Here is a 224,129-nt window from a genome sequence, read left to right as displayed (position 1 = left end):
CGGAATTGGAGCCGCCGGTCGGCCAGACCGACGGCGATGCCGCCGAAGCCGGTGGTGAGGAGCGCTCCGGCGGCCGCGGGGTAGAGCGCCGGGTGCCACAGCGTCGTCCCGGGCACGCTGCTGATCAGGTAGGACAGCGACATGACGGCCAGGCCCAGGGCCGCCACCGCGATCGGCGGGCCGACGTTCAGCTCCCGGCGGGCACGCCAGGCCACCACCGCACACGACACCGCGCACGTGATGACCAGTGCGTAGCCGATTGCCAGCAGTGAGCCCACCATGGTCCTTGCCATCGGCGGGGAGCGGCCGGTCTTTACGGAACGTCGGCGACCAGCAGTCGCCCGACCCGCTGCCGCAGCACCGAACGGGCCGGCCGGCTCAGGCCGGCGTCGGTGACCAGCACGTCGGCGCCGTCCAGCGGGGCGATCATGGCGGCTGACCGCACCCCCCACTTCCCGTGGTCGGCCAGCACCACCGTGCGGCGGGCCGCGGCGACCAGGGCGGCGCCGGTGCGGGCCTCGGCGAGGTCGGGGGTGGTGAAGCCGGAGCGGGCGGCCATGCCGTGGACGCCGAGGAACACCACGTCGAGGTTGAGCCCGGCCGCGGTCCGTTCGGCGACCGGCCCGGTCAGAGCGCCCGACCGGGTGCGGATCCCGCCGAGCAGCACCACCGTCTGGCCGGGCCGGCCCCCGTGGTGGAACGCGTCCGCGACGTCGAGCGCGTTGGTGACCACGGTCAGGCCGGGCACGTCGAGCAGCTCCCGGGCCAGCAACAGGGTGGTGCGGCCGGCCAGGATGCCGATCGCCTCGCCCGGTCGCACCAGGCGGGCGGCCGCGGCGGCGATGGCCACCCGGGCCCGGTGCGGGCCCGGACCCGGCCCGGCGGCGAGGGCCGGGCCGGGAGTCAGCGCCATCGCCCCGCCGCGCACCCGGGCGACGAGGCCCCGCCCGGCGAGCGCCTCGACGTCGCGCCGTGCGGTCACCCCGGAGACGCCGAGGCGGTGGCCCAGATCGGTGATCCGGGCGCCGCCGGTCTCGTTGATCTCCGCGAGGATCCGGGCCTGCCGCTGCTCGGCGTACATGGGGGTCAGGCCGCGGTCGCGGCGAGCCGGGTCGCGTCGGCGGTCTCGTCGTCCGGCTGTTCCTGCGCCGCGCGGTCGGCCGCCACCCGCGACCGGTAGGCGGCGATCTCCCGCTCGGCGTCGGCTGCGGTCCAGCCGAGCGCCCCGGCGATCAGGTCCGCGGTGGTCCGGGCGGCGGTCACCCCGCGGTCGGCGGTTTCGATAGAGATGCGGGTACGGCGAGTGAGCACGTCGTCCAGGTGCCGCGCCCCTTCGTGAGTGACCGCGTAGACCACCTCGGCGCGCAGGTAGTCGGGCGCGCCGGTGAGCGGCTCGGCCAGCGACGGGTCGGCCTCGACCAGGCCGAGGACCTCGTCGATCAGGGTGCCGTAGCGCTTGAGCAGGTGCTCGATGCGGCCGACGTGCAGCCCGGCCCGGCGGGCCAGCTGCGCGCGCCGGTTCCAGGCGGCCCGGTAGCCGGCCGCGCCGAGCAGCGGGACCTGGTCGGTGCAGGACGCCGGCACCCGGGTGTCCAGGTCGCGGACCGCGGCGTCGACCGCGTCCGCGGCCATCACCCGGTACGTCGTGTACTTGCCCCCGGCCACCAGGACCAGGCCGGGCGCGAGCGTGTCGACGGCGTGCTCGCGGGACAGTTTCGCGGTGGTCGCGGCGTCGGCGGACAGCAGCGGCCGCAACCCGGCGTAGACGCCCTGCACGTCGTCGCGGGTCAGCGGGGTGGCGAGGCTCTTGTTCACCTCGTCGAGGAGGTAGTCGACGTCGTGCGCGGAGGCCGACGGGTGCGCCTTGTCGAGGTTCCACGGGGTGTCGGTGGTGCCGATGATCCAGTGCCGGTCCCACGGGATCACGAACAGCACGCTGGTGGCGGTGCGCAGGATCATGCCGGTGTGCCCGGCGATCCGGTCGCGCGGCACGACCAGGTGGATCCCCTTCGAGGCAGTGATCTTGAACTGGCCGCGCTCGCCCTTCATCAGTGACTGGATGTCGCTGGTCCACACCCCGGTCGCGTTGATCACGGTGCGGGCCCGGATCTCCAGCTCGGCGCCGGTCTCGTTGTCGCGGGCACGGACGCCGACGACCCGGCGGCCCTCGCGCAGGAAGCCGGTCACCTCGGTCCGGGCGGCGACCTGAGCCCCGTACGCCGCCGCGGTGCGCACCAGGAACATGGTGTGCCGGGCGTCGTCGACCTGGGCGTCGTAGTAGCGGATCGCGCCGGCGAGGGACTCGGGCCGCAGCGCCGGGAACGCCTTGAGCGCCTCGGTCCGGGTCAGGTGCCGGTGGCGGGGGAGGCCGGCGCCCCAGCCGGAGAGCGCGAGAGTGTCGTAGAGGGCGAGGCCGGCCCCCGCGTACAGCCGCTCCCAGCCGCGGTGCCGCAAGGGATAAAGAAACGGCACCGGGCGTACGAGGTGCGGAGCGAGCCGCTGGAGGAGCAGGCCGCGCTCCCGTAGCGCCTCGCGGACCAGGCCGAAGTCGAGCATCTCCAGGTAGCGCAGGCCGCCGTGGATCAGCTTGCTGGACCGGCTCGACGTGCCGCCGGCGAAGTCGCGGGCCTCGACCAGGCCGGTGGACAGGCCCCGGGTGGCGGCGTCGAGGGCCGCCCCGGCGCCGACCACGCCGCCGCCGATGACGAGGACGTCGAGTTCCTCAGCGGCCAGCGACGCGAGGGCGTCGGCCCGGGCCTGCGGCGAGATAACTCCGGTATTCATCTGTTGTCCTTCCGTCAGCCGACGCTGACCCAGTCGAGGGTGCGGTCGATCGCCGCTCGCCAGCGGGTGGTTCCTTCGTCGCGTCGCTCCGCCGACCAGGACGGCTGCCAGCGCCGGTCCTCGCGCCAGTTGGCGCGCAGCTCGTCCGGCGACGTCCAGAAGCCGACGGCCAGCCCGGCGGCGTAGGCGGCGCCGAGCGCGGTGGTCTCGGCGACCGCGGGGCGGCTGACCGGCACGCCGAGGATGTCGGCCTGCAGCTGCATGCACAGCGCGTTCGCGGTCACCCCGCCGTCGACCTTGAGGCAGTCCAGCGCGGTGCCCGAGTCGGCCGCCATGGCCTGCACGACGTCGCGGGTCTGGTAGCAGATCGCCTCGAGCGCGGCCCGGGTGATGTGCGCGGCGGTGTGGTAGCGGGACAGCCCGACGATGGCGGCCCGCGCGTCCGGCCGCCAATAGGGGGCGAACAACCCGGAGAACGCCGGTACGAAGCAGACGCCCTCGCTGTCGGCGACCGAGGCGGCCAGCTCCTCGCTCGCGCCGGCCGAGTCGATCACGCCGAGCTGGTCGCGCAGCCACTGCACGGCCGACCCGGTGGCCGCCACCGAGCCTTCCAGGGCATAGATCGGGGCGCCGGTGCCGAACCGGTAGGCGACCGTGGTGAGCAGGCCGTGCGTCGAGCGGACCGGGGTGGTGCCGGTGTTGAGCAGCACGAAGTTGCCGGTGCCGTAGGTGCACTTGGCCTCGCCGGGGGCGAAGCAGGTCTGCCCGAACAGCGCCGCCTGCTGGTCGCCGATGGCGGCCGCGATCGGCACCCCGGGCAGCACCGCCTCCGCGTGGCCGTAGATCTCCGCCGACGACCGGATCTCCGGGAGCATCGGCCGCGGGATGCGGAACAGCCGCAGCAGCTCGTCGTCCCAGTCCAGGGTGTGCAGGTTCATCAGTTGCGTACGGCTGGCGTTGGTCACGTCGGTGAGGTGCCGGCCGCCGGTGAGGTTCCAGATCAGCCAGCTGTCCATGGTGCCGAACAGCACCTCGCCGAGCTCGGCCCGCTCGCGCAGGCCGGGGACGTGGTCGAGCAGCCAGGCGGCCTTGGTGGCGGAGAAGTAGGTGGCCGGCGGGAGGCCGGTCTTCTCGCGCAGCAGGTCGGCGTCGAGCGCGGCGATCGACGCCGCGGTCCGGGTGTCCTGCCAGACCAGCACGTGGTGCACCGGCCGGCCGGTGCGGCGGTCCCAGATCAGCACGCTCTCGCGCTGGTTGGTGATGCCGATGGCGGCCAGGTCGGCCGCGCCCAGGCCGGTGTCGGCGAGGGCGCCGTCGATCGTCTTGAGGGTGTTCTCCCAGATCTCGTTCGCGTCGTGCTCGACCAGCCCGGCGCCGGGCAGGATCTGCCGGTGCTCCAGCTGGTGCCGGCCGATCTCGTGGCCGGCCCGGTCGAAGATCATGAATCGCGTGCTGGTGGTGCCCTGATCGATCGCCCCGACGAAGTCGGCCACATCGCCTCCCGTTGACTCCTGCGGAGGGGACGCTAGGGAGCGGTGTGACGAGGGTCAACGCGTTGCGTGCGACAATGTCGCACGTTGGCATCGCGCCAATAGAGCGGTAGTCTCACGCGGTGCCCGGGATGATCCAGTCCATCGAGCGGTCGTCGGCCGTGTTGCGCCTGCTGGCGGCCGGTCCCGACCGGCTGCGGGTCAAGGAGATCGCCGACGCGCTCGGGCTGCCCAAGTCGACCGCGCACAGCATCCTGCGCACCCTCGAGCACGTCGGCTTCGCCGAACAGGACCCGCGCACCGCCCGCTACCGGCTCGGCCGCGGCCTGCTCGACCTCGGCAGCGGCGGGATCGACGTCAACGAGCTGCGCTCGCGCGCCCTCGACTGGGCCGACGCGCTCGCCTCCCGCAGCGTCGAGTCGGTGCGGATCGGGGTCCTCGACGGGGTGTCGGCCCGGGTCATCCACCACGTCTTCCGGCCCGACGACACCACCCAGGCCATGGACACCGGGCTGGTCATTCCGGCGCACGCGACGTCGCTGGGCAAGGTCCTGCTGGCGTACGACGTGATGGCCGCGGACGGGGCGACGAGGGCCGGGCTCGACGCGTACACCCGGAAGACCGTGACCGATCGCCGGGCGTTGGCCGGATCGCTCAGCGAGATCCGCGCTCAGGGCTGGGGTTGTGCGGTGGAGGAGTGGGAGATGGGGCGCGCGGGTATCGCGGCGCCGATGCGCACCTTCGGCGGGCTGGTGGTCGGCGCGATCGGCATCTTCGGGCCGGTCGAGCGGATCTGCGACAGCCAGCTGCGGCCACGCGCCGCGCTCGTCGAGCAGGTCTGTGCGACGGCGCGCTCGGTCTCCCTCGATCTGAGCGGGCCGAGGTCGTGACGGCGCGTTCGATCCGTCGCGATCGAGCGGAGGCGTGGTCGTGACCGAGCGTTACATTCTTGCCATCGACCAGGGGACGACGTCCACCCGCTGCATCCTGTTCGATCGGCGGGCAACCGTCGTGGCCGTCGCCCGCGCGGAGCATCCGCAAAGCTATCCGCGGCCGGGGTGGGTCGAGCACGATGCGGCGCGGATCTGGCGGGACACGCAGAAGCTGATCAAGCGGGCGCTTGCCTCCGCCGGGATCGGGTCCGATCAGATCGCGGCGATCGGGATCGCCAATCAGCGGGAGACCGTGGTGGTCTGGGACCGGATGACCGGGGTGCCGGTGGCGCCGGCGATTAACTGGCAGGACACCCGAACCGCGTCGTTCGTCGGCTCGCTGGATACGGCGGCTGTGCAAGATCGAACCGGACTCCGGCCGGCCACCTACTTCTCGGCCGGCAAGGTGAAATGGCTTCTCGACAACATCCCGGGTCTGCGGACGCGCGCCAAGAACGGCGAGGTGCTCTTCGGGACGATGGACAGCTGGCTGATCTGGAATCTGACCGGCGGGAAACATCATCTGACCGACGTGACCAACGCCAGCCGTACGATGCTGATGGATCTTTCGTCGTTGAACTGGGACGCCGAACTTCTGGATGTGTGCACGATCCCACACGCGATGCTGCCGGAGATCCGGTCGTCCTCGGAGGTCTACGGCACGGCCGATGCGGTGCTGCCGGGGGTGCCGATCGCCGCCGCGATCGGTGATCAGCAGGCGGCGCTCTTCGGGCAGACGTGCTTTGCGCCCGGCGACGCAAAATGCACATATGGTACGGGTGGATTCCTGCTCATGAACACCGGAGCGACGCCGGTGCGGTCCACCCACGGGTTGCTGACCACGGTCGGTTACCGGATCGGGAACGAGCCGGTGGCGTACGCCCTGGAGGGTTCCATCGCCATCGCCGGGTCGCTCGTGCAGTGGGTGCGCGACGGGCTCGGGCTGATCGGGACGGCCTCCGAGATCGAGACCCTCGCCGGGACGGTCACCGACAACGGCGGCTGCTACATCGTGCCGGCCTTCTCCGGACTGTTCGCGCCGCACTGGCGCAGCGAGGCCCGGGGGGTGATCGTCGGGCTCACCTCCTACATCACCAAGGGTCATCTCGCCCGGGCGGTGCTCGAGGCGACCGGCTGGCAGACCCGCGAGGTGGTCGACGCGATGAACGCCGACTCCGGCCTGGCGCTGACCGGGCTCAACGTGGACGGCGGGATGACCGCCGACAACATGCTCATGCAGATCGTCGCCGACGTGCTGGAGGTGCCGGTGGTGCGGCCGATGGTGGCCGAGACGGTGTCGCTCGGCGCCGCCTACGCCGCCGGTCTCGCCGTCGGCTACTGGTCCGACCTGCAGGACCTGCGCAACAACCGGCACCGGGCCGGGCGGTGGCTCCCGTCCATGGACGGCGAACGCCGCGCTGCCGAATATCAGAGGTGGCAGCGCGCCGTCGAGTGTGCCGTGTTGTTTTCTTCCTAGTTACTGCCAGGTGTAGGGCGAGGGCACCGGGCGAGGCTCCCTCGGCTGCTTCACCGGGTGCGCCCGGAACTGGTCGCTGTGCAGGCCGAACGAGCGGTCCAGCTTGGGCATCCAGTACGAGTCGGCGTGGTTGCCCGCCCCGAGCTGGTAGTCGTGCTTCACGCCCTTCGACGCCAGGGCCACGCTCATGTTCTTGGCCGCGGTGCCGAAGCCGTACTCATCCTGATCGCCGCCGTCGAAGTAATAGGTGTGCCGGTTGAGCTCGGCTGCGGTCATCGACTGCACCAGCTTGATCGGCTGCAGGTACGCGTTCGCGGCCTGTTCGGCGGCCGTGCCGACCAGGGGCGGCAGGCTCAGCGCGCCGATGTGGCCGGCGATCGAGCTGAACAGGTCGGGGTTGGTCAGGCCGAGCGTGAAGGCGCCCTGCCCGCCCATCGAGACGCCGGTGATGCCGCGGTGCTCCCGGTCGGCGATCGTGCGGTACTCCTGGTCGACCATCGGCAGCACCTCCTTGAGGATCATCGACTTGTAGTTGCCGGCCGACGTGTCCACGTACCACCCGCTGCCGCCGTCCGGGAAGACCACGATGGTCTCCTCGAGGCCCTTGTCCTTGATCAGCTGGTCGAGGACCGTGTTCATGTGGCGGGCTTCCCACTCGATGTTCGAGCCGTTGAAGCCGTTCAGCATGTAGACGACCGGGAAGCGCTTCGCCGTGGTGCGGGTGTAGCTCTTCGGCAGGTAGACGTCGAACTGCACGCGCTTGGCCATCGCGGTCGACTGGTAGCTGTCCCGGAAGAACCGCGAGTGGTCGCCCAGCTCGACGCTTTTGCGCGGGTCGAGGTAGAGCATCTCGCGGGTGGCAGGCAGCAGCTCGGCGCCGTCGGCCGCGGTCCAGCTGCGGATGGTGTCGACCACGATCCGGCCCTGACCGTCCACGAAGACGTCGGTCTGCGCGTCGGTCAGCGTGATCTTCTTCTTCTGGGCGATCCAGCCCTTCACCTCGGACACCCGCCGGACGGCGGTGTCACCCTGATGGAAGAAGCCGTCGGCCAGCGTCTTCTCGTACGTCCGGACGTCGCCCGCGGCGATCGCGCGGTGCTGCTTGGTGAGGATCGCGCAGGCGTACGCGAGCTGGGGGTTGGTCGCGGCCTTGCCGGTGATCCCGCTCAACGCGCGCAGGTGCGCCTTCGTGTAGAGCCCGACCGGCCCCGCGTAGAAGCCGCCGCCACCGGTGCCGTCGTACATCCGGACCGCGATCGTGTTGGTCGCGCCCCACTTCAGCAGGCCGTCGGGCGGGTAGTACTCCCGCGGCACCTCCCACGTGGAGTCGAAGGCGGGCGGGAAACCGCCGGTCCTGCCGATCTCGGTGCCGTTGAGGAACGTCTGGTCGGCGTCGTCGATCTGGCCGAGCGCGGCCACGATCGCCGAATCGGTCACCCCGGCCGGCCGGGCCGGCAGCGTGAACGTCTTGCGGTACCAGGCATAGCCGTCGTACGCGGCCAGCGTGGCGTCGGTGTTCCAGTTGTCCGGCACCGTCCACGCCTTCCACCCGGAGTCGTCGAACGAGGTCGCCGCCCAGGAGAGATCGTCGCCGGTGGTGAACTTCCAGCCGTCTCCGGCCAGGTCGAATCCATAGTCGACCGAGCCGGTGGTGGCACAGGAGGTGTCGCCGCCACCGGTGGCGAGTGCGGGCTCGCCGGCGGCGAAGGCGAACGCCGAGCCGGCCACGAGGGCGACGGCCAACAGCGCGCGAGGGGTTTTGCGTGACATGAACCTGCTCCTTGTTGATGCCGCGAGGAGAACGACCGCGTGCACAAAATCAAACACGAAACACGATGGTCGAACACTCGCAACAATCAACACCGATGTCAACGCCCGCACCGGTCAAACCCGACCCCTGCTGGAAGCCACTTTGACTCAAGTTGGCGGTCAATGTTCGATCGTGTTGATATTCATCGCGATCAAGGCAAGGGTGGGCAGTTTCGAAAGCGGGGGCGGACAGGGGTGAGCCCGGTGACGCTCCGGGCGGGAGGTTGTCACCGGGCTCGGCCGGCAATGCGGGTGGAGGAGCCGCTGCCGGCGACTAGGGGCCGGTCACTCCGGTGGCGATGCAGCTCGTGCCGTCGGGGCCCTCGCCGATTTTGGTGGGCTCCGCGCCGGTGTCGTTGCCTTCGAAGCGGTCGCACAGGGAGATGTCGTCGCCGATCAGCGTCACGCCGTTGAGGGTGACCTTGTCGCCCAGGTTGGTGTTGATGCCGGCCAGGGTGTTGCCGGGGGCGGTGGCGGTGATGTTCTCCAGGGTGGCGGTGCGGGCGGCCTGGGTGGAGCAGTTGCCGCACGAGCGGTAGAGCTTGCCGAAGTCGGAGACCGCGAAGTTGCGGATGGTCACCGAGCCGCCGGCGCCGCGGTTGTCCTGGAAGACCTTGTCGTCGGCCGAGGCGGCGCTGCCGCCGTCGATCAGGATGGTGGCGCCGGTGCCGCGGAACGTGGCCGCGTCCTCGCCGACGTCCTCCCATTTCACGTTGCTGAGGGTGCAGCTGCCGGCGCAGTGCACGCCGTCGGCGGCCGGGCTGCCGATCACGACGTTCTTCAGGGTGGCGCCGGCGGCCAGGTCGAACAGGGCGTCCTGGCCCTCGTCCTGCCCGCCGTCGCCGAGGTCGCCGCCGCCGATGAAGCGCTGGCCGGCCCCGTCGAACACGCCGCTGACCGCGATGGTCGCGGTGACCACCTGATCGCCGGCGGCGGTCGTCTCGGCGGCCGAGGCGAAGTTGGTGAAGACCACCGCGGAGCCGATGCCCACGAGGGCGACGGCGGCCGCGAGCAATCGGGTTCGGGTCCGTGTCATCGTTGAGCCTTTCGCTGGAGGACGGTGGCAGCGATGAGTACGGACAGATCCCGGTAAGCGGTTTCCTGGGCAGCGAAACTTATGAATTTCTTAAGCCGGCCCGCGGGTGCGCTCCCATTCAGCGGCGGGCCTCGGAGCCGCCGTGCCAGGAGTGCCACAGGGCGGCGTAGGGGCCGCCGGCGGCTACCAGTTCGTCGTGGGTGCCCAGTTCGATTATTCGGCCGTCGTCCATCACCGCTACCTCGTCGGCGTCGTGGGCGGTCTGCAGGCGGTGGGCGATGGCGATCACGGTGCGCTCGTGCAGCACCGCGGCCAGGGCTCGTTCGGCCGTGCGGGCGGCGGTCGGGTCGAGCAGCGCGGTCGCCTCGTCGAGGATCACCGTGTGCGGGTCGGCCAGGACCACCCGGGCCAGGGCCAGTTGCTGGGCCTGGGCGCCGTCGAGCGGATGCTCGCCGAGGTCGCGGTCGAGGTCGTCGGCCCAGTCGGCGCCGACCGTGGCCAGCGCGGCGCGCAGCACGTGGTCGGGGGCATCGACCATCAGGTTGCCGCGCAACGACTCGCGGAAGACGTGATGCTCCTGGGTGACCAGGACCACCTGGCGGCGGAGCAGTTCGGCCGGCAGGTCGGCGATCGGGACGCCGCCCACCGTCACGCTTCCGGCCTGTGGGCGGTCGACGCCCGCGATGAGGCGGCCCAGTGTGGACTTGCCGGCGCCGGAGAGGCCGACGACGGCCAGCCGCTCGCCCGGGCGCACGGTGAGGCTGACGTCGTGGAGCACGTCGCGGCCTTCGTCGTAGGCGTAACGCACCCGGGCGACCTCGATGCGGTCGTCGGCCGGGGTGGCCGTGGTCGCGGGCGGCGGGGCCGGGATCTCGGCGATGCCCTCGACCCGGGCGAACGAGGCGCTGCTGCTCTGCAACTGCTCGATCCAGATCAGCAGCGAGTCGAGCGGGCCGACCAACTGCCGGAGATAGAGGACGGCCGCGCCGACGGTGCCGAGGGTGAGGTGGCCGTGTATGTAGAGCAGCCCGCCGGCGACCAGCACGAACACGGTCGGCACGGCGTAGGACGTCTCGACGATCGGGAAGAACACGCTGCGCAGGGAGAGGGTGGCCAGCCGGGTGCGCCGGGTCTCGGCGATCGCGGCATGCCCCGCGTCGAGCCGTCGCTGGTGCAGGCCGAACGCCTCGACCGTGCGGGCGCCCTGGGTGGTGGCGGCGAGCTCGTCGGCGAGCCGTGAGTTGGCGGCGCCCTCGGCCAGGTAGGCGTTGCGGGCACGTCGCAGATACCACCTCGTCACGAACACGATGCCGGTCAGGCCGGTCAGGCCGACCAGCCCCAGCAGCGGGTCGAGCAGCATCACCGCGCCGATGATGAAGAACATCTGGATGAGCCCGATGAAGATGGTGGGCAGGATGTCGCGCAGGGTGCTGGCGACCGCGTCGATGTCGGTGGTGCCGCGGGCGGTGAGGTCGCCGGTGGGCACCCGCTCGATGACCGAGGCGGGCAGGCCGAGCGCCCGGCGGAGGTAGCCCTCGCGGATCCGGGCGGCGGTGCGCTCGCCGAAGCGGTAGGCGATCGCCAGGGCGTATCGCGACAGGACGGTCTGTGCGACCGCGCAGGCCAGCACGGCAACGGCGAGCCGGTCGACGGCGGCGGCCCCACGGCCCGCGGTGACCTCGTCGATGATCCGCCCGAGCAGCCACGGCCCGCCGAGAGAGGCGAGCGACGCCAGCGCGTTGAGCAGCAGGAGGTAGCTCACCGACCGCCGGTCGGCGGCGATCAGCCGCAGCGCGGCCCGCCCGACCGTGCGCTGACCGGCGATCGGCAGCGCCGCGCTCACTCGTCCTCCCCGAACACACGGTTGACCAGTGCTCGGTAGCCCGGCTCGGACGCCAGCAGGGACCGGTGCGTGCCGGTGGCGGCGACCCGGCCGTCGACCAGGTAGTGCACCGTGTCGGCCCGGTCGAGCAGCAGCGGCGAGGTGGTCGTCACGACGGTGCCGCGGCCGGCCCGGGCGCGGGTCAAGCGCTCGGCGATGGCCGCTTCGGTGTGCGCGTCGACCGCCGAGGTCGGCTCGACCGCGAGCAGCAGCTCGGGGTCGGAGTAGAGCGCCCGGGCCAGCCGCACGCGTTGCCGCTGGCCGCCGGACAGGTTGCGCCCGCCCCACTCGACCGGCCGGTCGAGCGAGGTCGCGACGTCGGCCGCGGCGGCGGTGTCGACGGCCGCCTCGACCGCGCAGTCGTCCGGTTCGGACGGGCCGGCGACCACCGCGCGCAGCGGGTCGGCGAAGATGTCCGCGTCCTGGTGGGCGACCAGGAGGCGGGACCTGATCTCGGGCTGGGCGATCTCCGCCAGCGGCACCCCGCCCCAGGTCACCTCGGTCGGGCCGTAACGGCCGAGCCGGTCGATGATGGCGGCGCCGCCGCCGGCCAGCGCGGTGAGCTTGCCCGGCTCGACCACCACGCCCGACTCGGGGTCGTGCAGCGCCGCGGGCCCGGCCGGCCCCGGCGCACCGGACGGATCGTCGAGCGGGATGCGCAGGAAGTCGGTGACCCGGCGGGCGGAGACCAGGCCGTGGGTGACGTCGAAACCGCAGAAAATCAGCACGTTCACCGGGATGACCAGCATCGCGGTGTACCCGTACACCGCGACGAGCTGACCGACCGTGATCTCGCCGCTCGCCGCTCGCGGCGAGGCGCGCCGCCAGCCAGATCACCACGCCGATGAACACCACCGGCAGGCCCTCGCCGAGCGCGCCGATCCAGCTCGACGGGCCGCCCACGCGGTAGCCCTGCGCCCGCAGCCGCGTGGACTCCTCCGCGTACCTCTGCTGGTGGGTCTCCTTGCCGCCCAGCCCGTTGAGAATCTTGAGGCCGCCGAGGACGTCGACCAGCCGGGCGTTCAGCTCGCCCTGTTTCTCGCGGTACCGCCGGCCGGCCCGCTGGGTGCGGCCGAGCAGCGGCCCGACGATGACGGCGAGCAGCGGCACGCCGATCAGCACGACCATCGCCAGCACGTGCGAGGTGTGGAACAGCAGCACCGCGACCGCGGTGCAGGCCAGGACGCCCGCGACACCGATGCCGCCGACGTTCATCGCGCGGCCGATGGTCCACACGTCGGAGATGCCGATCGTGACGACCTCGCCGGCGGTGACCCGGCGGGGGAGGGCGGCGCCGAGCCGGGTCGCGTGCGTCATCACCAGGTCGGCGGTGCGCAGCGCGGCGGCCAGCCGCAACTTGGTCATGCTGCGGTGCCGCATGATGCCGAGGCCGGCGCTGGCGATGCCCAGGATCAACACCAGCGCGGCCCAGGCCAGCAGCGCCTCGGTGTGCCGCGGCTGCAGGCCGCGGTCGATGGCTTGGGACAACAGGTACGGCATGACGGCCAGACTGAAGAACCACAACGAGCCGAACATCGCGCCCAACCCGACGCGCCCCTTGTGCGTCCTCGCCAGCCACCACAGAAATCGAACCGGTCCCCGTGCATCCACGTTCGTCATGCTGCCACGCGGGTCCGACAGTTATCGCCGCAATTCCGGCCGGTGCGGCGGGCGCACCGGCCGGAAACGCAGGTCAGGCCAGGGTTCCGGTGACCGCCGTGCCGGACTTCGCGACGTGGTAGGTGACGGTGGCGCCGCTCCAGAAATGCAGGGTCAGCGTCACCGTGCTGCCGTCGTCGACCGCGGCGAAGAAGTCGCTGGTCAGCGCGATCGTCCCGGCCGTGTAGTCGGGGAGGAAGGTGGCCGCGAACTCCTTGTAGGACGTCCAGTTCTGCGGGCCGGCGGCGGTCCCGTCGGCATACTTCGCCTCCATCGTGGCCAGCCGGTCGCCACGGAAGTCGGCCGGGAAGGTGAACGCCGACGTGGTCCCGGTCGCGGCCGACACCACCGGGGTGTCGTAGGTGCGGATGTCCAGGCGCCACGGGACGCCCGCCGAGAAGACCACCGACAAGGACGCATTCACGCCGTACGGGCGGGCGCCGGTCAATCGCGTGAGCAACCCCGCGGAGAGCGTGAGTTGATCGCCGGAGAGGGTGTACTCCGTGCCTTGCACGAGGTCCGTGCCGTCCTGCCGCAGAGCCGTGAACGACGTGCCGTTGAGGTTGAGAGTGACGGCCTGGGACGCGATCGCGGCGGTCTTCGGCAGGAAGACCTGATCGGTGGAGGCGGTGCCGGAGCGGGTGGTCCAGCTCGACTTGATCTGGCCGTAGAGCTCGGTGTCGTGCCAGGCCAGCGAGGTGCGGTCGAAGTGCTGGCCGTTGTCCCACAGCATGGTGGTGATCTTCTTGAGCCGGGCGTAGTAGCCGAGGTACTCGAAGAACTTCAGCTTCTCGCCCTGCTCGATCGCGTCGGTCGACTTGTCGAAGCCGAGCAGGCCGTACTCGCCGAGGATCACCGGCACGCCCTTGGCCGTGAAGGCGGCGGTGGCCCGGTCGAAGTAGCCGGTCAGGTCGGCCTGGGTGGTCGCGTCGAACGTGGTGGTGCCGGCGATGTTCACGCTGAACGGCCAGTAGCCGTAGTAGTGGATCGTGGCCGCCACGTTCGGGTCACCGAGCGCCGCGATCGTGGTCGCCAGCGCGTCGATCTTGGCCTGGTCGGCCGACGTGTTCAGGGTGGGCAGCACGAGCAGGCGGGTCGCGTTGGCGCCGCCGGAATCGCGGACGATCGTGTGGAACGAGGTGTTCAGCTCGTTGAGGTCGGCCGGGGCCTGCGTCTCGTCGGTGAACTGCGGCTCGTTGACGCTCTCGAAGACCAGCTGGGCCGGCTCGTCGCGGAACGCGGTGGCGATCTGCGTCCAGGTGGCGTTGTAGCGGGCCAGCACGCCGTCGTGGTCGGCCGGCATCGTGTTGATCCACTGCCACGAGTCGTGGTGGATGTTGATCATCACGTAGAAGCCGTCGCCGAGGGCCTGGTCGACCACTTCCTTGACTCGGGTCAGGTAGGCCGCGTCGATGGTGTACGCCGGTGCGGCGCCCTGGTGCTGGCCCCAGGTCACCGGGATCCGAACGCTCCTGAAGCCCTGCGCCTTGACCCCGTCGAGCAGGGCCTCGGTCACCTTCGGGTTGCCCCACGAGGTCTCGTCCGCCCCCGTCGCGTCGAACGAGTTCCCGAGGTTCCAGCCCGGCTGCATGGCGGCGACGGTCGCTTCGGCGTCTGCGGCCGGAGCAGCGGTCGGCGCGGTCGTGGCCGGCGCGGTCGTTGCCGTCGCCCCTGTGCAATTTGTCCCGTTCAGCGCGAACGACGTCGGCACGGCGTTGGAGCCCGTCCACGCGCCGTTGAAGCCGAAGCTCACCGAGCTGCCATTTCCGATATTTCCGTTGTACGAGGCGTTGGTTGCGGTGACGGCAGTTCCGGACTGCGTCACCGTCGCGTTCCAGGCCTGCGTGACCGACTGCCCGTTCGCGTACGCCCAGGTCAGCCGCCAGTCGGACACCGCGTCGCCGAGATTGGTGATCGCGACGCCGGCGGTGAAACCGCCGGACCACTGACTGCCGATCCGGTAGTCCACCTTGCAGCCGGCCGTCGCGGCGCCGGCGGAGGTGGTCGCGGCGGCGATCCCGCCGGCGGTCAGGGCGATGGCGAGGCCGGCGAGCGCCAGCCTTTTCTTGCGAGCCATGGAATACCTCGTTGTCGTGGGTGGGGGCGCACGTTAACGTCATGATTCGAATGAGGTCAATCGATGGATCCACATACTGGGAGCGCTCCCATCGCTACTGAGATCGTTCTTGCCGGGTTCGGCTTCCGGGCCGCGGCGATCCACCGCGTCGCGCAGGCCATGCCGGGCGTGGAGTGCGCCGGCGCGATCGTCCGGCAACCGCGCGACCTTCCGGTGCCGGCCTACCGCGACCTGGCCGCATGCCTGCGCGCCACCAGCCCCGACTTCCTGGTCAGCGCCGTCTCCGCCGGGGCCGCGCCGGCCATCGTCGCCGAGGCCGTCTCCTACGGCCTGCCGGTGCTGACCGAGACCCCGCCGGCCGGCGACCGGGCCGGCCTCGAGGCGCTGTGGGCCGCGGTCGGCCGGTCCGGGCTGGTGCAGGTCGCCGAGCAGTACCATCTGATGCCGTCGCACGCGGCCCGGTTCGCCGCAGTGCGTTCCGGGATCATCGGCACGCCCACCCAGGTGCAGGTGTCCTCCACCCAGGAGCACCACGCGGTCGCGCTGATCCGCGGCCTGCTCGAGGCCGGCCACGACCCGGCCGTCGTCCGCGCGGTCCGCACCGTCGCGCCCCTGCTCGACCCGCTCGACCGCGGCGGGTGGATCGGCAACCCGGTCACCAAACCGGCCACTACCAGCATCGCGACGCTGGACTTCGGTGGCGGGCGCTCCGGCGTCTACGACTTCACCACCGGCCAGACCCGCAACCTGCTGCGGTTCCGCCGCCTGCTGGTCCGGGGGACGCACGGCGAACTCCGCGACGACGAGGTCGTGCACATGCCGGCCGAGCGGACCATCGCCCGGACGCCTCTGGTGCGCCGGCAGAGCGGCCACGACCTGGACGTGGGCGGACTCGACACGGAGACGATCACGCTGGGGGAGCGGGTGCTCTACCGCAATCCGTACGCCGGCCTCCGCCTCAACGACGACGAGATCGCCCTGGCGACCATGCTCGACGCGATGGCCGCGTGGGTGCGCGGCGCGGGCCCGGAGCCGTACCCGCTGGCCGACGGCATCCAGGACCGGCTGGTGGCGCTGGCCATCGACGAAGCGGCCGAAACCGGACAGGAGATCACCACGGTAGGGTTACGCCGTGACTGAGCTGGAAGAAGAGACGCGCATGTTCGACCTGGCGCGATCCGGCGGCACCGAGGAACTGCTCGGCAACGTCACGGCGGGCCTGCCGCCCGACCTCACCAACGAGACCGGCGACACGCTGCTGATCCTCGCCGCGCACCACAACCACGTCGACACCGTGACCGCGCTGCTGGAGCAGGGCGCCGACCCCAACCGGGTCAACGACCGGGGCCAGTCCGCCCTGTCCGCCGCCGTTGCCCGGCAGAACGCCGAGACGGTCAAGACGCTGCTGGCCGCGGGCGCCGACCCGGCCGGCGGCACGCCGTCGGCGACGGCCACCGCGGAGTCCTTCGAGCTTCCGGAGATGACGGCGCTGCTGCGCGGCGCCTGAGGGACAACTCAGGGCGACACCTCTTCCAGAGCCCGATTGCGGGTACGCGGCGCGAACTGGGCGAGGACGGCGGCGGCCACCTGGAAGCTGGAGATCAGCAACAGCGCGGCCAGGGTGGTGAGGTGGCCGACCAGTGGGGCGATGACCAGGACGCCGATCATGCCGCCGGTGACGCCGAGGCCGTCGACCAGGCCGAAGCCGGCCGAGCGGATCCGGGTCGGGAAGCTCTCGGCGGACAGGGCGAAGGTGGGCGGCACCCAGACGTTGAAGCCGAAGAAGACGATGAACGAACCGGCGAAGGCCCAGCCGATGCTGTCGCCGAGCAGGGCGATCAGCACCGCGCCGGCGATCGTGAGGGCGGCGCCGATCGGCAGCCAGAAGCGGCGCTCGACGGCTTCGGAGTACTTCGCCGAGAACAGGCCCTGGGCGAAGAACCCGACCCCACCCACCGCGGAGATCATGCCGGCAACCGGTGGGGTGAAGCCCAGGCCGGTCAGCACCGAGGTCGACCCGGTCGAGTAGGCGAAGACCGTGGCATAACCGGTGATCCACATGAGGACCAGCAGGATCGTCCGGTTGCGGTAGCGGGCCACCGAGAAGAGCTCCCGGTAGGCGGCCGTGGGGGCCTCCTCGTGTTCCGGGAGCGGCACGTGGGCGGCCGGCTCGCTCAGCGGGCCCCGTCGCAACGCCCGTTGTTCCAGCGCGCTGACCACCCGCTCGGCCTCGGCGAGGCGGCCGTGCTCGATGAGCCAGCGCGGCGACTCGGGGAGCCGGCGGGCGTTCACCGCCGCGATCGCCGCCACCACGGCGGCGATCCCGTAGATCCAGCGCCACCCGTTGGCGAAGTCCGGCCCGGCGAGCGCGATCGGCAGGCCGTCGGGGAACGAGGCGGGCTCGGTGGTGAACAGCAGCCCCAGGCCGATGCCGACCATCGCGCCGATCGTGCACATGACGAACGTGATCGCCGTGTACCGGGCACGTGCCGCGGCCGGCGCGGTCTCGCCGATGTAGGTGTTGCCGACGGCGAGAATGCCGCCCAGCACCACACCGGTGATCGCTCGCCCGAGCACGAACATCGGGTAGGTGGTGGCGATCGCGGTGACGACCGAGCCGGCGAACGCGAACCCGAGGACCACCGCGACCAGCGGCCGCCGCCCCAGCCGATCGGACAGCGGAGCGAGCGCCAGGCAGCCGGCCATGTAGCCGACCAGGAAGAGCACCACCGGCAGCGACAGGAACTCGCCGGCGTTCTCCGGTGTGCAGCCGGGCTTGATGTCGGTGCAGGTCTGGATGAACGACACGTTGATGTCGAAGTTGCAGTAGAACGCGACGAACATCCCGAGCCCGACGATGCCGGTCGCGGCGTAGGCGACCGCATGGCGCGGCAGGCGATCGAGCCGGGCGACGAGCGCCGGCCCGGCGTCGGCGGTAGGCAGTGGTTGGTCGGACGCGGTCGGCATGGGGGACTCCTTCGCGGCGGGGAACGGCGGGAGTTGTCCCTGGCGATGTCCCCGCCCCGGCCCCGCGCGAATCTCCCGGTGGACCGCGAATTACCGGCCGCCTCTGACCGTGTCGCGCCCTGTTGCCCGAACAGGACGATCGGGGGTCGGCCGCGCGGGTGATCGTTGGGGGCCGCGGAAGCGGGTTTGAATGGTGATCCGTCCACCGATCAGAAACGGACCCTGATGATCCGTAAGACCGCTCCCGTCGTTGTTGCCGCTCTCACCACGGTCGGGCTGTTCGCGCTGTCCACGCCGGCTCAGGCCCTGCCGAAGGCGGTGGCCTACAAGAACTGCACCGCCCTCAACAAGGTCTACAAGCATGGTGTCGCGAAGAAGGGCGGCAAGGACAAGGTGAAGGGCAGCACCAAGCCGGTCACGACCTTCACCGTCTACACCGCCACGTACAAGAAGAACACCACGCTCGACCGCGACAAGGACGGCGTCGCCTGCGAGAAGAAGTAGTCAGACGCGGCGGTACTCCACCTCGGGGCGGCCGGGGCCGCCGTAGCGCGGGGTGCGGGCCACCTGGCCGGTCTCGGCCAGGTGCTCCAGGTAGCGGCGGGCCGTCACCCGGGACGCGCCCATCCGGGCGCCGACCTCGGCCGCGGACAGGCCGGCCGGGCCGGGCCAGGCGCGCAGGACGCCCAGGATCAGGTCCAGCGTCTTGCGGTCCAGGCCCTTCGGCAGCGAGTCCGGGGAGGCGCCGCGCAAGGCCGCGAAGGCGCGGTCGATCTCGTGCTGGGCGGCGGCCGGCTCGGTGCTGAGCAGGGCGGTGCGGTAGCGGGCGTAGCCGAGCAGTTTCTCGCGGAACGTGGCGAAGGTGAACGGCTTCAGCAGGTAGTGCGTCACGCCCAGCGAGACGGCCGCGCGGACCATGGTCAGGTCGCGCGCCGACGTCACGACCAGGACATCCGTCGCGATGCCGGCGGCCCGGAGCGTCCGGCACAGTTCCAGGCCGGGCAGGTCGGGCAGGTGGAGGTCGAGCAGCATCAGGTCGACCGGCAGGGTGCGCAGCGCCGCCATGGCCTGCTGCGCGGTGTGCGCCACACCCAGAACCTCGAAACCATCAACCCTTGCGGTGTACGCCGCGTGCGCCTCCGCGATCAGCGGCTCGTCCTCGACCACCAGGACGCGGACCGGGGTCATGACGGCACCGGCAGGCGGACCGTGATGACCGTGCCATCGGCCGGCGTGGAGGAGACGGTGTGGCTTCCGCCGTACCGGTCGATGATCTGCCGGACCAGTGACAAGCCGACGCCTCGCCCGCTCTCCTTGGTGGTCCAGCCCCGCCGGAAGGCGGCGGCCGGGTCGGCGATGCCCGGACCGGTGTCGCTCACCTCGACCCGCACCTCGCCGTCGTTCTCCACCACCAGGACCGTGACCGTTCGCGGCGGCGGCGTGCCGGTGACCGCCTCGAGCGCGTTGTCGACCAGGTTGCCGACCACCGTGAGCAGGTCGCGGCCGGCCAGCGCGGACTCGGAAATGCGGGACGCCTCGTCGACGACCAGCTGGATGCCGCGCTCGGCGGCCTGGGCCGACTTGCCGAGCAGCAGCGCGGCCAGGGCCGGCTCACTGACCGCGCCCACCACCTGGTCGGTGAGCTGCTGGGCCACCGCCAGTTCGGCCGTCGCCAGGTGCACGGCCTCGTCGGCGCGGCCCAGTTCGACCAGGGTGAGCACGGTGTGCAGGCGGTTGGCGGCCTCGTGCGCCTGGGCCCGCAGCGCCTCGGTGAGGCCGCGCACCGAGTCGAGCTCGCCGGTGAGCGCGCGCAGCTCGGTGTGGTCGCGCAGGCTCAGCACGGTGCCGACGGTGTGGCCCTCGGAGCGGATCACCCGCTGGTTGGCCACCAGCACCCGGTCGCCGGCCAGCACCGGCTCGTCGGCGGCCACCGCCCGGGAGGCGATCAGCTCGCCGATCTCGGGTGGCAGGGCGTCGCCGAGCAGCCGTCGCGCCTCGTCGTTGACCAGGGTCACCCGGCCGTCCCGGTCGGCCACGACCAGGCCCTCGCGCACCGAGTGCAGGACCGCGTCGTGGTACTCGTACATCCTGGTCATCTCGGCCGGGCCGAGGCCGTGGGTCTGGCGGCGCAGGCGCCGGCTGAGCAGCCACGAGCCGGCCGCCGCCAGCAGCAGCGCGAACGCGGCCGGGATCAGCACGACGGGGGCGCGGCCGATCAGCCGCTGGTTGATGGCGTCGGTGGTGATGCCGACCGACACCAGCGCGATCACCCGGCCGGTGGCGTCGCGCACCGGCACGACGGTGCGCACCGATTCGCCGAGCGAGCCGGCGTGTGTCTCGACCACCCGGCCGCCGTCGAGCGCGCCCGCGACGGTGCCGATGAACGGCTTTCCGATCAGGGAGATCGTCGGATGGGTCCAGCGGGTGCGGTCGGTGGCCATCACCACGATGAAGTCGGTGTCGGTCGCGCGGCGCACGCTCTCGGCGTACGGCTGCAGGGTCTCGGTGGGGTTCGGCTGTTGCACCGCCTCGATCACCGTCGGGGAGCGGGCGACCGACTCGGCGATCCCGGTGACCTGGTCGATCGCCGCCTGCGCGGCGTCGTCGCGGGCGAGCAGCACCGCGCCGGCCGTGCCGATCGCCACCAGCAGCGTCACGACCAGCGCCTGCCAGACGAAGAGCTGGCGGGCGATGCTGGTGTTTCCGCCTGGTGACCAGAATGAACGCAAGCGTGCTCCCGGGGTGAGACCTGGGCCACATTCTGCGGTATGGAGCCCACATCCCCACCGGTCCGGCGGGACCGAACTCACTTTCTCTACCTTGCGGTGATCGGCGCGGTCCTGCTCGGCATCGCGGTCGGCCTGCTGTTCCCGGAGTTCGCCAAGGAGCTGAAACCGCTCGGCACCGGGTTCGTCAACCTGATCAAGATGATGATCGTGCCGGTCATCTTCTGCACGATCGTGCTGGGCATCGGCTCGATCCGGCAGGCGGCGAAGGTCGGCCGGGTCGGCGGGCTCGCGCTCGGCTACTTCCTGATCATGTCCACCGTGGCCCTGGCGATCGGCCTGGTCGTCGGCAACATCATCCACCCCGGCTCCGGGCTGCACCTCAACGACGCGGCGGCCGCGGCCGGGCAGAAGCAGGCCAGCGGCGCCGCCCACGAGGGGGTGTCCGACTTCATCCTCGGCATCATCCCCAAGACCCTGTTCTCCTCGCTGACCGAGGGTGATGTGCTGCCGGCCCTGCTGGTGGCGCTGCTGGTCGGCTTCGCGGTGCAGGCGCTGGGCGCCACCGGCGAGCCGGTCCTGCGGGCCATCCAGCTCACCCAGAAGGTCGTCTTCAAGATCCTCGCCATGATCATGTGGCTGGCGCCGATCGGGGCGTTCGGCGCGATGGCCGCGGTGGTCGGCGAGACCGGGATGGACGCGCTGAAGAGCCTCGCCCAGATCATGCTCGGCTTCTACGTCACCTGCGCGATCTTCGTGTTCGTCATCCTCGCGGTGATCCTCTGGGCGTTCGCCCGGATGAACATCCTCCTGCTGCTGCGCTACCTCGGCCGGGAGTTCCTGCTGATCCTGTCGACCTCGTCGTCGGAGTCGGCGTTCCCGCGGCTGATCGCGAAGATGGAGCACCTCGGCGTCAGCAAGCCGGTCGTCGGCATCACGGTGCCGGTCGGCTACTCGTTCAACCTGGACGGCACGGCCATCTACCTGACGATGGCGTCGCTGTTCATCGCCGAGGCGATGGACAACCCGCTCTCGATCGGCCAGCAGATCTCCCTGCTGGTCTTCATGATCATCGCCTCGAAGGGGGCGGCCGGCGTCACCGGCGCCGGCCTCGCGACGCTGGCCGGCGGCCTGCAGAGCCACCGGCCCGACCTGGTCGACGGCGTCGGCCTGATCGTCGGCATCGACCGGTTCATGTCGGAGGCGCGGGCGCTGACCAACTTCGCCGGCAACGCGGTCGCGACGGTGCTGGTCGGCACATGGACCGGCGAGATCGACCGGCAGAAGGCCGACCTGGTGCTGGCCGGCGACCTGCCCTTCGACGAGTCGACGATGCTCGACCGCGACGAGCCCGCGTCCGACCGGCCCGCGTCCGACCGGCCCGCGTCCGGCGGGCCCGAGGCGCCGGTGGCCGCCACCCGGGAGCCCTGACCGGCTTCCCGGCTTTGGCCGGCTGCCCGGCCGCTTTCCCGCCCGAGGGCGGCCGGGCAGCCCCCTCCGGGGCCACGCGATCAGCCCCCAAATTTCCTGGAAATCGGGGTCTCCGCGGCACTCCGATCCAGGAGATCGGCCTCATCCCGGCGGCTAAGCAGTGAGCTTGCGGCAGTAGAGGGCGTCGGGGGTTTTCGACGAGCCGATGCGGCCGGTCCAGGCGATGCCGGCGGCGTATTCGTCGTTCGCGCACTGGCCCTTGTAGTTGCCGGTGGCGAATTCGCCGCCGGGACTGCCGGACGGGCGGTTGTCACTGCGGTCGAACCAGATCGTGCGGCCCGCGCCGGCCGCCGCGGAAGTGGTGGCGCAGAGGACGCTGGACACCGCAGCGCCGCGGACTGCGTAACCCACCATCAGGGAGCCGGCCGGGCACTGGAACTTCGTGTAGCCCGACGCCCAGTCGGTGCTGACGTATTGCTCGCTGTTGACGGTCTGGTAACTGGTCCAGGCGGTGGCGCCGTTCACGTCCGTACACAATCCGCGGTTGCCTTTGTGTGCGATTCCCAGAAGACGCTGCCCGTCCGGGCAGGCGGCCTTGCGGGCGCCGGAATCCCAGTCGGGGCGGTCGCGGAGCAGGGATGACGCGATGAAGTCGCCGCGGTCGGGGCTGAGCATCGACCAGCGGGCGACCGGGGCGACATATCCGGATCTGCCGGAGGTGATCAGGCGGCTCCACGCGTCGTAGCGCCAATCGGACCGCACCGAATCGAAGCCGCCGTTGCGGTCCCAGAACAGCAGGGCCCAGTTGTTGACGCCGCGGTTGTCCAGCCAGCCGACCGCCGGCCAATAGGCGAAATCGGCGTCGGTCTGGATCAGATAATCGGTGAAGTTGGTGAACCACTGCCGTTGCGGGGAATCGGGGGCTGAGCCCGCGTCCACGCCGAACTCGCTGATCCACACCGGCGCGGTGAAATGTCGGTCAGGAGAAGCCGAGACGTAGAACGCGTCCCGGTTGAGCACATTGAACAGCTCGTCGCGGGACATGTCGCGATAGCGCGGATCGCTGGTCTCGCCGATGCCGGTCGCGCCGCTGTGGTTGGGGCCGGTGTAGTCGTAGAAGTGCGCCGAATAGACGAGCTTCCCGGACGTGACCAGGGTGTGCGACAGGGTCTGCACCGGAACGAGGGTCGGCCGGCCGTGGGCGAAACCGTCCACCGGGATGCCGGTCCAGTTGATGCCCTCCACGATGATCAGCAGGTTCGGGTTGGCCTCGCGCAGGATCCGGTCGCCGAGGTGCTGCGACGCGGCGAACCAGTCGTGGTCGTCGCCGCCGCCCCAGTTCGGGTCGTCCAGCACGTTGCGGCGCACCTCGTTGTAGAGGTCGGCGCCGACCACCCGCGGGTTGTCCCGGTAATGCCGCGCCATGAACAGCCAGCCGTCCTCCCACTCGGCGGTGGTCTGCGACGCGTTCCAGCGCTCGTTGCCGTCGACGCCGCAGCACCATTTCGTGGTGTTCGTGTGGTTGTTCAGGATCACCGCCAGCCCGGCGTCGGTGAGGCTGGTGACCACCCGGTCGTACACCTGAAGGGGGGTGAGGCCGTTGAGCGCGGGATCGAACGCGCCGGTGACCGGCTGGGTGTCGCGCAGCATCTCGTCGGAGAACGGCAGCCGCACGCTGTTGATGCCGATGCCGGCCATGCTCGACACGATGGTGCCGATCGATGCCCGGTCGAGGCCCATCGGAATGCGCAGCGAGTTCTCACCGGCGTGGTGGCTGGCGTTGTCGTTGACGTCGCCGCTGCCGTTCCACGTGCCGCTCGCGCCGTGCCAGTTGGCCGAGCGCAGCTTGAACCGCTCGCCGTGGGCATCGACGATGTAGCGCCCCCGCGTGCTGAGCGGGCCGGTCCAGGCCGGTGCGGCGGCTTGCGCCGCGTGCGGCGCAGGCAGAAAGACCGCGAGGAGTACGGGTATGAGCAGCGCTTTTACCATCACCGGCTCCTCGCGCATCGACGTGTGCGGATATTCAACCGCGTCACCAGGGAAATCCCCAGAACCCGGGGCCGGATTGCTGACTGATCTTGCCCGCCGATCCACGTATGGTGCCCGCACGCTCCCCAGTAGACGCTCATCCAGGGAAGGCGCCATGCCCGAAGAAAACCCCGTCACCCCGATCCTCGGTGGCGACTCCTGCACCGCGAAGCTGCCCACCTGGGGGGTGACGCGCGAGTTCCGGTTCGGCCAGTTCATCCGCCTCTACAGCGAGACCGTCACCTCGACCGGCCGGGTGGTGTCGGTCCCGATCGTGCTGAACACCGGCGGCGACATCGTCGAGACGCCGGCCCAGATCTCGGCCCGTGCCGCTTTCGCGAAGACCGCCGGGATCGGTGGCCCCCCGCCGCTCTCCACCGCCGGGGCCGGCGCCGCGCCGGTCGTCGGGCTCAACGTGATCGCGGCCGGTCTCGACCCGGCCCGCGCCGTCCACGGTGACGCCGACGTCACGCTGAGTCTGTCCGATGTGGACAGCATGATCGGCGCCGGCGCCGTGATGATCGAGAACACCGCGTTCGCGGTCGACCTCGGCGCGCAGGCCGCCGCCCGGCTGCGCCAGGGCGAGAGCGTGCTCACCGTCGCCACCGAGCCCGGCGGCAAGAGCGCGGTCGTCCGGCTCATCCCGTCCGTCGCCGCCGTGTCGCTGGAGGCCGGCGCGATCGACCAGGTGCTCGCCGACCGGCAGATCCAGACCGAGCTGGGCGCCGTCCGCCTCGACGAGAACGGCATCCGCGACCTGCTCGCCACCGGCATGGTCACCGCGACCGCGATGCGCGACGGCGTGCCGGCCGGCCTGGCCAAGGTCAGCATCATCGGCACCTCCGACGCCCGGCCGGCCGCGACCGCGATGGCCATCACCGACCTGCCGGAGTTCCTGGCCTACCCGGTGATCCCCACGACCAGCGGCGGCGGCCTGGTGCTGCAGCTCGGCGCGGAGGAGATCCGCGGGCTGCGACGGGGCGAGCAGATCACCACGCGGGCCGGCGACGACGAGGTCAAGCTGGTCGTGCCGCGCGGCGGCGACGTGCTGCCGGAGGAGTTCGTGTCGCTCGGCCGGGCGCGCCGGATCAGCGAGCTGGACCACACCTACGACGTGCGCCGGATGACCCGCGACACCGACCGTTACAGCTACCGGCAGCCGCCGCCCAAGGTGCACGTCGCCGCGACCGGGAACGGCCTGGTCGACCTGTCCACCGTGGGGCTGCCGGTCGCGGTGCTGCTGCCCTGGAAGCAGACCTGGACGCTCAAGGGCTTCAGCCGCGGCAACCTGATCTCCAGCCTGGCCATGGCGCCCGGCGAGGAGACCACGATCACCGTGTCCAGCTGGGAACGGCGCACCAAGTCACTGAGCCAGAGCGCCGAGACCGACGTCGAGCAGGCCTTCGACTACAACTCCACGACCCGCGACACCGAGGACGTGATGCGCGAGGTCACCAGCACCAACGAGTTCGACGCGCAGGCGTACGGGTCGCTCGACGCCTCCTATTCGCCCGGGGTCGCCTCGATCCGGGTGCAGGCCGGCGGTCAGGTCGCCAACGCGCAGAGCCTGGCCAACGCGACCAAATCATCGACCCAGCACGTACGCGAGTCGACCAGTCACGCCGCCACCCGGGTGCGGTCGCGCCGGGTCACCACGATCACCGAGAGCGTCGAGACCGAGCAGCGGACCAGTGTGGTGCGGACCATCCGCAACCCCAACCTGGGGCACACGCTGACCATGAACTTCCACGAGGTGCTCGCCCATTACGACATCGACCTGGTCTTCAACAAGGCGGGCGTACGCATCGTGGTGCTCGTGCCCAACCCGGTCGAGGTGCCGCACTTCACCGAGCTGCTGGTGCGGGTCAACGAGGCGACACTGCGCTCCGGGCTGCTCGACGCGGCCCTGGTCGACGGGTTCGAGGCGTGCCGGCTGCTCGAGGCGTACAAGCAGGCCGCCATCGAGCTGCGCAGCCTCGCCTCGGCCGGGAAGATGGAGCGCGATCTGGACCGGCAGCGGGAGACGCCAACCTCGTCGCAGGCGCCCAAGCCCGCCAACCCCTACGCGACGACGGTCAACTCGATCCTCGCCGACCTCAAGCAACGGGCCGCCGCGTTCGCGGGCGTCGACGTCGGTGGCGCGCTCACCTCGATCGCCGCGCACCGCTCGCCCAGCGCCACCGAGCTGACCTCGGCCCAGCGGTGGCTGTTCAAGCGGCTGGTCGGCGCGAAGTTCGGCACCGGCCTCACCACCGAGCTCGACCGGCTCGCCTCCGCCACGATCAGCCCGGAGGCGGCCCGCTCGCTGCTGTCGGCGATGCCGCCGGCCGGTTCGACGCCCGCGCTGGACTCCCTCGGCGGCCTCGGCGACAAGGACAAGGAGGACGCCGGGCTGGCCGGGCGGATCACCTCGATGACCGGCTACGTGTTCTGGGACTGGGGCACGTTCTGGTACCCGAACGCCAAGAAGGAAGGCCTCTACGACGTCGAGGACGGCGGCATCCCCGGCGCGCTCGCCCAGCTCAAGACCGCCTTTCAGAACTGGGAGGCGAAGGAGGCCGAGGGCAGCGGCCAGCAGGCGGCCGCGGCCGTGGTCGCCGCGGCGAACGAGGAACAGAGCACCACGACGATCGCCGACAAGCTGGAGATGAAGTTCGGCGCCGAGATGATCGGCTCCGCCCGGGAACGCAGCCAGACCCTGCTCACCCACCTCAACCAGCACCGCGACTACTACCGGTACGTGTTGTTCCAGGCGCTCCCGCCGAGCGAGCAGCTGCAGCGCCTGATGGAGGTCGCCCCGCAGCTCAAGATCGGCATGTTCGAGCCGCACGTGGTCGCGTCGGACGGCCCCAACCTGGCCATCCCGCTCGCCCCGCTCGCCGAGACCACCCTGATGAAGGTCGTCACCAGCCTCGCCACCGAGATGGAGAACGCGACCCGCGAGGCCGAGGCGTCCGGCGACCGGATCGCCACCGACACCGTCATCCTGCCCACCCCTGGCATCTCGGTCGAGTCGTGGCGCGGCGACTGCGAGGCCCTGGAGGATCACCTGGTCGCGTTGCGGGCGGCCGAGGTGCGGCGGGCCGTCGCCGAGGCGCGCTCGGCCGAGCTGGAGGCCGACCGGCGGGCCGCCCGGATCGACGCCGACGACCTGACCGACCCGCTGACCGCGCCCAACTCGTTCGCGGTCAAGCTCGAGAACGACGACGACTAGTGCCCGCGCGGATCACCATGCCGGACGGCAGCACCGCGGCGCTGCCGTCCGGGAACCCGGCGACGATCGACCAGCTCGCGCAGAGCGGCTATCTGCTCGGCGGATGGGCCTGGGTCGAGCGGACGTCGGCGCTGCTCACCGCGCGTCTCCGGCGAGCGCGCGGCGCCGAGTTCGAGGCGGCGCGCCTGGCCCGTGGGGAGGCCACCCAGCGTGCGTCCGCCGCGGGCCGCGCGCTCGCCGAGGAGACCGAACCGGCGCTCGCCGCCTGGCTGGCCGCCCGGCAGCGGCTCGCCGTCCAGGTCGCCGCGGATCTGGCGGTCGTCGAGGAGGTCGGCCGGGCCATCGCGCGGCGCCGGCTCGACGCCGCCGAACTGCAGATCCGGGCGGCCGCCGACCGCTATCTGGCCGGCGACCTCGCGAGTCCGCGCACCCTGACCCTCAGGCCGGGCGACGCGGTCGAGTCGCTGCGGTCGGCCGTCGCCGAGCTGGCCACGGCCGAGGCACAGGCCGCCCTGGAGAACGTCAAGGAAGGCGCCTACGCCGCGCTCGCCTCCACCGTGGCCGCTCTCCTCGCCGGCGCGACCGGCCTGCTCGCGGTGAACGTGCTGAAGGTTCAGCCCGCCATCCAGAACGCCGTCGCCCGCGGCGTCCAACTCGCCGCGCTGCGGGCCCGCCTCGGCGCCGATCACCCGGTGCTCTACCGGATCGATCTGACCCCGTTCACGGCGCCGGCGCACGGCCTCGGCACGAAGCCGCCCACCGACAAGGAGCTGCTGGCGTCGGTCACCGACGCCCTCACCTCCACCGGGAAGGCGGCCCGCGCCGTCCGCAAGAGCGTGGAGTCACCGGTCTGGCACGACCGGCTGACCGGGCACGAGGACGGGCCGGCGGCCGGGCTCGCCGCCGAGTTGCGCAACCGGGGCATGAAGGGCGGCCTGCCCAGCCTGCTCGACCCCGAGTTCGGTCCGTGGGCGTTCCAGCAGGTGCTCGCGGACGGCGTCGGCGACCTGTGCGGACCCGGACCCAGCTCGGCCGGCCAGGCCGTACACGATGTGTATCTGGCCGTTGACCCTGCTCTGTCCGACGAGTTCGGGTCGGCGCTCGGCCTGATGGGCGGGATGCTCACCCTGCACCTGGTCGCGCCGCCGCTGGCGATCGTGGCCGACGTGGTGCTCGCGGCCAAGGGCATCCTCGAGGCGTGGGCGGCGTACCTGCGGGATGCCGACGCGTACCGCTGCTCGCTCGACCCGGCCGAGTCGCTCGGCCTGGAACCCTCCACGCTGAAGCTGGCCCTGCAGTGCGTCGGCGAGGTCGCCGGCGCCCTGCCGGCGGGCAAGCTCGCCGGTTCCGTCACCGTCCTCGCCCCGCTCGCCGCCGGACTGATCAGATGACCCCCATCCAGCGCGTTCTCGCCGTCCTGGCGCGCAGCGTCCGGCGCGGCGCCGTCCATCTCGGGGCGAGCCCGCTCACCGCGCTGTGCCGGGCCTACCCCGAGTTCGAGGCCGCGTTCACCCACCTCGACCTGCAGGTCCGCATGGCGCGCATGTGGCCGTCCGCCGACCCGGGCCGCACCGCGGTCGCCGCGGCCCGCCGTGACGTCGACGAGATTCTCCGCCGGCTCTCCGACGACCAGGCCGATGCCGCGCGGGCCTGGCTGCGCCGCACGGTCGGCGACACCCCCGCCGCGAAGAACCGCGACGGCCTGCTCCAGGCGGTCCGGCGACGGCTCGATGTGGAGTACGGCGCTGGGCCGCCGCCTTATTCGGCCACGGTGGTCCGGGCCGCCTCCAGATTGCCGAAGACCGCGTTCGACCAGCTCTACGAGGTCGCGGCCCGCAACGGCTTGGTCGCCCGCGCGCTGCAGGCCTTCGAACGCTCCTGCCTGCATGACTCCACCGGTGAGATCTCCCGCGCCGGCCGCGACCTGCAGAACGCGGTCCTCGCGGCCGGTCTGCCCGCGCGCGAGCGTAACCGCATCACGCAGGCGGTGGAAACCGTGCTGAGGGCGTTCGGCCGGGCGAGGACCAGCGCCGACGGGCTGGCGGTGGTGGAGAAGTTCTTCCGCCGCTTCCAGGGTCTGCCCGCCGGCCACCCGATGACCGGCGTCTATCGCCGCCTGCAGAGTTGGATCACCACCGAGGACCTGGAGATCGTCGGCACCGCCCTGGCCCGCTGCGGCGAGGTGCCGAAGGTGGCGATGCCGGCCGAGAAACTGGCCGAGCAGATCGCCGGCCGGGTCAACGTCTACGTCGGACTGCTGGGCCAGCTCATCGGCCAGAAGGGCGCCTATCGACGCCTCTTCTCCGAACAACTGCGGCGGGCGGCGGCGTTCGCGGAGACCTCCGTCTACCAGGTGCGCGTGGGTCGTACCCCGGTCCGGGGCCTGAACCACCACGGCAAGAGCTTCGCCCAGTTCTACGACGACACGATCCTGCTGGTCGACGAGGCGAGCGGAAAGGTGGCGATCGTCTTCACGGCCCAGTTCAAGGCGGGCGACGCCGGCTCGCTGGAAGTGCTCGAACAGCTCGCCTCGGACGACGCCCGTAAGGCGCTGGGCAAGCTGCTGCTCGACGGCAAGCAGTACGACATCGTCGAGGGCCTGCTCCCGGAACGAACCGCGATCGTCACCACGATGCTCGGCGTGGCCGAGGAACAGACCTGGAAGAACGGCAAACGGGTGGTGACCCGCGCGGCAACGGACCCGTCCGCGGTCGCCGGTGCGCTGGGCGACCGCGAACTGGCCTTCCTGCCGATGCCGGTCGACCCGGCCGACCTGCGTGCCCTGATCAGATTCCTGCTGGAGGCGGCCGAGAAGATTCCCGCCGGCTAATGGCTCACAGGAACTCGATCAGGTCCCACTGCTGGTCGTCCAAGCACGGAAAACGCGTATCAATCTCATGATCGGATAGTGGTCCTATATGGACACTCCGTGGTCGCCCGTTTCAGTCGCCGGTACCGGTCTGGAAGAGGACGCGGCCGTTCAGCGCGATGACCATGTTGCCGTCGGCCCGCAGGATCAGGACCGCGCCGGGGTTGCCCGGGGTTTTGCTGCTCCAGACGTTGGCGTTGCCGGCGTCGTAGAGGACCAGGTGGCCGTCGTTCTGCATGACCAGCTTGGCGCCCGTCGTCGTGCCGGTCTGCCAGACGGTGCGGCCCTGGTCCTGCAGCACCAGGTTGCCGCGGGCGGTCAGGGTCAGCCGGAGCCGGTTGGTCGACCAGCTCTCACCGGGGTTGAGCACGCTGGTGGCGGCGATGGTCCGCTCCTGCCGGACCGGCGTCGTCGTCTTTTTCGACGTGGCCGCCGGTGGGGCCGCAGCTGTCGACGGGACCGGCGGCGCCGAAAAGGTGGCGGTGGAAGTGGCAGGGGCCGGGAGGACCGACACCGGGATCGACGCGTAGTCACCGCCGGGCATGATCAATGACGCCGTCGGCAGCGTGACCCCGGCGGCCGGCTGCCGGTCGTCGTCGCCGCCCCGGAAAACGGCGTAGGCCGCCGCACCGACCGCGAGAACGACGACGGCCAGCACGACGACCGCACGCCGGTTGAGTTCGCGGGGTCCGTCGTCCCGGCTGTGCCGCGGCCGCCAGAGGTAACGCACCGTCCAGTCGGCGGCCCACCCGGTCCACGCCGGGCGATCTTTCACAGCCATGGGGTCCTTCCGGGGTCCGGGCTGATCAACGAGGGTACGTCGATCAACCCGCCGCCCGGCTCACCCACTCGGCTAGAAGGCCTTCTCGTACAGGGAGAGCAGGCCTTCGGCGTCGGCCTCGCCGCTGTAGCCGCAGATCATCACGGTGCCCTGGTTCGCCGCCACCAGGTAGTTCTTGCCCGGCTCGAACTTGCCGCTGCCCATCAGCGTCTCCGAGGTGCCCGGCTGCTGGTCGACCTGCACCAGCGCCGCCCGGGTGCCCCGGTAGACCCTGGTCACCGCAAGGGTGACGACATTCGTGGCGTCGATGCCGGTCACGGTGCCGGCGAAGGCGAAATCGGCGGACGAGGCCAACTGGCTCGGCTGGGGTTCGCGGCACTTGGCGGCGTGGCCGCCGTCCGGGGCGGTGAGGCGCACCGTGGCGGCGGGGGAGGAGGCGATCGCGCTCGTTGATGGCGCCTCGGCCGGCCTCGGCCGGAAGATCAGCCAGCCGGCGCCGGCCAGCAGCAGCACGGCCGCGGCGGCGGCGGCCAGGACGGGCAGCCGCAAGCGGCGGGGCGGTGCGGCGACGACAGCGGACATGGATTCCTCCAGAAGCCGGGAAACGCGGTCGGGAGGCAGCGGCGTCAGCGATGCCGCCGGATCGGTGCGACGCAGGCGGTCGCGCAGGTCGTCATCGCTCATGGCCGTCTCCCCTCGGTCGACTCCTCATGTCCGGCGACGGCGCCGGTCTTTCGCAGTTCGTCGCGCAACTTCTGTTTGGCCCGGTGCAGCCGGATGCTCGCCGCGTTCGCGGTGACGCCCAGTACCGCCGCGATCCGGGCCGGGGCCAGATCCTCCCAGGCCCAGAGGCGCAGGATCTCGGCGTCCTCACCGCGCAGGGCGGCCATCGCGGTGGTCACCCCGGCGTCGCCCGGTGGCGGCGGGCCGGGTGTCAGGAACGCGGAGATGCGGGCGGTCAGCCGGGCCTGCCGGCGCTGCGCACGCTCGGCGTTGGCAAGACAGAGACGAGCGACGCCGTACGCCCACGGCAGATGCTCAGCGGGCATCTCGTCGAGTCGCCGCCAGCAGACCAGCAGCGTCTCGGAGAGCACGTCGTCGGCGGTGGCCGGGTCGGTGCGCCGGGCCAGGTACCGCCGCACCGCCTCGATCACGGCCGGCGCCAGGGCCTCGAACCGCGCCCGGCGGTCGTCGGAGTTCACAAGGTCCACCCTCGGGTATGTCCGGCAGCGGCCCGGATCTTTCAGGCCCGCTCGTTCATTGCCGGCACCAGCGCCGGTTCGGCTACCGGTTCCAGTGCCAGCTCCAGTGCCGGCTCCAGTGCCGGCTCCAGTGCCAGCTCCAGTGCCGGTTCCAGTGCCGGTTCCACGGTCGGCTCCGCGCTGGCTTCACTGTTCGGCGAGCCGTTGTAGCAGCGGGGACAGCCGCAGCGGCACCACCCGGCGCAGGACGATCGCGGTGCTGGTGCGGACCACGCCGGGCACCGCCAGGATGGCCTCGGTGACCCGGTGCAGGTCGTCGGTGTCGCGGGCGATCACCCGGGCGAGCAGGTCGCCGTCGCCGGTGGTGGAGAGCAGCTCGATCACCTCGGCGATCCCGCCCAGCAGGGCCGCCGCCCGGGACCGGTCCTGTTGACTGATCGACAGCGTGACCAGGGCCATCAGCGGATAACCGAGCGCCTCCGGCTCCACTCGGCGGCTGTGCGGGCCGAGCGAGTCCATCCGTCGCAGCCGGGCGTGCACCGTGTTGCGGGCGAGCCCGAGCCGATCGGCGAGAGCCACGACGGTCGCCTGCGGGTCATCGTCGAGGGCCAGCAGGATCCGCGCGTCGGTCGCGTCGAGGCTTGTCACGATGCTCAACATAGCGCCCCTGCTCGGCCGTGCGTGTAGCAGAATGCGCAATCAAGACAAGATCTGTTGCGCACAATGACAGCACCGCAGCAGGGTGGGCCCATGATCACTTTGGCCGAGTACCTCGGGCGCCGGCTCCGGCAGGCCGGCGTCGGGCACCTCTTCGGGGTGCCGGGCGACTTCAACCTCACCCTGCTCGACCACCTCACCCAGGTGCCCGGCCTGACCTGGGTGGGTTCGCCGAACGAGCTGGGCGCGGGTTACGCCGCCGACGCGTACGCGCGTAGCCGCGGCCTCGCGGTGCTGGTCACCACGTATGGCGTGGGGGAGTTGAGCGCCCTCAACGCGGTAGCCGGGAGCGCCGCCGAGGACGTGCCGGTGCTGCACATCGCGGGCAGCCCGGCCACCACCGCCGTCGCCGCGCGCCGACTGGTGCATCACACCCTCGCCGACGGCGAATTCGGCCGGTTCGCCCGTGCCTACGCCGAGGTCACCGTGCACTCCGAGACGGTCACCGCGGCCCGCGCCACCGAGCAGATCGACGCCGCCCTGTCCGCCGCGCTGATCAACCGCCGCCCGGCCTACCTGAGCATCCCGATGGACCTGGCCACGCTCCCGGTCGACCCAGCTCCGCTGGCCACGGCCCTGCCCGGCTTGTTCCGGGCACCCAGCACCGCCGTGCCGCCCGCCGGTCAGTCCGACGGCCCGGGCGGGGGCATGGCGCGGGATGGTTTGTCTGATCTGTCGGGCCGGCGCATGGTGCCTGCCGGTCAGTCCGACGGGCCGGGCGGGGGCATGGCGCCGGATGGCTTGCCTGATCTGTCGGGCGGAGTGATGGCGCCGGCTGGATTGCCCGACGTGGCCGGCAGCGCCATTTCGCCGTGTGGGCTGGCCCGTGCGGCGGACGGTGTCGTGCCGAAGGCGGCGGTGTGCGGCGCGGTTGGTCCCGCCGCGTCGTCGGCGCCGGGCGCTTCGGCGTTCGCCGCGGCGATGCGCAGCCTGATCGCCGGCGCTGAGCGGCCGGTCATCGTGGCCGGCCACCTCGTGGCGCGCTTCGGCGTGCGCGACCTGACCGCGGCGGGCGTGCCGATCGTCACGACGCTGGCGGCCAAGGGGGTCGTTGACGAGGAGCATCCGCTGCACTTCGGGAACTACGCGGGGGACATGGTCGACGAGGCGGCGGCGGCCCTGGTGCGCGACGCCGACCTGGTGATCGAGCTCGGGACCGTGCCGACCGACGTGCTCTCCGGGTTCTTCACCCATCGCCGGGTGGACGACCAGGTCGTGCTGGTCGGCGCGACGCTGGCCACGATCGGCACGTACGACGAGTACACCGTGGACTTCGTGGACGCCGTACGCGTACTCGTCAATTTGCTTGAAGCTGAGCGTTTCTCGCTGCCGCGACCGACGCCGGGGGTGGCTGTTGCGGCGCCCGCGCCGGACGCGTCGCTGACGCAGGAGGCGCTCTGGGCGACCGTGCAGCGGTGGCTGCCGGCCGGAACCGCGGTGCTTGCCGACACCGGCACCTCGTTCTGGGGCGCGGTCTCGCTGAGGTTCCCGGCCGACACCGTCTTCGTGGCGCAGCCGATCTGGAACTCGATCGGTTACGCGCTGCCCGCCGTGCTCGGCCAGGGGCTCGCCGAGCCGTTGCGGCGACCGGTCCTGTTCATCGGTGACGGGGCCGCGCAGATGACCGTGCAGGAGCTGAGCACCATCGCGGGCGCCGGCCTGACCCCGATCATCGTGCTGCTCAACAACGAGGGCTACACGATCGAGCGGGCCCTGCAGAGTCCCGACGCCGGCTACAACGACGTCGCGCCGTGGGACTGGGGGATGCTCGTCGCGGGCTTCGCCGGGCCGAAGGCCGACTACCGCCGGGCACACACCGCAGCCGAACTCGCTCACGCTCTGGAGGCAGCGGCCGAAGCAACCGACACGCTCAGTGTCGTCGAGGCGGTACTCGACCGCTACGACGCCCCGCCCCTGCTGCGAGCCCTGGCCGTCCGAAACGCGAAGTAACCCACTCCCGCCCGCCGGCGGCTCCCGCGGGCCGGCTGCCCTCGCGGGCCGGCTGCCCTCGCGGGCCGGCTGCCCTCGCGGGCCGGCTGCCCTCGCGGGCCGGCTGCCCTCGCGCGCCGGCCGTCGGCTGGGCCGCGCCGAAATGGCGTCACTGCGTGCCGACCCGGGGGCCTGCGGACCGCTTGCAGGCGAGCGCGGACGTGGCGGGCGCTGCTTTCCGCGTCCGCCGGCCCACATCCTTGAAGGCGGGGTCTGGTGCGGTATTTGAGGGACCGTTTTCGTGGAAAGCGGTGTGACCCGGCCGCGAGTGATCTTCGGCGTTTGGGTTCGGCGGCCTGGCCGGCTGACTGCCTGAAATTCCGGGAAGCGGGGCCCTTTTCGCGCCTGAAGCCCCCATTCTGTGGCCGGGCGGGGCGGTTGGGGGCGCAGTAGGGTCGGTGGATGTCTGACCTGACCGCGATGGTGCGGAGCGTCGTCGACGACAACCGGTACATGACGCTGGGGACGGTGGAGCCGGACGGGCTTCCGCGCCTTACTCCGGTCTATTTCACCCATGACGGCTATCGGTCGTTCTACTGGGTGTCGGAGCCCGGCTCGCAGCATTCGCGGAACCTGGCGCGGGAGCCGCGGCTGTCGATCGTCATCTTCGACTCGCGGCGTCTCCCGGGCGCCGGCGAGGCGGTCTATCTGAGTGCGACCGCGCGGCAGGTCCCGGACGAGGAGCTGGCCGCCGAGTGCGAGATCGCCTTCCGGGACGTCGGCGGCGGGGCCGAGCCGTTCGCGCCGGAGGAGTTGTGCGGCGGCGCCGAGCTGCGGCTCTATCGGGCCGACATCACGAGTTACGCGGTGCACATCCGCGGCGGCGACCCGGATTACGGCACCGGCGTCGACAAGCGGATGACCGTCGTCATGTGAGTGTGCGCCGTCGTTCCAGGCCGTCGAGCAGCAGGTCGAGGGTGAACTCGAATTCGGTCTGGGTGTCGCACCAGCCGAGCGCCGGGTCGGCGGCGTCGTGGATCTCGGCGGCCAGCATCGCGGTCAGGTGCGGCACCGCGGCCGCCATCGTGGCCAGGTCTATCTCGGCTGTGCCGTTGTCCGTGGTGTCCGGGGTGAAGAGCTCCTGGACGAAACCGAGGGCCATGGTGCCGAACGCGTGCAGCGCGCGGTGGGCCAGGCTCGGGGTGAAGCCGCCGGCGGTCAGCGTCCCGACGATCTCGTCGTAGTAGGCGAACAGGGCCGGCGGGATGGCCGGCCGGGAGCCGAGCAGGGCCGGCGCCCAGGGGTGCCGCAGCAACACCGTGCGAGCGGACAGGAACCGCTGCCTCAGTTGAGCCCGCCAGTCGCCGGCGGGGGTCGGTGACGCCGCGGTGATCTCGCCGATCACCGTTTCGGCCAGGCCGTCGAGCAGGCCCTCCTTGCCGGGCAGGTGGTGGTAGAGCGACATCGCCTCCACCCCCACGGACGCGGCCAGGCGGCGCATGGTCAGCGCCTTCAGGCCCTCGGCGTCGGCGAGGGCGACGGCTGCGGCGAGGGCGCGCTCGCGGGTGAGCGGTTCTCTTGACACGGGGGCTACCTTACGTTGTATGGCTACCTTACAACGTAAGGCACGGATGACCGGCCTGTCCTATCTGGGACTCGCCATCGCCGGCGGCGCCGGCTTCCTCGCCGTCCGGCCGATGCTCTTCGTGGCCGGCGACCCGCAGGCCACCCTCGCCAACGTTGCCGGGCACGAGACGCTGGCCCGCGCCGGCGTCGCGCTGGAACTGCTCGTCGTGCTCACCCAGGCGCTCGCCGCCGCCGGGTTCTACCGGCTGTTCCGCGCGCAGGCGCCGGTCGCGGCGGCCGGGATCGCCGCGTTCGGCCTGGTCAACTCGACCGTCGTGCTGGGCAGCGCGGCGCTGCTCGCGACCGCCGCCGACACCGGCGACGCCGCCACCGTCCAACTGCTCTACCTGGTCAGTGGCCACCTGTGGACCGCGGGCGGCATCTTCTTCGGACTGTGGCTGATCCCGATGGGCCAGGCCGTGCTCAGCACCGGCTGGATGCCGCGCCCGCTCGGGTGGCTGCTGATCGCCGGCGGCGCCGGTTACGTGCTGAGCGCCTTCCTGCCGGAGGCCGGTTTCCTCGTCGTGCCGGCGTCGATCGGCGAGTTCTGGATGGTGGGTTACCTGCTGGTGCGCGGGGTGCGGCCTCAGAAACTGACGCCGAGCGCTTCCAGCGCCGCGCTGGCCGGGCCGTCCGGGTCGTCGTCATCGGTGGCCCACCAGATGTAACCGTCGGGGCGGACGATCATCGTGACCGGGCCGGTCGCGACCCGGATGCCGAGCCGGGTGGCGGTGACCGAGGCGGTCGGCAGCGGGCGCGGCGACAACAGCAACGGCCGGGCGTCCGGCAGGTCGGCCTCGGCCACCCGGGCGCCGGTCAGCGGGTGCGCCGCCGGGTCGGCCGGCGGATAGGCCACGTCGATCGCGGACAGCCGGCGGGCCAGCTTTCCCGACACGTCGGGGAAGTCGGCGACCAGGTCGCTGAGCAGCGCTCGCAGGGCCAGGCCCTCCGGAGTGGTCGCGGTGATCAGCGCGGTCTGCGCCATCGTGTGCCGGGCCACGTCGTCACCCCACGGGCGGCGCTCGGTGTCATACGTCTCCAGGAGTTCCTCGGCCGCCCGGCCCTGGACCACGGCGGCGAGTTTCCAGCCGAGGTTGATCGCATCCTGCAAGCCGAGGTTGAGGCCGACGCCGCCGGCCGGGAAGTGCATGTGCGCGGCGTCGCCGGCCAGCAGGACCCGGCCCTGCCGGTAACACTCGGCGACCCGGGTCGTGTTGCCGAACCGGGACAGCCACTGCGGGTCGTGGATGCCGAAGTCGCGGCCGGCGATCCGCACGCAGATGTCGCGCAACTCGTCCAGGGTGATCTCGCGGCCGTCGTCGGACTGGCGGGCGGGGTCGTAACCGGCGATCCGGTAGACGCCGCCGGGCATCGGGGCCACCATCATCGAGCCGTGCGCGTTGAGCACGTTGAAGCCGGGCGGCGGCGGGGAATCGGCCCGCACATCACCGAGGTAGGAGTAGAAGCGCGCCTCGATGCCGGGGAACTCGATGCCGGCCGACTGGCGCACCGCGGAGCTCGCGCCGTCCGCGCCGACCACGTAGGCGGCCCGATGCTCGCCGGTCGCGGTCTCCACCCGGACGCCCGAAGTGTCTTGTGAGACGGCCGTGACCCGCTCGCCGCGGATGACCGACGCGCCCAGCTCCGTCGCCTTTTCCTCGAGGATGGCCTCGGCGCGGTTCTGCGGGAAGGAGAGCACGAAAGGGAACGGCGAATCGAGCGTGGTGAAGTCGACGCGGGTCTGCAGGAAGCCGAAATGCCAGCTCGGCAACCGCACCCCGGCGGTCAGCAGCGGCTCGGCGAGACCGCGCATCGCCAGCTGCTCGACGGTGCGGGCGTGCACGGCCATGCCCTTGGTGTGCGGGCCCGGCTCGGCGCGCTGCTCCAGCACCGTCACCCGGACCCCGGCCAGCCGCAGCTCGCAAGCGAGGAACAACCCGACCGGGCCGGCGCCGACGACGATGACCTCGGGATCCACGCCCTCAATCTAGGACACCGTCCTCAGTGGCCGGTGCCCCGTTTCAGCCGATGGACGGCCAGATCCGTGAAAATCTGGGCCATCCGGCCGAGGATGCCGTCGTCGAAGACCACCCGGGGCGAGTGCATGGGCGCCGCGTCCTGCTCGCCGGCGCCGAGGAACAGCAACGTGCCGGGGACCTCCTCCAGCACGTAGGCGAAATCGTCGGACGCCATGCCGGGCGCCTCCAGCCGCTGGGCGCCCAGCAGCGCGATGACCGCCTCGGTCTCGGCCGGATCGTTCCAGGCCGGCGGGTAGGACTGCTCGAACCGGGCGTCGACCCGGCATCCGTGCGCCGCGCCGAGCGCCGTGACCATCGCGGTCAGGCCGTCGCGGACGAGCGCGAGGGTCTCCCGGGAGGGCGTGCGGATCTTGGCGTCGATCGCCACCTCGGTGGGCAGCACGTTCCCGGCGGGCGAGTTGGTCTGCAGCCGGGTGACCGAGACGACCGCCGGCTCGGTGACCGGGATGCGGCGCGCCACGAACGACTGGATCGCCAGGATGATCTCGGCCGCCACCGGCACCGGGTCGACGCCGTGGTGGGGCAGCGCCGCGTGCCCGCCGGTGCCGTGCACGACCAGCCAGAGCCGGTTGCTGCTGGACATGATCGGCCCCGGCCGGGTCCGGACCACTCCCGAGGCGAGCCGGCTGTCGACGTGGATCGCGAACGCCGCGGCCGGCCGCTCGCCCGCGGCGTCGAGCAACCCTTCCTCGAGCATCAGTCGCGCCCCGCCGAAGCCCTCCTCGCCCGGCTGGAACATGAACACCACGCTGCCGGGCAGGTCGTCCCGGCGGGCGGCCAGCAGCCGGGCCGCGCCCACCAGCCCCGCCACGTGCATGTCGTGCCCGCACGCGTGCATCGCCGGGCCCGCCGCCGCGAACGGCAGCCCGGTCTCCTCGGCCATCGGCAGCGCGTCCATGTCGGCCCGCAGCAGCACCACCGGCCCCGGCCGGCCGCCGCGCAGCACCGCGGTCACCGAGCTGAGCTGCCGGCCGGCGCTGAGCTCGAGCCCGAGCCCGGCCAGCGCGTCGAGCACGATCGCCTGCGTCGCCGGCAGCTCCAGCCCCACTTCGGCGTGCGCGTGCAGGTGGTGCCGGAGGGCGGTGAGCGACATGGCCGGATCCTAGGCCGTGCTTCAAGAACGGCCGGGCTGCGGCGGGACCTCACCGCAGCATGACCCTTTTGAACACGGCCTGAGGGCGGCCTCATTTCATCGTGATCCGCAGCGGGGCAATCACCTGGGTGCCGTCGTCGCCCACCGGGTAGGCGGCACCGATCAGGGTCGTGTCGTCCTGCCAGGCCACATTGGCCGAGGCGGACATCTTGGCTCCGTCGATCGGGGGGATCTCCTGGTTGGCCAGAACCGTGCCGTCGGCGGTGCTCAGCACGGCCACGCCGGTGGCGAGGCCGGCGGTCTGGTAGACCACCGCGACCCGGCCGGCGTCGGGGGACAGGCGCAGGGCGTTCACCGACGCGCAGCCGACTCCGCGCACCGGCAGGGTCGCCGAGACGCCGCCGGTCAGCCGGAGCAGGCTGCACGGGGCTGCGGCGCGGGACACGACCAGTTGGTGGCGCACCAGGTCGGCCGCGGCGATCGAGCCGTCGAGCGTGCCCGGGACGCCCAGCTGCTGGGGCGTGAACTCGACGTGTTCCGCGCCGCTCGCCAGGCTGTGCATCACCAGGCCGGCCGGCCGCCACAGGTAGGCCGCCGCGCGGTCGGCGGTCAGCAGCGCCACGCCCTCACCGGCCCGGCGCACGTTGCGCTTGAGCTCGACGTGGCCGTCGCGCCGGAGCACCACCAGGTTGATCTCCAGATCGGTCACGTTCACGCCGTCGGGACGGTTTTTCCCCGGGGCCAGGTCGTGCGGGCCGAGCGCGACGATCCAGCCGTCGGGCCAGGCGACGGAACGGTCCCAGCTGTCCGCCCCGACCACCTGGTGGGTCACCAACGTGAAGCCGCCGGGCACGCCCTCCTGCGGGATCAGCTCGCCGACCCGGGAGTCGCCGCCCAGCGTGACCGTGGGCCCGTTCGGCAGGTGGTAGGTGCCGGCGGCGTCGGCCAGCAGAAGCGGCTGGGCTGCCGGTGCCAGAGACACCGGCGGTGTGGTGGGCGCGACCGGCGGGACGACGAGCGGGGCCGGCCGCGGCGCGGGCCGGAACAGCGCGCCCGCGCCGGCCACCGCGAGGACCGCGACCACCGCGGCGAACGCGCCGGCCACGTGCCGCCGGCGCCGCCGCCGGACGCGCAGGTAGACGATGTCGAGGCTGCCGGAATATCCGCCGGCCCGGCTCGCCTCGGCCCGGACGGCGGTGTCGACGCTGCGGGGAATCTCGTCCATGGTCAAGCCCTCTCGTGCTCGCCGAGCGCGGAACGCATCGCGGCCAGGCCGCGGGAGAGCCGGCTCTTCACGGTGCCCTCGTTGAGCCCGAGGGCGACGGCGGTCTCGGCAGTGGTCATGTCGAGCAGGACGCGGCAGGTCACCACCGCGCGCTGCGGGGTCGGCAGCCGGGCCAGCGCCCGCCGGGCCACCACGTCGGTGTCGGGCGGCCCGGACCGCGGGTGCTGGGACTCGTCGGCCGGCGGGCGCTCCCGGTGGACCTTGCGCCAGAACGACGTCGCCCAGTTGAGCCCGACCCGGAACACCCAGCCGGCCGGGTTGTCGAGGGTGCGGACGGTCGCCCATTTCGCGTAGGCGCGGGCCATCGCCTCGTCGGCGGCCTCCTGCGCCAGGTCGTCGCGGCGCAGCGTGACGGCCAGGGCGCGATAGACCCGGTCCACATTGGCCGAGTAGAACGCCACGAAATCGTCAGTCGGCCGGTCTTCGCCGGTGCGCATCGCCGCAACCACCATGTCCAGTACACGCATTGCCGTGCCCCGCGGTTCCCAGCAGTATGAGGCCGTGGCGATCGACGATCTGGAAGCGGAGCAGGACGAGCTGGAGGCGCTGCTGGCCGCCCTCACACCGGCGCAGTGGCGGTCACCGTCGGCCGCCGAGGGGTGGACGGTCGCCGACACCGTGCTCCATCTCGCCCAGACCGAGGAGCGGGTGCCGGTCGCCTTGAGCGAAGCCGAGCCGGCGCTGGGCTGGGAGCAGTTCGGCGACACCATCGACGACGCGATGGCCGCGATGGTCCGGGCCCAGCCGGCCGAACCCGCGCAGACCTTCGCGCGCTGGCGGGCGGCCCGCCGGGCCTCGGTGGCGGCGCTGCGGGCGGCCGATCCGGGCCGGGCGGTGTTCTGGGCCGTCGCGCCACTCAAGCCGCGCACCCTGGCCACCACCCGGCTGGCCGAGCACTGGGCGCACGGCCTGGACATCACCGGTCCACTCGGGATCGACCGGCCCGACACCGCGCGGCTGCGGCACATCGCCTGGCTCGCGCACAGCACGCTGCCGTGGGTGATGGAGGCCGCCGTGCCGGTCTTCTGCGATCTCGCCGGCCCGGGCGGCGAGTCCTGGCCGCTCGGCGATCCGGCGGCGGAGTCGGTCATCAGCGGCTCCGCCGGGGCCTTCTGCCGGGTGGGCGCGCAACGACTGACGCCGGCGGCTTCCGGACTGAAAACCTCCGGCCCGTACGCCGAGAAGGCGCTCGCGGTGCTACGCACGTACGCCTGAAGTGGTCTTTTTTGCTTTTGCCGCACATTGCGCTCGGTAATCGTCGCGGAACGCGGCGCCGAATTGGCGAGAATTGCAGTAGCGGAGGGTAATCAGTAAAAGGCCATTGACCTGCCGTCCCTCAGATCGTCGCGCGCGCTCACTTGACAATGCTCATTTGATCATATTAGGAGCGCTCTGAGCTGCTGATATTCCTGATCTTAATCAGCGATCGAGTATTGACTCATAGGCCATCATGTGTGGCGTGGCTGCTGAATCAAATGACTTCGCGCGCGCCCGGCACCGACGTTCACCCGAGCCGAGGGCTTACCTCAACCATGCCGGCGCAACGCGGCGTGGATACTCAGCGTCACCTGATCCCTTCCTCAATCCGGTGCGTTATGAGCCCCGCGAGACCCGCGATCTGACCGGGCGCGGCGAGGCCATCCAGGCCCTCACCCGGGACGTGCTGATCCGGCGCTCGCTCGAGGTCTCGCCGAACGGCTTCATCACGATCATCAGCATCATCCAGGGCGTCGCGCTGGCGCTGCTGGCGCAGAACACGTTTCCCCGGCCGACGCTGCTGGTCAGCCTGCAGAGCATCACCCTGCTGCTGGTGTTCGTGTCGGTCTTCTACTACTACCTGACCATGAGCGTGCTGATGCGGTGGGCGCCGAGCTTCCTCGACTGCTTCCTGCCGTTCGCGATCGCCGGCCTGGAGATCCCGCCCGCCTTCTTCCTCGGCGACGTGTCGTCCTGGTGCACGTGGCTGGCCGCCTTCTGGTTCTTCACCATGGCCGGGCTCTGGATCACCGGGAAGTGGTCGCCGCCGTCGCACTTCGGCGAGGCGCTGCCGGCGCACGACCTGTTCCACAAATACCTGCGCGAGCTGCGTGGGGCCACCGGCGTCGGCGGCCTTGCCGTGCTGCTGTGCGGCCTGCTGGCGGCCTTCGACCCGTGGCACAAAGGCCTGTGGGGCACGCTCGGCGCGGGCGTCGTTCTCGGCACGGTCGGCATGATCGTCTACCGCACCGAGATGCGCGCATCGCAGATCCACGCCTACTTCGGTGTCAACCGCCCACCCTTCAACTGATCTACGCGTACGGGATGAGGTCGTTGTTGATCGATTCCCACTTCGCTCGGAGGGAGGCGATCAGGGCCGGCTCGGCGGCGGCGCGGTCGGCCTGCTCGCGCGGGTCGATGCGGATGTTGAAGAGCGCGTCGTCCGAGTCCGGCGTGCCCCGCAGGTATTTCCAGTCGCCGCGGCGCAGGGCGCGGGCCGCCTGGGTGCGCCAGAACAGGTCGCGAGCCGGCGCCGGCTCGCCCCGCAACAGATAGCCCGCGAGGCTGGCGCCGTCGCCGGGACAGGCCGGGTCGGGGCGGGCGCCGGCCAGTTCGAGCAGCGTCGCGGTCCAGTCCTGGGTGACCACCGGCTCGTGGCTCACCTGATGCGACCGCAGCCGGGCCGGCCGGCGCAGGATGTTCGGCACCCGGATGCCGCCCTCGCTGAGCTCGCCCTTGCCGCCGCTCAGCGGCCACTGATAGGAGAACCGCTCGCCGCCGTTGTCGCTGGAGAACAGCACGACGGTGTCCCGTTCCTGGCCGGTGTCGCGCAGCGCGGCCAGGACCTTGCCGGCGTTGCGGTCCATGTTCTCGACCATCTTGCGGTAGATGTCGAGCGTGCCCCCGTCGAAGTGGAACAGCGCCGCGGTGTCGCCGGCCTTCGCCCGCGCGGTCAGTTCCGCGCTGGTGGCCCGGTCGCCGGGCGCCTCCCACGGCCAGTGCGGGCTGGTGAGATTCACATTCAGCAGCCACGGTACGGGGTGGGAACGGCGCACGTACTCGGCGGCGCGATCCCCGATCGTCTCCGTGTAGTAGGTGATCGACTCGACCGGCACCTCACCCTCGTACAGGTCGTGCGTGCCGCTGTTGTCGACCTTCGAGTAGTAGTCGACCGCGCCGGAGAAGTTGCCGAAGAACTCGTCCCAGCCCGACCGCAGCGGACTGAACCAGGGCAGGAAGCCGCAGTGCCACTTGCCGTACATCGCAGTGTCGTAACCGACCGTCTTCAGCAGTGAGGCCAGGGTCGGGTGCTCGGGTCGGCGGCGAACGGCTGTTCCCCGGGCCGGGCGAGGTGCGCCCCGGACGCGAGCCCGGCGACGCCGGCGAGCACACCTAGCGAAACGCTGTTTCCAAACGCTAGAGTGCCGAGGATGCAGAGCAGGCCGGTGACGGTGTATCCCGGGCGTCCCGCGATCGACGTCCGGCACGGCGCCGGCGCCCCGTTCGGCTGGTGGCCGGCGATCTGCGTGGCCCTCGTCGCCGCCATCGACCGGGTGGAGTACAACCTGCTGGCCGGCGCCCTGCCGACGATCCAGGAGGAGTTCGGCTTCAGCGACAGCAGCGACGCGGTGCAGCGGGCGGGCGAGGCGCCGGCCACGATGCGGGTGCAACTGGCCGCCCTGCTGCGCATCCGCACCCTGCGATCGGTGATCACCGGCCTGTCGATCCTCTTCTTCGGACTCGGCGGGCTCTTCTTCTGGATGCCGTCGTTCTACGCCCGCGAGTTCGGCCTCCCCGAAGCGGCGCCCTCGGCCCGTGGCTGATCGGCCTCGCCTCCGACGCCACCGGCTCACTGCGCTGGGCCTACACCGTGGTCCTGCTACCCCTGGTGATCGGCAGCCTGATCGTCCTCCGCGCGCAGCGCACCTACCGGGAGGACGCGGCCGCGGCCCTCGACGGTCCGGGTTGACCGAGCCGTCAGCCGCCATCCAGCGCGTCGGTCTCGCCGTCGCGTCCCATGTCACGCAGCAGGCCCGCCCTGATGGTCAGCGACAACGCCAGAAATGACTGATTGGCCGGCTGATCTTCGGCGGTCAGGGCGCGCCATATGCCGATGGCTTCGTCAACATTGGTCAGTGCCTCCCCGAGCCGCCGAGCCGACCAGAGCACGGTTGCCAGGGCGGACAGGGCGCTTGCCAGGAAGGGATCGTTCGCGTGAGTCAGTAGGCGCCGGAGGCGGACGGCTTCGAACGCGGGTGGGATCGCCTCGTCGGAACGATCCGCCGCGCGGAGAGCGCCGGCCTGGAGTTCCAGGGCGCTGGCGAGAAAGGTGAGATTGCCGTCCGGATGCGCGGCAGTCAGCTTTCGCCAGTGACCGACGGCCTCGTCGGCGGCGGCGACGGCCTCGTCCAACCGGTTCGCCCGGCGCAAACTGAACGAATAGGAGGCCAGGGCGTCGGAGAGCGAGCGCAGATGGCTCGCCGGATCCTGGTGGGCCAGCGTTCGCCACAAGCCGACCGCCTCGCCGTGTGCCGCCACCGCCTCGAGGTGCCGGTCCGCCCCGAGCTGCGCACGGCCGATGGTGGTCAGCGCGTTGGCCAGGTTCTGGATGTGGGGGCCGGGCTCCTGTTCGACGAGCTCGCGGAGGATCTCGAGAGCCGCCGCCGCCGCCTCGACCGCTGCCTCGGCCTCGGCCGTGTCGTAGAGCGCATCGGCCCGCGCGATCAGGGCGACGGCGGTGCCCGCCCGATCGGTGAGCTCTCGATAGATTCCGACGGCGGTCGACGCGGCGGCCCCGGCGTCCCGCGCCCGCCCGGCCACGCGCAGCCGCAGGCTGTACTTGATCAGGGCGTCGGCTCGTTTCGGCTGGTCCGGCGCCGTGCGTGAGCTGAGCTCGCCGAGTGCCAATCCGGTCCGCATCAACGCTTCCGTGAAGAGCGGAACAAGGGTGCTCAGGGCGACCAGGTCGGGCCAGTCGAAACCGGCCTCCGGCAGGGCGGCGGCGATGGCCGCATCCAGCGGGCCGATGCCGCGGTTGGCCTGGATCACCGCGAGCGGGAGGAACCGGCGGGGGTCGGCCCGGATCAGGGTCTCGGCCGCCCGCAACGCGGCCGGGTAGTGGGCGGCGGCCCGGGCGAGCACCGCCAGGGCGTAACTGGCCTGCGCCTGCGTGACGGCCAGGCCGGTGACCGCCGCGGCGAGGTCGTCGTTGCCATCGAGCGCGTCCGCCACCAGGTAGTCGGCCAGAAACGCCGGCAGGCGCGGCCGCAGATGAAAACCGCCGGCCACGCCGTAGAGATGGGCCCAGACGGTGAGCCGGACCAGCAGCTCGGGTGACGCCTCGGCCAGGCCGGGCACCGCGCGCAGCAACCGCTCGCCGGCCGGGGAGTCGGCCGCGCCGACCAGCGCGCCGAGCACCAGGATGTCGCGCAGGTCGTCCTCCGGTACGCCGGACAGGCGCTGACGGGCGGCCTCGCGCGTCCACCGCTCGCGTTCACGGTCGAGCAGGCTGGCGACCGCGTCGTCCACGTGGACCGGCGCGTCGTAGCCGTCGGCCGCCTGCAGCACCGCCTCCAGGGCGGTGGCGTGCAGCAGCACCGCCGGCGTGCCGGCCTGGATGCCGGTCATCCGCACCTGGCCGCCCCGGTCCGGGTCGAAGGCGGCGGCCGCGCGCCGGGCGGCGGCCTGCTGGGCGGGCTGATCGCCGGCGAGCGGGCCGACCCACGTGCTGGCCGCGGCCGTCTCGACGCTTTCCCGCAGCGGCGTCTGCGCCTCGGTCCACCAGCCGCCGAACTCCCGGGCGATCAGCAGCAGCCGGATGGTGCCCGGCGCGCGGCCGGCCGCGGCCAGCAGGTCGCTGAGGTCGTCGCGAAGGTCGGCCTGGTCCACGATGATCAGCGCCGGCCGGGGCCAGGCGCCGGCCAGCGCGACGGCCTTAGCGGCGATGCCGGCGCCGTCGCGCAGCCATCCGCACTGCCAGGGCTCGGTGGTCCGGCTCCGCAGGTTCTCGGCGACCCGCATGGCGACCCGGGTCTTCCCGGCGCCGGGTCCGCCGGCGAGCAACCAGACCCGGCCGGCCTCCCGCTCGGTGCACCACTGCCGGATCGGGGTGACGTGCCGCAGGTGGCCCGATTCGAAGGGTACGACCACCGCACCCGGTTCGAGCGGGCCGAGCACCGAGCCCGGCGCGGCGCCGGGCCCGGCGGTGAACATGTCGTCCCACTGACGCCGCTGTTCCTCCTCGGCGGCCCGCCGGGCGGCCCGCCGGTCCCACCACAGTCCGGTGAGGAATCCGGCGAGGCCGCCGGCCGCGGCCAGCGGGACGCCCGTGGCCGCCGGGCTGTAGTCGGGCGCAGCCGCCAGTGCGGACGCCGCGAGGATCAGGGCGCCGGTGGCGGTTCCCGCGCCCCGGCCACGCCACTTCGACATCGGCCAATCATCGAGCACCGGAGCGGATTACCGGAATGTGTCGGGCCGAACGGGCTCGAAACGCGGGCCCCAAGTGAGGACCATCTAACGCCCGGTTGTTCCGGATGAAACAACGGAGAAACGCGTCCTGCCTTGACTGGGGCTCACCAGCGACGAGAACGGCCAGGTGAGAGCCATGCCGGAACGGTACGTGTCGGTGCGCTGGCCGGATGGCCAGGCGCAAGAGATCTATTCGCCCTCGACGGTGATCGAGGACTGGTTCCACGCCGGACAGACGCTCCCGGTGGCCGAATTCGTCATCCGCAGCCGAGCTGCCCTCAGCATCGCGAGCGACCGGGTCAAGGCGGCTTACGGCTTTCCCTGCAGCCGGGCCGCGGCCTCGATAGCGGCCGTTTCCGCCCACGCCGAGAACCAGGAAGGCGACGTCATCGTCGAGAGGATCGCGCCGTGAACAGCCACTACAGCGTCGCCGTCGTGGGCGGTGGGCAGGCCGGCCTGTCGATGAGCTGGTATTTGCGGCAGCGCGGTGTCGATCACGTGGTCTTCGAGCGCGAGCGGGTCGCTCATGAGTGGCGCACCCGCCGCTGGGACTCGTTCTGCCTGGTCACTCCGAACTGGCAGTGCCGGCTTCCGGGGTACGCCTACCACGGCGACGACCGGGACGGCTTCATGGTCGGCGCCGACGTGGTCGACTTCCTGGAGAAGTACGCCGCCAGCTTCGATCCGCCGCTGCTCGAGGGTGTCGAGGTGACCCGGCTACGGCGTACCCCAGCCGGGGTCTTCGAATTGTCGACCTCCGCCGGCCGGACCACCGCCGACCAGGTCGTCATCGCCGCCGGGCCCTATCACGTGCCGGCCGTGCCGCGGATCGCCGAGCGGCTGCCGGCCGGCGTGACCCAGCTGCACTCGTCGCAGTACCGCAATCCGGCGCAGCTGCCGGCCGGCGCGGTTCTGGTGGTCGGCACCGGGCAGTCCGGCTGCCAGATCGCCGAGGACCTGCACCTCGAAGGCCGGCAGGTGCACCTCGCGGTGGGCAGCGCGCCGCGTGCCGCCCGCAGCTACCGGGGGCGCGACACGCTCGCCTGGCTCGACGAGATGGGCCACTACGCGCGGGGCGTCGACGAGTTCGGCGACGCCGATCAGGTGCGGCTGCGGGCCAACCACTACATGACCGGGCGGGACGGCGGCCGCGACATCGACCTGCGGGCCTTCGCCCGCGACGGCATGAAGTTGTACGGGCATCTGCGCGCCGTCTCCTCCGCCGAGCTCGACTTCGCCGGCGACCTGGAGCAGAGCCTGGACAACGCGGACGCGGTCGCCGAGGGCATCAAGGACGCGATCGATCGGTACATCGACAGCGCGGGGATCGCAGCGCCGGCAGAGGCCCGTTACGTTCCCGTCTGGCGACCGGATTCCTCCCCGAGCGTGCTCGACCTGGCCGCTTCCGGAATATCCGCGGTCGTGTGGGCGACCGGATTCCACCGCGACAACCGGTGGATCGAGGTGCCGATCTTCGACGGGCGCGGCTACCCGACCCACGAGCGGGGCGTCACCGGCTGCCCCGGCCTCTACTTCCTCGGGCTGCCCTGGCAGTGGACGTGGGGGTCGGGCCGGTTCGCGGGCGTGGCGCAGGACGCCGCGTACCTCTGCGAGCGGATCGGGGTGATGCGGCGCAAGCGATTCACCGACGAGGTGAGCTGGCTGGCCGGCACCCCGACCGAGACCTATCCGCAGGTGGAGTGGTGGGCCGCGGCATGAACGACGCGCACCGCCACCTCGGCCTGCTCCCGGCGTATCCGTTCTACGGGGGACCGCCGGTGAACCCGGATGTGACCGCTCGCGGGACCATCGCCGAACTTATCGATGATCTTGACCGGGAGGGAACCGACCGGGCGCTGGTGATTCCCAACTACGGCGTGCCCGACCCGGACGTCGCGTTCGGCTTCAACGAACTGGTCGTGGAGGCCGCGCAGCGGGACGACCGGATCCGGGCCGGGCTGTGGGTCTCGGCGAAGGACAGCGACGCCGCGCGCACGGCGAACGCGCTCAAACTCGCCGGCGAGCCGGGCGTGCGGGCGCTGAAACTGAGCTTCCTGCTCGGCGGCGGCGTCGAGGACCCGGGCCTCGAGACGATCTTCGCGGCCGCCCGGGAACACGACCTCACCGTGCATGTGCACACCTCACCCGGCGCCGGCAGCGACATCGACCAGGTCGGCAAGCTGGTCGACCGGTTCGGCGACGACGTGCGCATCCACCTCGTGCACTTCGGCGGCGGCATGAGCGGCCACATCAAGTTGATCGGCTCGCGGTTCTTCGACTGGATCGCGGCCGGCAAACGGGTCTACACCGACCTGTCCTGGGCCATCGGGTTCGCGCCCCGCTGGCTCGTCACCGAGATCGACCGGCGTGGCTTCGGTCACGACCGGGTGCTGTTCGCCAGCGACGAGCCGTGGGGCGACCACGCCGGCGAGCTGGCCCGGCTGCGCGCGGCAGCCGACGGGGGAGAACTGTCCACGGCCGTTTTCCAGACGAATTTCGAGACGCTCTACGGAGGAACACGATGACCGACCTCAACGAACTCGAGCAGCAGAGCCTCACCGAGATCCCGCACCCGTCGCTGCCGGAGGGCTCGACCATCTACGGCGGCACCAAGGTCTTCCCCGACTACAAGGCCGAGGAGGGGCAGAGCTACTTCACCCTCGTGCACGGCATCGCGCACGAGTCGTCGGTCAGCTTCGTCGCGATCCTGCAGGCCACCCGGGCGCTGCGGAAGGGCTTCGAGTCGGCGATCTACTTCTACGGGCCGGGCTCGCTGAACGCCCTGGCCACCCGCGGCTTCCCGACCACCGGCGCGTCCGCCTTCCCGGGCGAGCACAACATCAACAACTCGCTGAAGACGTTCATCGCCGAGGGCGGCAAGGTCTACTGCTGCCGGTTCGGATTGTCGCTGCACGGCGCCCGCGAGGAGGACCTGATCGAGGGCGTCATCCCGACGCACCCGCTCGACGTGCAGGACGCGCTGATCCACTACGCGCGTAAGGGCGCGATCATCAACTCGACGTACATGTTCTGATGAGTCTCGACGTGCAAGCCGACCTGGCCGTGCGCGGCGTGCGGGCCCCGGTGCCCCTGCGCCGCCCGGCCGGGGCGGGCCCGAGCGACGACGGCCACGTGGTGGCGAACGGCCGCAACGCTGCATTTCCGATAAATCCGGACAGTCCCTACGACGTGCGCGACGGTCGCGTGTGGCTCGGCGACATCAACACCGGCTTGTCGCTCGAAGTGGTAAAGCGCCCGAAATTTTATGACCTGTCGACTGTGGACGGCGTGCGTTACGAACAGATCGCCCGGCTCCACGGGAAGGACGTGCTCGCCACCACGGTCGTGCAGACCTGCATCCGGTACGCCGAGGACCAGCGCTGCCGCTTCTGCACCATCGAGGAGTCGCTGCGTTCCGGGGCAACCGTGGCCGCCAAGACCCCGGCCCAGCTCGCCGAGGTGGCCGCGGCCGCGGTCCGGCTCGACGGCGTCACGCAGATGGTGATGACCACCGGCACCACGACCGGCCCGGACCGGGGCGCTCGCAACCTGGTCCGGTGCGTGCGGGCGGTGCTCGAAGCCGTCCCCGGGCTGCCGATCCAGGTGCAGATCGAACCGCCCGGCGACCTGGCGGTGATCGACGACCTTCGCCAGGCGGGCGCCGCGTCGATCGGCATTCACGTCGAGTCGCTGGACGACGATGTGCGCCGGCAATGGATGCCGGGCAAGGGCTCGGTGCCGATGGCCGAGTACGAGGCGGCCTGGGACCGCGCGGTCGAGGTCTTCGGCCGCAACCAGGTCTCCACCTATCTGCTGATCGGCCTGGGCGAGGACCCGGACGACCTGGTCGACGGCGCGGCCCGGCTGATCGAGCGGGGCGTCTATCCGTTCGTGGTCCCGTTCCGCCCGATGGCCGGCACGCTCGCCCGCCGGGACGGCGCCACCGCCCCGCCGCCGTCGCTGGTCGGCGAGGTCAGCGCCCGGGTGGCCGCCCTGCTGCGGCAGGCCGGGATGCTCGGCGCCGATCAGAAGGCGGGCTGCGCCGCGTGCGGGGCGTGCGGCGTGCTGCAGGCGGCCGGCGGATGACCGGCCACGAGAACGGGCCCCGGGTCGATCGGGACTGGCCGATGAACGGCCGGCTGGCGACGACCGGCCACGACGGGGCGCGCGGACGGAGGCGCACGATGACCGATCTCGTACCGGCGCTGGTCGGGCCGCACTTCATGGTCGAGCGGGCGGACGACACGACCGGCTACTTCACGCTGCGCCGCCGGGTCTTCGTGGACGAGCAGGGCCTCTTCGACCTCACCGACCGCGACGACCGGGACGACGATCCGCGCACGGTGGTGCTCGTCGCCCGCTCGGCCCGCGGCGAGCTGCTCGGCGGGGTGCGGGTCGGCCCGGCCGCCGACGGTCCGGACATCGGCTGGTGGCAGGGCGGGCGGCTGGTCGTCGACCCGGCCGCGCGCGGGACCCGGGGCATCGGGCCGGCGCTGGTGCAGGCCGCCTGCGCCTACGCCGAGAGCGCCGGAGCGCTGCGGTTCGACGCCACCGTCCAGACCCGCACCGAGCCGATGTTCCGCCGGCTCGGCTGGCAACCCGTGCGCCACGTGCGGGTCGCGGACCAGCCGCACACCCTGATGCGCTGGCCGATCCGCCGCCTCGCCGCCCTGGCCGCCGCGACCAAGAACCCGCTCGGCGACCTCCTGGCCGGCCTGACTCCGGGCGGAGCCGGCTTCGTCGGCGACGACGGCGCGCCGGTGCCCGGCTCCGACCTGATCGCCGCCTGCGACGCGATCCTGCCGTCCATGGTGGAGCGCGACCCCGACTGGGCCGGCTGGTGCGCCGTGCTCGTCAACGTCAACGACCTCGCCGCCATGGGGGCCGCCCCGGTCGGCCTGCTCAACGCGGTCGGCGCCCGGGATGCCGCGCACGCCGCCCGGATCCTCGGCGGGCTGCGCCGCGCGGCCGACGCCTACGGCATCCCGGTGCTCGGCGGCCACACCCAGCTCGGCGTGCCCGCCGCCCTGTCCGCCACCGCCCTCGGCCGGACCGCGCACCCGGTGCCCGGCGGCGGGGGACAGCCCGGCCAGCGCGTCCGGCTCACCGCCGACCTGGGCGGCCGCTGGCGCACCGGCTACCGCGGCCGGCAGTGGGACTCCACCAGCGACCGCACCCCGGCCGAGCTGCAACGCATGCAGTCCTTCGTGGGCCGGGCCCGGCCGGCCGCCGCCAAGGACGTGTCGATGGCCGGCATCGCCGGGACGCTCGGCATGCTCGCCGAGGCCAGCGGCTGCGGCGCCGTGCTCGACGTGGCCCGGGTGCCGCGCCCCGCCACCGCCAGCGCCGGCGACTGGCTCACCTGCTTTCCCGGCTTCGCCATGCTCACCACCGGACCGCTCGGTGACGGCGACGCCGGGCCCGCGGTCACCGCCGACTGCGGCGAACTGATCGCCGGCGAGGGCGTGCGCCTGCGCTGGCCGGACGGGGAGATCACCGGCGCTCTGGACGCCGCTGTCACCGGAATGGGGAGGGCATCATGAGTGTCGTCCGGATGGCGGCCGTCGCCGCACCGTTCGATCGGGACCTGGAAGGCGACTTCGACCGCATCGCGGAACTGATCGCCACGGCGCGGGCTCAGGGCGTACACCTGCTTGCTCTGCCCGAAGCCTGTCTCGGCGGATATCTCGCCCACCTGGACGGCGGGGCCGACGAGCCGCCGGCCCTGCGGGCCGACGGCCCGGAGGTCGCCCGGCTCGCCGCGCTCGCCGGGGATCTGGTCGTCTGCGCCGGATACTGCGAGGCCGACGGCGACCGGCGCTACAACAGCGTGGTCTGCGTGCACGACGGGCGGGTGCTCGGCAATCACCGCAAAGTGCACCAGCCGCTGCGCGAGAACGCCAGCTACGACTCCGGTGACTCGTTCGCCGCGTTCGACACCCCGGTCGGCCGGATCGGCCTGCTGATCTGTTACGACAAGGCGTTCCCCGAGTCGGCGCGGGCGCTCGCCCTGGACGGCGCCGAGATCATCGTGGTGGTGTCGGCCTGGCCGGGCAGCCGCACGAACGCGCCCGCCGACCTCGCCGACGACCGCTGGACCCGCCGCTTCGACCTGTTCGACCGGGCCCGGGCGCTGGAGAACCAGGTGGTGTGGGTGTCGGCGAACCAGTCCGGTAATTTCGGCTCGATGCGATTCGTCTGCAGTGCGAAGATCGTCGATCCCGGTGGCGACGTGCTGGCCACCACCGGAACGGCGGCCGGCATGGCGGTGGCCGAAGTGGACGTCACGGCCGCCCTGACCGCGGCCCGCCGAGCGATGGGCCACCTGCGCGACCGGCGCCCCGAGGCGTATCTCTCCACCGAACCGGCGCTCGCGTGAGAATTGCCGCCGCCGCGGCCCACTTCGGGCGTGACCTCGACTACGACCTCGGGCGCATCGGCAAGCTCATCGCCGACGCCCGGGCCGCCGGGGCCGGCCTGCTCGTGCTGCCCGACGCGGCGCTCGGCGGCTACCTCGCCGACCTGCGCCACCCCGACCCGGCCGCGCTGCCGCCCGCCCTCAAACCGGACGACCCGCTGCTGGCGCAGGTCGCCGCGATGGCTCGGGAGATGGTCGTCTGCGTCGGCTACTGCGAGGCCGACGGCGACCTGCGCTACAACGCGGCCGTCGCGCTCACCGGCGACGGGGTGCTCGGCCGGCACCGCAAGGTCCACCTGCCCGCCGCGGAGAGCACCGTCTACGCGCCCGGCGACACGTTCGCCGCGTTCGACACCCCGGCCGGCCGTCTCGGCATGCTCATCGACTACGACAAGACGTTCCCCGAGTCGGCTCGCACCCTCGCCCTCGACGGCGCGCAGATCGTCGCCTGCCTCTCCGCCTGGCCGGCCAGCATCACCAACGCGGCGGCCAAGCTCAATCAGGACCGGCAGTCGCGGCTGTTCGACCTCTACGACTGCGCCCGCGCCGCCGAGAACCAGATCGTGGTGGTCAGCTCCAACCAGACCGGAGCGGTCGGCGGCATGCGGTTCCTCGGCCAGGCCAAGGTGGTCGGCCCGGCCGGGAACGTGCTCGCCCGCACCTGGGCCAAGGCCGGTCTCGCGGTGGCCGAGCTGGACGTGGCCGCCGAGATCGCCGCCGCCCGCCGGGTGCTCAGCCATCTGAACGAGCTGCGCCCGGCCACCTATCGGAGCCTGCCGTGAGGATCGCGCTGCTCACCTACTCGACCCGGCCCCGCGGCGGGGTGGTGCACACGTTCGCCCTGGCCGAGGCCCTGGTCGAGCTCGGCGCCGAGGTCACGGTCTGGACTCTCGGCCGCGGTGAGCTGTTCCGCCCGGTCGGCGTCCCGGTCAGGGTCGTTGAATTTCCCGAAATTCCCGGCGAGACGGTCGGGGCGCGGATCTTGCGGTCCATCGCCGCGTTGCGCGAGGCGTTCACCCCGGATGCGTACGACGTGGTGCACGCCCAGGACTGCATCAGCGCCAACGCGGTGGATCGCTGCGTGCGCACGATCCACCACCTCGACCAGTTCACCACCCCCGAGCTGGCCGCCTGCCACGAGCGGGCGATCGTCCGGCCGTACGCGCACGTCTGCGTCTCGGCCGCGGTGGCCGCCGAGGTGCGAGCCGGCTGGGGCCTCGCCCCGGTGGTCATCCCGAACGGGGTGGACGCGGCCCGGTTCGCCGCGGCGACGCCCGCCCGGGAGCACGGCGAATACCTGCTGTCGGTCGGCGGGATCGAGCCGCGCAAGGGATCATTGGACCTGCTCGAGGCGTACGCGCTGATCCGCGCCCGGATCCCGCAGCTGCGCCTGGTCATCGCCGGCGGCGAGACCCTGTTCGACTACCGCGACTACCGCGCCGCCTGGGAAACCCGCGCGGCCGCATTGAACGTGACGCCCGAGGTGCTCGGCCCGGTGCCGCACGACGAGCTGCCCGGCCTCGTCGCCGGCGCGGCCGCGTTCGCCTTCCCGTCGACCAAGGAGGGGTTCGGCCTGGCCGCCATGGAGGCTCTCGCGGCCGGCGTGCCGGTGGTGGTGCGCGACCTGCCGGTGCTGCGCGAGGTGTTCGGCGCCGCGGTCGGCTACGGCAGCGACCCGTCCGCGCTGGCCGAGGCGCTCTTCCAGGCGATCAAGGAGCCGGACGCGGCCCGGCGCGGCCGGGGCGAGCGGCTCGCCGCCGCGCACACCTGGGATGCCGCCGCCCGCCGGCACCTGGAGTTCTACGCCGCCCTTAGATGAACAACGGGTGAACTGGGTTCGACCGGAGGTGGACGGGGCCGAAGGGAAGATCATGGGGGCAGGGCGCTGGGTGCGGGACCGGAAAGTGTCGACCAAATCACGACCGGCCAGGGCTTCGCGGTGGTCGCCACCGCGATCAACGATGTGGCCTCCTCGGTCCGGTTGACCGGCGTCGGCGTCGGCGAGGCCCGTCAGGCCGCGGGACGCCTCTCGCAGATGCCGGCCGAGCTGGGCCACATCGTCGCCCGCTTCAAATTTAGTGCGCGATTCGGCACCGTCTCGCGCACGCTCGGTAGTGGTCTGCCCTGCCGGTCATACCGCCCCGCGTGTGACCGGCAGAACAGGCCCCCTACTGCGGCCGATAGACCACGTCGTACGTGGTCAGCCAGCGGACCTGCTCGCGTGGCGGCACTCCGCAGCCGCGCAGGAAGCAGACCAGCGTGTCCCGCCGTGGTGAGCCGGCGGCGGTGATCAGGTTGTGGACCGTAGCCCGGGAGATGGGAGTGCCGGCGTCACGACTGCGCCGGGCCACGCTGTCGAGGGAACGGCGTCGTGCCGTCATCAGTGCGCGCAAGCGCATCGCGAACTCGACCGGCGTGGCGGCGCCGATGGGATCTGGGGGGACCGTCGAAACGGTTGCTGCGCTCATCAACCTCGCCTCGTAGGAACGGAAGCCGGACCGGGGAGTGGACCGACCACAGTCGACCTTTGTGCCGAGGCGGACGTGGAACAAGAGCGCAGGTGCGTACCGGTTTTGGTCAGACACTTACCGAGGTGCGCTCCTCGGCGGGGGCTTGACGCTGCGCCGGAATCGCTCGCCGGGACGGGTAGCGCCGCGCCAGGTACTTACCCTGAGTGACGATCCATCGCCGAGCGGGTTCCTCGATGTAACGGTGTGCTCCCTCGGCCACCAGCAGCAGGATGCAGATGGTGAGCAGGAAGCCGATGTACGGGTCGATGCCGTGACCCTTGCTGACCGGGTCGGTCGAGCTGAGCTGCCACACCAGCCATCGATGGGTGATGTAAAGGGCGTAGCTGGCAACACCGAGCGTGACCATAGGCCGAGTACGCAGAATGCGCGCCAGCCAGCCACGGTCAGATGCGAGCGAGAGCAGCGCGAAGATGAACGGAACCACGAAAAATGGTCCGAAAGAGCCCGCTCCCCACGCTCCGCCCTCGCCCCGAATCATCGCCAAAATCAGTACGTAACCGAGTACCGACGTCTGGATCACATGATGGGTGAGATCGCTCCAATGCCGCACATAGGGCAGCAGGAACGCGACCGCGACGCCGGCGATGAAGATCGGCAGCTGGCAGAGCGGGTTGCGGTAGAGCCAGCGGTGCGCCGAGCCCGGGTCCGCGGCGGGCAGATCGGCCCGGCCGGTGAGCACGAAGAAGAGGTACAACCCGAACGACACGAGGGCCATCGCGCCGGCGATCGTGACCAGAGCGCGCAGACCCCAGCGGCGGGCGGCCTTGGCGATCAGCGGCAGCACGAACGGGAACACCGCGTAGAAGAACAGCTCGGCGCCGATCGACCAGCCCGGCCCGTTGTAGCGCGACTGCGCGGCCAGCAGATCGCCGCCCCAGGTCTGCACCGCGAAGAGGTTCATCACGAACACCTTCGGATAGTTGACGTGGTTGATCGCGACGTAGAACAGGGCGCAGTAGATCAGCACGACCCAGTAGAGCGGCATGACCCGGCCGATCCGGGCAAGGTAGAACTTGATCGTCCGCCGGCCCTGCCGGAAGGTCAGCTCGGGGTAGTTGTAGCCGAGCACCACGCCGGAGAGCATGAAGAACAGCGGCACGCCGATATAGCCCCAATGGGCGATCTTGGCGAGCTCCTCCGGGAGGCTCTTCGGGACCCCGAGGTGCGAGACCACCACCGCGATCGCGGCCACCGCGCGCAGGCCGGTCAGTGCCTTGAGCTCGGGCCGGCGCTCGTGCGGCCCGAAAGTAGTCGTGCCGGCCACCGTGCTCCTGTGATTTGTGTAAGAAATTCATGTGAGACAGGGCCGGTATTAGATCACGGGAGCCGGGCGATCTTGCAAGGCAGCTGGTCAGGAAATCATGAACTTCACCAGGCGGTCCACCCTCCGTCAACGACCAGGTTCGCTCCGGTGACGTAACTGGAGCGTGGCGACGCCAGGTAGAGCACCGACGTGGCGATCTCGGCCGGATCGCCGACCCGGCCCAGCGGGGTCTGCGCGGCCAGCCGGGCCAGCAGCGCCGGGTCGCCGCCGCCCGGGAACGGGCCCGGGGTGATGCAGTTGACCCGCACGCCGGTTGGGCCGAGCTCCACCGCCGCATAGCGGGTGAGCTGCACCAGGCCGGCCTTCACCGCGCCGTAGTAGGGCGGGTTGCCGGCCTCCGGCGTGTCGTAGAGCTGCGGCTTCGGGCTGACCAGGCCGTACATCGAGGCGACCGTGATCACCGCGGGGGAGCTGTCGGCGGCCGCGGCGGTCAGCAGGTCGCGGGTGGCGTCGATCAGCCGCTGGAACGCGCCGAACGCGAGGTCGGCCGCGCCGAGATAGTCGGCCGGCGTCGACGAGCGCAGCGATCCGCCCCGGCCGACGTGCGCGTTGTGCACGAGCACGTCCACGCGGCCGCCCTCGCTCTTCAGCAACAGGCCGAGCGCGGCCACGTCCTCGTCCGAGGTGACGTCGCAGCGGGCCGGGCGGCAGTTCGGGCCGAGCTCGTCGGCGAGCGCCTTGAGCCGGCCCTCGTCCCGGCCGATCAGCCAGGTGATGGCGCCCGCGCCGGCCAGCGCGGCGGCCATCACCCGGCCCAGCCGCCCGGTCGCGCCGGTCACCACGGCCACACGTCCGCGCAGGCCGAAGAGATCTTCAAGAGTTGTCATCGGTTCCACCGGCTCGGGTCGAGGAGATCATCGGGCAGCGCCGGGAGGGCGGCGAGCACGGACTCCCGCTCACTCTCGGTCAGGGGCTTACGGCGTACGAGATCAGCGTTGTCCCGAAGTTGATCCTCGGTCTCCGCGCCGACGACCAGGGACGTCACCCACGGCAGCGACAGCAGGTAGGCGATGCAGAGGTCGGCGCGCGAGTCCCGGCCGAGCTCGGTGGTCAGCCGGTCGAGGGTCGCCACGACCGCGTCCCGCTCGGCGTCCGGCAGATTCGGCCAGGTCACGGCGGTGCCGGCGATGAGCAGACCCTGGAGGTACGCGCTACGAACAGTCACCACCAGATCGGGCCGGTCGAGGTCGAGGGCGAGCCAGCGCCGGTCCAGGATGTTGCACGGCAGCTGGACGTAGCCGAGATCGGGCAGGTCGAGCGCCCGCCGCAGCTCGTCCGGGCTCTGCACCGAGACGCCGATCCGGTCGGCCGCGCTGCTCGCCAGGACGGTGCGCAGGTCGTCCCAGCCGCCGTCCAGCGCGTCGGCCGCCCGGTGGAACAGCAGCGTGACCGGCCCGGTGCGGCGCAGGGCCGCCCGGCTGGCCGCCACACTGTCCCGGACGTCGGCCCCGGGCGCGATCTTGGTGATGATCGACAGCTCCGGCGGCGCCGACACGCCGATGCGTTCCTCGCTGTCGCCGTAGGCGCGGGCGGTATCGAGATGGGTGATCCCGAGATCGCGGGCCGCGGTCAGGATACGGGCGGTGGCGTCGTCGTCGGGCGCGCCGGTGCGGTTGGCGATGCCGTACGCCATGCCCAGCTGAGCCGTCCCGAGGATCAGCACGGACTGCCCGTAACCGCCCCGCCGCCGGATCTCGATCATGCGTCAACCGCCTGTTTCTGCAGCTCTGCGTGCATAGTCCGCGATGTTATGCTCCGACCGATGCACCACGCGAATTACTACTACGGCCACGCCCACATCCTCGCCCGGTACTGCCGGCTCGCCGAGCCGCTGGACCCGCCGCGCATTCAGGGCTACCTCCAGCACGGGTGGAACATCGGCGACGGCATGGCGCCCGGCGTCCCGTTCGTCGAGGGCAGCCGGCTGCTGGTGTGGTCCGAGCAGACCCGTCGCCGCGCGTGGTCGCAGGGCCGCCGCGACGCGGTCGTGGTCGGCTCGCCGTTCGCCTACCTCGCCGCCATGGACGCCTCGCCTCCGGAAAAACAAGAGGAGCGCGAAGGCACCATCTTCTACCCCTTCCACGGCTGGGAGGGGCAGCAGGTGATGGGCAACCACCAGCGCCTCATCGACGAGTTGAAGGCGCACGAGACCGGCCCGATCACCGCCTGCCTCTACTGGAACGAGTTCCGCGAGCGCGGCATCCGCAAGGTTTACGAGGACGCCGGCCTGCGGGTCATCTGCCACGGCTACCGCGGCTTCTGGTGGCGCGACACCGACCGGGAGTTCCTGGTGCGGCAGCTGTCCGAGCTGCGCCGGCACAAGCGGGTGGTGTCGAACCGGTTGTGCAGCGCGATCTGGTACGGCCTGCTGGCCGGCTGCCAGGCCGCGGTCTACGGCGATCCGATGGTGCTCGCCGACGCCGACCTGACCTTCGGCGGCGAGCCGCGCCTGCACCGGCAGTGGCCCGAGGTGTACGGCTACGACCCCGACCCGGTGGCCGGCCGCGAGATCGCCGTCGCCGAGCTGGGCGCCGACGTCCTGGCCACGCCCGAGGAGCTGCGCACCCATCTGGGCTGGATCAAGATCCCGGTCGCGGCGTAACTTCGGGGCATGCCCGAGTTGATCGCCCCCACCCTCGACCTGGAAAGCGCCTGGCAGGACGCACACCGCGAGTGGGGCCCCGGGCAGCACGAGGACGGTTTCGCGCTCCGCCCGTCGGACGAGGTGGACACGCCCGCGGGCTTCGCGGCCTGGGTGGCGCGGCTGTCGTTCGACGAGGACCCGGACCAGCACCACGACGCCGGCCACGTCTACCGCTGGATCGTCGAGGACGGCCGGGTGCTGGGCGGCATCGCGCTGCGTTACGAGTTCGACGGCGCCACCCCGCCGATGGGCCACCTCGGTTACGGCATCCGCCCCTCGCAGCGGCGGCGCGGCCTGGCGAGCTGGGCGCTGATCCGGATGCTGGACGAGGCCCGCGCGGTCGGCCTGCGCCGCGTGCTGGTCATGTGCGACGCGGCCAACACCGCGTCGGCCCGCACCATCGAACGCGGCGGCGGCCTCCTGGACGACATCCGGGAAACGCCGTTCGGCCCCGCTCGCCGTTACTGGATCACCCTTTGAGATAACGCAGCACGGCCAATACACGCCGATGATCCGATCGGTCGTGAATCAGGTCCAGCTTGGTGAAAATGGCGGTCACGTGCTTTTCCACGCTCCGCTCGGCCAGATGCAACGACTCGGCGATGGCCACGTTCGACCGTCCCTCGGCCAGCAATCCGAGGATTTCCCGCTCCCGGGCCGACAACCGGGCCAGACCCGCGTCCACCTGCGGCGCCGCCAGCAGATGCCGCACCACTTCCGGGTCGAGAGCGGTGCCGCCGTCGGCCACCCGCCGCAGCGCGCCGACGAATTCGTCGGTGCTGACGATCCGATCCTTCAACAGATAACCGACCTTTCCCGCGTTCTCCGAGAGCAGCCGTCGCGCATAACTGGTCTCCACCCACTGCGAGAAAACCAGAACACCGATCGATGGGTACGCCGCCCGTATGGTCAACGCCGCCCGAAGCCCCTCATCGGTATGCGTGGGCGGCATCCGCACGTCCACGACGGCGGCATCCGGCTGTTCCTTCTTCACCGCCTCGAGGAGCGCCGCGCCGTCGCTGACCGCCGCGACCACCTCGATGTCGTGCTCCCCGAGCAGCAGCACGATCCCGTCCCGGAGCAGCGGGTTGTCCTCGGCGATGGCAACGCGCATCTCAGTACTCCCGGGGCAGTGTCATGGTCACGATGGTCGGCCCGCCCGCCGGCGACGCGATGTGCAGCTCCCCGTCGAGCGCCGCGGCCCGCCGCATGAGCCCGGCCAGCCCGGTCCCGGCCCCGCTGCCGTCCGCGCCGCTGGTTTCGGCCGCGCCGCCGTGGCCGTCGTCGCGGACCGTCAGCATGAGGCGGGTGGCGTCGTCGGTCACGGTGATCCAGGCCCGGGTCGCGCCGGCGTGCCGGGCCACGTTGGTGAGCAGTTCCGCGACGGTGAAGTAGATCGCCGAGGCGGTGGCGTCGGGGGGCCGGCCGGCCAGGTCGACCGCCACCGCGGCCGGCACCGCGCTGCGGCCGGCCAGGGTGGACAGCGCCACTTCCAGGCCGTCGTCCAGGGCCGGTGGATGCAGGCCGCGGACGATGTCGCGGAGCTCGGTCAGGGCCTCGGTGACGGTGTCACGGGAATCGGCGGCCAGATCGCGTACCTCGGCCTGGTCGGTCTTGTGTTCGATGCGCGCGAGTTGGACGCCCAGCGAGACCAGGCGGGCCTGGGTGCCGTCGTGCAGATCACGTTCGACGCGGCGCAGCAGCGCCGCCGCATCGGCCTGCAGGGCCGCCCGGCCCGCCTCCAGCTGGGCGATGCGCCGCGCCGCCCGGCTGGGTTGCAGCAGCGTGCGCACCAGCCACGAGTCGGCCAGCACGACCAGCCGGATGAACCAGGGGAGGGCGAACAGCAGCAGCGCACCCTCCCCGGCGGCGATCCAGGTCTGCGCCCAGGTGTGGGCGTCGAGGGCCTCGAGCGGGTTCACGTCGAGGAACCACCAGATCGGATAGGTGAGCGCGGCCAGCCCGCTGCCCAGCGCGATGATCGTCAGGTAGGCCGCGGTGTAGATCAGCACGAACCCGAGGAAGCAGTACGCGAGGGCGCGCCACGCGGTGCTGTCGGCGAGCGGGAAGCTGCTGGCCGGCTCGACGTCCGGCCAGTCCTGCCCGAGCAGTTTGCGGGCCACCGCCCGGAAATAGCGCGGCGTGCGCCGGGCCAGCGCGAGAAGCCCGGTGAGCAGCGCCAGCCCGAAGATCACCACCGACAGCGCGCAGGCGGCGATGCCGAGCAGCGCGAGCGCGAACGTGGGCAGCCGCAGCACCGCTCCACTCAGCACGAACCCCAGCTCCCGCCACCAGCGCCCGGTTGCCCAGACGCGATAGACCTGGGCCGCGCCACTCAACCGATGGCCTCGATCGGTGGGTGGCGCAGCATCGCGGCCGCGGGCAGCGCCAGGCCGGCCACGACCAGGGCGGCGGTGCCGATGATGCCGCCGGCCAGGAACGGCGGTGGCACCCACGGCAGCCACGTGCCCAGCGCCGTGTGCAGCAGTGGCAGCAGCGTGGCCGCGGCCACGACGGACCCGGCGGCGAGGGCGGTGGCGGTCACCACCAGAGCCTCGCAGATCACCACCCGCAGCGTGTGCCCCCGGGTGGCGCCGACCAGCCGCAGGACGGCCGGATCCCGGCGCCGGCCCTGCATGACGGTGATCAGCGTGTTGACCGCGGCGATCGCCGCGTAGAGCGCGTAGACGCCGGTGCCGGCATAGGTCAGCCACCGGTCGGCGGCCGTCATGGCCACCCCGGTGACGTGTTCGGTGGTGCTGCCCAGCACGATCGTGAACGCCGCGAACCCGACCGCCAGCGTCAACGGCACCAGCGCCCCGGACAGCGACCGGCTGCGGGCGACCACGTTGTCCGCCGCCACCCGCCCGACCGGCCCGAACAGCCGTGCCACCGGGGCGGCCATCCGCAGCAGCACCGGGCCCAGCATCCCGGTGCCGAAGCACATCGCCAGCATGACGAAGAGGCCGGCATTGTCGGCCGTCTCCGCGTCCAGTCCGCTGATCACCACCGAGAGGGCCAGGCCGCCGCCGACCAGCAGCAGGCCCAGCGGGGTGCGCACCCGCCCGCTGCGGCTGCCGGCCGCCGCCTCGGCCAGCGCGACCGCCGGCCGCAGCCGGGCCGGGCGGATGGCCGCGATCATGGCGCCGAACAGCGAGGTGCCGATGGTGACCGCGAACGCGATCGGCACCGTCCCGCCGTGCACCCGGAAGGTCACCTCGCCCGGCACGATGCCGTGGCCGACCAGCCCCTGCACCCACCAGTAGCCGAACAGCAGGCCGAGCGGCACCCCGGCGATCGTGGCCGGCACGGCGACGAGGGCGGCCTGCGCCGCGATGGCCCGCCGGACCCGGGCCGGGGTGGCGCCGACCGTGCGGAACAGGGCGAGGTCGCGGGCCTGGTCGGCGATCGCGGTGCTCATCGTCACCCCGACGATCAGGATGGACAGATAGATCGACGCCACCAGGAACAGCACCCCGATGTCGGCGACGCCCTGCTCGGTCATCGTGGCCCGCTGGGCCGCGGTCAGCGGCGCGCCGTCGAGCGAGGCGAGCGCGCACAGGCCGATGGTGACCAGCGCGGCGGCGAGGGCCTGGGTGGCGCCCGGCCCGAGGAACGCCCACGGATTGCGCCGTAGCGCCTGCCGGATCATGCCGCTTCTCATGCCGCCACCGCCGACACGCCGCGCAGCCGGTCGGCGATCTCCGCGGCCGCGGGCGCCGGCCCGTCGTGCGCGATCTCGCCGTCGTGCAGCAGGACGAGCCGGTCGCTCCACGCGGCGGCGGCCGGGTCGTGGGTCACCATCAGCACGGCCGCGCCGTCGCGGTCGGCCGCCGCCCGCAGCAGCGCCAGGATCCGCCCGCCGGTGGTCGGGTCGAGGGCTCCGGTCGGCTCGTCGGCGAAGACCACGGCCGGCGCGGTGACCAGGGCGCGGGCGATCGCGACGCGCTGCCGCTGACCGCCGGAGAGCTCACCGACCGGCCGCTTGCCGAAGCCGGCCAGCCCGACCTGGGCGAGCACCTCGTCGACCGTGTGCCGGCGCGGGCCGCCGAGCCGGAACGGGAGCGCGACGTTCTGCCGCACGCTCAGCTCGGAGAGCAGGTTGTAGGCCTGGAAGACGAAGCCGGCGTGGTCGCGCCGCAGCCGGGTGCGCTGCGCCTCGCCCATGGTCGTGAGGTCGTGCCCGGCCAGTCGCACCTGCCCGCCGGTGGGCAGATCGAGGCCGGCTGCGCAGTGCAGCAGGGTGCTCTTGCCGGAGCCGGTGGCGCCCATGACGGCAACGAACTGACCGGCCGGTACGTCGAGGGACACGTCCCGCAGCGCGACCACACCACGCGGGTAGCGCCGGGACACCGAGGTCATCGAGATGACGGATTCCATGTGTCCACCCTGGTCGGCGGTGATCGGCAGAACATCCGGGCGAGCACGGCGACCGGGGTGCGGTTAACCGCACCATCGTGCTTGCGCCAATAGGTTTGCTGTGGAAACCTATTGGCATGACCGCCAACTCGATACCCGAGGCTTCCGATCCGCGCCGGTTGCTGTCCGACCTGCGCGCCCTCTCCCGCCGTGTGCGTCTCGACCAGCGGATGACCTGGGCGGCGCTGCTGGTGCTGGCTGTGGCGACGTTCGTGGCGATCCCGTTCGACTGGTTCGGCATGTGGGTGCGGTGCCATCCCGACGGCAGTTGCGAGTTCGCGCGCCGGGGCATGCTCTATTACTGGATGCCGGCGCTGCTGGTGGCGTACGCGACGATCGCCATGTGGTACCTGCGGGCCGCCCGGTCGCGGGGGCTGAGCGCCCGTGTTCTGCCGTACGCGATCACCGGCGCCGTCACGTCCGCCGTGTTCCCGGCCGCCTGGCTGGCCGTGCATCTGTACTTCGAGAGCCACCCGTACCCGGACTCGCCCCTGCCGTACTGGTATCTCGTGCTGGACCGGCTGGTCATGCCGTGGGGCACGATCGGCGTCACGCTGCTGGTGCTGGCCTGGCTGGAACGCAACGTCGCGCTGCTGGCGTTCACCGTCGGTTACCTGGCGCTGGTGCTGCTGGTGCTGCCGATGAACTTCGGCTTCGGACCGCCGCACTTCGCCATCCGAGTGGGCATGGCGGTGCCCCAGCTCATCGTCGGGGTGGTGCTGCTGGCGGGCGCCCTGCTCTTCCGGGCCGCCCAGCGGCGACAGCGGTGAGGGTCGTGACCGACGCTCCGGACCCGGACGCCGCACACCCGGTCAACGGGCTGGACGAGGTGGTGCACCAGCGGGTGCGCCTGGGGATCCTCACCATCACGCACGAGGCGCGCCGGGTCGAGTTCGGCTACCTGCGCACCCAGCTGGAGTTGACCGCCGGCAACCTCTCCAAGCACCTGAGCGTGCTGGAGGAGGCCGGCCTGATCGAGGTCGAGAAGGGTTACGAGGGCCGGCGCGGCCGCACCTGGATCACCCTCACCGCGGCCGGCGGCACCGCGCTCGCCGCGGAGATCGGCCGGCTCAAACAGCTCATCGCCCGCGTCGAGACCACCGAACCACGGGAGGACCGTTGACAACCCGCCGGCGTCTGCTCACCGCCGCTCTCGCCGTCCCGATCGGCTACGGATGGGCGGCGGCCCCGGCGGCGGCCGCCGCCCCGGCCCGGCTCACCCTGCCGGCGCCGACCGGGCCGAACCGGATCGGCACCGTCTCGCTGCATCTGGTCGACCGGGGCCGCGACCTGATGGCCGGCATCTGGTACCCCGCCCGGAACACCGGCCGGTATCCGGTGGCCCCGTGGATGCCGGCCGCGCCGCTGCATGCGCTCCTCGCCTCCGCCGACCTCGACGCCGATGTCGCGGCGCCGCGCACCGCCGGCCACGAGGGGGCGCCGGCGCTGCCGGCCGCCGGGCGGCGACCGGTCGTCGTGTTCTCGCACGGCTCCGGCGGCCACCGGTCCGAGGCCACCATCGTGGTGCAGGAACTTGCCAGCCACGGGTACGTCGTGGTCACGGTCGACCACCCGGGCGACTCGTTCAGCGAGCTCCCGGACGGCCGGACCACCGTCCCCGGCGACGTCTCGGTCACCCCGTGGGACCACGCCCGCGACATCCGGTTCGTGCTGGACCGCATCGAGGACCTCGCCGCCGGCCGCCGTCCGCTGCCGGCCGGCCTGGGCGCCGCGATCGACCCGCACCGCATCGGCATGTTCGGCTGGTCGAAGGGCGCGACCGCCACCGCCCTGGTGATGAACGCCGACCGGCGCGTGCGGGCCGGGCTCAGCCTCGACGGCCCGATGCTGTCCCAGCCGAGCCCCGCCGATCTCGACCGGCCGTTCATGCTGATGACCGCGGAGTTCACCCCCGGCGCCGAGGAGTCCGGCGTCGCCGAGTTCTGGCCGCTCCTGCACGGCTGGCGGCGCCAGGTGCACACCGAGGGCGCGCTGCACGGGGGTTACTGCGACCACCAGTGGCTGATCCCGCAGCTGGCGGCGATCACCGGGATGAGCGACGACGACCTGGCCGGCTGGATCGGCACCCTCGACCCGGCCCGGGCGGTGCGCATCCAGCAGGCGTACCCGCTGGCCTTCTTCGACCTGCACCTGCGCGGTCAGCGGCAGCGCCTGCTCGAGGGCCCGAGCCCGGCCTTCCCGGAGGTGCGCTTCGTCCCCTGACCCGCGCGCTCAACCCGGCCAGAGGGCGGCGGCCGGCCGGCGCAGCAGGCCGGACAGTTCGATCTCGGCGGGGCTGGGGCGGCCGTCCGGGGCCATGCCCACGGCCCGGTGCGCGCCGGCGATGCGGCGGTCCAGGATGTGGCCGATCCACTGCCGGACGTTCGGGTCGCCGGGGTTGCGGCAGCCCGAGGTCCACCAGACCTCGATGTAGGTGGCCGCGAGGATCGCCTGCTGCCGGCGCGGATCCGGCAGTTGCGATTCCTTGACGGTACGGCGCGGGCAGCGGCCGGTCCATCTCCATTCCCTGAACGGGGGACAACCCCACCCCTCCGGGTCTATGCGGTCAGCCGGTGTGCTCGACGTGCGTGAGCAGCTCGGGGGTACGGCGCTTGTCGGAGCCGTCCGCCGCCGCGGTCAGCGCGGTGTCGGCGGACGCCCCGCTCGCGTCCGGCGGCACGACCAGCAGGTCGAACCGGTCGCGCCCGAACTCGCTCATGACGCTGATCAGCCCGGACGGCTGCGACGTGTACCAGCCGAGGCGGACCGCGCCGCGTCCTTCGCCGACTCGGCGCGGGTGGGGCAGGTGCCAGTCGGCCGAGCTCAACAGCACGTGGGTGATCACACCGCGGTCGCCGCCCAGGGCCGTGATCAGGGCGGGAAGCTCGTCGATCGCGTTCGTCGACCGGGGCCACCAGCCGCCGTCGAGAACGGTGGTCCGTGACGAATGCGGGTCCATCCGGAGGCGTACGGCATCGTCGGGTGCTCTGGTGGTTCGGCTGTTCGTGGTCTGGGTCATCCGGGGCCTCTCTTCCGACGGCATCCGCGCCCCCGAAATCGGGCGACGTGCGTTCGACGGAAGACGTCGAGAGGCGGGCGTGACCTCACGGTACGCGCCCGGGGTGCCGACGGCGCGTAGAGTCACGGGTGATCGATGGCGTCGCCATCGGTCGCTCGGCCCGGCGACCGCCGGCCGCCGCGTTTCACCGGCCTCGGTGGACCTCGTCCTACGCCTGTCATCGGCTGGGCCCGCGCCTGCGTTTGGTCCCCGACGACGGGAATGCTTCATGGCGCCATCGACCACCCCGGACTCGTCCGGCCCGTCCCGCGTGCGGTTCGAGCCGCTCTGGGATCACCACACCTGGCTCGCCGGGACCTGGTGGCCGGGCTCCGGCGATCCCGCCACCGAACTGCCCGAGCTGGTGCCGGCCCTCGACCGGGCGCACGGCCGGGTGACCCGGCTGCTGCTGAGCGCCGCCGGCTGGACGGCGCGGCCGCACCATGTGTTCGCCGCCGGGCACGCGGTCAGCGTCAGCTACCAGGCCGGCCAGTCCCCGTGCATGATGACCGTGCTCTGCGCCGACGGCAGCAGTTTCACCATGCACGTGGCCCAGCCCGGCCCGGTGCCCGAGAACGCGCCGGTGCCGGTCCGATGATCCCGGCCCCACCGCGCCCGGCCGGCCGCATCATGAACGAGGCGTTCTACCGCGCCGTCGTCGCGGCCGGTCGCGCGCCGTCGGCGCACAACACGCAGCCCTGGCGGTGGCGGGTGAACGGCGGTCTGCTCGACCTGTTCGCGGACCACGACCGGATGGCCGGAGTGTCCGATCCGGACGGGCGGCTGACCGTGATCAGCTGCGGCGCCGCCCTGCACCACGCCCGCCTGACACTGGCCGCCCACGGCTGGCGGGCGACCGTGACCCGCCGCCCCGACGCCGGCGATCCGACCCACCTGGCCCGGCTGACCATCGACGGCGCCGCCCCGGTCAGCCCGGACACCGCCGAGTTGGCCCGGGCCATCAAGCGGCGCCACACCGATCAGCGCCCGGTGACCGGCCGGCCGATCGAGCCGGCGACGCTGCAGACCATCGGCGACGCGTTCCAGGCTCAGCGCGTCCACTTCGGGGTGTTGCGCCCCGACCAGATCCTCGCCCTGGCCGTGGCCACCGCCGGCGCCGCGAGCGCCGGCCCGGCCAACGCCCAGTGGCACGCCGAACTGGCCCGGTGGGCCGGAAGCGACCGCATCGTGGCCGCCCCCGACGGGGAGCAGTTGCCGGCCGCGTCCGCCGAGAGCGACCGGGCGGCGACGTTCGCGGTGCTGCACGGCCCGGCCGACCAGGCGCTCGACTGGCTGCACGTGGGCGAGGCGCTCTCCGCCGGCGCCCTGGTGGCGGCCGGTCTGGGCGTCTCGGTCCTGCCGTTCAGCGCCCCGATCGAGCACGCCGACGCCGGGCGGATCCTCGGCCGGGCCATCCCGGAGCTGGGTTCCCCCTACGTGATGCTCCGCCTCGGCCACCACGCCACTGAAGCGGACACCCCGCCGACCCCGCGACTGCCGGCCGCGCAGACGATGGAGTCGGCGGGGTGAGTGTTACAGCTTGGCGGAGATGATCGGCGCCAACTGGTCAGCCACCTTGCGGTGCCCGGCGTCGGTCGGGTGGGTGCCGTCGGTGTAGTCGGCCGCGACGAGCCAGCCCTCGGTGGGGACGTAGAAGACGTTGGCGTCGCCGGCCGTGTTGCGGGACTGGACGGCGGCCTTGGTCTCGGCGCCGAACCGCTTGCAGAATGTCTGCATGGCGAAGATCTTGGCGGCCGGGTACTTCGCCCGGACCTCCTCCAGCAGGTGCAGGTAGTGCGGCTGGAACGTCGTCGTGTGGGTGCCGTGGGCCAGGTCGTTGGTGCCCAGGTTGATCACCACGGCGTCGGCCCGGTAGCGGGTGAAGTCCCAGTTCGCCGACGTGGCCGAGCTGTTGGTCTTGAGGAAGTAGTCCTCCAGGCCCACGCATCCGTCGGCCGTCGTCACCAGGCAGGCGCCGCCCTGGGCGACCTGGGTGTGCCGCGCCCCGAGGCGTTCGCCGATCAGCCAGCCGTACGCGGTCAGGGCGTTCTTCGAGGTCGTCGTGCCGACCGTGATCGAGTCGCCGATGAACTCGATCAGCTTCGCCGGCGGGGTGACGGCGTAGGTCTTCGCGCCCGAGTCCAGCACCAGGCCCTGGAAGACCGCGTCGCCGTGGTAGGAACCGGCCACCACCCGGTAGGAGACGCGCAGCGTGTGGTTGCCGCTCGCCAGCTTGGTGGGGGTGAGGTTGACGGTCCCGGTCTGGTTGGTGAGGTACTGATCGGCGCCGCCGTCGATGCTGTAGTAGAAGTCGATGCTGTTGCGCTGCTTCAGTTTCACCGTGGTGCCGGTGAAGCCGGTGGTCAGATAGGCGCCGGCCCAGCCGGGGACGTAGGCGGACGCGTTGCTGGTGTCCCAGCGGCCGGTGAAGGTGATGTTGGCGTCGGTGGGGGAGCCGTCGCCGGTGGCCGCGAACGCCGATGACGGCATGCGCGCGACCAGGCCGGCGACCAGCGCGACGGTGGCGGCGACGAGTGCGGCGCGCACGACGCGGCGGGGGTGTGCCATGGGGGACCGTCCTTTCGGGAGCGCTCCCAATCGTTACGAGGAGATTAACGACTGTCAATACATACGGCGGAAAGCGCTTGCCTGGATCTTGCGTGGGATACTCACCCGGCCATGGTTGCCTTTGAACTCGCGGTCCAGGACTCGCACGGCCTGCACGTGGCGGCCCGCCTCGGCGTCGACCGCATCGAACTGTGCTCGGCCCTTCCGCTCGGCGGGCTCACGCCGTCGCTCGCCCTCATCGAGGCCGCGGTGGAAACGCCCGGCATCCCGCCCGTGCACGTGCTGATCCGCCCCCGGCCGGGCGGCTTCGACTACGCCCCGGCAGAGGTGGACATGATCGTCCGCGACGTCCGGCACGCGCTGGCCGCCGGCGCCGCGGGGGTGGTGATCGGCGGGGTGCGCGCCGGCGAAATCGATGCTGGGCTGGTCGCCCGGGTGATGGACGTGGCCGGCGCGGCACCGGCCGTCAACGGAGTCGGCCGGCCGGGCTGCGGCGCGGAGGTCACCTTCCACCGCGCGTTCGACGTGCTGGGTGATCCGAGCGAGGCTCTCGACCGCCTGGCCGGGCTGGGCGTGAAGCGGATCCTGACCTCGGGCGGGGCCGCTGCCGCCGGCGATGCGGTGCCGGAGCTGGCGCGGCTGGTGAAGGCCGCCGGCGGCCGGATCGAGATCATGGCGGGCGGCGGGGTGCGGCCGGAGATCGTGGGCGACCTCGTCACGGCGGGGGTAGCGGCGGTGCACGCCTCCGGCAAGGGAATCGTCACCGGCGAGCCGGGGGTCAAGCTGGGCAGTGCGGACCGGAGCGAGCGGGAGACGACCGACGAACGAGAGGTAGGCCGCCTCCTCGCGGCGCTCCGGTCAACCGAGGAGCATTCGCCGGAGGCGGAGACCTCCACCTCCGGCGAGCGGTAACTCGGTCAGTGCATGACCACGGGGGTCGGGACGGCGCCTTCCTCGGCTGACAGCGCCTCGGTGACCGGCGGCCGCTTGCGCGGCAGGAACGCGATCGGGATGAACGTCACCAGCACCAGGAAGAAGCCGACCCAGAACGTGCTGGCGAACGAGTCCGCCACGAACGCGAGACCCCGCTGGATGATCTCCGGCGGGACCGGCAACTGGCTGCCGTGCTGGGCGGCGATCGCCGCCTGGGCCTCGGTGATCGGCTCGCCGGACGACGGGTCGTTGAGGCCGGGGATCGGGGCCGAGCCGTTCAGGTGGCTGGTCAGGATCACCGACATCGTCGCGGTGCCGATCGAGCCACCGATCTGCTGCATGATGTTGACCAGCGTGGAGCCGCGGGCGACCTCGGGGCCGGTCAGCGTGCGCAGGGCGGACGTCATGATCGGCATCATCGTGCCGCCCATGCCGAGGCCCATCACGAACAGCGAACCACACAGCAGCAGGTACGACGTGTCCGTGCCGACCTGGGTGAACGCGAAGAACCCGGCGGCGATCAGAGCCATCGCGAACGGCACCGTGCGCCCCACCGGGATGCGGTCGGCGAGCATGCCGGCGATCGGCATGGTGATCATCGCGCCGATGCCCTGCGGCGCCATCAGCAGACCGGCGTGCAGCGTGGACTCGCCCCGCACCTGCAGGAAGTAGCTGGGGAACAGCAGGCCGGCGCCCATGAACGCGATGATGAACACGAACAGCGAGATCGACGAGATGGCGAGCCGCTTGTTGCGGAACAGCCGCAGGTCGAGCAGCGGGTGCTTGGGCTTGAACGAGTAGAACACGAAGCCGATCACCAGCAGCGCGCCGATCAGCATCGTCACCCACACCTTGGTGGCGGTGATCGTGCCGGTCTCGGGCAGTGACGAGACGCCGAACAGGAACAGCGCCAGGCCCGGCGAGAGCATCAGCATGCCGACGAAGTCGAACGACTCGGACGGCTTCGGGTCGTCCTTGGGCAGCGCGAACTGCGCGTAGACCAGGCCGATGATGCCGATCGGCAGGTTGATCAGGAACACCCAGTGCCAGCTTGCCGCCTCGATCAGCCAGCCGCCGAGGATGGGGCCGCCGATCGGGCCGAGCAGCATCGGGATGCCGAGGACGGCCATCAGCCGGCCGATCCGCTCCGGGCCGGCGGCCCGGGTCATGATCGTCATGCCGAGCGGCATCAGCATGCCGCCGCCCAGGCCCTGGATCACCCGGTAGGTGACGAGCTGCTCGATCGAGCCGGCCGTGGCGCAGAGCACCGAACCGGCCGTGAACAGGAACAGGGCCAGCATGTAGAGCCGTTTGGTGCCGAACCGGTCGGCGGCCCAGCCACTGAGCGGAATCACCGTGGCCAGGGCCAGGGTGTAACCGGTGAGCGTCCACGCGACCTGCGCGTAGGTGGCGTCGAACTCGGTCTGGAAAGTGGGCAGGGCGACGCTGACGACCGTGATGTCGAGAATCGACATGATCGCGCCCAGAACCACCACGCCGGCGATCTTGAGAACGGCGGCGTCCAACTTGGCAGGCTGTGCAGCTGCCGTGTCAGTCACGAGAAACTCCAGGGTCGGTCTGGAAGGTATTAAGTCCTGAGGAAGGAAGAGCTACTTATCCTGTCACCCGGTCCGACCTGCTAGCACGCCCTTTTACGACACGGGCAGGGTGCCCTTCACCACTTTCCCGGTCGTAATGTGGGCGATAGACGACCCTTGGGGGCCTGGATGAGCCGCTTCATCGACGAAGTGATCAAGACCGCCCGGACGGCTTCGACCGGAATGGTCACCGGCGAGCCCGCGGCCACCGCCCGGACGAGCTGGTCCGAGCTGCACAGAACGGCGCGCCGGGTGGCCGGTGGGCTGGTCGAGGCGGGGATCCGGCCCGGCCGGGCGGTCGCGGTGCTGGCCGGGCTGCCGGTCGAGATCGCCCCGGTGGCGCAGGGCATCTGGCTGGCCGGCGGCAGCATGACGATGCTGCACCAGCCGACGCCGCGCACCGACCTCGACGCCTGGCGGCACGACACACTGCGTGTCCTGACGATGATCGACGCCCGGCTGGTGGTGGTGGGCGCGCCTTTCGAGCAGGTGGTTCCGGTGCTCACGGCGTACGGAATCAAGCATGTGATCGCGAGTGAGCTGACCGCCGGGCCGGACACCGAGCCGGTCGAGGTCGTCGAAGACGATGTTGCTCTGTTGCAGCTGACCAGCGGATCCACCGCCGAACCGAAGGGGGTGCGGATCACCCACCGCAACCTCTACGCCAACCTCGCCGACTCGCGTGATCACCTGGGTTGCGACGAGTCCGGGGTGATGGTGTCGTGGCTGCCGATGTTCCACGACATGGGCATGGTGGGCTGTCTGCTGCTGCCGATGATGACCGGGATGGAGCTGGTCAGCATGCGGCCGGCCGATTTCCTGAGCCGGCCGCTGCTGTGGGCCGAGCTGATGAGCCGTTACCACGGCACGATCACCACGGCGCCGAACTTCGCGTGGGCGGTGCTCAACCGGCAGCTGGCACGGGTGCCGGACGGTGAGCTCGACCTGTCCGCGCTGCGGGTCGCGGGCAATGGCGCCGAGCCGATCGATCCGGCGACGATGCTGCGTTTTGTCCAAAATGGGGCCCGGTTCGGACTGCGGCCGGAGGCGGTGAACTGCTGCTACGGCGCGGCGGAGAGCACGCTCGTCATCTCCATGTCGGAAATGTCGGACGCCATGCTCGTCGATCGGGTGGACGCCGCGGAACTGGAGCGTGGCCGGGCCGTGCCCGGTGACGGCCGGGAGATCCCCAAGCTCGGCCGGCCCTATCCGAGCGTCGAGGTGCGCGTCGTCGACGAGGACGGGAAGCTGCTCGGCGAACGCGAGGTCGGCCGGATCCAGCTGCGCGGCGAGTCGGTTACCGATGGTTATGTGACACCCGGCGGTTACCAGAGCGCGCGTGACGAGGCGGGCTGGCTGGACATCGGTGACGAGGGTTATCTCGTCGAGGACGGGCAGCTCGTGGTGTGCGGCCGGCGCAAGGACGTGATCATCATGGGCGGCCGGAACATCTATCCGACCGACATCGAGCGGGCGGCCGGCGGCGTCGAGGGTGTGCGCGAGGGCAACGTGGTCGCGGTGCGCCTGATGGCCGGCGAGGACCGGGCGCGCGAGTCGTTCGCGGTGATCGCCGAGTCGAAGCTGGCCGGTGACGAGGCCGCGGTCGCGGCGATCGTCAAGCAGGTCACGGCCCGGGTGGTCGCCGAGATCGACGTGCGGCCCGCGCAGGTGCGCGTCCTGCCACCCGGGTCGTTGCCGAAGACACCGTCCGGAAAGCTGCGCCGCAACGCGGCGCGAAACTTGCTCTAGACCCTGGGCAGGCCGGCGATGGCGGCCTCGACGGCGGCGGTGGACAGCTCGTGGTCCACCATGTCGCCGGCCAGGTAACGGCCGTAGGCCGGCAGGTCGAGGTGGCCGTGCCCGCACAGCGCGGTCAGGATCACCTTCTCCTCGCCGGTCTCCTTGCAGCGCAGCGCCTCCTCGATGCAGGCGGCCAGCGCGTGCGTCGGCTCGGGCGCCGGGATGATGCCCTCGGTGCGGGCGAAGGTCACGCCGGCCTCGAAGCACTCCTTCTGCGTCTTGGCCACCGCCTCCATCAGGCCGAGCTCGTAGACGTGCGAGATCAGCGGCGACATGCCGTGGTAACGCAGCCCGCCCGCGTGGATCGGGTCGGGGATGAAGTCGTGCCCGAGCGTGTGCATCTTCATCAGCGGCGTCATCCCGGCGGTGTCGCCGAAGTCGTACGCGTAGACGCCCTTGGTCAGCGACGGGCATGAGGCCGGCTCGACCGCGCGGATGATCGGGTCCATCGTGCCGGCCAGCTTCTCCCGCAGGAACGGGAACGCCAGCCCGCCGAAGTTGGAGCCGCCGCCGGTGCAGCCGACGATGACGTCCGGCTTCGCGCCCACCTTGGCCAGCTGGAGCAACGCCTCCTCGCCGATGATCGTCTGGTGCAGCAGCACGTGGTTGAGCACGCTGCCGAGCGCGTAGTTGGTGTCCGGGTTCTGCGCCGCGACCTCGACGGCCTCGCTGATCGCGATGCCCAGCGAGCCGGGGGAGTCGGGGTGCTCGGCGAGGATCTTGCGGCCGGCGTCGGTCAGGTTCGACGGCGACGGGTGGATCGTCCCGCCGAAGGTCTCGATCATGATCTTCCGGTACGGCTTCTGGTCGTACGACGCCCGGACCTGCCAGATCTCCACGTCCAGGCCGAACTGCGCGCCGGCGAACGCCAGGGCGGTGCCCCACTGGCCGGCGCCGGTCTCGGTGGTCAGCCGCCGGATGCCGGCCGCCGCGTTGTAGAAGGCCTGCGGCACGGCGGTGTTGGGCTTGTGCGAGCCGGCCGGCGAGACCCCCTCGTACTTGTAGTAGATCTTCGCCGGGGTGCCGAGAGCCTTCTCCAGGCGGTGCGCCCGGAAGAGCGGCGAGGGCCGCCACAGGCGGTAGACGTCGAGCACCTCCTCCGGGATCGGCACGTAACGCTCGGTGGTCACCTCCTGCTCGATGAGGGCCATCGGGAACAGGGGCGCGAGGTCGTCCGGCCCGACCGGCTGCAGGGTGCCGGGGTGCAGCACGGGCGGTGGCGGCGACGGCAGGTCCGGCACGAGGTTGTACCAGTTACGGGGCATTTCCGATTCGGACAGAAGGATCTTGGTGTCGGGCGTCATACGCCGATCATGTACCGCTCAGGCGCAGGACGGTGAGACTGTTCGCCTGCTTGTTGCTGACATATCCCCTGGTGCCGTCGGGCAGTACCGCGATCGAGGTGGGGAACTTGCCGGCCGGGAGCGTGGCGGTGACCGTCAGGGTGTCGGCCCGGATGACCGACACGGTGTCGCTGCCGCTGTTGACCACGTAGGCGTACCGGCCGTCGGGCGACCAGTGGATGTTCACCGGCCGCCGGCCCACCCGGATGGTCGCCCGCACCGTGTCGGTGGTGGTGTCGATCGCGCTGACCGTCTCGTCGTCCCAGTTCACGTTGACGACCAGCGGGCGGCGCGGATTCTGCTCGACGCTGTGCGGGGAGCGGCCGACCTTGATGTTCTTCAGCGGCTTCCCGGTGGCCGTGTCGACGACCGTGATCTCGTTCGACTCGTGGTCGGCGATGTACGCCCGTTTGCCGTCCACCGAGAACGAGACGTAGTGCGGCTCGGGCGGGACGGTGATCTCGCCGACCTGCGTCATCCGCTCGGTGTCGATCACGGTGACCGTGTGGCTGTCGTGGTTCGGCACGTAGAGCCGGCGGCCGTCCGGCGTGACCGCGGCGAGGAAGGGCCGGGTCCGTACGGTGATCGTCTTCTTGATGGTGTTGTCGATGGTGTCGAGGATGCTGACCGCGTGGATCTTGCCGCCGCGGCTGTCCCACAGGCTGACGTAGACGTAGCGGCCGTCGGGGGAGAAGGACAGGAACTGGGCCGGCCCGGGCACCTGGATCCCGGTCGTGATCACCCGGTTGGTGCTGGTGTCGAGCACCGAGACGGTCCGGTTGCCGTCGGCGATGTAGAGCCGGCGGCCGTCCGGGGAGGCGGCCACGTAGTTGGGCGCCGAGCCGAGCTTCACCGGCGTGTCGAGAGCCGGGACCGCGACCGCCACTGCCGCCACCGCCGCTGCCGTCACCGCCGGCGCCGTTGTCCTCACCGGCGCGGCGATCGGTGGCGGCTCGTTCTTCCGGGTCAGGAAGAAGAAGGTCCCGGCACCCAGCAGCAGCACGACGGCGATCCCCGCCCACCACCAGCGGCGCGAGTCCGATTTGTCGCCTGGGACCACGCGGGGCTCGGCCTGCGCCGGGGCCGGGGCGGGTGCCTTGACCGGCCGCCGGGCGGCGACGGTTGCGGCGCCGAGGGCCACCGCGTGCTTGGGATGCGCGTCCGACACGGTCGGCCGGCCGATCTCCTCGGTGATCATCCGCTCGATCAGCGGGATCTGGGACGAGCCACCGACCAGCAGTACGGCGGACAACTGGCGCACGTCGAGCCGGGCGGTGTGCACGGCGCGCACCAGGGTGCCGATGGTGGACTCGATCGGCGCGCGGATCATGCCCTCGAATTCGGGCCGGGTGAGCCGGGCGGCGAACTGCCGGTGCGGCAGCAGCACCGGGATCGTCGTCTCGGTGTCGGCCGAGAGCGCCTCCTTGGCCTGCACGCACTCCTGGCGCAGCTTCACCATGGCGGCCGCCGCCATCGGGTCGGACATGTCGAGCTCGGTCAGCGCCCCCTCGTACCGGTAGTTGATCCACTGCAGGATCGCCTCGTCGAAGTCGATGCCGCCGAGCCGCTCGATGCCGTCCGGGTCGCCCATCACCTCGACGATCCCGTTGCGTTTGCGCAGCACCGTGGCGTCGAAGGTGCCGCCGCCGAGGTCGTAGACCGCGAGGGTGTCGCCCTCGCCGAGCATCCGCGCCGCGCCGTAGTAGGCGGCCGCCGCCTCCGGCTCGGTCAGCACCACATGATCGGCGACGCCGGCCAGGTGCGGAACCTCCTCGAAGAGCTCCCGGCGGTAGGGCCCCCAGTTGGCCGGGCAGGTCAGCGCGACCCGGTCCGGCGGCCGGCCCTCGAGCCGGGTGACGGTGCCGAGCACGTCGCGCAGTTGCTCGGCCATCAGCGCGGTCACCTGCAGCGGGACGCCGCCGAGGACGACCGGGGTGGGATCGCCGAGACGCCGCTTGAACGCCCGCTCCACCCGGTCGGGATGGCTCAGCGCCCGCCGCTCGGCCGCTTCGCCGAAGACCAGCCGCTCGTCCTCGGCCAGGCAGACGATCGCCGGGCTGATCACGTTCTGGTTGCTCAGCGTGCACATCTCGGTGCGGCCGTCCCGCGCCACGGCGGCGGCCACGAAGGTGGTGCCGAGATCAACACCAAGTTCGTATGCCACCGGCACAGTCTCGGGCAGCGCATCGGCGTTGGCGAGCGATTCAACCCGTACGGGTAGGGTTTGCCCCGGTGACGTCAGCGTCGTCGGCCCCACCCTCCCGTGGGGACTGCCGGGCTGCCGCCGGACACCCGGACGGTGGAGATAACCGTCCGGCCGGACGACAACGGCTTGGCACTCGATCCGGCCCCTGCCGATACTGGCCGGGCCGTCGTCGTCCGGGACCGGATCCGCCGTCGGCAATCCCACAGTCGACGTTTCCGCGGGAGGCAGAATGACGGTGCGGATTCCGTGCGGGTAGCCCTCGCCGAGGACGGCGCGCTGTTCCGCGAGGGCCTGGTCATGCTCCTCGAAGCGGCCGGGCACGAGGTGGTCGGCTGCGCCGAGGACGGCAACGCCCTGGTCGACCTGCTCGCGGCCGGGCCCGGGGCGACCGCCGACGTCGCGATCCTGGACATCCGGATGCCGCCCGAACCGGACGGTGGACTGTCCACGGCGGAACGGCTGCGTACCGCGTACCCCAATCTGGGTCTGCTGTTTCTCTCGCACTATGCCGAGGCGCATTACCTCATGCGGGTGCTGCAGATCCGGACCGAGTCGATCGGCTACCGGCTCAAGGAGAAGGTCGGCAGCGTCGCCGTCCTCAGCGACACCCTCGACCGGATCCGGGCCGGCGAGATCGTCATCGAGCCGCAGCTGGCCAGGCGCCTGGTCGACCGGCCGACCGGCAACCGCCGCGACGTCGTGGCCTCGCTGTCGGCACGGGAGCTCGAGGTGCTGGGCCTGATGGCCGAGGGCCGGTCCAACGGCGGCATCGCCGGGCAGCTCGTGGTCTCGCCGAAGGCGGTCGAGAAACACATCGCCAACATCTTCACCAAGCTCGGGCTGCCGGCCGACGCCGCCGAGCATCACCGCCGCGTGCTGGCCGTCCTGACCTATCTGAGGTCGCACCAGGATGGCGCCTAAGCTGCTGCTCGCCGCGGCGATGTTCGCGCTGCTCACCCTCGTCGCCGGCGGGACCGGCCGGCTCGGGCTGCCCGGCCCGGTCGTGGTGGTGCTGCCGGTCGCGGCCGCCGCCGTGCTCTATCCGCGGTTGCGCCACGCGATCGAGCGGCTGACCCGCTACCGCGAGGTCACGCCCTACTCGGCGCTGGCGGACGCCGCCCAGCGGCTGCGGTCCCCCTCGCCGGCGGAGGCGCTGCCCGGCCTGGCCCGGGTCCTCGCCGAGGGCACCCGGGCCCGGCGCGCGGCGGTCTGGCTCGCGGTCGGCGACCGCCTGGTCGCCACCGCGTCGTTTCCTCCCCCGGTTCGTTCCCCGGTTCCTTCCCCGGGCGAGCCGGACACCGCGGCGAACCTTGCGGTGCTGCTCGGCCGCCCCGGCATCGGCCACGTCGTCCCGGTGCTCGACGGCATCGAGCTGCGCGCCGTGCTGTCGATCGAGAAACCCGAGCTGCCGATCACGCCGGGTGACCGGGTGCTGATGCAGGACGTCGCCAACGGCGCCGCCTTACTCCTGCGCACGGTGGCGCTCAATGCCGAGCTGACCGAGCGGGTACGCCGGGCCGACCAGCTCGCCGACGAACTGCGGGCCTCCCGGCGGCGGCTGGCCCAGGCCCGTGAGGTGGAGCGGCAGCGGCTGCGCAACGAACTGTCCCGGGCCACCTCGGGGCGGCTGGCCGCGCTGCGCGAGCACGTGACGGTGGCCCGCGCCGGGCTCGACGGCGCCGCGCTGGTTCACGCCCGGACCGAACTGGACGAGCTGCTCGACCGCTTCCGGGTGATCGCCCGCGGGGTCTACCCGGCGGTGCTGCGCAGCCAGGGCCTGGGCGCGGCCCTCGCCGAGCTCGCCGCCGACCTGCGCCGGCCGGTCCGGCTCGACGGCGAGCTGGGGCTCCGGCTGGCCTGGGAGATCGAGTCCGCCGTCTACCAGGTCACCGCGGCGGCGCTGGTGGTGCTGGCCTCCCCGACGGCCTCCCCGACGGCCTCGCCGACGGCCTCCCCGACGGCCTCCCCGACGGCCTCCCCGACGGCCTCGCCGACGGCCTCCCCGACGGCCTCGCCGACGGCCTCCCCGACGGCCGATTGCTTGCCGCCGGCCGAGCTGCTGGTGCGGCTCACCTCGGGCGAGGGCCGGGTGCGGGTGGTGGTCGAGGATCCGTCGCCGCCGGTGAACGCGGAGCAGATCCGGGCGGTGCTGGTGGACGACGGCGAACGGCTCGCGGCACTCGGCGGGAACCTCGACTGCGACGACCGGTCCGGGCTGCGGCTCCAGGCGTGGCTGCCGGACCGGCTCGACGCGGAGCTCCTGCCGTGAGTCGCCTGCTGGGTCTCGCGCTGCTCCTCACCGGGCTGGGCGATCTCTGGATCCCGGCGCAGGTGGCCGCGTTCGCCGCCTTCACGGTCGCGCTGCTCGGCTACCCGCAGGGCACGCCGGGCCGCGGCGAATTGCTGGCGGCCGGCGGTGGCGCCGCCGTGCTCGGCGCGGTCACCGTGACGGTGCTGCCGGACCTGAGTCACCCGCTGCTCTTCGGGGTCGCGCTGCCGGCGGTCGGGCTGCTGCTGCTCCGGCAGCGGGGGCGGGACGACCTGACGGCGGCCGGGCGCGCCCGGGTGCGGCTGCTCTTCGCGGTCGTCGCCGGCACCGCCGCCGCCGGGTCGGTGCTGCTGCTGGCCGGGGTCGTCCTGCTCGACCCGGCGCCGCTGCGCTGGCTCAGCCACCTCGGCCCGGCCGCCATCGCGGCCGGGCCACTCGCCACCCCGCGCCGGCTTCGCCCCGTCCTGCTGGTCGTGCTGGTCACCGCGTTGCTCGGCGGGCCGTTCTTCGTCCTGCTCAGCCTGGCCGGGGTTCTCCCGGCCGCGATCACCGCGGCGCTCCTGCTGACCTTCGCCTACCGGTTCGTCGAACGCTGGGTGGACCATCTGCTCCACGGGCGCCGGCCGACGCCGTACAGCGTGCTCGCCGGCATCGGCGCGATGTCGCAGGTGGACCGGGCCGACGCGCCCGACCTGGCGCGGATCGCCGAGGCGGTGGGCCGAGGACTGGGCACCCGGGTCTGCCGGCTGACCGTCCACCGCGCCGATCGTCCCGACCGCACCTACGCCTGGCCGGACGGCGGCGCCGGCGAGACCGACGTGCTCACGCTGCCGATCGCCCGCGGCGACGAGCGGTTCGGGTCGATCACCGTGGACCGGGCGACCGGCCATCGCCACCGGCTCGTCGCGGACGTCGCCGACAGCCTCGTGCCGGTGCTGGAGGCGCACCGGCTCGGCATCGAGCTGGAACGGCAACTGCGGGCGGTCCGGGCCCACGCGGCCGACATCGCCGGATCACGCCGCCGGCTGGTGGCCGAGATGGACGCCGAACGCCGGCGCATCGAACGGGACCTGCACGACGGCGCGCAGCACCAGCTGGTCTCGCTGCGGTTGTCGCTCGGCCTGGCCGAGCACCGGCTCAGCACCGGGAGCAGCGCGGACGCGGTGGCCGCGCTGGACCGGGTCAGCCGCCAGATCGACGATGCGGAGGACATCCTGGCGCGTACGGCCACCGGCGTCAGTTCCCCGCTGCTGGCGCAGGAAGGGCTGGTCGCGGCGTTGCGGGCCGAACTCGGCGGCATCGTCACGGCCGCCGGGATGCCGGCCGGGCGGCGGTTCCCGGCGAACCTCGAAGCGGCCGTCTGGTTCTGCTGCCTCGAAGCCGCCGGCAACGCCCGCAAGCACGCGCCGGGCGCGGCGGTGCGGGTCGCGCTGACCTGCGGGCCGGACCGTCTCGCCTTCGGCGTCCACGACGACGGACCGGGGTTCGACATGGGCGCGGCCACCGGAACGGCAGGCCGGGGCATGCGCAACGTGCTGGCCCGCCTGTCCGCCGTCGGCGGCGCGGTGTCGGTGCGCTCCGAACCGGGCGCGGGCACCCGCGTCGACGGCTGGGTGCCGCTGCCCACCCCGACCGACCACGCGCTGGTCATCACGGCCCGAGAGGCAATCGAAGAGGCCCTGATCCAGTACGCCGAGACCGCACCCACCATCGCCGCGCCGACTGTTCCCGCGCCGGCCGTTCCCGCGCCTGCCGTTCCCGCGCCTGCCGTTCCCGCGCCTGCCGTTCCCGCGCCTGCCGTTCCCGCGCCTGCCGTTCCCGCGCCGGCTGGTCCCGGTCCTGCCGCTCCCGGTCCAGCGGGTTCCGGGCCTGCGGGTTCCGGGCCTGCGGGTTCCGGGCCTGCGGGTTCCGGCCTTGCGGGTTCCGGGCCTGCGGGTTCCGGCCCTGCCGGTTTCGGCTTCGAGGGTTCCGTGCCCGTGGAGAAGTTGCGGGGGATCCGGGCCGGGCTGCGGGAGGTGCCGGCCGAGCGCCGGGCCGCGGTGCGGGCCGCTTGGGCGGCGCTGCGGACGCTCGACGAGCTGGTCCGCGCCGAACCGCCGGCGACCGGCGGCGAGGTGCTGCTGCACCGGCTGGACCGGATCCGGTCGGGCACGCACGAACTGGCCGAGGTGGACGCGATCGACGCGCTGCGCTCAGGCGCCGGCGACTTCGATGCCGCCCTCGCCGAGGCGGCCGCCCGGCTGCTCGGCGAGACCGGTGCGGACGCCCGCAGCCGCCTCGGCCTCGACCCGGGCACCGAGCCGCCGGCGGTGGCTGCCGCCGCCGAACAGGCGCTGGTGGCCTGGCGCCGGCGGGCCGTGCAACCGGGCGTATCACCGGGCGCCCGGGAACTCGCCACGACGATCGTCCGCTCGTGTGAGCAGCTCCTTCAGGCCGGCTGAGCCCGTTGAAGAGCCGGCTGGCCCGGGGCTGTGGCGGCAGGACCGGCTACGCAGCCTGCTGCGCCTGCGGCAGCATCAGCGGCTGCGTCGCCGGCTCGGGCTGGGTTGCGCGCTGCAGGAGTTCGCGGACCGACTCGAGGTCCGCGTCGATCTCGTGCACCGCGCGCTCCGGATCGCGGGCGTCCTCGGCGAGCGCGTTCGCCTCGGCGGCGGCCGCGGCCAACCGGCGGGTCTCGCGGCCGACCGCCTCGCCGGTTGCGGCGTGCAGTTGCTGGTCCACGGTTCGCAGGCCGTCGCGTACCTGCTTGGTGACGGCCATCCGGAAGGCGTCGACCGTCGACCGCAGGCCGCCGACCGTCTCGCTGGTGCGCCGGCTGATCTGCCGCTGGCGTTCGGCGGCGAACGCGGCGCCACCCATCGCGAACGCGCCGGTGACGGCCGCCGCCACGATCAGCCACAGCGGCAGCCGGAGGCCGAAGAGCCGGGGGAGGACGAGGGCGATCATCATGCCGCTGTAGGTGGGCATGAGGATGCCGAGCAGCCGGGCCGCCAGCGGCGTGCGCTCGGCCGGGACCGGGCGGCGGTGCAGCCGGGACACCAGGTCGGCCGGCGGTTCGAGCGGGATCGACGGCGGGCGCACCACGACGATCGGCCGGAGCGCGCCGGCCACCCCGGCCGCCGCCTCATGAAGTGTCCGGTAGCTCGCCTCGGCCTCGGTCACCAGCCGCTCGTCCAGCCACTGTTCGAAGTTCGCGTCGCGCTTGGCGATCACCGCGGTGCCGTCGTCGACCAGGCGCTGCATCCGGCTCTGCACGGCGTACTCGACATCGGAGCTCGCGGCGGACAGCGCCTCACCCAGCAGGCGTGGCCAGGCCGCCGCGTCCTCCTCGAAACGGCGTAGCCGTTTTTCGCCGTGCCGGGTCTCGGCGGCGAGCCGGGCGCCGCGGCCCGGTTCGCACCGGGCGGCGCGCCGGGCCCGGAGGTCGACCTCCAGTGATCGCAGCGCCCGCACGACCGTGCCGGCGTCGGCGGACGGCCGCAGCCGGCGGACCAGATCGGGCCGCTCGTTGGCCTCGGCCCCTTGGCGTACCAGGTCGACGAGCTCGGTCGAGACGGTCATCGCACACCTCCGGGTGGAAGGGTGGCCGCCGGTTCCGCCGGCGGCCACCGGTCCGTGCATGGTCAGTGGACGATGATGATCTGGTCGTGGCCGTGACCCCAGTCGCCGCCGTGGCAACCGTGCCCGTAGTCGTCGTTGTTGTCGTGACCCCGCCAGCCGTCGTCCCACCGGTGCTCGTCGTGGTGGTTCGGGTGGTGGTGGCCGCCGTGGTGCTCGTGCCGGTTGTGGTCGTAGTCGTGGCCGTGCCGGTGCTGGGAGTGGGTGCTGTGCCACATGGTCTTCGTCCTGTCTGTCGGGGTGTTCTTCCTGCTGACAGGACTAATACTTCCGTTTCACCGGCCCGCGTTCGATCGTGCTGACCCCCGGATCGGCACAGCCCGTCCCCCGGTGTCGTCCCCCCGCCCCGGGGTAGGGCAGGCCCCAGCTACAGGCCGTACGTCTTGCCGATGATGTCGCGCTGGATCTCGCTCGTGCCGCCGTAGACCGTCGACACCAGGGCCGCGCGGACGTGGCGTTCCATGTCGTACTCCGTGGCGTAGCCGTAGCCGCCCATCATCTGCATGCCGGCCAGGGCCATCTCGCGGGCCACCTCGGTGGTCTTGAGCTTGACCATCGAGCTCTCCCGGGGCAGCACCCGCGACGGGTCGCGGTCGACCAGCTCGGCGGTGCGGTAGACGAGCAGCTTGCAGCACTCGATCTCGGTGGCCAGGTCGGCGATGCGGTGCCGCAGGACCTGGAAGGTGCCGACCGGCCGGCCGAACTGCTTTCGGTCCTTGACGTACGCCAGGACGTCGTCGAAGGCACGCCGGGCCGTGCCGAGCATCAGGGCGGCGAGGATCAGCCGCTCGACGTTGAGACCGGCCATGAGCTGCTTCCAGCCCGCCCCGACCTCACCCACGACCGCGTCCGCGGGGACGACACAGTCGGTGAACCAGAGGTCGTTGACCTCCTTGCCGCCCATCGTGTCGATGCCGCTGATCCGCAGGCCGGGGCTGTCGGCCGGCACCAGCAGCATGGTGAGGCCGGCGTGTTCGCCCGGCACTCCGCCGGTGCGGGCGACCAGCAGGATCGCGTCGGCGAAGTGGGCGTTGGAGCACCAGGTCTTCTGCCCGTTGATCACATAGCCGTCGTTTTTGAAAGAGGCACGGCAGGCCAGGGCGGCCACGTCGGAGCCGGCCTCCGGCTCGGACATGGCGATCGAGAACGTACGCCCGGCGGCCGTTCCGCCGACCACGGCCTTCTGCTGCTCGGCGGAGCCGAAGCGGCTCACCGCGCCGGCCACGATGGACGAGGTGGCGAAACCGCCGATGGGGGCCTGCCCGTACGCCGTCTCCTCGAGGAACAGGCACATGTCGACCATGCTGCTCTCGACCACCTCGAGCCAGCCCAGGTCGGCCATCTTCTGGTAGAGGCCCTGGTGGTGCTTGTGCAGGCCGTTCTCGGTGAGGGCGTCGCGCTGCGATCGGGTGCCGGTCTCGCGCTTGCAGAAGTCGGCGACGGCGTTCGCGAAGTCGCGCTGCTCGTCGGTGCGATCAAGATCCATGTCAATCCCTTCCCGGGGTTGTCCTAGGGATTGCCGCGAACGTAGCATATCAAATATCAAATCTGGGAGGCGTCAATGCAAGCCGTCCTCAAAGCCCGGCAAGCCGCCGTCTGGTGGGCCGGCCTGGAGTTTCGCGAGCGCCGCGCGCACCTGCTGAACTGGAAACGAGTCATCGCCGCCCGCTCCGACGAGCTGGCCGCCGTCATTCACGAAGAGACCGGCAAGCCGATCGGCGACGCGTTGCTCGAGATCATGCTGGCCGTCGAGCACCTCGACTGGGCCGCCCGCAACGCCTCGCGCGTGCTGCGGCGGCGCCGGGTCCGGTCCGGCCTGCTCGCCGCGGACCAGGGCGCGGCCCTCGAATACCGGCCGCTCGGCGTGATCGGCGTGATCGGGCCGTGGAACTATCCGGTCTACACCCCGCTCGGCTCGGTCTCCTACGCCCTCGCCGCCGGAAACGCCGTGGTGTTCAAGCCGAGCGAGCACACCCCGCGCACGGGGGAGTGGCTGGCCTCGGCGTGGCGGGACGCCGTCGGGCATCCGGTTCTGCAGGTCGTCACCGGCGACGGCGCGGCCGGTGCGGCGCTGGTCGAGGCGGGCGTCGACAAGATCGCCTTCACCGGCTCGGCGGCTACCGGGCGCACGGTCATGGCGGCCTGCGCGCGGAGCCTCACCCCGGTGGTGATCGAGGGCGGCGGCAAGGACGCGATGATCGTCGCGGCCGACGCGGATCTCGATGCCGCCGCCAAGGCGGCGGCCTTCGGCGGGTTCGGCAACGCGGGCCAGACCTGCGCCGGGGTCGAGAGGGTGTATGTCGAACGCAGCGTCTACCCGGATTTCCTGGCCCGCCTCGCGGCGATCGCCGAGAACATCCAACCCGGAGACGACGGCCCGTACGGGCGGATGACCGTCCCCGCCCAGGTCGACATCGTCCGGGGCCACGTCGACGACGCCCTCGCCCGCGGTGGAAAGAAAGTGGTCGGCGGACCCGAGTCGATCAAGCCGCCGTACGTCTTCCCGGTCGTCCTCGCCGAGGTTCCCGAGGACAGCTCCGCGATGACCGACGAGACCTTCGGGCCGACCGTCGTGGTCAACCCGGTCGACTCGCTCGACGAGGCGGTGAGCCTGGCCAACTCGTCCCGCTACGGCCTGGCCGCGTCGATCTTCTCGGCCGATCGCCCTCGTGCGCTGACGATCGCCCGCCGGCTCCGGACCGGGGCCGCCTCGATCAACTCGGTGCTCGGGTTCGCCGGGGTTCCGGCGCTGCCGTTCGGCGGGGTCGGCGACTCCGGTTTCGGCCGGGTGCACGGCGCGGACGGGCTACGCGAGTTCAGCCGGCCGCAGTCGGTGACGTGGCGCCGCCTCAAGGCGCCGATGGACGTCATGAGCCTGTCGCGCGACCCCGCCGTACTGGATCGCGCGGTTCGGATCTTCAAGATGCGCCACGCGCGCGGGGCTATGCCCAGATCCCAAGATCATCGAGATGCTTGATCAGCAGGTCGGCGCCGTCCGTGAAATGCCGGGTCATGACGGCGCGGGCGGCGCCGGGGTCACGCGCCGTGAAGGCGGCCAGCAACTCCTGGTGATCCTGCTTCATGCCGCCTCGCCACCGAGCGTCACTGGAGTAGAACCGCACCGGCGTGTAACGCGTCGCCGTGTGCAGGAACCAGCTCAGCTTGCGGGCGTCCGCGATCCGGTTGATCGTGCGGTGGAACGCGAACTCGAGACGCTCGACCTCATCGGCCGGCCTGGCCCGCTGCAGCGCCCGGTCGGCGAGGGTCAGCTCGTCCAGTTGACCGTCGGTGATCACGCCGGCGACCCGCGCGGCCAGCTCGCCGGCGATGTCGCCCTGCAACTGGAACAGGTCGTGCACGTCCTGCTTGGAGAGCGGCGAGACGACGTACCCCTTGCGGGGTTGCAGTTCCACCATGTCCTCGCCGCGCAGCGTCAGCAGGGCCTCGCGCACCGGCGTGATGCTCACCTCGAGCTGCGCCGCGACCTCCTCGAGACGGATCCGGGCGCCGGGCCGCAGCTCGCCGGACATGATCCGGGCGCGCAGCGCCGCGGCAACTTCGTCGGAGAGCTGGGGTCGCATAGGACCGCACAGTATCAAATATCAAATCAATTGCGGAGGTACGGCGAATGAGGCTCGGCACGTCACTGATGTACGCCGGGGATCCGCGCTCGGCCGCGGACCAGGTCACCGGCTGGGAACGGGCCGGCCTCGACGTCGTGTGGGTCTCCGAGGCGTACGGCTTCGACGCGCCCACCATCATGGGCTATCTGGCGGCGCGAACCGAACGAGTGGAGATCGGCTCGGCGATCCTGCCGCTCTATTCGCGCACTCCCGCGCTGCTCGCGCAGACCGCCGCCGGGCTCGACGCGATGTCCGGCGGGCGGGCCATCCTCGGGCTCGGCGCCTCCGGGCCGCAGGTGATCGAGGGCTGGCACGGCGTGCGCTACGACAAGCCGGTGGCGCGCACCCGTGAGACGATCGCGATCTGCCGGGCCGCGTGGCGCCGGGAAGTGCTGGTCAACGACGGCCTCTACCAGTTGCCGCTGCACGGCAAGCCGCTCAAGATGCTCACCCATCCGGTCCGGGACCGCATCCCGATCTACGTGGCCGCCCTGGGTGAGGCCAACGTGCGGATGACCGCCGAGGTGGCTGACGGGTGGATTCCTTTCCTGTACGTACCGGAAAAGGCTTCGGACATCTGGGGTTCGGCTCTTTCCGTCCGGGATCCGGAATTGCCGCCGCTGGAAATCGTCGCCGGCGGGATGCTCGCGATCGGCGACGACGTCACCGATCTGCGCGATCTCGGGCGGCCGCTGATCGCCCTCTACGTCGGTGGCATGGGCGCCCGCGGCCGCAATTTCTATCACGACCTGGTCAGCCGATACGGCTACGCCGCCGAGGCTGACAAGATCCAGGAGCTCTACCTTTCCGGCCGCAAGGCGGAAGCGGCCGCCGCCGTCCCCGCCGAACTGCTGGAACGCACCAGCCTGATCGGCCCGGAATCGTACGTGCGGGACCGGATCGCCGCCTTCCGCGAGTCCGGCGTGACCGTGCTCAACGTGACCCCGATCGGCGACGATGCGGTCCACCTGCTCGCCACCGTCAAGGAGATGCTGGGATGAGCCGCCGCTACGACCGTTTGCAGCACATCGCCTCGCTCGATCCCGTTCGCGACCACCTGGAGATCTACCAGCTCTCGGCCGGCCTGGAATTCCCGTGGGACTACACCCGGGCGCTCGAGTTCGCGCTGTTCCGCACGTACTGCGTGCCCAGCATTTCCGCGCTGCTGGCGGCCACCGGCGAATTCGAGAAACGGCCGCAGAAACGCTACGACGACACCGCGCTGCTGATGGCCGAGATCGCCGCCCACGGTTACGACTCACCGCGCGGCCGCGAGGCCCTCAAGGTGGTCAACCGCGCGCACGGCCGCTACGCGATCAGCAACGACGACATGCTCTATGTGCTGTCGACGTTCGTCTACGACCCGATCGACTGGCTGGCCCGTTTCGGCTGGCGGCCGCTGCATCTCCACGAGAAACTGGCCGCCTTCCACTACTACGGCGAAGTCGGCCGGCGGATGGGGATTCGCTCCGTGCCTTTGTCGTACAAGGAGTTCGCCGCTTTCAAACGCGATTACGAGGCCTCGTCCTTCGTCTACTCGGAGACGAACCGGAAGGTCGGTGAATACACGGTCGGCCTGTTCGCCGCGTGGTTCCCCGGTTTCCTGCACCCCGCCGTCCGCCTCGGCGTGCGCGGCATGCTCGACGAACCGATGCTGCGCGCATTCGGCTTCCCGCCCGCCCCGACATGGGTGGGCGCCATGGCATCGGCCTCGTTGCGGGCCCGCGCCGCCGCAGTTCGCCTGCTGCCGCCGCGCCGCACGAGCGTCCTGGGCGTGGCCAAACACAGCCGCACCTATCCCGGCTATCCCGAGGGTTACCGACCGTCCGATCTGGGCGCCCCCGAACCACCGCCGGACCTGCCGGCCGAGCACCTGCGCCGAAGTGCGTGACCGCCTGCGCGGACTGCTCCTGGCCGCCGGCCTGATCCTCCAGATCGGCGCGGCGGCCACGTTCCTGCTGCGTTACCGCGTCTACCAGGTGCCGACCACGTCGATGTCCCCGGCGATCGAATCCGGCGACCGCATCGTGGTGGACACGTGGTCGCGCACCGCCCGCCGAGGCGACATCGTCCTGGTCACCGGCACCGGCCCAAGCCTGGTCAAACGCGTCGCCGCCGTGGCTGGCGACACCGTGACCTGCTGCGACGCAACCGGCCGGCCGCAGGTCAACGGGTCCGCGGAGGTTATCCCGCCGTCCGCCCTCTCCCTGCGCGTACCGGCCGGCGCCCTGTTTCTCCTCGGCGACAACCTGCCCACCTCGGTCGACTCCCGGGCCACCGGGCCGGCCGCCGCCTCGTCGGTGCAGGGCCGCGTCGTGGCTCTGGCCTACCCCGCGCACCTATTCCCGGACCGGGCCGCCGCAACACTGTGCCTGGTGTTCCTGGTCGGCCTGCTGGGTCTGGCATTCGTGCTTCTAGCGGGGCTGTTGTCCGTGACTGTGCGCCACGATCGAGATGCGTAGGTCGCCCGGAAGTCGACTGAGCCTGCCCTCGGCACAACGTCGGGGACCTCGGTTGCTAGGTGGTTGACGGTGGAATATCGGGGAGTTCGGTGAGAAAGGCCCGCCAGGATTGCTGGCAGAAAGTCAGAACCGGGCCATAGGGGTCCTTTGAATCTCTAACCCAGACGTCGTCGCCGACGAAGGCCACCTCCACGCAGTCCCCACCACCGCTCCTGTGGCTTTTGAACCAGCGGGCTTCAGCGCTCTGGCCAGTACCCGTCACATTCGCCTCCTTGATCGAGGCGTACGCGCTTTGGGCGGTAGCCATCTTTGGCTCGCGCCTACGCCTCACCTGCTGCCACGGCAAGGTAGATCATCGATCTCACCTTTAGTGATCTCTCGTACACCGCCAGTCTAGATAGCTACTGGTCGATCTACTAGTTCAGCGTTCAAGGCCGACACTCGGCCCGGTGACAGCGTTCCGTCGGATAGTCTGCAGGTACGTCCGCTACTGCCGAGTAGCCGTTATGGTCGAGGCAAATTCACGGCTGGGCAGCCGGGCTGTCGTCGGGGAGGAAGCCAGGAAGCACACGGCGTCTGCGGAGGTGTCGCATCGTGGCCGGACAGCGTGAAGCTGCGACTTCACGAAGATCGCTAGGGTGGCCCGCGCTGAGCGTCTGCGCCTTCCTGGCCGGGATTCTGGCGCTAGGGTGCGGGAAGGCCGCAAGTGCGATTTTTTCGCGCGATTCAGATGCGGCGCTACTTACCCAGATTGTCGTCTCCCTGGTTGTCGCCGGTGGCGCCGGCGGTGCCCTCGGCGCCAGTGATCTCCTGAGATCCCGTTGGCAGTCCCTCCGGGGCCGCTGACGTGCGGCGGCGGTCCAGCCAACCGCGTACTAAGTAGATTGCCTTTGCCGCGCCGGCTGTGATGACGCCGAGCCCCGCTACCGCGCCCCATCGCTGCGGGTTGACTTTGAGGTAGAAGATCACTGTCGCCGCAACGCCGGCGAAGATCAGGATCGCCACGATCGGAGTGATGACCAGGACGGCGACCCGCCATACGCGTGACCAGCTGCTGAGTACCCATCGGATCAACCCGATCAGCTCTGATCTGTCTGGATTTGGCTCGGCGGGTTTGCGGGCGACCATCACGGCCGTCCCTTACGCAATCGACGCACACGAATGCACGAGGGGGCAGCCCAGTGATCCGTGAGCGTCGATCTCATGGCGTCTCCGGTGGTTAAGCGGGCTTCCCTGATGCCCGCGGCGCCGCTGTAATCAGGTAGTGGCCGGCTCCCCGTTCTCGTCGGCCGGCTTCGTGTGCAGATCAGCCAGTACGCGATCGAGGAACTCGTTGAGCTCCCATTGCTTCGTTGCGATGTTTTCGAGATCCCAGAAGAGGGTTAGGTAGCGCTCGGTTTCCGCCTCCATGTCGCGAGAGGCGATGCCGCCCGACGCGTCGTCCAGATACAACACGTAGTCCGTCCCCTCGGCGAACTCGAGGATCTGGAACGGGCCTCGGATGCCACCGTGAACACCGAGGTCGAAGGGCAGGATCTGAATGGTCAGACCTGGCCGTTCGGCCTCCTTCTTGAGCTGTTCAACCTGGTTGCGCATAACTTCGCGCCCGCCGACCCAGCGTCGAAGCGCAGCCTCGTCGATCATGAAATAGAGCTCGGGTCGTTCCTCTCGGTCGAGGAGGCCCTTCTGGTCCATGCGGGCGGCGACCCTGTCATCGATGTCCTCTGGCGACAGGTCCGGCGTTGAGTAGGCCGTGATGACCTCGCGCGCGTATTCCTCCGTCTGCAACAGCCCGGGAATGAGGAGGGTCTCGAATTGTCGGACCCGGACGGCCGAAGTGCGAAGGTTCCAAAACTTGATTGTGCTCTGGGGGACGGAACTGCCATAGGTGGCGGTGTTGAGCCTCCGGGAGGCTTGCGCAAGCTTCGTCAGCTCCTCCACGCGCTTTCGATCACGAACGCCGTAGTGATCAAGCAGCGCTCGCAGGTCGGTGACAGTGATCCCGACGGCGCCGTTCTCGATGCGGAGCAGTTTGGAAGGGGACCAGGCCAGCGCGTCCGCGACCTCCTTTTGCGACCGCCTGGTCGCTTCTCGAGATTTTCTCAGCTCGATCTGCAACCGGCGACGCAGGACTGCCGGGTCTGGACTTTCGGCCATTATCAAGATCTCCTCGACGATATCCAGTTGCTACATGGCTGACGGTACCATCCCGTTAGCTATGTAGCAGATCGGTACCTGCATCCTGGTCCGTCCATGCGGGAGCCTGCATGTAAGCTGACTAGGAACCAATAGATCTTGCTGTACCGCTGACCGCGCTACGGCTGGTAGCTACATAGCAGACTGCAAGCGGCGTAGTCGCAGGTAGGCTGGCCTTCTGGTCGGGGCCGTGATCGTCGAAGGTCGGTCTCGGCGCTTGTCCTCTTGGGCAGCGCGTGGTTACGACGAGAGACACGACACCGGGGCAGAGAATGTACTCATTTCCCGCGGTTCCGGAATTGACCCGGAGCGCCGAGGTCCCGCCTCGGTCGACTCGCGCGCCGCGAGTGCCGTCCCGTTCTGCGACCTAATCGTCAGGTCCGGGCTGGCCTGCTCGACCGTGCATGTTCCATTCGCATCGCTGACGTCGATCCGAACCTCTATCAGGCCAGGATCCTAGGATGCCTTGCGCACGGTATCCCATGCCATGATCAACTTCGGTCTGGGTCACGAGGGCGAACGCGACGATGCCCTTGTCACGGTGTTCCCGGAGGAGACCGAAGGCTTCGAGTCAGGCGTGGTCCTGTTGCCGACCGGAGTCGCCGAGCTGACCCCGCAGGCCCGCGCGGAACTGGCTCTCGAGACCGTGCACGCGGCCGCCACCCGGCTGGGCTGTGACCGTGGCTGGGTTCAGTCCGCGCGGGACCGAGCCCGCGCTCACGTGCTCGCCGCCGGCCTGCGCTACCGCTGCCGCGGGCCGGCGAAGACCAGCCCCGACCGCAAACACGTCGCCCAGGCGGTCTACGCGATTTATCCGGACGGTTACGGTCGTGCCGTCGTGCAGATCCGCCGCCGCGACGACGGCACGGTGGTCGCGGTCTCGCCGCTCGCGGCCGAGGTCTGGTGCGGCTACCTGAAGGACTTCGCTCGCGAACCCGGCAAACTGCGGTGGCCCAACCGGACGACGATCGCCTACCAACCGGGCATGGGCCTGTCGATCGGCCCGTCCGGTGCCACCGTCAGGGGCCATGATCGGCCCGCCCAGATCGTCGTCGACCGCGCTCGCGCCGGCGCCCCCGTCGGGCATGGCGGTCTGCGCTGACGACCCGCGCTCGCATCAGGGCCCGCTTGAGCGTTGCGGTCTGCGGTGAAGCATCCGCGCCTGTGGCGGGCGTCAGGAGCTTCGCAAGGCTCCGGAGCTGACGTCCGCGGAAAGGTCGCTGCCGCGTACCGTGCCGGCCCGGATGAAGACCTGGCCGGCCTTGATCTTGTCGCCGGAGAAGAGCGGCAGACTGATGTTCAGCGGCAGCCAGGTGGGGATCAGGCCGGCGCCGATCGTGATGTCGAGCAGTGGGACGTTCAGGTAGGGGACCGTGATCAGGCCACCGAGGTAGGTCGCGTAGATGTCGACGTCGTCGATGTCCAGGTCGATGCCGAGGGTGAGCTTCGAGCCCGGGTCGGTGGTGCCGATCCGGTAGTTGTCGGCCTTCAGGTTGTCGGCGTGGAAGACGAGCGCCTTGACGCTGCCGCCGCCGACGGTAGGCATGTCGACCGTGCCTTTGAACGAGAAGCCGGTCGCCAGCAGGCGGTCCGCGGCCACCTCGGGCACGTTCGGTCCGTACCTGATCTCGGTGATCCGGCCCGGGTTCGCCATGGCCGGCGGCGGCGTCATCGCGACGGCGCTGGGCGAGACACCCGGAGTCGGCGTCCCGGAGGGGAGCGCGGGGCCGCTCGCGCCGGGCCCCGGGGTTCCGCTTGCGCCCGAAGGTCCGCCCTCGCCGGAGCCGGGCGGTCCGTTCGCCGTGTCGCCGGCGCCACCAGCTCCGGGACCGCTCGGGCTGGACCCCTCCGGCCCCGAGCCGGTCGGGTCTGGGGTCGGGGCCGACGTCGGACTCGGTCCGGTCGGGTTTGGCGTCGGGCTGGGCGGAACCGGCCCGCTCGCGGTGGGCGACGGGGTGGCCGACGGGTTGGGACAGATCAACCAGAGCCATTCCGGGACCCACCAGGGACGGGTCGCGCCCGGCACCGGAACGCAGGTCGGCACGGTTTCCGGCGCCTGAGCCCGTGCCTCAGCCCGGGCCGGCACCGCCACGGCGGCCAGCACGACCGGGATCAGCACAAACGCGTTGGCCCGCCGAAACCACCCTGACCAGGCCGGCCACGTCGGAACCTTCGCCGGCCCCATGACCTCGGCCCGATCCGTGCCGGCCCGATCCGTGGTGGCCTGCTGCGGGTCGGTTTGGGCGGTGGAAGGTGCGCCGTGCCGGGGTGGTTCGGCTCGGCGAGGTGGCCCGGTGGGTTGGTCCGCAGGGCCGGAGGGCTCGGCGGGGTGGTCGGGTCGGAGCGACGCCCGTTCCCTTGAAATTGGGGCCTCGACTGCCCGATGAGGTTCCGCTATCCAGGAGGTTGCCGGGTTCGGAGGGTCGGCGGGGTTGAGCGGGTCTGGTTGCTCGGGATCCGGAGAGTCCTCCAGCCGGGCGGGCGGGGCTGGCTTCCAGCCGAAGGCCATTGCTGCGCCGAGCAAGGCCTCCAGGGCGCCGAAGCCCAGGCCGCCGAAGTTGCTGGTGACGACCGAGACCAGGGCGCAGATGGTGCTCACCACGGCCACGAAGGCTCGTTGGGCCGGGGCGAACCAGAAGAACAGGCCGGCCGCTAACAGGATGAAGCCGATCGCCAGGCCGGAGATGGCGGCCGTGCCTACGTGGATCATGATGGGGAGTGGGGCCAGCGGGACCATCAGGATGGTCACGCCGCCGGCGATGGTGGCGGCGCCGCCCCAGAACGGGCGGGTTCGGCGCCAGTGGCGGAAGGCCCGGCGTGGGCGGCGGGCGGGTAACCGTTCGTCCAGCCGGGCCGTCAGCTCGGAGAACACGTCTAGAAGCATTCGTGGACGCCGGCCGTGACGCTGACGTCGAGGCCGCCGGAGAGCTTGATCGTGCCGCCGTTCGCCGACCATGCGGTGCTGCGCACGTCCTCGGTGGTCAGGGAACTGGCCTGTATCCCGAAACGACCCTTTTCGCCGACCACGCCGGGCACCCGGTCGAGGGTGGAGGCGTCCCGGCCTGCTTCCACGTCGGTGACGACGCCGTTGCCGCCGAGCAGGGCCTCGGCGTCGGCGACCACGTTGGTGCCGGTGATCGGCTCGGTCTTGCCGCCGATCACCTTGAGCGAGATCTTCCCGACCACCGGAACGGTGACGACGGCCGAGGTGCAGACGTCGCGCATGGTGGCCTTTCCGACGCCGGCCAGCATGACCGGGTGGTGCTTGCCGTCGACGCTGGCCGCAGTGTCCAGGTAGGCCGCGACGTCGGTGCCCTTCACGTGCGCGGCCTTGACCTTGAAGGACTGCCCGGAGACGCCGAACGACGCGGCCAGCGCGCCCTCGGCGATCGCGACGGTGAGGCCGCCGAGGGCGACCAGGGCAGGGATGAGCAGGACAGCCGAGCGACCCCAGTGGGTGCGACCTTCGATGGAAGGCATGACTTGCTCCTAAGCGACGAGGCGATCAAGGCGTGCGGCGATCAAGGCGTGCGGCGATCAAGGCGTGCGGCGATCAAGGCGTGCGGCGATCAAGGCGTGCGGCGATCAAGGCGCGAGGCGATCAAGGCGCGAGGCGATCAAGGCGCGAGGCGATCAAGGCGCGAGGCGATCAAGGCGCGAGGCGACCAGGGCGTGCGGCGATCAAGGCCTGCGAGGTCACGCCGGTGGCGGTCAGGCGCGCGACGGTCGGTGAGGAGCGTCAGGTGTAGAGCGAGCCGATGGTGTCGGCGTAGCGCTCCTGGACGACGCGGCGGCGCAGTTTCAGGGTGGGGGTCAGTTCGCCGGTTTCCGGGGTCCAGGCGGTGGGCAGGACGCGGAAGGACTTGACCTGTTCGGGGCGGGCGAGTTTGGCGTTGGCGGCCTCGACGGCCGCGCTGACCTCGGCGAGCAGGTCGGGATGGGTGGCCAGGTCGGGGGTGGTGGTGACCAGGCCCCTGGTGGCGGCCCAGGCCGGCAGGTATTCGAAGTCGAGGACGATCAGGGCGGTCACGTACGGCCGGCGGTCGCCGATGGCTACGGCCTGGGCGATCAGCGGGTTGGCGCGCAGGAGGTTTTCGATCTGGGCGGGGGAGATGTTCTTCCCGCTGGAGTTGATGATCAGTTCTTTCTTGCGGTCGGTGATCGTCAGGTAGTCGTCGGCGTCGATGGTGCCGACGTCGCCGGTGGCGAGCCAGCCGTCGGCGTCGACGATCGGGGCGACCTTGCCGTCGGGGGTGAGGTATCCGGCGGCGACCAGAGGGCCGCGGACCAGGATTTCGCCGTCCTCGGCGAGCTTGATCTCCATGCCCGGGTTGACGCGGCCGACCGTGCCCGTACGGAAGTGGTCGGGGGTGTTGATCGTCGCGGTGCCGGTGGTTTCGGTCATGCCCCAGACCTCGAGCACGTCGACGCCGATGCCGGCCAGGTAGAGCAGGATGTCGACCGGGATCGGGGCGGCGCCGCTGCCGGCCCACTGCAGGTTGTCGAGGCCGAGTTTGGCGCGCAGCGGCCGCAGCACCTGAGCATCCAGGGTCGCGTGCTTGATCTGCAATGAAGTGGGCACGGGCTGTTCGGCGCCGCGCAGCTGGTAGACCTCGAGGGCGACCGCGCTCGCCATCTCGACGGCGCCGCGCACCTGCGGGTCGGCCGCGGCGAGCCGGCCCTGGATGCCGGCGACCATCTTTTCCCAGATGCGGGGCACCCCGAAGAACGACACCGGCCGTACGGTGACCAGCCCGGCGACCAGCATCGTCGGGTCGGGGCAGATGGTGACGTGCCCGGCCCGGTAGATCGGGTTGTAGATGCCGAGCATCCGTTCGGCGATGTGCGCGAGCGGCAGGTAGGCCAGCGACGGGGCGTGGTCGGGGGTGGCCACGGTGGCTTCGAGCACGACCGACTGGTAGATCACGTTGCCGTGGGTGAGCACGACACCTTTCGGATCCCCGGTGGTGCCGGAGGTGTAGAGCAGGGTGACGGGCTGGTCCGCGCGGACCTCTCGCCAGGTTTTCTCGAATGCCTCAGGGTCGGCCTCGTGCGCGGCGCGGCCGCGTGTCTCGGCCTCGGCGAGCGAGCCGCCGACGACCAGGATCTGCGGTGGTTGCGCCAGGTCGGCGACGATCGCTTCCCATTGTGTACGGGCGGAATCGTCCTCGACCACGACGATCTTCGCCCCGCTGTGCCGGGCGAGGTAGCCCAGCTGTTCGGTGGAGAGGGTGGCGTACACCGTGGACGGCACCGCGCCCAGGTGCACGGCGGCGAGGTCGGCGAGCCAGTGCTCGGGCCGGCCGGACATCATGATCAGCATGCGGTCGCCGGAGGTCAGGCCCAGCTCGGCGAGGCCGTGGGACAGCGCGGCCACCCGGTCGCGCAGTTGCCGCCAGGTGAGGGTGCCCTCGCGGCCGAGGACGCTGAGCGCGGGCCGGTCACCGAATTCGGTCGCGTTGCGGTGCAGCAGAACGGGAACGGTCAGCCCGCGGGCGGTGTCGGCGCACCGCCGGGCGACGGAAGAGTCCATCGGTCGTCCTCCTTCAGCCGTCGGCCGCGAGCGGGTTGCGGCGCCGGGCGAATCGCTTGCGGAGATCTTTGAGGTAGTAGTCCTTGAAACCCGCCCGCAGCTTCAGCGGCAGGTGGGGGTAGACGACGGCGGAGGCGCGGAAGCTTCCGTCGAGGATTCGCTGCTGCCGCGGTGACCAGGAGTAGCCGTAGCCGGCCCGGATCGGGGCGGGCAGCAGGCCGATCGTGGTGAATCGGTTGACCGGGATGCCGGGGCGCAGGGCGAGCGGCAGGTTCTTCGGCCACAGCAGGGCGTCGCCGATCGCCTTGCCCTCGGGGCTGACCCGCAGCGTGCCGGTCATGTGGGCCCAGTAGGTGTCGAACGCGGCCCGGTCGGCCGGCCAGGCTTCCTCGGGGCAGCCGATCGAGGTGGCGAGCACGCTGTACTGCCGGTAGCAGTCGTCGAGCTCGGCGCCGGTCAGTGGGCGCAGCACCTTCTGGTAGAGCACCACGGCGGTGTCGTAGAGCGTGGCGTTGACCCAGACCTGCAGGTCGGGGTCGTCGGCGTAGTAGCCGGGGCCGGTGACCTTGCGGTGCATCGCGGCGACGGCGCGGCTGATCGTCCGCGCCTCCTCGCGGGTGCCGAACAGCACCCCGTAGACGTAGCTCATCGTGGTGCGCAGGCGGTCGAGTGGGCGCTCGGCGAAGTTGCTGTGGTCGTACACCCCCTGGGCGACCCCGGGGTGTGCGACCTGCAGCAGCGTCGCCCGACCGCCACCGGCGAGGAGGAGCCCTTCGCGGGCCACCCGCCGGATGACCGCGGCGTCGTCGAACAGGCCGTCATCCATGCCGAAGAACGTAAACGACGATTAACTTGTTGGGAACAGTCTCGCGCTCATGACGCGATTTTCCGCAGTATCTGCCAGGTGTATTTGGCGAACTCGGATTAACTTACCGGGCCGATGACGGTGTGCATGAGGCGCACCAGGTGGTGGTCCATGGCGGTGCGCCGGTCGAAGTGCACCCAGCGGCTCAGGTCGGTGACCACGTTGATGGCAGCGTGCACGAACACCCGCGCCTCCGGGGGCGTGACCGGGCGCGTCGCGCCGACGAGCCGCACCCACTCCTCGACGTGCAGCCGTTGCGCCTTGCGCAACTCGTGCCGATCGGACTCGGGCAGGTTGTTGTTCTCCGCCAGGTAGACCGACACCAGGTCGCTGCGCTCGAAGGTCAGGTCCACATACGACTCGATCATGCGGTGGAGCGCGTCGGTGTTGTTCTTGGCTCCGGTGAGAGCCGCGGCGGTGGCCTCGGTGACCCGCTCCGAAGCGCGATGGAACGCGGCGGCGAGGATGTCGGCCTTGCCGGGGAAGTAGCGGTAGACGCTGGACGCGTTGATGCCCGCGGCCCGGCCGATGTCCTCGATGCTGACGGCGTGGTAGCCGTGCCGGCGGAACAGCGTGATCGACTCGGCGAGCAGGACCTCCCGGCGCGAACCGACCTGCAGCTTCCGCGGCCGCGGCTGCTCGGGCAGCGGGGCGAGTGGGGTGGGCGGCTCTCCGCGCAGCACCTGGAAAGCGGCCGCCTGCAGGATATCCTCGGCGCGGCCTTTCGGGATCGGGGCGCGGTGGGTGCTGATGCTGCCGATCACGCTGAACGTGGCTCGTGCCAGCGCGCCGGCGTCGGCCGGCGACAGCTCCGGGCGGGCCGCGGACAGCGCCGTGACCATGCGCTGCAGCAGGACGCCGAGGTCGGTGCGGAACTCGGCGCGGTGCTCCGGCGTCAGATAGCGCCACTCCCACTGGTAGAGGCCGGCGGTCTTGCGGTGCTCGACCGCCACGTGCGCGAGTGCCTCGACCATCTCGCTGACCACGATCCACGGATCTTCCGCGGGCAGCGGACGGGTGGCGATCAGTGTCGTGGCGACGAGGCTGCGCGTAGCGTGGACGAGGATCGCGTACTTGTTCTCGAAGTGGCGGTAGACCGCCGGGGCGCTGATGCCGACCGTCGCGGCGATCTCCTCGAGCCCGACGCCGTGGTAACCGCGCGCGCAGAACAGCTCGGCCGCGACCTGAGCGATCTGGGCCTTGCGGTCCTTGGGGCGTTTCCGGCTGCCGGGCACGTCGACGGTTGAGCTGCGCACCGCGACAGCGTACCCCTCCGGTTATTCATGATTCGTTTGTGACGTTGTTTGATTTGCTTGACATGAAGGCGAAACACACGAAAAAGTTAACGAAGATTCGCACCGCTGAGGCGATGGGAGAGTAGCTGTGGCAACCGAGGCGTTCCTGTACGACGCCCTGCGCACACCCCGGGGGAGGGGCAAGCGGACCGGCTCGTTGCACGGCACGAAGCCGGTCTCGCTGGTCGTGGGGCTGATCGACGAGCTGCGCCGGCGCCGGCCCGGCCTCGACCCGGCCGAGATCGACGACGTGGTGCTCGGCGTCGTCTCCCCGATCGGCGAGCAGGGCGCCGACATCGCCCGGACCGCGGCGATCGCCGCAGGGCTGCCCGACACGGTGGCCGGCGTGCAGCTCAACCGTTTCTGCGCCTCCGGGCTCGAGGCGGTCAACATCGCCGCGATGAAGGTCCGCTCCGGCTGGGAGGACCTCGTGCTGGCCGGCGGCGTCGAGTCGATGTCGCGGGTGCCGATGGGCTCCGACGGCGGAGCCTGGGCGCTCGACCCGGAGACCAACCTGACCACCGGTTTCGTCCCGCAGGGCGTCGGCGCCGACCTGATCGCCACGATGGACGGCTATTCGCGCGCCGACGTCGACGCGTGGGCGGTGCGCTCGCAGCAGCGGGCCGCGGCCGCCTGGGCCAACGGCTGGTTCGACGACTCGGTCGTGCCGGTCCGCGACCGCAACGGCCTGCTGGTGCTCGACCGCGACGAGCACATCCGCGCGGAGACCACGGTGGCCTCGCTCGCCGCGCTCCCGCCGTCCTTCGCCAAGGTCGGCGACCAGGGCGGCTTCGACGCGGTGGCGCTGCAGAAATACCACTGGGTCGAGCGGATCGAGCACGTCCACCACGCCGGCAACTCCTCCGGCATCGTCGACGGCGCGGCCCTCTGCGTGATCGGCTCGGCCGACGCCGGCGTGCGCAACGGGCTCACCCCGCGCGCCCGGATCGTGGCCACCGCGGTCAGCGGCGCCGACCCGACCATCATGCTGACCGGCCCCGCGCCGGCCAGCCGCAAGGCGCTGACCAAGGCCGGCCTGACCGTCGACGACCTCGACCTGGTCGAGATCAACGAGGCGTTCGCGGCCGTGGTGCTGCACTACATCGACGACATGAAGCTCGACCCGGACATCGTCAACGTCAACGGCGGCGCGATCGCGATGGGCCACCCGCTCGGCGCCACCGGCGCGATGATCCTCGGCACCCTCGTCGACGAGTTGGACCGGCGGGGCGGCCGCTACGGCCTGGCCACCCTCTGCATCGGCGGCGGCATGGGCCTCGCCACGGTGATCGAGAGACTCTCATGATCAACTTTGACCGGTCGGCCGACGGCATCGTCACGCTCACCCTCGACGACCCGGCGCGCGGCGCCAACACCATGAACCAGGCGTACGTCGAGAGTATGGACGCGACCCTCACCCGCCTCGAAGCCGAGCGCGACCAGATCACCGGAGTGATCCTCACGTCCGCGAAGAGCTCCTGGTTCGCCGGCGGCGACCTCGACGCGCTCCGGCAGATCGGCCCCGACCAGGCGCAGCAGGCGTTCGACCAGTCCAACCGGATCAAGGCGCAGCTGCGCCGGCTGGAGACGCTCGGCCGGCCGGTGGTGGCCGCGCTCAACGGCTCCGCGCTCGGCGGCGGCCTCGAACTGGCGCTGGCCTGCCACCGCCGGATCGCCCTCGACCACCCGAAGCTCGAGGTCGGCTGCCCCGAGGTCACGCTCGGGCTGCTGCCGGCCGGCGGGGGAGTGGTCCGCACCGTCCGGCTGCTCGGCCTGATCCCCGCGCTCACCCAGGTGCTGCTGCGCGGCACCCGCCACCGGGTGGCCGCCGCGCTCGAACTCGGCCTGATCGACCAGGTGGTCGCGTCGCCGGACGAGCTGCTGGCCGCCGCCCGCGAGTGGATCGCGGCGAATCCGGACGCCGCGCAGCCGTGGGACCGCCCCGGCTACCAGATCCCCGGCGGTTCGCCCGCGACGCCCGCGCTGGCCGCGCAACTGCCGGCCTTCCCGGCCAACCTGCGCAAGCAGCTCAAAGGCGCCCCCTATCCGGCCCCCCGCAACATCCTGTGCGCCGCGGTCGAGGGCGCGCAGGTCGATGTGGACACCGCGTTCGTCATCGAGAGCCGGTACTTCGCCGACCTGGCCACCGGCCAGACCACGAAGAACATGATCAAGGCGTTCTTCTACGACCTCAACGAGGTCAACCGGCGGGACGTGGGGGCCGTCCCGCCGGTCCACAAGGTCGCGGTGCTCGGCGCGGGAATGATGGGGGCGGCCATCGCGTACGTCTGCGCTCGGTCCGGTCTTGATGTTGTGCTGCGCGACGTGACCGTGGAAGGGGCGGCGCGCGGCCGGGCGTACAGCGAAAAGCTCGTGACCAAGGACGTTGCCCGCGGCAAGATCACCGAGCGCAAGGGGCGCGAGCTTCTTGATCGGATCCGGCCGACGGCCGAGGTGTCCGATCTTGCCGGCGCCGACCTGGTGATCGAGGCGGTCTTCGAGGACGCCGGGCTCAAGCACAAGGTGTTCGCCGAGATCGAGGACGTCGTCGCGCCGCACGCGCTGCTCTGCTCCAACACCTCCACCCTGCCGATCACGCTGCTCGCCGACGGGGTGCGCCGCCAGGCCGACTTCATCGGCCTGCACTTCTTCTCGCCGGTCGACAAGATGCCGCTGGTCGAGGTCATCCCGGGCGCCAAGACCAGCGACGAGACCCGCCGCCGCGCCCTCGACGTGGTGCGGCGGCTGCGCAAGACGCCGATCGTGGTCAACGACAGCCGCGGCTTCTTCACCAGCCGGGTGATCGGCACGTTCACCAACGAGGGCATCGCGATGCTCGCCGAGGGGGTGCCGCCGGCCAGCATCGAGCAGGCCTCCAGCCAGGCCGGTTATCCCGCGCCGGTCCTCGCCCTGATGGACGAGCTCACCCTCACCCTGCCGCGCAAGATCCGCGAGGAGACCCGGGCCGCCGCCGGCGACGACTGGACCCCGCATCCCGCCGACGCGGTGATCGACCGCATGATCGACGAATTCGACCGGCCGGGCCGATCCTCCGGCGCCGGTTTCTACGAGTACGCCGAGGGAAAGCGCACCCGCCTCTGGCCCGGACTGTCGGCCTACGCGCGTCCCGACGCCCGGGTGCCGTTCGAGGACCTCAAGGAGCGGCTGCTGTTCATCGAGGCACTGGAATCGGTGAAGTGCCTCGACGAGGGCGTGCTGACCTCGGTCGCCGAGGCGAACATCGGCTCCATCCTCGGCATCGGCTACCCGGGCTGGACCGGCGGTGTCCTGCAGTACATCAACGGCTACCCGGGCGGCCTGCCCGCGTTCGCCGCCCGCGCCCGCGAACTGGCCGACCGCTACGGCGACCGCTTCACCCCGCCACCGCTGCTGCTGGCGAAAGCCGCTGACGGAACGCAGTTCGACTGACACTGCGGGTGATGCCGGCTCGCCTGTTCGTGCCGGCCGGCATCACCCGGGGCTGCATCGATTGCGGTCAGCACCTACCGTGCCCCGCATGTCCACTCCTCGGTTGGCGGCTCTCGACGGGCTGAGGCTGCTCGCGGCGGTCGCCGTCGCCGTGTTCCACCTCGGCGCCTCGTGGCGGCTCGACGGCGTGCGCCCGCCCGACTTCTTCCTGCCGACCGGGTCGCACGTGGTGATCTACGGCTTCCTCGGGGTGGAGCTGTTCTTCCTGATCAGCGGGTTCGTCATCTGCATGAGCGCCTGGGACCGGCCGCTCGGCGGGTACTTCGTGTCCCGGGTCAGCCGGCTGTACCCGGCCTACTGGGTGTGCATCGCCATCACCGTGCTGGTCGTGCTGGCGCTGCCGATCAGCGGCGGGGTGCCGGTCGGCGAGCTGCCCGACCTGCCCGGGGTGGCGATCAACCTGACCATGCTGCAGGAGCCGCTCGGGGTGTCGTCGGTCGACACCGTGTACTGGACGCTCTTCGTCGAACTGCGGTTCTACCTGCTGTTCGCGCTGGTCGTGTGGGCCGGCACGACGTACCGCCGCGTGGTCCTGTTCTGTTCGGTCTGGCTGACCGTGGCCGTGCTCGCGCCCGCCTGGAAGCTGCCGTTCGTGGACCTTGTCGCGATTCCCGACTACGCGTGCTACTTCGTCGCCGGGATGGCGATGTATCTGATCCACCGGTTCGGGGCGACGCCGCTGCTCTACGGCATCGTCGGGATGTCGTGGCTGGTCTCGATGGACCGGCTCGGCGAGCGGCTCGGCAGCGTCCACCCGGGCTTCGAGGTGCCGACCTGGCCCGGCTACCTGCTGGTGTCGGTGTTCTTCGCGGTCATGCTGGCGATCGCGCACGGCCACGCCGACCGGATCCGCTGGCGGTGGCTCACCGTCGCCGGCTCGCTGACCTACCCGTTCTACCTGCTGCACCAGCGTGTCGGGTACGCCCTGGTCCGCACCGGCTACCACCTCACGGCAGCGCCGGCGTGGCTGCTGATCCCGGCCGCCATCGTCGTGCTCGGCGGGATGGCGTGGCTGGTGCACCGCTATGTCGAGCGGCCGCTGATGCCGCTGATGCGTTCCGCGCTCACCCGCAGCATCGCGGCCGCCCGCGCCGACGACCTGCCGGCGCCGAAACGCGTCCGGGTCCCGGCGGCATAAGCCGGCCGCATAAGCCGGCCGCATGAAGCCGGCTCAGGGCAGCAGCTTCGCCAGGCGGGTCTTCTTCGCGTTCTCCCGGGCGATCCAGACGATGTCGGCGTCGGTGGCGGCGGACAGCGCCCGGAACTGCGGCAGACCGGCCACCGGATCGGCGGCGACCGCCACGCTCCAGCAGTAACCCAGCGCCTTGCGCAGCGTGCGGACGTCGTCGTCGCGCCGCCGGTCGGCCGGGATCGCGGCCAGCCGGTCGGTCGCGGTGGCGCACGCGTCCAGGGCGGCGGCGGCCGTCTCGCGGACCTTCAGCAACCGCGGTTCGCAGATCGCGGCGACCGCCGCGCGCAGCACCAGCGGGTCTTCCCACCCGGACCAGCCGGCGACCACGGCGCGCAGCCGGGACGGGTCGGCGTCGCCGAGACGCTGCAGGGCCATCGCGACCGCCTCGCGCACCCGCCAGCGGTCGTCGGACGCGTGCTCACGCAGCCGTTTCTCCAAGGCGACCGGGGCGCTGTCGGGATCTTCCGCCAGCAACCGGCCGAGACCGACGACGCCGCAGAGCGTCAGGTATTCGTCGCCGGTGGCGATCAGCCGGTCGAACAGCGGCGCGTTGCCGGCGTCGGCCACGGCCTGCGCCAGTTCGAGGTTCGCGCGGGGACCGGGCAGGCCGGACCGCTCGTCCAGGAAGCCCGGCCAGCCGGCCGGATCGAGCGCCGCCAGCTCGGCTTGATATTCCGCACGCCGTCCCACCAGCGAAGCGTACGTCTGTCCCCCGTGCGAGCTACGCAGAAGTGTCCACCGCACGGTGACGAATTCTCCGAGATCGATAAATAGCGTTCGGGGCAGCCGCGGCGCTCCGGTCGCGGCGGTCCCGAAGGAGTCGTCATGCGACTGGTAAAGCAGCTCCTCGTCGTCGCGGTGATCGCGTTCGCCGGCAGCCAGCTGGTCAACCTGGTCCACTGGAACGCGCCCCTCACCCTCATCCTCGGGCTCGGCACGGCGGTGGCGGCGCTCGCCGCGTACGCCTGGATCGTGCGCCGCACCGAGAAGCGCGAGCCGGACGAAGTGGCCCTCGCCGGCTCCCGCCGCGGCCTCGGCCGCGGGGTGCTGATCGGCGTCGCGCTGTTCACCGCGGTCATCGCCAACATCGCGCTGCTCGGCGGCTACCGGATCGACGGGTGGGGGTCGGTCGGCGGCACGGTCGCGCTGGTCGGCTTCATGGCCGCGGCCGCCGTCACCGAGGAGCTGATCTTCCGGGGCGTGCTGTTCCGGATCGTCGAGGGCCGGTTCGGCACCTGGTGGGCTCTCGGCGGGACCGGCCTGCTGTTCGGGCTGTCGCACCTGTTCAACCCGCACGCCGGCCTGTGGGGCGCGATCGCCGTCGCGGTCGAGGCCGGCGGGATGCTGGCCGCCTGCTACGCCGCCACCCGCACCCTGTGGGTGCCGATCGGGCTGCACTTCGGCTGGAACTTCGCCGAGGCCGGCCTGTTCGGCACCGAGGTCTCCGGCAACAACTCGCCCGAGGGCATCGTGCACGGCGTGATGTCCGGCCCGGCCGCGCTGACCGGCGGCTCCTTCGGCCCGGAGGCCGGCCTCTACTCGGTGCTCGCCGGCGTCATCGTCACGGTGGTGTTCATGTGGCTGGCCCGCCGGCGCGGCCTGATCATGCCGCGCCGCACCGGCGCAACTCCGGCCGTTACGCTCGCCCAGTGACCGACGTCCGCGCTGTGCAGGACCGCTGGCGCCGGCTGGACGTCACGGTCCGGGACCTCCCGATCGCGCTGATCGTGATCGTCGCCGCGCTGGCGCCGCCGCTCAAGGGCCACGGCACCCAGGTCGGCGAGCTGCCGGACCGGCCGTTCGGGGCGCTCACCCTCGCGGTGATCGCCCTCGAGTGCCTCCCGCTGATCGGGCGCCGCCGGTGGCCGGGCGCCAGCCTCGCGCTGGTGGGCGCCGGGTTCGCCGCCGATCAGATCCTGCGCTACCACACCGCGGCCGGCACCGCCCTGGCCTTCGCCCTGATCAGCGCGGGCGCCCACCTCGCGCGGCACCGGCTCGCCACGATGGTGCTGGTCACGGTGGCATACGTGCCGCTGGCCGTTGACCTCGACCGGCAGGGATCGACCGAGGGGTTCGCCGGGTTCGCCACGTTCTACCTGCTGATGGCGGTGGCGTGGGGGATGGGGGCGTGGTTGCGGCAGACCCGGGCCGCCGAGGCCGAGCACCGCCGGCACCTCGCCGAGACCACCCGGATCGCCGAACGCACCCGGATCGCCCGCGAACTGCACGACGTCGTCACCCACCACGTGACCGCGATGGTCGTGCAGGCCGAGTCGGCGCGGTACCTGACCGCCAGCCCGGAACGCCTCGACCAGACCCTCACCGCGGTCACCGACACCGGCCGGCTCGCCCTGACCGACCTGCGTCACCTGCTCGACCTGCTCAACCCCGACACGGGCGCGTCCCGGGCGCCCATCGGCGGTGACCTCGCCGAGCTCGTCGAACAGATGCGGCGGGCGGGACAGCCGGTGGAGATGACGGAGGAAGGGGGCCCGGTGTCGACCGGCAGCGCCGAAGTGGTGGTTTACCGGGTGGTGCAGGAAGCCCTGACCAACGCCCTTAAGTACGCCCACGGCGGGCGAACCGCCGTTAACATCCGGCGCAGCGCGAAGGAGATCGCCGTGGAAGTGTCCACCGACGCCGGGGTCAGGTCGCCGGGCGTGGTGTCCGGTGGGCACGGCCTCAACGGCCTGCGCGAACGCGTCGACCTCGTCGGCGGCGAGTTCAGCGCCGGCCAGCAGCCCGGCGGCGGCTTCGTCGTGCGCGCCCGGATCCCGGCATGACCGCCCCGATCCGGGTGCTGGTCTGCGACGACCAGGCGCTGATCCGCACCGGCTTCGCCACCATCATCGACGCCCAGCCCGACCTCGAGGTGGTGGCCGGGTGCGGCGACGGGCGCGCCGCGGTCGAGCTGGCCGGCCGGCTGCGGCCCGACGTGGTCGTGATGGACGTGCGGATGCCGATCCTCGACGGCATCGAGGCAACCCGCCTGCTGGCCGGCGCCGGCGTCGCCGACCCGGTCAAGGTCCTCGTCGTGACGACCTTCAACCTGGACGAGTACGTCTACGAGGCGCTGCGCGCCGGCGCCAGTGGATTCCTGCTCAAGGACGCCCCGCCGGCGCAACTGCTGCAGGGCATTCGCACCGTCGCGGCCGGCGCCGCGCTGCTGGCCCCCGAGGTCACCCGCCAGCTCGTCGGCCGCTACGCCACCCGGATCCGCCCCGCCGGCGGGCCGGCCGGCGACGTGCCGCTGACCGCCCGCGAGCTCGAGGTGTTGCGCCTGATCGCCGACGGCCGCTCCAACAGCGAGATCGCCGCCGCGCTGGTGATCAGCCACGAGACCGTCAAGACCTACGTCTCCCGGATCCTGACGAAGCTCGACCTGCGCGACCGGGTGCAGGCCGTGGTCTACGCCTACCGGCGCGGGTTGGTGACCTGACCGATCAGTCGCCGCGGGTTGTGACGGCCGGTTCGCCGTCCGGGGTGGCGGATTGGTCCGGTGGGGCCTCGCCCGGGTCGCGCGGGGCCCACACGTTGAACAGCAGGTTCAGCACGAAGACGATGATGACCGTGGTGGTGATCGAGCTGCCGAAGATGATCTGCAGCTCGTCCGGCATCCGGGCGTAGAACGACGGCGCCACCACCGGCACCATGCCCGCGCCCAGCGACACCGCCACGATCAGCAGGTTGTGGTTGCCCTCGAAGTCGACCCGGCGCAGGCTGCGGATGCCGACCGCGGTGACGGTGGCGAACATGACCAGCGCCGCCCCGCCGATCACCGGCCCCGGGACGGCCGCGATGATCGCGCCGAGCTTCGGGATCAGGCCGAGCAGCACCAGGATGACGCCGGCCGCGGTGACCACGAACCGGCTGCGCACCCGGGTCACCTGCACCAGGCCGACGTTCTGCGCGAACGCGGTGTCCAGGAACGAGTTGAACGTGCCGGCCAGGATGCCGGACAGGCCGTCGGCGGCCAGGCCGCGGGCGATGTCGTTCTCGGACACCTCCTTGTCGACCAGCGCCGCCACCGCCACCATGTCGGCGGTCGACTCGACGTAGATCACCAGCATCACCACGCACATCGAGATGATCGCCGCGGCCTCGAACTTCGGCGCGCCGAAGTAGAACGGCTTGGCCAGCCCGAACCAGCTCGAGTCGCCGACGCCGGCGAAGTCGACCAGCCCCATCAGCGAGGCGACGACAATGCCGAAGATCAGTCCGATGAGTACGGCGAGGGAGACCAGGAAACCCTTCGCGAACCGGTTGATCAGCACGATGAGCAGGATGATCGCCCCGGCGAGGGCGATGTGCCCGAGATTGCCGTAGCCGGGCGCCGCCGGGTCGTTGCCGGCGATCAGCCCGGCGCCCGCGTCGATCAGCGACAACCCGATGATCGTGATCACGGTGCCGGTGACCAGCGGCGGGAACAGGTGGATGATCTTCGAGAACGGCTTGGCGATGAGCAGCCCGAACACGCCGGCGCAGAGGATCGCGCCGTAGACCGCGGGCATCCCGTACTTCGCCCCGATCAGGATCATCGGGTTGAGCGCGGTGAACGTCGCCCCGGCCACGATCGGCAGCCGCACACCGAGGATCTTCCCGATCCCCAGGCTCTGCACGATGGTGATCACACCGGCCACGAACAGATCGGCATTGACGAGTACGGCGATGGTCGCGCCGTCCAGGCCGAGCGCGCCGCCGACGATCAGCGGGACGGCGACGCACCCGGCGTACATGACCAGAACGTGCTGGAACCCGAGGACCGTCAGCCTGCCCAGCGGCAGCATCTGATCGACGGGATGTTTCTCCGCGGTCGTCGACATCCGTCGATTGTCGGTGCCGTTTGTTGTGTCCCGGCGACGCCGTGTTACCGAAAGATGAACGCTTCGTGGTTGCTAGAGAAGTCTTTCTAAAGCATTCTCTAGGGTATGCGTGACGAAGTTAAGCTCGGCGATGCCCGGTCGCTGCGGGCCTATGCCCACCCGCTGCGGATGCGGCTGATCGGCCTGCTGCGCGGCGAGGGGCCGATGACCGCCACCCAGGCCGCCGCCCGCCTCGGCGACAACGTGCCCAACTGCTCGTTCCACCTGCGCCAGCTCGCCAAGTACGGGCTGGTCGAGCGGGCGCCCGGCGCCGACGCGCGGGAGCGGCCCTGGCAGGCCACCGCGCAGTACACGTCGTGGGACGACGACTCCGACGACCCGGCGATCCGGGCCGCCGCCGACCAGCTCACCAGCGTGGTGCTGGGGCAGTACGTCGAGCGGGCCCAGGAATACCTCGCCGTCCGCGGCGACGAGCCGGTCGAGTGGCGCGCGGCGGCCGGGTTCAACGACGCGCTGATCCACGTCACCGCCGGCGAGCTGCGCGAGATCACCGGCCAGATCGACGACCTGCTCGCCCGCTACACCGATCGCGAGCGGGCCGCCGGCACCCGGCCGGTCCACCTGATCCACCTGGCGCTGCCGCGAGGCGGCCATGACTGACACCCTGCTGCGACGGCCCGCGTTCCGGCGCTACTGGTCGGCGCAGACCGTCTCGCTCTTCGGCGACCAGGTGACCGCGCTGGCCATGCCCCTGCTCGCCGTCCTCGCCGTCGGCGCCGGCCCGAAGCAGATGGGCTACCTCACCGCGGCGGCCCTGCTGCCCAACCTGTTCTTCTCGGTGCCGGCCGGCGCCTGGGTGGACCGCTGCGCGCACAAGCGCCGCCTGATGATCCTCGCCGACCTGGGCCGGGCCGCGCTGCTGCTGATCGTCCCGGCGCTCTGGCTGACCGGCGGCCTCACCCTGCACGTCCTCTACGCGGTGGCGTTCGGGGCCGGCACCCTGTCGGTGGTGTTCGAGGTGGCGCACAGCAGCCTGTTCGCGAGCCTCGTCGACCGCCCCGACTACCTCGCCGCGAACAGCCTGATCAACGGCAGCCGGGCCATGTCGTACGTGGCCGGCCCCAGCGCCGGCGGCCTGCTCGTGCAGGTCTTCACCGCGCCGTTCGCGCTGCTCGCCGACGCGGTCACGTTCCTGGCGTCGGCGCTGCTGCTGAAGCGCATGCCGATCACCGAGCGCCCGGTGCGGGCCGAGCCGCACCAGCGCAACGGCATGCGGTTCGTGCTCGGGCACCCGGTGCTGCGGGCGATCCTGCTCGGCACCACCACGCTCAACCTGTTCAACTACCTGTTCGCCGCGCTGTTCGTGCTGTTCGTGACGACCGAGCTGCACGTGCGGCCGGGGACACTCGGCGTCATCGTCGGGCTCGGCGCGGTCGGCGGACTGCTCGGCGCCACCGTCGCCGGGCCGGTCAGCCGCCGCCTCGGCATCGGCCGGGCGCTCATCCTCGGCCTGGTCGTCTTCCCGGCGCCGCTGATCCTCGTGCCGCTCGCCGGCGGCCCCCGGTCCGTCGTGCTGGCGCTGCTGTTCGCGGCCGAGTTCGGCTCCGCCCTCGGCGTCATGCTGCTGGACATCACGGCCGGCTCGCTGCAGACCGCGGCGACCCCGGCCGGCCGGCTGGCCGCCGTCGCCGGCTTCCAGCGCACGGTCAACTACGGCATCCGGCCCATCGGCGCGATGCTGGGCGGCACGCTGGGCGCTGCTTTGGGCGTACGCCCGGCGCTGTGGATCGCCACCGTCGGCGCCCTGCTCGGGGTCGTTTGGGTGATCTTCTCCCCGGTGCGGACCATGCACGAACTCCCGGCCGCCGATTCCACTTAGTAACATCGATGCGACTCGACCTACGGGGGGCTCGATGTTCACCGATCGCCTGCGTCTGTTGCGCCTGCTGCCGCGCGGTGGCCGGGGCCTGCTCGCTGCCCTCGTCGCGCTCCAGCTGATCCGGGCCGTGCTGCCGGCCGGCCTGGCCGTCGCGGTCGGCCGGCTGACCACCACGTTGTTCACGCAGGGCGGCGGGCAAACCGTGGCCGCCGCCGCGGTGGCCGGGCTCTTCCTCCTCGACCAGATCGCCTGGCTGCTGATCATCCCGGTGCGCAACCTGCTGGTCCGCCGCATCGACGGCGACCTGCGCGGCCGGATGCGGGCCATCGCCACCGGCCTGCCCGGCCTGGCCACCCTGGAGAGCGGCGACTTCCAGGACCGTGTCTCCCGGGCGGTCGACAACGGCATGGGCCTCGCCCGGGACCGCTCGGCCGGCAGCGCCGCCGCCGGCCAGTTCGAGCTCATGGTCCGCATGCTCAGCGCGATCGCCGCCGCCGCGGTGGTCGCGTCCTACTCCGTCGCGCTGGCCATCGGGCTGCTGGCCACCGCGCTCGCGCTGCGGGTGATCATGCGCCGCCAGTGGCTGAAGATCATCGACAAGCTCGACGCCGACACCGCCGGACAGCGCTACGAGTTCTACGTGGCCTCCCAGTCGGTGATCGGCGCCGCCAAGGACGTTCGTCTCTACGGGCTCGGCCACTGGTTCGGCAACCGGTTCCGGGCCGCGAACGCCCGCACCTGGGGGCCGGTCTGGCGGGAGCTCGTCGGCGTCCTGCGCGGACAGTGGTGGGTCGCCGCGGTTCTGCTGGTCGCGGCGGCCGCGACGATGGGGTTTCCGGCCGCCGCCGTCGTGGACGGGCGGCTCGAGGCCGGCCGGCTCATCACGATCGTGCTCGCCGGGCTCGGCGTGCTCGCGATCAGCGCGATGGGTATGGAGGCCTTCGACATCGAGTACGGCCTGCGCGGCATCGCCGCCGCCGACGAGCTGACCACGGCACACGGCGACGCGAATCGCACCAGCGCCCCCGGCGCGCTCGGGCCGCCCGCCGTGACCTTCGACGAGGTCGTCTTCTCCTACCCGGGCTCGGCGAAGCCGGTGATCGACGGCCTCGACGTGACCCTGCGGCCGGGGCAGATCGTCGCGATCGTGGGGGAGAACGGCGCGGGCAAGACCACCCTGGTCAAACTGCTCGCCGGGCTCTACCGGCCGAGCTCCGGCCGCATCACGGTGGACGGCGCCGAGCCGCACGAGCAGCGGCCGGCCGTCACCGTGCTGTTCCAGGACTTCGTGCACTACCCGGCCAGCCTGCGCGACAACGTCACCGCCGCGGCCCCGGGCAACGACAGCGACGACGCGGTGCGGGAGGCGCTGCGCAAGGCCGGAGCCGACGGGCTGCCCGCCGAGCTCGACACCCTGCTCTGGCGCGAGGGCGACGGCGGCACCGACCTGTCCGGCGGGCAGTGGCAGCGGGTGGCCCTGGCCCGGGCGCTCTACGCGGTCGACGCCGGCCGGCGGCTGCTGATCCTCGACGAGCCGACCGCCAACCTCGACGTCCGGGCCGAGGCCGAGTTCCACGAACAGGTCATCTCGCAGGTGCGCGACACCACCACCCTGCTCATCTCGCACCGGCTGTCGACCGTCCGCTCCGCCGACCGCATCCTGCTCCTGCACGACGGCCGGGTCGCCGAGGACGGCACGCACGACGAGCTGCTCGCGCTCGGCGGGCGCTACGCGCGGTTCTTCCACACCCAGGCGGAGGCATTCCGGTGAGGGACTGGTGGCGGCTGCTCACCCACATCAGCCGGCTCACCCTGCGCGAGGGCCGGCGGTCGGCGGTCATCCTCGCGCTGCTCATCGTCGGTGAGGCCGGCGTCATCGCGGCCATGGGCCTGAGCCAGCGCAAACTCGTCGACGACAGCGCCGGTGGAGCCGCCGGGGGCGTGGCCGCCGCGGTCGTGCTCGGCGCCATGGCGTACGCGACAAGCAGTGTGACCGGCCGGGTGCGCGGCAATCTGCTGCTCTACCTCGTGGGCCGCGTCCGCGGCCGGCTCAGCGAACAGATCCAGCGGCTGGTGTCGTCGATCCCGACCATCACCCACCTCGAGCACGCCCCCTACATCGACCGCTGGAACCGGATCTTCAACAGCTCGCAGGCCCTGTCCGCGATGCCGTGGTCGGCGCTCGACTCGGTGGTGGCCGTGCTCGGGCTCGCCGTGACCGTCGGGCTGCTCGCCTCGATCAGCCCGGCGCTGAGCCTGCTCGCCGTGCTGGGCGTGCCGCTGCTGCTGGCCAACCGGCGCGCCGACCGGCTGCTGCGCGACTCCCGCGACGCGAACACCGAGCTGCTGCGGCATGAGGAACGGCTGCACGCGCTGTGCGTCGAGCCCGAGCCGGCCAAGGAGGTCATGCTCGCCGACGGGGGAGCGGCGCTCGACCGGCGGGCCCGCGATCTCTGGGAGACCGCCGCGGTGCGTGAGACGAGCGCGCGGCTGCGCGGCGCCGCCTGGCAGAGCACGGCCTGGATCCTGTACGCGGCGGGCTTCGCCGGCGCGATGATCGTCGTAGCCGGCCTGATCCGCGACGGCCGCACCACCGTCGGCGCGGCCGTGCTGGTCGTCTCGCTCGCCACCCAGCTGCAGAGCCAGCTCCGGGTGGTGCTGCAGAGCCTGACCACGGCGGCCGAGGCCGGCCAGGCCGTGTCCCACTACTGGTGGCTGCGACGTTATCCGGCCGGCAGTTCCGGCCTTGCGCCGCCGCCGGTGCTGGCCGGCGGGATCACTCTGAGCGGGGTCCGGTTCCGCTATCCGGGCGCCTCGTCGGACACGCTGCATGACGTTCATCTGGAGCTTCCGGCCGGGAAGACAGTGGCGATCGTCGGAGCCAACGGCGCCGGCAAATCCACTCTGATCAAGCTGCTCACCGGTCTGTACGAGCCGTCGGCCGGCTCTCTGACGGTCGACGGGACTCCGCTGGCGTCGCTGTCGGCGGTCGGCTGGAATGCCCGGCTGTCCGGGGTGCACCAGGATTTTGCCCGCTTACGGTTGCGGTTGAGGGAGACCGTCGGCATTGGAAATGTCCGATACATCAGGGCGAAGCCGGTCATCGAGGCGGCGATCGCGCGGGCCGGCGCACCCGCCTTCGACGGTCTGGAGAGCCAGCTGGGCGCCCCCTTCGGCGGCGTCGAGCCGTCCCTGGGCCAATGGCAGCGCCTCGCCCTGGCCCGCTCGCTGATGCGCGAGACCCCGCTGTGCGTGGTGCTCGACGAGCCGACCGCCGCCCTCGACCCGCTGGCCGAGCACGAGCTGTTCCAGCTGTTCGTCGCCCAGGCCCACAGCGCCCGCCGGGCCGGCGCGGTCACCGTCCTGGTCTCGCACCGCTTCACCACCGTCCGGATGGCCGACCACATCGTGGTGCTCGACGACGGCCGCGTCCGCGAACAGGGCAGCCACGAGGAGTTGATGGCCGCGGCCGGCGCCTACGCCGAGCTGTACCGGCTGCAGGAACGCGCCTACCGCTGACCGTGTGACAGCATGACGCGATGCGGCATGTGACCGATGATGAACGCCGCGCGCGGCTCGCCGTCCGGCACGCGCTGGCGCCGGCCGCCCGGGTCGACTCGCCGGAGGCGGCCACCCGCGCGATGACCGTGCTGCACGCGACCGAGCCGGCCACCGTCTATCTGTCCTGCTGGGCGCGGGCCGACCAGATCAAGCCGGCCGACGTCGACCGCGCCCTCTACGACGACCGCACCCTGGTGAAACAGCTGGCCATGCGCCGCACCCTGTTCGTCTTCCCGCGCGAGCTGCTGCCGGCGGTGTGGCCGAGCGCGTCTGCCCGGGTGGCCGGCACCGAGCGGGCCCGGATGGCGAAGGACGCGGTCAAGGCCGAGCTCGGCGACGACTTCCTCGACCGGGCCCGGGCCGAGGTGCTCGACGTGCTGGCCGATGCCCCGCAGGGCCGGATCGCCGCCGACATCCGCAAGGCGATCCCGATGCTCGACATCAAGGTGGCGGTCTCGGCCGGCAACGCCTGGGGCGCCTCCCGGGTGCTCACCCACCTGGGGCTGACCGCCGACCTCGTCCGCGGCGCGAACACCGGCGGCTGGCACATCTCCCGGCCACGCTGGACGCTGATGCGCGACTGGCTCGGCGAGGTCCCGCCGTGGCTGGACGCCGACGCCGGCTACCGCGAGATCATCCGCCGCTGGCTGCACTCCTTCGGCCCCGGCACCGAGGACGACCTGGTCTGGTGGCTCGGCTCCACCAAGGCGGTGGTGCGGGCCGCGCTGGCCTCGCTCGACGCGGTGCCGGTCAGCCTGGACGGCGGCGCCACCGGCTGGCTGCTGCCCGGCGACACCGACGAGGCGCCCGACCCCGGCCCGTGGGCGGCGCTGCTGCCGATCCTCGACCCGACGGTGATGGGCTGGCAGGGCCGCGACTTCTACCTCGGCCCGCACCGCGACCCCCTCTTCGACCGCACCGGCAACGCCGGCACCACCGCCTGGGTCAACGGCCGGGTGGTCGGCTGCTGGGTGCAGGACACCGCCGGCGTCGTCGAGCTGCGCCTGCTGGAGAAGGTCTCGGCGGCCGAGCGCACGGCGCTCGACACCGAGGCGTCGCGACTGACGGCCTGGCTGGCCGGCTTCCGGATCCCCAGCCTGTACGCGTCACCCGCAATGCGGTCTACGCCGTGACCATCCGGCCGGCCCGCCCCGGCGAGGCGGCGGCGCTGAGCGAGCTGGCCCGGCGATCCAAGGCCCATTGGGGGTACGACGAGGGGTTCCTCGACGCGTGCCGGGCCGACCTGACGCTGAGCCCGGACGACATCCGCGCGCGGCGCACCACGGTGGCATCGACGGCCATTGCCGGCCGCGCGCTACCACGGCTGCACGTCCGGCTCGATAGCCTCACGCGGTGATCGAAAACGCGAAGGTCGCCGTCGTCGGGGTCGGCAACAACACGTCGGCGCTGGTGCAGGGCATCGCCTTCTACCGCAGCAGCGGCAGCCTCGTCGGCATCCACCAGCCGCAGGTGGCCGGGCTGGGCGTCGGCGACATCGACGTCGTCGCGGCCTTCGCCCGGTCCGACGGCAAGGTCGGCAGCGACCTGCACCAGGCGATCCTCGCGCCGCCCAACAACTTCCCCCGCCTCGACGTCGAGCTGCCCCCGTCGGGCGTGACCGTGCAGCGCGGCCTCGTGGACCCGGCCGGGATCGCGCGGGTGGCCGAGGCGCTGAACGGCGCCGAGGTGCTGCTCTACTCGGCGCCGAGCGGCCGGCCGGAGACCGCCCGGGCGTACGCGGAGGTGGCGCTGCGGGCGGGCGTCGCCTTCGTCAACACCACCGCCGACCCGGTCGCCCGGGACCCGTCGCTGCTCGACCGGTTCGAGCGGGCCGGCCTGCCGCTGATCGGCGACGACCTGGCCAGCCAGTTCGGCGCCTCGGTGCTGCACCGCGCGCTGCTGCGGCTGCTCGCGGAGCGCGGGCTCACCCTGGTCAGCTCCTACCAGGTCAACCTGGGCGGCACCGAGGACTTCCGCAACCTGGTCGAGAACCCGGACAGCAAGAAACAGTCCAAGCTGAACGCCCTCGGCTCCGGCCAGGTGCAGCTGGCGCCGCTCGCCTACATGCCGCACCTGAAATCGCAGAAGATCACCCACCTCAACGTCGAGGCGCAGGGCTGGGGCGAGACGGCGATCAGCCTGGACGTCCGGCTTCAGGTGCACGACCCGAGCGGCGCCGCCGGCGTGAACATCGACCTCATCCGCCTGGCCGCCGCCGCCCGGCGCGCCGGCCACGGCGGCTACCCGCCCGAGGCGGCGGCCCACCTGAAGTCGCCGCCCGGAACCGCGGTCTGATCAACCGGACACGGCGGGGTAGGCGTAGAGCTCGACCAGGCGGTGGCGGGACGCCTGCAGGCGCTCGGCGGTCACCTTGAGGATGCGGGTGGTCAGCTCGCGGCCCAACTCCGGGTCCTCGTCGATCAGGCCCCGCACCGCGGCCGCGTCGAACTCGACCGCGCGCACGTCCTCGGCGACGACCGCGCCGAACTGCCAGCGGTAGGGGACGTTCAGCCAGGACCAGCCGATCAGCGTGCGGGGGCCGACGCGCTCGATGACGATGTCGCCGCGGCCCGGCACGTAGAAGTCGATCGCCACGACGCCGGTGTGCAGCAGCCAGAACTTGTCGGCGGCGCCGTCCTCGCGGAACAGCCGGTGCCCGGTCCCGTAGTAGACCGGGTGGCCGGTCGCGGCGAGCCGGGTGATCCACTCACCCGGCAGGTCGGCGACGAAGTCGTGCACGGCCAGCAGGTCGAAGACACTCAGCGACGGCATGGCACTCTCCTTGGGGTTGCGGCCAGAAGCAGCAGAGCGACCCCGGCCGCCGCGTAGATCACCTGCAGCCAGGACGTGTTCGGGAGGTACGCGACCTCGAGGGCGATCCACACCACGAGGGCGAGGCCGTCGAGCAGGACGGCGGCGCGCGACCACCGGACGCGGCGCAGCACGGCGACGGCCACCAGCAGCGAACCGAGGCCGAAGCCGGCGGTCAGGACCAGGCCGGGGATCGTCCATCCGTGGATCAGCGGCACGTCGTCGAGCCAGGACGACGGTGGGGTGGCGCCCACCAGGATCGCCACCCCGCCGCCCAGGGCGGTGACCCCGAGGAACGAGAGGATCCCCGCGGTCACCGCACCGCGCGCCGTCATCGCCGTGAGGGGCGGCGACGAATGCGGCGCAAGCGCGCCCAAAGCCTGTCCTGCATCAGGCCCCTCCTTGCGAGATCGCCCCGGCCCGTTGCCGGGCTCCCTTCGATGATCAGGCCAGACGGGGGTTGGTCAGTAGGGCCGAAAGACTCAGCGGCCGCCTCGGCCGAAGCCGCCGCCGGCCGGCGCGTCCCCGGCCGTCACGGTCGCCAGCTTCGTCGCCTTGCCGAGGCTTCCGGACGCGGCGAGGCCGCCGGTGCTGCTGCCCGAGGCGGTGCCGCCGGAGTAGACCGAGTACGTCGAGCCCGACGTGATCTGCGCCGACGAGTAGACGATGTTCTGCATGTCCTTGCTGGTCACGAACGTGGCGAGCAGTTTGCCGCTGGAATCGGTGACCTGCAGGGTGGTGCCGGCCGCAACGGTGGAGCCGAGGGTGGCCGACAGCCAGCCCTGAGCCGAGTCGGTGCCGGGCGCGACCGCCATGCCCGACGAGCCGGCCGCGACGAGCACGCCGCCGCTGATGGTGAACGTGCCGTTGACGTCGAGCGCGCCGTTGCCACCCTGCGTCGGCCCGTTCACCACGACGGTCCCGCCGGTGATCGTGGCCGTCCCGTTCGAGTCGAGACCGTCGCCCTCGGCGTTGATGATCAGCGTCCCGCCACTGATCACGGCCGTGAAGTCACCGACCTCCTCACCGCCGCCGGGACCGCCGCCCGGGCCACCGCCCTGGTCGCCGGAGTCGGCCGAGTCACCGGACGCGTTGAGGCCGTCGTCGCTCGAGGTGATCGCGGTGATGCCGCCCTTGACCAGGATGTTCGCCGACTCGATGCCTTCGTCCGACTTCGTCACGGTGAGCTTGCCGCTGTCGATCTGCAGGGTCTGGTCGGCATGCACGCCGTCGTCGCCGCTCGCCGCGGTCACGGTGGCCCCGCTCAGCCGCACCACGCCGTTGCTGTGCAATGCGTCGTCGGCGGCGTCCACGGTGGCCGTCCCGCCCTCGAGGACGGTGATCACCCCGGACTTGAGGCCCTTGGCGGACGTGTCGCCGGCCGGCTTCCCGGCCGCGCTGCCGCCGCCCGCGGTCACCTGGACCGTCCCGCCGGTCAGCACCAGGTCGCTGGCGGCGTCCGCGCCGTCCCCGCCGGAGGTGACGGTGACGGTGCCACCGGAGATGGCGATGAACCCCTCGTCGGCGTCGTCGGCGTTGTCGGCGTTGTCGGCCTTCAGCCCGTCGCCACCGGCCGCGACGGTGACCGTGCCCCCGCTGATCACCAGATAGTCCTTGCCGCGGATGCCGTCGTCCTTGGCCACCACGGTGATCGTGCCGGCGGTGATGAGCAGGCCGTCCTTCGAGGTGATCGCGTCGTTGCCGCGGCCGTTGACGGTGAGCGCGCCGCCGCCGGTGACGGTCAGGTCGCCCGCGCTGAACAGGGCCGCGTTGACGTCGGCGTCCTCCGCGTACGAGGTGGCGTCGGTGAGGGTGTTGGTGCTGCCGTCGGCGAGCACGACGTCGAGCTGGTCGGCCGCGGTGGCGGCGATCGCGGCGGTGGTGGAGCTGGTGATGTGGGCGCCGTCGAGGATCAGCACCACCGTGGCGTCCTTGGCGTCGACGACGATCTGCCCGGTCAGCGTGCCCGAGATGCGGTAGGTGCCGGCCGCCGAGATGGTCACGGTCGAGCCGTCGACCTGCACGCCGGCGCCCGACGACGTGGCGGAGCTGCCGGACAGCGTGATGGCGACTGCGGTGCTGCTGTCGGTGGCGGCCGCGGAATGGACGGTCTTGTCGGCGGCGAGCACGTCCTTCGCACTCTGCACGGCGACGGTCGTGCTCGTCGCCGAGTCCGCCGAGTCCGCCGAGGAGGACGAGGACGAGGAGGAACAGCCGGCCAGGGCGGCCGCGGCCAGCGCGGCCGAGAAGATCGCGGCGTGCAGCCGCCTGCCAAGTCTCATGGTCGACTCGCTTCCGTCGGGACGAAGTGCCGGCGCAGGATGCGGTGCCACCGGTTGTCCGGCAGTTCGGGGCGCAGCGCGGCCATCCCGGTGGCGTACTTGGAGATCGCGCAGGGCCGATGCGACCGCGACCAGAGCAGCCGGTCGAGCTGGGACGCGCCGTGCGGCGACTTGGTCTCGACGATCATCCGGTCCGGCAGCGACAGGGTGGCGCCGGACGGCAGCGTCCAGGTGAGGTCGCGGTCGATGGTCGCCCGGCTGCCGGTCGACGGCAGCAACAGGGTGATGCGCTCGAAGCGGGTGGTCAGGACGGCTTCGAACTCCCGGTCACGCAGGGCGACTCCGGCGGCTTCCAGCGCGCGTACGGCGTGGGCCCGCATCTCGGCCGACAGGGTGACGCCGTCCCCGGCGTACGGAAATCGCTGCTTGACCGTCACGCCTCGCGTGCCCCGCGTCTTGATCTCGAGCAAATGCAGATCGCTGTCGAGATAGCTGCGTATGCGCAGCTTGAAGCGGCGCCGGCGGCGCTGCGCGGTGGTCCGGTAGCTGTCCAGCCGGGGTGTGTCGAAGTATTGCGACCGGTACGCGAAGGTGCGGCCGCCGTCGATCTCGAGGACGCGCGCGTCGCCCGGCAGCCCGGCCAGGATCGCCGGGAGCGCGGCGGCCGGCAGCAGATACTTCCGGTCGATACGGGTCAGCAGCTCGGCGCGTTCGACCAGTTCGTCGAGGCCGATGCTCGCGATGTCGCCGACCGGCTCCGTGGTGATCATGCGGTCGCCGTGACGTAGCGGACGTCGACCACCGTGGTGTCGTTGACCAGGTCGACGCTGCGCACCGAGAGGTTCACGATCCGGCCCTTGAGCAGCGACTCCAGGTCCTCGCGCAGTTTGTCGTCGTCGGTGTGGGCGCGGTCGAGCGTGACCGTCCGCTGCCGGTAGCGGTGGAACAGCCGCGGGTGGTCGCCCACCCAGAGCGTCGCGATGATCAGAACCATCAGCCCGGCGATCAGCGGGTTCACGTCAGCGCCGAGGCCGGCCAGCAGGCCGAGCGCGAGCGACGCGAAGTAGTACGCCACCTCGTGCTGGGCGATCTCGCTCGACCGCAACCGGATGATCGACAGCACGCCGAACAGGCCGAGCCCGAGCCCGGCGCCGACCGTCGACGAACCCAGCACCATCGACGTCGCGAGGACCCCGATGTTGACGCCGAGAAACGCAGTGACCAGGTCACGCCGGTGATGCCGGGGAAAGAAGACACCGAACGTCAACAGCGAGATGGCGGCGATGTCGACCACCACGGCAAGGAATTGATCCACTGCCCCATTACGCCTGGGGCCCCTGTGAACCAGCTGTTTTCCGGCTGTGGCGTTTACCTCACGTTCAGCTGACGGCCATCCCCAGGATGAGCCCGGCGGCCGCGGCGCCGAGCCCCGCGACGACCGACACGACGATGTTGGCGGCCGCGAAGAACCGGTTGCCGTCCTGGGTCAGCTTCAGCGTCTCGTAGCTGAACGTCGAATACGTCGTGAGCGCCCCGCAGAACCCGGTTCCGAGAATCGCGGTTAACTTGTCGCTCGCCGGAATGGCCGTGAGCAGGCCCAGCACGAAGGACCCCAGCACGTTGACCGTCAGAGTGCCCCACGGAAACGCCGAGTCGTGCCGGGCCTGGATCGCCCGGTCGGTCAGATAGCGCAGCGGCGCGCCGACCGCGGCCCCGAGCGCCACCAGCAGCAGCGTCATCGCGTCACCAGCCGGCTCGTCAGCGCGCTGCCGGCCGCGACCGCCAGCATCGCCCCGACCAGGGTCGACCCGAGATAGGCCAGCGCCACCCAGGGCGCGCCGGCCTCGGCCGCCCGGTAGATGTCGACGATGTAGGTGGAGAACGTCGTGTAGCCGCCGAGAATGCCCACCCCGACGAACGGCCGCAGCAGCCGCTGGTTCGGCGTCACCCGGGTGACGATCACCATGAGCACCCCGATGAGGAAGCACCCGGTCACGTTGATCACCAGCGTCGACCAGGGAAAACCGCCGGGGTCGTGCGGCCACGCCGCGGCGATCCCGTAGCGGGCGAGCGCACCGAGCACGCCGCCCGCGGAGATCGCGGCCAGCACCGGTGTCCGCTTCTGCTGCTCCATAACTTCTCCCTACCAGGGAACACTGGCAGGGACCGTTGGCAGCGGCGCGGTTCACCCCGGCGTTGGGGTCGGCGGGCCCCACCGCCGTGATCACACGCTATCAGCGCTCCTTGGCGTGCTCCACCGCCCAGTCGAGGGCGGCGTCGGCGATCTGCTCCCAGCCCGGCTCCGCGCAGGTCCAGTGCGACCGGCCGGGCACCTCGAGGAAGTCGGTGACGGTTCCCTCGCCCTGGTAGTGGTGGGCGTTGGAGCGGTTCACCGACGGCGGCATGATGTGGTCCGCACCGCCCGCGATGAACAGCAGCGGCGCCCGGTCCGGGTTGCGGTAGTTCACCCAGGTCTCCTGCCTGCCCGGCTTGAAGTTCGCGATCAGCCCGTACGCCCAGACCCAGCTGCCCGGCGCCGCGATCGCGTACCGCTCGTACGCCGCCAGCGAGTCCTCTTCGGACAGTGTGTTGCCGAATGCGTAGTGCCACTGGTCCGGGGTGAATCCGGCAGCCTGGTGGCGTTTCGCCGGGTTGCCCAGGATCGGGAACAGCGACTTGAGCTGCGACGGCGGGCTCACCCGGATGCCCTCGGTCGGCGCCGAGTCGATGACCACGCCCGCCGCCCCGTGCCCGTGGTCGAGCAGCAGCTGAGTGAGGGTGCCGCCGAACGAGTGGCCCATGATGATCGGCTTCTCCGGCAGCGCCGCGATGACCTTCTCCAGGTGGGCGATGGTCTCCGGGACCGTCAGCGTGGCGATCGGGGCCGGATCCGCCCGCAGCGCCTCCACCTCGACCTCGAAACCGGGATAGGCCGGGGTCACCACGGTGTGGCCCTTCGCCTCCAGATAGGGCACCCAGTGTTCCCAGCTGCGCGGGGTCACCCAGAGACCGTGAACCAGGACGATCGTGCTCATGCGAACTCCCTCGAGAAGGCCGGCCGGGCCGACCGTAACCAGGAGTTCGCGCCGGGAATCGGCTGTGCGTGCGCGGTTGTCGGCCCTCGCTGCGGTCCTACTCGCGTGCGGCCTCGGCCGACCGCCGCCACTGGCTCGGGGTCATGCCGTACCGCGCCTTGAATCGCCGGGTGAAGTGGGTGGCGTCGCGGAAACCCCAGCGCCGCGCGACGGCGGCGATCGGCAGGTGCCGCCGTTGCGGTTGGGTCAATTCATGGCGTACGCGCTGAAGCCGCTCTTGAATGATCCACTGTTCGAGGCTGAACCCGGCGTCGGAACAGGCCTGGTAGAGCCGCCGTAGCGACACGTTGTGCGCCGCCGCGATCGTCGCCGGGCCGAGGTCCGGATCGGCGAGGTGCCGGCGGGTGAACGCGCGCACCCGCGGCAGCAGCGTCTCGGCGTACACCTGCCGGGCGTGCCGGCCGGACCGGTCGGCCGAGACCAGCATCGCGCGCGCCAGATCGACGCTGGCCGCCGCGACCGTCGCGGCCGAGACGTCGCCGGTGATCGCGGCCGGATCCCGGGCCAGATGCGCGACGTGATCGGTGACCATCCGGTAGAGCGGACTGGCGCTCACCGCCGGCGCGGCCCGGCGCACCAGATCGATCGGAAGCCCCAGCTGATCGAACGGAATCTGCAGACAACCGGCTTCGCCGTCACCCGACCACGAATAGTCGTACGGCGCGGAGAGGTCCACGGCGAGCAGCTCCCCGGGCGGCACGACCTGCTGCCGTTCGCGCTGCTCGATCCGCCCCTGCGCCCGTCTCTGCACGGACAGCGCGATGACCGGCATGGCGTCCTGGCGGGCCAGTTTGGCCGTGCGCAGCAGCCGGATCCCGCTCGAGCGGTGCGTGAAGATGGTGGCGTTGCCGAGGTCCCACACCTCCATCCGCGCATGCACGTCGCCGCCCGGATCCTCATGGATGACGTGGCAGGGGGCCGACGCGAACATCATCGCGGTGTGCACCGCCTCGACCCGCTCCTGCACGGGCAGCCCCGTCGTGTCGAGAACGAATCCCATGAGCCCGCCTCCCGTCGCCGTCGTCGTCAGTGTGCCCACTTCCGGGCGGCGTTGCCATCGGCCGGACGCCGGTATGGAATGACGGGACGACGACGTACCCGGAGCGGCGGATCATGAGCGCTTCACCCGAGGAGATCGCCGATCTTAAACGCCGGTTCGGCGCGGATCTCGAACGATTACGCGTTGCGGCGGGCATCACGAGTTTGCGTTCCCTGGCGCGGCGAACGCATTACTCACATACCGCGATCACGGATGCGGCCGGCGGGCGGAAACTGCCCTCTCTCGAGGTGACGATCGCCTTTGTGGCGGCCTGCGGCGGTGACGTCGGTGAATGGCGGGGCCGATGGACGCGTACGTATGCGGCGGTTTTCTCGCTGGAGTCCGAGCCGTCGGTCGCGGTGCCCTGGCCGAAGGAGGAGGTGGCCGACGGCAACGATCCGATGGGCGCCGGCTGCCATCTCGACGCCGTCACCGTCCGGGCCGCCCTGGTGTCGCTGGCCGCGCGGCGGCACATCATCGGGCGGGTCGAGCTGCGCCATTCCCCGGGCACGCATGCCGCCTGGGGGCGGTTCCTCGGCGAGCCCGGCCTCGACATGCTCGCGATGCACCGCTACCGGGTCGATCTCACCATCGGGATCACCCGCGAAGCCGATGACCGGCGCCTCGGATATTCCACCGAGTACGGTTTCGATCACCATTTCGGGGGCCTGCTGACCACCGGCAAGGGCGCGTTCTCCGCCTGGGTGACGGTGCTTTTCGACGGCGCCGAGGTCGCCTGTGGCGAAACCGATCGAGCGGAGCTCGATTGACTGGCAGCGTTTTGTCAACTGACACCGTCGCACTGGTCCCCGGCTCGCGCCTTGCTCAGCCTGGAATGGAGCCGGAAGGAGGTTCGTCCCATGCGACGAATTCGATGTGTGGTGGCAGCCGGGACTCTGATGCTGGTAGCCGGCTGCGGCCCGGAACCTGCCCAAGGCAGTGCCGAGATCAACTGGGGAGATGCCCGGCGCTCGGATGCCAACTGCCTCGACGGAGCGCGGACCAGCAAGCAGTCCCACGACATCGGCGGTGACACGGAGGACGAGATCTTCCTGATCATGCGGTGCAACGCCAAGGCCGACCCGGCCGGAGACATGCTCGAGGTGGTGGTGGGCGGCGTGGACCCGGCCACCACTCATCCCACCAAGCTGATCACGCAGGTGCCGGGAAGAATCGTCGACAACCTCTGTTTCAAGGACCGCGCCGCGATCTTCCGGGTCACGGTCGCCGGGAAGCCGGCGGTCATCATGCAGGTGGTCTGGCCCAAGGGCGCCGCGGAGCCGGCCCGGCCCACGATCAGGCGGGCCGGCGGTTGTCCTGAGTGAGCGCTGAGCGGGCTTCAGGAGCGGCACAGCACCCATTGAAAAGACTGGATGCGTTCCGCTCGAGACAGGAGTTCTGCGATGTCCCGTCACCTCCGAAACGGCGCCCTGCTCGCGGCCGCCGGTCTGCTGCTCACCGCCGCGGCGCCGGCCGCTGCCGCCGGTCGCGCCACCGATTCCGGGACCGCGTCGCTGCGCGGCTCCGGCCACGTCAGCGTCCCGGCCTTCCCGGACGACGAGATCATCTTCAGCGTCGACGCGCACTCCCGCTACGACGACCCGATGAAGCAGCCGTTCCCCTCGCAGTCCTGGGGCACGGCGCGGCTGTCGCACAGCCACGCCGGCTACGGCACGTACTGGTACAGCGTCGCCGTCGACTGCCTGGTGACGGGCGGAAACACGGCCACCGTCACCGGCGTCATCGTCGAGACGAACCCCGAGTCGCAGAAATACGTGGGCGACCGGGTCGGCTTCGGGGTCACCGATCTCGGCCACCATGACCGGGTCAGCTTCACCGGCCCCCGGCAGGACGGCGACCCGGAGCTGCGCAAGTGCATGGCCCCGGCCACCTTCCTGGAAATGGCCGACGGCAACCTGACGGTCGTCGACGCCAACCACTGGTAACACCTGCCGCCGCGGCGCCCGTCCCGGCACCACGGGGGTGGCCGGGAGGGGCGCCGCGGGGCGGCAGGACGAGGCAAACGGGCCAGTTCGCGGCAAGCAGTAGGGACTGACCTGGATGCCGGTGCGGCCGAGAGTGCGCACACGCATGGTTCAGCCGGCGTACGAGGTGGCGACGTCGAGGATCCAGGTGACGCCGAAGCAGTCGGTCAGCATGCCGAACCCCGGCGCCCACTGCGAGGAGCCGTACTTCTCGGCGATGTCGGCGCCGTCGGCGAGCTTGTCCCACAGCGCGCCGACCTCCTCGGCGGTCTCACCGCGGACGGAGACGAAGAATCGTTCACCGGTCAGGGTCATGCCGTGCTCGCGGGTGGTGGGCGCCGCCGGTGCGGATTTCCGGTCGTGGGCTGTCGGATCGAGCGCGCGAAACATAGGTTCGAGGGGTGCCTCCCGTTCAGGGGTTCCGGCTTGCCGACGCGATCGCCGATGTCTATGGCGACCTGCGGCTGGAGACTGTGCTGCGACGGCTGCTCAGCCACACCGCGCGCCTCGTCGGCTCGGCCGCCGGCAGCGTCGCCGGTTCGGCCGCCGGCAGCGCCGCCGGTTCGGCCGCCGGCAGCGTCTCGCTGATCGACGCGGCGGCCGGGAAATACACCAAGGCCGCCGAGTACGGCGCGCTCTGCCACCTCGGCGAGACGTTTCCGCTGGACGAGGGGGCGACCGGCCGGGCGTTCGGGAGCCGCCGGCCGGTGGTCATCCCGGAGTACGGCCAACTGCGCGCCGGGCATCTGGCCGGCGCGGATCCGGTGCGGCGTGGGCCGGCCGCGGCGGTGCCGATCTGGTGGCGGGGCGAGGTGATCGCGGTCAGCGTGACCTTCGCACCGGCGTTCTCCACTCGCGACGTCGACGACCTGGAAATCCTGACCCAGGCGGCGGCGGCCGCGATCGTCCGGACCCTGCGCCTCGTGCCGCCGCCGGCGATGCCGAAAAACGAACCGCCGTTAACCGCGCGCGAGTTCGACGTGCTCGAACTCCTCCGGCAGGGCCTCACCTACCGCGAAATCGCCTCCCGGCTGGCGCTCTCGCCGAAGACGGTGGAGAAACACATCGGCGCGATCATGCGCAAGACCGGCACCTCGAACCGGACCGCCGCGGTGGTGACCGCCCTGGACGGCGGCTGGATTCGTTGACGGCATGGGGGAAACACCCCATACCGCGATCGGCGGCCCGATAGCTTGACTGGCTGCATGCCCGTCGTGTCGATGAAAGAGATCCTGGACCGCGCTTTCGCCGACCGTTACGGGGTCGCCGCCTTCAACGTCGTCAACGACCTGAGCATCGAAGCCGTCCTTGCGGCCGCCGTCGAGGAACGCGCGCCGGTCATCCTGCAAACCTCGGTCAAAACCGTGCTGATGTACGGGCGGGGCCAGCTCTTCGACATCTTCCAAGCCCTCATGCGCGACGTCGACGTGCCGGTCACCCTGCATCTGGATCACTGCCCCGACCGTACGGTCATCGCCGATTGCCTTGCCGGGGGCTGGAACTCGGTGCTTTTCGATGCGCATGAACTGGCCGTCGCCGAGAATTTGCGGCAGACCACCGAGGTGGTGGCGCAGGCCCGGCGCACCGGCGCGCACGTCGAGGGCGAGATCGAAGGCATTCAGGGCGTCGAGGACGACCTCGGCTCGGACGAGGCGTCGGCAATTCAGTCGCTCGACGTGGCCGTCGATTTCATCAAGAACACCGGGGTCGACTGTTTCGCGCCGGCCCTCGGCAACGCGCACGGGCAGTACAAACAGGCGCCCGAATTGGACGCGCAGCGGGTCAGCGACCTGGTCGCGGCGACCGGCGTGCCGATGGCGCTGCACGGCGGCACCGGATTGTCCGACGAGCAGTTCACCGACCTGATCGCCCGTGGCTGCGCCAAGGTCAACATCTCGACGGCGCTCAAGGAAAGCTTCATGAAGTCGGGCCTGTCCTTCCTGCGGGAGGCCTCGGAGCGCGACAAATGGGATCCGCCCGCGCTGTTCCAGCACCAGCGGTCGGCCGTTCTGGAAATGGCGCGCCGGCACATCCGGCTGTTCGGCGGATCGGGGCGTGCCTGGTGACGGCCGTCGTATTCGACTGCGACGGCGTGCTCGCCGACACCGAGCGGTACGGCCACCTGCCCGCCTTCAACGCCACCTTCGCGCAGTTCGGGCTGCCGGCTCATTGGAGCGAGGAGGAATACGGCGCGAAGCTGGCGATCGGCGGCGGGAAAGAGCGGATGGCGAGCCTGTTCGCTGATCCCGCATTCGCCGCGGCGGTCGGTGACTCCGACCGTACCGAAGCGCTTCTGACCTGGCACAAAGCCAAGAGCGCAGCCTTCCGGAAGTTAATCGACGAAGGCCGGATTCCGCCTCGCCCGGGCATTGCCCGGATCATCGCGGCGGCGCTGGCACGAGGATGGACGGTTGCGGTGGCATCGACGTCCGCCGAAGAGTCGGTGCGCGCGGTGCTGGCCGATGCGGTCGGCTCATCGGTCGCGGAGCGTGTGCCGGTGTTCGCCGGTGACGTCGTGCCGGCCAAGAAACCCGACCCGGCCATCTATCAACTCGCCGTGTCTCGCCTCGGACTGAACAAACAGGACACCCTCGTCGTCGAGGACTCGCGCAACGGATTGCTGGCGGCGACCGGCGCCGGGCTGCGCTGCCTCGTGACGGTCAACGGATACACCCGCGACGAGGACTTCACCGAGGCCACGCTCGTGGTCTCGGAACTCGGCGACCCGGGGAGAAAGCCGATCGAAGTGCTCGCCAATCGTGGCGCGGCCCGGCCCGGCGATTACCTCACCCTCGACGACCTGCGTGCCTGCCTTTCCGGAGGGGACCGATGAGCATCACCACGACGGAATACGTGGTCCGGACGATCGCCGAGACCGCGATCGAGAACGAGAAATACTTCGGCGACCTCGATTCGGTCGTCGGGGACGGCGATTTCGGTTACTCCCTGGCGCGCGGTTTCGAAAAGCTCCTCGAAGGCTGGGATGACCTCGACCGTACGGACGAGGGGGTGTTCTTGAAACGGACCGGAATGGTCATTGCGTCCCGGATCGGCGGCACGTCCGGGCCGTTGTGGGGCACCGCGTTCATGCGCGCCGGCGCCGCCTCCTCCCACGGTGACGGTGTGGTCGCGATGTTGCGCGCGGCCATCGAGGGCATCAAGGCGCGCGGCCAGGCCGAGGTCGGCGACAAGACGTTGCTCGATGCGCTGGTGCCGTTCACCGACCGCCTTTCGCAGGCGCTGGATGAGGGCGCACCGGCCGAGGAAGCGATCCGGGCCGCCGCCGCCACCGCCCGGGAAGCAGCCGACGCCACCAGCGGAATGGTCGCCAAGCGAGGGCGCGCGGCGTACACCGGCGAGCGCAGCCGGGGCTCGGTCGACGCCGGCGCCACGGCGCTGGCGGTAATCGCCGAACGGATCAGCGAGACCTGGAAGCAAGGAGCCACGTCGTGAAGAAATTCGTCAACGATCCGAAGAGCTACGTCGCCGAAATGCTGGAAGGCGTGGCCCTCGCCAACCCCGACACCCTCAAGTACATCCCCGCCTACAACTTGATCATGCGAGCCGACGCCCCGTACGAGAACAAGGTCTCGATCGTCCAGGGCTCCGGCTCCGGCCACGAACCGGCCCACGTGATGGCGGTCGGCAGGGGAATGCTCGACGCGGCCTGCCCCGGCGACGTGTTCGCCGCGCCCCCGATGGACTACGTCTACGAGACCACGAAACTGCTCGCCTCCCCGAAAGGCGTGCTGCTGCTGGTGAACAACTACACCGGCGACCGCATGGCCTTCGACATGGGCAAGGAGATGGCCGACGCCGACGGCGTGCGCTGCGAGATCCTGACCATCAACGACGACGTGGCCGTGCAGGACTCCCTCTACACGGTCGGCCGCCGCGGCGTGGCCGGCAACTTCTTCGTCATCAAGGCGGTGGGCGCCGCGTCGGAACAGGGCGCCGACCTGGACGAACTGCTGCGCATCGGCCGCAAGGTCAACGACGTGACCCGCACGATGGGCGTGGCCCTGACCGCCTGCACCCCACCGGCGAAGGGCTCCCCACTGTTCGAACTGGGCCCCGACGAGATCGAGTTCGGCGTAGGCATCCACGGCGAGCCGGGCCGCGAACGCCGCAAACTCGCACCGGCCGACCAGATCCTCGACGACATGCTCGACGCGGTCGTCCCCGACCTGCCCTACGAGTCCGGCGACCGGGTCGCCCTGATGATCAACGGCCTGGGCGGCACCCCGGTCAGCGAGCTGTACATCCTGTACCGGCGCGCCCACCAGCGACTGGCGTCGCTCGGCATCACGGTGGGCCGGAGCTACGTGAACGAGTACTGCACGTCACTCGACATGGCCGGCGCCTCCCTGACGCTGGTCCGCCTGGACGACGAGATCGAGGGCCTGCTCACGGCCCCGGCCGAGGCCGCCATCCGAGTCTTCTGAGCTCTCACCGCCGGTCACGCGGACAGCTGCCGCTGTCCGCGTGGCTCGCTTCGGCCCGGGAACCGTCAAAGCTGGTCAGCCCCGCTCAGCCCTCGCTCAGCGGCACCGCCAGCTTTTCGCTGAGCTCGTCGAAGGAGATGCCGAACGTCTCGCGGACCACGACGCCGTCCTTGGTGATCAGGAACGTGGCCTGGTCGGTGTAGATGCGGTCGACGCAGCCGACACCCGTCAGGGGATAGGTGCAGGACGGCACCAGCTTCGGGGTTCCGTCCTTGGTGAACAGGGTCATCATCACGTAGATGCTCTTGGCGCCGATTGCCAGGTCCATCGCGCCGCCCACCGCCGGGATCGCGTCCGGCTCGCCGGTGTGCCAGTTGGCCAGGTCGCCGCCCGCCGACACCTGGAAGGCGCCCAGCACGCACACGTCCAAATGGCCGCCGCGCATCATCGCGAACGAGTCGGCGTGGTGGAAATAGGCCGAGCCGGGCAGCTCGGTGACCGGGATCTTGCCGGCGTTGATCAGGTCGGGGTCGATCTCGGAACCGACCGCGGCCGGGCCCATGTTCAGCATGCCGTTCTCGGTGTGCAGGACCACGCCCGCGTCGGCAGCCAGGTGGTCGGCGACCAGGGTGGGCTGGCCGATGCCGAGGTTCACGTAGGAGCCGTGCGGGATGTCGCGCGCGATCTGAGCGGCGATCTGATTCTTGTCGAGGCTCATACGGCCACCACCCGGTCCACGTAGATGCTGGGGGTCACGACGGCTTCGGGGTCGAGCGTGCCGGTCTCGACGATCTCGTTGACCTGGACGATCACCAGGGACGCGGCGGTGGCCATCACCGGGCCGAAGTTGCGGGCGGTCTTGCGGTAGACGAGGTTGCCCATCCGGTCGGAGCGGTACGCGCCGATCAGCGCGACGTCGCCCTTGATCGGATATTCGAGGACGTAGGTGCGGCCGTCGATCTCGCGGGTCTCCTTGCCCTCGGCGAGCGGCGTGCCGACCGCGGTGGGGGAGTAGAACGCGCCGATCCCGGCGCCGGCGGCGCGCATCCGCTCGGCGAGATTTCCCTGCGGGACGACCTCCAGCTCGATCTTCCCGGCGCGATAGAGGCCATCGAAGACCCAGGAGTCGGTCTGCCGGGGAAAAGAACAGATCACCTTGCGTACGCGGCCCGCCGCCAGCAACGCAGCGAGGCCCGTGTCGCCGTTGCCGGCGTTGTTGGACACCACCGTGAGATCGCCGGCGCCCGAGGCGATCAGGGCGTCGATCAGCTGCACCGGCATCCCGGCCATGCCGAAGCCACCGATCAGCACGGTCGAACCGTCGGCGATGCCGGTTACCGCGGAAGCGGGCGAATCGAAGAAGGACGCGGTCACGACACGTTCTCCAGCACGACGGCGAGGGCCTGGCCGACCCCGATGCAGATGGCGGCGACGCCCCACCGGTCACCCGAGGTGCGCAGGCGTTCAGCGAGGGTGCCGAGGATGCGGCCGCCGGAGGCGCCGAGCGGGTGGCCGATGGCGATGGCGCCCCCGGCGGCGTTGACGATGGCGGGGTCGATGCCCCACGCGTCGACGCAGGCGAGCGACTGCACCGCGAAGGCCTCGTTGAGTTCGACCGCCGACACGTCCGACCAGGTGATGCCGGCCCGGGCGAGAGCGCGGTCGGCGGCCTCGACGGGCGCGTAGCCGAACATCGGCGGCTCGACGGCCGACACCCCGCGCCCGGCGATCCGGGCCAGAGGCGCGCGCCCGATCCGGGTGGCGGCGTCGGAGGAGCCGAGGACCAGAGCGGAGGCGCCGTCGTTGAGCGGCGACGCGTTGCCGGCCGTGATCGTTCCGGTCGGCCGGAACGACGGCTTGAGCGCGGCCAGCTTGGAAGCCGTCGATCCGGGCCGGATGCCCTCGTCGCGGGAGAGGCCGGCGACGGGAACCACGAGGGAGTCGTAGAAGCCGGCGTCCCAGGCCGACGCGGCCAGGTTGTGCGAGCGGGCCGCGAACTCGTCCTGCCGTTCCCGGGAGATGCCGAACTTGTCGCCCAGCATCTCGTTGGCCTCGCCCAGCGACACCGTCCACTCGGCTGGCATGTTGTCGTTGACCAGGCGCCAGCCGAGGGTGGTCGACACCGCGGTGACGTTTCCGGCGGGGAAGGCGCGGGACGGTTTCGGCAGCACCCACGGGGCCCGGGTCATCGATTCGACCCCGCCGGCCACGACGATGTCGGCGTCGCCGGACTCGATGGTCCGGGAGGCGATCATCGCGGCGTCCAGCGACGAGCCGCACAGCCGGTTGACCGTGGTCGCCGGCACCGAGACCGGCAGGCCGGCCAGCAGCACCGCCATCCGGCCGACGTTGCGGTTGTCCTCGCCGGCCTGGTTGGCGCAGCCCCAGACGACGTCGCCGATCGCGGCCGGGTCGAGGTCGGGCGTCTTGCCGAGCACGCCCTGCAACGCGGTCGAGGCGAGGTCGTCCGGGCGCACTTCGGCCAGCGCGCCGCCGAAACGTCCGAACGGCGTGCGCGCCGCGGCGTACAGGAAGGCGGAAGTCATGTTGTCCAACGTAAGCCCGATCCACTCATTCACGCCAAGACCAAATCAAGACCGATTGATAACGTACGGTTATGGAACTGCGCCACCTGCGCGCCTTTGCCGTCCTCGCCGAGGAGCAGCACTTCGGTCGGGCGGCGGTCCGGCTGCACATCGCCCAGCCGGCGCTCTCCCAGCAGATCAAGCAGTTGGAGCGCGAGTTCGGCGTCGAGCTGGTCAGCCGCACCACCCGCCGGGTCGAGCTGACCGAGGCCGGCCGCCGGTTCGCCGAGCACGCCCGCGCGGTGCTCGGCTCGGCCGACCGGGCGGCGGCCGACATGGCCCTGGTCGCCGCGGGTCAGGCCGGCCGGGTGTCGGTCGGCTTCATCGGCACCGCCACCTACGACCTGTTGCCGCTGGCCGCCCGCGAGGTCCGCGACGAACTGCCCGGGATCAAGCTCGAGCTGCACGGCGAGCTGCTCAGCCCGAGGTTGCTGGACGGCCTGCGAGACGGCGCCTACGACCTGGTGGTCCTGCGCCCGGACGGCATCGAACGGCCCGAGATCGACGAGCAGGTGTTGCGCGACGAACGCCTGATCGCGGTGCTGCCGGATCGGCATGCACTTGCCACCCGTACAAAAATAGATCTTGTGCAGTTGGCGAACGAAGCGTTCGTGATGCACTTCTCCGGCCATCGCTCGTCCATGCATGAGCATGTTCTGGCCGCCTGCAAGGAGGCCGGTTTCCGGCCGCGGGAGATCGTCGAGGTCGGCGAGACCGCCACCCTGGTCGTGTTCGTGGCGGCCGGCCTGGGCGTCGCGCTGGTGCCCGAGCCGGTCCGCAGCCTGGCCCTGGCGGGGGTGGCCTACGTCGAGCTGACCGGCGCCGTCACGGTCGGCCTGGCGATCGCGACCCGGGCCGGCGAGACCTCGCCCGCCGTCCGCCGGGTCGCGGAGATCATCGTCAGGCGCTCAGCTTCCCGGCGACCTTGACGACGCGCTCGGTCATGTGGTCCAGCGCGGCATATTCGGCGTCGCCGAGCGGGGCATTGTTGTTCGCGCCGGTGACGTGCGAGACGCCGTAGGGGTTGCCGTCGGAGAACTTCAGCGGGTCGGTGTAGCCGGGCGCCGCGATGATGCCGCCGAAGTGGTGGATCGTGTTGTAGAGCGCGAGCAGCGTCGACTCCTGGCCGCCGTGCGCGGTCTGGCTGGCGGTGAAGCCGGCGTAGACCTTGTCGGCGAGCTGGCCCTGGGCCCACTGCGGGCCGAGCGTGTCGAGGAACTGCTTGAGCTGGCTGGCCACGTTGCCGTAACGGGTGGGCGAGCCGAACAGCACCGCGTCGGCCCAGACCACGTCGTCGGCGGTCGCCTTCGGCTCGTTCTTGGTGGCGTCGAAGTGCTGGCTCCACGCCGCGTTGGAGGCGATCGCCTCGGCCGGCGCCAGCTCGGCCACCTGCCGCAGGCGCACCTCGGCCCCGGCCTTCTCGCCGGCCTGCGCGGCGCGCTGCGCCATCGCGTGCAGGGTGCCGGTGGATGAATAGTAGATGACGGAGAGCTTGACCTGAGCCATCGAGAGGTCCCTTCGAAGTTGCTGCGTCAGCCAAATTTCGGCGCTGGGCGAGATCCGTACCCGGCCATCCTGTGGCGAAACGGTCGGTAACCGCCGGGAAACCTTCGACTTTGCGGTCATCGTTATGATCGGCTCGCTGTTCCGTCGGGGGACGGACAACGGCGAAGGGGCATGAAATGAGGCGCCTCGGACGGCTTGTCGCCGTCGCGATGATCTTCGCGGGGCTGGTGTTCGGTGGTGGTCCGGCCGTGGCCGCGCCCGGCACGCCGACGCTCGATGACGTGTTGGCCCTGGTCGGGAACGATGTCGACCGGGCGACGGCGGACGTCGTCGTGATGATCGACGTGTCCGCCTCGATGGACGACATCAGCTATGCGCGGGTCAAGGAGAGCCTGGCCGGCTACCTCAAGACCCTGGCGCCGGTCGATCAGGTGACACTCGTCGCGTACGCGAGGAACGCGACCGTCACGGCTACGCAGCGTGTCGGAACGAACCCCGGCCGGATGATCGATTCGCTTCCTCCAGCGCCCCTCGGTGGCCCGGCCGACCTCGGTACGGCCGTGGACGCCACCATCTCGACGCTGCGCCGCCCGACGGCGCCCGGCCTGGCCACGGTCCTGCTGATCACGGCCGGCCCGGACGCGACCAATGCAGCCCAGGGCGCCGAGTGGAAAGCGCTCGCCAAGCAGGCGCGCGCGGTGTGGCAGCGGGTCGACGCGTGGGCGATCCCGCTCGCGGAGGTGACCAGTGCCCCGCTGCTGACGAAGGTCTGGTCCGCCGCCACCGTGGTGCCCGAGACCACGATCGACGACCTGCCCGCGATGCTGGGCCAGGTCCGCGACTCGGCCCGGCGGATCAAGGCCCGCAACCTGCTGGCCGGCGACCTGGTCAAGCCCATCCGGGTCAACTGGCCGGAGTACGGCGGCGTCCCGCACGGCCGGTCGGTCACCGAGGTGGAGGTCAAGTCGCCGCTGAAGTACGTGCCGGTGACGCTGGACAAGTTCCGGATCACCAGCACGAATCCCCGGGTGCGCGTCTCCGTCCCGCGCGGCCCGATCGAGCTGCGGCCGGGCCAGGCGATCAAGGTGCCGATCACCGCCCACTGGGACGCCGGGCCGCGCCGCAAGTGGCCGTTCTTCACGGTCGACGGCCGCACCGAGCTCAAGATGTCGGCCCGGGTGACCACCTCCTGGTCGCCGGTGCTGAACAACGAGCTGGACCTCACTCTCACGTCGACCCTGGCCGGCGAGCCGAAGAAGACGGCTCTGTCCGCCCAGCGCGGCAGCTTCTGGTACTGGCTCTCGGCGTTGGTGCTCATCGCCGTACTGGCCGAGATCCTGGTCTGGTGGTGGCGCCATCCGCCGGAGAAGCGGCGAAAGCGCACCGTCACCGTGGCCGGCACGTCCTTCACCTGGGAGGAGAAGGAAGTGCGGGACGCGTCGATGACGCCGAGCTAACAGGTTCAGCCCGCACGGCCGCGGGTATCCCGCCCTCGAACAAGACGATGAGGGAGGAACCATGGCAGTCGTGGTCGTCACCGGAGCCAGCGGCGGGGTGGGCCGGGCCGTTGCCCGCCGCTTCGGCGCACGAGGCGACCGGGTCGCCCTGCTCGCCCGCGGGGAGAAGGGCCTCGACGCGGCGGCCGAGGAGATCCGGGCCTCGGGCGGCCAGGCCCTGCCCCTGCCGGTCGACGTGGCCGACTTCGACGCGGTCGAGGCCGCCGCGGCCAAGGTGGAGAGCGAGTTCGGCCCGATCGACGTCTGGGTCAACACCGCGTTCTCCTCGGTGTTCGCGCCGTTCGAGCAGATCACGCCGGACGAGTTCCGCCGGGTCACCGAGGTCAGCTACCTCGGCTACGTGTACGGCACCCGGGCCGCCCTCACCCGCATGAAGCCCCGCGACCGGGGCACGATCGTGCAGGTCGGCAGCGCGCTGGCCTACCGCGGCATCCCGCTGCAGACCGCCTACTGCGGGTCCAAGCACGCGGTGCAGGGCTTCAACGAGTCGCTGCGCTGCGAGCTGCTGCACGCCAAGAGCGGTGTCCGCACCACCATGGTCCAGTTGCCCGCGGTGAACACCCCGCAGTTCACCTGGCTGCGCTCCAGGCTGGGCCGGCACGCCCAGCCGGTGCCGCCGATCTACCAGCCCGAGGTGGCCGCGCAAGCGATCGTGTACGCCGCCGACCACCCCCGCCGCCGCGAGTACTGGGTGGGCGCCTCCACCGCCGCGACCCTCGCCGCCAACGCGATCGCCCCCGGCATCCTCGACCGCTACCTGGGCCGCACCGGGGTCGACTCGCAGCAGACGTCCGAGCCGCACGACCCGAACGCCCCGGGCAACCTGTGGGAGCCGGCCGACGGCGAGCAGGGCCACGACTACGGCGCGCACGGCGAGTTCGACGACCGGTCCAAGCAGAGCAGCGTGCAGGTGTGGGCGTCGCAGCACCATGGCCTGCTGGCCGCGGCCGGCTCCGTTGCGGCGGTCGTCGCGGCCGGGCTGATCGGGCGGCAGGTGACTCGATGACGGCGGATTAGTCTGCTGACGGTTTGCTCCGGGGCCGGCGGGGCATGCAACCGGCCCGTACGGAGGTGGGCAAGTGGCGATCATGCCGCTGAGCTGGACCGCGCGCGACGAGGGTGGCCTCGTCGTCGTCGCCGTGCGCGGCTGCCTCGACCTGCCCGGCGCCCCGCGGTTGCAGACGGCCCTGCTGGAGTGTCTCGCCGAGCAGCCCGCCGCCCTGCTGCTCGAACTGTCCGGCCTGGAACTGGCCGAGGACGCCGCCCTGGCGCTGTTCGCGGAAGTGGCCGAGCAGAGCGCCCGGTGGCCGGGCGCTCCGTTGCTCCCGTGCGATCCGGCGCCACGGGTGGCGGCGCTGCTGGAGCGCGGCGGACTCACGGTCTACCGGAGCGTCGCCGAGGCCCGGGTCGTGGTGGACGAGGCCGTCCCGGGGATCGGCGACCAGATCCTGCCGATCGCCGGGGCCGCCCGGCACGCCCGCAATCTCGCCACCGAGGCCTGCGCCGCGTGGGACCTGCCGCACCTGGTCGGCCCGGCCTGCCTGGTGGTCAGCGAGCTGGTGTCCAATGCGGTCGAGCACGCCGGCACGATGATCACCGTGCGGCTCACCCGGCGCGCCGGGCACCTGCACATCGCCGTCCGGGACGGCTCCGCGGGCGAGCCGGTCGAGCGCCCGGTGGCCGCGGCGGCCGAGCGCGGCCGCGGGCTGATGCTGGTGAGCACCGTCGCGACCGACTGGGGCTGGCTGCCCGCGCGGGACGGCAAGGTCGTTCGGGCCACGCTGAACTTCTGACGTCAGCCGAGCAGGTCGGTCAGGCCCGAGGCGGCGGCGATCCGGGCGGCGTACGGCTGCAGTCCGGTCACCCGGACCTCGATGTCCCGCACCCGGGCCGCCTCGCGCAGCGTGACCAGAACCCCGATGCCCGCCGCGTCCAGCAGCGGCACCGCCGACAGATCCAGCTCCAGCCGGGCCGTCCGCCCACCGCCGGGCAGCGCGGCCATCAGCTCGTCGCGCAGGTAGCCGGCGTTGTCCCGGTCGATCTCCCCGGTCACCCGGCAGCGGATCACCTCGCCCTGGCCGGTCGTGGCCAGCACGAGCCGGTGGTCGGTCTCGTCGAGCGCGGTCCACGCGGGCGGCGCGTCGGTCAGCATCGCCTGCCGCAGCCAGGCGAGCGCCCGGGACATCAGCCGGGAGACGTGCATCTGCGAGAGGCCCAGCTCCCTGGCGATCTCGACCTGGCTGAGGTTGCCGTAGAACCGCAGGCCGAGCAGCCGGCGCTCGCGTTCGGGCAGCCGCAGGATCAGCCGTTCCACGCTCACCCGGTCGTCGACCAGGCCGAGACCGGGGTCGGGGGCGCCGATCAGGTCGCCGATCTCGACCCCGTCGTACCCGTCGGCCGCGATGTTCAGCGAACCGGGCGTGTAGGCGGCGCCGGACAGCTGCGCCTCGAGCACCTCGGCCTCCTCGATGCCGACCCGCTGGGCGATCTCCCCGGCGGTGGGCCGGCGGGACAGCTCGCCGGTCAGGGCCACCCGGGCCGCGCCCACCTCGAGGCTGAGGTTCTGCATCCGGCGGGGGACATGCACACCCCAGCTGTGGTTGCGGAAGTGCCTTTTGATCTCGCCGGTGATGGTGACGATGGCGTACGCCGTGAACGAGCCCCGTTCCGGGTCGAACCGATCGACCGACTTGACCAGCCCCAGCCGGGCCACCTGTTCGAGGTCGTCGGCCGACTCGCCCCGGCCCCGGTAACGCCGCGACAGCCGCCGGGCGAACGGCAGCGCCAGCCCGACGAAATCGGTCCGGAGCCGTTCCTGCGTCACGTCGTCGGCGCCCGCGCTCGCCACCGCGTACTCGAACGCGGCAAGGTCAAGATCCTCGAGTGGTCCGACTTGATCCCTACCTGGCATACGCTGACCTCTCCGTCGCCCGCCTCTGCTCAGCCTCAGCCCCGCTTCGTTGCCCCGTATGCCGGACCATAAACAACAACGCCATCAGGGGATCGCACACCTCATCGGGACCTGCCATAGTTCGCCGATCCGGGGGTATTCGACCGGCATGCGAATCGGATATTTTCTTTCCTGCGAGGAGTACACCCCGGCCGAGCTGCTCGAGCAGGCCAAGCTCGCCCAGGAGGCCGGCTTCCAGGGGTTATGGATCTCCGACCACTACCACCCGTGGAACGACGAGCAGGGCCAGAGCCCGTTCGTCTGGTCGATCATCGGTGCGCTCAGCCAGGTCGTGACGATCCCGGTCACCACCGCCGTGACCTGCCCGATCATGCGGATCCACCCGGCCGTCGTGGCCCAGGCGGCGGCGACCAGCGCGATGCTGCACGACGGCCGGTTCGTGCTCGGCGTCGGCACCGGCGAGGCGCTCAACGAGCACATCCTCGGCGACCGGTGGCCGTTCGCCGACGAGCGCCTGGAGATGCTCGAGGAGGCCGTCGGGGTCATGCGGGAGCTGTGGCAGGGCGGCTTCGTCACCCACCACGGCACGCACTACACGGTCGATCAGGCGCAGGTCTACAGCCGCCCGGCAACCCCACCGAAGGTGTACGTCTCGGCGTTCGGCCCCAAGGCGCTCGAGGTCGCGGCCCGCATCGGCGACGGCTACATCTCCACCTCACCCGACGCCGACCTGCTGGAGCAGTGGCGGGAGATGGGCGGCGGCGACAAGCCGGCCCAGGGCGGCTTCAAGGGCTGCTGGGCGCCGACCGAGGACGAGGGCGTCGACATCGCGCACCGGCTGTGGGCCAACTCCGGCGTGCCCGGCGAGCTGTCCCAGGTGCTGCCGTCACCGAAGCACTTCGAGCAGGCGTCGCAGCTGGTCACCAAGGAGATGACGCGCGATTCGGTGGCCTGCGGACCCGACCCGGCCAAGCACGCCGAGCAGCTCAAGGCGTACGAGGACGCGGGCTTCGACGAGGTGTACGTGGCGAACATGGGCCCGAACTACCGCGAGCTCATCGACCTGTACGGCAAGGAATTCCTCTGACCATCATGTGTTTGCCTGCTTCGATGCCGGGGCATCCCGCCGCCCGTGGCACGGTTACATCGCAGCAAACTGACCGCCCCGGGGCTGACCCGGCGCCGCAGCGGACGAGGATTCCGTTACCTCGGCGTGGACGGCGAGAAGATCACCGACGCCGAGACCCTCGACCGGATCAAGGCGCTGGTCATCCCGCCGGCCTGGCAGCACGTGTGGATCTCGCCCGACCCGCTCGGCCACATCCAGGCCACCGGCGTCGACGTGGCCGGGCGCAAGCAATACCTGTACCACCCGCAGTGGCGCACCGCCCGGGACGCGAAGAAGTTCGAGCACGTCCGGGCGGTGGCCGCGCGCCTGCCGAAGATCCGTGAGCGGATCCAGGCGGACCTGAGCGGCCGCGGGCTCACCCGGCAACGGGTGCTCGCGGCCATCGTCCAGCTGCTCGACCTCGGCATGTTCCGGATCGGCGGCAACGAGTACGCGGCCCGCGACGAGGACCCCTCGTACGGCCTGTCCACGCTGCGTCCGGAGCATCTCTGCACCCGCCGCGGCCAGATCGAGTTCTGCTTCCCCGGCAAGTCCGGCGTGCAGCACACCGGCATCGTCGAGGACGGCGAGGTCAGCACGGTCCTGACCGATCTGCGGCGGCGCCGGCGGGGCGCGGACCGCCTGTTCGCCTACTGGGACCGGCATGCCCGGCAGTGGACCGAGATTCACGCGGACGCGGTAAACGACTACCTGAAGGAGATCAGCGGCGAACAGCTGACGGCCAAGGACTTCCGCACCTGGCACGGCACGGTCGAGGCCGCCGCCGCGCTCGCCGAGGCCGGCCCGCAACCGACCGAGGCGAAGCGCAAGAAGGCCGTTTCCCAGGCGATGAAGCAGGTCGCGGACCTACTCGGGAACACCCCGGCGGTGGCCCGTGCCTCGTATGTGGATCCCCGGGTCATCGACCGGTATGAGCACGGCGAGACGATCCGTGGCGGAACCGAAACCGAAGTACGTGAAATCTTGAAGCCGGAGACCGGGGTTGGCTGAGTAGGTTGTGCGCATGGGCGTCGACAGCATCCAGAACGACGAGCGGTTGCGCCGTCTCGAGGCGGTCACCGACGCCACCCTGTCCCGCCTCGACGCCTCCGATCTGCTCGACGAGCTCCTCGACCGGGTGCGTGACCTGCTCGACGCCGACACCGCCGCGATCCTGCTGCTCGACCCCCATTCCCGGCAGCTGGTCGCGACCGCGGCCAAGGGCCTCGAGGAAGAGGTGCGGCGCGGCGTCCGCATCGCGTTCGGCCGCGGTTTCGCCGGCCGGGTGGCCGAGACCCGGGGGCCGCTGACGCTCACCGATTTCACCGCCGCTGACGTGGTCAACCCGCTGCTGCTCGAGATAGGCCTGCGTTCCCTGCTCGGCGTGCCGATCCTGGCCGCCGGCGAGGTGATCGGCGTGCTGCATGTCGGCTCTCTTCAACCACGGATCTTCACCCCCGATGACGTACGCCTTCTGGAGCTCGCCGCCGACCGGGCCGGCACCGCCGGGCAGATCCGCAACCAGAAACTCGAGCAGGCCACCGCCCTGGCCCTGCAGCGCAGCCTGCTGCCGAGCAGTCTGCCCGAGGTGCCGGGCGTCGAGATGGCCGCCCGTTACGTGCCCGGCCACGCGTTCGGCATCGGCGGCGACTGGTACGACGTGTTCACGCTCCCGTCCGGCTGGCTGGGCGTGGTGATCGGCGACGTCTCCGGCCACGGCCTCGCCTCCGCGGTGGTGATGGGCCGCGTCCGGAGCGCTCTGCGCGCGTACGCGCTGGTCAGTGACGATCCGGCCGAGGCCCTGACCCTCCTGGACCGTAAGGTCCGGCATTTCGAGGCCGGCAGCCTGACCACCGCGCTGTACGCGATGATCTCGCCGGACCGCACCGAGGTCCGGCTGTCCACCGCCGGCCACCCGCCGCCGATCTTCGCCATCCCCGGTTGCCCCGCGGTGGTGACCACCGTGCCCGCCGACCCGCCGCTGGGCATCGGCATCAGTCAGCGGCCACGCCGCAACACGGCGTTCGAGCTGCCCGACGGCGGCGTGCTGGTCCTCTACACCGACGGGCTGGTCGAGCGCCGCGGTGAGCTCATCGACGACGGCATCGCCCGGCTGGCGTCGGTGATCCGGCCGGCCCCGCCGGAGGACCTCTGCGCGATGATCATGTCGGCCGACGGGCTGGACGAGCCGACCGACGACGTCGCGCTGTTGATCGTGCGCCACCAGTCGTTTCGATGAACGTCTAATCGTTTCGCTGACGGTCCGAGTGGGAAGCGTAGAGCGCCATGGCGGCTGAGAAGAGGCACATCAAGCACGAGAACGAGAAGCAGCGCTGGGACCGCAACTTCGCCGATCTGCTCCAGGAGCTGCGGGTCGCGCAGACCGGCATCCAGATCCTCTTCGCGTTCCTGCTGACCCTGCCGTTCAGCAACGGTTTCCCGAAGACCACCGCGTTCCAGAAAGACATCTACATCGTCGCGCTGCTGGCCGCGGCCGCATCCACCACGATGATCATCTCGCCGGTGGCCTTTCACCGCGCCCTGTTCCGCCAGGGCCGCAAGCCGGAACTGGTCCGCTACGCCCACCGGATGCTCACCGGCGGCCTGGCGTTCCTGTTGATCTCGATGGTGTCCAGCGTCTTCCTGATCATCGACTACCTGTTGACCCGCCCGATGGCGCTGCTGCTCGGCGGGCTGACCGCGCTGTTCTTCCTGTCCTTCTGGGTCGCCATCCCGTGGTACCGGCACAACTGGATCGACGAGGACGACGTGGAGGAGGACGAAGAGGTCAGCGACGGCGAGCCGGGGCGCGGTTAACGCCGTTCGGCGAGGTCGGCGAGACGGCTCAGCGCTTCGGTGTTGCGGCCGTGCAGGAGCACGTCGTTCACCTTGTTGCGCATCCAGATCAGGAAACCCTTGTCGAACTCCTCATGCATGGTCACCCGGGTCGCGTCCGGCCCGGCCGGCTCCAGCACGATGTCGACCGTCGCCTCGCCGAGCGGCCACAGCCCGGCCTTGAGCTTGAGCCGCCGGTCCGGCGTCATCGCGAGCACCGTCGACGAGTCCTGCAGCGACAGCGGCCACGGCCCGGCCTTGTGGTGCAGCCGGGCGCCCACCGCCGGCCAGCCGCTGTCGACGTCCCGGATGTGCGCCGTGCCGACCACCCAGTCGCTGTAGGCCCAGCCGTCGGCGAGCACCGCGAAGACCTGCTCCGCGGACGCCTGAATGGTTCGAGTCACCTTAGCCACGCAGCGTGAGTACCCCGGCGGCAGGCGGATATGCCGGCTCAGGGCTGGCGGACCTCGACGTTGCCGTTTTGCACCCGGACCGGAAGGATCGGCTGGTCGCTGGCGGCCGGGCCGTGCCGCACCGCGCCGTCGCGCAGGCGGAACGTGCTGCCGTGCCACGGGCAGACGACGCAGGCGTCGGGCCCCTCGCCGATCACGTCGCCCTCACCGAGCGGGGCGGTCTCATGGCCGCAGCGCTCGATCATCGCGCTGACGGTGTCGCCGTCGCGGTAGAACAGGACGGCCACGTCGCCCACGGTGCGCACGGCCGGCTTACGGTCCGGCAGCGACGCCAGGGAGCCGGCGACGGTCCATTCCTCCGGGATCCGGGCGATCTCCGGCGCGGCCTGGTTGGCGCCGCCGCTCTGCGCGTACGCCAGATGGCCGCCGAGATAGGCGCCCAGCCCGGCCACCGACAGGCCGGCGAAGCCGAGGGCGCGGCCGCGGGTGTGCCGGCCGCGCAGGCGAGCGACCAGCGATCCGGCGTAGAGGCCGACCGCGACGAGGTTCGCGGCCGCGTGCACCAGACCCACCCGGCGGCGGTCGCGGGTCATCTGCGACCAGTCGGCCAGCCCGGCCGCCATCGCCGGAACCGCCCCGGCGGTGCCGACCGCGACCAGCGCGGTCGCCGCCCGGCGGGTGCCGGGCAGGACGTCCAGGACGGCGGCGCTGATGAACGCGCCCACCGGCGCCTGAACCAGTACCGGATGCAGCGGATGGCCCAGCCAGGTGCCGTGCAGCAGATCCCGCACGCCGTCGGGCACCGGCGCGGCGAACACCGCATCCTGCAGCTTGTCGCTGACCGGGTCGAGCGCGCGAGCCGTTTCCAGCCGGGTGAGTATCCGCATTACCGCGGCATTCCCCGCGGGGTAGCGTCGAAACTTCGATGCTGGTCCAACCGCAACCTGCCGGATGTCTTGCAACTTCCCCCTTCTCGGCAGTCCGCTGATGCTGACCCGCCTCGAGGATTCCGATTCCTACCGGATGGCTCGAGAGCAGATCGCCATAGGCGCGGAGCCGCCTACGTATACCCCAGGAGCTCTTGCGGGCTTTAGCGGGAGCTGCGCAGGCGGGCGTGGGTGTCGCCGTAGGCGGTGGGGGTGCCCAGGTAGCGCTTGGCGACCTTGGCGAGCATCGTGTAGTTCGGGTCGCAGACGTTGCCGACCGGGGCCTCGCCGGCCTGGCTGATCAACTGGTAGGCGTCGAGGAGGTCCAGGCCGGTCAGCGACGCGGCCCAGGTCACCAGGTCGTGCTGGCTCATGCGGTAGGCGTCCTCGAGCGGGCGGGCCGAGCCGGCCGACATCAGGGCCGTGTCGGACTCGAACCGCGGGGTCGGGGTGGCCACGCCCTTGATGACGTCGAAGATCAGCACGGTGTTCATGGCCGATTCGACGCCGGTGCCGCAAACCTCGCCGTCGCCTTGGCGGCAATGGCCGTCGCCGAGGGCGAACAGCGCGCCGGGCACGTTCACGCCGAAGTAGGCCGTCACGCCCGCGCGCAGTTCCGGCGTGTCCATGTTGCCGCCGTGCACGTCGGGGACGATCGTCATCCGGGACTCGAACGCGGCGGGCGCCACCCCCGCCGTACCGTGCATGGGGTCCAGCGGGAGCTCCATGCGGAAGTCGCCTCGCCGGGCGTGGTAGCGCACGATGCCGGCGGCCGGGTCCACGTCGTAGAGCCAGACCAGCTCGTCGAGCGGCGGATGCAGGGTGGCCGTCGTGTGGGTGCCGGTCAGCGCGCCGAAGTGCGGGAACGTCGAGGACACCGCCCACTCACGGGCTGGTGCGATCGACACGAAGTGCACGGCCAGGGTGTCACCGGGCTCGGCGCCCTCGACGTGGATGGGCCCGGTGACCGGGTTGAGGTAGGGGAACTCGCAGACCTGCGAGGGCAGGTCGTCGACGGTGCGCACCCGGCCGCCGAAGCAGTCCTCGGTGTACAGCTCGACGGTTTCGCCGGGCTTCACGCCGATCGCCGGCGGCCGGCCGCCGAAGGTGTAGGACAGTTCGTCGGGTGACGGGCGGTAGATGACCACAACTTCTCCTCAGAGGCCGGACAGGGCCGGTCGGCGGCCGGTCGCGTAGAACACCGCCAGCACGAGCAGGCCGATGCCCAGCCAACCATGGCCCGGCCGATCTGCCGGGCCTCCTCGCGGCTCTCCTCGGCGAGCATCGAGATGCCGTCGAAGCCGAGGAACGACAGCACCGCGATCGGCGACCATCCCGCCGGAGCCGGTGAAGACGCTGCCGAAGATGCCGAACGGGGCGATCGGCACCATGAGGATCAGGCCGTAGATCAGCAGGTCGCCGAAGCTCAGCGAGCGGCTGAGTTCCTGGCGGTAGCCGAACTGCTCGAGTTCCCCGGGTGGCTGAGCCATGGATGGACGTTAATCGAAAATCGGGCCGCAATAGATAGATCGATGTCAAAACAGCCGCTACGATCGGTCGTTAACCGATCGCACACCGTCAATCCCCCGAACAACGGGAGGGGAGCGAAGATGACCCTACGTCGGTTCGTGACCACCGGTCTGATCGCGGCGGCTCTGGTCGCTGCCTCCGGCGCGACTGCCGCCGTTGCCGCCCCGACCGGCGAGATCCGGTACGCCGGCTCCGCCACCGCTATCCGCGGCAGTTACCTGGTCGTGCTCAAGAGCGGCGCCGCCGTGCCGGCCGGCGTCACCGTCACTGAGCGCTACACCGCCGCGCTCAACGGATTCGCCGCCAGGATGAGCGTGTCCGCCGCCAAGCGCCTTGCCGCCAACCCGGCGGTCGCCTACGTCGAGCAGGACCAGACGTTCACGATCGCCGACACGCAGAGCAACGCCACCTGGGGCCTGGACCGCATCGACCAGCGGGCCCTGCCGCTCAGCACCACCTACACCTACCCGAGCACCGGGTCGAGCGTGCACGCGTACATCATCGACACCGGCATCCTGACCACCCACACGCAGTTCGGCGGGCGGGCCACCAGCGGCTACGACTTCGTCGACAACGACTCGAACGCGACCGACTGCAACGGGCACGGCACGCACGTGGCCGGCACGGTCGGCGGTTCCACCTACGGGGTGGCCAAAGGCGTGGCCCTGGTCGGCGTGCGGGTGCTGAACTGCTCGGGCAGCGGCACCACGGCCGGTGTCGTCTCCGGCATCAACTGGGTGACCAGCAACGCGATCAAGCCGGCGGTGGCGAACATGAGCCTCGGCGGCGGTTCGAGCACCACCATCGACAACGCGGTGGCCTCGTCGATCGCCTCCGGTGTCACCTACGGCGTCGCGGCCGGCAACGGCAACGTCCTCGGTCGCCGGCAGAACGCCTGCAACTACTCGCCGGCGAAGGTGCCGACCGCGATCACGGTCGGCGCGACCCAGAACAACGACGCGGCGGCGAGCTTCTCCAATTACGGCACCTGCGTCGACATCCTCGCGCCGGGCGTCAACATCACGTCGTCGTGGTATTCGAGCACGACCGCCACCAACACGATCAGCGGCACCTCGATGGCCACCCCGCACGTGGTCGGCGCGGCCGCGCTCGTGCTGCAGGCCAACCCGTCCTACACCCCGGCCCAGGTCTCGTCCTACCTCACCACGAACGCCACCCCGAACGTGGTGACCAACGTCGGCACCGGCACCCCGAACCGCCTGCTCTACGTCGTGAACTGACCGGCGGCGTGCCGCATCAGCGAACCCAGGACCCGGACCGAGTCGGTCACGCCGCCGAAGTGGGACGCGGCGTTGCCGTCCAGATAGGTCGCGGGAATCGGCACCTCGTCGATGCGGCACCCCGCGCCGGCCACGGCGAGCAGCACGTTCATCTCGTACTCGAAGCGCTCGCCGGGCACGTCGCCAAGATCTTTCAAGAGGCTTGCGGGGTACGCCCGGAGCCCGGTCTGGGTGTCCGAAACCGACTGTCCGGTGACCGCCCGGAACAGCCGCTGGATGAGCACGTTGCCGACCCGGCTGCGCAGCGGCATCCGGTCGAACCGCCGCACGCCGAGCACGAGATGCCCCCGGCCGGAAAGGGCCGCCACCGCCCGCACGTCGGCGGCCGTGTGCTGGCCGTCGCCGTCGGCCGTCACCACGTCCTCGTCCGGGTGCTGCTCGGCGCAGTGCCGGAACCCGGTCTTGAGCGCGGCGCCCTTGCCCCGGTTGACGAAGCAGTGCAGCACCTTGGCGCCCAGCGATTCGGCGGAGGCCAGGACCGGGTCGAAGGACGGCCCGCTGCCGTCGTCCACGACGACCACGGTCGTGCCGTCGCCGCGCAGATCGCGCAGCAGGCGGAGGAACTCCGGACCGGGCCGGTAGACCGGCAGCAGGACAAGCATGACCGGCTCTTACCCAGCGGTGGTCCTCCTCAATAGAGCGACCATCATCCGTTCCCTCCTTAGGAGGACCCGACCGCGGCGAGCGCCGATCAGACCGAGCCGCGCGGCGAGCAGCGCGGCCCGGTCGTTGTGGTGTTCGCCGCCGGTGGCCGGCACGTCCAGCAGCGCCGCCCCGCGCAACCCGAGGACCTTGCCGGCCAGGAAGCGCGCCCGCGGCAGATGCCAGTCGTGGGTGACCAGGCCGAGCGGGTGGGCGGCGCCGAACGCGTACCCCTCCAGCAGTTGATCCTCGACGGTGCGCAGGAGGTTCTCCAGGGTGCTCCGGGAGCGAGTTTCGGCATGCAGGTCGGCGTGCGCGCCGAGGCCGGCGTCGATGGCGGCGCGCAACATCAGATCGCCCTCGCGGGCGCCCGGCGGTGGCGGCGCGGCGCCCGTGCTCGCCTCCGGCCAGCCGCCGGTGAAGATCACGCGCGGGCGGTGCGGGGCGTTCGCGGCGACGTATCGCATCGCGGCCCGCACCCGGGCGGCGCCGGCCGCGGTGAGCTCCCAGGCGTCGCCCGTCCAGCGCACTCCGCGACCGAAAACGAGGAGAACTTCGGCAGTCACCTATCGAGTGTGACCGCGCGCACCGACGGGTATGCGACGGTCACCGATCGGTGCGTGGGGAGTTGAGGGCAGCATGCATCCACAACCACCGAGGCGCAGCACGCATGTCACCGGCAGCCCGAGGAACATGCTCGTCTACGACCGGTGGGGGCAGTTCGGCCGGCCCGTGCTGTTGCTGCACGGCCTGCTCTTCGATCGCACCATGTGGTGGCCGCTGGCCGCCGAGCTCACCAGCGGCTGCACGGTGGTCGCCCCCGACCTGCCCGGCCACGGTGACAGCCCGGCCCGCGACGAGATCGGCGTCGACGCGCTCGCCGGTGATCTCGCCATGCTGGTGAACCGTCTCGACCTGCACCGGGCGCCGATCGTCGTCGGGCACGCCACCGCCGCGCCGCTGGCGGCCGCCTTCGCCGACCGGTACGCCACCCACGACGTGATCACGATCGAGGACTCGGCCGGCCCCGGCGAGGTGCCCGAGTACTTCCGGCCCTTCACCGAGCCCCGGCACGATTCGGCGCTGCTCACGGCGTACGTCGATTGGCCGGTGGAAACCACTCGGCCGGTGTTCCCGCACCTCGCCGATCCGTCCGGTTTCGCCGGTGGTATCCGGACGCTGTTGCCGTGAGCTGATTTTCGTCAGCCGCGTATCAGCGGTATGTGCGGGCCATGTCAGCGGCCCGGCGCAGTGTTTCCCTCGAAGCTCCGATCCGAGGGGGAAACATGAGCGAACTTGTGGTGCGGGCCGAAGGGCTCCGCAAGCGGTTCGGTAAGACCCAGGCGCTGGACGGCGTCGATCTGGCCATGCGCCGCGGCACCGTGCTCGGTGTGCTCGGCCCGAACGGCGCCGGCAAGACCACCGCGGTGCGCGTGCTGGCCACGCTCCTCAAGCCCGACGAGGGTTACGCCGAGGTGGCCGGCATCGACGTGCTCAAGCACCCGCAGCGGGTGCGCCGGCGGATCGGCCTGACCGGCCAGTACGCCAGCGTCGACGAGGACCTGACCGGCACCCAGAACCTGGTGCTGATCGGCCAGTTGCTCGACATGCACTCGGCCGACGCCAAGAAGCGGGCGGCCGAGCTGCTCGAATGGTTCGACCTGAGCGAGGCCGCCGGCCGGCCCGCCAAGACCTACTCCGGTGGCATGCGCCGCCGGCTCGACCTGGCCGCGAGCCTGGTCGGCCGGCCCGAGGTGATCTTCCTGGACGAGCCGACCACCGGTCTCGACCCGGCCAAGCGCGAGGACATGTGGGGCGTCGTGCGCACCCAGGTCGCCGAGGGTTCGAGCGTGCTGCTGACCACGCAGTACCTCGAGGAGGCGGACGCGCTCGCCGACGAGATCGTGGTGATCAACAAGGGTCGCGTGATCGCGTTCGACACCCCGGACGGGCTCAAGCGCCGCGTCGGTGGCCTGACCCTGCGGGTGCGGCCGGCCGACCCGGCCCGGGTCCCGGACGCCTTGCGCGTGCTCGACATGGTGGCCGCGCCCGGCACGTCGGCCAGCACCGACAACACCGCCGGCGCCCGGGGCGGCGCGGTCAGCGTGCCGGTCGCCGCCGACACGGCTCTCGACGAGGCGCTGCCGGCCCTGCGCCGGGCCGGCGTCGAGGTCACCGAACTGGGCCTGCACCTGCCCAGCCTCGACGAGGTTTTCCACGCCCTGACCAGCGAAGACGCACCTGCGCCGAAGGAAGCGGAGCTGGTGTGACCGCCTGCACCGAGCGGCACTTACGCAAGATTCCCGCCCAGGCCGCAGGCGAGGGCCAGAAGGGCACACCTGAGGAGGACGCAGCATGACCACGTTGACGATCAACCCCACCACCACCGACCTCGACATCGACCGGCCTCGCGGCGGCGCGCTCGCCGCGCTCATGCGGCACAGCGTGGCACTCGCGCGGCGAAGTTTGATCAAGACGATTCGGACGCCGGAAGCCCTGATCGACGTGACCCTGCAGCCGGTGATCTTCCTGCTGATGTTCACCTACATCTTCGGCGGCGCCATCGCCGGCGGCGACCGGCATGGCTACCTGCAATATCTGCTGCCCGGCCTGCTCGCCCAGTCGCTCGCGATGGGCGGCATCGCGCTCGGCCAGAACCTCAACGCCGACATCGAGAAGGGCGTCTTCGACCGCTTCCGCTCGCTGCCGGTGGCCCGGATAGCCCCGCTGGCCGGCGCGGTCGCCGCGGACGTCGTCCGCTACCTGACCGTCTGCGTGGTCATGCTGGGCTTCGGCACGATCATGGGCTTCCGGGTGGAGACCGGCTTCCTCCCGGCGGTCGCCGCGGTCGCCCTGGCCATCGGGTTCGGCCTCAGCTTCTGCTGGATCTCGGTCTGGGTCGGCATGATCGTGCGCTCCTCCGGCGCCGTGCAGGGCGTGATGTTCCTGCTGATCTTCCCGCTGTCATTCGGCAGCAACGTGTTCGTGCAGGCCAACACGATGCCGGGCTGGCTGCAGGCGTTCGTGCACGTCAACCCGATCACGCCGCTGGTCGGCACGATCCGCGGGCTGCTGGTCGGCGGCCCGGTGGCGAGCCCGCTGTGGCAGACCCTGGCCTGGATGGCCGGTCTGCTGGTGGTCTTCGTGCCGCTGGCGCTGCGCGCCTACTCGCGGCGCGCTTGAGAGATGGAGTTCTGGTCCCCGGCCGGCAGCGCCCTTCGGCGCAGCCGGGCCGGGTCGACCTGCTTGCGGGCCGTCGTCCCGTCGAGCTTCCAGCCGATTTCGTACGCCTCGGCGAACCGGCTCTCGCCGATCTCCCCGGTGATCTGGCGGACCAGCCGGTGAGTCTCCGGATCGGTGCGGTCGTGGGTGCCGCGCAGCCGGGCCGACGCACCGAGGATGACCGCCGCCTCGGGATAGCGCTCGTAGTACGTGGCCAGGCCGGCCGCGGTAACCGCGACGACAGCCAGTATCGGCATGTCCTTGGTCAGCAGCCCGGCCGCGTAGGCCCGGGCCAGGGCGGCCTCGGCGCCCGGCCCGTCCTCGTTCGCGATGCACAGCGACGCGCGGACCGCGTTGACCAGCGCCTGACCGTGGTCGGCGGTGACGGTGAGCTCCGAGGCCATCCCGGCCTCGGCGCGGTCCACCAGCTCGCGGGCCCGGTCCAGGTCACCGATGCGCAGCCAGAAGCTGGCCGCCAGCGCGTCGACCAGGATGACGATCTCCGCCGAGGCCAGCCGCTGCACCCGGTCCCGGATCTCGTGGATCATCGCGATGGTCGACTCGGTGTCGCCGCGCCGCATGTTCAAGTCGATCCAGCGCAGATCGATGAAGACCTCGTCGCTCAGGCTCAGCGACCCGAACTCGCGGGCCAGCGCCCGGGCCTCGCTCAGATCGGCCTGCGCGCCCTCGAGATCGCCGTCGTACTGCCGCAGCAGCGCGCGCATCGGCAGCGCCGTGGCCTGGCCCCAGCGGTCCCCGGCCCGACGGAAACACTCCAGCGCCGCCGGCACGTCGGCACGCACCCCGTCGAGGTCGCCGCTGTTCTCGGCGAACTGGGCCCGGAAGATCCGGGCGAGGCCGGCCAGCCACACGTCCGGCCCGTCGGCCAGCCGCCCCATCAGGGCCAGCGACGTGTCGGTCTCCTCGAGGAAGAACAGCGTCACCGCGGTCAGCGCGCCGGCCAGGCCCGGCAGTTCCGGGTAGGTCAGCAGCCGGTCGGCGAGCGCCCGCAGCTCGGACTTGCCGTCCTTGGCCGCCTCGGCGATCAGCGACGACCGGTCGTTGATCTCGCTGAGCAGCAGGATCGCCCGCGCGCAGTCCCGGTCGAGGGTGGGCCCGCCGGTCGGCACGGCCAGCGCCTCGGCCAGCCAGTAGGACGCGTCGGCGTGCCGGCCGAGCATCTGCCAGTACCAGGCCAGATTCAGCGCCAGGGCGAGCGCGCCGGTGTCGTCGCCGGAATCGCACAGGTGGCGCAGCGCGGCGAGGATGTTGTCGTACTCGGCGTGCATCGCCCGCAGGGCCACCAGCTGGCCGGGGCCGCGCAGCTGCGATTCGTGCCGGGCCACCAGCGCGGACAGATGGCGGGCGGCGTGCCCGCGCACGACGTCGAGGGCGTCCAGCTCGGTCAGCCGCTCGATGCCGTACTCGCGCAGCGTCTCCAGCATCCGGTACCGCCCCGGCTCCGGCGCGAGCTGCAGGATCGACCGGTCGACCAGCGCGGCGAGCAGGTCCGGGACCTCGGCCGGGGGCATCTCCGGGGCCACCGCCCGGGCCGACGCCTCGGTGACGCCGCCGGGCAGCACCGAGACCCGTTCGGCGAGGGTGCGTTCGTCGTCGCTGAGCAGGTCCCAGCTCCAGGCGATGACGGCGCGCAGGGTGCGGTGCCGGGGGAGGGCGGTGCGGCTGCCGGTGGTGAGCAGCCGGAACCGGTCGGACAACCCGGCGGCCAGCTCGGCCAGCGACAGCGTGCGCAGCCGGGCGGCGGCCAGTTCCAGCGCGAGCGGCATGCCGTCCAGGCCGCGGACCACCCGGACGATGTCGGGCAGGCTGTGCTCGTCGACGTCGAAGCCCGGCCGCACCGAGGCGGCCCGCTCGGTGAACAACCGCACCGACGCGGTCCGGCGGGCCCGCTCGACGCCGTCGTCCGGCTCGGGCAGGGTGAGCGGGCCGAGCGGGACCAGCGACTCGCCGTCCACCGCGAGCGGTTCCCGGCTGGTGGTCAGCACCCGCAGCCCGGCGCACTGCGGGAGCAGGGCCGCGATCAGGTGGGCGACCGCGTCGATCAGGTGCTCGCAGTTGTCGACCACGAGCATGACCTGCCGCCCGCCGAGCTGGTCGGTGAGCACCTCCAGCTCGTCGCCCTGGGGCGGGGCCTTGCTGGAGCCCTCGAAGAACGCGCCCCCGCGCAGGCCGATCGCGGCCAGGAAGGCGGCGCCGACCTTGGCCGGCTCGGTGACCGACGCGAGGTCGATCAGCCAGGTGCCGTCCTGGTATTCGTGGCGGTGCCGGCGGCCGGCCTCGAGCGCGATGCGGGTCTTGCCGGCGCCGCCCGGCCCGAGCACGGTGACCAGCCGGCCGGCGGCGAGCAGCGTGTCGATCCGGGCGAGGTCGTCATCGCGCCCGATGAAGCTGGTCAGCGACGCCGGCAGATTGCTCGGCGCCTGCTCCGATGCCACGGGCCGCCGCCCGTTCGAGCCCGGCCGGCTCGCGCCTTGCCTGCCCACACCGGGGCCGGCGTGCCTACCCGCGCCCTGCCCGCCCGCGCCCTGCCTACCCGCGCCCTGCCTACCCGCGCCCTGCCCACCCGCGCCCTGCCCGCCCGCGCCCTGCCCACCCGCGCCGGGGCCGCCGGCGCCCGGCCACGTCGTGCCCAGTCCGGGCGCGGCGTCGGTGTCGGATATTTCCGGAATCTCGGGCGGGCGGAGCAGGCGCAGGTGGCGTTCGCGCAGGGCGGCGCCCGGGTCGGCGCCGAGGGCGTCGGCGAGCGACTCGCGGACCCGTTCGTACACGGCCAGCGCCTCGCCCTCGCGCCCCTGGGCGGCGAGGGCGTCGATCAGCAGCGCGGCCACCCGCTCGTGCGCCGGGTTCTCGGCCAGCAGGCCGATCAGCCGGGTCTCGGCCGTGCCGGCCAGGCCCAGGGCCAGCTCGGCGGCGGCCAGGTCGGCGGCGGTCTCGACCGACTCGCGCAGCAGGCGGGTCGCCGCGCCCGGCGCCACCGCCGCGACCGCCGACGGGGCGCCCCACAGCGCGACGGCCGCGCCGAGCAGGTCGGCCGCGCCGCCCGCGTCGCCGGCCCGCAGCCGGTCCCGGCCGTCGGCGGCCCAGCGCTCGAAGCGCAGCACGTCGACGTCCTCGCCGGTCACGTCGAGCCGGTAGCCGCCCTCGACGCCCACCCCGAGGAGCTTGTCGCCACCGATGATCTTGCGGAGCCGGGACACCAGGGACTGAAGCGCATTGGTGGGGTCGGCCGGCTGCTCCTCCGGCCACAGCGCGTCGACCAGCACGCCCGGGTCGACCGGCCGGCCGCCGGCCAGCGCGAGCCGGGCCAGCAGGCCGCGCAGCCGCGCCCCGGGAACGGGCACGACGGCATCGCCCCGGCGCACCTCGAAGGTGCCGAGCAGCGTTACCCGAAGCCCCCCGCTCTCGCCCACGACGTCGATCCTCTCGCGCGGGGGCCATACCCGAAATGACCCCCCTCTCATTGAGGGCAGTCTGCCGTAGCTTCGCGACCTGGCCCCAACCGTCCGGAACAACCCTCAGCGTCGCCTCAGTTTCGTAACCTGTGAGCCGCAGACTGGGGTGCATGATCGACCTGCTGCTGACCAACACGTCCCGGGGCGACATCGGCATCTCCGACGGCCGGATCGTGCCGCCGGAGCCGGCGCGGGAGACGCGCGATCTGGGTGGCCGGCTGGTCACGCCGCCGCTGGTCGAGCCGCACATCCACCTCGACGCGGTGCTCACCGAGGGGCAGCCGCGGTCGAACCGGTCCGGTTCGCTGTTCGAGGGGATCGCGATCTGGGGCGAGCGGGTCAAGGATCTGACCGCCGAGGACGTCAAGGAGCGGGTGCGGCGGGTGCTGCGCTGGCAGCTCGCCTGCGGTGTGCAGCACGTCCGCAGCCACGTCGACGTCTGCGATCCCGATCTGACCGCCCTGCGGGCGCTCGTGGAGCTGCGCGAGGAGGCCCGCGGCATCATCGACCTGCAACTGGTGGCGTTCCCGCAGCAGGGCATTCTGTCTTTCGACGGCGGCGCAGCGCTCATGAAAAAGGCCGTCGAGGTCGGCGCGGACGTGATCGGCGCGATCCCGCACTACGAGCTGACCCGCGAGGACGGGGTCGAGTCGGTGCGGTTCGCGATGGCGCTGGCCGAGGAGAAAGGTCTGCAGGTCGACATCCACTGCGACGAGACCGACGACGAGCACTCCCGGTTCCTCGAGACGATGGTGGCCGAAACGATCCGGCGGGGGATGAGCGGCCGGGTCACCGCCAGCCACACCACGGCCATGCATTCCTACAACGCGGCGTACGCCTACCGCCTGATCAACAACATCGCGCGGGCCGGCCTGCACATGGTCACCAACCCGCTGGACAATGCCGTGCTGCAGGGCCGCTTCGACACCGGGCCGATCCGGCGCGGCCACACCCGGGTCAAGGAGCTGCTGGCCGCCGGGATCAACGTGGCGATCGGGCACGACTCGGTGATGGACCCGTGGTACCCACTGGGCTTCGGCGACCCGCTGCAAGCCGCGTTCGTGCTCGCCCACCTCGGGCACATGAGCGGCGCGGACGAGCTGCGCACCCTGATCGACATGATCACGATCGCGCCGGCGACGGCCCTCGGCGTACCCAATTATGGTCTTGATCTTGGAAAAAGTGCCGACCTGGTCGTGTTCGACGCGACCAGCGAGGCCGAGGCGCTGCGGCTGCAGCGGCCCCGGCATCTCGTGCTGCGGGCCGGCCGGGTCGTCGCCTCGACCGAGCCGGCCCACACCACCGTCACCTGGGACGGCGTCACCCAGGAAGTTGACTTTCGCTGACCGCGTTCCGGTCCGGCTGGAACTGGAAAAAGATCCAGTAGAGCACCGCCGACACCACGAAGCCGACCTCGAACGTGAAGTCGCCGAACGACGGCCAGTGCGACGGGACCGGGCCGACATATTCGCTCTGGTTCGAGAAGAGCCAGATCGACACGACCATGCCGGCCGCCATCGCGACCGCGCCGCCCCACGGGTTGTGCGCCTTGTCGTAGAGGAAGCCGTCGAGCCGCTTGCCGCGCCGCAGGAACCAGTCGGTGAGGTAAACAGCCAGCCACGGCCCGATCCAGTACGCGATGACCAGCAGGAAGTTCTCGTACTTGTGCCCGGCGTCGCTCAGCCCCGACCAGGCCAGCAGGAAGCCGGCGACCCCGAAGACACCGGAGACGATGGCCCGCCGCAGGCCCAGCGGCACGGTGAAGCCGAGGGCCAGGAACGACATCGAGCCGGAGTAGATGTTGATGGCGTTGGCGCTGATCGCCCCGAGCGCGATGGCCAGCAGCGTCAGGTTCGCCATCACCGACGGGAGATGGCTGGTGAACGCCTCGGTCGGGTTCTCGATGCCGGGCGCCGCGATGGTTGCCGACGCCGCGCCGACGATCTCCAGGAACGTGCACGACACGAACACGCCGAGCCCGGCGAAGAGTCCGGTGGATACCTTGCTGATGGATGGCGACAGGTAGCGGGTGTAGTCGGTGGCGTACGGGTTCCAGCCCGCCGCGTACCCGAATGACGCGCCGACCGTGAGCAGGAAGCCGCCGAGCCCGCCGGTGCCGCCGGCCGCCGCCGAGGGCGAGGCCTTGCTCAGCGTGATGATCGAGGTGATCAGGAAGATCACCGCGAGGATCGGGAACGCGTAGCGCTCGAACGCCTGCACCAGGTTGTGCCCGAAGAACGCGACCGCCACCTGCAGAACCACCACGATGATCAGGCAGAGCACGTTGGGCAGGTCGGTCAGCGTGGCCAGGGCGAGCGCGCCGCTGACGCTGTTGACCGCGAACCAGCCGATGCCCGCCACGACCGCGTTGAGCCCGGCCGGAAGGATGTTGCCCCGATAGCCGAAACCAATTCGGGACAGGACCATCTGCGGTACGCCCATGGACGGGCCCCGCGCCGACAGGATGCCGTGCGTCGCCGAACCCAGCGCCGTGCCCAGCACGATCGCGGCCACCGCCTGGCCGAACGTCTGCTGGAAGTACAGCACCGAGATGACGCCTACGAAGATCGTCGCGAACTCGAGGTTCGGCGACATCCACGTCCAGAGCAGATTCAGCGGCTTGCCGTGCCGCTCGGTGAGGGGAATGAAACCCGCGCCGCCCGGCTCCACTGCCGTGACGCGGGCGCCGTAACTGCCTTCCCGGACTTCAGCCTCTGTTGTTTCGACCGCTGCTGTCATGTCCCCTGCCTTCAGGTCGACGACCCCCGATGACCAGGAGTAGACAGCCGATCTGTTTCCAGATTATTGCGGCTGCCAGCCGAGGGCCGGCGCGATCTCCGTCGCGATCAGTTCGAGGGCTTTCACCGCCGCGTCGAAGTCCGGAATGCCGGGATTGAACTGGGTGATCAGGTCGGTGGCGACCGGCAGCACCTTCTCCTTCTGCAGCGCCTCGATGATCTCGTCGGGGTGGCCGATGAAGGCGTGAAACCGCCGCAGATACTCCTCGGTGCTCTGCCCCGCGGGGAAGGTGCCGCGCTTGACGAAGCCGGCGGTCGCGTTGTTCAGGCCGTCCTCGATCTGGTGGAGCGCCTCCTTGCGGTCTTTGGCCGGGAAGACGAAGCGGGACAGGCCGATCCGCGGTCTGCGGGGCAGCGTCCACTCGGCCAGGAAGGCGTCGGCCCACCCCCGCTGGACGACGTCGGTGTCCTCGTCGTAGCCGTAGGTGGCCCGGTTGAGCAGGAGATTCGAGCCTTCCTGGGCGGTGAAGCGGGCGCCCGCCTCACTGAAGATGCCCTGCCAGATCCGGTCGGAGAAGTCGCAGCGGGCCGGCGGCTGGATGGTGAATCCGGGGCCGACCTCCGCACCCGCCAGCGCCGCGCGCAACGTGTGCAGGCCGGCCGTGGTCAGCTCGCGCTTCTGCTCGAAATCCTGGCCGAACACCGCGTACTCGGCCGCGCCGGATCCACTGCCGACGCCGATCTCGACGCGGCCGCCGCTGAGCGTGTCCACCACCGAGACATCTTCGGCCAGCCGGATCGGATGCTCCAGCGGGATGATGGTTATCGCCGTAGAAAGCCGGATTTTTCGGGTTCGGGCGGCCGCGTGTGCCAGGAAGGTCCAGGGTGAGGACAGGCCCCCACCCTGGAGGGGCTCGTGGTGCTGAGCGACCCACCCGACGTCGAATCCCAATTCGTCTGCCACGACGAAGTACTCCTGGGCGTTGCGGTAGGCCTCGCCCAGGTCACCGCGGCCTTGCACGTGCGTCAGAAATCCGAGCCGGAATCGCGATTCGCTCATCACGGCACCAGAACCGATCGGCGCGCGGCGGTGTGCACGTTCTCCGGGACCGGCAGGCCGAGGTTGCCGCGCAGCGTGGTCGAGTCGTACTCGGTGCGGGCGACGCCGCGCTCACGCAGGATCGGCAGCACCTCGTCGGTGAACCGGGCGAACTCGCTCGGCACCGCGACCCCGACGTTGAGTCCGTCGAACGCGCCCGCCTCGAACCACTCCTGGATCGCGGTGGCCACGGTCAGCGGCGAGCCGACGAACGGCGAGCGCTGCGAGTCGATGCTGCGCTGCACGACCTGGCGCAGCGTGAGGTTCTGCTCCCGGGCGAGCTTCTTGATGCCCTCGGCCTGCGTCCTGAAGCTGCGTTCGCCGGCGTCGCCGAGGTCGGGGAAGGGCGCGTCCAGGTCGTACTGGGTGAAGTCGTGCCAGCCGAACGGCCGGCCGAGCTCCTTGAGCGCCCGGTCGAAGCTCTTGCCCCCGAGGCGCTGCTGCTCGATCGCGCGCGCCTCCTCGTCGGTGTCCGCGACGATCGGGTTGAAACCGGGCACGATGAGCACGAGGTCGGGGTCGCGGCCCTTGGCGGCGGCCCGGGCCCGGAGGTCGTCGCGGAACTTCACCGCCTGCTCGATCGTCGCCGCGTGCGTGAAGATCGCGTCGGCGATCGAGGCGCCCAGGTCCCGGCCCTCGTCGGAGTCGCCGGCCTGGAAGATCACCGGCTGGCCCTGCGGCGAGCGCTCGATGTTCAGCGGCCCGACGACGTTGAAGTGCTCGCCGACATGGTGGAGCGGGTGCTGCCTGCTCTTGTCGAAGAAGAGGCCCTGCTCCTTGTCCCGCGGGAAGGCGTCATCCTCGTACGAGTCCCACAGCCCCTGAACGACCCGGACCGACTCGAGCGCCCGGCCGTACCGGGACGCGTAGTCGTAGTGCTCGGCCCGCCCGTAGTTGCCGGCCGTGCCGCCGTCGCCGGTCGCCACCACGTTCCAGCCGGCCCGCCCGCCGCTGATCAGGTCGAGCGAGGCCAGTCGCCGGGCCAGGTTGAACGGGTCGTTGTACGAGGTGGTGAGCGTGCCGACCAACCCGATGTGCTCGGTGTGCACCGCGACCGCCGACAGCAGCGTGAGCGGCTCGAGCCGGTTCAGGTAGTGATTCGGCGAGTCCGGGGTGATGTATTGGCTGTCGACGATGAAGATGTGGTCGAACTTCGCCGCCTCGGCCTGCTGGGCGCGGGCGATGTACCAGCGGATGTCGACGCTCGCATCCCCGGGGATCTCCGGGCTGAGCCACGTGTGGTGCTGACCGGGACCACCGACGCCGTAGAAGACGGCGCCGAGCACGAGATTTTTGCGAGCTGCCATGGCACCGAGTCTCGGCTGCTCGTCGGGGTGATGTCCAAGGAGAGAACGTGATGCCAGCCATTACGCTGCCTCATTAATTCCTAGTAGACTGATAGGCATGAGTCGGATTCTCGGCATCGGGCCGCTGCGCAGCTTCGTCGCGGTGGCCGACTGCGGCGGTTTCCAGCGAGCCGCCACGTCGCTGCACCTCACCCAGGGCGCCGTGAGCCAGCACGTTCGCCGGCTGGAGTCCGCCCTCGGCCGGCCGCTGGTCGAGCGGGACGGCCGCGGCTCGCGCTTCACCACCGACGGCGAGACGCTGCTGGCCCAGGCCCGGCGCATCCTCGCCGCCCACGACGAGACCCTGCGCGTCTTCGAGGTCGAGCCGGAGCACCGCCTGGTGATCGGCGCGACCGAGCACGCCGCCTCGGTGCTGCTCCCGGCCCTGGCCGGCGCCTTCCCCGGCCGCCGGGTGCGGTTCCGCATCGACCGCGGGGCGCAACTGCGGGCCGCGCTCGCCGAGGGCCGGATCGACCTGGCCCTGCTGATCGGCGCCGACGACGACGGCCGGGCCGTCGGTGAACTGCCCCTGACTTGGTACTCCGCGCCGCACTGGCGTCCTGCTGCCGACGGCGGCCCGGTGCCGCTGGTCGCCTTCGACGCGCCCTGCGCGCTGCGCAGCCGGGCCCTCGACACGCTCGCCGAGCACGGCCTGCCCGCCGAGATGGGCTGCGAGGCGGCCCACCTGGCCGGCGTGCAGGCGGCGGTGCGGGCCGGCCTGGGCGTGGCGCTGATGGCCGGGCTCGAGCGGGAGCTCGACGGGCTGATCGCGCGGGACGACCTGCCGGCCGCGCGACCGCTCGTGCTGTCGGTCCAGCCACGCGGCGGGCTGCCGGCCGCACTGGCCGACAGCGCCGCCCGGACCCTGCGGGATCTGCTGGCCGCTCATTTCGGGAGCGAAGTCGGCCGATAAGGCGAATGTGCCGCTTGTTCGCCTGTACGCCGCCGTGACCGGTGTGCTCGTGGTGACCTACCTGGCCTGGCCGGCCGGGGTGCGGCCCTGGCTGCTGGTGGTGGTCGCCCTGAGCCCGCTGGCCGCTCTGCTGGGGCGGCTGCGGCGGGCGCCGGCCGGCACCCGGCTGGCCCTGTGGCTGCTGCTGGCCGCGATCGTCGTCTACGGCGCCGGCAACCTCACCTGGGCCTGGCTGATCGCGACCGCCGGGCGGGCCGCGGCCAACGACTTCCCGGCCGTCAGCATCGCGTCCAGCCTGGGCGGGATGCTCGCACTCGCCGCGTCGCTGGTCGTCGTCCGGCAGCGCGGGCGCGGTGACCTCGGCGGCATCATCGACTCGGTCATCGCCGCGGTCGGGCTGACCGGCGTCCTGTGGGACACCACCCTGTGGCCCGCGCTGACCGCCGCCGGGGTGGCGACCGGCCTGCAGATCTTCAACTTCGTCAACGTCTTCCTGATGGCCGGCACGCTCGGCGCCCTGCTGCGGGTGTCGCTCGTCTCCGACCAGCGCATCGTCTCGGTGCGCCTGATCTCCGTGTCGGTCGGGTTCGCGCTGCTGGAGAACGTGTCCGCGGCCGTCACCGGCCGCTCCGGCGCCGACTGGGTGAACGTGTTCTACCTGGCCGGCTTCGTGGCACTGGGTTGCGCCGCGCTGCACCCGTCGATGGCCTGGATGACCACCCCCGGCCAGGTCCCCGACGATCACCTGAACACCGGCCGGCTGGTCTTCCTCGGCGCCATGCTGGCGATCGGGCCGATCGTCGGCGGCGGCCGCGCCATGTTCGATCTGCCCACCGACGGCGTCCTGCTGGCGGTGTCGTCAGCCGGGATGGTCCCGCTGGTCATGGTGCGGATCGCCCGCCTGTCGACCGCCCGGCGCGCGGCCGAGCTGGCCCTGCGCCGGCTGGCCACCTCCGATCCGCTGACCGGGCTGCCGAACCGCTCCGCCTGCGTCGAGCGCATCGACCAGGAGCTGGCCGCCGGCCCGGCCGACCTGGCGATCCTGTTCTGCGACCTGGACGGCTTCAAACCGGTCAACGACCGCCTCGGGCACGCCGCCGGCGATGCCGTGCTCATCGCGGTCGCCGACCACCTGCGGGCCGGGCTGCGCGGCGCCGACCTGGTCAGCCGCTTCGGCGGCGACGAGTTCGTGATCATCTGCCGCGGCCCGGGCGCGGCCGGCGCGATGACCGACCGGATCCGGGCGATGGTCGCCGGCGACTTCACCGCCGGCGAGGCCACCGGGGGCGAGCGGGTCCGCATCGGCGTCAGCGTCGGCGTCACCCACGCCCGCCCCGGTGACACCGCCGACGACGTCATCACCCGCGCCGACCTGGCCATGTACGAGGCAAAGAGGCACAAGAAGATCGGCGCCCTGAGCCTCAGCCACGGGTAGCGGCCACCTGGGTCGCGTTCGCGAACTGCGTTTCCAGCAGTTGCTTGATCGCCGCCATCTCGGTGGGGTGTTTCGCCATCGCCCGTTGCTGGTAGGCGGTCTCGACCGCCAGCATCGTGCCGGCCACCTTCGCCTGCGTCTTGCAGGCGGCATCGGCGGTCGCCACGGTGATCTCCGCCTTGCTGGGCTGGGCGGTCTGCCAGCGTCTGTCCGCGCCGGCCGCCGACGGGTCGGGATAGTCGAAGCCCGCCGCCGTCATGCACTTGCGCCACTCGCCTACGGCATGGGCGACGCGGCTGTCGTGCGCCATTTGCTGGTACGTGTCGAGCTGAAGCCGCTCCGCGATTCCGGGATCAGCCTTCGGCGCCCCTTTGTCGAGTTGCCGGGTGGCTTCTCCGGCACATCCGCCGGCCGGAACCGGCTGGCCGCCGAATGTCTGTTCGCCGGTGCCACCCCAGACGTTCACCGCGTCGCTGGTCGGCTGCTTTTGCTTCGCCTGCCGGGCGGCAATATCTTTTCCGCGCTTCTCGGCGTCGAGGTGGTGGTAACCCTCGATCTTCGCCTTGTCCGGATCGGTGATCGAATAACGTCGCGCGTTCTGCGCCGCCGGCGGGCCGGGAGTCGGCGAATTCGGTGGCCAGTACAGACCGAACCGATTCATGCAGGCGCGGCCGAGAATATCCACGGCGACGGTGAACGCGCGAATCTTGTCGGCGGATAGCCGATAAGCGTCGATCGGCAGCACGATATCGGAATCCGAGCGCACCACCGGAATGGCGCCGATCGGCGGTTCGGACGTCGGCGCCGGTGAGGCGGTGCACGCCGAGGCCGTGGAAATGACCATGGCGATGCCGCCGCAGGCGAGGATCTTCTTGATGATCATCTTCGACGACTCCCTGGTGGGGACAGCCCGCCCGGGAATGCCGGACGGGCTGTCGTTCGGGTGGTCAGCTACACGGCCGGCTTACTGGAAGTCGTGCGAGCTGATCGCGTTGTCGAAGCTGCTCAGGTTGTAGTACGCCCAGCTCTGGCTACCCGAGGACGTCTGGTACGGGTACACGTTGATGTACGCGCCGCCGTTGGCGATGCCGGTGTCGATGGCATTGACGTAGGCCCGGACAAAGCTGGAGGAGTAGTTGGCCACGCTGCTGCCCGAGTCGTTCACCGTACGGGTTGTGCCGAAGTAGGTCGGGGGAGCAGTGAGCGGCAGGGTGTAGTTGGTGACGTCACCGGTGGTGTCGTACACCCCGCCGAGGTAGTTCGCGTCCTCGAACACCACGAACTCACCGAGGTTGGCCACGCCGTTCGGCGCGGCGAAGGCCGACGTCGAGAGGGCGACAGCACCCAGGACGCCCGCGGCAATAGCGAGGGCAGCGCCAGTCTTACGGATCATTTTTTGCTCCCGGTTTCGGGCGGAGCTCGGCTACGGATTGAACCGAGCGAAGGGACCCTCAGGCTGCCTACGATCTTTCGACCGATGGGCAATTGCAGCGGTGAGGTGCCTCAAGTGTTACGCCGAAAACTGGTATCCGTCAATGACAGTTTCTTCGGGGTAATCGTTATGTGATCAATTTAAGCCGCAGGGGAATTAATGAATCGGACGCGAATAGATGAATGAATAGGCACTCATCCTTGTCGCGCAACGGGATTGGGTCCGGCCACGATGGACGGCGCGCCGGCGGCCGGAGCAAGCTACGCCCGGCGTTCCCAAGATATTCGCCGGTGCGGCCCCATTCAGGAGCGACTATCGCCTGCCCAATTGCCTGATCGCGGTATAGCCGCTCGGTCCGGGGGAGCCCGTCGTTCGGGCAGGCACAAACTGCCGAAGCGCCGATGCTCCCGGTGTCATCCAAGAACATCGGCGCTCGACTTTCTCCGTCAACCGCCGGTGATCGACCAGTGCCACGCCTCGGCCGGCAGGTTCACGAAGCCGTACTCCGCGGCGTGCACCTTCAGCCAGGCGAACGCCGGGCTCTTCGACGTGAGCGTCTTTCCGCCCGACGTGATGTCGACGGCCATGCCGATCTCGTGCAGCGACCGCCCCGGAATCGCGGTCGGCACCCGGCACGAGGAGGCCGGCGCGGTCCACACGTCCGGGCAGCCGTTGATCGTCCGCAGCTCGATCTGCCGCTGCTTGGTCCGGAAACCGCCTCCGGAGATCGCGATCCCGTCCGCTTTGGCGGCGTCGACCATGTGCCGGAACGCGAACGCGACGCTCTTGTGCACCGTCACGCCGTACACCTGGGCAGTGTCTTGCGTAGTGAACGCCGGCCGGGTCTGGTTGACCACGTCCTGGCTCATCGCCGCCGCTTTCGCGGCGAGGCTCTCGGCCGAGCCGAGGCCGGCGATGGCCTTCTCGGTCGCCGCCACCGCGAGCGACGAGGTCTTCCACGCGCCGAGCGCGGCGTTCAACGCGGTGGTTGCGCTGCCCGCGTCGGTCCGGGCCTGCTTGAGTACGTCGTCAGCCCGGGTCACCTGGACCTTGCGCGTGTTGACCGTCTTCACCGCGGCATTGACCGCGTTGGTCGCCTTGGTGACCGCGGCCGCGCTGCGCGGCTTCTGCTTGGACACCTTGGCCACGTTCTTCTTCGCGTCCGTGGCGGCCTGGACCGCCGCCGCGAGCTGCTCGCCGGCCGCCGTGCGAGCGTCGGTGGCGCTGGTCAGCCGCGCCTGTGCGCCGGTGCCGGCCGCCTTGGCCGCGGTCACGTCGGCGACCGCGCCGGCAAACGCGGTCTTCCGGCTGCCGAGAACCGTGCGCAGCTGCGCGAGCTGCGCATCCGCGGTAAGACTGCGGTACATCAGCGTCGACCAGCTGTTGGCGGCGATGGGGACGGCCGCCTCGGCCGTCCCCACCGCCGAGGCAAGGGGCAGCACACCACCCACCGCCGCGATGACGGCTGCCGCGGTGAAACGTCGGGCTCGGGCGCTCATGTGCTCGGGTCGCGTAGTCACCCGAAGAGCGTGTTTCCCCCGGGGTGCAGCCCGGCTCCCCCGTGGGAGCGGCCCGGTTGCGGGCCCGTTATTCCAGGCAGGTGTCCGGCAGCAGGAACCAGCGGAGCTTCTCGAAGCTGGCCGGCAGGCCGGGGGCGGAGCCGTCGACCGGGTCGGGGCGGGACTCCATCAGGCGGCGGGCCTCGGCCAGGTGCGCGGGCAGGACGGCCTCGCCCAGGGTGGGCTGCGCGATCGGGAGTTCGGCGTCCGGGCTCAGGTCGGCCAGGCGCAGGTCGGCCAGGCGGATGGCCGGCTCGGTGTGGGCGACGTGCGACCAGAGCGACGTGTGCGGGTCGAAGCGGTAGTCGGGGAGCATGCGCGCGCCGTGGGTGGCGATCAGGGCCACCGCCTCGGCCAGGTAGTCGGCGACCGCGTCGGAGATGAACCAGCCCAGGTTGAGGCGGGACCAGCCGGGCTTGATGCCCTCCCAGCCGGCCGCGATCTCCTCGCGGAACTCGCGGGAGTGCGCGTCGTCGATGCCGAGCAGCCGGTGGCCGTACGGGCCGGCGCAGGAACAGCCGCCGCGCAGCTGGATGCCGAACAGGTCGTTGAGCAGCGCCACCACGAAGCCGTGGTGGAGATAGCGGGCGCCCGCACGGATCTGGAACGACACGATCGGCAGGCGGTCGGCGTGCAGATCGCCGAGGATCTCGATGCGCGGCTCGGCGGTCCAGCGGGTCAGCAGGCGCTGCCACAGCTCGTGCTCGCGGGCGCCGATCAGATCCGTACCCACCTCATCCTTGATCTTGAAAACCAGGCCGGCCCGGATCGACTCGACGATCGCGGGGGTGCCGCCCTCCTCGCGCGCGATCGGGTCGTCGAGGTATTTGTGGCCGATCGGGTCGACGAACGCGACCGTGCCGCCGCCCGGCACCGTCGGCACCCGGTTGGCGATCAGCTCGCGGCGCAGCACCAGCACACCGGGGGTCTGCGGGCCGCCGGCGAACTTGTGCGGGGACAGGAACACCGCGTCCTTGTCGTGCATGCCGATCGGCACGTAGGGGCCGGCCGCGGCGTAGTCCCACACCGCGAGGGCGCCGTGCTCGTGCAGCACCGCCGACACCGCGGCCACGTCGGTGAGGATGCCGGTCACGTTCGAAGCCGCCGAGAACGCGCCGATGCGCAACGGGCGATCGGCGTACTCCTCGAGGTGTTTGCGCAGGTCGTCGAGGTCGACGTGGCCGTTGTCGTCGGCGCCGATCGACACCACCTCGGCGGTCGACTCACGCCAGGGCAGCTCGTTGGAATGGTGCTCGTACGGGCCGATGAAGACGACCGCGCGTTCGGCCTGCGGGATGTGGGCGGACAGGCCGTACCGGTCGTCGAGGGTCTCCGGCAGTCGCAGGCCGAGGATGCCGACCAGCTTGTTGACCGCGGCGGTCGCGCCCGAGCCGCAGAACAGCACCGCGTCCTCCGGGCCGGCGCCGACGCTGCGGTGGACCAGCGCCCGGGCCTCCTCGCGCAGCCGGCCGGTCTGTGCGCCGGTCGCGGACGCCTCGGTGTGCGTGTTCGCGTAGCCGGGCAGCACCCGGAAGCGGATGAAATCCTCGATGAAGTCCAGAGCCTGACCGGAGGCCGTGTAGTCGGCGTGCGTGATGCGCCGCGGACCGTACGGGCCGTCGAGGACCGCGCCGGCGCCGATCAGGCCGCGGCGGATGCGCTCGAGAATGGGGGTGTCCATGGCCCGAGGGTGCCGCACCGCGGCCGAGAAGACAATCAGTACCGGTAACGCCGGGGCCGCCGCCGCGAGGACATGGTTCGCCAGGTCAGGAACGCGCCGGCGGCCACCGCGGCGCCCAGCACGCCGAGGATGACGTTCTTGTTGGTGCCGAGGGTCTGGTTCTCGGCGACCGAGTTGAGCGCCGTGCCACCGGCCGGCGCGGCCGCGGAGGCGGAGGTGGCGGCGGACGGCGCGGGCGCGGTCGGCAGGGCGGCGAAGTCGACGATGTCACTCGACTCCAGCAGCGTCATGTGCGTGGCGACGAACTGGTTGGCCTGCTGGGCGAGCTTGCGCACGGTGTCGTTGCGGGTGCTGGCCCGGATCGTCGCGATCGCCGGGAAGATCTTGCCGTGGGCCGCGCGGAGCCGGTCGATGTAGATCTGGTCGAACTCCTCGCCCTCGGCCTCGCGCATCTCGCCGAGCCAGCCCTGCTGGTCCTTGTTCGGCTGGTTCGGCAGCTTGATGCCGAGCTTCTTGGCGGCCGCCCGGTCGAGCTTGTCCAGCGCCACGTGCTGGGCGGCGATGTTCTTCCCGATCTCCTGGATCTTCGGGTTCTTCGACTTCTGCTGGGCCATCTCGCCCGCCGGGATCTCCCAGAGCCCGGCCAGCCGCACCTTGACCACCAGGTCCTTGTCGGCGTCGGTGAGCTGGCCCTCGCCGGTGTCGGTGATCAGTTCGCCGGGCGGCACCGGCACCCCGGGCTCGGCAAAGGCCAGCGCCTTGGACGAATCGAGCAGGACCAGCGCCGCCACCGCGAACAACGGACCCCACACACGCCGCCACCAGAACACGGGAGCCTCCTCGACGCTTTTGCGAACCACGCTGGTGGTCTTCAATACGCAGCGGAGCTCCCTTTGGATCACCTGTGAGCGAGGAAAGTCAAGAGGACTAAGGTCCCGAATCCCCCTGGCGGCGGGGGTAGAGACTGGCGGGGTGAGTTCCGCAGCTGAGCAGCGCCACGCCCGCATCATGAAGGCGGCGGCGGTCACCTTTGCCCGGTACGGCTATCGGCGTACCTCCATGGAAGCGGTCGCCTCGGCGGCCGGCATGTCCCGGCCGGCGCTGTACCAGTACTTCAGCAACAAGGAGGCGGTCTTCCGGGAGATGACCCGGTGGCTGCTGGAGCGCAACGCCGCGGTGACCGAGGTGCCGGGCGCCCCGCTCGAGAGGTTCGCGAAGCTACGGGAGCAGGCCGGCCGGATCGACGCCGGTGAGCTCGACGAGGTCTGGGCCTTGCTCGGCACGGTGCGGCCCGAGGAGATCCTCGGCGAGTGGCGGGGCAGCGAGTTCGACACCGGCCACCCGCTCAACGGCCGGCTGGAACAGGCCGGGTGGTTCGGCAAGACGTTCGTGAGCGTGTCCGACGCCAAGCCGCTCATCTGCCGCGACGCCGAGGGCAAGCTCTACTCCAACACCGAGCTCGGCAAGGGCGAGGCCAGCCTGTGGAACATCGAGTTCCGCGGCGAGGTCACCGCGACCATGGTCTACGACGGACAGCCGGTGTTCGACCACTTCAAGCGGGTCGACGACGACACCCTGATGGGCATCATGAACGTCAAGCAGAACGGCGGACTCTTCTACTACTTCATCCTGGAAAGGGCCTGATGCGCATCCGGGCCGCGGTCACCGAGACGGCCGGCGGGCCGTTCGTGGTCCAGGACGTCGATCTCGAGCCGCCGCGCGGTCACGAAGTGCTGGTCCGGGTCATGGCGGCCGGGCTCTGCCACACCGACCTCACCATGCAGGCGGTCTGGCCGCTGACCCCGATGGTCTTCGGCCACGAGGGCGCCGGCGTCGTCGAAGCGGTCGGCGAGCAGGTCACCACGGTCACGCCCGGCGATCATGTCTGCCTCACGTTCCACAGTTGCGGGTCGTGCGACCAATGCGCGGCCGGCCGGCCCGCCTACTGCCGCTCGGCGCGCGCCCTCAACGCCTCCGGCGGCCGCGGCGACGGCACCTCCCCGCTGTCGCGGGACGGAAAAATGGTGCATGGCGGGTTCTTCGGTCAATCCAGCTTTGCCACGTACGCCGTGGCCAGTGAACGAAACGCCGTTCGCCTGCCCGCCGACCTTCCTTTTCCGGTGGCCGCGCCGCTGGGCTGCAGCGTGCAGACCGGCGCCGGCACCGTCCTCAACCGCCTGCGCCCCGCGCCCGGCGACTCGCTGCTGGTCATCGGCTGCGGCGGGGTCGGCCTCAGCGCCGTGCTGGCCGGGGTGGTGGCCGGCTGCACGCCGGTCGTCGCCGTCGACCCGATCGAGTCGCGGCGCGCCCTCGCGGTCGAGCTGGGCGCGACGGAGGCCACCGGCCCGACCGGACTCACCGGACACTTCGACCACATCGTCGACACCACGAGCCGCCCCGAGATGCTCACCGCCGCCGTGAAAGCGCTGCGGCCGCTCGGCGCGCTCGCCATGGTCGGCATCGGCCGCGAGGTCACGTTCGACATCATGAGCCTGCTGAACTCGGGCGCGCGCATCCACGGCGTGCTCGAAGGCGACTCCGACCCGCAGAGCTTCCTCCCGCGGCTGATCGACCTGCACCGGCGCGGCGCCCTGCCGATCGAGCGCCTGATCACCACGTTCCCCTTCGAGGACATCGCCGGCGCGGTGGCCGGCATGCGCGACGGCTCCGCCATCAAGCCGGTCCTCGTCTTCGCATGATCGCCGGATGACACGACGGAGGCCGGGCGCACCGCGCCCGGCCTCCACCAGAAACCTGTTTAGTGCGGGTGTCCGCCGCCGGGCCTGCCCGGCCCCGGCCATCCCTGGCCCTGGGCCTGCTGATCCGGCCAGCCGTTGTGATCGCGGCGTTCGGCCTTCAGCACGTACTGGCCTCGGTACGGGCCCCAGCTGACCTGATCGCAGTCCGGGTCTTCCCAGCGGTTCTGGGAATCGCCCAGGCGCCCGACCCACTCGCAGTCGTAGCTGTTGCTGAAGTAGCCGATCACGTCCTCATCGTGGCGCGGTGGCGGCGCAGGGCTGGCCTGAGCCGGTCCCGCTCCGACGATCGCGGTCAGAAGACCGGCGCCGAGGAGCATCGACAGTTTTGCCGTGGTGTGCATGTCGCGCCTCCCTACTCATGACATGACCCGACCAGGCCATCACGGGAAGGAGTCATGCGTCTGACGAACGGCGCTTTTGCAACCGCGGGCCGGTCGGCCACCGGCCCTGCCGAGGTCTTTCCGCCTATTTCTCCGCGCGCTCCAGACGGTGCGCGAGCCACGCCACGGCTTGCGGGTAGCGGTAGTCGATGCCGCCGTGGCTTGCCGGGAACAGCTCGAACTGGACGCGGTCGTCCGGGACGCCGATGCGGGACAGACCGGCCCGGAACGCCTCGGCGCCCAGGTCCAGGAACCATTCGTCGCGGGTGCCGGCGTCGATCCAGATGGCCCGCTGCGAGCGGAGCGCGTCGGCGTACCGGTCGATCATCCGGATCGGGTCCCAGGCCAGCCAGCGCTCCCACCGCTCGGGGATGAGCTGCCCGCTGCGCGGGTCGAACGGCAGTTGCGGCGTGCCGTCGGCGGCGGGGGAGAAGGCCGCGGTGCAGCCGAGGAGGAGCAGCAGGGCGGTGTCGTGCTCCTTGGTGAACGGGGTGCGGCCGCGGAAGTCCGCCCACCATTTCTGGATGTCGTGGTCGTAGTCGCGCAGGGCCCGGGTGGCCTTGGCGAACTCGTTGAGATAGCAGTATTCGTACAGCGCGTCGCCGGCGTGGGTGGCGAGCGCGCCGAACAGGTCGGGCCGCAGCATCGGGGTGATCATCGCGCCGAAGCCACCGGACGACTTGCCGCTGATCGCCCGGGAGCCGGGCGCGTCGATCGTGCGGAAGTTGGCGTCGACCCACGGGACGACCTCGTCGCAGAGGTACGAGTGGTAGGCCCCGGTCCCGGCCGAGTCGACGAACTGCGACCCGCCGAACGCCGTCCAGGCGTCGACGTAGACCAGGATGCAGCCGGGCGCCTCGCCGGTCGCGAACACCGCGTCGGCGGTCTCGATGAACGGCTGCCGGAACGGCGTCCGGTTGGCCCACATGCTGATGTGCCCGGCGTAACCCTGGATCACGTAGATCGCCGGGTAGCGCTGCTCGCCCGACTCGGCGTAACCCGGCGGCGTGTAGACCCACAGCGGCCGCACGTGCGGATCACCGAGCGGATTGCCGCGCAGCAGCTCCGACTCGATCGTCTCCTGATGCAGTTCCCCGGCGAGTTCGTGATCCCATGGCAGCACGTCCGCCAGCGTAGTGCGCTCGCTCAGGCGCCGGAGGCCCGCTTGTCGGCTTCGTGGTCGGCCTCGCCGACCGGCACCCCGTCGGAGTCGCGGGCCCCGAGCGTCAGGTCGGCCCGGCCGCCGGAGCGCGCGATGTCGGCCTCGACGTCGGCGGCGCCGATCGGAACGCCGGCTCCGGCCCCGGTCACGTCCTCGACCTCGGGCTTGGCGGCCAGCGCGAACGCGATCAGCGGATTCTGGGCGATAGTCATGATTTCCCTCCCCGTGTTTCCCCTCCCGGTGCCCGCGCCGATGGCCGGTAAACCCCTATATATGGATAAGTCCGGTGAATTCGCGTGCCAGCCGGCTGGGATCCAGGGCCGCGGGGTCGCGCCCGCTCATCACTCAGAAGAAGGCCGGCCGACGAGGAGCGCGATGTGCTCGTCGCTCCCGGCGCCGGCCACCCGCTCCAGCACGACGCGGGCGCTGTCGCCGAGCAGTTCCCTCGTTGAGATCAACTCCTTGACCGCGGGATCGTGCTGGGCGGCGGCCAGCAGCGCGCGGTAGGGGGCGCCCGCCGGGGAGTGCGCAAGGAACCGCACCAGGGCGCCGAGGTAGGCGGTGAGCTCGGCCAGGGGAGTCGCCGCGGGCGGGACGGCGAGCTCCTGCTCCGCGTCGGCGGCGCATGCCTCGAAGAGGACCTCGGCCTTCGTCGACCACCAGCGGTAGACCGTCTGGCGGCCGACACCCGCGCGCTCGGCGATGCCCTTCATCGTCATGGCGGCGTACCCGACCTCCAGCAGGAGGTCGTCGACCGCGTGCAGAAGCATGACTGGGCCGACCCCGCCGAGTCCGACCGGGCCGAGCGGGCCGCGGTCGAGACGATGGCCGAGGCTCTCGCCGGCAGCGACCGGCCGTTCGCCTCGGCATGTCCGCCTCGAGCGCGCGCACCCGTGCGCTGCTCGACTGGGTTCCCACCGGTCCGACCCTGGTCGAGGACATCCTGGCCGGGTCGTACGGTTTTATATAGTGAGAAGGTAGGACGGAACCGGCTCTTCGGGCTTCCTGGAACCGGGCCGCGAGCGGCGGCCCGGCAGGCTGCCGCGCTCTTCGCGCTGGCCGGCGTGCTCGGCGTCGCGGCCATCGGCAACGACGCGAGCCACGCCCGCGACCTGCTGATCGTGGCGGTCTGCGACTTCGTCATGGCGCTCGCCGCCCGGCTGTTGCCGTGGGAACGGTGGCGGCCGAACGCGCCGGCCCTGCTCGGCCTGTTCGGGTTCGGCGTCCTCGGCCTGTCCACCTGGTCGTTCGGCGGCGTCGCGAGCGGCACCGGGCCGTTCCTGGTGCTGCTCTACGCCTGGGCGGCGCTGCACTACCCGCGGTGGGTGCTGCTGGCCTACGCCGCGCCGGCCACCGCCGCCTATCTCGTTCCGCTCATCCTGACCCGCCAGCCACCCATGGTGGTGGGCAGCGCGTTCATCTTCATGCCGGTCACGATCATCGTGGCCCTGCTCATCGAGGCGCAGGCCCGGCACCTGCGCGACGACCGGGAGCGGCTGGCGCGCATCGAGCAGTGGCGCTCGGCGATGGTCAACACCCTGGCCCACGACGTCCGGTCACCCCTGTCGACCGTACGCATGACCCTCGAAGAGCTGAAGGAGACCGCGACCGGGCACGAGGAGCGCATGGTCGACGCCGCCCTGCGACAGACCAACCGGGTCTTCCGCCTCGCCGATGGCCTCCTCGACATGCAGCGCATCGACAGCACCGGCCACCTCAAGCTGGACCGCCGCGAGCTGCGGGCGCGGACGCTGGTGCAGGAGGCCCTCCAATATGTGCGCACCGACAAGGAGGTGGTGGTCGACGTCGACGACGACCTGATGATCTGCGTCGACAAGCAGCGCTTCGAGCAGATCCTGATCAACCTGGTCGGCAACGCGCTGCGCTACGGCAAGCCGCCGGTCGTCATCAGGCTGGAGAAGGACCGGCTCGAAGTGCGCGATCACGGCCCGGGCATCCCGGCGGAGCTGCGGACGACCCTGTTCGGGCAGTTCGCCGTGGGTGGCCCGGAAGGGGTCGGGCTCGGCCTGTGGATCGTCCGGCAGCTCGCGGTCGCGCACGGCGGTCAGGCCGTCGCCGAGGTCCGCGATCCCGGCGTCGCCATGGTGATCACGTTTCCGGTCACGGCGAAGGGGTAGTGAGACGGATGTTCGAAGGGAGAGACTCATGACCGACACCACGAACGGCAACGCCGCCAAGGACCCGGCCGACTGGACCACCGGTGACGAGCCGGCCACCGCCGCGCAGGAGTCCTACCTGCACACGCTGGCCACCGAGGCCGGCGAGGGCGCCCCCGAGGGCCTCACCAAGGCCGATGCGTCCCGCAAGATCGACGAGCTGCAGGAGAAGACCGGCCGCGGCCGATAAGGGGGCCTTGCCCCCTTCCCCCACTTGACACCGTGATGTGTGATTGACCCGGCTCGCTATCATGCGAGCCCGGCGAACGCCCGATCGCGGGGCCCAGTCACGGGGTGGTGGTGCGGTGAGGTCCTGGATGAGGCGTCGCGATCACAACGTCTTCTTCAACGTGCTCGCGTTCCTGACCTGTGGCCTGCTCATGGGCGTCGTCGTGGCGGCCGCCGTCTTCCCGGTGGCGGCGATGTCGGGGCTGGCCGCGCGGGCCGGCAACCAGGCGTTCGCGAGCCTGCCCAGCGACATCAAGCAGTTCCGGTCGCCGCAGATCACCCGCATCTACGCGTCCGACAACAAGACGCAGATCGCCCAGTTCTACGACGAGTTCCGCAGCGACGTCCCGCTGAAGGACATCTCTAAGTACATGCCTGCCGCCATGATCGCCGCCGAGGACCGGGAGTTCCCCAACCACAACGGCGTCGACGTCAAGGGCGTGGCCCGCGCGCTGGTGAGCAACAACCAGGGCAAGGCCGGCAAGCAGGGCGCCTCGACGATCAGCATGCAGCTGGTGCGCATGTCCCTGGCCTATTCGGCGACCAACCCGCAGGAGGTCGTCGACGCCACGAAGGACACGCCGAAGCGCAAGGTCACCGAGATGAAGTACGCCATGCAGCTCGAGAAGGAGCTGTCCAAGGACCAGATCATCGAGCGTTACCTGAACATCGCGCCGTTCGGCAAGCAGACGTATGGGATCTTCGCCGCCAGCCAGGTCTACTTCAACAAGAAGCCGAAGGACCTCACGGTCGGCCAGGCCGCCATGCTCGCCGGCATCGTGCGCGCGCCGTCCTACTACGACCCGACCACCGGCGAGGGTTACGACCAACTGCTGCAGCGCCGCAACGCGTACGTGCTGCCCGGCATGGTGCTGACCGGCGCGATCACCCAGGCCGAGGCGGACAAGGCGCTGAAGGAGCCGATCCCGAAGGAGGTGCGGGCGGTCAGCAACGGCTGCGTGTCGGTGGCGAAGAACGAGTGGGGCTTCTTCTGCGACTACTTCTACCGCTGGTGGATGGGGCGCGAGGAGTTCGGCAGCACCCCTTATGACCGCGAGCGCCGCCTCAAGAGCGGCGGTTACCGCATCACCACGACCCTGGACATCAAGGCGCAGAAGGACGCGCGGGCCAACGTCGCCGGCGCGATCTCCGACGGCAACAAGAACGCCCTGCTGCTGGCCGCGGTCGCGCCCGGCTCCGGCAAGGTGCGGCTGCTCGCCGCGAACCGGCGGTTCAAGCTCGACGACCCGGCCCACCCGGCGAACAAGATCTCGTCCGACCCGAAGAAGGCGAAGAAGGGGGTCCGGGGCACCTACCCGAACACCACGAACCCGCTGCTCACCGGCGGTGGCGACATCACCGGTTACCAGGCCGGCTCGGTGATGAAGATGTTCACCATGGTGGCCGCCCTGGAAAAGGGCTACCCATTGGCGTACACGATCAAGGCCGAGAAGCAGTACCGGTCGGGCTACATCATCGACTCCGGCAACGACTCGGCCTGCGCCGGCACGCACTTCTGGTGCCCGCAGAACTCGGGTGGCGGTGGCGAGGGCGTCTACAACATGTGGACCGGCTTCGGTAAGTCGATCAACACCTTCTTCGTGCCGCTGGAGGAGCGGGTCGGCGCGGAAAATGTGGTCAGCGTGGCCAAGCGCTTCGGCGTCCAGTTCCGCGCGCCGAGCGACGCGGTGCTGGCCCAGCCGGGCAACTCGCACCAGTGGGGCGCGTTCACCCTGGGCGTCTCGTCGACCACCCCGCTCGACATGGCCAATGCTTACGCGACGCTGGCCGGCGACGGGATGTATTGCGATCCCACCCCGATCGAGCAGATCGCCACCCTCTCCGGCGAGAAGCTCGACGTCGGCAAGCCGCACTGCACCCGCGCCACCAGCTCCGACGTGGCCCGCGCCGCGCTCGACGCGACCCGCTGCCCGGTCGGCGACTCGGCCCAGCTCGGCAGCTGCAACGGCGCCACCGCGCGGGCGACCCGCGGCGTGGTCGGGCACCCGGTGTTCGGCAAGACCGGCACCACCGACCGCGACAAGACCGCCGCGCTGATCGCCGGCACCACGTCGCTGGTCGTGGCGGGTTACCTGGTCAACCCGGACTGGCAGGCGCACACCGACCGGATGGAGCACTCCACGGTCAACCCGGCGGTCTACAACACCCTCGCCGACTACATGAAGGGCAAGCCGAAGATCCAGTTCAAGACCCCGAGCAGCCGCAAGATCGCGGTCGGCGACCAGCGCTCCATCCCGGACGTCGAGTGCCTGACGGTCGCCCGCGCGCGCAGCCGCGTCGAGGGCGCCGGTTTCTCGGTCTGGGTCGGCAGCGGCCAGGTCGACTCGAAGTGCCCGGCCGGCACGGCCGCCGGCACCGAGCCGAGCGGCCGCACCATCAAGGGCGGCGTGGTGATCATCCAGGTCAGCAACGGCAAGGGCGCCGCGAAACCGGGAACGCCACCGACCCTGCCCGGCCTCCCACCACCGCGTCGCTGACCGGTCAGTCCCCGCCACGCGCTGGCGGGGGCTGGTCGGCCGCAGCGCGCCGCCCGTACGGCGCGAGGTCTCCATCGGACTGCGCTCGCCGATCACGCCCATGCCGTGCGCGTCGTCCACGTACAGCACCGCATCGTGCTCCCGCCACGACGTACCCCTTTCCAGATGGGGATCTTGAAAGCCGTACCCCCAAGATCGTGGATCAACCGAAAAGGTCTGATCGATCGGGAAAGGTTGCGGCTCGGCGGGCCCGGTGGGTACAGATGCGGGATGACCAACGTCGTTCGTGCGGTTCTGGCCGGCAGCCTGGCGCTTGGCCTGGCCGCCTGTTCCTCGAGCTCATCGGCGGAACCGGCGGCCACGACCGTGGCGCCGTCGAGCGGCCCGGCGCCCGCGCTGGCCGCCACCACCGTTCGCCCGCTGGCCGGCACCGGCGCCGCCCCGTTCGACTCCAGCCGCGAGGTGCAGGCCCCGCCCGGCTGGACGGTCAGCGTCTGGGCCCGGCTGCCCGGCGCCCGCCTGCTGGCCTGGACCCCGGACCGGAAACTGCTGGTCTCCCGGCCCAAGAGCGGCGACGTGATCGAGCTGACCCCCGGCTCCGGCGACGCCGTGCCGGCTCAGCAGACGCTGGTCGAGGGCCTGAACCAGCCGCACGGCCTCGCCTTCGCCGGCGACACCCTCTACGTGGCCGAGAGCAACCAGGTGGACGGCTTCACCTACGCGAACGGCGCGCTCTCCGGCAAGCGGCTGGTCGCCGGCGGGCTGCCCGACGCGAAGAGCCCCGAGCTGGGCGGCGCCTACGCGCACGCGCTCAAGAGCGTCGCGGTCGGTAAGGACGGCGCGCTCTACATCTCGATCGGCTCGACCGGCAACATCTCGGCCGACGACCGCGACGCCACCCCGGAGCGGGCCTCGATCCTGCGCGTGCCGCCGGGTGGCGGGTCGCCCGCGACGTTCGCCCGCGGTGTGCGCAACGGCACCGGCCTGGCGATCGACCCGGACGGCGGGGTCTGGACCGCGGTCAACAACCGGGACAACACCGCCTATCCGTACGAGGGTGACGACCACGGCAAGGTCATCCAGTCGTACGTCAACGACCACCCCATCGAGCCGCTCGCCAAACTGACCCAGGGGCGCGACCTCGGCTGGCCGTACTGCAATCCGGACCCCGACCTGAAGCCGGGGGAGAAGAACTCGCCGCTCAGCTACACGAACCGGCCGTTCGTGCGGGACCTGCAGACCAACGCCGACGGCGCCAAGCTCGACTGTGCCACGCTGCCCGCGGTCGAGCAGGGGATGGGCGCGCACAGCGCGCCGCTCGGGCTGAGCTTCGCGACTTCGCCCGGCCTACCCGGTGAGTACGGCGCCGGAGCGCTCGTCGGCATCCACGGCTCGTGGAACCGGAAGCCGCCGCGCGCGCCCGAGGTCGCGTTCTTCCCGTGGCGCGACGGCACGCTCGGCCCGCAGCAGACGTTGCTGACCGGCTTCCAGAACGCCGACGGCTCGCGCTGGGGCCGCCCGGTCGCGGCCGTGCAGGGCCCGGACGGCGCGCTGTACGTCAGTGACGACCTGGCCGGAGCGATCTATCGCGTCGCCGCGGCCGCGCCCTGACCCGGAAGCCGCAACGACTTCCGGGCCGTTACCCGCACCGGGTCAGTTCACGAAGTCCTGGGTGAACCACACCTTGCCGTTCGAGTCGCGGGTGACCGCGAGCCCGATCCGCTTGAAGCTGGTGTTGAGCAGGTTCTTGCGGTGGCCGTCGTTCGGGGCCACCTCGGCCATCATCAGGTCGGTCAGCCCGTTGGCCGCCGCGATGATCGACGCCTGGGTGTTCTGGGCGTTGCCCTGGCCGATGTTCTCGCCGGCGGTGTTCCACGAGACGCCCGCCGCCGTGAACCGGTCACCCAGTCCGGCCTCGCCGGAGCACTGGTGCGACAGGCCGCAGCCGCCGGCCATCAGCGCGTTGTGCGCCTCGGACGCCGTGGACAGCTGGGCGCTGAGGGTGAGCGGCGCGACGCCGTTCGCCGCCCGGGCCGCGTTGATGTGCTCGAGCGCGGCCGTGATCACCGGGTCGCCGGCCGGCGTCGTGGTCGGCGGCACGGTGGTCGGCGTGGTGGCCGGGGCGGTCGTCGGCACCGTGGTCGGCGTCGTGTCCGGCGTGGTGGCGGACGGCGTGGCCGAGGGCGAGGCCGGGACGGTCGGCGGCGGCGCGGTGGGCTGCGTCGTCGGCGCGCTCGTGGCCGGAGTCGTCGGTGCCGTCGTGGCCGAGGTGGTCGGTCGCGGCCGGTGCCGGTAGGCCTCGGTGGTGGCCGAGCCGAGCGCCGAGGCGGGGCGGGCGTCGTGCGAGCGGTGGATCGTCCGTGCGGAGGCGACCCCGGTCACGCCGAGCAGGCCGGCCGTGGCGACGGCCAGGACTACGTAGCGGGTCCGGGTGGGCTTGCGGTGACGGGAAAGCACGTTTGTCCTCGTTCATGGTCGATGTGCGTCGTGGGGCGGCGCGACTGACCACTATGCGCAGCATCGATCCATTCCGTACGACTCTTCAGGATTCCTTAAAGATCGCCACAGGCGGGCCTAACCCAGGCCGTGGGTACTGTTGGTCGCGATGTCCAGCCAAACCCGCCGTCTTGCCCTCCTCTTCGGAACCGTCGTCCTGGTTCTCGCCGCCGTCAACATCGCCGACAAGTTCGGCCCGCGGCACACTGGACTGGTCGCCGGCCCCCTGGTCGCCCTGATGCTCGTGCTGATCGCGCGGCGGGCCGGGCTGAGCTGGCGGGACCTGGGCATGTCGCGGCAGACGCTGCTGCCCGGCCTGAAATACGCGGTGGGCGCGGTCGGCGCGGTGATCGTCGTCTACGGCATCGGGATCGCCCTGCCGCTGACCCGCCCCGCCTTCCAGGACGTGCGCTACCACCTGCATCCCGGGGCCGCGCTGATGACCGCGTTCATCGTGGTGCCGATCGGCACTGTGCTGCTCGAGGAGATCGCCTTCCGCGGCGTCCTGCTCGGCCTGGTCAACCGGCACCGCGGCGCCACCTGGGCCAGCATCACGTCGTCGGTCCTGTTCGGCTTCTGGCACATCCTGCCGTCCCTGCGCCTCAACCACGCCAACCAGGCGGTCGGGGCCGCCGTCGGCGCCGGCATGACCGGCCGGGTGCTGGCCGTCGCGGGCGCCGTCGCCTTCACGGCGGTAGCCGGCCTGCTGCTGTGCGAGTTGCGCCGCCGCAGCGGCAGCCTGCTCGCCTCAGCCGCCCTGCACTGGGCCACGAACGGCCTCGGCCTGCTGGCCGCCTCCGCCCTGGCCGCCACCCGCCTGGCCTGAACCGCCCGCCACCTCGTCGGCCGTCCGGCCCCGCCGGACCGGCGAGGGCGATCAGGACAGGAACTGACCGCTGAGCGGCCTAGCGTGGCCGGTATGGAGAACTACACGACCGTCGCGCCGTGGATCGTCACGCCGGACACCGGGGCGTTGCTGGATTTCGTCACCGCCGTGTTCGACGGCGTCGAGCTGGGCCGGGTGGCGCTCGAGGACGGCAGCATCGGGCACGCCGAGATCCGGGTGGGCGACACGGTTCTGCTCGCGTTCGACCGGCGGCCGGACTGGCCGGCCATGCCGTCGCTGCTCCGGGTCTTCGTCGCCGATGCCGACGCGACGATGAAGCGGGCGGTCGCGGCCGGGGCTCGCGTAGTGACCGAGTCCGCCACCCACGCGTTCGGGCAGCGGGGCGGCCGGGTCCGTGATCCGTCCGGCAACATCTGGTGGATCAGCGCGGTGGTCGAGGACGTCGCGCCCGAAGTAGGCATGCGACGGCTGGCCGAGCCGCGATTCGCCGAGGCGATGCGCGACGCCCAGGAGACCCTGGACCGGGAGCTGAGCGGCGGCCCCGGCGGAGCGGTCAGCCGACCAGGAACGTTCCGGTCATGAAGACCACCAGGAGTACGGCGTGCAGGGCGGCGCCGATCATCAGGACGCTGCGGTCGACGAGCCGGTTGGCGCCGAGCCGGGCCAGCACCAGAATGACCGCCACCGCCTCCATCGTGTAGCGCGCCGCCGACTGCATCGACCGGCCGCCCACCTCGGTGGACATCAGCAGGACCAGGGTGAGGGCGGCCTGCACCACCAGGTAGAGCTGGTCGCGACGGAACCTGACCGGCCCGGCGACGCAGAGGATCAGCAGCACCACCGCGACCAGGATGGTGCCGGCGTCCAGGATTCCGCCCAGCGCGGCCGGGGAGAGCAGACCATGACCGCTCGCCTGCCGCACCGCGATCAGCCAGGCCTCGCCGGGGAACGTGTATCGCCGGCCCCACTGGTCCTGCGCGGCGCTGAACGCGAGCGGATCGCCCAGCTCCAGCCGGCAGTAGACGCTGTAGGCCACGACGCCCAGCGGCACCAGCGCGATCCCGAGAACGTCGGGACGCAACCGGCGCCGGCGCAGGTATTCGATCGCCAGCGGCGCCATCAGCAGCAGGCCGAACAGCCGGGTGGCGGAGGACAGCGCGCCCAGCGAGCCGGCCAGCCACCAGTGCCCGCGCCGCCCGGCGTAGAGCGCGCCGACGGCCAGCAGCAGGAACAGCGACTCGTTGTAGCCGATGAACAGGAAGAACCCGGTCGGGAACGCGGCCAGGTACCACGCCGCGCGCTGCGCCACCCGCGGGCCGAACTCGTGCTCGGCGAGCCGGTGCAGCACCGCGAGCGCGCCGAACGCGGCGAGGTTCGCGACGACCAGGGCCGCGGCCAGGGCGCCGCCCGGCAGCACCACGTCGGTGACGTGGATCAGCAGCGGATACAGCGGGAAGAACGCCGGGAAGCCGGGGCCGAGGTGGTAGCCGCTCTCGGCGATCCGCACGTAATGGCCGGCGTCCCAGTGGTTCCAGCCGAGGAAGATCATCGACAGGTCCGGGGTCTGGCCTTCCTTACCGGGCAGCCAGGCCAGCGCGCTCACGGCGAGATGGGTGACGGTGACGGCCGACCAGATCGCCAGGGCCGCGATGAACGCCGCCCGCCAGGGCTGCCGGACCGGGGTGACCGCCGGTGCCGCCGCCGGGGCCGGGACCGTGGCCGGCTCAAGAACGGACTGCAACGCGGGCTCCCTGGTCGACGGTGGCCGAGTCGAAGACGACGACGTAGTCGGGGCGGCCCTGCAGGCCCGTGAAGATCCGTGCCACGTACTCGCCGAGCAGGCCGAGGCACAGCAGCTGCAGCGCGCCGAGGAACACCATCGCGACGAAGAGCGAGGTCCAGCCGGGTACGACGTTGCCCCACAGATGGGCGGCCAGGACACCGGCCGCGAGCAGCAGGCACAGGACGATGCCGGCGCAGCCCAGCCAGGTCGCGAACCGCAGCGGCGCGGCCGAGAAGCCGGTGATGCTGTCGACGGCCAGCCGCACCATCTTGGCGATCGGATACTTCGAGCGGCCCGCGGCCCGCCGCTCCCGGGTGTAGGTCACCTCGCCGCTGGGCAGGCCGAGCCACGGCACCAGCAGGCGATAGACCGGCCGGTGCTCGGGCAGCCCGGTCAGGGCGTCCACGGCGGTTCGGCTCAGCAGCCGGAAATCGCCGGCGTTCGCCGGCACGGCGGCGCCGGCCACGCGCCGGACGAGGCGGTAGTACGCCCCGGCCGTCCAGCGCTTGAACGGGCTGTCGGTGCGGCGGTCGGCCCGCACGCCGTGCACCACGTCGAGCCCCGAGCTCTCGGCCAGCCGCAGCATCTCGGCGATCACCTCGGGTGGGTCCTGCAGGTCGACGTCGATGCTGACCACGTACTGCCCGCGGGCGCGGTGCAGGCCGGCGGTGAGCGCGTTCTGATGACCGCTGTTACGGCGCAGCCGGACGACCCGCAGCTGGGGCCACTGCCGGCGCATCAGCTCCAGCACCGCCGGGGTGGCGTCGGAGCTGCCGTCGTCGACCGCCAGCACCTCGTACGACCCGCCCAGGCTGTCGAGCACCGGGCGCAGCCGGTCGGCGAACAGCGGAAGCACGTCCTGTTCGTTGAACACGGGAACAACCACGGACAACCTCATCTGGCACTCCCTTTCACATCCCAACCGGTGAGAAGGTTGGCCAACGAAAAGGGAGCGCCGGACGGCCGATCAACTAGGTGGCACGTTCATGGGAGTTGCACAGGAGATGCACATCTCTCTTTGCCTGATCGTGCAACCTGGGGCGGGCCGGGGCCGTCACGATCAGCGCCACGCCGGCGGCGATCAACGCGGTGGAGGCCAGCACCCGGGCGCCGAGCGGCTCGCCGAGAATCCACCAGCCGAGCAGGACGGCCACGACCGGATTGACGAAGGCGTAGGTGCCGACGATGCGCGGCGCGACATGATCGAGCAACCAGGTGTAGGCGGTGTAGGCGACGATGCTGCCGAACACGACCAGGTACGCGAGGGCCCACACCGACTGTGGGACGAAGTGGATGCGGGTCAGCTCGCCGGTGCACGCGGCCAGGACGGCGAGGATGCCGCCGGCGCAGAGCATCTCGATGGCGCTGGCCATCAGCGCGTGCGACGGGCGCGGCGCGTGCATCGCGTAGACCGAGCCGAGGCCCCAGCACATCGCGCCGGCCAGGGCCACGGCGATCGCCACCGCGTCGCTCGAACCGCTCGGCCGGGTCAGCACCGCCACCCCGGCGATGCCGAGGACCAGGCCGGACCCGACCGGCCAGCCGATCCGCTCACCGTCGGTGACGCGGCGTCCCAGCACGATCCACAGCGGAATCGTGGCCAGGAACAGCGCGGTGATGCCGGACGGCAACCACTGCTCCGACCAGGCCGCGCCGCCGGTGCCGGCCGCCGGGAGCAGCAGGCCCTGGATCGCGCCGGCCCGCCACTCGCGCCGGTTCGGGATCGGCCACCGGCGCGCGCGGCAGTACGCGAACAGGATCAGGCCGGCCAGCAGGAACCGGATGGCGTTCAGGGTCAGCGGCGGGATGCCGTCCAGGCCCACCTTCTGCGCCAGATAGGTGGAGCCCCACACGACGTACACGATGAGCAGCGGTCCCAGTGAGGTCATAGTCATCCCGTACCCACGCCGGGGTTGGCAGTTTTGCCATGCATGCCGCAGTTCGTGCCATGCTGGAGGCATGCTCACCGATGTCGCGGTGGTGATCGCCGAGCCGGTGCCCGCCTTCGAACTGGGCGTGGCCAGCGAGATCTTCGGGCTCGCCGCGATCGACGCCGACCTGCCCCGGTTCCGTTACGCGGTGTGTGCCGAGCGGGTCGCGCCGCTGCGCTCCTCGACCGGATTCACGATCACACCGGCCCACGATCTGACCCGCCTCGAAACCGCTGACCTGATCATCGTCACCGGCGCCTCGCCACCGGTCCCGCCGCCCGGCGACCAGCTTGCGGCGGCGCTGACGCGTGCCGTCGCGCGGGGTGCGACGGTGGCGGCTCTCTGCACCGGAGCGTTCCAGCTGGGCGCGATGGGCCTGCTGGATGGGCGTACGGCGACGACGCATTGGGCGTACGCCGATGAACTTGCCCGCCGGTTTCCGCAGGTCACCGTGGATCGCGACAGCATCTACGTAGTGCACGGACCGATCGCGACCAGTGCCGGCGCCTCGGCCGCGATCGACCTGTGCCTGCATCTGCTGCGCCGCGAGTTCGGCGCCGACGTGGCCGGCCGAATGGCCCGCGAGCTGGTCGTGCCGGCCCACCGCAGCGGCGGCCAGGCCCAGTTCTCCCGCGCTCCGGTCCCGCCGCCACGCACCGGCGACGGCCTCGCCGAGCTGCTCGACTGGATCACCGACCACCTGAGCGAGGACCTGTCGGTGGAGGCGCTCGCGCTCCGGGCCGCGATGTCACCGCGCACGTTCATCCGCCACTTCCTGGCGGCGACCGGTGAGACGCCCGCCGCCTGGGTGCGCGACCAGCGCGTACGTCATGCGGAGCAGTTGCTGGAACGTTCCGGCCTGCCGGTCGCCGCGGTCGCCCGGCACTGCGGTTTCGGCAGCGCCGACACCCTGCGGCGGCACTTTCGCCGGGTGCGTGGGGTAACGCCCGAAACGTACCGCGCGGCTTTCCGAATGGCTCCCGCCCCGCCGGGGTAGGAGCGATCGCATGTCCACGATCCGCACCGATGTGCCCGCGCGGCTCGACCGCCTGCCTTGGGCACGCTGGCACTGGATGATTGTGATCGGGCTCGGCACCGTGTGGGTGCTCGACGGCCTCGAGGTCACGATCGTCGGTAATCTCTCCGGGCGACTGTCCGAACAGGGCAGCGGCCTGCACATCACGCAGAGTCAGGTCACCGGTTTCGGTGCCGCCATCTACGTGCTCGGCGCCTGTTGCGGAGCGTTGTTCTTCGGCTGGCTGACCGACCGGTTCGGCCGCAAGAAGCTGTTCATGGTGACGCTCGCGGTCTACCTGCTCGGCACCGCGATGACCGCGTTCTCGTTCGACCCGTGGTGGTTTTTCCTGTTCCGGTTCGTCACCGGCGCCGGCATCGGCGGCGAGTACGCGGCCATCAACTCGGCGATCGACGAGCTGATCCCGGCCCGGCACCGCGGCCGGATCGACCTGATCATCAACGGCACCTACTGGGCCGGTGCGGCGTTCGGCGCGCTGCTCACCGTGCCGATCCTCACCCAGTTGCCGGTCGGCTGGGGCTGGCGGGTCGCGTTCGGCATGGGCGTGGTGCTCGGCCTGGTGATCCTGCTGGTCCGGCGGCACGTGCCGGAGAGCCCGCGCTGGTTGTTCATCCACGGCCGCGGCGACGAGGCGGAAGCCCTGGTCCGCGGGGTCGAGGAGGAGATCGGCGGTTCACTCGAGCCGGTGGACAAGACCATCGAGATCCACCAGCGGAAGCAGATCGGGTTCGGCACCATCGCCAAGACGCTGATCACGAAGTATCCGAAGCGGGCCACGCTGGGGTTCTCGCTGTTCATCGGGCAGGCGTTCCTCTACAACGCGATCACCTTCGGGTACGCCCAGATCCTGCAGACGTTCTTCAAGGTGCCGTCCGGCAGCACCGGCTACTACTTCGCCGTGATCGCGGTCGGCAACCTGGCCGGCCCGCTGCTGCTGGCGCACCTGTTCGACTCGATCGGCCGCAAAGTCATGATCACCGGCACGTACGTGTTGTCGGGTGTGCTCCTTCTCGGCACCGCGTGGCTGTTCAGCGCGGGCACCCTGAACGCGGTCACCATGACCGCCTGCTGGTGCGTGGTGCTGTTCTTCGCCTCCGCCGGCGCCTCCTCGGCGTACCTGACGGTCAGTGAGATCTTCCCGATGGAGACCCGGGCCTTGGCCATCGCCTTCTTCTACGCGATCGGCACCGCCGCCGGCGGCATCGCCGGTCCGCTGATCTTCTCCGAGCTGGTCGGCAGCGGCAAGGTGAGCGACACCGTCGTCGCCTTCGTCATCGGCGCCGCCGTAATGATCGCCGGCGGCCTCGTCGAGGCATTCCTGGGCGTGAAGGCCGAGCGCATGAGCCTGGAGGACATCGCCACCCCACTGACCGCCTCAACCTGAGGGGTCAGCCGTACGGAGGTATCGGGCCTATCTATCGACGGGCATCATTGCTGGGTGCCGCGATGGTATTTGCGCCCCCGAGCATGGTTTTTGATCATTTTGTCGGCGACCGCGCTCGTCGCGGCTCTGCTGGCCTGGTTCCTCGGGCAGGAGGGTCTCGACAAGGCGGACAAGTGGTCGAGCGTCGTGTTCGGTTCGGTCGGATCCCTCGCGATCGCCGCCGGCGCGCTCTTCCGGCTCTGGCAGCTCGGTGCAGCCCGGCGCGACGGTCAAGAGGTGGCGCTCGCCCGGCTGGCCGAGGCACAACGCGAGCAATGGACCGCCGAGCAGGCGGCCCGGCGGATCCGGGATCCCTGGCCACTGAACGTGCGGTGGCTGTCGAGTGCCCGGGCGCAGGCGGTGTCGGCGAGCTGGGCCTCGGTCCGCGGCAAACCGGGAGGCGGCTCGGTCGATTTGGACGGGGTCTACGGCGAGATTGCCGACCTGCTCGAACGGGACGACGTGCCGAGACGCCTCGTCGTGCTGGGTGACCCGGGCACCGGCAAGTCGATGCTGGTCCTGCACCTGACGCTCGAACTGCTGCAACGCCGCGCCGGACACGGACCGGTTCCGGTCCTGCTGACCGCGGCGAGCTGGAACCCGGTTCAGCCGCTCGACGAGTGGATCGCCACCCAGATCGTCAGCGCCGACGGGCGGCTGGGCAGAACCGTGCCGGCGCCGGGCGGGGGACGGCGCACCCTCGCGCGCGAGCTGGTGGCGCGCGGATCGATCCTGCCGGTCCTGGACGGACTCGACGAGATGAACGACGAGTTCCAGCGGGCCGCGCTGATCGGCATCTCGGCCGCCGCAGCGGCCGGCCGCGAGCTGGTCGTGACGTCGCGGACGGTGCCCTACGAGGCCGCGGTGCGCGCCTGCGGGCCGATTCCCGCCGCGTCGGTGGTCGAGCTCCAGCCGATCGCCGCAACCGAGGCGGCCCAGCATCTCGCGGACAGCGCCGCGATGGCCGACACCCGGTGGGCGGGCGTGCTTCACCACCTGCGCGCCGGCGCCTCGACGCCGCTGACCGGGGCGCTTTCGACGCCGCTGATGATCTGGCTGGCCCGGATGGTCTATCAGAGCCCGCGCACGAGTCCGGATGAGCTTCTGCTCGCCGAGTGGGCCACCAGCCGGGTGGGGATCGAGGAGCACCTGCTGGAGCATCTGGTGCCGGCGGCCTACGCGAGCACGCAGACCAATATCGGCCGGACCCGCCGGTGGCTGTCCGTCCTCGCCCGCCACATGCGGGCGGAGCGAACGTATGACCTCGCCTGGTGGCAGATCAACGAGATCAAACCGGTCCCGGCGGCTCAGTTGATCTCCATCGCGTACGTCATTCTCACCGCTCTGGTGGTCAACATTTTTTCGCTCTCGGCCGGTGCGTCCGTTGTGTTCGCCGACGAAGGTTTGTCCTTGCTCGGCTCGATCTTCCTCGGGTCCTGGCTCGGCGTCTTCGTCGCCTTCGGGCGCATGCTGTTCACCGACCGGCACCATCCGCGACGGATCACGTGGCGCGGACTGCGGTCGCTGTCCCTGGTCGCCGGCCTGCCGCTCTTCCTGATCGGCAGCGTGACCGGCCACCCCGCCAACGGCCTCGGCCTCGCGTTGTCGGCCGGTCTGGTCGCGGCCTGCGCCAGCGGTGCGGAGGTTGCCCCGTCCGCGGTGAGCCCGCTCGTCGCACTGGCCAAGGACCGGGCGGCCGCACTCCTCTCGGCCGGGATCACCGGCGCCACCGAGGTCTTCCTGCTCTCGTTCGGTGTCAGCCTGGCGCAGCCCTGGCCGTGGCTGGGCGGACTGTCCGTCGCTCTGGCCGCGATCCTATTGAGCGCCTGGGGTCAGTTCGTCCTCGCGACGCTTGTTCTCGGCGTCACCGGCCGCACGCCGTGGCAGCTGCTGCGCGGCCTGGACGAAGCCTGCGACCGCGGCGTTCTCCGCCGGGCCGGAAGCGTCTACCAGTTCCGCCACGGCCTGCTCCGCAACCGGCTGGCCACCCTCGACGACAACTCAAAGATCTAAGGCTTCCGGCTTGTGTACGGCGTCGCGGCCGGTCTTGTCGCTGCGGACCTGGAACTGGGGCTCGGTGGGGGAGGCGTCGACCGTACGGCCGGCCTCTTTCGTCCTTGACGTGATCTTCTTCTCCACCTCGCCGTCGACCGTCTGTCCGTGGCTGCTCCAGGTGACTTTGTCGCCTTTTTTCAGATTGTCGGCCATGCCGGAGGCATACCCGTGATCAGGCCGGAGTAACGCTGGGGGTGTGGCCCGGGGCGATCGAGGCCTGCACGACCAGCGCCGCCGCGCCGATGGCGGCGGCGTCCCGGGGCTGGGCGGACAGCTCGACGACGATCTCGTGGCTGTGCCGGGCGTGGGCGGTGGCGGCCAGGTGGGTGCGTAACCGGCGGGCGTAGATCGAGCCGGCCACCGCCGTGCCGGGGCCGGTCAGCACGAGCCGGCCGAGGTCGAGCAGGTTGACCATCGACGTCACGGCGACGGCAAGGTATTCCGCTGCCTGGTCCACGATGGCGAACGCCTCCGGGTCGCCGCTGACCGCGGCACGGGCGAGGGTGTCGTAGGCGCCGGCCACGGTCGGGCCCAGGCGCATTCCCGCGGAACGGGCCGCCTCGACGGTCGCGGCCATCGACGCGTACTGCTCGACGCAGCCGCGGTTGCCGCACGGGCAGGGCCGGCCGTCGTACGCGATGGAGACGTGCCCGAGCGCGCCGGCGTCGAAGCTCGCGCCGCGGAACAGCGCGCCGCCGAAGACCAGGCCGGCGCCGATGCCGGTGGAGAGGTAGACGCTGCCGAACGCCTGCTCGCGGGAGACCCGCCGGCTCCAGAACTCGCCGAGGGCGGCGGCGGCCGCGTCGTTCTCGGCCAGCACCGGGATGCGCAGGCGGTCGGCGAGCTCGGGCGCCCAGGAAGGGGCGGTGGGGGCCACGATCGCCAGGCCCTCGATGCGGTCGGGGCGCAGGTCGAGGCCGGTGGTGAAGTCGTCGAAGCGGGCCGCCAGCTGGGCCGGCCGGTCGGTGCCGTCGAGCGGGACCACCTCGCGGCCGACCACGCCGCCGGTCAGGTCGATGGCCACGCAGGTCACCGACTCCGGGCCGAGCTGGAAGCCGAGGCCGAACCGGTTGTCGGGGTTGATGGCGAGCAGCTTGCGGGGCTTGCCGCGGATCGAGTCGGCCGAGCCGGTCTCGTGGATGACGCCGTCGGCGATCAGCTCGCGGACGATGTTGGAGATCGACGGCTGGGTCAGGCCGGTCAGCTCGGCCAGCTCGACCCGGCTGATTGCGGTCGCCGAGCGCACCACGTCCACCACGAGGGCGCGGCTGCCCGGGCCTCCGGCTGCGGCTTCACGACGTGCCATGGCAGGTACGGTAGCGAAGTGTTGACGGAGCAGCGGCGGGTCGGGCTGGTTCTCGCCCGGGCGTCGCGGGTGCTCGGCGAGGAGCCCTACTATCACGAGTTCCTCGAGGGGCTCGAGCGCGTGCTGACCCCGGCGGGCGTGTCGGTGCTGGTCAAGGTCGTCACCGACCGGGCGGCGGAGAGCGACACCTACGAGCGGTGGGCGGCGCGCGGCTTCGTGGACGGTGTGGTGCTGGTCGACCTGGCGCCCGACGACGAGCGGGTCGCTCAGGTCAACCGGCTGGGGCTGCCGGCGGTGGTGATCGGTGCGCCGTCGACCGCGTCGGGGCTGCCGACCGTGTGGACCGACGACGCCGGCTTCGCCCGGGAGGCGATCCGTTTCCTGGTCGGCCGGGGACACGTGTGGATCGGCCACCTGAGCGGCCCGGCGTCCTTCGTGCACACCCAACTGCGGCGCGCGGGCGCGGAGGCGGAGGCGCGGGACAGCGCCGTGAACCTGGAGCGGGCCGAGGGCGATTATTCGTACGAGTCCGGGCGAAAAGGGGCGGCGGAGCTGATCCGCGTGGGCGCGACCGCGATCGTCTGCGACAACGACTTGATGGCGCTGGCCGCCCTTGACGAGTTGCGCGACCAGGGCAGGGCCGTGCCGGATGATGTCTCGGTGGTGGCCTGGGACGACTCGGCGCTGTGCCAGCTGGCGGTGCCGGCGCTGTCCGCGATGAGCCACGACGTCGGCCGGATCGGTGAGCTCGCGGCGGGGGCGCTGCTCGACGCGATGGCCGGTAAGCCGCCCGCGGTCTATGAGGCGCCGACCGCCCATCTCGTGGCGCGCGCTAGCACCCGCTAAAAAGAGGCTGGTCAGAGCGTTCTCTCCACGGAGGATGACTACTTAAATTATTAATCTAACCTTGACATGGCTGCAACGTACGTCACATGCTGGGCGCCCGACGCATCGATGACTGGTGGCGAACATGATCAACAGACGGCGATTCCTGATGACCATCGCGGGTGCGACCCTGCTGGTGTCCGGCTGCACCGGCGGTGCCGGCGACGACGACGGCGGGGACAAGGGCGGGGACATCACCGGCTCGATCTCGGTGCTGACCAACCGCACCGACCTGGTCGACAGCACCCTCCCGGCGTACGCGAAGAAGTTCGAGGCCAAATACCCCGGCACCAAGGTCACCTTCGAGGGCGTCACCAACTACGAGGGCGACGTCACCACTCAGCTCAGCGGCGGCGACTACGGCGACGTGCTGCTGATCCCGAACACGGTCACGGTCGACCAGTTGTCGCAGTTCTTCGAACCGCTCGGCAGCGTCGACTCGCTCAAGGCGAAATTCCGGTTCACCGACGAGAAGGCGTACGACGGCCAGGTGTACGGGTTGTCGGTCGGCGGGGTCGCCAGCGGCGTCGTCATCAACAAGCGGATCTGGGCGCAGGCCGGCGTCACCACGCCGCCGAAGACGCCCGAGGAGTTCCTGGCCGGGCTCGCTCTGGTGAAGAAGACCGGAGCAGTGCCGTTCTACACCAACTACAAGGACGGCTGGCCGCTGAGCGTCTTCAACAGCGAGCGGTCGATCCTCGACGACGCGGCGATCAACGAGAAGTTCCCGGCCGACCCGGCGCCCTGGCAGCCCGGGAAGATCCAGTACATCACCGACGGCCTGCTGTACGACATCGTGCACGCCGGTCTCAGCGAGAAGGACCCGCTGACGACCAACTGGGAAGGCTCCAAGCCGATGATCGGCACCGGCAAGGTCGCCACCATGCTGCTCGGCTCGTGGGCCATCCCGCAGATGAAGGAGGCCGCCAAGTCCGCCGGCGCCAACCCGGACGACATCGCGTTCTGGCCGTTCCCCTACCAGACCGGCGGCAAGTTCTACTCGAGCATCCAGGGCGACTACAAGGCCGCGGTGGCCAAGACCTCCAAGAACAAGGCCACCGCTCGGGCCTTCCTCGACTTCTTCGTCACCGAGTCCGGCTTCGCCGCCGACCAGCAGGCCGTCCCGCCGGTCATCGGCCAGCCGCTGCCGACGGCACTGCAGGAGTTCCAGGGCACCGGCGTCGAGCTGATCGAGCTGCCCGCGGCGACCACCAACGCCGGCAAGGAGGACCTGATCGTCAAGGACTCCGAGATCGACCTGGGCGGCAACATCTATCGGCAGAAGCTCGTCGACGTCGCGCGGGGCGCCGCCAAGGGCGACAAGGACTCCTACTTCGCCGAGCTGAACAAGCGGTGGGGCGCGTCCCAGGCCCGGGTCATGAAGTGAAGCCCTGGCTCTACCTCGCGCCCGCGCTCGCCCTGGTGGTCATCTTCACCTACGTGCCGGTCGCGAACATGATCTATTACAGCTTCCACCAGTGGGACGGGCTTCGGCCGGTGATGACGCCGGTGGGCTGGGACAACTACGTGCGGGTCTTCACCGACGAGCGGTACTGGCGGGTCTTCCTCAACAGCCTCTACTACTTCGTGGCGTCGTTCGCGCAGATCGGGATCGCCCTCTACTTCGCGACCGTGCTGTCCTTCAAGACCCGGTTCCGCAACCTGTTCAAGGGCATCCTGTTCTTCCCGTACCTGCTCAACGGGGTTGCCGTCGGGTTCGTGTTCCTCTATTTCTTCCAGCCCGGCGGCACGCTCGACACCATCCTTGGCGGCCACACTCCGCTGTGGCTGGGCGATCCGGACATCGCGAACTTCTCCCTGGCCGGCACGTCGGTGTGGCGGTTCACCGGGTTGAACTTCGTGCTCTTCCTCGGGGCGATCCAGTCGATCCCGGGGGAGATCTACGAGGCCGCGGAGATCGACGGCGCGACCCGGTGGCACCAGTTCCGGCACATCATCGCGCCCGGGATCCGCCGCATCATCAGCCTGTCCTTCATCCTGGCGATCTCCGGCAGCCTCGCGGTTTTCGAGATCCCGTTCATCATGACCGGCGGCGCGAACGACACCCGCACCTTCGTCATCCAGGCCTACGACACCGCGTTCCAGTTCCGCCAGATCGGGCTGGCCTCGGCGATGGCCGTCGTGCTGCTGCTCATCGTGCTCGCCCTCACCTGGCTGCAACGCCTGCTGCTGCCGGACGAGGAGGTGACGCTCTCATGAGGAGCATCCCCAAATATCTGTCCCTGGTCGTCGCGTCGATCGTCGTGCTCGTCCCGCTGGTGGTGGTGCTGTTCGCGGCGTTCAAGACGCACGCCGAATACAGCACCACCGGGCCGCTCACGCCGCCGCATGACTGGTTCAACCTGGACAACTTCGCCACCGCCTGGCGGGGCGGGCACATGCTGCGCGGCTTCTGGAACACCACGATCATCCTGGTCGTCTCGCTGACCGGCACGGTTTTCGTGGGCACCCTGGCGGCGTACGCCATCAGTCGTTTTGCCTTTGCCCTCAAGCGCGTCGTGCTCGGGTTGTTCCTGGTCGCGGCGCTCGTGCCGGGGGTGACCACGCAGGTGGCGACGTTCCAGATCGTCAAGTCGATGGGCCTGGTCAACACGCTGTGGTCGGCGATCGTGCTGTTCCTCGGCACCGACATCGTCTCGATCTACATCTTCATCCAGTTCATGCAGTCGATCCCGAAGAGCCTCGACGAGGCCGCGCTGATCGACGGCGCCGGGCGATTCACCGTTTACCGCAAGATCGTCCTGCCGCTGATGCGTCCGGCGATCGCCACCGTCGTGATCATCAAGGGCATCGCGATCTACAACGAGTTCTACATCCCCTTCCTCTACCTGCGGTCGCCCGATCTGAACGTCATCTCGACGGCGCTGTTCCGCTTCAAGGGCCCCTACGGCGCGCAGTGGGAGACGATCGCCGCCTGCACCATGATCGTCATCCTGCCGACCGTCGTGATCTTCCTGCTGCTCCAGCGCTTCATCTACAACGGCATCACCGCCGGAGCGACGAAATGAAAGGATCATCGATGGATCTCGCGAGCGGCTGGACGCTGAGCGGCCCTCTCACCACCGAGGCGACCGTCCCCGGCTGCGTGCATGTCGATCTGCTGAACGCCGGGCTGATCCCCGACCCGTTCCTGGACGACAACGAGAACGCGGTGGCCTGGATCGGCCGCGCCGACTGGACCTACAACCGGGACGTCGCCTGGACCGGGCCGCGGCCGGACCGCATCGACCTGGTCTTCGAGGGGCTCGACACGGTTGCCGACATCTCGCTCGGCGGCGTCACTCTCGGGTCGACCCGCAACATGCACCGAAGCTATCGCTTCGACGTCACCGAGTTGATCGACGAAACCCCGCGAGACTTGCGAGTCCGATTAACTTCCGCCTACCAAGAAGCCGATCGTGTACGCGCTGAGCTCGGTCCCCGCCCCAACGCCTACCCCGAGCCGTTCAACTTCGTGCGCAAGATGGCCTGCAGTTTCGGGTGGGACTGGGGCCCCACCCTGGTCACCGCCGGCATCTGGCGGCCGGTGCGCCTCGAAGGGTGGAGCACGGCCCGGTTGAGGTCGGTGCGCGCACTGACGACCTACCGGGACGGCACCGGTCTGCTCGACGTTGACATTGCGGTGGAGCGCACCCGGGACTCGGCGCTGCGCGCCCGCGTCGTGCTCGACGGCAACGAGATCGCGACCGTGCCGGTGCGCGAGTCCGCGGCCGGCCCGCTGCCGGGCGAGCGCGTGACGCTGACGCATGAGATCGCCGGGGTGGCGCCGTGGGAACCGGATGAGCCGAATCTGCATTCACTTGTGGTCGTGCTGCTCGACGGGGAGACCGAGCTGGACCGGTGGGAGCGGCGGGTCGGCTTTCGCACGGTGGAGATCGACACGTCCGGCGGCGGGTTCGTTTTTCACGTCAACGGCGCGCCGACGCTGATCAAGGGGGTCAACTGGATCCCGGACGACATCTTTCCGTCGCGGATGACCCGGGAACGGTATGCGCGGCGGCTCGGTGAGGCGGCCGCGGCCGGCGTCAACCTCGTGCGGATCTGGGGCGGCGGGATCTACGAGTCGCGCGACTTCTACGAGGTGTGCGACGAGCTCGGGTTGATGGTGTGGCAGGACTTCCTGTTCGCCTGCGCCTGCTACCCGGAGGAGGAGCCGCTCTACTCCGAAGTGGTGGCCGAGGCGCGGGAGAACGTGGTGCGGCTGTCGTCGCATCCGAGCCTGGTCGCCTGGAACGGCAACAACGAGAACCTCTGGCTCTATCGGGCCGGCGGCTGGGACGCTCAGCCGGGCGGCGACCTCAGCTGGGGCTCGAAGTATTACCTGGACACGCTGCCGGCGATCGTCGCCGAGCTGGACCCGTCGCGGCCCTACATGGCGGGCAGCCCCTGGTCGGGGTCGTGGGAGCACGAGCCGAACGCAGTTGATCACGGAACTTTCCACTCGTGGGACGTCTGGAATCGGCAGGACTATCTGCACTACCGGGACTCGGCGCCGCGGTTCGTGGCCGAGTTCGGGTGGCAGGCGCCGCCGGCCTGGCGAACCCTTCGGGACGCCCTCTCGGACTCGCCGCTGCGCCCGGATTCGCCGGGCGTGCTTCATCACCAGAAAGCCGAGGACGGGAACGGAAAACTCGCCCGCGGGCTGGCGGCGCACTTCCCGGCGCCGGCCCCGTCCTCGATGGAGGCCTGGCACTACCTCACCCAGCTCAATCAGGTCCGCGCCGTGCGAACCGGGATCTCGCACTGGCGGTCGCACTGGCCGCACACCGCCGGGACCATCCTGTGGCAGCTCAACGACCTGTGGCCGGTCACCTCGTGGGCGGCGATCGACGGGGCGGGGCGGTACAAGCCGCTGTACTTCGAGCTGAAGTCGCTCTATGCCGCGCGGGCCCTGTCGATCGAGCCGCGGGACGGTGGTCTGGTCGTCGCGGTGATGAACGACCACGATGCGCCGTGGGCCGGCTCGTTGTGGATCGACTCGACCGCCACGGACCTCTCGGTTCCGCCGCGATCCGTCGTGCTCGTGGAAGTTCCCGAGCTTCCGGGGGCGGCCGAGATGGTTGTGGCGCGGTTCAACGGCGTACAAAATCTGTGGTTCGCCTCTGATTTTGATCTTGTTGATTCGGAGTTGACCGTGACCGCCGAATCGGTGCCCGGCGGGCTCGATGTGCATGTCACGGCGGCCGGACTCGCCCGTGACCTGCTGCTTCAGCCGGATCGTCTGCACCCCGACGCCGTCGTGGACCGTGGGTTCGTGACGTTGCTGCCGGGGGAGTCGACCACCTTTGCCGTTCGTGCGCCGGCCGAGCTCGATGCCGGCCTGATCAAAGCCCCGTGGGTCCTGACCGACCTGGCCACGGCCCTGCGGTCCTAGAAAATCCGTCTCCCCAACGGAGGTTTCCCCCCATGAAGATCCCCCGCCCGGTCTGGGCCGTCGGCGCCGCTCTGGTGCTGCTCGGCGCGGGCATGGTCCACAGCGCCCCGGACGCCTCGGCGTTCGCGGCCACCTCACGCACGACCGTCCTCAACTACCTCAAGTCGATCACCGGCACCTCGATCGTCTCCGGGCAGCACAACAAGGAGCCGGCCACGTCGCCGGGGCAGTACACCCAGCAGGTGCACGACGTCACCGGGCAGTGGCCCGGGCTGTGGGGCGGCGACATGATGTTCCGCGCCGACGACGTCGCCAACCGGCAGCGCGTCATCGACCAGGCCAAGACCGAATGGGCGAACGGTTCCCTGGTCGCGCTCACCTGGCACGCCTGCTCACCGACGGTGGGCAGCACCTGCGAGTTCGACGGTGGCGTCAAGACCCGCATCGCCGACGCGCAGTTCCAGCAGATCGTCACCGGCGGCACCACGCTCAACCAGACGTGGCGCAGCCGGATGGCCGCCGTCGTGCCCTACCTCAAGCAGCTCAAGGCCGCCGGGGTACCGGTGCTGTGGCGGCCGTTCCACGAGATGAACGAGACCTGGAACTGGTGGGGCGGCCGGCCCGGCGCGAACGGCGGCGCCAAGATCTTCCAGCAGATGAAGGACTACTTCGACAGCCAGGGCCTGGACAACCTGATCTGGGTCTGGAACGTGCAGGACAACCCGGCCGGCGGCTGGTCGTCCTACTATCCGGGCAGCAACTATGTGGACGTGGTGTCCCTCGACGCGTGGTACAAGAACTATCCGTCGTCGAGTGACTATTCGCAGATCCAGTCGATCGCGGCGGGCAAGCCGATCGCGATCGCCGAGATGGGCAAGATGCCGGACAGCTCGCTGCTGGCGTCGCAGACCCGATGGGCGTATTTCATGATCTGGTCCGAGCAGCTCCGCGGCAACAACTCCAACGCGGAGATCCAGGCCACCTACTTCCACTCCCGTGTCCTGAACCAGGGCGAGGTCAAGATCGGCTAGTGCGCGGCGCCTCTGAGCTTCAGCTGATCTCCTTCAGCGCCCGGGTCAGGATGGCCGGGGTCTCGCTCAGGGGCGCCGCCTCGATGAACAGCCGGCCGATCGCCGCCGAATAACGGTCGACCTCCTCCTGCTTGTCGATGTAGAGGCTGCCGGTGAGATGCTCGATATACACCACATCGGACAGCTCCTGGTAGGGGAAGCGCAGCACGCTGAAAGCACCGCCGGACGCCGCATGCCCACCCGACAAAAACGGCATGACCTGCAGTTGTACGCCGGCGGACTCGGTCAGCTCGAGCAGCGCGGTGATCTGCTCGCGCAGCACGGCCGGTCCGCCGATCGGGCGGTGCAGCACCGCCTCGTCGAGCACCACCCACACCTTCGGGGCGTCCGGGCGCAGCAGCAGTTGTTTACGCTCCATCCGCAGCCGGGCGCGCCGGTCGATCTCGTGCGGATCGTTGCGGTTGTGCCCGAGACTGATCACCGCCCGCGCGTACGCCTCGGTCTGCAACAGGCCCGGGACGAACTGGACCTCGTAGGTGCGGATCAGCTCGGCGGCCTGCTCGAAGTCGAGATAGGTCTGGAACCAGGAGTCCAGCACATCGCCGTACTCCTGCCACCAGCTCGGGGCGTTGGCCTCCCGGAGGAAGGCGAACAGCCGCTCGCGTTCGTAGGGGTCGGTCACGCCGTACAACGTCAGCAGGTCGGTGATGTCGCGTTCCTTGAAACCGACCCGGCCCAGCTCCATCCGGCTGATCTTCGACTCCGATGCCCGGATCGGATGACCGGCATCTTCCCTGCTCAGACCGGCGGCCCGGCGCAATGCGCGCAGCCGTGCGCCGAGCTGCATCCGGCGCACGGTGGAACCGGCACCCTGTCCCTGGCTCAAATCTCCCGCCTGCCCCAAACGGTGATCCACAGTGGAACTTCGTGATCTTTGAGCGCTAGCATACGGTCTCATGGGTGACAGTGAGTCCGCCGAAAAGCTAGACACCAGCATTCCGCACTCCGCACGGGTCTGGAACTACTGGCTCGGCGGCAAGGACAACTTCGAGATCGACCGTCAGGTCGGCGATCAGTTCTCTGATTTCTACCCGGACATCACCGTGGTGGCGCAGTCCTCCCGCGCCTTCCTGAAACGGTCGATCACGTTCCTGGCGAAGGAAGCCGGCATCCGGCAGTTCCTCGACGTGGGCACCGGCATGCCCACCGCGGAGAACACCCACCAGGTCGCCCAGGCCGCCGCGCCCGACGCCCGCATCGTCTACGTCGACAACGACCCGCTCGTGCTGGTGCACGCCCGGGCGCTGCTGACCGGCACGGCCGAGGGCGTCACCGAGTACATCGACGCCGACCTGAAAGACCCGGCCGCGATCCTGGAGGCGGCCTCGCGCACCACACTCGACCTGTCGAAGCCGACCGGCCTGATCCTGATGAACATCCTCGGCCACGTGCCCGACCTCGACGAGGCCGTCTCGATCGTCCGCCGCCTGATGGGCGCCCTGCCGTCAGGCAGCTACCTCGCCACCGCCGACGGCACCAACGTGATCGACGGCCCCGCGTTCGAGGAGGCGATCGGCGTCTGGAACGCGAACGCGCCGCTCTCCTACCACCTGCGCCGCCCCGAGGAGCTGGCCCGCTTCCTCGAAGGCCTCGAGATCGCCGAGCCGGGCCTGGTGCCGTGCTCGCAGTGGCGCCCGTCGCCGGACGCCACTGCTGCCGAGCTTCGTGAGGTCGACGAGTTCGGTGCGGTCGCCCGCAAGCCGTAATCTGCCGCTTTGGCCGGCGGCGTAGCCGCCGGCCTGGTGGAGATCGTCAGCGTGAGCGCGGCAGGCAGCACTTCTTGTACTTGTTGCCGGAGCCGCACCAGCACGCCGCGTTCCGCTCCGGCGGCCAGCTGATCTGCCCCGGCCCGGTGGCCAGTTGACGGGCGTAGCCGGCCCGGGTCTTCGTTTCGGCCGGGTCGCCGGCGAACTTGTCCAGACCCGCGACCGAGCCCGGCAGCACGGTCAGCCCGACCCGGCCGGCGCCGGCCAGCCGGACCAGCTCCCGCTCCAGGTGGGCGCGATGCTCGTCCCAGGACTTGCCGTACGCCTCGGCCAGGTCCGGCCACTGCGCGAGCAGCTTGTCGAACTCGGCCTGCGGCCAGAACAGCAGGTCGTCGCCCGGCTCGGCCGCCGCGGCGGTGGTGTTGGCGAGCTTGGTCTCGAGCCGCTCGGCCAGGTTGTCGTGCGCGTCGTGCTGCAGGCCGAGCGCGTGGCGCACCCGGTGCCGCTGCTGCAACAGGAAGAACAGCAGCCCCGCGTCGTCGGCGCTGGCCGGCTCGGCGGTCTGGCCCTTCTCACGGTCGGCCAGCGTGGTCTGCACGGCTTCGGTCAGCCACTCCTCGGCGACCCGGGTGCGGCCGCCCACGGCCAGAGCCGCACTGAGATACGCCGCCGCATCCGTGTGCTGGGTGAGCAACGAGCGCAACGGCTCGAGCTCGGCCATCGCCTCGTCCGCGCGGCCGGCCCGGAACAGGATCCGCGCCCGCAGCGCGTGGGCCGCGGCCGCCTGGCTGTCGTCCCGCTTCCCGTACGCCTCCACGGCCCGGTCCACATACTTCAAAGCGGCGTCGAGCTTGCTCCGGCTCTCCGCGATCTCGGCCGCGAGCGCGAGCGCGTAGCCGGCGTCTTCCGGGTCGGCGAGGTACCCATCGTCCGCGGCGTCGGCCAACTCGGCCGCGATGCCGAGCGGGTCGGCCGCGCCGAGCGCGGACTGCCGGATCTCACTGAGGTCTGCGCTGGTCAATTCGGTTTTCAACGACACGCCGCCACGCTACTGCGACTCGGGCACCGAAGACCGTTGATCTGGGTCTCATCTCCTTTTTGATTTATGCGTTGATTTACGTGTCGCCCAGGAGGTCCCATCGGTTGCCGGCGATGTCGAGAAAGACCGCAACCCGGCCGTACGGCTCGACGCGTGGCTCCCGCACGAAAGTCACGCCGCCTTCGGCCAGCCGCCGGTATGCGGCGTCGAAATCGTCGACCCGAAAAAAGAAGCCGACCCGCCCCGCCGCCTGGTCCCCGACGGTGGCGGCTTGACGATCCCCGTCGGCGCGAGCAAGCAGGATGCCGGTCTGCGCCCCGGGCGGCCGGACGACCACCCATCGCTTGGCCCGCCCGTCGTTGGTGAGCGACGGCGAGTCCTCCACCAGATCAAACCCGAGGACTCCGGTGAAGAACGCGATGGCCGGGTCGTATTCGTCAACGAGCAGGGCCACCAGCTCGATCGGCATGCGGGCCTCCCTCGGCTTTGCGGGTCTTCGGGTTGGCGGCGAGCATGGCAACGAACAGGGCGCCCTGTTCGAGCGCGTCGTCCAGCGCGACATGACTGTGCGGGGACTCGTCGAACCACTCCGGTGGCATGGTGCGCTTGACCGTCGAGCGGTAGTCGGTGCCGAGCAGCGCCATCGCATACGTCTTCATGTCCAGCGCCGAATGCGAGAACGGGCTCGAACCGGCGAAGCGGATCAAATACCAGTACACGAACATGAAGTCGAACGCGACCGGGTAGCCGACGAACACCGGCTTCCCGGGCAGGCTCGTGACCCACTCCCGGTAGGCGACCATCGCGGTGGCCGGCTCCTGCTGGTCGGCCCGGCACGCCGCCCACGCCTGCGGCTGCGTCGCCCACCACGCCATGGTCTCCGGAGCGCCTTCCGCGCCGGGCAGCGTGACCAGATTCGCGCTGAACGTGCCCAACAGCTCCTTCTCCGCGGTGAACGCCGCCGAGGCGAAGCTCAGCATCGAGTGCGGGCCGGGAATCGGCCCATCGGTCTCGACATCGGTGCTGACGTAGATCTCCGGTCGTGCCACGCCCGCACCGTAGAGCAGTCGGCCGAGCCCGGGAAAGCTGTTTTGCGATCCGTTGAATGTCCACCCGCTGATCGTGCCGATCGCCGGAGCCGGGCGGATCCGCCCGTGGGCGGGTCTCGTCTACCCCAGCGGGATTACCACAGCAGGAGGACGTGCTCGGCATGCGGGAGCGAGCCGCCGCGGCCGGTGGCACGGTGCAGACGGTTGCCGATGACCAGTTCACCGTGCGGGCGACGCTGCCGGTGACGAAGGAGGCGGGATGAGCATCCGGGTCCTGCTCGCCGACGACCAGAAGCTGATCCGGGCCGGCTTCCGGCTGATCATCGACCTCGCCGACGGCATGGAGGTGGTCGGCGAGGCGTCCGACGGGGCCGAGGCCGTCGCGATGGCCCGGTCGGAGCGCGCCGACGTGGTGCTCATGGACATCCGCATGCCGGGCGCCGACGGGATCGAGGCGACCCGTCGCCTCGCCGCCGACCCGGAGCTGACCGGCGTGCGCGTCGTCGTGCTGACCACGTTCGAGGCCGACGACAACGTGCTCGCCGCGCTGCGGGCGGGCGCGAGCGGCTTCCTCAGCAAGGACGTCGATCCCGAGGAGCTGCTGCGCGCAATCCGGGTCGTCGCCGCCGGGGATGCCCTGCTCACGCCGCGGGCCACCCGCGGTCTCATCGACCGCTTCCTCGAACCGGACAAGGGCTCCACGCCGGTTCCGCCGCAGCTCGAGCATCTCACCGACCGGGAGCGCGAGGTGCTGCGGCTGGTCGCGCTCGGCTGCTCGAACGACGAGATCGCCGGCCGGCTCGTGCTGTCGCCGCTCACCGCCAAGACACACGTGCACCGGGCGATGACCAAGCTCGGCGTGCGTGATCGGGCGCAGTTGGTCGTCATCGGTTACCAGAGCGGCCTGGTGCGGCCGGGCGACCAGAAATGACGGCGTTACGGGCCGTCGAGTGAGGTGGCGTCCCGCAGGGCCTCCCACGCGCCCCGGAGGATCTCGCCGAGCCCGCGGTCGTCGTCGGAGTCGAGCCATTCGCCGACCGAGACGCGCAGCAGGGTCACGGCCGTCTCGGCCAGCAGCGCTGCCCGCATCGGCTCGACGCCGCGGGCGATGAAGGCGGCCGTGCCCGCCGAGCCGACGTCGGCCCATTTGCGCAGGTCACGCTCGCCCAGCCCGGGATCCGAGCGGACGATCTCGCGCCGCACCCGAAGGTCTTCGCGGCGCCCCTCGAACCGCGCCGCGGCGACCGCGAGCAGGCCGTCGACGACCACCCGCATCGGCGTCCACGACGCCGGCGCCTCGGCGATCAGGCGGGTGGTGAACTCGGGGATCTCGTTGCCGGCGTAGAGCACCTCCCGCTTGTCGGCGAAGTGCCGGTGAAACGTGCGGGTGGTGAGGCCGGCCCGCGCGGTGATCTCCGGAACGGTCGTCGCCGCAAAGCCCTTCTCCACGAACAGCTCGATGGCGGCCCGCTCGAGGCGCTCCCGCGCGTCCACCGGCCATCTGCTCACCCTTCCATCCTACGTGATGACATGGCATGTCATCGGGGCGTAGGGTGATGACATGGCATGTCATAACAGGAGCGGAGCAGGCCGTGGATGCTGAAGTCTGGATTCTGGGCGGCACCGGCCGCAGCGCCCGCGCGATAGCGGCCGAACTGATCAGCCGAGGCATCGCCCCGGTCCTGGTCGGCCGAGACGCCACCCGCCTGGCCGAGGCCGCCACCCGCTTGGGCGGCGGCGGCCTGAGCGACGGCAGCTTGGGTGGCGGCAGCTTGGGCGGCGGCAGCTTGGGCGGCGGCAGCTTGGGCGGCGACCGCTTGGGCGGCGGCAGCTTGGGCGGCGACCGCTTGGGCGGCGGCAGCTTGGGCGGCGACCGCCTGGGTGGCGGCGGCTTGGCCAGTGACCGTGTTGGCGGCGGTGGCGGTCGCTTCGGTGTTGGTCGGACAGTGGTGGCCGGGTCGGTGTCGGAGATCGCTGCGGAGATTGGGCGGCAGCGGCCGGCTGTCGTGATCAACACCGTCGGGCCGTTCCTGACCACGGCTGCGCCGATCATCGAGGCCTGCCTGGCCGGGAGTCACTACCTCGACCTGGCCAACGATGTCGCCGCGGTGGCTGCCGTGCTCGGCTGGAACGACGCGGCCGCGGCCGCGGGGCGGACGCTCGTGACCGGCTCGGGATTCGGCGCGACCGCCACCGAGAGCGTCGTCGTCAAGCTGTGTGAGAACCGTCCCGCGCCGGTGGACGTCCGCGTCGACATGGTGCCCTCGCTGGCGATCGAGGCAGGCGCGTTGGGCGACGCCCTGGCCGGCACCCTCGTCGAGGGTCTTCCGGGCGTCGAGGGCGGCGGGCGTTACCAGGGCCGCCGCTACCGCAACGGACGGCTCGCGCCCGCACCGCTCGGCGGCGATCCGCTCGAGATCACCCTGCCGGACGGCGCCAAGGTCACGACCGCGGTCATGCCGCTCGGTGAGCTGATGGCCGCCCAACGCGCGAGCGGCGCCCCGTCGGTGATCTCCGCCTCGGCCGAGGCGCCCTCGTCACCGGTCATCCGAGCCGTGCTGCCCCTGGCCACCGCCCTGTTGCAGATCCCGGCGGTGCGCGCTTTCGCCCGGCGGCGGCTGGCGGCGGTCGAGTTCAAGGCGCGCGAGCGTCCCCGGGAACACTCGTGGGGTCACGCGCGCATCCGGTGGGCGGACGGCACCATCCGGGAGGGCTGGCTCCGGGTCGGCGACGCCCAGGCATTCACCGGCGCGGTCCCGGCCGAGGTGGCCCGCCGCCTGCTGGCCGGCGAGGGCCGCCCGGGCGCCCACTTCCCGGCGGCACTCTTCGGCCCGTCCCTGGCCGAGTCCTGCGGCGGCGCCTACCTGATCGAGGCCCACGCGTAAGGAGGCGAAGCCCAGACCCCGCCAGCTTGATCAGCTTCTGGGTTTCCCGCCAGATCCGCGCCGCATCGTGTTCCACCCACCCCCGGGCAGCCCGCCCACCTACGCCCGGCAGTGGTTGGCTCGGGCGGTGGGTGGTCCGCGCGCCCGTTTTCCTTGAAAGTTGGGGTCTGGATGAGTCGGGCAGGGCCTGTTTTTCTTGAAAATGGCGTCTCGGTCGGCTCAGGCGTCGGCGGTTGGCGCTCGGGTGGCGGTGGGTGGGTGGTGGGGTGTGTCAGAGTTCGGGCATGCTCGCTGTGGCTCATCGGGGCGGCAACTCGGTTGCTGGGCTTTCGGCTGCGCTGGCGGCTGGGGTCGACCTCGTCGAGGTGGACGTTCAGCTCTATCGCGGAGCCCTGGAGGTGCGGCACAGCCGGGCCGTCGGGTCTCGGCTGTTGTGGGATCGGGCGGACGGCTTCACCCGGCGGCGGGAGCTCCCGGAGCTCGAGGAGATTCTCGCTGTCGCGGGCGGCGACCCCCGCCTGATGCTTGACCTCAAGGGCCGCTCGCTCGAGATGGCCGCGCGGGTGGCCGAGAGTCTGCGGGTGCGGGCTCACGGCGTACCCGTCGCGGTCTGCACGAAAGAGTGGGCGATGCTCGATACCTTCGCCGCCGACCCGAACGTGAAGCGGATTTTCTCCGCGGCGAATGCCGCGCAGGTGGCGCGCCTGCTGGCCCGGATGCGCGGGCAGCGGGTGGACGGCGTGTCGATCCGGCTGCGGCTGCTCACTCCACCGGTGATGGCGGAGCTCAGGCGCGCCACCGACCTGATCCTGGCGTGGCCGGTCGACTCGGCGTCCGATCTCGCCCGCGCCGAACACCTCGGCGTGACCGGGGCCATCAGCAAGAGCCTGCCGCTGCTGGATGCGCTCGTGCGCCGGCGAAGCTGACTGCTTCGCAACGGGACTGCGGCAGCCGCGGGGGTGCGGCGGCGGTGCGGCGGCCGCGGGCATGCAGGGAGAGGTGCGGCAGCCGCGGGGGTGCGGCACGAGGTGCGGCAGCCGCGGGCATGCGGAGAGGCGCGGCAGCCGCGGGGGTGGGGCAGGGGCGCGGCAGCCGCTGGGTGCGGCAGACGTGCGGGAAGCCTGCCGCACGCATGCCGCGGGCGGCAGGGCACAAAGCCCCTACCCGCCGGCAGCACGATGGATAGCGTGAGGCCATGGCACAGATGGCGGTCGTCGGTCCGGCCCGGACGCGCATGTTCGGGGTCGCGCTGACCGGCGCGGGAGCGTTCATGGTGGTGGCCGGCGCGGCGACCTGGGCGATGATCAGCAGGAAGCTGGCGGACGAGAGCATCACGGTGGCCGACGACGCGCGGTGGTTCGCGGGTGCGAAGGTGGCCGGTCCGCTGACCGCGTTCTCGCAGGCCGACATCATCGATCACCACGCCCGCGGCATCAGCGGCGGCAAGACCTATGCCGAGCTGGCGCAGGACGATCCGGTCCGGGCCACGATGATGAACGCGTCGTTCCTGCGGGCGTCGCTGTTCACGTCGGTGCTGTCGTTCGGCGTCGCCGCGATGGCGGTGGGCGTGGGCGCGCTGACCACGATCTCCGGCCGGGCCGTCCTCGCCCTGGGTAAGGGGGTCAGGCGGCGGTAAGGCTCACTCCGTAATAGCCGTAGAGGCTTTCGCAGAACTCGCCGGTGGCCATGCCGCTCGGGTCGTAGGGCGGCGCGTCGGCCACCTGGGCGCTGCTGCGGCCGACCCGGATGTGGCCGCCGGTCACGCCGTGGACCGCCTCGACCGGGATGAACGACGGGGTTGCGCCGAAGCCGGCCACGCCGCCGTGTTCCACGCTGATCAGGCGGAAGCGGCGCGCCTCGGCGTCGACCAGCAGGTCTTCGACCGTGCCGAGGGCGTTGCCGTCGCGGTCGGTGACCGGGCAGCCGAGGAGACGGGCCGGGGGAGCGCTCCGGTGAGCGGACTCGGTCAGTCTGATCATCGTGATGGGCGGGCTGTCCATCGGATCCTCCTCGTTGGTCTCATCGAGAGCTACCCATGGCTCGGCCACGTGAAACGAAGTGGCCCGGCTTCAAGAAACGATGCGGCCCGGCTTCAAGAAACGACGCGGCCCGGCTTCAAGAAACGACGCGGCCCGGCTTCAAGAAACGATGCGGCCCGGCCTCATGACGCGGTGCAGGCGATGATCACGAGCAGCGGGATGACGCGCTGGGGCGGGACCGAATAGCGGGCTCGGCCCTCGGTGCGCAGCCAGCCGGCGGCGACCAACTGCCGCACGTGGTGATAGAGCCGGCCGGTGCTGCCGATGTCGTCGAGCGCCTGCAGGTCGGCGGCCGATCGGGTGCCGCGCAACACCTCCTGCAGGATCCGCACCCGCGCGGGGTGGGCCAGGGCGGCCAGCGCCGGCGCCTGCAAAGACCAATCCGATTCGAGTACGCCTTCGGCCGGCACCCCCTGCTGCCACTCGTAGTGCTCGCCGGTCGGCAGGTCGACCAAGCCGGTGAAGAGCACCGCGCCGGGCGAGTCGGCGAGGTCGCGCAACTGGTTCAACGCCCAGTAAGGGTCGTCCCCGGAGGCCGGGGCGGAGGGTGCCGCGCCGGTTGTCTCCAGCGCGTCGAGGCGGCCCTCGATCCGCGCCAACCGCTGTGCCAATTCGTCCTCGGCGGGTGGGGACACGAGCGATCCTCCGCTACTTTGGAATTACGTAATTCCGGAATTCTAGCGGAAGGGGACGCTCATGGCTCGCCTGGTCGCCCGCATCCGGGTGCCGCTGCTGGTGCTGGTCGCGCTGACGCTGATCGGCCAGCCGCTGCTGGGTTACGACGTGCCGTGGTGGGTGACCATCCCGGCGATCGCCGGCTCGTTCGCGCTCTATGCCTGGGTCGGCCGGGTGTGCGCCGAGCCGGTGGTGGTGCAGCCGCCGGTCCACGGGAGCTGGCGCGCGGTCAACAGCCCGGCCAGCCGGGTGCCCAGTCACGGCCTGCATGCCTACGGTCAGACGTACGCCATCGATCTGGTCTTTGAATCGCCGGAAAGCCCGGCAAGCCCGGCAAGCCCGGCAAGCCCGGCAAGCCCGGCAAGCCCGGCAAGCCCGCCGGGCCGGAAGCTTCGTCGGGCGAGTGAGTTTCCCGGGTTCGGGCAGCCGGTTCATGCCGCGGCGGCCGGCCGGGTCGTCCGGGTGCGGCAGGGCCAGCGTGATCACTGGAGCCGCACGTCGGTGCCGGGGCTGATCTACCTGGTGTTCGAGGGCATGATCCGCGAGCTGCTCGGTGCGGGCCGGGTGGTCGGCAATCACATCGTGGTCGACCTGGGCGAGGGCCACTACGCGCTGTATGCGCATCTGCAGCGGCACTCCGCGACCGTGCGCGCCGGCGATCACGTAACGGCAGGGCAGCCGATCGCGCGCTGTGGCAACTCGGGAAACTCCACCGAGCCGCACCTGCACTTCCAGCTCATGGACCGGGCGTCGCCGACGTTCGCCGCCGGACTGCCGTTCCGCTTCGCCACGGATGTGAGCGCAGACTGCGAGGCGACGACGGCCAAGCTGCCGCGCAACGGGGAGCTGCTCGGATTGCGGCAGTAGATGATGATGGATTCGTGAAGCTACGCCGCCCGGTCGGCTCCCGTGTGTTCTCGGCGGTCTTCGGCGCGGCGATGCTCGCACTCGCGATCCACCTGGTGGGCTTGGCGGTCACGGCCGGCAGCATCGGGGGCCGGATCTTCTCCGGATTCTGGGCGCTGATGGCCCTGTTCGTGGCGGGCGTCAGTGCGCGGACCGTGATGGGGCGGTTCGAGGTCGATGTCGACCGCACGGGCTGGTCGGTGCGGGCCAACGGGTTCGACGGCACCCTGCGGTGGGCCGAGATCTCCGCGGTGGTGGTCCAGAATCGGGTGGTGGGACGACGGCTGCTTCCGGCGCTGTACGTGGTGCCGGTGCCGGGCGTCAGCCTGGACGTGCCGGAGGAGATGCGGGCCACCGTGGACGATCGGCCGGCCGTGCTGCTGTTCGACCTGGAGGACGTGAAATACGAGGCCGGCGCGCTGGTCCGGGAGCTTTCCGACCTGGCCGGCGACCACCTGGACGTCCGCATCTACCACCTGAGCCTGGTGTTGCTGAGCGACGCCGCCCGGGTCCGGTTGAGCGAGGTGAGCGCGGAGAGCCGCCCGGAGAACTATCTGCTTCGCGCGTTCCCGTCAGGCGTGGACAACGCGCGGGCGCAGCGCTGGCTGAACCGGCGCCGGTCCGGCCTGCTCGCCGGCTGGTGCCTGCTCGTCGTCCTGCCCGCCCTGGTGCTCACGGTCCTCGCGACGCGGACCCATGAACTGCTCGGCGTCGCCGCGTTGCTGGCCGGCCTGACCGCCGCCGTCGTGGCCTACGACCAGGTCGTGACGACCTTCAGCCGGTGCCTGGACCTCGTCGTCGCCGACATCCCGATCAGCAGCATGCAACTGACGAAGGGCACGGCGGTCGTGCTGCCGCCGGGGTCGAAGCGGGGGTACGGCAAGGCCTGGCTGCTCGGGGCGCCGCACGTCGTCCTGCTGCTCGGCGATCCGCGCACCGGCCGGCTGCGCAGCTACGACGATCTGCGCGCGCTGTCGGCGGTGCTGCACGAATCGCCCGAGGACGCCGACCGGGCCGCCGGGCGGCAGATCGACGAACTGGTCGTCCAGACCCAGACGGGTGACCCGCCGGCCGAGGACGCCGCGGGAGCCGCCGGCCTGTGGATCGCGGTGACCAAGGCCGGCCGCGCCGTCCTCTGGTTCGTCGTCGGGGCCTCCGTCATGCTCACCGGCGGCTCGCTGGTGGAGAACTCGCCGTTCGTCGGGCCCGCACTGATCATCATCGGCGGAGTGATGCTGCTGGGGTGGGTGGTCTACGCGCTGTACCGGGTGTACGCCGTCCTCGCCGCGGTGTGGCGTCTCTACGCTGCTGGCAGAACCGGGGGTCGCCGGGTATCGGCCACGCCGCCGACTGATTTACCGTGACCCCATGGCGGACATCGAGCGGCGCACCCGGCCACTGCTGCGCATCCTGGTCGGCGAGGTGCTGCGCCGCCACCGGCAGGAGCAGCGCCGCACCCTCGCCGAGGTGGCCCGCGCGGCCAACGTCTCGGTGCAATACCTTTCCGAGGTCGAGCGCGGCCGCAAGGAGCCCAGCTCCGAGATCCTCGCGTCGGTCTGCGAGTCGCTGCGCATCGGCCTGTCCGACCTGCTCGCCGAGGTGCGACGCGATCTCGAGCTCGACCGCGCCGCCACCCTGGCCCCCGTTCTGCGGCTCGCCACCACTCAGATGCACCAGCCTCCTATGCAAGGCGGCCAGGTCATGCTGATGGCCGCATAAGGAAAAAGGAGCTCAGGCCGCGCTGTCCAGGCGGTAGGAACGGACCTGGTCGCGCCGGGTGATCACCCGGTCGGCCAGGCCGTACGAGACCGCCTCCGCCGCCGTCAGCGTCATGCTGCGGTCGGTGTCGGCCCGGATCTTCGCGATCGGGTGGCCGGTGTGGTCGGCGAGGATCTGGTCCATCTCGGCCCGCACCTTGGCCACCTCCTTGGCCTCCACCGCCAGGTCCGGCAGCGTGCCCCGGGCCTGCGACGACGGCTGGTGGAGGGTCACCTTGGCGTGCCGCAGCACCGACCGCCGCCCGGGGGTGCCGGCCGCGAGCAGGGCCGCCGCCGCGGACGATGCCTGCCCGACGCAGATGGTCGCGATGTCACAGCGTACGAAATTCATCGTGTCGTAGATGGCGGTGAGCGCGCTGAACGAGCCGCCGGGGGAGTTGATGTAGAGGCCGATCTCCTGCTCGCCGGCCGATTCCAGGTGGATGAGCTGGGCGATGACCACGTTGGCCACGCCGTCGTCGATCTCGGTGCCGAGGAAGATGATCCGGTCCGACAGCAGGCGCGAGTAGATGTCGAAGGCGCGTTCCCCGTTGGGCGTCTTCTCGACGACGGTCGGGATCGTGTAAGTGCTCATGCCAGCTCCTCGCTTCGCTCCGAGCTGCCAAGAGCCAATTCCGCACTGTGCTGGCCGATTCGCTCGCTGCGCTCGCTCATACGCTCAACCCCATCGGCTGGCGGGTCATCGTCGGGCGTACGTCGTCGACGCTGTCCAGGACGTGGTCGATCAGGCCGTACGCCTGGGCGTGCTCGGCCGAGAACCAGCGGTCGCGCCGGCTGTCCAACTCCACCGTCTCAAGCGGCTGGCCGGTGTGCTCGGCGGTGAGGCGCAGGAGCAGTTGGCCGACCCGATCGAGTTGCTCCGCGTAGATCTCCACGTCGGCCGCGGTGCCGCCGAACCCCGCCGACCCCTGGTGCATGAGGATCTGCGCGTGCGGCAGGGCGAACCGCTTGCCCGGCGTGCCCGCGGTGAGCAGGAACTGCCCCATGCTCCCGGCCAGGCCGAGAGCGAGGGTGCTCACGTCGTTGGGGATCAGCCGCATCGTGTCGTAGATGGCCAGGCCGGCGCTGACCGACCCGCCTGGCGAGTTGATGTAGAGACTGATGTCGCCGCGCGGGTCCTCGGCCGACAGCAGCAGCAACTGCCCGCACAGCCGGTTGGCGATCGGATCGTCGACCTCGCTGCCGAGCACGATGATCCGTTGGTGGAGCAGCCTTGCGGCCACCTGATCGTCGATGGACCCGATGGTCCACGGGTTCCCGTTCGTTGTTGGCATGCCTCCACGATTGGGTCCCGACCGGCCGCGTACCAAGCGGATCTGCCGTTAGCAGACGAACAGGTCCCGGCGGACGTCCGCGGAGGTGACGGTGAGCGTGCACCCCTTGGTCGTCGACACCTTCCGGGCTTTCTTGACGGTCGGTCCGCGGCCTTCGGAGGGGCACGGCTGGCCGACCATCGGCGGCACCGAGGTGCCCGAGATCCCCCAGTTCGCGCCGGTGATCCGGAAGCCGGTGAGCTTGCCGTAACCGCCGGCGGCATGCGCCTTCTGGAAGACAAGACCGAAACGGCCAAAATCATGATGGTGTACGACGGGGAAGACGTCCCCGCCGCAACTGACCGAGTACGTGTCGTCGGTCCAGAACTCGTGGCTGAACTCGAGGGCGTCGGCCCGCTTCGCGAGGGTCGCCGCGGACCACCCGTAGGCGGCCCGCACCTCGCTCTCGCCGACGAACCCGGTCATCGCCTGCGGGTTGTAGGACACCGGCGCGGCGGCGAGAGCCACGCCAATCAGGAGCTGGGGAATCATGCCTGGTTAACGATCAAGGTGGTGCCTTCGACGTCCACCGCCGGGACCAGCCGATCCAGCCGTTTCGGCAGCCACCAGGCGGCCCGGCCGAACAGCGAGATCGCGGCCGGCACCAGCACCAGGCGCACCACGAACGCGTCGACCAGCACGCCGATCGCGAGCGCGAACGCGATCGGCCCGGTCACCGGATCACCACCGGCCACCCCGCCACCGAACACCCCGATCATGATCAGCGCCGCGGCCACCACGACCTTCGACCCGCTGGCGAACCCGCCGGTGACCGCCGCCCGCGGGCTGGCGCCGCGCCGGTGCTCCTCGTGCATGCCGGAGACCAGGAACATCTCGTAGTCCATCGACAGGCCGAACAGGACACCGATCACGATCGTCGGCAGGAAGCTCAGCAGCGCCCCCGGGAACGCCAGGACCGTGCAGCCGAGCGCCGCGCCCAGGCTGAGCAGGAAGCTGAGCACCGCCTTCGCGGCGATCAGAACCGACCGGAAGACCACCATGAGCAGCAGGAAAGCGAACCCGGCCACGAGCGCGAGGTAGAGCGGCAGGGCGCCGGCCAGGTGGTCGGAGATGTCGATGGCCACGGCCGTCTGCCCGGTCACCCGCAGATCAGGCGACAGCGCACGCAGCTTCGCGACCAGGGTCGCGGTCGCTGCGTCATTCGGCCCGCTTGATGGTACGACGGTGAAAAGCGCGTCTGATCCACGAATCTGGGCGGGCAGCACCCGGGCGACACCGGGAAGCGCGGCGATCTGATCGCCCACCCCGGCCCGGTCGGGAGCCAGCACCAGCAGCGGTCCGTTCGCGCCCGGCCCGAAGCCCTCGGCGATCAGGTCGTAGGCGCGCCGGTCGGTGGCGCCGGTCGGGTCGTTGCCGTCGTCGGGCAGGCCGAGCCGCATGCCGAGCACCGGCACGGCGAGCGCGCCGAGCAGCAGCACCGAGAGGACCACGGCGAGAACCCGGTGCCGGACCACCAGTTCGGCCCAGCGCGGCGCGACCGTGAACCGGGGCATCAGCCGCCGGCCGATCACCCGCCGCCCGGCGAAACTGAGCAGCGCCGGGGTGAGGGTGAGCGCCATCAGCATCGCGACCAGCACGGCGCCGGCCGCGGCCAGCCCCATCTGGGTGAGGAACCCGACCCGGGCCACGGCCAGCCCGGCCAACGCGATGATCACGGTGAGCGCCGCGAAGAAGACCGCGGATCCGGCCGTCCCGGTGGCGAGCGCGATCGACGCCCGTACGTCATCGGCGCCGTCGATCAGCTGCCGCCGGTGCCGGTTGATCAGGAACAGCGCGTAGTCGATGCCGACCGCCAGCCCGAGCAGGATGGCCAGGGTGGGCGCGACCGAGTTGACCGGAACCAGCGCGGTGATCGCGTGCAGCCCGGCGAGCGAGACGCCCAGGCCGAGCACCGCCGTCAGCAGCGGCATGCCGGCCGCGCTGAGCGAGCCGACCGTGATCACCAGGACGGCCAGCGCGATGACCAGGCCGATCCCCGGCGAGCTGCCGCCGCCCGGCGGGGGCGCCAGCTCGGAGGACTCCTCGACCTCGAGCCCGGCCGCGCGGGCCTGGTCGAGGGCGGCGGCCGGGGCCTGGGTGACCGAGAAGTAGCCGACCCGGCCGGCCGGGGACAGGGTCGGCTCGGCGCCGAGCGCCGTGCCGAGAGCGGTCAGCGCCGGTTGGTACGCGGCCGGAGTCTGCCCGGCCGGAGCGGCGAAGACGACGCGACCGCCACCGTCGCCGCCGGTGCCGAACTCGCGGTTCACCTGGTCGAGGGTCTGCGTGGACTGCAACCCGGAGACGGTCAGTTCGGTGTCCAGCGGTTCGGCGTAGCGGGCGGCCAGGCCCACCGCGAGCACCAGTATCAGCACCCAGGCGCCCAGCACCCACCAGCGCCGCCGAGCGCAGAACGCTCCGATCCGAGCGAGTGTCGCGGCCACGGCGAACTCCCTTTTCGACAGTCGCCGCGGCCGTTCCGCGACGTCGCCGTCGATGCTCGGCCGGGCCGCCGGAAGGCAGTACCAACCACGGGTGGGAGTCCGGGTGGACCTTTTAAATTTTCGACAGAAGATCGCGGACCGCGGCCGGCTGGGACAGGAACGGGTGATGGCCGGCGTCGAGCTCGACGACCCGGCCGGCCCTGCGGGCGTACTCGCGCTGCAACCGGGCCGGGGTGCCGCCGTCCCGCGCGCACACCAGGTAGGTCGACGGGATGTCGTGCCAGGCCGCCGCCCCGACCGGCTGGCCGGTGACCCGCACGTTCTGGGCGGCGAGGTGGTCCGCGGCCTGTGCCTGGACGTCGGCGTCGCAGTCTTGCAGGAACGTCTCCACCAGCAGCTCGGGCCGAACCCTGAAGGTGCCGGCGTCGAGGTCGACGTCGAGGAACGGGGCGGGGCCGCCGCCGTCCCCGAAGTCGGACAGGCTCTGCCCGACCTCCGGCAGGTAGCTGGAAATCAGCAGCAGATGGCGCACCGACGCGATGCCCGCGGCCGCCTCGGCAGTCACGATGCCGCCGTAACTGTGCGCGACCACGATGGTGGGCTCGTCGCTCTCGGTCAGCACCTGGCGCACCGCCCGAACGTCCTCGGCCAGCCCCGCGCCGACCGCGCCGGTCTCGCCGCAGCTCGGCAGCGCCGGCGTCACGCTCTTCTCCGGCAGGAGCTCGCTCATCCGGTGCCACCACCACGATCCGTCCCGCACGCATGCCCCGTGCACGAATACGACCCTCATCCGCCACCTCCGCGTTTTGCTCAACGGTAGACGTACCGCCAGTTACGTGAAAAAGTGCGTCGGTGGGACGGCGGCCGCAACCCGAGATCAAGAAACGGCTGCTCGACGCCTGCACCGACCACGCCCTCGAGCACGGCCTGCCCGACCGCCTCGAGCCGCTGGCCCGCGCGGCCGGCACCTCGACCCGCATGCTGATCTACCACTTCAGCACCCGCGACGTGCTGCTGCGGGCGGTCCTGGAAAACGCGCGGCAGCGCCAGCTGACCACCTTCGCCGACCTGCTGCGGGTGCGCCCCGGCGAGCCCTACCCGGTCACCCTGACGAACGCCTGGACCTTTATCACCGGCCCCGAGGGCCAGCCCTACCTGCGAATGTTCGGCCAGTGGCGGGAAAGCGCGGCGCAGCAACTGCTGCCCGGCTTCCGCCGCGCCGCCACGACCGACTGGTTGGAGCCACTCGAGGAGGGCTTACGCAGCATCGGCCGCCCCGAGCTCGCGACGCTGACACTGGCCGTCATCCGAGGCCTGCTCATGGACCTGGACGCCACCGCCGACCACCCCCGCACGAATGACGCCTTCGCCCATTTCATGCGAACCCTCGCCAACTAGAGATCATCCACAGCCGACGTAGTCCCGTTTTCCTTGAAATCGGCCCCTCGACCTGCGATTGAGGCCCCGTTTTTCTTGCAATTTGGTGTCGCGGTCTGGGGTGCGGGTTCGGTTTTAAGTTGGGGTCCGGGCCTGGGGTGGAGGGCCCGTTTTCCTTGAAGTTTGTGTCTTGACCTGCGGTTGAGGGCCTGTTTTCCAGGATTTTGGGCAGGTTGCCTGGGTGGCGGCCGGGGTCTGGACCTCGAAGGCTGTCGGCTACTCGGAGCGGCCCAGGGCGATCGCGGCGGCGTGGGCGCGGTCGCGGGCGCCGAGCTTGGCGAAGATCGAGTTGATGTAGCTCTTCACGGTCGCGACGCTGAGGAACAGGTCGGCGGCTATCCGGGCGTTGTTGTGACCGAGCGTGATGGCTTCGAGCACGTCGGTCTCGCGGGCGGTCAGGGCCGGGAACCGTTCGCGCAGGCCGGGCTGGGGCGCCGGGGCCGGGTCGGTGAAGCCCTGCACGAGCCGGTCGGCGATCTCCCTGGCGAAAGTGGCCTGGCCGGAGGCGACCGCGCGGACGGCGGCCGCGAGCTCGGCCCGGCCCGCGTCCTTTGTCAGGTAGCCGCGGGCGCCGGCGCGCAGGGCGCCGGCCAGCGAGTCGTCGTCGGCGTAGGTGGTCAGCACCAGCACTGCCGTGCCGGGAACCTCGGCCATGATCCGGGCGGTCGCGCCGGCGCCGTCCAGATGGGGCATACGCAGGTCCATCAGCACCACGTCGGGCTGCAGCTCGGCGGTCAGGCGCACCGCCTCCACGCCGTCGGCGGCGGCGCCCACCACCTCGACCCCCTCGGTCAGGTCGAGCAGGGTGACCAGCCCGTCCCGCACGGTCGCCTGGTCATCAGCCACCAGCACCCGGATCACGACGACCGCTCCTCAGGCGACCGCGAAACGGTCCCGCCCGACGGGTTCTCCGCGGGCAGCGGCGGGACAACTCCGGCAGGCGGATCCTCAACGGACAGCGGCGGAACGATTCCGGCAGGCGGAACGACGCCGGCGAGCGAGGCGGCTTCGGTGGGCGAGGTGACCGCGGTGGGCGTGGCGGTTTCGGTGGGCGAGGCGGTTTCGGTGGGCGAGGCGGCTTCTGCGGGCGAGGTGACCGCGGTGGGCGTGGCGGTTTCGGTGGGCGAGGCGGCTTCTGCGGGCGAGGTGACCGCGGTGGGCGAGGCGGTTCCGGTGGGCGTGGCGGTTCCGGGCATGTGGAGGACGATCTCGAAGGGCGGTCCCTCGCGTACTGCCATGGTGCCGCCGGCTTCGGTCACGCGCTCGCGCATGCCCGCCAGGCCGTGCCCGCCGCCTGGCGAGATGGTGGCGGGCGTGATGGTGGCCGGCGAGATGGCGCCGGGGGTCGAGGCGGTGATCGTCAGCATGTTGTCGTCCCAGTCCAGGTCCAGGGTGGTGGGGGCACCGGGGGCGTGCCGCCGGGCGTTGGTCAGCAGCTCCTGCACCGCGCGCCGTACCGCGACCCGCGCCGTAGGGGAGAGGATGCCCCGGTCGGCGTCGCCGCGCACCGCGACCTGGCCGCCGATCGAGCGATGGGTGGCGGCCAGCGCGGCTACCGCGGCCGAGAGCGGCTCGTCCGGCTCGCGCAGCGCTGAGACCGCCCGCCTCGCCTCGTCGAGACCGGAGACGGCGAGCTTGCGGGCCGACTGCACCCGGTCGCGGGCCTGTTCCGGGCGGCCCGATTCGAGCAGGGCGTCGACCGCCTCCAACTGGATCACCAGGCCGCCGAGCGAGTGGGCGAGCACGTCGTGCAAGTCGCGGGCGATGCGGGAGCGTTCGGTGAGGGCGGCCACCTGGGCGCGTTCCTGCTCGACCGTGATCCGTTCCTCGAGCAGGGCCAGGGACTGCGCCTCCGACACCCGATATTGCCGGCGGGAGAGGCCGCCCACCCCGGTGACCAGCAGCAGGGAGAGGACGCCGGTGAGGCTGCCGCGGTGCGGGGCGGAGATCAGCGCGTCCGCCCCGATCAGGAGCACCGATCCGGCCGCGGCCACGCCGACCAGGCGCATCGCGAACTCCGGGCTGCCGGCCAGGGCGATCAGGGCGACGGCGGCGGGGACGAAGCCGACCACGTCGGTGCTGATCGCGGCCAGCGAGCCGCCGGCGAGCATGCCGAGATAGACGAGGGCGCGCAGGCGGAGCCGGTGTTCGGGCAGGAAGATCGTCACCAGCCAGAGCGCCCAGGCAAGCCAGGCCGCGACGGCCACGACCACCGGTGCGCCGGCCAGCGACCGCTGCGAAAGGTCGAGCCCCACCAGGACGATGCCGACCAGGTTGAGGAACGTGGCCCACGGGCGGCGCATCGGGGTGAGGATCACGAAGCTATCTTCCGGCCATCGCGAAAGTGCGGCGGGGCTGGCGCGCCGAGACGACCAGCGCGCTCGCGATCCGGTTGAGGGCGAGCACCAGCAGGATCGAGCCGGTCGAGACGGCCAGGTCGGAGCCCATCGCGTGGCCGGCCAGGTCGAGCGCCACGCGGACGAGGACCAGCCCGACCCAGATGGCGACGCCGAGGCCGCCGGTGCGGCTCTCCACCAGACCGGGCTTGGTCGGCGACTCGCGGAAGCGGGCGATCCGGCCCATCAGGGTGCCCGAGGCCAGCGCGAACACCGCGGACAGGCCGAGGATGACGACGTCGATCGGGTGGATCTCGGTGGTCTGCCGGGCCAGCGAGATGACACCGGCGGCACCGAGGATCAACGGCAGCTTGAACATGCTCGCCGGGTCGACCGGGCGCCAGCTGAGCTGCTTCGAGCAGATGTACGCGATGACGGCGAGGCCGAGGAGCAGGTCGGTGAGGTTCATGCTTCGAGCATCAGCCAGACCACCGCGGCGCAGTACCACCCACGGGTGGTGAAACGGTTGGTCAGACGAGGCTGCGTGCCACCTGCACGTCGGTGATGAGCACGTTGACCCAGTCACCGCGCAGGGCGGCCCGGATCGCGCCGGTCTTGCGGGCGCCGCCGGCCACCGCGACCCGGCGTGGCACTGCCCGCAGCGTGTCCGGGGCGATGCCGAGCACCCGCTCGTCGAAGTCCGACCCGATGTGCCGGCCGTCCTGGTCGAAGAAGCGCATGCACACGTCGCCGACCGCGCCGGCCTCGCGCAGCGCCGGCAGTTCGGTCTCGGCGAGCGCGTTGCCGCTCTCCCGCAGCAGCGGCGACGGTTCGATGCTGCCCACCCCGACCAGGGCCATCGTGAGGTCTTCGTAGGCGCGCAGCACCGGCTCGATGTTGGGGTCGGTGACGAACATCTGCCGCATGTCGCCCGACGCGAGCAGGCCGGGCGCGGGCAGGTAGACGGCGGCGGCGCCGGTCAGCGCGGCGAGCCGGCCGACGATCCGGGTCGCCTGGGTCTGCGCGGTCACGTTGCCGACGCCGCCGAGCATCTGCACCACCTGGTCGGCAACCGGGGTCGGGCGCGGGTGCATGGCCTCGACGGTGGCGAGGATCGTCGAGCTCCACGACGAGACACCGATGCGCTCGCCGCCCATCAGCGTGGTCTCCAGGTACACCGCGGCGGCGGCGCCGAGCGCCCGCATCACGTGCGCCTCGTCGGCCTGGTCCTCGATGTCGGCGACGATCACTTCGGTCAGCCCGTACGCCTGCTCGATCTGCTCCTCGAGCTCGGCGTAGACGCCGCGGGGGGCGATCACTGTGGTGCGCACGATGCCGAGTTCGACCGCCCGCTTGAGCAGGCGTGACACCCGTGGCTGCGAGATGTGCAGCTGGGCGGCGATCTGCGGCTGGCGCATCCCGCGCTCGTGGTACATCCGGGCGACCTTGGTGAGCAGCCGGATCTGATCGGCCGAGTAACTGTCCACCGGTGGTCCTTCCCGAAGATCGACTACGCGCAGCGACCAAGAATATCCATTCAAGTTCGGATAGCGAAAACCGACCCGTTGACAAGGCCGACATCTGGCGTTCACAGTAGCTGCATGGCCAATCGCCTATGAATGGATATTCACATGAAGGTGATCGCGCGCCGGGTTGTGGCGCTCGTGCTCGTGGCGGGGATGGCGGCCTGCTCGAAAGTGCCGGGCGTCTACGTCTACGAGAAGGACGGGCAGGCCGGCGCCGTGTCGGACGGGGCCACCGACCCGAAGACCTATGTGGCCACCAACTGGACGTCGAAGATCGTGCCGGCCGTGCATGACAAGGCGGCCGACGTGACCACGGTGGCCGCGGCGATCGCGAAGGACCCGGAGGCGGCCGGCAAGCAGTTCGGCCACCAGTCCGGCACCGGCAGCCCGTACGCGTTCATGGTCAAGGGCACCGGCACGGTCACCGAGATCGACAAGTCGGTGCCGACCGGGCCGATGACGGTTCAGGTCGGAGAGCTGAAGCTCACCATCGCCACCGGGCCGGTCATCGCCGGCACCGCGGTCCGCGACGCGGTCGGTTTCATCTCGTTCGGCGACTTCACCAACCAGATCGACTACGCCGCGGTGGCCAACCAGATCAACAGCCAGGTCAAGACCGACGTGATCGCCAAGGTGGACCTGGCCACGATCAAGGGCAAGAAGGTCGACTTCTACGGCGCCTTCGCCAACCTGTCGCCCGGCACGATCTTCCTGGTCCCGACCGAGCTGACGGTGGCGCCGTGATCCTCGAAGCCCGCAACATCAGCAAGAACTACGGCGGGGTGCGCGCCCTGAAGGACGTCACGTTCACCGCCTACCGCGGCAAGGTCAACGTGCTGGTGGGGGAGAACGGCGCCGGCAAGTCGACGCTCATGAAGATCCTCTCCGGCTCCGAGCAGCCGACCAGCGGTTCGATCTTCCTCGACGGTGCGGTGGTGCAACTCGGCAGTCCACGTGACGCTCAGGCGCGCGGCATCGGGATCATCCACCAGGAACTGAGCCTGTTCCCGAATCTGTCCATCGCCGAAAACATTTTCGCGGGCCGTGAGCTGCGGCGCGGCGGCCGATTCGTCGACACAAAAAGCGAACGCAGATTAACCAGAGAGGTCCTGGCCCGGCTCGGCCAGACGAAGCTCGACCCCGACACGCTCGTCGGCGATCTCCCGATCGGGCAGCAGCAACTGGTCGAGATCGGCCGGGCGCTGCTCGAGGACGTCCGGGTGCTGATCATGGACGAACCCACCTCGGCACTATCCAATCACGAGGTCGACGTGCTGTTCGAGGTGATGGCCGAGCTGCGCTCGCAGGACGTCACGGTCATCTACATCTCGCACAAGCTCGACGAGTTCCGCCGCATCGGCGACTGGGTCACGGTGTTCCGCGACGGGGCCCTGGTCGCGCACGAGTCGATGGCCGACACCGACACCGGCTGGATCGTCCGGCAGATGGTCGGCCGCGACCCCGACTCGCTCTACGTCCGCAACAGCACCCCGGCCGGCGACGTCCTTCTCGAGGTCAGCGGCCTGAGCGTGCCCGGCACGGTCACGGTCGACGACGTCTCGCTGAGCGTCCGGGCGGGCGAGGTGGTCGGCATCTACGGCCTGATGGGCGCCGGGCGCACCGAACTGATCGAGTGCCTGATGGGCATGAGCCGGGCGAGCGCCGGCGAGGTCAGGATCAAAGGCAAGCTCGAGGCGTACGGCACGGTCCAGGCCCGGATGACCGCCGGGCTCGCCCTGGTGCCCGAGGACCGGCAGCGCGACGGCCTGGTGCAGACCATGTCCGTGCGCGACAACATTCTGCTCGCCACCGTGGCCCGGTTCGCTCGCGCCGGGATTCTCTCCGGCGGTGCCGAGCAGAAAACCGCGGCCGCCAAGGCCCGCGAACTGGCCATCAAGATGCCCGGCCTGGCCGCCGCCGTCACCTCACTGTCCGGCGGCAACCAGCAGAAGGTCGTCCTCGCCCGGGCGCTGCTCACCGAACCGGCCGTCCTCCTGCTCGACGAGCCCACCCGCGGCATCGATGTCGGCGCCAAGTCGCAGATCGCGGCGCTGATGGCCGAGCTCGCCGCGCAGGGCTTCGGGGTGCTGTTCATCTCGTCCGAGCTGGCCGAGGTGATCGCCATGGCCGACCGCGTCCTGGTCATGGCCCGCGGCCGGATCACCGCCGAGTTCACCGCCTCGACCGTCACCGAGGAGGCCCTGGTCACCGCCTCCGCCTCCGACCGGGTCCTGGAGGCCGGCGCATGACCCTCCGCCCCGAGCCGCGCCCAGCCGCCCCGCGTGGCGGCGTCCGCCCCGAGCCGCGCCCGGCCGCACCGCGTGGCGGCGTCCGCCCCGAGCCGCGCCCGGCCGCACCGCGTGGCGGCGTCCGCCCCGAGCCGCGCCCGGCCGCATCGAACGAGGAAGGCAGAGCATGACCGACACGCACGTCGCGCCCGCGCCCCCGGCCGCGGCGCCTGAGCCGGATCCGCCCCGCAATCAGGCCCTCGCGCGGGCCGCGTTGCTGCTGCTCCGAGGCCGTACCCTCGTGGTGCTGGTGATCTTGATCGTGATCTTCAGCGCCATCTCGTCGGAGTACCTGACGCAGAGCAACCTGATCCTGATGACCAAGCACGTGGCCATCAACGCGATCCTCGCCATCGGCGTCACGTTCGTCATCCTCACCGGCGGCATCGACCTGTCGGTCGGCTCGATCGCCGGGCTGTCCAGCATGGTCGCGGGCGGTCTGCTGTTCAAAGGGCTCAACTTCCCGGGCGGCACCGTCTTCTTCTCGGTCGCCGTGGTGATCCTGATCGGCATCGTGGTGGGCGCGCTGGTCGGCGCGGTCAACGGCGTGCTGATCACCCGGTTCAAGGTGGCGCCGTTCATCGCCACCCTCGGCATGCTCTACGTCGCCCGCGGCCTCGCCCAGCTGCACAGCAACGGCGGCACCTACCCGGATCTGGCCGGCTCGGCGGCGCGGGGGAACGAAGGTTTCCACTTCATCGGGGTGGATTCGCTGCTCGGCATTCCGGTCGCGGTCTGGATCATGGTGCTGGTCGCGGCGGCCGCCATCGTCGTCACCACCAAGACGCCCTTCGGGCGACGAATCTTCGCGGTCGGCGGCAACGAACGCGCCGCGGTTCTCTCCGGCATCCGGGTCAATCGGATCAAGATCGCGGTGTACGTCATCTCCGGCGCCTGTGCCGCCCTGGCCGGCCTGCTCCTCACCTCGGAGCTCGGCGCGGCCTATCCGGACACCGCCACCACGTACGAGCTGAACGCGATCGCCGCGGCGGTCCTCGGCGGCACCGCGCTCAGCGGCGGCCGCGGCACCATCATCGGCACCGTCATGGGCGCCTTCGTCATCGGTTTCCTCAGCGACGGCCTGGTCCTGGTGGGGGTCTCCACCTTCTGGCAGTCCGTGGTCAAGGGCGCCGTCATCGTCTTCGCGGTCATCACCGAACAGGCGCAGCAGCGCCTGCAGTCGGGCCTCACCAAACGCACCGCCTGAAGGGATCCCCCGTGTTGAAAAAACTCCTGGCTGCCACGGCCGCCTCCGCCCTCCTTGCCCTGACCGCCTGCGGCTCCTCCGCCGGTGACAAATCGGATAGCGGCGCCGCCGCCCCGGCCGCCTCGAAACTCATCGTGATCATCACGCCGTCGCCGGACAACGTCTTCTTCAAGGCCGAGCAGGACGCGGCCGCCGCCGAGGCCAAGAAGCTCGGCTACGAGACCCTCGTGCTCAGCCACGACGACGACCCGACCAAGCAGAGCCAGGAGATCGACACCGCGATCTCCCGCAAGGCCGCCGCGATCATCCTCGACAACGCCGGCGCCGACGCGTCGGTGACCGCGATCCAGCGGGCCAAGGACGCCAAGATCCCGACCTTCCTGGTCGACCGGGAGATCAACAAGACCGGCGTCGCGGTCGCCCAGATCGTCTCCAACAACGCCCAGGGCGCCGGCCTCGGCGGCCAGGAATTCGCCAAGCTGATGGGCAACAAGGGCGAGTACGCCGAGCTCACCGGCAAGCCCACCGACACCAACGCGGGTGTCCGCTCGCAGGGCTACCACGGGGTGCTCGATCAGTACCCGGACCTGAAGATGGTCGCCCAGCAGAGCGCCAACTGGGACCAGGCCGAGGCGCTGAGCAAGACCCAGACGATCCTGCAGGCCCACCCGAACATCAAGGGCATCATCGCCGGCAACGACACCATGGCGCTCGGCGCCTGGGCCGCGGTGCAGGCCGCCAAGAAGAACATCATCGTCGCCGGCTTCGACGGCAGCCCCGACGTCGTCTCCTCGATCCTCAAGAACGGCATCAAGGCGACCGTCCTCCAGCCAGCCAGCAAGATCTCCGAGATGGCCGTCGACCAGGCCGACGCGTTCATCAAGAGCGGCAAGGCCGACCAGCCGGAGAAGCAGTCGGTCGACTGCGTCCTGGTCAACCCGGACAACGCGAAGTCGGTCACGAACTTCGCGGTCGCCGCGTCCTGACGTCTCCGGGCGGGCGCCTCGCGCGAGGCGCCCGCCGCGCACAAAGTCACCACCTGAGAGAGGTACCGCATGCTGGTCGCCGACCCCGCCACCGCCGCCGCCTGGCGCAGTCTCCGTCAGGAGATCGCCGCCGCCGGGCCGGAGCTGCGCCGCGAGTTACTGCGGGAGCGGGCCAACCAGTCCCGCGTCACTGACCTGCGCATGGTCGGCCAGGCCGATCTGGGCCACGTGGGCGGCGACATGTCCGTCCTCGACATCCTCACCACGCTGTTCTTCGCGGTGCTGCGGATCGACCCGGAGAAGCCGGACTGGCCGGACCGGGACCGGTTCGTGCTGAGCAAGGGCCATACGGCGGGTGCGCTCTACAGCACCCTGGCGGCGGCCGGCTTCTTCCCGGCCGCCGAGCTGGCGACGTTCGCCGGTCCGCTGTCGGCGCTCAACGGCCACCCCAACCGGGTCAAGGTGCCGGGCGTCGAGACCAACACCGGCCCGCTCGGCCACGGCCTGCCGGTCTCGGTCGGCATGGCGGTGGCGGGCCGGCTCGGCGCCTCCGACCGGCACGTGTACGTCGTGCTCGGCGACGGCGAGCTCCAGGAGGGCAGCAACTGGGAGGCGGCGATGACGGCCGGGCACCGCCGCCTGGCCAACCTCACCGCGATCGTCGACCGCAACCGCCTCCAGCAGGGCGCCCGCACCGAGGAGACGAACGCGCTCGACCCGCTCGACGACAAGTTCCGGGCGTTCGGCTGGGACGTGCACGAGGTCGACGGGCATGATCATTCAGCTCTGCTGGAAGCCTTCACCGCACCCCGGGGCGAGCGCCCGACCTGCGTCATCGCCAACACGACCAAGGGAAGGGGCGTCTCGTTCATGGAGGACCGCGTCGAATGGCACCATAAGGTGCCGACCGCCGAGCAGATCTCGCTGGCGGCGGCGGAGCTGGCCCGATGAGCGCGCCCGTCCGCTCGGTCCCGGAGACCTTCGACTGCCGGGTCGCGTTCGCCGAGGAGCTGATCGCGCTGGCCCGCACGGACGACCGGATCGTGGCCGTCTGCAACGACTCGGTCGGCTCCAGCAACCTCGTCGGGTTCGCCGCCGAGTTCCCGGACCGGATGATCAACGTCGGCATCGCCGAGCAGGACATGGTCGGCGTCGGGGCCGGCCTCGCGCTCAGCGGTTACGTGCCGTTCGTCTGCGGCGCCTCGCCGTTCCTCACCGGCCGGGCTCTGGAGCAGATCAAGGCCGACGTCGCCTACAGCCAGTCGCCGGTCGTCCTGTGCGGGATGAGCCCCGGCATGGCCTACGGCGAACTCGGCCCCACGCACCACTCGATCGAAGATCTTTCCTGGCTGCGGGCGATCGCCGGGCTCGGCATCGTCGTTCCGGCCGACCCGAACGAGACCCGCTCGGCGGTGCGCTGGGCGGCGGCCGCCGCGACCCCGGTCTTCCTGCGGGTCGGCCGCTTCAAAATTCCGGCCGTCACCGGCGAACGGCCGTTCACTTTCGGCCGCGCAACCGCACTTCGCGACGGCTCCGACGTGACTGTCGTAGCAACAGGCACCATGGTCTCGCGGGCTCTGCAGGCGGCCGAGGAAGCGGCCGATCAGGGCGTCTCGATCCGCGTCCTGAACATGTCGACGATAGCCCCGCTCGACGAGGAGGCGATCCTGCGCGCCGCCCGGGAGACACGCGCCATCGTCACCGCTGAGGAGGCCACCACGACCGGCGGGCTGGGTGCGGCGGTGGCCGCCGTCGTGGTCACGTCGCCCACCCGCGTGCCGATGCGCATGCTCGGCATCCACCGCGAGTTCGCCCCCACCGGCAGCACCGCCTACCTGCTCGAACACTTCGGCCTCACGGCCACCGACATCCGCGCGGCCGCGATCGGCCTGGCCCATGCGTAACCGGCCGTTCCCCGCTTGGGTGAGGCCCGCCGATGTCTGACGACCTCGTCCTCGCGATGGACCAGGGCACCAGCTCCACCAAGTGCCTGCTGGTCGACGCGTCGGGCGCGGTCGTGCGGGAGACGAGCGTGCCGGTGCCGATCCGCTATCCGCGGCCCGGTTGGGTCGAGCAGGACGCCCGCGAGATTC

215 protein-coding genes and 4 pseudogenes (2 of these 219 running past the window's edge) are annotated in these 224,129 nt (G+C 71.1%); 111 read left to right on the top strand and 108 right to left on the bottom strand.

Annotated features, from left to right (window positions below; genetic code table 11):
• The 4 genes in view from AB0E90_RS03015 to glpK (AB0E90_RS03000) are tightly spaced (at most 32 nt apart) and all read right to left on the bottom strand, a layout consistent with a single transcriptional unit that may run on beyond the window.
• Positions 1 to 281: the 5' portion of a diguanylate cyclase gene (locus tag AB0E90_RS03015; RefSeq protein WP_360398363.1), read on the bottom strand. Its footprint begins 1,180 nt before the window's first position; only the first 281 of its 1,461 coding nucleotides appear in the window; its start codon is at positions 279 to 281; the stop codon falls past the left edge of the window.
• Between the two features lie 32 nt (positions 282 to 313).
• Complete coding sequence (locus tag AB0E90_RS03010) at positions 314 to 1,081, bottom strand: DeoR/GlpR family DNA-binding transcription regulator (protein ID WP_360398361.1); 768 nt, start codon at positions 1,079 to 1,081, stop codon at positions 314 to 316.
• 5 nt (positions 1,082 to 1,086) lie between these two features.
• Positions 1,087 to 2,784 carry a glycerol-3-phosphate dehydrogenase/oxidase gene (locus tag AB0E90_RS03005; RefSeq protein ID WP_360398359.1) on the bottom strand — a complete coding sequence of 566 codons (1,698 nt, stop codon included), beginning with the start codon at positions 2,782 to 2,784 and terminating at the stop codon, positions 1,087 to 1,089.
• 14 nt (positions 2,785 to 2,798) lie between these two features.
• The gene (gene glpK / locus AB0E90_RS03000) at positions 2,799 to 4,277 is read right to left on the bottom strand and encodes a glycerol kinase GlpK (protein WP_360398357.1); all 1,479 of its coding nucleotides are present in this window, start codon (positions 4,275 to 4,277) and stop codon (positions 2,799 to 2,801) included.
• 119 nt (positions 4,278 to 4,396) lie between these two features.
• Here glpK (AB0E90_RS03000) and AB0E90_RS02995 point away from each other — a divergent pair, with 119 nt between their 5' ends.
• Together AB0E90_RS02995 and glpK (AB0E90_RS02990) are read left to right on the top strand one after the other, a co-directional pair.
• A complete protein-coding gene (locus tag AB0E90_RS02995) occupies positions 4,397 to 5,164 on the top strand; it encodes an IclR family transcriptional regulator (RefSeq protein ID WP_360398354.1) in 768 nt (255 codons plus the stop codon).
• 40 nt (positions 5,165 to 5,204) lie between these two features.
• Positions 5,205 to 6,683 (top strand): glycerol kinase GlpK, encoded by a 1,479-nt coding sequence (gene glpK, locus AB0E90_RS02990; protein WP_360398352.1) that lies wholly within the window; start codon positions 5,205 to 5,207, stop codon positions 6,681 to 6,683.
• Here glpK (AB0E90_RS02990) and AB0E90_RS02985 read toward each other — a convergent pair whose 3' ends face one another.
• The 5 genes and pseudogenes from AB0E90_RS02985 to AB0E90_RS02965 form a co-directional block, all read right to left on the bottom strand.
• Positions 6,684 to 8,453, bottom strand: coding sequence for an alpha/beta hydrolase-fold protein (locus AB0E90_RS02985; protein WP_360398350.1), 1,770 nt, complete (start codon positions 8,451 to 8,453; stop codon positions 6,684 to 6,686).
• A 313-nt stretch (positions 8,454 to 8,766) separates the two neighbouring features.
• Complete coding sequence (locus AB0E90_RS02980; RefSeq protein ID WP_360398348.1) at positions 8,767 to 9,528, bottom strand: pectate lyase; 762 nt, start codon at positions 9,526 to 9,528, stop codon at positions 8,767 to 8,769.
• 118 nt (positions 9,529 to 9,646) lie between these two features.
• Positions 9,647 to 11,371, bottom strand: a complete 1,725-nt coding sequence (locus AB0E90_RS02975; RefSeq protein WP_360398346.1) for an ABC transporter ATP-binding protein — start codon at positions 11,369 to 11,371, stop codon at positions 9,647 to 9,649.
• Positions 11,368 to 12,946: pseudogene (locus AB0E90_RS02970) on the bottom strand (ABC transporter ATP-binding protein). The gene AB0E90_RS02975 and the pseudogene AB0E90_RS02970 overlap by 4 nt, the downstream one beginning before the upstream one ends.
• Before the next feature lie 157 nt (positions 12,947 to 13,103).
• A complete protein-coding gene (locus AB0E90_RS02965; RefSeq protein ID WP_360398344.1) occupies positions 13,104 to 15,146 on the bottom strand; it encodes a cellulase family glycosylhydrolase in 2,043 nt (680 codons plus the stop codon).
• Between the two features lie 63 nt (positions 15,147 to 15,209).
• Here AB0E90_RS02965 and AB0E90_RS02960 point away from each other — a divergent pair, with 63 nt between their 5' ends.
• Both AB0E90_RS02960 and AB0E90_RS02955 read left to right on the top strand, forming a co-directional pair.
• Complete coding sequence (locus AB0E90_RS02960; protein WP_360398342.1) at positions 15,210 to 16,286, top strand: gfo/Idh/MocA family oxidoreductase; 1,077 nt, start codon at positions 15,210 to 15,212, stop codon at positions 16,284 to 16,286.
• On the top strand, positions 16,279 to 16,653 hold the full coding sequence (locus tag AB0E90_RS02955) for an ankyrin repeat domain-containing protein (RefSeq protein ID WP_360398340.1): 375 nt from the start codon (positions 16,279 to 16,281) through the stop codon (positions 16,651 to 16,653). Before AB0E90_RS02960 ends, AB0E90_RS02955 begins: the two co-directional genes overlap by 8 nt.
• Before the next feature lie 8 nt (positions 16,654 to 16,661).
• Here AB0E90_RS02955 and AB0E90_RS02950 read toward each other — a convergent pair whose 3' ends face one another.
• Complete coding sequence (locus AB0E90_RS02950; protein WP_360398338.1) at positions 16,662 to 18,113, bottom strand: MFS transporter; 1,452 nt, start codon at positions 18,111 to 18,113, stop codon at positions 16,662 to 16,664.
• Positions 18,114 to 18,338: 225 nt separating this feature from the next.
• Here AB0E90_RS02950 and AB0E90_RS02945 point away from each other — a divergent pair, with 225 nt between their 5' ends.
• Entirely contained in the window at positions 18,339 to 18,617 is a 279-nt protein-coding gene (locus AB0E90_RS02945; protein ID WP_360398336.1) for an excalibur calcium-binding domain-containing protein, read from the top strand.
• On the opposite strand, the gene AB0E90_RS02940 is transcribed toward AB0E90_RS02945, so the two are convergent.
• Both AB0E90_RS02940 and AB0E90_RS02935 read right to left on the bottom strand, forming a co-directional pair.
• The gene (locus AB0E90_RS02940) at positions 18,618 to 19,301 is read right to left on the bottom strand and encodes a response regulator (protein WP_360398334.1); all 684 of its coding nucleotides are present in this window, start codon (positions 19,299 to 19,301) and stop codon (positions 18,618 to 18,620) included.
• Positions 19,298 to 20,842 carry a sensor histidine kinase gene (locus AB0E90_RS02935; protein WP_360398332.1) on the bottom strand — a complete coding sequence of 515 codons (1,545 nt, stop codon included), beginning with the start codon at positions 20,840 to 20,842 and terminating at the stop codon, positions 19,298 to 19,300. The genes AB0E90_RS02940 and AB0E90_RS02935 overlap by 4 nt, the downstream gene beginning before the upstream one ends.
• A 39-nt stretch (positions 20,843 to 20,881) precedes the next feature.
• Between AB0E90_RS02935 and AB0E90_RS02930 the strand changes: the two genes are divergently transcribed.
• A complete protein-coding gene (locus tag AB0E90_RS02930; RefSeq protein ID WP_360398330.1) occupies positions 20,882 to 22,270 on the top strand; it encodes a cation:dicarboxylase symporter family transporter in 1,389 nt (462 codons plus the stop codon).
• Between the two features lie 153 nt (positions 22,271 to 22,423).
• Here AB0E90_RS02930 and AB0E90_RS02925 read toward each other — a convergent pair whose 3' ends face one another.
• Entirely contained in the window at positions 22,424 to 24,259 is a 1,836-nt protein-coding gene (locus tag AB0E90_RS02925; RefSeq protein ID WP_360398328.1) for a cellulase family glycosylhydrolase, read from the bottom strand.
• 154 nt (positions 24,260 to 24,413) lie between these two features.
• Here AB0E90_RS02925 and AB0E90_RS02920 point away from each other — a divergent pair, with 154 nt between their 5' ends.
• The 3 genes from AB0E90_RS02920 to AB0E90_RS02910 are packed head-to-tail and all read left to right on the top strand — an operon-like array spanning position 24,414 to position 30,342.
• A complete protein-coding gene (locus AB0E90_RS02920; RefSeq protein ID WP_360398326.1) occupies positions 24,414 to 27,512 on the top strand; it encodes a hypothetical protein in 3,099 nt (1,032 codons plus the stop codon).
• Positions 27,512 to 28,903 (top strand): hypothetical protein, encoded by a 1,392-nt coding sequence (locus AB0E90_RS02915; protein WP_360398324.1) that lies wholly within the window; start codon positions 27,512 to 27,514, stop codon positions 28,901 to 28,903. The genes AB0E90_RS02920 and AB0E90_RS02915 overlap by 1 nt, the downstream gene beginning before the upstream one ends.
• On the top strand, positions 28,900 to 30,342 hold the full coding sequence (locus AB0E90_RS02910) for a hypothetical protein (protein WP_360398322.1): 1,443 nt from the start codon (positions 28,900 to 28,902) through the stop codon (positions 30,340 to 30,342). Before AB0E90_RS02915 ends, AB0E90_RS02910 begins: the two co-directional genes overlap by 4 nt.
• A 112-nt stretch (positions 30,343 to 30,454) precedes the next feature.
• Here the strand turns inward: AB0E90_RS02910 and AB0E90_RS02905 are convergent, their stop codons facing one another.
• The 5 genes from AB0E90_RS02905 to AB0E90_RS02885 all read right to left on the bottom strand — a co-directional run bounded on the left by AB0E90_RS02905 (position 30,455) and on the right by AB0E90_RS02885 (position 33,012).
• A complete protein-coding gene (locus tag AB0E90_RS02905; RefSeq protein WP_360398320.1) occupies positions 30,455 to 31,162 on the bottom strand; it encodes a hypothetical protein in 708 nt (235 codons plus the stop codon).
• 72 nt (positions 31,163 to 31,234) lie between these two features.
• A complete protein-coding gene (locus AB0E90_RS02900; RefSeq protein ID WP_360398317.1) occupies positions 31,235 to 31,846 on the bottom strand; it encodes a hypothetical protein in 612 nt (203 codons plus the stop codon).
• On the bottom strand, positions 31,843 to 32,364 hold the full coding sequence (locus AB0E90_RS02895; protein ID WP_360398315.1) for a sigma-70 family RNA polymerase sigma factor: 522 nt from the start codon (positions 32,362 to 32,364) through the stop codon (positions 31,843 to 31,845). Before AB0E90_RS02895 ends, AB0E90_RS02900 begins: the two co-directional genes overlap by 4 nt.
• A 41-nt stretch (positions 32,365 to 32,405) precedes the next feature.
• On the bottom strand, positions 32,406 to 32,531 hold the full coding sequence (locus AB0E90_RS02890) for a hypothetical protein (RefSeq protein WP_360398313.1): 126 nt from the start codon (positions 32,529 to 32,531) through the stop codon (positions 32,406 to 32,408).
• Positions 32,532 to 32,550: 19 nt separating this feature from the next.
• Positions 32,551 to 33,012: an Lrp/AsnC family transcriptional regulator gene (locus tag AB0E90_RS02885; protein ID WP_360398311.1), complete on the bottom strand. Its 462-nt coding sequence runs from the start codon at positions 33,010 to 33,012 to the stop codon at positions 32,551 to 32,553.
• A 102-nt stretch (positions 33,013 to 33,114) separates the two neighbouring features.
• Between AB0E90_RS02885 and AB0E90_RS02880 the strand changes: the two genes are divergently transcribed.
• Both AB0E90_RS02880 and AB0E90_RS02875 read left to right on the top strand, forming a co-directional pair.
• On the top strand, positions 33,115 to 35,031 hold the full coding sequence (locus tag AB0E90_RS02880; protein WP_360398309.1) for a thiamine pyrophosphate-binding protein: 1,917 nt from the start codon (positions 33,115 to 33,117) through the stop codon (positions 35,029 to 35,031).
• A gap of 441 nt (positions 35,032 to 35,472) precedes the next feature.
• A complete protein-coding gene (locus AB0E90_RS02875) occupies positions 35,473 to 35,946 on the top strand; it encodes a pyridoxamine 5'-phosphate oxidase family protein (protein WP_360398307.1) in 474 nt (157 codons plus the stop codon).
• Here AB0E90_RS02875 and AB0E90_RS02870 read toward each other — a convergent pair.
• Positions 35,939 to 36,595, bottom strand: coding sequence for a TetR/AcrR family transcriptional regulator C-terminal domain-containing protein (locus AB0E90_RS02870; protein ID WP_360398305.1), 657 nt, complete (start codon positions 36,593 to 36,595; stop codon positions 35,939 to 35,941). The genes AB0E90_RS02875 and AB0E90_RS02870 overlap by 8 nt on opposite strands.
• A 19-nt stretch (positions 36,596 to 36,614) precedes the next feature.
• Between AB0E90_RS02870 and AB0E90_RS02865 the strand changes: the two genes are divergently transcribed.
• Complete coding sequence (locus AB0E90_RS02865) at positions 36,615 to 37,304, top strand: DUF4386 domain-containing protein (protein ID WP_360398303.1); 690 nt, start codon at positions 36,615 to 36,617, stop codon at positions 37,302 to 37,304.
• Here AB0E90_RS02865 and AB0E90_RS02860 read toward each other — a convergent pair.
• The 4 genes from AB0E90_RS02860 to AB0E90_RS02845 form a co-directional block, all read right to left on the bottom strand.
• Positions 37,223 to 38,614, bottom strand: a complete 1,392-nt coding sequence (locus AB0E90_RS02860; protein ID WP_360398301.1) for an FAD-dependent oxidoreductase — start codon at positions 38,612 to 38,614, stop codon at positions 37,223 to 37,225. The genes AB0E90_RS02865 and AB0E90_RS02860 overlap by 82 nt on opposite strands.
• A gap of 23 nt (positions 38,615 to 38,637) precedes the next feature.
• Complete coding sequence (locus AB0E90_RS02855) at positions 38,638 to 39,768, bottom strand: M20 family metallopeptidase (protein WP_360398299.1); 1,131 nt, start codon at positions 39,766 to 39,768, stop codon at positions 38,638 to 38,640.
• 91 nt (positions 39,769 to 39,859) lie between these two features.
• Positions 39,860 to 40,993, bottom strand: coding sequence for a hypothetical protein (locus tag AB0E90_RS02850; RefSeq protein ID WP_360398297.1), 1,134 nt, complete (start codon positions 40,991 to 40,993; stop codon positions 39,860 to 39,862).
• A 2-nt stretch (positions 40,994 to 40,995) separates the two neighbouring features.
• The gene (locus AB0E90_RS02845; RefSeq protein WP_360398295.1) at positions 40,996 to 41,520 is read right to left on the bottom strand and encodes a sigma factor-like helix-turn-helix DNA-binding protein; all 525 of its coding nucleotides are present in this window, start codon (positions 41,518 to 41,520) and stop codon (positions 40,996 to 40,998) included.
• 34 nt (positions 41,521 to 41,554) lie between these two features.
• Here AB0E90_RS02845 and AB0E90_RS02840 point away from each other — a divergent pair, with 34 nt between their 5' ends.
• A complete protein-coding gene (locus AB0E90_RS02840; RefSeq protein ID WP_360398293.1) occupies positions 41,555 to 42,268 on the top strand; it encodes a maleylpyruvate isomerase family mycothiol-dependent enzyme in 714 nt (237 codons plus the stop codon).
• Between the two features lie 373 nt (positions 42,269 to 42,641).
• The gene (locus AB0E90_RS02835) at positions 42,642 to 43,340 is read left to right on the top strand and encodes a hypothetical protein (protein WP_360398291.1); all 699 of its coding nucleotides are present in this window, start codon (positions 42,642 to 42,644) and stop codon (positions 43,338 to 43,340) included.
• Between the two features lies 1 nt (position 43,341).
• Here the strand turns inward: AB0E90_RS02835 and AB0E90_RS02830 are convergent, their stop codons facing one another.
• Positions 43,342 to 44,517: a sulfatase-like hydrolase/transferase gene (locus AB0E90_RS02830; RefSeq protein ID WP_360398289.1), complete on the bottom strand. Its 1,176-nt coding sequence runs from the start codon at positions 44,515 to 44,517 to the stop codon at positions 43,342 to 43,344.
• Between AB0E90_RS02830 and AB0E90_RS02825 the strand changes: the two genes are divergently transcribed.
• On the top strand, positions 44,461 to 44,853 hold the full coding sequence (locus AB0E90_RS02825; RefSeq protein WP_360399507.1) for a hypothetical protein: 393 nt from the start codon (positions 44,461 to 44,463) through the stop codon (positions 44,851 to 44,853). The genes AB0E90_RS02830 and AB0E90_RS02825 overlap by 57 nt on opposite strands.
• Before the next feature lie 154 nt (positions 44,854 to 45,007).
• On the opposite strand, the gene AB0E90_RS02820 is transcribed toward AB0E90_RS02825, so the two are convergent.
• Positions 45,008 to 47,458, bottom strand: coding sequence for a hypothetical protein (locus AB0E90_RS02820; RefSeq protein ID WP_360398287.1), 2,451 nt, complete (start codon positions 47,456 to 47,458; stop codon positions 45,008 to 45,010).
• A 175-nt stretch (positions 47,459 to 47,633) separates the two neighbouring features.
• Between AB0E90_RS02820 and AB0E90_RS02815 the strand changes: the two genes are divergently transcribed.
• From AB0E90_RS02815 to AB0E90_RS02775, 9 genes are all read left to right on the top strand, one after another.
• The gene (locus AB0E90_RS02815) at positions 47,634 to 47,909 is read left to right on the top strand and encodes an MSMEG_0570 family nitrogen starvation response protein (RefSeq protein WP_360398285.1); all 276 of its coding nucleotides are present in this window, start codon (positions 47,634 to 47,636) and stop codon (positions 47,907 to 47,909) included.
• Positions 47,906 to 49,216: an MSMEG_0569 family flavin-dependent oxidoreductase gene (locus AB0E90_RS02810; RefSeq protein ID WP_360398283.1), complete on the top strand. Its 1,311-nt coding sequence runs from the start codon at positions 47,906 to 47,908 to the stop codon at positions 49,214 to 49,216. Before AB0E90_RS02815 ends, AB0E90_RS02810 begins: the two co-directional genes overlap by 4 nt.
• Positions 49,213 to 50,022 carry an amidohydrolase family protein gene (locus AB0E90_RS02805; RefSeq protein WP_360398281.1) on the top strand — a complete coding sequence of 270 codons (810 nt, stop codon included), beginning with the start codon at positions 49,213 to 49,215 and terminating at the stop codon, positions 50,020 to 50,022. Before AB0E90_RS02810 ends, AB0E90_RS02805 begins: the two co-directional genes overlap by 4 nt.
• Entirely contained in the window at positions 50,019 to 50,531 is a 513-nt protein-coding gene (locus AB0E90_RS02800; RefSeq protein ID WP_360398279.1) for an MSMEG_0572/Sll0783 family nitrogen starvation response protein, read from the top strand. Before AB0E90_RS02805 ends, AB0E90_RS02800 begins: the two co-directional genes overlap by 4 nt.
• Positions 50,531 to 51,583, top strand: a complete 1,053-nt coding sequence (locus tag AB0E90_RS02795) for an MSMEG_0568 family radical SAM protein (protein ID WP_360398278.1) — start codon at positions 50,531 to 50,533, stop codon at positions 51,581 to 51,583. Before AB0E90_RS02800 ends, AB0E90_RS02795 begins: the two co-directional genes overlap by 1 nt.
• 98 nt (positions 51,584 to 51,681) lie before the next feature.
• Complete coding sequence (locus AB0E90_RS02790) at positions 51,682 to 53,040, top strand: MSMEG_0567/sll0787 family protein (RefSeq protein ID WP_360398276.1); 1,359 nt, start codon at positions 51,682 to 51,684, stop codon at positions 53,038 to 53,040.
• Positions 53,037 to 53,876 carry a carbon-nitrogen hydrolase family protein gene (locus AB0E90_RS02785; RefSeq protein WP_360398275.1) on the top strand — a complete coding sequence of 280 codons (840 nt, stop codon included), beginning with the start codon at positions 53,037 to 53,039 and terminating at the stop codon, positions 53,874 to 53,876. Before AB0E90_RS02790 ends, AB0E90_RS02785 begins: the two co-directional genes overlap by 4 nt.
• On the top strand, positions 53,873 to 54,697 hold the full coding sequence (locus tag AB0E90_RS02780) for a carbon-nitrogen hydrolase family protein (RefSeq protein ID WP_360398273.1): 825 nt from the start codon (positions 53,873 to 53,875) through the stop codon (positions 54,695 to 54,697). Before AB0E90_RS02785 ends, AB0E90_RS02780 begins: the two co-directional genes overlap by 4 nt.
• Positions 54,694 to 55,734, top strand: coding sequence for an MSMEG_0565 family glycosyltransferase (locus AB0E90_RS02775; protein WP_360398271.1), 1,041 nt, complete (start codon positions 54,694 to 54,696; stop codon positions 55,732 to 55,734). Before AB0E90_RS02780 ends, AB0E90_RS02775 begins: the two co-directional genes overlap by 4 nt.
• Before the next feature lie 349 nt (positions 55,735 to 56,083).
• Here the strand turns inward: AB0E90_RS02775 and AB0E90_RS02770 are convergent, their stop codons facing one another.
• From AB0E90_RS02770 to AB0E90_RS02755, 4 genes are all read right to left on the bottom strand, one after another.
• Positions 56,084 to 56,383: a helix-turn-helix transcriptional regulator gene (locus AB0E90_RS02770; RefSeq protein ID WP_360398269.1), complete on the bottom strand. Its 300-nt coding sequence runs from the start codon at positions 56,381 to 56,383 to the stop codon at positions 56,084 to 56,086.
• Between the two features lie 109 nt (positions 56,384 to 56,492).
• Entirely contained in the window at positions 56,493 to 57,710 is a 1,218-nt protein-coding gene (locus AB0E90_RS02765; protein ID WP_360398267.1) for an acyltransferase, read from the bottom strand.
• A gap of 104 nt (positions 57,711 to 57,814) precedes the next feature.
• Positions 57,815 to 58,597 (bottom strand): SDR family oxidoreductase, encoded by a 783-nt coding sequence (locus AB0E90_RS02760; RefSeq protein WP_360398265.1) that lies wholly within the window; start codon positions 58,595 to 58,597, stop codon positions 57,815 to 57,817.
• A complete protein-coding gene (locus AB0E90_RS02755; RefSeq protein WP_360398263.1) occupies positions 58,594 to 59,472 on the bottom strand; it encodes an aldo/keto reductase in 879 nt (292 codons plus the stop codon). The genes AB0E90_RS02760 and AB0E90_RS02755 overlap by 4 nt, the downstream gene beginning before the upstream one ends.
• 60 nt (positions 59,473 to 59,532) lie before the next feature.
• Here AB0E90_RS02755 and AB0E90_RS02750 point away from each other — a divergent pair, with 60 nt between their 5' ends.
• Both AB0E90_RS02750 and AB0E90_RS02745 read left to right on the top strand, forming a co-directional pair.
• Complete coding sequence (locus AB0E90_RS02750; RefSeq protein WP_360398261.1) at positions 59,533 to 60,372, top strand: hypothetical protein; 840 nt, start codon at positions 59,533 to 59,535, stop codon at positions 60,370 to 60,372.
• Positions 60,373 to 60,381: 9 nt separating this feature from the next.
• Positions 60,382 to 60,894: a GNAT family N-acetyltransferase gene (locus AB0E90_RS02745; protein ID WP_360398259.1), complete on the top strand. Its 513-nt coding sequence runs from the start codon at positions 60,382 to 60,384 to the stop codon at positions 60,892 to 60,894.
• Here AB0E90_RS02745 and AB0E90_RS02740 read toward each other — a convergent pair.
• Genes AB0E90_RS02740 through AB0E90_RS02725 form a run of 4 tightly spaced genes read right to left on the bottom strand, consistent with a single transcriptional unit; the run spans position 60,884 to position 64,794 of the window.
• Positions 60,884 to 61,528: a response regulator transcription factor gene (locus AB0E90_RS02740; RefSeq protein WP_360398257.1), complete on the bottom strand. Its 645-nt coding sequence runs from the start codon at positions 61,526 to 61,528 to the stop codon at positions 60,884 to 60,886. The two genes, AB0E90_RS02745 and AB0E90_RS02740, sit on opposite strands and share 11 nt — an antisense overlap.
• Before the next feature lies 1 nt (position 61,529).
• Positions 61,530 to 62,753 carry a sensor domain-containing protein gene (locus AB0E90_RS02735; protein WP_360398255.1) on the bottom strand — a complete coding sequence of 408 codons (1,224 nt, stop codon included), beginning with the start codon at positions 62,751 to 62,753 and terminating at the stop codon, positions 61,530 to 61,532.
• Entirely contained in the window at positions 62,750 to 64,078 is a 1,329-nt protein-coding gene (locus tag AB0E90_RS02730; RefSeq protein ID WP_360398253.1) for an ABC transporter permease, read from the bottom strand. The genes AB0E90_RS02735 and AB0E90_RS02730 overlap by 4 nt, the downstream gene beginning before the upstream one ends.
• Positions 64,075 to 64,794, bottom strand: coding sequence for an ABC transporter ATP-binding protein (locus tag AB0E90_RS02725; RefSeq protein ID WP_360398251.1), 720 nt, complete (start codon positions 64,792 to 64,794; stop codon positions 64,075 to 64,077). Before AB0E90_RS02725 ends, AB0E90_RS02730 begins: the two co-directional genes overlap by 4 nt.
• Positions 64,795 to 64,910: 116 nt before the next feature.
• Between AB0E90_RS02725 and AB0E90_RS02720 the strand changes: the two genes are divergently transcribed.
• The 3 genes from AB0E90_RS02720 to AB0E90_RS02710 are packed head-to-tail and all read left to right on the top strand — an operon-like array spanning position 64,911 to position 67,056.
• On the top strand, positions 64,911 to 65,603 hold the full coding sequence (locus AB0E90_RS02720) for a hypothetical protein (protein WP_360398249.1): 693 nt from the start codon (positions 64,911 to 64,913) through the stop codon (positions 65,601 to 65,603).
• 5 nt (positions 65,604 to 65,608) lie between these two features.
• Positions 65,609 to 65,956, top strand: a complete 348-nt coding sequence (locus tag AB0E90_RS02715) for a transcriptional regulator (RefSeq protein WP_360398247.1) — start codon at positions 65,609 to 65,611, stop codon at positions 65,954 to 65,956.
• Positions 65,953 to 67,056, top strand: a complete 1,104-nt coding sequence (locus tag AB0E90_RS02710; RefSeq protein ID WP_360398245.1) for an acetylhydrolase — start codon at positions 65,953 to 65,955, stop codon at positions 67,054 to 67,056. The genes AB0E90_RS02715 and AB0E90_RS02710 overlap by 4 nt, the downstream gene beginning before the upstream one ends.
• A gap of 343 nt (positions 67,057 to 67,399) precedes the next feature.
• On the opposite strand, the gene AB0E90_RS02705 is transcribed toward AB0E90_RS02710, so the two are convergent.
• Complete coding sequence (locus AB0E90_RS02705; protein ID WP_360398243.1) at positions 67,400 to 67,852, bottom strand: DUF5994 family protein; 453 nt, start codon at positions 67,850 to 67,852, stop codon at positions 67,400 to 67,402.
• Between the two features lie 268 nt (positions 67,853 to 68,120).
• Here AB0E90_RS02705 and AB0E90_RS02700 point away from each other — a divergent pair, with 268 nt between their 5' ends.
• Positions 68,121 to 68,489: a DUF5994 family protein gene (locus tag AB0E90_RS02700; protein ID WP_360398241.1), complete on the top strand. Its 369-nt coding sequence runs from the start codon at positions 68,121 to 68,123 to the stop codon at positions 68,487 to 68,489.
• Positions 68,486 to 69,421: a nitroreductase gene (locus AB0E90_RS02695; RefSeq protein WP_360398239.1), complete on the top strand. Its 936-nt coding sequence runs from the start codon at positions 68,486 to 68,488 to the stop codon at positions 69,419 to 69,421. The genes AB0E90_RS02700 and AB0E90_RS02695 overlap by 4 nt, the downstream gene beginning before the upstream one ends.
• A gap of 3 nt (positions 69,422 to 69,424) precedes the next feature.
• Here AB0E90_RS02695 and AB0E90_RS02690 read toward each other — a convergent pair whose 3' ends face one another.
• On the bottom strand, positions 69,425 to 70,459 hold the full coding sequence (locus AB0E90_RS02690; RefSeq protein ID WP_360398237.1) for a GDSL-type esterase/lipase family protein: 1,035 nt from the start codon (positions 70,457 to 70,459) through the stop codon (positions 69,425 to 69,427).
• Between the two features lie 111 nt (positions 70,460 to 70,570).
• On the opposite strand from AB0E90_RS02690, the gene AB0E90_RS02685 reads away from it, so the two are divergent.
• Positions 70,571 to 71,371, top strand: a complete 801-nt coding sequence (locus tag AB0E90_RS02685) for a copper homeostasis protein CutC (RefSeq protein WP_360398235.1) — start codon at positions 70,571 to 70,573, stop codon at positions 71,369 to 71,371.
• A 5-nt stretch (positions 71,372 to 71,376) separates the two neighbouring features.
• Here AB0E90_RS02685 and AB0E90_RS02680 read toward each other — a convergent pair whose 3' ends face one another.
• On the bottom strand, positions 71,377 to 72,951 hold the full coding sequence (locus AB0E90_RS02680; protein WP_360398233.1) for a DHA2 family efflux MFS transporter permease subunit: 1,575 nt from the start codon (positions 72,949 to 72,951) through the stop codon (positions 71,377 to 71,379).
• Positions 72,952 to 73,119: 168 nt separating this feature from the next.
• Here AB0E90_RS02680 and AB0E90_RS02675 point away from each other — a divergent pair, with 168 nt between their 5' ends.
• Positions 73,120 to 74,739 (top strand): fatty acyl-AMP ligase, encoded by a 1,620-nt coding sequence (locus AB0E90_RS02675; protein ID WP_360398231.1) that lies wholly within the window; start codon positions 73,120 to 73,122, stop codon positions 74,737 to 74,739.
• On the opposite strand, the gene AB0E90_RS02670 is transcribed toward AB0E90_RS02675, so the two are convergent.
• Both AB0E90_RS02670 and AB0E90_RS02665 read right to left on the bottom strand, forming a co-directional pair.
• Positions 74,736 to 76,094 (bottom strand): TrpB-like pyridoxal phosphate-dependent enzyme, encoded by a 1,359-nt coding sequence (locus AB0E90_RS02670; RefSeq protein ID WP_360398229.1) that lies wholly within the window; start codon positions 76,092 to 76,094, stop codon positions 74,736 to 74,738. The genes AB0E90_RS02675 and AB0E90_RS02670 overlap by 4 nt on opposite strands.
• Positions 76,095 to 76,101: 7 nt before the next feature.
• The gene (locus tag AB0E90_RS02665; RefSeq protein ID WP_360398227.1) at positions 76,102 to 78,297 is read right to left on the bottom strand and encodes an Hsp70 family protein; all 2,196 of its coding nucleotides are present in this window, start codon (positions 78,295 to 78,297) and stop codon (positions 76,102 to 76,104) included.
• A gap of 288 nt (positions 78,298 to 78,585) precedes the next feature.
• Here AB0E90_RS02665 and AB0E90_RS02660 point away from each other — a divergent pair, with 288 nt between their 5' ends.
• Genes AB0E90_RS02660 through AB0E90_RS02650 form a run of 3 tightly spaced genes read left to right on the top strand, consistent with a single transcriptional unit; the run spans position 78,586 to position 83,049 of the window.
• Positions 78,586 to 79,260, top strand: a complete 675-nt coding sequence (locus AB0E90_RS02660) for a response regulator transcription factor (RefSeq protein ID WP_360398225.1) — start codon at positions 78,586 to 78,588, stop codon at positions 79,258 to 79,260.
• Positions 79,250 to 80,608 carry a PT domain-containing protein gene (locus tag AB0E90_RS02655; protein ID WP_360398223.1) on the top strand — a complete coding sequence of 453 codons (1,359 nt, stop codon included), beginning with the start codon at positions 79,250 to 79,252 and terminating at the stop codon, positions 80,606 to 80,608. The genes AB0E90_RS02660 and AB0E90_RS02655 overlap by 11 nt, the downstream gene beginning before the upstream one ends.
• On the top strand, positions 80,605 to 83,049 hold the full coding sequence (locus AB0E90_RS02650) for a histidine kinase (protein ID WP_360398221.1): 2,445 nt from the start codon (positions 80,605 to 80,607) through the stop codon (positions 83,047 to 83,049). The genes AB0E90_RS02655 and AB0E90_RS02650 overlap by 4 nt, the downstream gene beginning before the upstream one ends.
• A 46-nt stretch (positions 83,050 to 83,095) precedes the next feature.
• On the opposite strand, the gene AB0E90_RS02645 is transcribed toward AB0E90_RS02650, so the two are convergent.
• From AB0E90_RS02645 to AB0E90_RS02635, 3 genes are all read right to left on the bottom strand, one after another.
• Positions 83,096 to 84,169 (bottom strand): hypothetical protein, encoded by a 1,074-nt coding sequence (locus AB0E90_RS02645; RefSeq protein ID WP_360398219.1) that lies wholly within the window; start codon positions 84,167 to 84,169, stop codon positions 83,096 to 83,098.
• Between the two features lie 62 nt (positions 84,170 to 84,231).
• Positions 84,232 to 84,444, bottom strand: coding sequence for a hypothetical protein (locus tag AB0E90_RS02640; protein ID WP_360398217.1), 213 nt, complete (start codon positions 84,442 to 84,444; stop codon positions 84,232 to 84,234).
• A 149-nt stretch (positions 84,445 to 84,593) separates the two neighbouring features.
• On the bottom strand, positions 84,594 to 85,712 hold the full coding sequence (locus tag AB0E90_RS02635; RefSeq protein ID WP_360398215.1) for an acyl-CoA dehydrogenase family protein: 1,119 nt from the start codon (positions 85,710 to 85,712) through the stop codon (positions 84,594 to 84,596).
• A 75-nt stretch (positions 85,713 to 85,787) separates the two neighbouring features.
• On the opposite strand from AB0E90_RS02635, the gene AB0E90_RS02630 reads away from it, so the two are divergent.
• Positions 85,788 to 87,203, top strand: coding sequence for an aldehyde dehydrogenase family protein (locus AB0E90_RS02630; RefSeq protein ID WP_360398213.1), 1,416 nt, complete (start codon positions 85,788 to 85,790; stop codon positions 87,201 to 87,203).
• Here AB0E90_RS02630 and AB0E90_RS02625 read toward each other — a convergent pair.
• Entirely contained in the window at positions 87,169 to 87,807 is a 639-nt protein-coding gene (locus tag AB0E90_RS02625; RefSeq protein ID WP_360398211.1) for a GntR family transcriptional regulator, read from the bottom strand. The genes AB0E90_RS02630 and AB0E90_RS02625 overlap by 35 nt on opposite strands.
• 47 nt (positions 87,808 to 87,854) lie before the next feature.
• Here AB0E90_RS02625 and AB0E90_RS02620 point away from each other — a divergent pair, with 47 nt between their 5' ends.
• From AB0E90_RS02620 to lepB, 3 genes are read left to right on the top strand one after another with little or no spacing between them, the layout of a single operon-like run.
• On the top strand, positions 87,855 to 88,850 hold the full coding sequence (locus tag AB0E90_RS02620; RefSeq protein ID WP_360398209.1) for an LLM class F420-dependent oxidoreductase: 996 nt from the start codon (positions 87,855 to 87,857) through the stop codon (positions 88,848 to 88,850).
• On the top strand, positions 88,847 to 89,740 hold the full coding sequence (locus tag AB0E90_RS02615) for an oxygenase MpaB family protein (RefSeq protein WP_360398207.1): 894 nt from the start codon (positions 88,847 to 88,849) through the stop codon (positions 89,738 to 89,740). The genes AB0E90_RS02620 and AB0E90_RS02615 overlap by 4 nt, the downstream gene beginning before the upstream one ends.
• The gene (gene lepB, locus AB0E90_RS02610; RefSeq protein WP_360398205.1) at positions 89,733 to 90,311 is read left to right on the top strand and encodes a signal peptidase I; all 579 of its coding nucleotides are present in this window, start codon (positions 89,733 to 89,735) and stop codon (positions 90,309 to 90,311) included. The genes AB0E90_RS02615 and lepB overlap by 8 nt, the downstream gene beginning before the upstream one ends.
• Positions 90,312 to 90,366: 55 nt before the next feature.
• On the opposite strand, the gene AB0E90_RS02605 is transcribed toward lepB, so the two are convergent.
• The 3 genes from AB0E90_RS02605 to AB0E90_RS02595 form a co-directional block, all read right to left on the bottom strand.
• Positions 90,367 to 90,573, bottom strand: a complete 207-nt coding sequence (locus AB0E90_RS02605) for a DUF397 domain-containing protein (protein ID WP_360399417.1) — start codon at positions 90,571 to 90,573, stop codon at positions 90,367 to 90,369.
• Between the two features lie 476 nt (positions 90,574 to 91,049).
• Positions 91,050 to 91,439, bottom strand: coding sequence for a hypothetical protein (locus AB0E90_RS02600; RefSeq protein WP_360398203.1), 390 nt, complete (start codon positions 91,437 to 91,439; stop codon positions 91,050 to 91,052).
• A 129-nt stretch (positions 91,440 to 91,568) separates the two neighbouring features.
• Positions 91,569 to 92,429, bottom strand: a complete 861-nt coding sequence (locus AB0E90_RS02595) for a helix-turn-helix transcriptional regulator (RefSeq protein ID WP_360398202.1) — start codon at positions 92,427 to 92,429, stop codon at positions 91,569 to 91,571.
• A 565-nt stretch (positions 92,430 to 92,994) separates the two neighbouring features.
• Here AB0E90_RS02595 and AB0E90_RS02590 point away from each other — a divergent pair.
• Positions 92,995 to 93,609 carry a hypothetical protein gene (locus tag AB0E90_RS02590; protein WP_360398200.1) on the top strand — a complete coding sequence of 205 codons (615 nt, stop codon included), beginning with the start codon at positions 92,995 to 92,997 and terminating at the stop codon, positions 93,607 to 93,609.
• A 72-nt stretch (positions 93,610 to 93,681) separates the two neighbouring features.
• Here the strand turns inward: AB0E90_RS02590 and AB0E90_RS02585 are convergent, their stop codons facing one another.
• The 5 genes from AB0E90_RS02585 to AB0E90_RS02565 form a co-directional block, all read right to left on the bottom strand.
• Positions 93,682 to 95,391: a DUF6114 domain-containing protein gene (locus AB0E90_RS02585; protein WP_360398198.1), complete on the bottom strand. Its 1,710-nt coding sequence runs from the start codon at positions 95,389 to 95,391 to the stop codon at positions 93,682 to 93,684.
• Positions 95,382 to 95,987, bottom strand: coding sequence for a DUF6230 family protein (locus AB0E90_RS02580; RefSeq protein ID WP_360398196.1), 606 nt, complete (start codon positions 95,985 to 95,987; stop codon positions 95,382 to 95,384). The genes AB0E90_RS02585 and AB0E90_RS02580 overlap by 10 nt, the downstream gene beginning before the upstream one ends.
• 259 nt (positions 95,988 to 96,246) lie before the next feature.
• The gene (locus tag AB0E90_RS02575; RefSeq protein ID WP_360398194.1) at positions 96,247 to 98,040 is read right to left on the bottom strand and encodes an AMP-dependent synthetase/ligase; all 1,794 of its coding nucleotides are present in this window, start codon (positions 98,038 to 98,040) and stop codon (positions 96,247 to 96,249) included.
• Between the two features lie 13 nt (positions 98,041 to 98,053).
• Positions 98,054 to 98,866, bottom strand: a complete 813-nt coding sequence (locus AB0E90_RS02570) for an oxygenase MpaB family protein (protein ID WP_360398192.1) — start codon at positions 98,864 to 98,866, stop codon at positions 98,054 to 98,056.
• Between the two features lie 98 nt (positions 98,867 to 98,964).
• Positions 98,965 to 100,161 carry a TetR/AcrR family transcriptional regulator gene (locus AB0E90_RS02565; RefSeq protein ID WP_360398190.1) on the bottom strand — a complete coding sequence of 399 codons (1,197 nt, stop codon included), beginning with the start codon at positions 100,159 to 100,161 and terminating at the stop codon, positions 98,965 to 98,967.
• A gap of 127 nt (positions 100,162 to 100,288) precedes the next feature.
• Between AB0E90_RS02565 and AB0E90_RS02560 the strand changes: the two genes are divergently transcribed.
• From AB0E90_RS02560 to AB0E90_RS02550, 3 genes are all read left to right on the top strand, one after another.
• Positions 100,289 to 101,506: an acetyl-CoA C-acetyltransferase gene (locus tag AB0E90_RS02560; RefSeq protein ID WP_360398188.1), complete on the top strand. Its 1,218-nt coding sequence runs from the start codon at positions 100,289 to 100,291 to the stop codon at positions 101,504 to 101,506.
• Positions 101,503 to 103,629, top strand: a complete 2,127-nt coding sequence (locus tag AB0E90_RS02555; protein WP_360398186.1) for a 3-hydroxyacyl-CoA dehydrogenase NAD-binding domain-containing protein — start codon at positions 101,503 to 101,505, stop codon at positions 103,627 to 103,629. Before AB0E90_RS02560 ends, AB0E90_RS02555 begins: the two co-directional genes overlap by 4 nt.
• An 88-nt stretch (positions 103,630 to 103,717) precedes the next feature.
• A complete protein-coding gene (locus tag AB0E90_RS02550) occupies positions 103,718 to 104,827 on the top strand; it encodes an acyltransferase (RefSeq protein ID WP_360398184.1) in 1,110 nt (369 codons plus the stop codon).
• 33 nt (positions 104,828 to 104,860) lie between these two features.
• Here AB0E90_RS02550 and AB0E90_RS02545 read toward each other — a convergent pair whose 3' ends face one another.
• Positions 104,861 to 105,571 (bottom strand): hypothetical protein, encoded by a 711-nt coding sequence (locus AB0E90_RS02545; protein WP_360398182.1) that lies wholly within the window; start codon positions 105,569 to 105,571, stop codon positions 104,861 to 104,863.
• A gap of 135 nt (positions 105,572 to 105,706) precedes the next feature.
• Between AB0E90_RS02545 and AB0E90_RS02540 the strand changes: the two genes are divergently transcribed.
• The 3 genes from AB0E90_RS02540 to AB0E90_RS02530 are packed head-to-tail and all read left to right on the top strand — an operon-like array spanning position 105,707 to position 108,320.
• The gene (locus tag AB0E90_RS02540) at positions 105,707 to 106,534 is read left to right on the top strand and encodes a type II CAAX endopeptidase family protein (protein WP_360398180.1); all 828 of its coding nucleotides are present in this window, start codon (positions 105,707 to 105,709) and stop codon (positions 106,532 to 106,534) included.
• Complete coding sequence (locus tag AB0E90_RS02535; protein ID WP_360398178.1) at positions 106,531 to 107,664, top strand: histidine kinase; 1,134 nt, start codon at positions 106,531 to 106,533, stop codon at positions 107,662 to 107,664. Before AB0E90_RS02540 ends, AB0E90_RS02535 begins: the two co-directional genes overlap by 4 nt.
• On the top strand, positions 107,661 to 108,320 hold the full coding sequence (locus AB0E90_RS02530) for a response regulator transcription factor (protein ID WP_360398176.1): 660 nt from the start codon (positions 107,661 to 107,663) through the stop codon (positions 108,318 to 108,320). Before AB0E90_RS02535 ends, AB0E90_RS02530 begins: the two co-directional genes overlap by 4 nt.
• A 4-nt stretch (positions 108,321 to 108,324) precedes the next feature.
• Here the strand turns inward: AB0E90_RS02530 and AB0E90_RS02525 are convergent, their stop codons facing one another.
• Positions 108,325 to 109,704: a nucleobase:cation symporter-2 family protein gene (locus tag AB0E90_RS02525; RefSeq protein ID WP_360398174.1), complete on the bottom strand. Its 1,380-nt coding sequence runs from the start codon at positions 109,702 to 109,704 to the stop codon at positions 108,325 to 108,327.
• A gap of 105 nt (positions 109,705 to 109,809) precedes the next feature.
• On the opposite strand from AB0E90_RS02525, the gene AB0E90_RS02520 reads away from it, so the two are divergent.
• Genes AB0E90_RS02520 through AB0E90_RS02490 form a run of 7 tightly spaced genes read left to right on the top strand, consistent with a single transcriptional unit; the run spans position 109,810 to position 117,439 of the window.
• On the top strand, positions 109,810 to 110,364 hold the full coding sequence (locus tag AB0E90_RS02520; RefSeq protein ID WP_360398172.1) for a helix-turn-helix domain-containing protein: 555 nt from the start codon (positions 109,810 to 109,812) through the stop codon (positions 110,362 to 110,364).
• Positions 110,357 to 111,583, top strand: coding sequence for an MFS transporter (locus AB0E90_RS02515; RefSeq protein WP_360398170.1), 1,227 nt, complete (start codon positions 110,357 to 110,359; stop codon positions 111,581 to 111,583). Before AB0E90_RS02520 ends, AB0E90_RS02515 begins: the two co-directional genes overlap by 8 nt.
• Positions 111,584 to 111,617: 34 nt before the next feature.
• Complete coding sequence (locus AB0E90_RS02510) at positions 111,618 to 113,354, top strand: ABC transporter ATP-binding protein (RefSeq protein WP_360398168.1); 1,737 nt, start codon at positions 111,618 to 111,620, stop codon at positions 113,352 to 113,354.
• A complete protein-coding gene (locus AB0E90_RS02505; RefSeq protein WP_360398166.1) occupies positions 113,351 to 115,102 on the top strand; it encodes an ABC transporter ATP-binding protein in 1,752 nt (583 codons plus the stop codon). The genes AB0E90_RS02510 and AB0E90_RS02505 overlap by 4 nt, the downstream gene beginning before the upstream one ends.
• A 20-nt stretch (positions 115,103 to 115,122) precedes the next feature.
• Positions 115,123 to 116,277, top strand: coding sequence for a winged helix DNA-binding domain-containing protein (locus AB0E90_RS02500; protein WP_360398164.1), 1,155 nt, complete (start codon positions 115,123 to 115,125; stop codon positions 116,275 to 116,277).
• A complete protein-coding gene (locus AB0E90_RS02495; RefSeq protein ID WP_360398162.1) occupies positions 116,274 to 116,501 on the top strand; it encodes a hypothetical protein in 228 nt (75 codons plus the stop codon). Before AB0E90_RS02500 ends, AB0E90_RS02495 begins: the two co-directional genes overlap by 4 nt.
• Positions 116,498 to 117,439, top strand: coding sequence for an inositol-3-phosphate synthase (locus AB0E90_RS02490; RefSeq protein ID WP_360398160.1), 942 nt, complete (start codon positions 116,498 to 116,500; stop codon positions 117,437 to 117,439). Before AB0E90_RS02495 ends, AB0E90_RS02490 begins: the two co-directional genes overlap by 4 nt.
• On the opposite strand, the gene AB0E90_RS02485 is transcribed toward AB0E90_RS02490, so the two are convergent.
• The 9 genes from AB0E90_RS02485 to AB0E90_RS02445 all read right to left on the bottom strand — a co-directional run bounded on the left by AB0E90_RS02485 (position 117,440) and on the right by AB0E90_RS02445 (position 124,332).
• Complete coding sequence (locus AB0E90_RS02485) at positions 117,440 to 117,916, bottom strand: cyclic nucleotide-binding domain-containing protein (RefSeq protein WP_360398158.1); 477 nt, start codon at positions 117,914 to 117,916, stop codon at positions 117,440 to 117,442.
• A complete protein-coding gene (locus tag AB0E90_RS02480) occupies positions 117,904 to 118,290 on the bottom strand; it encodes a hypothetical protein (RefSeq protein WP_360398156.1) in 387 nt (128 codons plus the stop codon). Before AB0E90_RS02480 ends, AB0E90_RS02485 begins: the two co-directional genes overlap by 13 nt.
• 147 nt (positions 118,291 to 118,437) lie before the next feature.
• Positions 118,438 to 120,237, bottom strand: coding sequence for a carbohydrate-binding domain-containing protein (locus tag AB0E90_RS02475; protein WP_360398154.1), 1,800 nt, complete (start codon positions 120,235 to 120,237; stop codon positions 118,438 to 118,440).
• Complete coding sequence (locus tag AB0E90_RS02470; protein WP_360398152.1) at positions 120,234 to 121,007, bottom strand: VTC domain-containing protein; 774 nt, start codon at positions 121,005 to 121,007, stop codon at positions 120,234 to 120,236. Before AB0E90_RS02470 ends, AB0E90_RS02475 begins: the two co-directional genes overlap by 4 nt.
• Complete coding sequence (locus tag AB0E90_RS02465) at positions 121,004 to 121,552, bottom strand: DUF4956 domain-containing protein (protein ID WP_360398150.1); 549 nt, start codon at positions 121,550 to 121,552, stop codon at positions 121,004 to 121,006. Before AB0E90_RS02465 ends, AB0E90_RS02470 begins: the two co-directional genes overlap by 4 nt.
• A 64-nt stretch (positions 121,553 to 121,616) precedes the next feature.
• Positions 121,617 to 121,976: a fluoride efflux transporter CrcB gene (gene crcB, locus AB0E90_RS02460; RefSeq protein WP_360398148.1), complete on the bottom strand. Its 360-nt coding sequence runs from the start codon at positions 121,974 to 121,976 to the stop codon at positions 121,617 to 121,619.
• Positions 121,973 to 122,371: a CrcB family protein gene (locus AB0E90_RS02455; RefSeq protein WP_360398146.1), complete on the bottom strand. Its 399-nt coding sequence runs from the start codon at positions 122,369 to 122,371 to the stop codon at positions 121,973 to 121,975. The genes crcB and AB0E90_RS02455 overlap by 4 nt, the downstream gene beginning before the upstream one ends.
• Before the next feature lie 100 nt (positions 122,372 to 122,471).
• The gene (locus AB0E90_RS02450; RefSeq protein WP_360398144.1) at positions 122,472 to 123,272 is read right to left on the bottom strand and encodes an alpha/beta hydrolase; all 801 of its coding nucleotides are present in this window, start codon (positions 123,270 to 123,272) and stop codon (positions 122,472 to 122,474) included.
• A gap of 97 nt (positions 123,273 to 123,369) precedes the next feature.
• Positions 123,370 to 124,332, bottom strand: a complete 963-nt coding sequence (locus AB0E90_RS02445; RefSeq protein WP_360398142.1) for a helix-turn-helix domain-containing protein — start codon at positions 124,330 to 124,332, stop codon at positions 123,370 to 123,372.
• A gap of 113 nt (positions 124,333 to 124,445) precedes the next feature.
• On the opposite strand from AB0E90_RS02445, the pseudogene AB0E90_RS02440 reads away from it, so the two are divergent.
• The 4 genes and pseudogenes from AB0E90_RS02440 to AB0E90_RS02425 all read left to right on the top strand — a co-directional run.
• A pseudogene (locus AB0E90_RS02440) lies at positions 124,446 to 124,652 on the top strand (helix-turn-helix transcriptional regulator); the annotation flags it as partial.
• A gap of 99 nt (positions 124,653 to 124,751) precedes the next feature.
• Positions 124,752 to 125,141, top strand: coding sequence for a hypothetical protein (locus AB0E90_RS02435; RefSeq protein WP_360399504.1), 390 nt, complete (start codon positions 124,752 to 124,754; stop codon positions 125,139 to 125,141).
• A 90-nt stretch (positions 125,142 to 125,231) separates the two neighbouring features.
• Positions 125,232 to 125,696, top strand: coding sequence for a hypothetical protein (locus AB0E90_RS02430; protein ID WP_360398140.1), 465 nt, complete (start codon positions 125,232 to 125,234; stop codon positions 125,694 to 125,696).
• Positions 125,697 to 125,774: 78 nt separating this feature from the next.
• On the top strand, positions 125,775 to 126,317 hold the full coding sequence (locus tag AB0E90_RS02425; protein WP_360398138.1) for a hypothetical protein: 543 nt from the start codon (positions 125,775 to 125,777) through the stop codon (positions 126,315 to 126,317).
• Between the two features lie 150 nt (positions 126,318 to 126,467).
• Here AB0E90_RS02425 and AB0E90_RS02420 read toward each other — a convergent pair whose 3' ends face one another.
• Entirely contained in the window at positions 126,468 to 126,746 is a 279-nt protein-coding gene (locus tag AB0E90_RS02420) for a hypothetical protein (RefSeq protein WP_360398136.1), read from the bottom strand.
• An 11-nt stretch (positions 126,747 to 126,757) separates the two neighbouring features.
• Here AB0E90_RS02420 and AB0E90_RS02415 point away from each other — a divergent pair, with 11 nt between their 5' ends.
• Genes AB0E90_RS02415 through dhaK form a run of 5 tightly spaced genes read left to right on the top strand, consistent with a single transcriptional unit; the run spans position 126,758 to position 130,801 of the window.
• Complete coding sequence (locus tag AB0E90_RS02415; RefSeq protein ID WP_360398134.1) at positions 126,758 to 127,504, top strand: LuxR C-terminal-related transcriptional regulator; 747 nt, start codon at positions 126,758 to 126,760, stop codon at positions 127,502 to 127,504.
• 57 nt (positions 127,505 to 127,561) lie between these two features.
• Positions 127,562 to 128,422, top strand: a complete 861-nt coding sequence (locus AB0E90_RS02410) for a class II fructose-bisphosphate aldolase (RefSeq protein WP_360398132.1) — start codon at positions 127,562 to 127,564, stop codon at positions 128,420 to 128,422.
• Positions 128,323 to 129,189, top strand: a complete 867-nt coding sequence (locus AB0E90_RS02405) for an HAD-IA family hydrolase (protein ID WP_360398130.1) — start codon at positions 128,323 to 128,325, stop codon at positions 129,187 to 129,189. Before AB0E90_RS02410 ends, AB0E90_RS02405 begins: the two co-directional genes overlap by 100 nt.
• Positions 129,186 to 129,809, top strand: coding sequence for a dihydroxyacetone kinase subunit DhaL (gene dhaL / locus AB0E90_RS02400; protein WP_360398128.1), 624 nt, complete (start codon positions 129,186 to 129,188; stop codon positions 129,807 to 129,809). The genes AB0E90_RS02405 and dhaL overlap by 4 nt, the downstream gene beginning before the upstream one ends.
• Positions 129,806 to 130,801, top strand: coding sequence for a dihydroxyacetone kinase subunit DhaK (gene dhaK, locus AB0E90_RS02395; protein WP_360398126.1), 996 nt, complete (start codon positions 129,806 to 129,808; stop codon positions 130,799 to 130,801). Before dhaL ends, dhaK begins: the two co-directional genes overlap by 4 nt.
• Positions 130,802 to 130,886: 85 nt before the next feature.
• On the opposite strand, the gene AB0E90_RS02390 is transcribed toward dhaK, so the two are convergent.
• From AB0E90_RS02390 to AB0E90_RS02380, 3 genes are read right to left on the bottom strand one after another with little or no spacing between them, the layout of a single operon-like run.
• Positions 130,887 to 131,519, bottom strand: a complete 633-nt coding sequence (locus AB0E90_RS02390) for a 3-oxoacid CoA-transferase subunit B (protein WP_360398124.1) — start codon at positions 131,517 to 131,519, stop codon at positions 130,887 to 130,889.
• Positions 131,516 to 132,175 carry a 3-oxoacid CoA-transferase subunit A gene (locus AB0E90_RS02385; RefSeq protein WP_360398122.1) on the bottom strand — a complete coding sequence of 220 codons (660 nt, stop codon included), beginning with the start codon at positions 132,173 to 132,175 and terminating at the stop codon, positions 131,516 to 131,518. The genes AB0E90_RS02390 and AB0E90_RS02385 overlap by 4 nt, the downstream gene beginning before the upstream one ends.
• A complete protein-coding gene (locus tag AB0E90_RS02380; RefSeq protein ID WP_360398120.1) occupies positions 132,172 to 133,347 on the bottom strand; it encodes a thiolase family protein in 1,176 nt (391 codons plus the stop codon). Before AB0E90_RS02380 ends, AB0E90_RS02385 begins: the two co-directional genes overlap by 4 nt.
• A 71-nt stretch (positions 133,348 to 133,418) precedes the next feature.
• Here AB0E90_RS02380 and AB0E90_RS02375 point away from each other — a divergent pair, with 71 nt between their 5' ends.
• Positions 133,419 to 134,315, top strand: coding sequence for a LysR substrate-binding domain-containing protein (locus tag AB0E90_RS02375; RefSeq protein WP_360398118.1), 897 nt, complete (start codon positions 133,419 to 133,421; stop codon positions 134,313 to 134,315).
• Here the strand turns inward: AB0E90_RS02375 and wrbA are convergent.
• Entirely contained in the window at positions 134,287 to 134,892 is a 606-nt protein-coding gene (gene wrbA / locus AB0E90_RS02370; protein WP_360398116.1) for an NAD(P)H:quinone oxidoreductase, read from the bottom strand. The genes AB0E90_RS02375 and wrbA overlap by 29 nt on opposite strands.
• A gap of 176 nt (positions 134,893 to 135,068) precedes the next feature.
• Here wrbA and AB0E90_RS02365 point away from each other — a divergent pair, with 176 nt between their 5' ends.
• From AB0E90_RS02365 to AB0E90_RS02355, 3 genes are all read left to right on the top strand, one after another.
• Positions 135,069 to 136,349 (top strand): vWA domain-containing protein, encoded by a 1,281-nt coding sequence (locus AB0E90_RS02365; RefSeq protein ID WP_360398114.1) that lies wholly within the window; start codon positions 135,069 to 135,071, stop codon positions 136,347 to 136,349.
• A gap of 61 nt (positions 136,350 to 136,410) precedes the next feature.
• On the top strand, positions 136,411 to 137,415 hold the full coding sequence (locus AB0E90_RS02360; RefSeq protein ID WP_360398112.1) for an SDR family oxidoreductase: 1,005 nt from the start codon (positions 136,411 to 136,413) through the stop codon (positions 137,413 to 137,415).
• 82 nt (positions 137,416 to 137,497) lie between these two features.
• A complete protein-coding gene (locus tag AB0E90_RS02355) occupies positions 137,498 to 138,202 on the top strand; it encodes an ATP-binding protein (RefSeq protein ID WP_360399414.1) in 705 nt (234 codons plus the stop codon).
• A gap of 2 nt (positions 138,203 to 138,204) precedes the next feature.
• Here AB0E90_RS02355 and AB0E90_RS02350 read toward each other — a convergent pair whose 3' ends face one another.
• On the bottom strand, positions 138,205 to 139,320 hold the full coding sequence (locus tag AB0E90_RS02350) for a sigma-70 family RNA polymerase sigma factor (protein ID WP_360398110.1): 1,116 nt from the start codon (positions 139,318 to 139,320) through the stop codon (positions 138,205 to 138,207).
• A 148-nt stretch (positions 139,321 to 139,468) separates the two neighbouring features.
• Here AB0E90_RS02350 and AB0E90_RS02345 point away from each other — a divergent pair, with 148 nt between their 5' ends.
• From AB0E90_RS02345 to AB0E90_RS02330, 4 genes are read left to right on the top strand one after another with little or no spacing between them, the layout of a single operon-like run.
• On the top strand, positions 139,469 to 140,407 hold the full coding sequence (locus tag AB0E90_RS02345; RefSeq protein WP_360398108.1) for a TIGR03557 family F420-dependent LLM class oxidoreductase: 939 nt from the start codon (positions 139,469 to 139,471) through the stop codon (positions 140,405 to 140,407).
• Positions 140,408 to 140,452: 45 nt separating this feature from the next.
• Positions 140,453 to 141,439 (top strand): DNA topoisomerase IB, encoded by a 987-nt coding sequence (locus AB0E90_RS02340; RefSeq protein ID WP_360398106.1) that lies wholly within the window; start codon positions 140,453 to 140,455, stop codon positions 141,437 to 141,439.
• A gap of 13 nt (positions 141,440 to 141,452) precedes the next feature.
• Positions 141,453 to 142,667, top strand: a complete 1,215-nt coding sequence (locus tag AB0E90_RS02335) for a GAF domain-containing SpoIIE family protein phosphatase (protein ID WP_360398104.1) — start codon at positions 141,453 to 141,455, stop codon at positions 142,665 to 142,667.
• Positions 142,668 to 142,714: 47 nt separating this feature from the next.
• Positions 142,715 to 143,245, top strand: coding sequence for a DUF6328 family protein (locus AB0E90_RS02330; protein ID WP_360398102.1), 531 nt, complete (start codon positions 142,715 to 142,717; stop codon positions 143,243 to 143,245).
• Here the strand turns inward: AB0E90_RS02330 and AB0E90_RS02325 are convergent.
• The 4 genes and pseudogenes from AB0E90_RS02325 to AB0E90_RS02310 all read right to left on the bottom strand — a co-directional run.
• The gene (locus AB0E90_RS02325; protein ID WP_360398100.1) at positions 143,242 to 143,667 is read right to left on the bottom strand and encodes an SRPBCC family protein; all 426 of its coding nucleotides are present in this window, start codon (positions 143,665 to 143,667) and stop codon (positions 143,242 to 143,244) included. The genes AB0E90_RS02330 and AB0E90_RS02325 overlap by 4 nt on opposite strands.
• Before the next feature lie 47 nt (positions 143,668 to 143,714).
• Positions 143,715 to 144,563: a Rieske 2Fe-2S domain-containing protein gene (locus tag AB0E90_RS02320; RefSeq protein WP_360398098.1), complete on the bottom strand. Its 849-nt coding sequence runs from the start codon at positions 144,561 to 144,563 to the stop codon at positions 143,715 to 143,717.
• Positions 144,564 to 144,766: 203 nt separating this feature from the next.
• Positions 144,767 to 145,750, bottom strand: a complete 984-nt coding sequence (locus AB0E90_RS02315; RefSeq protein WP_360398096.1) for an acetamidase/formamidase family protein — start codon at positions 145,748 to 145,750, stop codon at positions 144,767 to 144,769.
• A 177-nt stretch (positions 145,751 to 145,927) separates the two neighbouring features.
• Positions 145,928 to 146,092, bottom strand: a pseudogene (locus tag AB0E90_RS02310) (amino acid permease); the annotation flags it as partial.
• Positions 146,093 to 146,212: 120 nt separating this feature from the next.
• On the opposite strand from AB0E90_RS02310, the gene AB0E90_RS02305 reads away from it, so the two are divergent.
• Complete coding sequence (locus AB0E90_RS02305) at positions 146,213 to 147,373, top strand: S8 family peptidase (protein ID WP_360398094.1); 1,161 nt, start codon at positions 146,213 to 146,215, stop codon at positions 147,371 to 147,373.
• Here AB0E90_RS02305 and AB0E90_RS02300 read toward each other — a convergent pair.
• Both AB0E90_RS02300 and AB0E90_RS02295 read right to left on the bottom strand, forming a co-directional pair.
• The gene (locus AB0E90_RS02300; RefSeq protein ID WP_360398092.1) at positions 147,358 to 148,035 is read right to left on the bottom strand and encodes a glycosyltransferase family 2 protein; all 678 of its coding nucleotides are present in this window, start codon (positions 148,033 to 148,035) and stop codon (positions 147,358 to 147,360) included. The two genes, AB0E90_RS02305 and AB0E90_RS02300, sit on opposite strands and share 16 nt — an antisense overlap.
• Positions 148,036 to 148,044: 9 nt before the next feature.
• Positions 148,045 to 148,641: a YdcF family protein gene (locus tag AB0E90_RS02295; protein ID WP_360398090.1), complete on the bottom strand. Its 597-nt coding sequence runs from the start codon at positions 148,639 to 148,641 to the stop codon at positions 148,045 to 148,047.
• 127 nt (positions 148,642 to 148,768) lie between these two features.
• Between AB0E90_RS02295 and AB0E90_RS02290 the strand changes: the two genes are divergently transcribed.
• The 3 genes from AB0E90_RS02290 to AB0E90_RS02280 all read left to right on the top strand — a co-directional run bounded on the left by AB0E90_RS02290 (position 148,769) and on the right by AB0E90_RS02280 (position 151,258).
• Entirely contained in the window at positions 148,769 to 149,266 is a 498-nt protein-coding gene (locus AB0E90_RS02290; protein ID WP_360398088.1) for an alpha/beta fold hydrolase, read from the top strand.
• 95 nt (positions 149,267 to 149,361) lie between these two features.
• Positions 149,362 to 150,345, top strand: a complete 984-nt coding sequence (locus AB0E90_RS02285; protein WP_360398086.1) for an ATP-binding cassette domain-containing protein — start codon at positions 149,362 to 149,364, stop codon at positions 150,343 to 150,345.
• A gap of 85 nt (positions 150,346 to 150,430) precedes the next feature.
• Complete coding sequence (locus AB0E90_RS02280; RefSeq protein WP_360398084.1) at positions 150,431 to 151,258, top strand: ABC transporter permease; 828 nt, start codon at positions 150,431 to 150,433, stop codon at positions 151,256 to 151,258.
• Here the strand turns inward: AB0E90_RS02280 and AB0E90_RS02275 are convergent.
• On the bottom strand, positions 151,240 to 154,728 hold the full coding sequence (locus tag AB0E90_RS02275) for a BTAD domain-containing putative transcriptional regulator (RefSeq protein ID WP_360398082.1): 3,489 nt from the start codon (positions 154,726 to 154,728) through the stop codon (positions 151,240 to 151,242). The two genes, AB0E90_RS02280 and AB0E90_RS02275, sit on opposite strands and share 19 nt — an antisense overlap.
• A 152-nt stretch (positions 154,729 to 154,880) precedes the next feature.
• Between AB0E90_RS02275 and codA the strand changes: the two genes are divergently transcribed.
• Positions 154,881 to 156,116, top strand: a complete 1,236-nt coding sequence (codA, locus tag AB0E90_RS02270; protein WP_360398080.1) for a cytosine deaminase — start codon at positions 154,881 to 154,883, stop codon at positions 156,114 to 156,116.
• Here codA and AB0E90_RS02265 read toward each other — a convergent pair.
• The 3 genes from AB0E90_RS02265 to AB0E90_RS02255 all read right to left on the bottom strand — a co-directional run bounded on the left by AB0E90_RS02265 (position 156,091) and on the right by AB0E90_RS02255 (position 159,914).
• Positions 156,091 to 157,509, bottom strand: a complete 1,419-nt coding sequence (locus tag AB0E90_RS02265) for a cytosine permease (RefSeq protein WP_360398078.1) — start codon at positions 157,507 to 157,509, stop codon at positions 156,091 to 156,093. The two genes, codA and AB0E90_RS02265, sit on opposite strands and share 26 nt — an antisense overlap.
• 63 nt (positions 157,510 to 157,572) lie before the next feature.
• On the bottom strand, positions 157,573 to 158,568 hold the full coding sequence (locus tag AB0E90_RS02260) for an LLM class flavin-dependent oxidoreductase (protein WP_360398076.1): 996 nt from the start codon (positions 158,566 to 158,568) through the stop codon (positions 157,573 to 157,575).
• Complete coding sequence (locus tag AB0E90_RS02255) at positions 158,568 to 159,914, bottom strand: LLM class flavin-dependent oxidoreductase (RefSeq protein WP_360398074.1); 1,347 nt, start codon at positions 159,912 to 159,914, stop codon at positions 158,568 to 158,570. The genes AB0E90_RS02260 and AB0E90_RS02255 overlap by 1 nt, the downstream gene beginning before the upstream one ends.
• A gap of 97 nt (positions 159,915 to 160,011) precedes the next feature.
• Between AB0E90_RS02255 and AB0E90_RS02250 the strand changes: the two genes are divergently transcribed.
• Both AB0E90_RS02250 and AB0E90_RS02245 read left to right on the top strand, forming a co-directional pair.
• A complete protein-coding gene (locus AB0E90_RS02250; RefSeq protein WP_360398072.1) occupies positions 160,012 to 160,866 on the top strand; it encodes a LysR family transcriptional regulator in 855 nt (284 codons plus the stop codon).
• Between the two features lie 7 nt (positions 160,867 to 160,873).
• Complete coding sequence (locus AB0E90_RS02245; RefSeq protein ID WP_360398070.1) at positions 160,874 to 162,301, top strand: GGDEF domain-containing protein; 1,428 nt, start codon at positions 160,874 to 160,876, stop codon at positions 162,299 to 162,301.
• Here the strand turns inward: AB0E90_RS02245 and AB0E90_RS02240 are convergent.
• The 5 genes from AB0E90_RS02240 to AB0E90_RS02220 form a co-directional block, all read right to left on the bottom strand.
• Complete coding sequence (locus AB0E90_RS02240) at positions 162,288 to 163,184, bottom strand: hypothetical protein (RefSeq protein ID WP_360398068.1); 897 nt, start codon at positions 163,182 to 163,184, stop codon at positions 162,288 to 162,290. The genes AB0E90_RS02245 and AB0E90_RS02240 overlap by 14 nt on opposite strands.
• An 81-nt stretch (positions 163,185 to 163,265) precedes the next feature.
• Positions 163,266 to 163,694, bottom strand: coding sequence for a peptidase inhibitor family I36 protein (locus AB0E90_RS02235; RefSeq protein ID WP_360398066.1), 429 nt, complete (start codon positions 163,692 to 163,694; stop codon positions 163,266 to 163,268).
• Positions 163,695 to 164,179: 485 nt separating this feature from the next.
• Positions 164,180 to 165,253 (bottom strand): M15 family metallopeptidase, encoded by a 1,074-nt coding sequence (locus AB0E90_RS02230; protein ID WP_360398064.1) that lies wholly within the window; start codon positions 165,251 to 165,253, stop codon positions 164,180 to 164,182.
• 67 nt (positions 165,254 to 165,320) lie between these two features.
• On the bottom strand, positions 165,321 to 166,973 hold the full coding sequence (locus tag AB0E90_RS02225; protein WP_360398062.1) for an aminotransferase class V-fold PLP-dependent enzyme: 1,653 nt from the start codon (positions 166,971 to 166,973) through the stop codon (positions 165,321 to 165,323).
• 35 nt (positions 166,974 to 167,008) lie between these two features.
• Positions 167,009 to 167,803: a DUF4142 domain-containing protein gene (locus AB0E90_RS02220; RefSeq protein ID WP_360398060.1), complete on the bottom strand. Its 795-nt coding sequence runs from the start codon at positions 167,801 to 167,803 to the stop codon at positions 167,009 to 167,011.
• A 142-nt stretch (positions 167,804 to 167,945) separates the two neighbouring features.
• On the opposite strand from AB0E90_RS02220, the gene AB0E90_RS02215 reads away from it, so the two are divergent.
• Complete coding sequence (locus AB0E90_RS02215; RefSeq protein WP_360398058.1) at positions 167,946 to 168,617, top strand: DUF4334 domain-containing protein; 672 nt, start codon at positions 167,946 to 167,948, stop codon at positions 168,615 to 168,617.
• Positions 168,617 to 169,672 carry an NAD(P)-dependent alcohol dehydrogenase gene (locus AB0E90_RS02210; protein ID WP_360398056.1) on the top strand — a complete coding sequence of 352 codons (1,056 nt, stop codon included), beginning with the start codon at positions 168,617 to 168,619 and terminating at the stop codon, positions 169,670 to 169,672. The genes AB0E90_RS02215 and AB0E90_RS02210 overlap by 1 nt, the downstream gene beginning before the upstream one ends.
• A 59-nt stretch (positions 169,673 to 169,731) precedes the next feature.
• Here AB0E90_RS02210 and AB0E90_RS02205 read toward each other — a convergent pair whose 3' ends face one another.
• From AB0E90_RS02205 to AB0E90_RS02190, 4 genes are all read right to left on the bottom strand, one after another.
• The gene (locus tag AB0E90_RS02205) at positions 169,732 to 170,073 is read right to left on the bottom strand and encodes a hypothetical protein (protein ID WP_360398054.1); all 342 of its coding nucleotides are present in this window, start codon (positions 170,071 to 170,073) and stop codon (positions 169,732 to 169,734) included.
• Between the two features lie 124 nt (positions 170,074 to 170,197).
• Positions 170,198 to 171,235 (bottom strand): alpha/beta hydrolase-fold protein, encoded by a 1,038-nt coding sequence (locus AB0E90_RS02200; protein WP_360398052.1) that lies wholly within the window; start codon positions 171,233 to 171,235, stop codon positions 170,198 to 170,200.
• A 23-nt stretch (positions 171,236 to 171,258) separates the two neighbouring features.
• Positions 171,259 to 171,486: a hypothetical protein gene (locus AB0E90_RS02195; protein ID WP_360398050.1), complete on the bottom strand. Its 228-nt coding sequence runs from the start codon at positions 171,484 to 171,486 to the stop codon at positions 171,259 to 171,261.
• Between the two features lie 129 nt (positions 171,487 to 171,615).
• Positions 171,616 to 172,044, bottom strand: coding sequence for a TetR/AcrR family transcriptional regulator (locus AB0E90_RS02190; protein ID WP_360398048.1), 429 nt, complete (start codon positions 172,042 to 172,044; stop codon positions 171,616 to 171,618).
• Between the two features lie 294 nt (positions 172,045 to 172,338).
• Between AB0E90_RS02190 and AB0E90_RS02185 the strand changes: the two genes are divergently transcribed.
• From AB0E90_RS02185 to AB0E90_RS02170, 4 genes are all read left to right on the top strand, one after another.
• Positions 172,339 to 173,412 carry a HAMP domain-containing sensor histidine kinase gene (locus AB0E90_RS02185; RefSeq protein WP_360398046.1) on the top strand — a complete coding sequence of 358 codons (1,074 nt, stop codon included), beginning with the start codon at positions 172,339 to 172,341 and terminating at the stop codon, positions 173,410 to 173,412.
• Between the two features lie 28 nt (positions 173,413 to 173,440).
• Positions 173,441 to 173,641, top strand: coding sequence for a DUF3072 domain-containing protein (locus tag AB0E90_RS02180; protein ID WP_360398044.1), 201 nt, complete (start codon positions 173,441 to 173,443; stop codon positions 173,639 to 173,641).
• Positions 173,642 to 173,768: 127 nt separating this feature from the next.
• Positions 173,769 to 176,177, top strand: a complete 2,409-nt coding sequence (locus tag AB0E90_RS02175; RefSeq protein ID WP_360398042.1) for a transglycosylase domain-containing protein — start codon at positions 173,769 to 173,771, stop codon at positions 176,175 to 176,177.
• Positions 176,178 to 176,447: 270 nt separating this feature from the next.
• Complete coding sequence (locus tag AB0E90_RS02170; protein ID WP_360398040.1) at positions 176,448 to 177,788, top strand: gluconolaconase; 1,341 nt, start codon at positions 176,448 to 176,450, stop codon at positions 177,786 to 177,788.
• 42 nt (positions 177,789 to 177,830) lie between these two features.
• Here AB0E90_RS02170 and AB0E90_RS02165 read toward each other — a convergent pair whose 3' ends face one another.
• Positions 177,831 to 178,634, bottom strand: a complete 804-nt coding sequence (locus AB0E90_RS02165) for a CAP domain-containing protein (protein WP_360398038.1) — start codon at positions 178,632 to 178,634, stop codon at positions 177,831 to 177,833.
• Between the two features lie 148 nt (positions 178,635 to 178,782).
• Here AB0E90_RS02165 and AB0E90_RS02160 point away from each other — a divergent pair, with 148 nt between their 5' ends.
• Positions 178,783 to 179,499, top strand: coding sequence for a CPBP family intramembrane glutamic endopeptidase (locus tag AB0E90_RS02160; RefSeq protein ID WP_360398036.1), 717 nt, complete (start codon positions 178,783 to 178,785; stop codon positions 179,497 to 179,499).
• Between the two features lie 93 nt (positions 179,500 to 179,592).
• Complete coding sequence (locus AB0E90_RS02155; protein ID WP_360398034.1) at positions 179,593 to 180,102, top strand: VOC family protein; 510 nt, start codon at positions 179,593 to 179,595, stop codon at positions 180,100 to 180,102.
• Here AB0E90_RS02155 and AB0E90_RS02150 read toward each other — a convergent pair.
• From AB0E90_RS02150 to AB0E90_RS02140, 3 genes are all read right to left on the bottom strand, one after another.
• Positions 180,074 to 181,261, bottom strand: coding sequence for a mannosyltransferase family protein (locus AB0E90_RS02150; RefSeq protein WP_360398032.1), 1,188 nt, complete (start codon positions 181,259 to 181,261; stop codon positions 180,074 to 180,076). The two genes, AB0E90_RS02155 and AB0E90_RS02150, sit on opposite strands and share 29 nt — an antisense overlap.
• The gene (locus AB0E90_RS02145) at positions 181,245 to 182,201 is read right to left on the bottom strand and encodes a glycosyltransferase family 2 protein (protein ID WP_360398030.1); all 957 of its coding nucleotides are present in this window, start codon (positions 182,199 to 182,201) and stop codon (positions 181,245 to 181,247) included. Before AB0E90_RS02145 ends, AB0E90_RS02150 begins: the two co-directional genes overlap by 17 nt.
• A 73-nt stretch (positions 182,202 to 182,274) precedes the next feature.
• Positions 182,275 to 183,192, bottom strand: a complete 918-nt coding sequence (locus AB0E90_RS02140) for an EamA family transporter (RefSeq protein WP_360398028.1) — start codon at positions 183,190 to 183,192, stop codon at positions 182,275 to 182,277.
• A 70-nt stretch (positions 183,193 to 183,262) separates the two neighbouring features.
• On the opposite strand from AB0E90_RS02140, the gene AB0E90_RS02135 reads away from it, so the two are divergent.
• From AB0E90_RS02135 to AB0E90_RS02125, 3 genes are all read left to right on the top strand, one after another.
• Positions 183,263 to 184,231 carry a helix-turn-helix domain-containing protein gene (locus AB0E90_RS02135; RefSeq protein WP_360398026.1) on the top strand — a complete coding sequence of 323 codons (969 nt, stop codon included), beginning with the start codon at positions 183,263 to 183,265 and terminating at the stop codon, positions 184,229 to 184,231.
• A gap of 10 nt (positions 184,232 to 184,241) precedes the next feature.
• On the top strand, positions 184,242 to 185,654 hold the full coding sequence (locus tag AB0E90_RS02130; RefSeq protein WP_360398024.1) for an MFS transporter: 1,413 nt from the start codon (positions 184,242 to 184,244) through the stop codon (positions 185,652 to 185,654).
• Positions 185,655 to 185,744: 90 nt separating this feature from the next.
• Complete coding sequence (locus AB0E90_RS02125) at positions 185,745 to 187,706, top strand: NACHT domain-containing protein (protein ID WP_360398021.1); 1,962 nt, start codon at positions 185,745 to 185,747, stop codon at positions 187,704 to 187,706.
• Here AB0E90_RS02125 and AB0E90_RS02120 read toward each other — a convergent pair.
• Positions 187,695 to 187,901 carry a DUF2945 domain-containing protein gene (locus AB0E90_RS02120; RefSeq protein WP_360398019.1) on the bottom strand — a complete coding sequence of 69 codons (207 nt, stop codon included), beginning with the start codon at positions 187,899 to 187,901 and terminating at the stop codon, positions 187,695 to 187,697. The two genes, AB0E90_RS02125 and AB0E90_RS02120, sit on opposite strands and share 12 nt — an antisense overlap.
• 19 nt (positions 187,902 to 187,920) lie before the next feature.
• Positions 187,921 to 189,054, bottom strand: a complete 1,134-nt coding sequence (locus AB0E90_RS02115; RefSeq protein WP_360398017.1) for an ROK family transcriptional regulator — start codon at positions 189,052 to 189,054, stop codon at positions 187,921 to 187,923.
• 18 nt (positions 189,055 to 189,072) lie between these two features.
• On the opposite strand from AB0E90_RS02115, the gene AB0E90_RS02110 reads away from it, so the two are divergent.
• The 6 genes from AB0E90_RS02110 to AB0E90_RS02085 all read left to right on the top strand — a co-directional run bounded on the left by AB0E90_RS02110 (position 189,073) and on the right by AB0E90_RS02085 (position 196,365).
• Positions 189,073 to 189,900, top strand: a complete 828-nt coding sequence (locus tag AB0E90_RS02110; RefSeq protein WP_360398015.1) for a substrate-binding domain-containing protein — start codon at positions 189,073 to 189,075, stop codon at positions 189,898 to 189,900.
• A 124-nt stretch (positions 189,901 to 190,024) separates the two neighbouring features.
• Complete coding sequence (locus tag AB0E90_RS02105) at positions 190,025 to 191,326, top strand: ABC transporter substrate-binding protein (RefSeq protein WP_360398013.1); 1,302 nt, start codon at positions 190,025 to 190,027, stop codon at positions 191,324 to 191,326.
• Positions 191,323 to 192,159: a sugar ABC transporter permease gene (locus AB0E90_RS02100; RefSeq protein ID WP_360398011.1), complete on the top strand. Its 837-nt coding sequence runs from the start codon at positions 191,323 to 191,325 to the stop codon at positions 192,157 to 192,159. Before AB0E90_RS02105 ends, AB0E90_RS02100 begins: the two co-directional genes overlap by 4 nt.
• Positions 192,156 to 192,968 (top strand): carbohydrate ABC transporter permease, encoded by an 813-nt coding sequence (locus tag AB0E90_RS02095; protein ID WP_360398009.1) that lies wholly within the window; start codon positions 192,156 to 192,158, stop codon positions 192,966 to 192,968. Before AB0E90_RS02100 ends, AB0E90_RS02095 begins: the two co-directional genes overlap by 4 nt.
• Before the next feature lie 11 nt (positions 192,969 to 192,979).
• On the top strand, positions 192,980 to 195,334 hold the full coding sequence (locus tag AB0E90_RS02090) for a glycoside hydrolase family 2 protein (protein ID WP_360398007.1): 2,355 nt from the start codon (positions 192,980 to 192,982) through the stop codon (positions 195,332 to 195,334).
• A gap of 32 nt (positions 195,335 to 195,366) precedes the next feature.
• The gene (locus AB0E90_RS02085) at positions 195,367 to 196,365 is read left to right on the top strand and encodes a glycosyl hydrolase (RefSeq protein ID WP_360398005.1); all 999 of its coding nucleotides are present in this window, start codon (positions 195,367 to 195,369) and stop codon (positions 196,363 to 196,365) included.
• Positions 196,366 to 196,384: 19 nt separating this feature from the next.
• Here the strand turns inward: AB0E90_RS02085 and AB0E90_RS02080 are convergent, their stop codons facing one another.
• On the bottom strand, positions 196,385 to 197,212 hold the full coding sequence (locus tag AB0E90_RS02080) for a DUF5753 domain-containing protein (RefSeq protein WP_360398003.1): 828 nt from the start codon (positions 197,210 to 197,212) through the stop codon (positions 196,385 to 196,387).
• 109 nt (positions 197,213 to 197,321) lie between these two features.
• Between AB0E90_RS02080 and AB0E90_RS02075 the strand changes: the two genes are divergently transcribed.
• The gene (locus AB0E90_RS02075) at positions 197,322 to 198,131 is read left to right on the top strand and encodes an SAM-dependent methyltransferase (RefSeq protein ID WP_360398001.1); all 810 of its coding nucleotides are present in this window, start codon (positions 197,322 to 197,324) and stop codon (positions 198,129 to 198,131) included.
• Positions 198,132 to 198,177: 46 nt separating this feature from the next.
• On the opposite strand, the gene AB0E90_RS02070 is transcribed toward AB0E90_RS02075, so the two are convergent.
• The 3 genes from AB0E90_RS02070 to AB0E90_RS02060 form a co-directional block, all read right to left on the bottom strand.
• The gene (locus tag AB0E90_RS02070) at positions 198,178 to 199,170 is read right to left on the bottom strand and encodes an SEC-C domain-containing protein (RefSeq protein WP_360397999.1); all 993 of its coding nucleotides are present in this window, start codon (positions 199,168 to 199,170) and stop codon (positions 198,178 to 198,180) included.
• A 76-nt stretch (positions 199,171 to 199,246) separates the two neighbouring features.
• The gene (locus AB0E90_RS02065; protein WP_360397997.1) at positions 199,247 to 199,639 is read right to left on the bottom strand and encodes a VOC family protein; all 393 of its coding nucleotides are present in this window, start codon (positions 199,637 to 199,639) and stop codon (positions 199,247 to 199,249) included.
• Positions 199,608 to 200,219 (bottom strand): exonuclease, encoded by a 612-nt coding sequence (locus AB0E90_RS02060; protein WP_360397995.1) that lies wholly within the window; start codon positions 200,217 to 200,219, stop codon positions 199,608 to 199,610. Before AB0E90_RS02060 ends, AB0E90_RS02065 begins: the two co-directional genes overlap by 32 nt.
• Positions 200,220 to 200,478: 259 nt before the next feature.
• Between AB0E90_RS02060 and AB0E90_RS02055 the strand changes: the two genes are divergently transcribed.
• A complete protein-coding gene (locus AB0E90_RS02055) occupies positions 200,479 to 201,150 on the top strand; it encodes a response regulator transcription factor (protein ID WP_360397993.1) in 672 nt (223 codons plus the stop codon).
• Between the two features lie 5 nt (positions 201,151 to 201,155).
• Here AB0E90_RS02055 and AB0E90_RS02050 read toward each other — a convergent pair whose 3' ends face one another.
• The gene (locus tag AB0E90_RS02050; RefSeq protein WP_360397991.1) at positions 201,156 to 201,728 is read right to left on the bottom strand and encodes a helix-turn-helix domain-containing protein; all 573 of its coding nucleotides are present in this window, start codon (positions 201,726 to 201,728) and stop codon (positions 201,156 to 201,158) included.
• A gap of 83 nt (positions 201,729 to 201,811) precedes the next feature.
• Between AB0E90_RS02050 and AB0E90_RS02045 the strand changes: the two genes are divergently transcribed.
• From AB0E90_RS02045 to AB0E90_RS02035, 3 genes are all read left to right on the top strand, one after another.
• A complete protein-coding gene (locus AB0E90_RS02045) occupies positions 201,812 to 203,104 on the top strand; it encodes a hypothetical protein (RefSeq protein WP_360397989.1) in 1,293 nt (430 codons plus the stop codon).
• Between the two features lie 284 nt (positions 203,105 to 203,388).
• Positions 203,389 to 204,030, top strand: a complete 642-nt coding sequence (locus AB0E90_RS02040) for a glycerophosphodiester phosphodiesterase (protein ID WP_360397987.1) — start codon at positions 203,389 to 203,391, stop codon at positions 204,028 to 204,030.
• Between the two features lie 269 nt (positions 204,031 to 204,299).
• Positions 204,300 to 204,740, top strand: coding sequence for an aromatic ring-opening dioxygenase LigA (locus AB0E90_RS02035; protein ID WP_360397985.1), 441 nt, complete (start codon positions 204,300 to 204,302; stop codon positions 204,738 to 204,740).
• On the opposite strand, the gene AB0E90_RS02030 is transcribed toward AB0E90_RS02035, so the two are convergent.
• Positions 204,727 to 205,104 (bottom strand): PRC-barrel domain-containing protein, encoded by a 378-nt coding sequence (locus tag AB0E90_RS02030; RefSeq protein WP_360397983.1) that lies wholly within the window; start codon positions 205,102 to 205,104, stop codon positions 204,727 to 204,729. The two genes, AB0E90_RS02035 and AB0E90_RS02030, sit on opposite strands and share 14 nt — an antisense overlap.
• A gap of 161 nt (positions 205,105 to 205,265) precedes the next feature.
• Positions 205,266 to 205,778 carry a winged helix-turn-helix domain-containing protein gene (locus AB0E90_RS02025; RefSeq protein WP_360397981.1) on the bottom strand — a complete coding sequence of 171 codons (513 nt, stop codon included), beginning with the start codon at positions 205,776 to 205,778 and terminating at the stop codon, positions 205,266 to 205,268.
• Between the two features lie 61 nt (positions 205,779 to 205,839).
• Here AB0E90_RS02025 and AB0E90_RS02020 point away from each other — a divergent pair, with 61 nt between their 5' ends.
• From AB0E90_RS02020 to AB0E90_RS02010, 3 genes and pseudogenes are all read left to right on the top strand, one after another.
• Positions 205,840 to 206,685, top strand: a complete 846-nt coding sequence (locus AB0E90_RS02020) for a M23 family metallopeptidase (RefSeq protein ID WP_360397979.1) — start codon at positions 205,840 to 205,842, stop codon at positions 206,683 to 206,685.
• Between the two features lie 14 nt (positions 206,686 to 206,699).
• Complete coding sequence (locus AB0E90_RS02015; RefSeq protein WP_360397977.1) at positions 206,700 to 208,088, top strand: hypothetical protein; 1,389 nt, start codon at positions 206,700 to 206,702, stop codon at positions 208,086 to 208,088.
• Positions 208,089 to 208,092: 4 nt separating this feature from the next.
• Positions 208,093 to 208,350, top strand: a pseudogene (locus AB0E90_RS02010) (helix-turn-helix transcriptional regulator); the annotation flags it as partial.
• Between the two features lie 105 nt (positions 208,351 to 208,455).
• Here the strand turns inward: AB0E90_RS02010 and AB0E90_RS02005 are convergent.
• The 5 genes from AB0E90_RS02005 to AB0E90_RS01985 form a co-directional block, all read right to left on the bottom strand.
• Complete coding sequence (locus AB0E90_RS02005) at positions 208,456 to 209,076, bottom strand: ATP-dependent Clp protease proteolytic subunit (RefSeq protein WP_360397975.1); 621 nt, start codon at positions 209,074 to 209,076, stop codon at positions 208,456 to 208,458.
• 76 nt (positions 209,077 to 209,152) lie between these two features.
• Positions 209,153 to 209,776: an ATP-dependent Clp protease proteolytic subunit gene (locus AB0E90_RS02000; protein WP_360397973.1), complete on the bottom strand. Its 624-nt coding sequence runs from the start codon at positions 209,774 to 209,776 to the stop codon at positions 209,153 to 209,155.
• A gap of 48 nt (positions 209,777 to 209,824) precedes the next feature.
• Positions 209,825 to 210,307, bottom strand: coding sequence for a hypothetical protein (locus tag AB0E90_RS01995; RefSeq protein ID WP_360397971.1), 483 nt, complete (start codon positions 210,305 to 210,307; stop codon positions 209,825 to 209,827).
• Positions 210,304 to 212,256: an MMPL family transporter gene (locus AB0E90_RS01990; RefSeq protein WP_360397969.1), complete on the bottom strand. Its 1,953-nt coding sequence runs from the start codon at positions 212,254 to 212,256 to the stop codon at positions 210,304 to 210,306. Before AB0E90_RS01990 ends, AB0E90_RS01995 begins: the two co-directional genes overlap by 4 nt.
• A 112-nt stretch (positions 212,257 to 212,368) precedes the next feature.
• On the bottom strand, positions 212,369 to 213,046 hold the full coding sequence (locus AB0E90_RS01985; RefSeq protein ID WP_360397967.1) for an alpha/beta hydrolase: 678 nt from the start codon (positions 213,044 to 213,046) through the stop codon (positions 212,369 to 212,371).
• Between the two features lie 62 nt (positions 213,047 to 213,108).
• On the opposite strand from AB0E90_RS01985, the gene AB0E90_RS01980 reads away from it, so the two are divergent.
• Positions 213,109 to 213,654 carry a TetR/AcrR family transcriptional regulator gene (locus tag AB0E90_RS01980; RefSeq protein ID WP_360397965.1) on the top strand — a complete coding sequence of 182 codons (546 nt, stop codon included), beginning with the start codon at positions 213,109 to 213,111 and terminating at the stop codon, positions 213,652 to 213,654.
• Positions 213,655 to 213,909: 255 nt separating this feature from the next.
• Here AB0E90_RS01980 and AB0E90_RS01975 read toward each other — a convergent pair whose 3' ends face one another.
• The 4 genes from AB0E90_RS01975 to AB0E90_RS01960 form a co-directional block, all read right to left on the bottom strand.
• Entirely contained in the window at positions 213,910 to 214,554 is a 645-nt protein-coding gene (locus AB0E90_RS01975; RefSeq protein ID WP_360397963.1) for a response regulator transcription factor, read from the bottom strand.
• Positions 214,551 to 216,011, bottom strand: coding sequence for a histidine kinase (locus AB0E90_RS01970; RefSeq protein ID WP_360397961.1), 1,461 nt, complete (start codon positions 216,009 to 216,011; stop codon positions 214,551 to 214,553). The genes AB0E90_RS01975 and AB0E90_RS01970 overlap by 4 nt, the downstream gene beginning before the upstream one ends.
• A 4-nt stretch (positions 216,012 to 216,015) precedes the next feature.
• A complete protein-coding gene (locus tag AB0E90_RS01965; RefSeq protein ID WP_360397959.1) occupies positions 216,016 to 216,498 on the bottom strand; it encodes a hypothetical protein in 483 nt (160 codons plus the stop codon).
• Positions 216,499 to 216,559: 61 nt separating this feature from the next.
• Positions 216,560 to 217,516, bottom strand: coding sequence for a sugar-binding transcriptional regulator (locus AB0E90_RS01960; RefSeq protein ID WP_360397957.1), 957 nt, complete (start codon positions 217,514 to 217,516; stop codon positions 216,560 to 216,562).
• Positions 217,517 to 217,660: 144 nt separating this feature from the next.
• Between AB0E90_RS01960 and AB0E90_RS01955 the strand changes: the two genes are divergently transcribed.
• The 7 genes from AB0E90_RS01955 to AB0E90_RS01925 form a co-directional block, all read left to right on the top strand.
• Positions 217,661 to 218,299, top strand: coding sequence for a DUF2291 domain-containing protein (locus tag AB0E90_RS01955; protein ID WP_360397955.1), 639 nt, complete (start codon positions 217,661 to 217,663; stop codon positions 218,297 to 218,299).
• Positions 218,296 to 219,804, top strand: coding sequence for a sugar ABC transporter ATP-binding protein (locus tag AB0E90_RS01950; RefSeq protein WP_360397953.1), 1,509 nt, complete (start codon positions 218,296 to 218,298; stop codon positions 219,802 to 219,804). The genes AB0E90_RS01955 and AB0E90_RS01950 overlap by 4 nt, the downstream gene beginning before the upstream one ends.
• A gap of 166 nt (positions 219,805 to 219,970) precedes the next feature.
• Positions 219,971 to 221,050: an ABC transporter permease gene (locus AB0E90_RS01945; protein ID WP_360397951.1), complete on the top strand. Its 1,080-nt coding sequence runs from the start codon at positions 219,971 to 219,973 to the stop codon at positions 221,048 to 221,050.
• Positions 221,051 to 221,061: 11 nt separating this feature from the next.
• The gene (locus AB0E90_RS01940; protein WP_360397949.1) at positions 221,062 to 222,036 is read left to right on the top strand and encodes a D-ribose ABC transporter substrate-binding protein; all 975 of its coding nucleotides are present in this window, start codon (positions 221,062 to 221,064) and stop codon (positions 222,034 to 222,036) included.
• A gap of 69 nt (positions 222,037 to 222,105) precedes the next feature.
• On the top strand, positions 222,106 to 222,987 hold the full coding sequence (locus AB0E90_RS01935) for a transketolase (protein WP_360397947.1): 882 nt from the start codon (positions 222,106 to 222,108) through the stop codon (positions 222,985 to 222,987).
• Complete coding sequence (locus tag AB0E90_RS01930) at positions 222,984 to 223,940, top strand: transketolase C-terminal domain-containing protein (protein WP_360397945.1); 957 nt, start codon at positions 222,984 to 222,986, stop codon at positions 223,938 to 223,940. The genes AB0E90_RS01935 and AB0E90_RS01930 overlap by 4 nt, the downstream gene beginning before the upstream one ends.
• A gap of 32 nt (positions 223,941 to 223,972) precedes the next feature.
• Positions 223,973 to 224,129 carry the beginning of an FGGY family carbohydrate kinase gene (locus tag AB0E90_RS01925; RefSeq protein ID WP_360397943.1) on the top strand. Its footprint extends 1,220 nt past the window's final position, so only the first 157 of its 1,377 coding nucleotides appear in the window; its start codon is at positions 223,973 to 223,975; its stop codon lies beyond the right edge, outside the window.

The organism is Actinoplanes sp. NPDC026619 (assembly GCF_040638295.1).
Classification (GTDB): Bacteria; Actinomycetota; Actinomycetes; order Mycobacteriales; family Micromonosporaceae; genus Actinoplanes.
The sequence above is the reverse complement of the archived record's forward strand: the minus strand, read 5'-3'. Positions and strand labels throughout refer to the sequence as shown.

Coding starts and splice junctions, on each gene's coding strand:
- AB0E90_RS02620 (WP_360398209.1), top strand. CDS start 87,855: ATGAGGCTCGGCACGTCACTGATGTACGCCGGGGATCCGCGCTCGGCC.
- AB0E90_RS02690 (WP_360398237.1), bottom strand. CDS start 70,459: ATGGCACACCCCCGCCGCGTCGTGCGCGCCGCACTCGTCGCCGCCACC.
- AB0E90_RS02305 (WP_360398094.1), top strand. CDS start 146,213: ATGACCCTACGTCGGTTCGTGACCACCGGTCTGATCGCGGCGGCTCTG.
- AB0E90_RS02965 (WP_360398344.1), bottom strand. CDS start 15,146: ATGGCTCGCAAGAAAAGGCTGGCGCTCGCCGGCCTCGCCATCGCCCTG.
- AB0E90_RS02925 (WP_360398328.1), bottom strand. CDS start 24,259: ATGGTAAAAGCGCTGCTCATACCCGTACTCCTCGCGGTCTTTCTGCCT.
- AB0E90_RS02705 (WP_360398243.1), bottom strand. CDS start 67,852: ATGACCCAGACCACGAACAGCCGAACCACCAGAGCACCCGACGATGCC.
- AB0E90_RS02655 (WP_360398223.1), top strand. CDS start 79,250: ATGGCGCCTAAGCTGCTGCTCGCCGCGGCGATGTTCGCGCTGCTCACC.
- AB0E90_RS02055 (WP_360397993.1), top strand. CDS start 200,479: ATGAGCATCCGGGTCCTGCTCGCCGACGACCAGAAGCTGATCCGGGCC.
- AB0E90_RS02910 (WP_360398322.1), top strand. CDS start 28,900: ATGACCCCCATCCAGCGCGTTCTCGCCGTCCTGGCGCGCAGCGTCCGG.
- AB0E90_RS02800 (WP_360398279.1), top strand. CDS start 50,019: ATGACCGACCTCAACGAACTCGAGCAGCAGAGCCTCACCGAGATCCCG.
- AB0E90_RS02880 (WP_360398309.1), top strand. CDS start 33,115: ATGATCACTTTGGCCGAGTACCTCGGGCGCCGGCTCCGGCAGGCCGGC.
- AB0E90_RS02825 (WP_360399507.1), top strand. CDS start 44,461: ATGCAGAGCAGGCCGGTGACGGTGTATCCCGGGCGTCCCGCGATCGAC.
- AB0E90_RS02845 (WP_360398295.1), bottom strand. CDS start 41,520: ATGCGTGTACTGGACATGGTGGTTGCGGCGATGCGCACCGGCGAAGAC.
- AB0E90_RS02240 (WP_360398068.1), bottom strand. CDS start 163,184: ATGATCATCAAGAAGATCCTCGCCTGCGGCGGCATCGCCATGGTCATT.
- AB0E90_RS02430 (WP_360398140.1), top strand. CDS start 125,232: ATGCGACGAATTCGATGTGTGGTGGCAGCCGGGACTCTGATGCTGGTA.
- AB0E90_RS02575 (WP_360398194.1), bottom strand. CDS start 98,040: ATGGACTCTTCCGTCGCCCGGCGGTGCGCCGACACCGCCCGCGGGCTG.
- AB0E90_RS02615 (WP_360398207.1), top strand. CDS start 88,847: ATGAGCCGCCGCTACGACCGTTTGCAGCACATCGCCTCGCTCGATCCC.
- AB0E90_RS02390 (WP_360398124.1), bottom strand. CDS start 131,519: ATGAGCCTCGACAAGAATCAGATCGCCGCTCAGATCGCGCGCGACATC.
- AB0E90_RS02120 (WP_360398019.1), bottom strand. CDS start 187,901: ATGGCCGACAATCTGAAAAAAGGCGACAAAGTCACCTGGAGCAGCCAC.
- AB0E90_RS02875 (WP_360398307.1), top strand. CDS start 35,473: ATGTCTGACCTGACCGCGATGGTGCGGAGCGTCGTCGACGACAACCGG.
- AB0E90_RS02375 (WP_360398118.1), top strand. CDS start 133,419: ATGGAACTGCGCCACCTGCGCGCCTTTGCCGTCCTCGCCGAGGAGCAG.
- AB0E90_RS02170 (WP_360398040.1), top strand. CDS start 176,448: ATGACCAACGTCGTTCGTGCGGTTCTGGCCGGCAGCCTGGCGCTTGGC.
- AB0E90_RS02205 (WP_360398054.1), bottom strand. CDS start 170,073: ATGCACACCACGGCAAAACTGTCGATGCTCCTCGGCGCCGGTCTTCTG.
- AB0E90_RS02190 (WP_360398048.1), bottom strand. CDS start 172,044: ATGCTTCTGCACGCGGTCGACGACCTCCTGCTGGAGGTCGGGTACGCC.
- AB0E90_RS02760 (WP_360398265.1), bottom strand. CDS start 58,597: ATGACAACTCTTGAAGATCTCTTCGGCCTGCGCGGACGTGTGGCCGTG.
- AB0E90_RS02785 (WP_360398275.1), top strand. CDS start 53,037: ATGAGTGTCGTCCGGATGGCGGCCGTCGCCGCACCGTTCGATCGGGAC.
- AB0E90_RS02520 (WP_360398172.1), top strand. CDS start 109,810: ATGCGTGACGAAGTTAAGCTCGGCGATGCCCGGTCGCTGCGGGCCTAT.
- AB0E90_RS02850 (WP_360398297.1), bottom strand. CDS start 40,993: ATGGACGAGATTCCCCGCAGCGTCGACACCGCCGTCCGGGCCGAGGCG.
- AB0E90_RS02510 (WP_360398168.1), top strand. CDS start 111,618: ATGTTCACCGATCGCCTGCGTCTGTTGCGCCTGCTGCCGCGCGGTGGC.
- AB0E90_RS02410 (WP_360398132.1), top strand. CDS start 127,562: ATGCCCGTCGTGTCGATGAAAGAGATCCTGGACCGCGCTTTCGCCGAC.
- AB0E90_RS02235 (WP_360398066.1), bottom strand. CDS start 163,694: ATGATCCGTAAGACTGGCGCTGCCCTCGCTATTGCCGCGGGCGTCCTG.
- AB0E90_RS02805 (WP_360398281.1), top strand. CDS start 49,213: ATGAACGACGCGCACCGCCACCTCGGCCTGCTCCCGGCGTATCCGTTC.
- AB0E90_RS02670 (WP_360398229.1), bottom strand. CDS start 76,094: ATGACGCCCGACACCAAGATCCTTCTGTCCGAATCGGAAATGCCCCGT.
- AB0E90_RS02580 (WP_360398196.1), bottom strand. CDS start 95,987: ATGCCTTCCATCGAAGGTCGCACCCACTGGGGTCGCTCGGCTGTCCTG.
- AB0E90_RS02035 (WP_360397985.1), top strand. CDS start 204,300: ATGGCACAGATGGCGGTCGTCGGTCCGGCCCGGACGCGCATGTTCGGG.
- AB0E90_RS02455 (WP_360398146.1), bottom strand. CDS start 122,371: ATGGAGCAGCAGAAGCGGACACCGGTGCTGGCCGCGATCTCCGCGGGC.
- wrbA (WP_360398116.1), bottom strand. CDS start 134,892: ATGGCTCAGGTCAAGCTCTCCGTCATCTACTATTCATCCACCGGCACC.
- AB0E90_RS02335 (WP_360398104.1), top strand. CDS start 141,453: ATGGGCGTCGACAGCATCCAGAACGACGAGCGGTTGCGCCGTCTCGAG.
- AB0E90_RS01965 (WP_360397959.1), bottom strand. CDS start 216,498: ATGAACCTCACCGACCTGCTCCTCGGCCTCGCCGTCATCGCGTACATC.
- AB0E90_RS02555 (WP_360398186.1), top strand. CDS start 101,503: ATGATCAACTTTGACCGGTCGGCCGACGGCATCGTCACGCTCACCCTC.
- AB0E90_RS02905 (WP_360398320.1), bottom strand. CDS start 31,162: ATGGCTGTGAAAGATCGCCCGGCGTGGACCGGGTGGGCCGCCGACTGG.
- AB0E90_RS02030 (WP_360397983.1), bottom strand. CDS start 205,104: ATGGACAGCCCGCCCATCACGATGATCAGACTGACCGAGTCCGCTCAC.
- AB0E90_RS02085 (WP_360398005.1), top strand. CDS start 195,367: ATGAAGATCCCCCGCCCGGTCTGGGCCGTCGGCGCCGCTCTGGTGCTG.
- AB0E90_RS03005 (WP_360398359.1), bottom strand. CDS start 2,784: ATGAATACCGGAGTTATCTCGCCGCAGGCCCGGGCCGACGCCCTCGCG.
- AB0E90_RS02280 (WP_360398084.1), top strand. CDS start 150,431: ATGACCACGTTGACGATCAACCCCACCACCACCGACCTCGACATCGAC.
- AB0E90_RS02065 (WP_360397997.1), bottom strand. CDS start 199,639: ATGCCGATCGAGCTGGTGGCCCTGCTCGTTGACGAATACGACCCGGCC.
- AB0E90_RS02755 (WP_360398263.1), bottom strand. CDS start 59,472: ATGATCGAGATCCGGCGGCGGGGCGGTTACGGGCAGTCCGTGCTGATC.
- AB0E90_RS02380 (WP_360398120.1), bottom strand. CDS start 133,347: ATGACTTCCGCCTTCCTGTACGCCGCGGCGCGCACGCCGTTCGGACGT.
- AB0E90_RS02225 (WP_360398062.1), bottom strand. CDS start 166,973: ATGGACACCCCCATTCTCGAGCGCATCCGCCGCGGCCTGATCGGCGCC.
- AB0E90_RS02195 (WP_360398050.1), bottom strand. CDS start 171,486: ATGACTATCGCCCAGAATCCGCTGATCGCGTTCGCGCTGGCCGCCAAG.
- AB0E90_RS02930 (WP_360398330.1), top strand. CDS start 20,882: ATGGAGCCCACATCCCCACCGGTCCGGCGGGACCGAACTCACTTTCTC.
- AB0E90_RS03010 (WP_360398361.1), bottom strand. CDS start 1,081: ATGTACGCCGAGCAGCGGCAGGCCCGGATCCTCGCGGAGATCAACGAG.
- AB0E90_RS02155 (WP_360398034.1), top strand. CDS start 179,593: ATGGAGAACTACACGACCGTCGCGCCGTGGATCGTCACGCCGGACACC.
- AB0E90_RS02260 (WP_360398076.1), bottom strand. CDS start 158,568: ATGAGCGAATCGCGATTCCGGCTCGGATTTCTGACGCACGTGCAAGGC.
- AB0E90_RS02630 (WP_360398213.1), top strand. CDS start 85,788: ATGCAAGCCGTCCTCAAAGCCCGGCAAGCCGCCGTCTGGTGGGCCGGC.
- AB0E90_RS02405 (WP_360398130.1), top strand. CDS start 128,323: ATGGGATCCGCCCGCGCTGTTCCAGCACCAGCGGTCGGCCGTTCTGGA.
- AB0E90_RS02820 (WP_360398287.1), bottom strand. CDS start 47,458: ATGTCGAAGTGGCGTGGCCGGGGCGCGGGAACCGCCACCGGCGCCCTG.
- AB0E90_RS02500 (WP_360398164.1), top strand. CDS start 115,123: ATGCGGCATGTGACCGATGATGAACGCCGCGCGCGGCTCGCCGTCCGG.
- AB0E90_RS02480 (WP_360398156.1), bottom strand. CDS start 118,290: ATGACGGCGCGCGGTGCGGTGACCGCGGGGATCCTCTCGTTCCTCGGG.
- AB0E90_RS02365 (WP_360398114.1), top strand. CDS start 135,069: ATGAGGCGCCTCGGACGGCTTGTCGCCGTCGCGATGATCTTCGCGGGG.
- AB0E90_RS02265 (WP_360398078.1), bottom strand. CDS start 157,509: ATGACAGCAGCGGTCGAAACAACAGAGGCTGAAGTCCGGGAAGGCAGT.
- AB0E90_RS02635 (WP_360398215.1), bottom strand. CDS start 85,712: ATGGATCTTGATCGCACCGACGAGCAGCGCGACTTCGCGAACGCCGTC.
- AB0E90_RS02475 (WP_360398154.1), bottom strand. CDS start 120,237: ATGAGACTTGGCAGGCGGCTGCACGCCGCGATCTTCTCGGCCGCGCTG.
- AB0E90_RS02255 (WP_360398074.1), bottom strand. CDS start 159,914: ATGGCAGCTCGCAAAAATCTCGTGCTCGGCGCCGTCTTCTACGGCGTC.
- AB0E90_RS02485 (WP_360398158.1), bottom strand. CDS start 117,916: ATGCCGTCGCTGAGTGTCTTCGACCTGCTGGCCGTGCACGACTTCGTC.
- AB0E90_RS02750 (WP_360398261.1), top strand. CDS start 59,533: ATGCACCACGCGAATTACTACTACGGCCACGCCCACATCCTCGCCCGG.
- AB0E90_RS02285 (WP_360398086.1), top strand. CDS start 149,362: ATGAGCGAACTTGTGGTGCGGGCCGAAGGGCTCCGCAAGCGGTTCGGT.
- AB0E90_RS02020 (WP_360397979.1), top strand. CDS start 205,840: ATGGCTCGCCTGGTCGCCCGCATCCGGGTGCCGCTGCTGGTGCTGGTC.
- AB0E90_RS02570 (WP_360398192.1), bottom strand. CDS start 98,866: ATGGATGACGGCCTGTTCGACGACGCCGCGGTCATCCGGCGGGTGGCC.
- AB0E90_RS02550 (WP_360398184.1), top strand. CDS start 103,718: ATGTCCACTCCTCGGTTGGCGGCTCTCGACGGGCTGAGGCTGCTCGCG.
- AB0E90_RS02470 (WP_360398152.1), bottom strand. CDS start 121,007: ATGATCACCACGGAGCCGGTCGGCGACATCGCGAGCATCGGCCTCGAC.
- AB0E90_RS02080 (WP_360398003.1), bottom strand. CDS start 197,212: ATGCAGCTCGGCGCACGGCTGCGCGCATTGCGCCGGGCCGCCGGTCTG.
- AB0E90_RS02000 (WP_360397973.1), bottom strand. CDS start 209,776: ATGCCAACAACGAACGGGAACCCGTGGACCATCGGGTCCATCGACGAT.
- AB0E90_RS01985 (WP_360397967.1), bottom strand. CDS start 213,046: ATGAGGGTCGTATTCGTGCACGGGGCATGCGTGCGGGACGGATCGTGG.
- AB0E90_RS02130 (WP_360398024.1), top strand. CDS start 184,242: ATGTCCACGATCCGCACCGATGTGCCCGCGCGGCTCGACCGCCTGCCT.
- AB0E90_RS02175 (WP_360398042.1), top strand. CDS start 173,769: ATGAGGCGTCGCGATCACAACGTCTTCTTCAACGTGCTCGCGTTCCTG.
- AB0E90_RS02250 (WP_360398072.1), top strand. CDS start 160,012: ATGAGTCGGATTCTCGGCATCGGGCCGCTGCGCAGCTTCGTCGCGGTG.
- AB0E90_RS02585 (WP_360398198.1), bottom strand. CDS start 95,391: ATGCTTCTAGACGTGTTCTCCGAGCTGACGGCCCGGCTGGACGAACGG.
- crcB (WP_360398148.1), bottom strand. CDS start 121,976: ATGACGCTGCTGCTGGTGGCGCTCGGGGCCGCGGTCGGCGCGCCGCTG.
- AB0E90_RS01945 (WP_360397951.1), top strand. CDS start 219,971: ATGACCGACACGCACGTCGCGCCCGCGCCCCCGGCCGCGGCGCCTGAG.
- AB0E90_RS02135 (WP_360398026.1), top strand. CDS start 183,263: ATGCTCACCGATGTCGCGGTGGTGATCGCCGAGCCGGTGCCCGCCTTC.
- AB0E90_RS02290 (WP_360398088.1), top strand. CDS start 148,769: ATGCTCGTCTACGACCGGTGGGGGCAGTTCGGCCGGCCCGTGCTGTTG.
- AB0E90_RS01935 (WP_360397947.1), top strand. CDS start 222,106: ATGCTGGTCGCCGACCCCGCCACCGCCGCCGCCTGGCGCAGTCTCCGT.
- AB0E90_RS02790 (WP_360398276.1), top strand. CDS start 51,682: ATGACCGATCTCGTACCGGCGCTGGTCGGGCCGCACTTCATGGTCGAG.
- AB0E90_RS02815 (WP_360398285.1), top strand. CDS start 47,634: ATGCCGGAACGGTACGTGTCGGTGCGCTGGCCGGATGGCCAGGCGCAA.
- AB0E90_RS02115 (WP_360398017.1), bottom strand. CDS start 189,054: ATGGCACGTCGTGAAGCCGCAGCCGGAGGCCCGGGCAGCCGCGCCCTC.
- AB0E90_RS02725 (WP_360398251.1), bottom strand. CDS start 64,794: ATGGAATCCGTCATCTCGATGACCTCGGTGTCCCGGCGCTACCCGCGT.
- AB0E90_RS02540 (WP_360398180.1), top strand. CDS start 105,707: ATGCGACTGGTAAAGCAGCTCCTCGTCGTCGCGGTGATCGCGTTCGCC.
- AB0E90_RS02985 (WP_360398350.1), bottom strand. CDS start 8,453: ATGTCACGCAAAACCCCTCGCGCGCTGTTGGCCGTCGCCCTCGTGGCC.
- AB0E90_RS02005 (WP_360397975.1), bottom strand. CDS start 209,076: ATGAGCACTTACACGATCCCGACCGTCGTCGAGAAGACGCCCAACGGG.
- AB0E90_RS02300 (WP_360398092.1), bottom strand. CDS start 148,035: ATGCTTGTCCTGCTGCCGGTCTACCGGCCCGGTCCGGAGTTCCTCCGC.
- AB0E90_RS02160 (WP_360398036.1), top strand. CDS start 178,783: ATGTCCAGCCAAACCCGCCGTCTTGCCCTCCTCTTCGGAACCGTCGTC.
- AB0E90_RS02865 (WP_360398303.1), top strand. CDS start 36,615: ATGGCTACCTTACAACGTAAGGCACGGATGACCGGCCTGTCCTATCTG.
- AB0E90_RS02210 (WP_360398056.1), top strand. CDS start 168,617: ATGCGCATCCGGGCCGCGGTCACCGAGACGGCCGGCGGGCCGTTCGTG.
- AB0E90_RS02330 (WP_360398102.1), top strand. CDS start 142,715: ATGGCGGCTGAGAAGAGGCACATCAAGCACGAGAACGAGAAGCAGCGC.
- AB0E90_RS02625 (WP_360398211.1), bottom strand. CDS start 87,807: ATGCGACCCCAGCTCTCCGACGAAGTTGCCGCGGCGCTGCGCGCCCGG.
- AB0E90_RS02445 (WP_360398142.1), bottom strand. CDS start 124,332: ATGGGATTCGTTCTCGACACGACGGGGCTGCCCGTGCAGGAGCGGGTC.
- AB0E90_RS02795 (WP_360398278.1), top strand. CDS start 50,531: ATGAGTCTCGACGTGCAAGCCGACCTGGCCGTGCGCGGCGTGCGGGCC.
- AB0E90_RS02515 (WP_360398170.1), top strand. CDS start 110,357: ATGACTGACACCCTGCTGCGACGGCCCGCGTTCCGGCGCTACTGGTCG.
- AB0E90_RS02105 (WP_360398013.1), top strand. CDS start 190,025: ATGATCAACAGACGGCGATTCCTGATGACCATCGCGGGTGCGACCCTG.
- AB0E90_RS02950 (WP_360398338.1), bottom strand. CDS start 18,113: ATGCCGACCGCGTCCGACCAACCACTGCCTACCGCCGACGCCGGGCCG.
- AB0E90_RS02145 (WP_360398030.1), bottom strand. CDS start 182,201: ATGAGGTTGTCCGTGGTTGTTCCCGTGTTCAACGAACAGGACGTGCTT.
- AB0E90_RS02900 (WP_360398317.1), bottom strand. CDS start 31,846: ATGAGCGATGACGACCTGCGCGACCGCCTGCGTCGCACCGATCCGGCG.
- AB0E90_RS02685 (WP_360398235.1), top strand. CDS start 70,571: ATGGTTGCCTTTGAACTCGCGGTCCAGGACTCGCACGGCCTGCACGTG.
- AB0E90_RS02350 (WP_360398110.1), bottom strand. CDS start 139,320: ATGCCAGGTAGGGATCAAGTCGGACCACTCGAGGATCTTGACCTTGCC.
- AB0E90_RS02450 (WP_360398144.1), bottom strand. CDS start 123,272: ATGAGCACGATCGTCCTGGTTCACGGTCTCTGGGTGACCCCGCGCAGC.
- AB0E90_RS01955 (WP_360397955.1), top strand. CDS start 217,661: ATGAAGGTGATCGCGCGCCGGGTTGTGGCGCTCGTGCTCGTGGCGGGG.
- AB0E90_RS02525 (WP_360398174.1), bottom strand. CDS start 109,704: ATGTCGACGACCGCGGAGAAACATCCCGTCGATCAGATGCTGCCGCTG.
- AB0E90_RS02140 (WP_360398028.1), bottom strand. CDS start 183,192: ATGACCTCACTGGGACCGCTGCTCATCGTGTACGTCGTGTGGGGCTCC.
- AB0E90_RS01995 (WP_360397971.1), bottom strand. CDS start 210,307: ATGATTCCCCAGCTCCTGATTGGCGTGGCTCTCGCCGCCGCGCCGGTG.
- AB0E90_RS02645 (WP_360398219.1), bottom strand. CDS start 84,169: ATGACCGTCTCGACCGAGCTCGTCGACCTGGTACGCCAAGGGGCCGAG.
- AB0E90_RS02700 (WP_360398241.1), top strand. CDS start 68,121: ATGGCGCCATCGACCACCCCGGACTCGTCCGGCCCGTCCCGCGTGCGG.
- AB0E90_RS02180 (WP_360398044.1), top strand. CDS start 173,441: ATGACCGACACCACGAACGGCAACGCCGCCAAGGACCCGGCCGACTGG.
- AB0E90_RS02090 (WP_360398007.1), top strand. CDS start 192,980: ATGGATCTCGCGAGCGGCTGGACGCTGAGCGGCCCTCTCACCACCGAG.
- AB0E90_RS02770 (WP_360398269.1), bottom strand. CDS start 56,383: ATGAGCGCAGCAACCGTTTCGACGGTCCCCCCAGATCCCATCGGCGCC.
- AB0E90_RS02345 (WP_360398108.1), top strand. CDS start 139,469: ATGCGAATCGGATATTTTCTTTCCTGCGAGGAGTACACCCCGGCCGAG.
- AB0E90_RS02945 (WP_360398336.1), top strand. CDS start 18,339: ATGATCCGTAAGACCGCTCCCGTCGTTGTTGCCGCTCTCACCACGGTC.
- codA (WP_360398080.1), top strand. CDS start 154,881: ATGATCGACCTGCTGCTGACCAACACGTCCCGGGGCGACATCGGCATC.
- AB0E90_RS02745 (WP_360398259.1), top strand. CDS start 60,382: ATGCCCGAGTTGATCGCCCCCACCCTCGACCTGGAAAGCGCCTGGCAG.
- AB0E90_RS02940 (WP_360398334.1), bottom strand. CDS start 19,301: ATGACCCCGGTCCGCGTCCTGGTGGTCGAGGACGAGCCGCTGATCGCG.
- dhaL (WP_360398128.1), top strand. CDS start 129,186: ATGAGCATCACCACGACGGAATACGTGGTCCGGACGATCGCCGAGACC.
- AB0E90_RS02740 (WP_360398257.1), bottom strand. CDS start 61,528: ATGCGCGTTGCCATCGCCGAGGACAACCCGCTGCTCCGGGACGGGATC.
- AB0E90_RS02960 (WP_360398342.1), top strand. CDS start 15,210: ATGGATCCACATACTGGGAGCGCTCCCATCGCTACTGAGATCGTTCTT.
- AB0E90_RS02420 (WP_360398136.1), bottom strand. CDS start 126,746: ATGTTTCGCGCGCTCGATCCGACAGCCCACGACCGGAAATCCGCACCG.
- AB0E90_RS02320 (WP_360398098.1), bottom strand. CDS start 144,563: ATGCGGATACTCACCCGGCTGGAAACGGCTCGCGCGCTCGACCCGGTC.
- AB0E90_RS02600 (WP_360398203.1), bottom strand. CDS start 91,439: ATGGTCGCCCGCAAACCCGCCGAGCCAAATCCAGACAGATCAGAGCTG.
- AB0E90_RS02530 (WP_360398176.1), top strand. CDS start 107,661: ATGACCGCCCCGATCCGGGTGCTGGTCTGCGACGACCAGGCGCTGATC.
- AB0E90_RS02980 (WP_360398348.1), bottom strand. CDS start 9,528: ATGACACGGACCCGAACCCGATTGCTCGCGGCCGCCGTCGCCCTCGTG.
- AB0E90_RS02360 (WP_360398112.1), top strand. CDS start 136,411: ATGGCAGTCGTGGTCGTCACCGGAGCCAGCGGCGGGGTGGGCCGGGCC.
- AB0E90_RS01930 (WP_360397945.1), top strand. CDS start 222,984: ATGAGCGCGCCCGTCCGCTCGGTCCCGGAGACCTTCGACTGCCGGGTC.
- AB0E90_RS02590 (WP_360398200.1), top strand. CDS start 92,995: ATGATCAACTTCGGTCTGGGTCACGAGGGCGAACGCGACGATGCCCTT.
- AB0E90_RS02730 (WP_360398253.1), bottom strand. CDS start 64,078: ATGAGAAGCGGCATGATCCGGCAGGCGCTACGGCGCAATCCGTGGGCG.
- AB0E90_RS02355 (WP_360399414.1), top strand. CDS start 137,498: ATGCCGCTGAGCTGGACCGCGCGCGACGAGGGTGGCCTCGTCGTCGTC.
- AB0E90_RS02920 (WP_360398326.1), top strand. CDS start 24,414: ATGCCCGAAGAAAACCCCGTCACCCCGATCCTCGGTGGCGACTCCTGC.
- AB0E90_RS02720 (WP_360398249.1), top strand. CDS start 64,911: ATGACCGCCAACTCGATACCCGAGGCTTCCGATCCGCGCCGGTTGCTG.
- AB0E90_RS02095 (WP_360398009.1), top strand. CDS start 192,156: ATGAGGAGCATCCCCAAATATCTGTCCCTGGTCGTCGCGTCGATCGTC.
- AB0E90_RS02640 (WP_360398217.1), bottom strand. CDS start 84,444: ATGTGGCACAGCACCCACTCCCAGCACCGGCACGGCCACGACTACGAC.
- AB0E90_RS02695 (WP_360398239.1), top strand. CDS start 68,486: ATGATCCCGGCCCCACCGCGCCCGGCCGGCCGCATCATGAACGAGGCG.
- AB0E90_RS02675 (WP_360398231.1), top strand. CDS start 73,120: ATGAGCCGCTTCATCGACGAAGTGATCAAGACCGCCCGGACGGCTTCG.
- AB0E90_RS02425 (WP_360398138.1), top strand. CDS start 125,775: ATGTCCCGTCACCTCCGAAACGGCGCCCTGCTCGCGGCCGCCGGTCTG.
- AB0E90_RS02075 (WP_360398001.1), top strand. CDS start 197,322: ATGGGTGACAGTGAGTCCGCCGAAAAGCTAGACACCAGCATTCCGCAC.
- AB0E90_RS02040 (WP_360397987.1), top strand. CDS start 203,389: ATGCTCGCTGTGGCTCATCGGGGCGGCAACTCGGTTGCTGGGCTTTCG.
- AB0E90_RS02855 (WP_360398299.1), bottom strand. CDS start 39,768: ATGTCGCTCACCGCCCTCCGGCACCACCTGCACGCGCACGCCGAAGTG.